Origin of the sequence: Mesorhizobium sp. SP-1A (assembly GCF_032460275.1) — a bacterium.
Taxonomy (GTDB): domain Bacteria; phylum Pseudomonadota; class Alphaproteobacteria; order Rhizobiales; family Rhizobiaceae; genus Mesorhizobium.
The window spans coordinates 1,185,760-1,408,102 of record NZ_JAVXZD010000001.1 but is presented as its reverse complement, the minus strand read 5'-3'; the positions used below and the strand labels follow the sequence as shown (position 1 = coordinate 1,408,102).

General features: G+C 64.9%; 224 protein-coding genes, 6 tRNA genes and 5 pseudogenes (2 of these 235 running past the window's edge). 77 read left to right on the top strand and 158 right to left on the bottom strand.

Going from position 1 to position 222,343, the window contains the following annotated elements; all coding sequences use genetic code 11:
• On the bottom strand, window positions 1–47 hold the beginning of the coding sequence (locus QU595_RS06855; protein WP_315920067.1) for a helix-turn-helix domain-containing protein. 391 nt of this gene lie to the left of the window's left edge; the window shows 47 of its 438 coding nt (coding positions 1–47); its start codon is at window positions 45–47; the stop codon falls past the left edge of the window.
• A 149-nt stretch (window positions 48–196) separates the two neighbouring features.
• Here QU595_RS06855 and QU595_RS06850 point away from each other — a divergent pair, with 149 nt between their 5' ends.
• Both QU595_RS06850 and mgtE read left to right on the top strand, forming a co-directional pair.
• On the top strand, window positions 197–1,987 hold the full coding sequence (locus tag QU595_RS06850) for a chloride channel protein (RefSeq protein WP_315920066.1): 1,791 nt from the start codon (window positions 197–199) through the stop codon (window positions 1,985–1,987).
• Between the two features lie 245 nt (window positions 1,988–2,232).
• Window positions 2,233–3,600 carry a magnesium transporter gene (mgtE, locus tag QU595_RS06845; protein ID WP_315920065.1) on the top strand — a complete coding sequence of 456 codons (1,368 nt, stop codon included), beginning with the start codon at window positions 2,233–2,235 and terminating at the stop codon, window positions 3,598–3,600.
• Window positions 3,601–3,648: 48 nt separating this feature from the next.
• Here mgtE and gor read toward each other — a convergent pair whose 3' ends face one another.
• The 3 genes from gor to rpiA form a co-directional block, all read right to left on the bottom strand.
• The gene (gene gor / locus QU595_RS06840; RefSeq protein ID WP_315920064.1) at window positions 3,649–5,040 is read right to left on the bottom strand and encodes a glutathione-disulfide reductase; all 1,392 of its coding nucleotides are present in this window, start codon (window positions 5,038–5,040) and stop codon (window positions 3,649–3,651) included.
• A 102-nt stretch (window positions 5,041–5,142) separates the two neighbouring features.
• Entirely contained in the window at window positions 5,143–5,724 is a 582-nt protein-coding gene (locus tag QU595_RS06835; protein ID WP_315920062.1) for a DUF2059 domain-containing protein, read from the bottom strand.
• Between the two features lie 35 nt (window positions 5,725–5,759).
• Entirely contained in the window at window positions 5,760–6,458 is a 699-nt protein-coding gene (gene rpiA / locus QU595_RS06830) for a ribose-5-phosphate isomerase RpiA (RefSeq protein ID WP_315920061.1), read from the bottom strand.
• 151 nt (window positions 6,459–6,609) lie between these two features.
• Here rpiA and QU595_RS06825 point away from each other — a divergent pair, with 151 nt between their 5' ends.
• Entirely contained in the window at window positions 6,610–7,305 is a 696-nt protein-coding gene (locus QU595_RS06825; RefSeq protein WP_315920060.1) for a phosphoglycolate phosphatase, read from the top strand.
• Window positions 7,306–7,313: 8 nt separating this feature from the next.
• Here QU595_RS06825 and QU595_RS06820 read toward each other — a convergent pair.
• From QU595_RS06820 to QU595_RS06810, 3 genes are all read right to left on the bottom strand, one after another.
• A tRNA-Val gene (locus QU595_RS06820) sits at window positions 7,314–7,388 on the bottom strand.
• A gap of 145 nt (window positions 7,389–7,533) precedes the next feature.
• Window positions 7,534–9,390: a murein L,D-transpeptidase gene (locus QU595_RS06815; protein ID WP_315920058.1), complete on the bottom strand. Its 1,857-nt coding sequence runs from the start codon at window positions 9,388–9,390 to the stop codon at window positions 7,534–7,536.
• Between the two features lie 214 nt (window positions 9,391–9,604).
• The gene (locus QU595_RS06810) at window positions 9,605–10,513 is read right to left on the bottom strand and encodes an alpha/beta hydrolase (RefSeq protein WP_315920057.1); all 909 of its coding nucleotides are present in this window, start codon (window positions 10,511–10,513) and stop codon (window positions 9,605–9,607) included.
• 48 nt (window positions 10,514–10,561) lie between these two features.
• Between QU595_RS06810 and QU595_RS06805 the strand changes: the two genes are divergently transcribed.
• A complete protein-coding gene (locus QU595_RS06805; protein WP_315920055.1) occupies window positions 10,562–11,014 on the top strand; it encodes a MarR family transcriptional regulator in 453 nt (150 codons plus the stop codon).
• A 7-nt stretch (window positions 11,015–11,021) separates the two neighbouring features.
• Here QU595_RS06805 and QU595_RS06800 read toward each other — a convergent pair whose 3' ends face one another.
• Complete coding sequence (locus QU595_RS06800) at window positions 11,022–11,372, bottom strand: DUF971 domain-containing protein (protein ID WP_315920054.1); 351 nt, start codon at window positions 11,370–11,372, stop codon at window positions 11,022–11,024.
• Between the two features lie 236 nt (window positions 11,373–11,608).
• Between QU595_RS06800 and moaA the strand changes: the two genes are divergently transcribed.
• The 7 genes from moaA (at window position 11,609) to QU595_RS06765 (ending at window position 17,758) form a co-directional block, all read left to right on the top strand.
• Entirely contained in the window at window positions 11,609–12,604 is a 996-nt protein-coding gene (moaA, locus tag QU595_RS06795; RefSeq protein WP_315920053.1) for a GTP 3',8-cyclase MoaA, read from the top strand.
• Window positions 12,605–12,740: 136 nt separating this feature from the next.
• A complete protein-coding gene (locus QU595_RS06790) occupies window positions 12,741–13,661 on the top strand; it encodes a DMT family transporter (RefSeq protein ID WP_315920051.1) in 921 nt (306 codons plus the stop codon).
• A gap of 41 nt (window positions 13,662–13,702) precedes the next feature.
• Entirely contained in the window at window positions 13,703–14,212 is a 510-nt protein-coding gene (gene mobB / locus QU595_RS06785) for a molybdopterin-guanine dinucleotide biosynthesis protein B (RefSeq protein ID WP_315920050.1), read from the top strand.
• A gap of 169 nt (window positions 14,213–14,381) precedes the next feature.
• On the top strand, window positions 14,382–15,164 hold the full coding sequence (locus QU595_RS06780; RefSeq protein ID WP_315920049.1) for an ABC transporter substrate-binding protein: 783 nt from the start codon (window positions 14,382–14,384) through the stop codon (window positions 15,162–15,164).
• Between the two features lie 116 nt (window positions 15,165–15,280).
• Entirely contained in the window at window positions 15,281–15,994 is a 714-nt protein-coding gene (locus QU595_RS06775) for an ABC transporter permease (RefSeq protein ID WP_315920048.1), read from the top strand.
• Window positions 15,991–16,821 (top strand): ABC transporter permease, encoded by an 831-nt coding sequence (locus tag QU595_RS06770; RefSeq protein ID WP_315920047.1) that lies wholly within the window; start codon window positions 15,991–15,993, stop codon window positions 16,819–16,821. Before QU595_RS06775 ends, QU595_RS06770 begins: the two co-directional genes overlap by 4 nt.
• 58 nt (window positions 16,822–16,879) lie before the next feature.
• Window positions 16,880–17,758 carry an NAD(P)-dependent oxidoreductase gene (locus QU595_RS06765; RefSeq protein WP_315920045.1) on the top strand — a complete coding sequence of 293 codons (879 nt, stop codon included), beginning with the start codon at window positions 16,880–16,882 and terminating at the stop codon, window positions 17,756–17,758.
• A gap of 23 nt (window positions 17,759–17,781) precedes the next feature.
• Here QU595_RS06765 and QU595_RS06760 read toward each other — a convergent pair whose 3' ends face one another.
• From QU595_RS06760 to QU595_RS06745, 4 genes are all read right to left on the bottom strand, one after another.
• The gene (locus QU595_RS06760; protein ID WP_315920043.1) at window positions 17,782–18,273 is read right to left on the bottom strand and encodes an Lrp/AsnC family transcriptional regulator; all 492 of its coding nucleotides are present in this window, start codon (window positions 18,271–18,273) and stop codon (window positions 17,782–17,784) included.
• A 108-nt stretch (window positions 18,274–18,381) separates the two neighbouring features.
• Entirely contained in the window at window positions 18,382–19,062 is a 681-nt protein-coding gene (locus tag QU595_RS06755) for a uracil-DNA glycosylase family protein (protein WP_315920042.1), read from the bottom strand.
• Window positions 19,002–19,613 (bottom strand): glutathione S-transferase, encoded by a 612-nt coding sequence (locus QU595_RS06750; protein WP_315920041.1) that lies wholly within the window; start codon window positions 19,611–19,613, stop codon window positions 19,002–19,004. Before QU595_RS06750 ends, QU595_RS06755 begins: the two co-directional genes overlap by 61 nt.
• A 44-nt stretch (window positions 19,614–19,657) precedes the next feature.
• Window positions 19,658–20,266: a thermonuclease family protein gene (locus tag QU595_RS06745; protein ID WP_315920039.1), complete on the bottom strand. Its 609-nt coding sequence runs from the start codon at window positions 20,264–20,266 to the stop codon at window positions 19,658–19,660.
• Between the two features lie 85 nt (window positions 20,267–20,351).
• Between QU595_RS06745 and QU595_RS06740 the strand changes: the two genes are divergently transcribed.
• The gene (locus QU595_RS06740; protein ID WP_315920037.1) at window positions 20,352–21,878 is read left to right on the top strand and encodes a HAMP domain-containing sensor histidine kinase; all 1,527 of its coding nucleotides are present in this window, start codon (window positions 20,352–20,354) and stop codon (window positions 21,876–21,878) included.
• Between the two features lie 119 nt (window positions 21,879–21,997).
• Here QU595_RS06740 and QU595_RS06735 read toward each other — a convergent pair whose 3' ends face one another.
• Window positions 21,998–22,999 (bottom strand): nicotinate-nucleotide--dimethylbenzimidazole phosphoribosyltransferase, encoded by a 1,002-nt coding sequence (locus QU595_RS06735; protein WP_315920036.1) that lies wholly within the window; start codon window positions 22,997–22,999, stop codon window positions 21,998–22,000.
• A 194-nt stretch (window positions 23,000–23,193) separates the two neighbouring features.
• On the opposite strand from QU595_RS06735, the gene QU595_RS06730 reads away from it, so the two are divergent.
• Together QU595_RS06730 and QU595_RS06725 are read left to right on the top strand one after the other, a co-directional pair.
• On the top strand, window positions 23,194–23,427 hold the full coding sequence (locus QU595_RS06730) for a DUF1289 domain-containing protein (protein WP_315920035.1): 234 nt from the start codon (window positions 23,194–23,196) through the stop codon (window positions 23,425–23,427).
• Between the two features lie 14 nt (window positions 23,428–23,441).
• Window positions 23,442–24,137, top strand: a complete 696-nt coding sequence (locus tag QU595_RS06725; protein ID WP_315920747.1) for a TIGR02281 family clan AA aspartic protease — start codon at window positions 23,442–23,444, stop codon at window positions 24,135–24,137.
• An 11-nt stretch (window positions 24,138–24,148) separates the two neighbouring features.
• Here the strand turns inward: QU595_RS06725 and dusA are convergent, their stop codons facing one another.
• Window positions 24,149–25,138: a tRNA dihydrouridine(20/20a) synthase DusA gene (gene dusA, locus QU595_RS06720; protein ID WP_315920033.1), complete on the bottom strand. Its 990-nt coding sequence runs from the start codon at window positions 25,136–25,138 to the stop codon at window positions 24,149–24,151.
• A gap of 150 nt (window positions 25,139–25,288) precedes the next feature.
• On the opposite strand from dusA, the gene QU595_RS06715 reads away from it, so the two are divergent.
• Both QU595_RS06715 and QU595_RS06710 read left to right on the top strand, forming a co-directional pair.
• On the top strand, window positions 25,289–26,056 hold the full coding sequence (locus QU595_RS06715; protein ID WP_315920031.1) for a copper homeostasis protein CutC: 768 nt from the start codon (window positions 25,289–25,291) through the stop codon (window positions 26,054–26,056).
• Window positions 26,053–26,556: a GNAT family N-acetyltransferase gene (locus tag QU595_RS06710; protein ID WP_315920029.1), complete on the top strand. Its 504-nt coding sequence runs from the start codon at window positions 26,053–26,055 to the stop codon at window positions 26,554–26,556. The genes QU595_RS06715 and QU595_RS06710 overlap by 4 nt, the downstream gene beginning before the upstream one ends.
• A gap of 39 nt (window positions 26,557–26,595) precedes the next feature.
• Here the strand turns inward: QU595_RS06710 and QU595_RS06705 are convergent, their stop codons facing one another.
• The 5 genes from QU595_RS06705 to QU595_RS06685 form a co-directional block, all read right to left on the bottom strand.
• Complete coding sequence (locus QU595_RS06705) at window positions 26,596–26,721, bottom strand: hypothetical protein (RefSeq protein ID WP_315920027.1); 126 nt, start codon at window positions 26,719–26,721, stop codon at window positions 26,596–26,598.
• A gap of 15 nt (window positions 26,722–26,736) precedes the next feature.
• Complete coding sequence (locus tag QU595_RS06700; protein ID WP_315920025.1) at window positions 26,737–28,128, bottom strand: OFA family MFS transporter; 1,392 nt, start codon at window positions 28,126–28,128, stop codon at window positions 26,737–26,739.
• A gap of 218 nt (window positions 28,129–28,346) precedes the next feature.
• Window positions 28,347–29,147 (bottom strand): xanthine dehydrogenase family protein subunit M, encoded by an 801-nt coding sequence (locus QU595_RS06695; protein ID WP_315920023.1) that lies wholly within the window; start codon window positions 29,145–29,147, stop codon window positions 28,347–28,349.
• Window positions 29,148–29,157: 10 nt separating this feature from the next.
• Window positions 29,158–31,506 carry a xanthine dehydrogenase family protein molybdopterin-binding subunit gene (locus QU595_RS06690; protein WP_315920021.1) on the bottom strand — a complete coding sequence of 783 codons (2,349 nt, stop codon included), beginning with the start codon at window positions 31,504–31,506 and terminating at the stop codon, window positions 29,158–29,160.
• 129 nt (window positions 31,507–31,635) lie between these two features.
• The gene (locus QU595_RS06685) at window positions 31,636–32,130 is read right to left on the bottom strand and encodes a (2Fe-2S)-binding protein (RefSeq protein ID WP_315920019.1); all 495 of its coding nucleotides are present in this window, start codon (window positions 32,128–32,130) and stop codon (window positions 31,636–31,638) included.
• Between the two features lie 195 nt (window positions 32,131–32,325).
• Here QU595_RS06685 and QU595_RS06680 point away from each other — a divergent pair, with 195 nt between their 5' ends.
• The 3 genes from QU595_RS06680 to QU595_RS06670 all read left to right on the top strand — a co-directional run bounded on the left by QU595_RS06680 (window position 32,326) and on the right by QU595_RS06670 (window position 35,256).
• Window positions 32,326–33,558, top strand: a complete 1,233-nt coding sequence (locus QU595_RS06680) for an FIST signal transduction protein (RefSeq protein WP_315920018.1) — start codon at window positions 32,326–32,328, stop codon at window positions 33,556–33,558.
• Window positions 33,559–33,567: 9 nt separating this feature from the next.
• A complete protein-coding gene (locus QU595_RS06675) occupies window positions 33,568–34,902 on the top strand; it encodes a hybrid sensor histidine kinase/response regulator (RefSeq protein ID WP_315920016.1) in 1,335 nt (444 codons plus the stop codon).
• 96 nt (window positions 34,903–34,998) lie between these two features.
• Complete coding sequence (locus QU595_RS06670) at window positions 34,999–35,256, top strand: zf-TFIIB domain-containing protein (protein WP_315920014.1); 258 nt, start codon at window positions 34,999–35,001, stop codon at window positions 35,254–35,256.
• Window positions 35,257–35,296: 40 nt separating this feature from the next.
• Here QU595_RS06670 and QU595_RS06665 read toward each other — a convergent pair whose 3' ends face one another.
• Window positions 35,297–35,980, bottom strand: coding sequence for a response regulator transcription factor (locus QU595_RS06665; RefSeq protein WP_315920012.1), 684 nt, complete (start codon window positions 35,978–35,980; stop codon window positions 35,297–35,299).
• Between the two features lie 201 nt (window positions 35,981–36,181).
• Between QU595_RS06665 and QU595_RS06660 the strand changes: the two genes are divergently transcribed.
• Genes QU595_RS06660 through QU595_RS06650 form a run of 3 tightly spaced genes read left to right on the top strand, consistent with a single transcriptional unit; the run spans window position 36,182 to window position 38,582 of the window.
• A complete protein-coding gene (locus tag QU595_RS06660; protein WP_315920010.1) occupies window positions 36,182–36,877 on the top strand; it encodes a fumarylacetoacetate hydrolase family protein in 696 nt (231 codons plus the stop codon).
• Window positions 36,874–37,530, top strand: a complete 657-nt coding sequence (gene maiA / locus QU595_RS06655; RefSeq protein ID WP_315920008.1) for a maleylacetoacetate isomerase — start codon at window positions 36,874–36,876, stop codon at window positions 37,528–37,530. The genes QU595_RS06660 and maiA overlap by 4 nt, the downstream gene beginning before the upstream one ends.
• Before the next feature lie 11 nt (window positions 37,531–37,541).
• Window positions 37,542–38,582, top strand: a complete 1,041-nt coding sequence (locus tag QU595_RS06650; protein ID WP_315920007.1) for a zinc-dependent alcohol dehydrogenase family protein — start codon at window positions 37,542–37,544, stop codon at window positions 38,580–38,582.
• Window positions 38,583–38,680: 98 nt separating this feature from the next.
• On the opposite strand, the gene QU595_RS06645 is transcribed toward QU595_RS06650, so the two are convergent.
• The 5 genes and pseudogenes from QU595_RS06645 to QU595_RS06625 form a co-directional block, all read right to left on the bottom strand.
• Window positions 38,681–40,570 (bottom strand): MFS transporter, encoded by a 1,890-nt coding sequence (locus QU595_RS06645; RefSeq protein WP_315920005.1) that lies wholly within the window; start codon window positions 40,568–40,570, stop codon window positions 38,681–38,683.
• Between the two features lie 237 nt (window positions 40,571–40,807).
• Complete coding sequence (locus tag QU595_RS06640) at window positions 40,808–41,599, bottom strand: ATP12 family chaperone protein (protein ID WP_315920003.1); 792 nt, start codon at window positions 41,597–41,599, stop codon at window positions 40,808–40,810.
• A gap of 1 nt (window position 41,600) precedes the next feature.
• A complete protein-coding gene (locus QU595_RS06635) occupies window positions 41,601–42,581 on the bottom strand; it encodes an RluA family pseudouridine synthase (RefSeq protein WP_315920002.1) in 981 nt (326 codons plus the stop codon).
• Between the two features lie 74 nt (window positions 42,582–42,655).
• A complete protein-coding gene (locus QU595_RS06630; protein WP_315920001.1) occupies window positions 42,656–43,483 on the bottom strand; it encodes an aspartyl/asparaginyl beta-hydroxylase domain-containing protein in 828 nt (275 codons plus the stop codon).
• A gap of 166 nt (window positions 43,484–43,649) precedes the next feature.
• Window positions 43,650–44,603 (bottom strand): annotated as a pseudogene (locus QU595_RS06625) (replication-associated recombination protein A); the annotation flags it as partial.
• A gap of 172 nt (window positions 44,604–44,775) precedes the next feature.
• Here QU595_RS06625 and istA point away from each other — a divergent pair.
• Together istA and QU595_RS30180 are read left to right on the top strand one after the other, a co-directional pair.
• Window positions 44,776–45,543 (top strand): annotated as a pseudogene (istA, locus tag QU595_RS06620) (IS21 family transposase); the annotation flags it as partial.
• A pseudogene (locus QU595_RS30180) lies at window positions 45,532–45,771 on the top strand (ATP-binding protein); the annotation flags it as partial. The pseudogenes istA and QU595_RS30180, both read left to right, overlap by 12 nt.
• A 639-nt stretch (window positions 45,772–46,410) precedes the next feature.
• On the opposite strand, the gene QU595_RS06615 reads toward QU595_RS30180, so the two are convergent.
• The 35 genes and pseudogenes from QU595_RS06615 to rpsL form a co-directional block, all read right to left on the bottom strand.
• Entirely contained in the window at window positions 46,411–47,715 is a 1,305-nt protein-coding gene (locus tag QU595_RS06615) for a replication-associated recombination protein A (RefSeq protein WP_315920000.1), read from the bottom strand.
• A 59-nt stretch (window positions 47,716–47,774) separates the two neighbouring features.
• A pseudogene (locus QU595_RS06610) lies at window positions 47,775–48,206 on the bottom strand (AAA family ATPase); the annotation flags it as partial.
• A 76-nt stretch (window positions 48,207–48,282) separates the two neighbouring features.
• Window positions 48,283–49,767 carry a DegQ family serine endoprotease gene (locus tag QU595_RS06605; RefSeq protein WP_315919999.1) on the bottom strand — a complete coding sequence of 495 codons (1,485 nt, stop codon included), beginning with the start codon at window positions 49,765–49,767 and terminating at the stop codon, window positions 48,283–48,285.
• Window positions 49,768–49,989: 222 nt separating this feature from the next.
• Window positions 49,990–50,571: an ankyrin repeat domain-containing protein gene (locus QU595_RS06600; protein WP_315919997.1), complete on the bottom strand. Its 582-nt coding sequence runs from the start codon at window positions 50,569–50,571 to the stop codon at window positions 49,990–49,992.
• 215 nt (window positions 50,572–50,786) lie between these two features.
• Window positions 50,787–51,218, bottom strand: coding sequence for a 50S ribosomal protein L17 (gene rplQ, locus QU595_RS06595; RefSeq protein ID WP_315919995.1), 432 nt, complete (start codon window positions 51,216–51,218; stop codon window positions 50,787–50,789).
• 104 nt (window positions 51,219–51,322) lie between these two features.
• Complete coding sequence (locus QU595_RS06590) at window positions 51,323–52,333, bottom strand: DNA-directed RNA polymerase subunit alpha (protein WP_315919993.1); 1,011 nt, start codon at window positions 52,331–52,333, stop codon at window positions 51,323–51,325.
• 99 nt (window positions 52,334–52,432) lie between these two features.
• Complete coding sequence (gene rpsK / locus QU595_RS06585) at window positions 52,433–52,822, bottom strand: 30S ribosomal protein S11 (protein WP_315919992.1); 390 nt, start codon at window positions 52,820–52,822, stop codon at window positions 52,433–52,435.
• Window positions 52,823–52,942: 120 nt separating this feature from the next.
• Window positions 52,943–53,311: a 30S ribosomal protein S13 gene (gene rpsM, locus QU595_RS06580; protein ID WP_315919990.1), complete on the bottom strand. Its 369-nt coding sequence runs from the start codon at window positions 53,309–53,311 to the stop codon at window positions 52,943–52,945.
• Window positions 53,312–53,509: 198 nt separating this feature from the next.
• Window positions 53,510–54,106, bottom strand: coding sequence for an adenylate kinase (locus tag QU595_RS06575; protein WP_315919988.1), 597 nt, complete (start codon window positions 54,104–54,106; stop codon window positions 53,510–53,512).
• Window positions 54,103–55,443: a preprotein translocase subunit SecY gene (gene secY / locus QU595_RS06570; protein ID WP_315919986.1), complete on the bottom strand. Its 1,341-nt coding sequence runs from the start codon at window positions 55,441–55,443 to the stop codon at window positions 54,103–54,105. Before secY ends, QU595_RS06575 begins: the two co-directional genes overlap by 4 nt.
• 233 nt (window positions 55,444–55,676) lie before the next feature.
• Window positions 55,677–56,150 (bottom strand): 50S ribosomal protein L15, encoded by a 474-nt coding sequence (gene rplO, locus QU595_RS06565; RefSeq protein ID WP_315919985.1) that lies wholly within the window; start codon window positions 56,148–56,150, stop codon window positions 55,677–55,679.
• 22 nt (window positions 56,151–56,172) lie between these two features.
• Entirely contained in the window at window positions 56,173–56,370 is a 198-nt protein-coding gene (gene rpmD / locus QU595_RS06560; protein WP_315919984.1) for a 50S ribosomal protein L30, read from the bottom strand.
• Window positions 56,371–56,394: 24 nt separating this feature from the next.
• A complete protein-coding gene (gene rpsE, locus QU595_RS06555) occupies window positions 56,395–56,964 on the bottom strand; it encodes a 30S ribosomal protein S5 (protein ID WP_315919983.1) in 570 nt (189 codons plus the stop codon).
• 123 nt (window positions 56,965–57,087) lie between these two features.
• Window positions 57,088–57,447: a 50S ribosomal protein L18 gene (gene rplR / locus QU595_RS06550; RefSeq protein WP_315919981.1), complete on the bottom strand. Its 360-nt coding sequence runs from the start codon at window positions 57,445–57,447 to the stop codon at window positions 57,088–57,090.
• A 149-nt stretch (window positions 57,448–57,596) separates the two neighbouring features.
• On the bottom strand, window positions 57,597–58,130 hold the full coding sequence (rplF, locus tag QU595_RS06545; protein ID WP_315919979.1) for a 50S ribosomal protein L6: 534 nt from the start codon (window positions 58,128–58,130) through the stop codon (window positions 57,597–57,599).
• A 41-nt stretch (window positions 58,131–58,171) separates the two neighbouring features.
• Window positions 58,172–58,570 carry a 30S ribosomal protein S8 gene (rpsH, locus tag QU595_RS06540; RefSeq protein WP_315919977.1) on the bottom strand — a complete coding sequence of 133 codons (399 nt, stop codon included), beginning with the start codon at window positions 58,568–58,570 and terminating at the stop codon, window positions 58,172–58,174.
• 12 nt (window positions 58,571–58,582) lie between these two features.
• Window positions 58,583–58,888, bottom strand: coding sequence for a 30S ribosomal protein S14 (gene rpsN / locus QU595_RS06535; RefSeq protein WP_315919975.1), 306 nt, complete (start codon window positions 58,886–58,888; stop codon window positions 58,583–58,585).
• A 27-nt stretch (window positions 58,889–58,915) separates the two neighbouring features.
• Window positions 58,916–59,488, bottom strand: coding sequence for a 50S ribosomal protein L5 (rplE, locus tag QU595_RS06530; RefSeq protein ID WP_315919973.1), 573 nt, complete (start codon window positions 59,486–59,488; stop codon window positions 58,916–58,918).
• Window positions 59,481–59,795 carry a 50S ribosomal protein L24 gene (gene rplX / locus QU595_RS06525; protein ID WP_315919971.1) on the bottom strand — a complete coding sequence of 105 codons (315 nt, stop codon included), beginning with the start codon at window positions 59,793–59,795 and terminating at the stop codon, window positions 59,481–59,483. The genes rplE and rplX overlap by 8 nt, the downstream gene beginning before the upstream one ends.
• A 12-nt stretch (window positions 59,796–59,807) precedes the next feature.
• Window positions 59,808–60,176 carry a 50S ribosomal protein L14 gene (rplN, locus tag QU595_RS06520; RefSeq protein ID WP_024924768.1) on the bottom strand — a complete coding sequence of 123 codons (369 nt, stop codon included), beginning with the start codon at window positions 60,174–60,176 and terminating at the stop codon, window positions 59,808–59,810.
• A gap of 70 nt (window positions 60,177–60,246) precedes the next feature.
• The gene (rpsQ, locus tag QU595_RS06515; protein ID WP_315919969.1) at window positions 60,247–60,486 is read right to left on the bottom strand and encodes a 30S ribosomal protein S17; all 240 of its coding nucleotides are present in this window, start codon (window positions 60,484–60,486) and stop codon (window positions 60,247–60,249) included.
• 11 nt (window positions 60,487–60,497) lie between these two features.
• Complete coding sequence (rpmC, locus tag QU595_RS06510) at window positions 60,498–60,698, bottom strand: 50S ribosomal protein L29 (RefSeq protein WP_315919967.1); 201 nt, start codon at window positions 60,696–60,698, stop codon at window positions 60,498–60,500.
• 11 nt (window positions 60,699–60,709) lie between these two features.
• Window positions 60,710–61,123: a 50S ribosomal protein L16 gene (gene rplP, locus QU595_RS06505; protein ID WP_315919965.1), complete on the bottom strand. Its 414-nt coding sequence runs from the start codon at window positions 61,121–61,123 to the stop codon at window positions 60,710–60,712.
• Window positions 61,124–61,151: 28 nt separating this feature from the next.
• Window positions 61,152–61,865 (bottom strand): 30S ribosomal protein S3, encoded by a 714-nt coding sequence (rpsC, locus tag QU595_RS06500; protein WP_315919964.1) that lies wholly within the window; start codon window positions 61,863–61,865, stop codon window positions 61,152–61,154.
• The gene (gene rplV, locus QU595_RS06495; RefSeq protein WP_315919962.1) at window positions 61,865–62,254 is read right to left on the bottom strand and encodes a 50S ribosomal protein L22; all 390 of its coding nucleotides are present in this window, start codon (window positions 62,252–62,254) and stop codon (window positions 61,865–61,867) included. Before rplV ends, rpsC begins: the two co-directional genes overlap by 1 nt.
• A gap of 2 nt (window positions 62,255–62,256) precedes the next feature.
• On the bottom strand, window positions 62,257–62,535 hold the full coding sequence (gene rpsS, locus QU595_RS06490; RefSeq protein ID WP_035032279.1) for a 30S ribosomal protein S19: 279 nt from the start codon (window positions 62,533–62,535) through the stop codon (window positions 62,257–62,259).
• Between the two features lie 15 nt (window positions 62,536–62,550).
• Window positions 62,551–63,384: a 50S ribosomal protein L2 gene (gene rplB, locus QU595_RS06485; RefSeq protein ID WP_315919960.1), complete on the bottom strand. Its 834-nt coding sequence runs from the start codon at window positions 63,382–63,384 to the stop codon at window positions 62,551–62,553.
• A 22-nt stretch (window positions 63,385–63,406) separates the two neighbouring features.
• Entirely contained in the window at window positions 63,407–63,700 is a 294-nt protein-coding gene (locus QU595_RS06480; protein ID WP_315919959.1) for a 50S ribosomal protein L23, read from the bottom strand.
• Entirely contained in the window at window positions 63,697–64,317 is a 621-nt protein-coding gene (gene rplD, locus QU595_RS06475; RefSeq protein ID WP_315919957.1) for a 50S ribosomal protein L4, read from the bottom strand. Before rplD ends, QU595_RS06480 begins: the two co-directional genes overlap by 4 nt.
• The gene (gene rplC, locus QU595_RS06470; RefSeq protein WP_315919956.1) at window positions 64,317–65,033 is read right to left on the bottom strand and encodes a 50S ribosomal protein L3; all 717 of its coding nucleotides are present in this window, start codon (window positions 65,031–65,033) and stop codon (window positions 64,317–64,319) included. The genes rplD and rplC overlap by 1 nt, the downstream gene beginning before the upstream one ends.
• A gap of 87 nt (window positions 65,034–65,120) precedes the next feature.
• Complete coding sequence (gene rpsJ / locus QU595_RS06465; RefSeq protein WP_006205468.1) at window positions 65,121–65,429, bottom strand: 30S ribosomal protein S10; 309 nt, start codon at window positions 65,427–65,429, stop codon at window positions 65,121–65,123.
• A gap of 68 nt (window positions 65,430–65,497) precedes the next feature.
• Complete coding sequence (gene tuf, locus QU595_RS06460; RefSeq protein WP_315919829.1) at window positions 65,498–66,673, bottom strand: elongation factor Tu; 1,176 nt, start codon at window positions 66,671–66,673, stop codon at window positions 65,498–65,500.
• 67 nt (window positions 66,674–66,740) lie between these two features.
• Window positions 66,741–68,831, bottom strand: a complete 2,091-nt coding sequence (gene fusA, locus QU595_RS06455) for an elongation factor G (protein ID WP_315919842.1) — start codon at window positions 68,829–68,831, stop codon at window positions 66,741–66,743.
• 30 nt (window positions 68,832–68,861) lie between these two features.
• A complete protein-coding gene (rpsG, locus tag QU595_RS06450; RefSeq protein WP_315919841.1) occupies window positions 68,862–69,332 on the bottom strand; it encodes a 30S ribosomal protein S7 in 471 nt (156 codons plus the stop codon).
• 63 nt (window positions 69,333–69,395) lie between these two features.
• Entirely contained in the window at window positions 69,396–69,767 is a 372-nt protein-coding gene (gene rpsL / locus QU595_RS06445; protein WP_106775706.1) for a 30S ribosomal protein S12, read from the bottom strand.
• 479 nt (window positions 69,768–70,246) lie between these two features.
• Here rpsL and QU595_RS06440 point away from each other — a divergent pair, with 479 nt between their 5' ends.
• Together QU595_RS06440 and QU595_RS06435 are read left to right on the top strand one after the other, a co-directional pair.
• Complete coding sequence (locus QU595_RS06440; RefSeq protein ID WP_315920743.1) at window positions 70,247–70,531, top strand: transcriptional regulator; 285 nt, start codon at window positions 70,247–70,249, stop codon at window positions 70,529–70,531.
• 46 nt (window positions 70,532–70,577) lie between these two features.
• Window positions 70,578–71,510 (top strand): Gfo/Idh/MocA family oxidoreductase, encoded by a 933-nt coding sequence (locus QU595_RS06435; protein WP_315919840.1) that lies wholly within the window; start codon window positions 70,578–70,580, stop codon window positions 71,508–71,510.
• Window positions 71,511–71,535: 25 nt separating this feature from the next.
• Here the strand turns inward: QU595_RS06435 and QU595_RS06430 are convergent, their stop codons facing one another.
• The 13 genes from QU595_RS06430 to QU595_RS06370 form a co-directional block, all read right to left on the bottom strand.
• Window positions 71,536–72,666 (bottom strand): hypothetical protein, encoded by a 1,131-nt coding sequence (locus QU595_RS06430; protein ID WP_315919839.1) that lies wholly within the window; start codon window positions 72,664–72,666, stop codon window positions 71,536–71,538.
• Window positions 72,667–72,855: 189 nt separating this feature from the next.
• On the bottom strand, window positions 72,856–77,052 hold the full coding sequence (gene rpoC, locus QU595_RS06425) for a DNA-directed RNA polymerase subunit beta' (RefSeq protein ID WP_315919838.1): 4,197 nt from the start codon (window positions 77,050–77,052) through the stop codon (window positions 72,856–72,858).
• A gap of 36 nt (window positions 77,053–77,088) precedes the next feature.
• Window positions 77,089–77,247, bottom strand: a complete 159-nt coding sequence (locus tag QU595_RS06420) for a hypothetical protein (RefSeq protein ID WP_315919837.1) — start codon at window positions 77,245–77,247, stop codon at window positions 77,089–77,091.
• Between the two features lie 14 nt (window positions 77,248–77,261).
• Window positions 77,262–81,398, bottom strand: coding sequence for a DNA-directed RNA polymerase subunit beta (gene rpoB, locus QU595_RS06415; protein ID WP_315919836.1), 4,137 nt, complete (start codon window positions 81,396–81,398; stop codon window positions 77,262–77,264).
• Between the two features lie 293 nt (window positions 81,399–81,691).
• Window positions 81,692–82,069: a 50S ribosomal protein L7/L12 gene (rplL, locus tag QU595_RS06410; protein ID WP_315919835.1), complete on the bottom strand. Its 378-nt coding sequence runs from the start codon at window positions 82,067–82,069 to the stop codon at window positions 81,692–81,694.
• Between the two features lie 57 nt (window positions 82,070–82,126).
• Complete coding sequence (rplJ, locus tag QU595_RS06405; protein ID WP_315919834.1) at window positions 82,127–82,645, bottom strand: 50S ribosomal protein L10; 519 nt, start codon at window positions 82,643–82,645, stop codon at window positions 82,127–82,129.
• Window positions 82,646–83,027: 382 nt separating this feature from the next.
• Window positions 83,028–83,726 (bottom strand): 50S ribosomal protein L1, encoded by a 699-nt coding sequence (rplA, locus tag QU595_RS06400; RefSeq protein WP_315919833.1) that lies wholly within the window; start codon window positions 83,724–83,726, stop codon window positions 83,028–83,030.
• A gap of 4 nt (window positions 83,727–83,730) precedes the next feature.
• Window positions 83,731–84,159, bottom strand: a complete 429-nt coding sequence (gene rplK / locus QU595_RS06395) for a 50S ribosomal protein L11 (RefSeq protein WP_315919832.1) — start codon at window positions 84,157–84,159, stop codon at window positions 83,731–83,733.
• 168 nt (window positions 84,160–84,327) lie between these two features.
• Window positions 84,328–84,867 carry a transcription termination/antitermination protein NusG gene (nusG, locus tag QU595_RS06390; RefSeq protein WP_315919831.1) on the bottom strand — a complete coding sequence of 180 codons (540 nt, stop codon included), beginning with the start codon at window positions 84,865–84,867 and terminating at the stop codon, window positions 84,328–84,330.
• Window positions 84,868–84,893: 26 nt separating this feature from the next.
• Complete coding sequence (gene secE, locus QU595_RS06385; RefSeq protein WP_315919830.1) at window positions 84,894–85,097, bottom strand: preprotein translocase subunit SecE; 204 nt, start codon at window positions 85,095–85,097, stop codon at window positions 84,894–84,896.
• Between the two features lie 387 nt (window positions 85,098–85,484).
• A tRNA-Trp gene (locus QU595_RS06380) sits at window positions 85,485–85,560 on the bottom strand.
• Window positions 85,561–85,874: 314 nt separating this feature from the next.
• Complete coding sequence (gene tuf / locus QU595_RS06375) at window positions 85,875–87,050, bottom strand: elongation factor Tu (protein WP_315919829.1); 1,176 nt, start codon at window positions 87,048–87,050, stop codon at window positions 85,875–85,877.
• Between the two features lie 262 nt (window positions 87,051–87,312).
• The gene (locus tag QU595_RS06370) at window positions 87,313–87,570 is read right to left on the bottom strand and encodes a GlsB/YeaQ/YmgE family stress response membrane protein (RefSeq protein ID WP_315919828.1); all 258 of its coding nucleotides are present in this window, start codon (window positions 87,568–87,570) and stop codon (window positions 87,313–87,315) included.
• Window positions 87,571–87,694: 124 nt separating this feature from the next.
• Here QU595_RS06370 and QU595_RS06365 point away from each other — a divergent pair, with 124 nt between their 5' ends.
• Both QU595_RS06365 and QU595_RS06360 read left to right on the top strand, forming a co-directional pair.
• Window positions 87,695–88,144, top strand: coding sequence for a YidB family protein (locus QU595_RS06365; protein WP_315919827.1), 450 nt, complete (start codon window positions 87,695–87,697; stop codon window positions 88,142–88,144).
• A gap of 808 nt (window positions 88,145–88,952) precedes the next feature.
• A complete protein-coding gene (locus QU595_RS06360) occupies window positions 88,953–89,453 on the top strand; it encodes a tyrosine-type recombinase/integrase (protein ID WP_315920741.1) in 501 nt (166 codons plus the stop codon).
• 157 nt (window positions 89,454–89,610) lie between these two features.
• Here QU595_RS06360 and QU595_RS06355 read toward each other — a convergent pair whose 3' ends face one another.
• Window positions 89,611–91,095, bottom strand: coding sequence for a PLP-dependent aminotransferase family protein (locus tag QU595_RS06355; protein WP_315919826.1), 1,485 nt, complete (start codon window positions 91,093–91,095; stop codon window positions 89,611–89,613).
• A 165-nt stretch (window positions 91,096–91,260) separates the two neighbouring features.
• On the opposite strand from QU595_RS06355, the gene QU595_RS06350 reads away from it, so the two are divergent.
• From QU595_RS06350 to QU595_RS06335, 4 genes are all read left to right on the top strand, one after another.
• Window positions 91,261–92,376, top strand: coding sequence for an ABC transporter substrate-binding protein (locus QU595_RS06350; RefSeq protein ID WP_315919825.1), 1,116 nt, complete (start codon window positions 91,261–91,263; stop codon window positions 92,374–92,376).
• 68 nt (window positions 92,377–92,444) lie between these two features.
• Entirely contained in the window at window positions 92,445–93,329 is an 885-nt protein-coding gene (locus tag QU595_RS06345) for an ABC transporter permease subunit (protein ID WP_315919824.1), read from the top strand.
• Window positions 93,326–94,114 carry an ABC transporter permease gene (locus tag QU595_RS06340; RefSeq protein WP_315919823.1) on the top strand — a complete coding sequence of 263 codons (789 nt, stop codon included), beginning with the start codon at window positions 93,326–93,328 and terminating at the stop codon, window positions 94,112–94,114. Before QU595_RS06345 ends, QU595_RS06340 begins: the two co-directional genes overlap by 4 nt.
• 2 nt (window positions 94,115–94,116) lie before the next feature.
• Complete coding sequence (locus QU595_RS06335; protein ID WP_315919822.1) at window positions 94,117–95,175, top strand: ABC transporter ATP-binding protein; 1,059 nt, start codon at window positions 94,117–94,119, stop codon at window positions 95,173–95,175.
• 72 nt (window positions 95,176–95,247) lie between these two features.
• Here the strand turns inward: QU595_RS06335 and QU595_RS06330 are convergent, their stop codons facing one another.
• From QU595_RS06330 to speB (QU595_RS06285), 10 genes are all read right to left on the bottom strand, one after another.
• The gene (locus QU595_RS06330) at window positions 95,248–96,033 is read right to left on the bottom strand and encodes an inositol monophosphatase family protein (RefSeq protein ID WP_315919821.1); all 786 of its coding nucleotides are present in this window, start codon (window positions 96,031–96,033) and stop codon (window positions 95,248–95,250) included.
• Window positions 96,026–97,075: a sugar phosphate isomerase/epimerase family protein gene (locus QU595_RS06325; protein ID WP_315919820.1), complete on the bottom strand. Its 1,050-nt coding sequence runs from the start codon at window positions 97,073–97,075 to the stop codon at window positions 96,026–96,028. Before QU595_RS06325 ends, QU595_RS06330 begins: the two co-directional genes overlap by 8 nt.
• Before the next feature lie 234 nt (window positions 97,076–97,309).
• A complete protein-coding gene (locus QU595_RS06320; protein WP_315919819.1) occupies window positions 97,310–97,507 on the bottom strand; it encodes a hypothetical protein in 198 nt (65 codons plus the stop codon).
• 62 nt (window positions 97,508–97,569) lie between these two features.
• On the bottom strand, window positions 97,570–99,255 hold the full coding sequence (gene betA, locus QU595_RS06315) for a choline dehydrogenase (protein WP_315919818.1): 1,686 nt from the start codon (window positions 99,253–99,255) through the stop codon (window positions 97,570–97,572).
• A gap of 70 nt (window positions 99,256–99,325) precedes the next feature.
• Window positions 99,326–100,792 (bottom strand): purine-cytosine permease family protein, encoded by a 1,467-nt coding sequence (locus QU595_RS06310; RefSeq protein WP_315919817.1) that lies wholly within the window; start codon window positions 100,790–100,792, stop codon window positions 99,326–99,328.
• A 1-nt stretch (window position 100,793) separates the two neighbouring features.
• Window positions 100,794–100,964: a hypothetical protein gene (locus tag QU595_RS06305; protein ID WP_315919816.1), complete on the bottom strand. Its 171-nt coding sequence runs from the start codon at window positions 100,962–100,964 to the stop codon at window positions 100,794–100,796.
• A 116-nt stretch (window positions 100,965–101,080) separates the two neighbouring features.
• The gene (locus tag QU595_RS06300; protein ID WP_315919815.1) at window positions 101,081–101,971 is read right to left on the bottom strand and encodes a polysaccharide deacetylase; all 891 of its coding nucleotides are present in this window, start codon (window positions 101,969–101,971) and stop codon (window positions 101,081–101,083) included.
• Complete coding sequence (locus QU595_RS06295; RefSeq protein ID WP_315919814.1) at window positions 101,968–102,705, bottom strand: SDR family oxidoreductase; 738 nt, start codon at window positions 102,703–102,705, stop codon at window positions 101,968–101,970. Before QU595_RS06295 ends, QU595_RS06300 begins: the two co-directional genes overlap by 4 nt.
• Window positions 102,702–103,484: an SDR family oxidoreductase gene (locus tag QU595_RS06290; RefSeq protein WP_315919813.1), complete on the bottom strand. Its 783-nt coding sequence runs from the start codon at window positions 103,482–103,484 to the stop codon at window positions 102,702–102,704. Before QU595_RS06290 ends, QU595_RS06295 begins: the two co-directional genes overlap by 4 nt.
• A gap of 3 nt (window positions 103,485–103,487) precedes the next feature.
• Window positions 103,488–104,459, bottom strand: a complete 972-nt coding sequence (gene speB / locus QU595_RS06285) for an agmatinase (RefSeq protein WP_315919812.1) — start codon at window positions 104,457–104,459, stop codon at window positions 103,488–103,490.
• Between the two features lie 99 nt (window positions 104,460–104,558).
• Here speB (QU595_RS06285) and QU595_RS06280 point away from each other — a divergent pair, with 99 nt between their 5' ends.
• Window positions 104,559–105,494, top strand: coding sequence for a LysR family transcriptional regulator (locus tag QU595_RS06280; RefSeq protein WP_315919811.1), 936 nt, complete (start codon window positions 104,559–104,561; stop codon window positions 105,492–105,494).
• Window positions 105,495–105,605: 111 nt separating this feature from the next.
• On the opposite strand, the gene QU595_RS30175 is transcribed toward QU595_RS06280, so the two are convergent.
• The 4 genes and pseudogenes from QU595_RS30175 to QU595_RS06265 form a co-directional block, all read right to left on the bottom strand.
• The gene (locus QU595_RS30175; RefSeq protein ID WP_410000498.1) at window positions 105,606–105,767 is read right to left on the bottom strand and encodes a DUF982 domain-containing protein; all 162 of its coding nucleotides are present in this window, start codon (window positions 105,765–105,767) and stop codon (window positions 105,606–105,608) included.
• Between the two features lie 466 nt (window positions 105,768–106,233).
• Window positions 106,234–106,431: pseudogene (locus QU595_RS30170) on the bottom strand (DUF6538 domain-containing protein); the annotation flags it as partial.
• Between the two features lie 135 nt (window positions 106,432–106,566).
• A tRNA-Gly gene (locus tag QU595_RS06270) sits at window positions 106,567–106,640 on the bottom strand.
• A 71-nt stretch (window positions 106,641–106,711) separates the two neighbouring features.
• Window positions 106,712–106,796: transfer RNA gene (locus QU595_RS06265), tRNA-Tyr, on the bottom strand.
• A gap of 198 nt (window positions 106,797–106,994) precedes the next feature.
• Between QU595_RS06265 and QU595_RS06260 the strand changes: the two genes are divergently transcribed.
• Window positions 106,995–107,873 (top strand): RNA methyltransferase, encoded by an 879-nt coding sequence (locus tag QU595_RS06260; protein ID WP_315919809.1) that lies wholly within the window; start codon window positions 106,995–106,997, stop codon window positions 107,871–107,873.
• Between the two features lie 178 nt (window positions 107,874–108,051).
• Here QU595_RS06260 and QU595_RS06255 read toward each other — a convergent pair whose 3' ends face one another.
• Genes QU595_RS06255 through gcl form a run of 3 tightly spaced genes read right to left on the bottom strand, consistent with a single transcriptional unit; the run spans window position 108,052 to window position 111,584 of the window.
• The gene (locus QU595_RS06255; protein ID WP_315920739.1) at window positions 108,052–109,008 is read right to left on the bottom strand and encodes a 2-hydroxy-3-oxopropionate reductase; all 957 of its coding nucleotides are present in this window, start codon (window positions 109,006–109,008) and stop codon (window positions 108,052–108,054) included.
• The gene (gene hyi, locus QU595_RS06250; protein WP_315919808.1) at window positions 108,966–109,763 is read right to left on the bottom strand and encodes a hydroxypyruvate isomerase; all 798 of its coding nucleotides are present in this window, start codon (window positions 109,761–109,763) and stop codon (window positions 108,966–108,968) included. The genes QU595_RS06255 and hyi overlap by 43 nt, the downstream gene beginning before the upstream one ends.
• Window positions 109,764–109,802: 39 nt before the next feature.
• Window positions 109,803–111,584, bottom strand: a complete 1,782-nt coding sequence (gene gcl / locus QU595_RS06245; RefSeq protein ID WP_315919807.1) for a glyoxylate carboligase — start codon at window positions 111,582–111,584, stop codon at window positions 109,803–109,805.
• A gap of 229 nt (window positions 111,585–111,813) precedes the next feature.
• On the opposite strand from gcl, the gene bhcR reads away from it, so the two are divergent.
• Window positions 111,814–112,626 carry an HTH-type transcriptional regulator BhcR gene (gene bhcR / locus QU595_RS06240; RefSeq protein ID WP_315919806.1) on the top strand — a complete coding sequence of 271 codons (813 nt, stop codon included), beginning with the start codon at window positions 111,814–111,816 and terminating at the stop codon, window positions 112,624–112,626.
• A 14-nt stretch (window positions 112,627–112,640) separates the two neighbouring features.
• Here bhcR and QU595_RS06235 read toward each other — a convergent pair whose 3' ends face one another.
• Entirely contained in the window at window positions 112,641–112,808 is a 168-nt protein-coding gene (locus QU595_RS06235; RefSeq protein ID WP_315919805.1) for a hypothetical protein, read from the bottom strand.
• Window positions 112,809–113,012: 204 nt separating this feature from the next.
• Here QU595_RS06235 and QU595_RS06230 point away from each other — a divergent pair.
• Together QU595_RS06230 and QU595_RS06225 are read left to right on the top strand one after the other, a co-directional pair.
• A tRNA-Thr gene (locus QU595_RS06230) sits at window positions 113,013–113,087 on the top strand.
• Between the two features lie 179 nt (window positions 113,088–113,266).
• Complete coding sequence (locus tag QU595_RS06225; protein WP_315919804.1) at window positions 113,267–113,473, top strand: hypothetical protein; 207 nt, start codon at window positions 113,267–113,269, stop codon at window positions 113,471–113,473.
• A 64-nt stretch (window positions 113,474–113,537) separates the two neighbouring features.
• Here the strand turns inward: QU595_RS06225 and QU595_RS06220 are convergent, their stop codons facing one another.
• Window positions 113,538–113,864: a GCG_CRPN prefix-to-repeats domain-containing protein gene (locus tag QU595_RS06220; RefSeq protein ID WP_315919803.1), complete on the bottom strand. Its 327-nt coding sequence runs from the start codon at window positions 113,862–113,864 to the stop codon at window positions 113,538–113,540.
• Between the two features lie 259 nt (window positions 113,865–114,123).
• Between QU595_RS06220 and QU595_RS06215 the strand changes: the two genes are divergently transcribed.
• From QU595_RS06215 to QU595_RS06205, 3 genes are all read left to right on the top strand, one after another.
• On the top strand, window positions 114,124–114,555 hold the full coding sequence (locus QU595_RS06215) for a hypothetical protein (RefSeq protein ID WP_315919802.1): 432 nt from the start codon (window positions 114,124–114,126) through the stop codon (window positions 114,553–114,555).
• Window positions 114,556–114,988: 433 nt separating this feature from the next.
• Entirely contained in the window at window positions 114,989–115,759 is a 771-nt protein-coding gene (locus QU595_RS06210) for an NAD kinase (protein WP_315919801.1), read from the top strand.
• Between the two features lie 186 nt (window positions 115,760–115,945).
• Window positions 115,946–117,463, top strand: a complete 1,518-nt coding sequence (locus QU595_RS06205) for a DEAD/DEAH box helicase (RefSeq protein ID WP_315919800.1) — start codon at window positions 115,946–115,948, stop codon at window positions 117,461–117,463.
• A 104-nt stretch (window positions 117,464–117,567) separates the two neighbouring features.
• Here QU595_RS06205 and QU595_RS06200 read toward each other — a convergent pair whose 3' ends face one another.
• The 3 genes from QU595_RS06200 to QU595_RS06190 all read right to left on the bottom strand — a co-directional run bounded on the left by QU595_RS06200 (window position 117,568) and on the right by QU595_RS06190 (window position 120,079).
• Window positions 117,568–118,215, bottom strand: a complete 648-nt coding sequence (locus QU595_RS06200) for an OmpA family protein (protein ID WP_315919799.1) — start codon at window positions 118,213–118,215, stop codon at window positions 117,568–117,570.
• Window positions 118,216–118,388: 173 nt separating this feature from the next.
• The gene (locus QU595_RS06195; RefSeq protein ID WP_315919798.1) at window positions 118,389–118,967 is read right to left on the bottom strand and encodes a GDYXXLXY domain-containing protein; all 579 of its coding nucleotides are present in this window, start codon (window positions 118,965–118,967) and stop codon (window positions 118,389–118,391) included.
• Window positions 118,964–120,079: a DUF2157 domain-containing protein gene (locus QU595_RS06190; RefSeq protein ID WP_315919797.1), complete on the bottom strand. Its 1,116-nt coding sequence runs from the start codon at window positions 120,077–120,079 to the stop codon at window positions 118,964–118,966. Before QU595_RS06190 ends, QU595_RS06195 begins: the two co-directional genes overlap by 4 nt.
• A 232-nt stretch (window positions 120,080–120,311) precedes the next feature.
• On the opposite strand from QU595_RS06190, the gene QU595_RS06185 reads away from it, so the two are divergent.
• The 4 genes from QU595_RS06185 to QU595_RS06170 all read left to right on the top strand — a co-directional run bounded on the left by QU595_RS06185 (window position 120,312) and on the right by QU595_RS06170 (window position 122,923).
• Window positions 120,312–120,452 carry a DUF1127 domain-containing protein gene (locus QU595_RS06185; protein ID WP_315919796.1) on the top strand — a complete coding sequence of 47 codons (141 nt, stop codon included), beginning with the start codon at window positions 120,312–120,314 and terminating at the stop codon, window positions 120,450–120,452.
• A 46-nt stretch (window positions 120,453–120,498) separates the two neighbouring features.
• Complete coding sequence (locus QU595_RS06180) at window positions 120,499–120,639, top strand: DUF1127 domain-containing protein (RefSeq protein ID WP_315919795.1); 141 nt, start codon at window positions 120,499–120,501, stop codon at window positions 120,637–120,639.
• 507 nt (window positions 120,640–121,146) lie between these two features.
• The gene (trmFO, locus tag QU595_RS06175; protein WP_315919794.1) at window positions 121,147–122,556 is read left to right on the top strand and encodes a methylenetetrahydrofolate--tRNA-(uracil(54)-C(5))-methyltransferase (FADH(2)-oxidizing) TrmFO; all 1,410 of its coding nucleotides are present in this window, start codon (window positions 121,147–121,149) and stop codon (window positions 122,554–122,556) included.
• An 85-nt stretch (window positions 122,557–122,641) separates the two neighbouring features.
• Entirely contained in the window at window positions 122,642–122,923 is a 282-nt protein-coding gene (locus tag QU595_RS06170) for a type II toxin-antitoxin system ParD family antitoxin (protein ID WP_315919793.1), read from the top strand.
• A 25-nt stretch (window positions 122,924–122,948) separates the two neighbouring features.
• Here QU595_RS06170 and QU595_RS06165 read toward each other — a convergent pair whose 3' ends face one another.
• The 4 genes from QU595_RS06165 to yajC all read right to left on the bottom strand — a co-directional run bounded on the left by QU595_RS06165 (window position 122,949) and on the right by yajC (window position 127,160).
• Window positions 122,949–123,767, bottom strand: a complete 819-nt coding sequence (locus QU595_RS06165; RefSeq protein ID WP_315919792.1) for a phytoene/squalene synthase family protein — start codon at window positions 123,765–123,767, stop codon at window positions 122,949–122,951.
• Between the two features lie 25 nt (window positions 123,768–123,792).
• Complete coding sequence (locus tag QU595_RS06160) at window positions 123,793–124,182, bottom strand: Mth938-like domain-containing protein (protein WP_315919791.1); 390 nt, start codon at window positions 124,180–124,182, stop codon at window positions 123,793–123,795.
• Window positions 124,183–124,192: 10 nt separating this feature from the next.
• Window positions 124,193–126,745, bottom strand: coding sequence for a protein translocase subunit SecDF (gene secDF / locus QU595_RS06155; RefSeq protein WP_315919790.1), 2,553 nt, complete (start codon window positions 126,743–126,745; stop codon window positions 124,193–124,195).
• A gap of 76 nt (window positions 126,746–126,821) precedes the next feature.
• Entirely contained in the window at window positions 126,822–127,160 is a 339-nt protein-coding gene (gene yajC, locus QU595_RS06150; protein WP_315919789.1) for a preprotein translocase subunit YajC, read from the bottom strand.
• 245 nt (window positions 127,161–127,405) lie between these two features.
• Here yajC and QU595_RS06145 point away from each other — a divergent pair, with 245 nt between their 5' ends.
• The gene (locus QU595_RS06145; protein WP_315919788.1) at window positions 127,406–128,275 is read left to right on the top strand and encodes an ATP-binding protein; all 870 of its coding nucleotides are present in this window, start codon (window positions 127,406–127,408) and stop codon (window positions 128,273–128,275) included.
• A gap of 115 nt (window positions 128,276–128,390) precedes the next feature.
• Here QU595_RS06145 and QU595_RS06140 read toward each other — a convergent pair whose 3' ends face one another.
• The 13 genes from QU595_RS06140 to QU595_RS06080 form a co-directional block, all read right to left on the bottom strand.
• On the bottom strand, window positions 128,391–129,923 hold the full coding sequence (locus tag QU595_RS06140) for a peptidoglycan DD-metalloendopeptidase family protein (protein ID WP_315919787.1): 1,533 nt from the start codon (window positions 129,921–129,923) through the stop codon (window positions 128,391–128,393).
• A gap of 107 nt (window positions 129,924–130,030) precedes the next feature.
• Window positions 130,031–130,693 (bottom strand): protein-L-isoaspartate(D-aspartate) O-methyltransferase, encoded by a 663-nt coding sequence (locus QU595_RS06135; protein ID WP_315919786.1) that lies wholly within the window; start codon window positions 130,691–130,693, stop codon window positions 130,031–130,033.
• A complete protein-coding gene (gene surE / locus QU595_RS06130; RefSeq protein WP_315919785.1) occupies window positions 130,690–131,448 on the bottom strand; it encodes a 5'/3'-nucleotidase SurE in 759 nt (252 codons plus the stop codon). Before surE ends, QU595_RS06135 begins: the two co-directional genes overlap by 4 nt.
• Window positions 131,448–132,752, bottom strand: coding sequence for a serine--tRNA ligase (gene serS, locus QU595_RS06125; protein ID WP_315919784.1), 1,305 nt, complete (start codon window positions 132,750–132,752; stop codon window positions 131,448–131,450). Before serS ends, surE begins: the two co-directional genes overlap by 1 nt.
• A 92-nt stretch (window positions 132,753–132,844) precedes the next feature.
• The gene (gene tatC / locus QU595_RS06120) at window positions 132,845–133,684 is read right to left on the bottom strand and encodes a twin-arginine translocase subunit TatC (protein ID WP_315919783.1); all 840 of its coding nucleotides are present in this window, start codon (window positions 133,682–133,684) and stop codon (window positions 132,845–132,847) included.
• Window positions 133,681–134,475 carry a Sec-independent protein translocase protein TatB gene (tatB, locus tag QU595_RS06115; protein ID WP_315919782.1) on the bottom strand — a complete coding sequence of 265 codons (795 nt, stop codon included), beginning with the start codon at window positions 134,473–134,475 and terminating at the stop codon, window positions 133,681–133,683. The genes tatC and tatB overlap by 4 nt, the downstream gene beginning before the upstream one ends.
• Before the next feature lie 47 nt (window positions 134,476–134,522).
• A complete protein-coding gene (locus tag QU595_RS06110; protein ID WP_315919781.1) occupies window positions 134,523–134,747 on the bottom strand; it encodes a twin-arginine translocase TatA/TatE family subunit in 225 nt (74 codons plus the stop codon).
• Between the two features lie 126 nt (window positions 134,748–134,873).
• Entirely contained in the window at window positions 134,874–135,617 is a 744-nt protein-coding gene (scpB, locus tag QU595_RS06105; RefSeq protein WP_315919780.1) for an SMC-Scp complex subunit ScpB, read from the bottom strand.
• Window positions 135,614–136,411: a ScpA family protein gene (locus QU595_RS06100; RefSeq protein ID WP_315920737.1), complete on the bottom strand. Its 798-nt coding sequence runs from the start codon at window positions 136,409–136,411 to the stop codon at window positions 135,614–135,616. The genes scpB and QU595_RS06100 overlap by 4 nt, the downstream gene beginning before the upstream one ends.
• Before the next feature lie 66 nt (window positions 136,412–136,477).
• The gene (nagZ, locus tag QU595_RS06095) at window positions 136,478–137,497 is read right to left on the bottom strand and encodes a beta-N-acetylhexosaminidase (protein WP_315919779.1); all 1,020 of its coding nucleotides are present in this window, start codon (window positions 137,495–137,497) and stop codon (window positions 136,478–136,480) included.
• A 196-nt stretch (window positions 137,498–137,693) separates the two neighbouring features.
• Window positions 137,694–140,783 carry an SPOR domain-containing protein gene (locus QU595_RS06090; RefSeq protein ID WP_315919778.1) on the bottom strand — a complete coding sequence of 1,030 codons (3,090 nt, stop codon included), beginning with the start codon at window positions 140,781–140,783 and terminating at the stop codon, window positions 137,694–137,696.
• A gap of 102 nt (window positions 140,784–140,885) precedes the next feature.
• The gene (gene argS, locus QU595_RS06085; protein ID WP_315919777.1) at window positions 140,886–142,643 is read right to left on the bottom strand and encodes an arginine--tRNA ligase; all 1,758 of its coding nucleotides are present in this window, start codon (window positions 142,641–142,643) and stop codon (window positions 140,886–140,888) included.
• 62 nt (window positions 142,644–142,705) lie between these two features.
• The gene (locus tag QU595_RS06080) at window positions 142,706–143,962 is read right to left on the bottom strand and encodes a deoxyguanosinetriphosphate triphosphohydrolase (protein WP_410000497.1); all 1,257 of its coding nucleotides are present in this window, start codon (window positions 143,960–143,962) and stop codon (window positions 142,706–142,708) included.
• A gap of 95 nt (window positions 143,963–144,057) precedes the next feature.
• Between QU595_RS06080 and erpA the strand changes: the two genes are divergently transcribed.
• A complete protein-coding gene (gene erpA / locus QU595_RS06075) occupies window positions 144,058–144,405 on the top strand; it encodes an iron-sulfur cluster insertion protein ErpA (RefSeq protein ID WP_315919776.1) in 348 nt (115 codons plus the stop codon).
• Window positions 144,406–144,460: 55 nt separating this feature from the next.
• Here the strand turns inward: erpA and QU595_RS06070 are convergent, their stop codons facing one another.
• Window positions 144,461–145,945 carry a nucleobase:cation symporter-2 family protein gene (locus QU595_RS06070; RefSeq protein WP_315919775.1) on the bottom strand — a complete coding sequence of 495 codons (1,485 nt, stop codon included), beginning with the start codon at window positions 145,943–145,945 and terminating at the stop codon, window positions 144,461–144,463.
• Between the two features lie 121 nt (window positions 145,946–146,066).
• Here QU595_RS06070 and xth point away from each other — a divergent pair, with 121 nt between their 5' ends.
• Entirely contained in the window at window positions 146,067–146,861 is a 795-nt protein-coding gene (gene xth / locus QU595_RS06065) for an exodeoxyribonuclease III (RefSeq protein WP_315919774.1), read from the top strand.
• A 90-nt stretch (window positions 146,862–146,951) separates the two neighbouring features.
• Here the strand turns inward: xth and QU595_RS06060 are convergent, their stop codons facing one another.
• From QU595_RS06060 to QU595_RS06040, 5 genes are all read right to left on the bottom strand, one after another.
• Window positions 146,952–147,773: a tetratricopeptide repeat protein gene (locus QU595_RS06060; RefSeq protein ID WP_315920733.1), complete on the bottom strand. Its 822-nt coding sequence runs from the start codon at window positions 147,771–147,773 to the stop codon at window positions 146,952–146,954.
• 342 nt (window positions 147,774–148,115) lie between these two features.
• Window positions 148,116–149,333, bottom strand: a complete 1,218-nt coding sequence (locus QU595_RS06055; protein ID WP_315919773.1) for an OmpP1/FadL family transporter — start codon at window positions 149,331–149,333, stop codon at window positions 148,116–148,118.
• Between the two features lie 356 nt (window positions 149,334–149,689).
• Entirely contained in the window at window positions 149,690–152,473 is a 2,784-nt protein-coding gene (locus QU595_RS06050) for a valine--tRNA ligase (RefSeq protein ID WP_315919772.1), read from the bottom strand.
• Window positions 152,474–152,610: 137 nt separating this feature from the next.
• Window positions 152,611–153,165 (bottom strand): cytochrome b, encoded by a 555-nt coding sequence (locus tag QU595_RS06045; protein ID WP_315919771.1) that lies wholly within the window; start codon window positions 153,163–153,165, stop codon window positions 152,611–152,613.
• 82 nt (window positions 153,166–153,247) lie between these two features.
• Window positions 153,248–154,768, bottom strand: a complete 1,521-nt coding sequence (locus QU595_RS06040; protein ID WP_315919770.1) for an NAD(P)H-hydrate dehydratase — start codon at window positions 154,766–154,768, stop codon at window positions 153,248–153,250.
• Between the two features lie 301 nt (window positions 154,769–155,069).
• Between QU595_RS06040 and QU595_RS06035 the strand changes: the two genes are divergently transcribed.
• Together QU595_RS06035 and glnA are read left to right on the top strand one after the other, a co-directional pair.
• The gene (locus tag QU595_RS06035; RefSeq protein ID WP_315919769.1) at window positions 155,070–155,408 is read left to right on the top strand and encodes a P-II family nitrogen regulator; all 339 of its coding nucleotides are present in this window, start codon (window positions 155,070–155,072) and stop codon (window positions 155,406–155,408) included.
• A gap of 90 nt (window positions 155,409–155,498) precedes the next feature.
• Entirely contained in the window at window positions 155,499–156,908 is a 1,410-nt protein-coding gene (glnA, locus tag QU595_RS06030) for a type I glutamate--ammonia ligase (RefSeq protein ID WP_315919768.1), read from the top strand.
• Window positions 156,909–156,976: 68 nt separating this feature from the next.
• On the opposite strand, the gene QU595_RS06025 is transcribed toward glnA, so the two are convergent.
• Window positions 156,977–157,465 carry a MaoC family dehydratase gene (locus tag QU595_RS06025; RefSeq protein ID WP_315919767.1) on the bottom strand — a complete coding sequence of 163 codons (489 nt, stop codon included), beginning with the start codon at window positions 157,463–157,465 and terminating at the stop codon, window positions 156,977–156,979.
• 101 nt (window positions 157,466–157,566) lie between these two features.
• Complete coding sequence (locus QU595_RS06020) at window positions 157,567–158,856, bottom strand: DUF445 domain-containing protein (RefSeq protein WP_410000480.1); 1,290 nt, start codon at window positions 158,854–158,856, stop codon at window positions 157,567–157,569.
• Between the two features lie 144 nt (window positions 158,857–159,000).
• On the opposite strand from QU595_RS06020, the gene speB (QU595_RS06015) reads away from it, so the two are divergent.
• Genes speB (QU595_RS06015) through QU595_RS06005 form a run of 3 tightly spaced genes read left to right on the top strand, consistent with a single transcriptional unit; the run spans window position 159,001 to window position 161,726 of the window.
• Window positions 159,001–159,984 (top strand): agmatinase, encoded by a 984-nt coding sequence (speB, locus tag QU595_RS06015; protein WP_315919765.1) that lies wholly within the window; start codon window positions 159,001–159,003, stop codon window positions 159,982–159,984.
• A 24-nt stretch (window positions 159,985–160,008) separates the two neighbouring features.
• Complete coding sequence (argC, locus tag QU595_RS06010; protein WP_315919764.1) at window positions 160,009–160,941, top strand: N-acetyl-gamma-glutamyl-phosphate reductase; 933 nt, start codon at window positions 160,009–160,011, stop codon at window positions 160,939–160,941.
• Window positions 160,942–160,949: 8 nt separating this feature from the next.
• Complete coding sequence (locus tag QU595_RS06005) at window positions 160,950–161,726, top strand: aminoglycoside phosphotransferase family protein (protein ID WP_410000496.1); 777 nt, start codon at window positions 160,950–160,952, stop codon at window positions 161,724–161,726.
• Here the strand turns inward: QU595_RS06005 and QU595_RS06000 are convergent.
• Entirely contained in the window at window positions 161,716–162,807 is a 1,092-nt protein-coding gene (locus QU595_RS06000; protein ID WP_315919762.1) for a COX15/CtaA family protein, read from the bottom strand. The genes QU595_RS06005 and QU595_RS06000 overlap by 11 nt on opposite strands.
• Before the next feature lie 198 nt (window positions 162,808–163,005).
• Here QU595_RS06000 and QU595_RS05995 point away from each other — a divergent pair, with 198 nt between their 5' ends.
• Window positions 163,006–163,221 carry a DUF2842 domain-containing protein gene (locus tag QU595_RS05995; RefSeq protein WP_315919761.1) on the top strand — a complete coding sequence of 72 codons (216 nt, stop codon included), beginning with the start codon at window positions 163,006–163,008 and terminating at the stop codon, window positions 163,219–163,221.
• Between the two features lie 127 nt (window positions 163,222–163,348).
• Complete coding sequence (locus QU595_RS05990; protein WP_315919760.1) at window positions 163,349–164,560, top strand: GNAT family N-acetyltransferase; 1,212 nt, start codon at window positions 163,349–163,351, stop codon at window positions 164,558–164,560.
• 30 nt (window positions 164,561–164,590) lie between these two features.
• Here the strand turns inward: QU595_RS05990 and QU595_RS05985 are convergent, their stop codons facing one another.
• Complete coding sequence (locus tag QU595_RS05985) at window positions 164,591–166,939, bottom strand: exopolysaccharide transport family protein (protein WP_315919759.1); 2,349 nt, start codon at window positions 166,937–166,939, stop codon at window positions 164,591–164,593.
• Window positions 166,940–167,144: 205 nt separating this feature from the next.
• Here QU595_RS05985 and QU595_RS05980 point away from each other — a divergent pair, with 205 nt between their 5' ends.
• The 4 genes from QU595_RS05980 (at window position 167,145) to QU595_RS05965 (ending at window position 171,805) form a co-directional block, all read left to right on the top strand.
• Complete coding sequence (locus QU595_RS05980; protein WP_315919758.1) at window positions 167,145–167,708, top strand: polysaccharide biosynthesis/export family protein; 564 nt, start codon at window positions 167,145–167,147, stop codon at window positions 167,706–167,708.
• 13 nt (window positions 167,709–167,721) lie between these two features.
• Complete coding sequence (locus tag QU595_RS05975; protein WP_315920731.1) at window positions 167,722–168,840, top strand: glycosyltransferase family 4 protein; 1,119 nt, start codon at window positions 167,722–167,724, stop codon at window positions 168,838–168,840.
• Between the two features lie 125 nt (window positions 168,841–168,965).
• Window positions 168,966–170,501 carry an undecaprenyl-phosphate glucose phosphotransferase gene (locus QU595_RS05970; RefSeq protein ID WP_315919757.1) on the top strand — a complete coding sequence of 512 codons (1,536 nt, stop codon included), beginning with the start codon at window positions 168,966–168,968 and terminating at the stop codon, window positions 170,499–170,501.
• Window positions 170,498–171,805: an O-antigen ligase family protein gene (locus tag QU595_RS05965; RefSeq protein WP_315919756.1), complete on the top strand. Its 1,308-nt coding sequence runs from the start codon at window positions 170,498–170,500 to the stop codon at window positions 171,803–171,805. The genes QU595_RS05970 and QU595_RS05965 overlap by 4 nt, the downstream gene beginning before the upstream one ends.
• Here QU595_RS05965 and ggt read toward each other — a convergent pair.
• Complete coding sequence (gene ggt / locus QU595_RS05960; RefSeq protein ID WP_315919755.1) at window positions 171,799–173,541, bottom strand: gamma-glutamyltransferase; 1,743 nt, start codon at window positions 173,539–173,541, stop codon at window positions 171,799–171,801. The two genes, QU595_RS05965 and ggt, sit on opposite strands and share 7 nt — an antisense overlap.
• 253 nt (window positions 173,542–173,794) lie before the next feature.
• Here ggt and QU595_RS05955 point away from each other — a divergent pair.
• The 3 genes from QU595_RS05955 to QU595_RS05945 all read left to right on the top strand — a co-directional run bounded on the left by QU595_RS05955 (window position 173,795) and on the right by QU595_RS05945 (window position 175,109).
• Window positions 173,795–173,871: transfer RNA gene (locus tag QU595_RS05955), tRNA-Pro, on the top strand.
• Between the two features lie 459 nt (window positions 173,872–174,330).
• Entirely contained in the window at window positions 174,331–174,645 is a 315-nt protein-coding gene (locus QU595_RS05950; RefSeq protein ID WP_315919754.1) for a hypothetical protein, read from the top strand.
• 227 nt (window positions 174,646–174,872) lie between these two features.
• Window positions 174,873–175,109, top strand: a complete 237-nt coding sequence (locus QU595_RS05945) for a DUF982 domain-containing protein (protein WP_315919753.1) — start codon at window positions 174,873–174,875, stop codon at window positions 175,107–175,109.
• Between the two features lie 38 nt (window positions 175,110–175,147).
• Here QU595_RS05945 and QU595_RS05940 read toward each other — a convergent pair whose 3' ends face one another.
• The 4 genes from QU595_RS05940 to QU595_RS05925 all read right to left on the bottom strand — a co-directional run bounded on the left by QU595_RS05940 (window position 175,148) and on the right by QU595_RS05925 (window position 176,562).
• Window positions 175,148–175,528 (bottom strand): hypothetical protein, encoded by a 381-nt coding sequence (locus tag QU595_RS05940; protein ID WP_315919752.1) that lies wholly within the window; start codon window positions 175,526–175,528, stop codon window positions 175,148–175,150.
• A complete protein-coding gene (locus QU595_RS05935; protein ID WP_315919751.1) occupies window positions 175,525–175,749 on the bottom strand; it encodes a hypothetical protein in 225 nt (74 codons plus the stop codon). The genes QU595_RS05940 and QU595_RS05935 overlap by 4 nt, the downstream gene beginning before the upstream one ends.
• A gap of 118 nt (window positions 175,750–175,867) precedes the next feature.
• Window positions 175,868–176,077, bottom strand: a complete 210-nt coding sequence (locus QU595_RS05930; RefSeq protein ID WP_315919750.1) for a cold-shock protein — start codon at window positions 176,075–176,077, stop codon at window positions 175,868–175,870.
• 317 nt (window positions 176,078–176,394) lie between these two features.
• Window positions 176,395–176,562 (bottom strand): hypothetical protein, encoded by a 168-nt coding sequence (locus QU595_RS05925; RefSeq protein ID WP_315919749.1) that lies wholly within the window; start codon window positions 176,560–176,562, stop codon window positions 176,395–176,397.
• A 300-nt stretch (window positions 176,563–176,862) separates the two neighbouring features.
• On the opposite strand from QU595_RS05925, the gene QU595_RS05920 reads away from it, so the two are divergent.
• Entirely contained in the window at window positions 176,863–177,681 is an 819-nt protein-coding gene (locus QU595_RS05920; protein ID WP_315919748.1) for a sulfurtransferase/chromate resistance protein, read from the top strand.
• A 2-nt stretch (window positions 177,682–177,683) separates the two neighbouring features.
• The gene (chrA, locus tag QU595_RS05915) at window positions 177,684–179,096 is read left to right on the top strand and encodes a chromate efflux transporter (protein WP_315919747.1); all 1,413 of its coding nucleotides are present in this window, start codon (window positions 177,684–177,686) and stop codon (window positions 179,094–179,096) included.
• Between the two features lie 231 nt (window positions 179,097–179,327).
• Here the strand turns inward: chrA and QU595_RS05910 are convergent, their stop codons facing one another.
• From QU595_RS05910 to QU595_RS05880, 7 genes are all read right to left on the bottom strand, one after another.
• Window positions 179,328–179,630 (bottom strand): hypothetical protein, encoded by a 303-nt coding sequence (locus QU595_RS05910; RefSeq protein ID WP_315919746.1) that lies wholly within the window; start codon window positions 179,628–179,630, stop codon window positions 179,328–179,330.
• Between the two features lie 99 nt (window positions 179,631–179,729).
• Window positions 179,730–180,272: a MerR family transcriptional regulator gene (locus QU595_RS05905; RefSeq protein WP_315919745.1), complete on the bottom strand. Its 543-nt coding sequence runs from the start codon at window positions 180,270–180,272 to the stop codon at window positions 179,730–179,732.
• 165 nt (window positions 180,273–180,437) lie between these two features.
• Complete coding sequence (locus tag QU595_RS05900) at window positions 180,438–180,761, bottom strand: integration host factor subunit alpha (protein ID WP_315919744.1); 324 nt, start codon at window positions 180,759–180,761, stop codon at window positions 180,438–180,440.
• A gap of 100 nt (window positions 180,762–180,861) precedes the next feature.
• Window positions 180,862–181,833 (bottom strand): beta-ketoacyl-ACP synthase III, encoded by a 972-nt coding sequence (locus tag QU595_RS05895; protein ID WP_315919743.1) that lies wholly within the window; start codon window positions 181,831–181,833, stop codon window positions 180,862–180,864.
• 12 nt (window positions 181,834–181,845) lie between these two features.
• Window positions 181,846–182,928 (bottom strand): phosphate acyltransferase PlsX, encoded by a 1,083-nt coding sequence (gene plsX, locus QU595_RS05890; RefSeq protein ID WP_315919742.1) that lies wholly within the window; start codon window positions 182,926–182,928, stop codon window positions 181,846–181,848.
• Between the two features lie 114 nt (window positions 182,929–183,042).
• Window positions 183,043–183,588 (bottom strand): DUF177 domain-containing protein, encoded by a 546-nt coding sequence (locus tag QU595_RS05885; RefSeq protein WP_315919741.1) that lies wholly within the window; start codon window positions 183,586–183,588, stop codon window positions 183,043–183,045.
• 1 nt (window position 183,589) lies between these two features.
• A complete protein-coding gene (locus QU595_RS05880) occupies window positions 183,590–184,144 on the bottom strand; it encodes a ubiquinol-cytochrome C chaperone family protein (RefSeq protein WP_315920729.1) in 555 nt (184 codons plus the stop codon).
• A 109-nt stretch (window positions 184,145–184,253) separates the two neighbouring features.
• Here QU595_RS05880 and QU595_RS05875 point away from each other — a divergent pair, with 109 nt between their 5' ends.
• The gene (locus QU595_RS05875) at window positions 184,254–184,796 is read left to right on the top strand and encodes an outer membrane protein assembly factor BamE (protein WP_410000479.1); all 543 of its coding nucleotides are present in this window, start codon (window positions 184,254–184,256) and stop codon (window positions 184,794–184,796) included.
• Between the two features lie 121 nt (window positions 184,797–184,917).
• Here the strand turns inward: QU595_RS05875 and QU595_RS05870 are convergent, their stop codons facing one another.
• The 14 genes from QU595_RS05870 to QU595_RS05805 all read right to left on the bottom strand — a co-directional run bounded on the left by QU595_RS05870 (window position 184,918) and on the right by QU595_RS05805 (window position 200,828).
• Window positions 184,918–187,074: a sodium-translocating pyrophosphatase gene (locus QU595_RS05870; RefSeq protein ID WP_315919739.1), complete on the bottom strand. Its 2,157-nt coding sequence runs from the start codon at window positions 187,072–187,074 to the stop codon at window positions 184,918–184,920.
• A gap of 213 nt (window positions 187,075–187,287) precedes the next feature.
• Complete coding sequence (locus tag QU595_RS05865) at window positions 187,288–188,514, bottom strand: MFS transporter (RefSeq protein ID WP_315919738.1); 1,227 nt, start codon at window positions 188,512–188,514, stop codon at window positions 187,288–187,290.
• Window positions 188,511–189,011 carry a transcription antitermination factor NusB gene (nusB, locus tag QU595_RS05860; protein WP_315919737.1) on the bottom strand — a complete coding sequence of 167 codons (501 nt, stop codon included), beginning with the start codon at window positions 189,009–189,011 and terminating at the stop codon, window positions 188,511–188,513. Before nusB ends, QU595_RS05865 begins: the two co-directional genes overlap by 4 nt.
• 5 nt (window positions 189,012–189,016) lie before the next feature.
• The gene (gene ribH, locus QU595_RS05855) at window positions 189,017–189,472 is read right to left on the bottom strand and encodes a 6,7-dimethyl-8-ribityllumazine synthase (protein ID WP_315919736.1); all 456 of its coding nucleotides are present in this window, start codon (window positions 189,470–189,472) and stop codon (window positions 189,017–189,019) included.
• A gap of 105 nt (window positions 189,473–189,577) precedes the next feature.
• Window positions 189,578–190,195, bottom strand: coding sequence for a riboflavin synthase (locus tag QU595_RS05850; RefSeq protein ID WP_315919735.1), 618 nt, complete (start codon window positions 190,193–190,195; stop codon window positions 189,578–189,580).
• Window positions 190,195–191,319: a bifunctional diaminohydroxyphosphoribosylaminopyrimidine deaminase/5-amino-6-(5-phosphoribosylamino)uracil reductase RibD gene (ribD, locus tag QU595_RS05845; protein ID WP_315919734.1), complete on the bottom strand. Its 1,125-nt coding sequence runs from the start codon at window positions 191,317–191,319 to the stop codon at window positions 190,195–190,197. The genes QU595_RS05850 and ribD overlap by 1 nt, the downstream gene beginning before the upstream one ends.
• Window positions 191,320–191,321: 2 nt before the next feature.
• A complete protein-coding gene (gene nrdR / locus QU595_RS05840) occupies window positions 191,322–191,786 on the bottom strand; it encodes a transcriptional regulator NrdR (protein ID WP_315919733.1) in 465 nt (154 codons plus the stop codon).
• Between the two features lie 234 nt (window positions 191,787–192,020).
• Window positions 192,021–193,328 (bottom strand): serine hydroxymethyltransferase, encoded by a 1,308-nt coding sequence (gene glyA / locus QU595_RS05835; protein WP_315919732.1) that lies wholly within the window; start codon window positions 193,326–193,328, stop codon window positions 192,021–192,023.
• A gap of 119 nt (window positions 193,329–193,447) precedes the next feature.
• Window positions 193,448–195,088, bottom strand: a complete 1,641-nt coding sequence (locus QU595_RS05830) for a Na+/H+ antiporter (protein WP_315919731.1) — start codon at window positions 195,086–195,088, stop codon at window positions 193,448–193,450.
• A gap of 147 nt (window positions 195,089–195,235) precedes the next feature.
• On the bottom strand, window positions 195,236–196,483 hold the full coding sequence (locus tag QU595_RS05825; protein WP_315920728.1) for a murein L,D-transpeptidase: 1,248 nt from the start codon (window positions 196,481–196,483) through the stop codon (window positions 195,236–195,238).
• Window positions 196,484–196,783: 300 nt separating this feature from the next.
• Complete coding sequence (locus tag QU595_RS05820) at window positions 196,784–198,313, bottom strand: glycosyltransferase family 39 protein (RefSeq protein WP_315919730.1); 1,530 nt, start codon at window positions 198,311–198,313, stop codon at window positions 196,784–196,786.
• Between the two features lie 323 nt (window positions 198,314–198,636).
• Window positions 198,637–199,152 carry a transcriptional regulator LdtR gene (ldtR, locus tag QU595_RS05815; protein WP_315919729.1) on the bottom strand — a complete coding sequence of 172 codons (516 nt, stop codon included), beginning with the start codon at window positions 199,150–199,152 and terminating at the stop codon, window positions 198,637–198,639.
• A gap of 201 nt (window positions 199,153–199,353) precedes the next feature.
• Window positions 199,354–199,788 carry a DUF6163 family protein gene (locus QU595_RS05810; protein WP_315919728.1) on the bottom strand — a complete coding sequence of 145 codons (435 nt, stop codon included), beginning with the start codon at window positions 199,786–199,788 and terminating at the stop codon, window positions 199,354–199,356.
• Window positions 199,785–200,828 carry an enoyl-CoA hydratase/isomerase family protein gene (locus QU595_RS05805; RefSeq protein WP_315920726.1) on the bottom strand — a complete coding sequence of 348 codons (1,044 nt, stop codon included), beginning with the start codon at window positions 200,826–200,828 and terminating at the stop codon, window positions 199,785–199,787. The genes QU595_RS05810 and QU595_RS05805 overlap by 4 nt, the downstream gene beginning before the upstream one ends.
• 147 nt (window positions 200,829–200,975) lie before the next feature.
• Between QU595_RS05805 and hemB the strand changes: the two genes are divergently transcribed.
• The 6 genes from hemB to QU595_RS05775 all read left to right on the top strand — a co-directional run bounded on the left by hemB (window position 200,976) and on the right by QU595_RS05775 (window position 206,192).
• The gene (gene hemB / locus QU595_RS05800) at window positions 200,976–202,007 is read left to right on the top strand and encodes a porphobilinogen synthase (RefSeq protein ID WP_315919727.1); all 1,032 of its coding nucleotides are present in this window, start codon (window positions 200,976–200,978) and stop codon (window positions 202,005–202,007) included.
• A complete protein-coding gene (locus QU595_RS05795; RefSeq protein WP_315919726.1) occupies window positions 202,007–203,275 on the top strand; it encodes an MFS transporter in 1,269 nt (422 codons plus the stop codon). Before hemB ends, QU595_RS05795 begins: the two co-directional genes overlap by 1 nt.
• A 33-nt stretch (window positions 203,276–203,308) precedes the next feature.
• Window positions 203,309–203,683 (top strand): DUF423 domain-containing protein, encoded by a 375-nt coding sequence (locus QU595_RS05790; protein WP_315919725.1) that lies wholly within the window; start codon window positions 203,309–203,311, stop codon window positions 203,681–203,683.
• A gap of 82 nt (window positions 203,684–203,765) precedes the next feature.
• The gene (locus QU595_RS05785) at window positions 203,766–204,242 is read left to right on the top strand and encodes an RDD family protein (RefSeq protein WP_315919724.1); all 477 of its coding nucleotides are present in this window, start codon (window positions 203,766–203,768) and stop codon (window positions 204,240–204,242) included.
• A gap of 220 nt (window positions 204,243–204,462) precedes the next feature.
• Window positions 204,463–205,218, top strand: coding sequence for an arginyltransferase (locus QU595_RS05780; protein ID WP_315919723.1), 756 nt, complete (start codon window positions 204,463–204,465; stop codon window positions 205,216–205,218).
• A 131-nt stretch (window positions 205,219–205,349) separates the two neighbouring features.
• Entirely contained in the window at window positions 205,350–206,192 is an 843-nt protein-coding gene (locus QU595_RS05775) for a DMT family transporter (RefSeq protein ID WP_315920724.1), read from the top strand.
• On the opposite strand, the gene QU595_RS05770 is transcribed toward QU595_RS05775, so the two are convergent.
• Window positions 206,180–207,403 carry an AI-2E family transporter gene (locus QU595_RS05770; RefSeq protein ID WP_315919722.1) on the bottom strand — a complete coding sequence of 408 codons (1,224 nt, stop codon included), beginning with the start codon at window positions 207,401–207,403 and terminating at the stop codon, window positions 206,180–206,182. The genes QU595_RS05775 and QU595_RS05770 overlap by 13 nt on opposite strands.
• A gap of 310 nt (window positions 207,404–207,713) precedes the next feature.
• Between QU595_RS05770 and QU595_RS05765 the strand changes: the two genes are divergently transcribed.
• Window positions 207,714–208,100 (top strand): winged helix-turn-helix transcriptional regulator, encoded by a 387-nt coding sequence (locus QU595_RS05765; protein ID WP_410000478.1) that lies wholly within the window; start codon window positions 207,714–207,716, stop codon window positions 208,098–208,100.
• 11 nt (window positions 208,101–208,111) lie between these two features.
• Here the strand turns inward: QU595_RS05765 and parC are convergent, their stop codons facing one another.
• Window positions 208,112–210,370, bottom strand: a complete 2,259-nt coding sequence (gene parC / locus QU595_RS05760; RefSeq protein ID WP_315919721.1) for a DNA topoisomerase IV subunit A — start codon at window positions 210,368–210,370, stop codon at window positions 208,112–208,114.
• Between the two features lie 295 nt (window positions 210,371–210,665).
• On the opposite strand from parC, the gene QU595_RS05755 reads away from it, so the two are divergent.
• Window positions 210,666–211,856 carry a hypothetical protein gene (locus tag QU595_RS05755; protein WP_315919720.1) on the top strand — a complete coding sequence of 397 codons (1,191 nt, stop codon included), beginning with the start codon at window positions 210,666–210,668 and terminating at the stop codon, window positions 211,854–211,856.
• Between the two features lie 63 nt (window positions 211,857–211,919).
• On the opposite strand, the gene QU595_RS05750 is transcribed toward QU595_RS05755, so the two are convergent.
• The gene (locus tag QU595_RS05750) at window positions 211,920–212,477 is read right to left on the bottom strand and encodes a GNAT family N-acetyltransferase (RefSeq protein ID WP_315919719.1); all 558 of its coding nucleotides are present in this window, start codon (window positions 212,475–212,477) and stop codon (window positions 211,920–211,922) included.
• Window positions 212,478–212,733: 256 nt separating this feature from the next.
• Here QU595_RS05750 and rirA point away from each other — a divergent pair, with 256 nt between their 5' ends.
• A complete protein-coding gene (gene rirA, locus QU595_RS05745) occupies window positions 212,734–213,189 on the top strand; it encodes an iron-responsive transcriptional regulator RirA (RefSeq protein ID WP_315919718.1) in 456 nt (151 codons plus the stop codon).
• Between the two features lie 43 nt (window positions 213,190–213,232).
• On the opposite strand, the gene QU595_RS05740 is transcribed toward rirA, so the two are convergent.
• The 5 genes from QU595_RS05740 to hemP are packed head-to-tail and all read right to left on the bottom strand — an operon-like array spanning window position 213,233 to window position 217,301.
• Entirely contained in the window at window positions 213,233–214,024 is a 792-nt protein-coding gene (locus QU595_RS05740; RefSeq protein WP_315919717.1) for a heme ABC transporter ATP-binding protein, read from the bottom strand.
• A gap of 8 nt (window positions 214,025–214,032) precedes the next feature.
• The gene (locus QU595_RS05735) at window positions 214,033–215,127 is read right to left on the bottom strand and encodes an iron ABC transporter permease (protein ID WP_315919716.1); all 1,095 of its coding nucleotides are present in this window, start codon (window positions 215,125–215,127) and stop codon (window positions 214,033–214,035) included.
• 13 nt (window positions 215,128–215,140) lie between these two features.
• A complete protein-coding gene (locus QU595_RS05730) occupies window positions 215,141–216,016 on the bottom strand; it encodes a hemin ABC transporter substrate-binding protein (RefSeq protein WP_315919715.1) in 876 nt (291 codons plus the stop codon).
• A gap of 10 nt (window positions 216,017–216,026) precedes the next feature.
• On the bottom strand, window positions 216,027–217,088 hold the full coding sequence (locus tag QU595_RS05725) for a hemin-degrading factor (protein WP_315919714.1): 1,062 nt from the start codon (window positions 217,086–217,088) through the stop codon (window positions 216,027–216,029).
• A gap of 9 nt (window positions 217,089–217,097) precedes the next feature.
• A complete protein-coding gene (gene hemP / locus QU595_RS05720) occupies window positions 217,098–217,301 on the bottom strand; it encodes a hemin uptake protein HemP (RefSeq protein ID WP_315919713.1) in 204 nt (67 codons plus the stop codon).
• 199 nt (window positions 217,302–217,500) lie between these two features.
• Here hemP and QU595_RS05715 point away from each other — a divergent pair, with 199 nt between their 5' ends.
• Genes QU595_RS05715 through QU595_RS05700 form a run of 4 tightly spaced genes read left to right on the top strand, consistent with a single transcriptional unit; the run spans window position 217,501 to window position 221,796 of the window.
• A complete protein-coding gene (locus QU595_RS05715; RefSeq protein ID WP_315919712.1) occupies window positions 217,501–219,732 on the top strand; it encodes a TonB-dependent hemoglobin/transferrin/lactoferrin family receptor in 2,232 nt (743 codons plus the stop codon).
• A 7-nt stretch (window positions 219,733–219,739) separates the two neighbouring features.
• Entirely contained in the window at window positions 219,740–220,174 is a 435-nt protein-coding gene (locus tag QU595_RS05710) for a hypothetical protein (RefSeq protein WP_315919711.1), read from the top strand.
• Window positions 220,175–220,184: 10 nt separating this feature from the next.
• A complete protein-coding gene (locus QU595_RS05705; protein WP_315919710.1) occupies window positions 220,185–221,447 on the top strand; it encodes a TonB family protein in 1,263 nt (420 codons plus the stop codon).
• Window positions 221,448–221,481: 34 nt separating this feature from the next.
• The gene (locus QU595_RS05700; protein WP_315919709.1) at window positions 221,482–221,796 is read left to right on the top strand and encodes an antibiotic biosynthesis monooxygenase; all 315 of its coding nucleotides are present in this window, start codon (window positions 221,482–221,484) and stop codon (window positions 221,794–221,796) included.
• Between the two features lie 109 nt (window positions 221,797–221,905).
• Here QU595_RS05700 and putA read toward each other — a convergent pair whose 3' ends face one another.
• On the bottom strand, window positions 221,906–222,343 hold the 3' end of the coding sequence (gene putA, locus QU595_RS05695) for a bifunctional proline dehydrogenase/L-glutamate gamma-semialdehyde dehydrogenase PutA (RefSeq protein ID WP_315919708.1). The gene runs 3,174 nt beyond the window's last position; only the last 438 of its 3,612 coding nucleotides appear in the window; its start codon lies off the right edge, out of view; the stop codon is at window positions 221,906–221,908.

The window sequence follows — 222,343 nt, the reverse complement described above, 5'->3', positions numbered from 1 at the left end:
TGCGTGATCTCCAGACGGCCGCCCTCAGCCGATTTTTCAATATCCATCAAAGCTCCCGACGCGAAAGCGCCTTGAATTTATATCGTGTTACGATAGAGGACGGGCCGCAACAAGCATTTTGGATTGCCTGCCGGCCGATCGTCCGCACGTCGCCCAGCATAGCCGAAGCCCGCCTGCCGAAAGAAGACAGATCAGGATGAAACATCCCCAAGCCGACCAGCACCATCTGCGCGATTTCACCACCGATGCGCGTGTTCTGGTGATCGCCGCGATCGCGATCGTGGTGGCCACCGCGGGCGTGGGCGGAGGCATCGCGCTGATGCACCTGATCCGGCTCGTCACCAATCTCGCTTATTTCGGCCGCTTCACGCTCGAAGACCTGAAGCTCGCCGACACGCCGCTGGGCCTCTGGGCCGTCCTGCTGCCGGTTGCCGGCGCGCTGGTCATCGGCCTGATGGCGCGCTACGGCAGCGAGAAGATCCGCGGGCACGGCATTCCCGAGGCGATGGAGGCGATCCTGCTCGGCCGCTCGCGCCTCAGCGCCAAGGTCGCGATCCTGAAGCCGCTGTCTTCGGCTATTTCCATCGGCAGCGGCGGCCCCTTCGGCGCCGAAGGGCCAGTCATCATGACCGGCGGCGCAATCGGCTCGCTGATCGCGCAGGCGCTTCCGGTCAGCGACACCGAACGCAAGACGCTGCTGGTGGCCGGCGCGGCCGCGGGCATGACGACGGTCTTCGGCACGCCCATCGCCGCCATCATGCTGGCCGTCGAACTGCTGCTGTTCGAATGGACGCCGCGCAGCTTCATTCCCGTTGCGGTCGCGGCCATCGTGGCGGAGGTCGAGCGCACGATGCTCCACCTGCCCTCGCCGCTGTTCCCGTTTCACGGCGGAATGGATTTCTCGCTGGTCGGCCTGTTCGGCTGGGCCTTCATCGGCCTCTGTTCAGGAATACTGGCGGTTTGCCTCTCGCGCCTCGTCTATGCCTGCGAGGACGGATTCGCCAAGCTCCCGATCCACTGGATGTGGTGGCCGATGATCGGCGGCCTGGTCGTCGGACTGGGCGGGCTGATCGAGCCGAACGCTCTCGGCGTCGGCTACGACAATATCGCCCGCTTCCTGGACGGCCATGTCCTGGTCGAAAGCGCGCTGCTGCTTCTGGTCGTCAAGGGCGTCATCTGGTCGGTCGCGCTCGGGTCCGGCACCTCGGGCGGCGTGCTTGCGCCGCTGCTCATCATCGGCGGGGCGATGGGGGCGGCGATGGCGGGCCTGCTCCCCGCCGCCGATCCCGGCTTCTGGGCGCTGCTGGCGATGGCAGCGACCATGGGGGCGACCATGGGAGCGCCGCTGACGGCGACATTCTTCGCCATCGAGGTCACCGGCAACAGCCATGTCCTGGTGCCGCTTACCGCCGCCTGCGTGGTGGCCTATTCCACGACCGTGCTGGTGATGAAACGCTCGATCCTGACCGAGAAGATCGCGCGGCGCGGCGTCCACCTCACCCGCGAATATCGCGTCGATCCCTTCGCGCTCACCCGGGTCAGCGATGTGATGACCACCGCCGTCGAGACCGTCCCGGCAGCGATGACGCTGCACGCCGCGGCCCGTTTCCTCACCGCGCCCGACACCCGCCACCCGAGCTTCCCGGTCGTGGACGCAAGCGGCCATGTGCTCGGGCTCATTGATCCGCCCGCGATCCTGCGCTGGCGCCGGGCCGGGCATCACCGCAACGCCACGCTGGGCGAACTGCTGGCCAACGGCAAGATCACGCTCGCCTACCCGGACGAATATCTGGAAGGGCTGGCCGACAAGCTGGATATCGCCAACGTCTCGCATCTGCCGGTCGTCTCGAGGCAGGACCAGCGGCTGATCGGTTATGTCGGCTGGAAAGACCTGATGCGGGTGCGCAACCGGACCAGGGCGGAGGAGCGGGAGCGCGCGCGTTTCTTCCGTTTCGACAAGCGCGGCTCCACCCGCAACGCCGACTGAAAGCCGTCGCGCCGACGATGTTCATCACACTGATGCGAGCGCGTCTTTCCGGCGGCGATTTCCGGCTTATTTCGATTGACTTAGGACCGCTCTTTCCTATGTTGCGCTGGCTTGCAGCGCCGAACCAACCCTGCAAGCGGAAAGGTCAATCCGCCATGCCTGGCGACAGTCACAGTCGAACGCAATCGCCGTCCGCTTGACGTGACCCGACGGGCTCGCGTCCGGCCGACGGCCAGGAGTGAGCCATGAACGAATTTTCGCCCGTCGCGGGCGGCGATGCTCTCGCAATCGCCCGTATCCTCGCAAACGATCACGTCGCCGACATCGTCGAGGCCCTGAACCAGGAGTCGCACGAGGTCGCCGGCGAGTTGTTGTCCGAACTGCCGTTCGAGCGCGCCGTCGAGATATTCGACCAGCCCGAGCTCGATGCGGCGCCCGAACTTATGGCCTCGTTGCCGCGCGAGCGCGCGGCCAAGCTGCTGGCCGCCATGTCCGTGGACCGCGCGGCCGACATCGTGCGCGAGCTGGAGGAGCCGGCGCGCGGCGAGCTGATGCATGCGATATCGCCGTCGCTGCGCCACACGCTGCTGTCGATCCTCGGCTATCCCGAGGGCAGCGCCGGCTCGATCATGACCACCGAATATGTCAGCGTTCCGCCCGATTGGACGGTCGGCCGCACGCTGGACTATATCCGCAAGGTCGAGCGCACCCGCGAGACGATCTACGCCATCTATGTGGTCGATCCCGAGACGCGGGCGCTGCTGCGCGCCTTCGGCCTGAGGCGCCTCATCATCGGCCGCCCCGAAGACCGCATAATGGACATCGCACCCGATGTCGCGCCGGTCACCGTTTCACCGCTGACGGACGTCGAGCAGGTGGCGCAGCTCATCCGCAAATACGACCTGCTTGCGGTGCCGGTCATCGACGCCGCGGACAGGGTCCTCGGCATCGTCACGGTCGACGACATCGTCGACACGATGATCGAGGAGACCACCGAGGACGTGCACCGTTTCGGCGGCATGGAAGCGCTGGACGAACCCTACATGAAGATGGGGTTCTTCTCCATGATCGGTAAGCGCGGCGGCTGGCTGTGCGCCCTGTTCCTCAGCGAAATGCTGACGGCGAGCGTGATGCAGCACTATGAGACGGAACTGGAAAAGGCGATCGTGCTGACGCTTTTCATTCCGCTCATCATGAGTTCCGGCGGCAATTCCGGCTCGCAGGCGACCTCGCTGGTCATCCGCGCGATGGCGCTGCGCGAGATTTCGCTGGCCGACTGGTGGCGGGTGGCGCTGCGCGAACTGCCGAGCGGGATCGTTCTGGGTGCCATGCTGGGGCTGGTCGGCATCGCGCGCATCACGCTCTGGCAGCATCTGGGCCTTTACGACTATGGCCCGCACTGGATGCTGATCGCCGTGACGATCGGCGTGGCGCTGGTGGGGATCGTCACCTTCGGCTCGCTGACGGGCTCGATGCTGCCTTTCGCGCTGAAACGCATCGGCTTCGATCCGGCCAGCGCCTCGGCCCCCTTCGTCGCCACGCTGGTCGACGTCACGGGACTGGCGATCTACTTCACGGTCGCGCTGGTGATCCTGTCGGGCACTTTGCTTTGACCATGGGGCTTTGACGGCCGAGAGGTTTGAAAGAGCAGACGGGCCGGATCAATCGACCCGTCTGCCGTCTCTTACGACATAGCTCGGCTTGTACATGGTGACGAATTCCTCTGCCGCGGTGGGATGGACAGCCATGGTGCGGTCGAAATCGTCCTTGGTAACACCGGCCTTCAGCGGAATGCCGAGCAACTGCGCCATCTCTCCGGCATCCGGCCCGAGGACATGGGCGCCGAGCACCTTGCGGGTGGCGGCGTCCACGACAAGCTTCATCAGCATCTTCTCGTCGCGGCCGGAGAGCGTGTTCCGCATCGGGCGGAACGAAGCCCGGTAGATCTCCAGTTCCGGGTAACGCTTTGCCGCTTCGTCCTCGGAAAGGCCGACCGTGCCGATTTCCGGCTGGGAAAAAACCGCAGTGGCGATGGTGTCATGATCCGGCGCAACGGGATTGCCCTTGAAGGCCGTCTCCACGAAGCACATCGCTTCATGGATCGCCACCGGCGTCAGTTGCACGCGGTTGGTGACGTCGCCGATGGCCCAGATATTGTCGACATTGCTGCGGGAATAGTCGTCCACCTCGATGGCGCCGGTCTTCGCCGTCCGCACGCCGGCGGCCTCCAGGCCGAGGGCTTCCGTGTTGGGCACGCGGCCGATGGCGAGCATCATCTGGTCCGTCACCAGCACTTCGCCGCCGCTGACGGTCACGTCCAGGCGCCCGTCAGGGCGGCGCTCCACCTTCTCGGAAACGGCATGGCAGAGTATCCTGATGCCCTTCCTTTCCATCGTCTCGTGCAGCGTCCGCCGCAGATCCATGTCGAAGCGGCTCAATATCTCCGCACCGCGGTAGACCAGCGTGGTTTCCACGCCGAGGCCGTGGAAGATGTTGGCGAATTCCACCGCGATATAGCCGCCCCCCTCGATCACGATCGCCTTCGGCAGTTGCGCGAGGTGGAACGCCTCGTTCGAGGTGATGCAGTGCTCATGTCCCGGCAGCGCCGGGTGAGGCGCCGGGCGGCCGCCGGTGGCGATCAGGATCGTTTCGGCAGTCACGGTGCGGTTTTCGCCGGCCAGGCGCACCGTGTGGCGATCGACCAGTTCGGCGCGCGCATGGAAGGTCTCGGCACCGGCACCCTCGACATTGCGCTTGTAGATGCCTTCCAGCCGCTCGATCTCGCGATCCTTGTTGGCGATCAGGGTCGGCCAGTCGAAATCGGCCTTCGGCACGGTCCAGCCATAGCCGGCGGCGTCCTCGAAATGTTCGGGAAATTGCGAGGCATAGACGAGCAGCTTCTTCGGCACGCAGCCCCGAATGACGCAGGTGCCGCCGAACCGGTATTCCTCGGCGATGGCCACCCGCTTGCCCAGCGCTGCCGCTACGCGCGCGGCCCGCACCCCGCCCGAGCCGCCGCCGATGACGAAAAGATCGTAGTCGTAAGCGGTCATGGCAAGCTCCGTCCGATGATTTCGGGCCCACTGGTAGGCCGCGGAGCGCCAAAAGAAAAGCCCGGCCAGAGCCGGGCTTTTGCGATCGGATCGATGACGCGATCAGTCCTGCGAGCCGTCGCCGCCGTCTGCGGGCTGGGCATTGTCGGCGGGCTGCGAAGCGTCAGCGGGCTGGACCTTGGTGCCGGCGGCGGCGGCCAGCGCCTGGCCGACCTGCTGGGCGAGATCGCGGGCGACGCCGTTCTGCCAGATTTCGGCGGCCTTCACCAATTCACGCGTCACGATGGGGCCGCTGGAAAGCAGCTTCTTGCCGGCGTCCGAATTGTAGAAGGTGGCGATGTCTTTCAGTTCCTGTTCGGAAAACACCTTGGCATAGGCCGTCGCGGCCTCCTTCTCCAGGTCGGACCGGCGCGAGGCCAGAGCCAGCGCCTTTTCGCTGACCGTCTTGGAGATGAGATTCTGCAGGTCGGGATTCTTCTGGATGAGCTGCTGTTCCAGCGCACCGGCCGCCTGCGGAAGGATGTTGTCGAAAGAATCGGTCGCATGGATCGCGGCCACGGCGGTGCGCGCCGCCTTCAGGTGCGAATCGGAAATATCCTGGGCGAAGACGGGCGATGCGAGCGCCAGGGCGGCAGAGGCAGCCAGCATGGCGCAAAGGCGGCGAACCCGGTTGTGCAACATCATGATCGGTAGGACTCCCCTGTTTTACCGTATTCTGGCTATCGGGCGGCGTAGACTGTTTCGATGCCGTCGCCGCCGGCAACGATCGCCGCCGATGCCAGTCCAATGAAAAGACCGTGCTCTACCACACCGGGAATGGCATGGAGAGCACCGGAAAGCGCTCTTGTATCCGGAATGCGGCCAAAAGATGCATCGAGGATAAAATGACCGCCGTCTGTAACAAAAGGCACCCCGGCAGTCATCCGCAATGTGAGCGGGCCTTGCAGGCCGAGCGTCGACGCAGCCTTGCCGATGGCAATCTCCGTGGCGCGCAGGCCGAAGCGGTTGACCTCGATGGGCAGCGGAAAACGGCCGAGCGTCTCCACAAGCTTGGAACGGTCCGCGATGACGATCATGCGCGCCGAGGCCGCCGCCACGATCTTTTCCCGCAGCAGCGCGCCGCCGCCGCCCTTGATCAGGGTCAGTTCCGGGCCGATCTCGTCGGCGCCGTCGATGGTGAGGTCGAGTTCCGGCGTCTCCTCGAGCGTGGAGAGCGGCACGCCCAGTTCAAGGCAAAGCGCGGCGGTGCGCTCCGAGGTCGGCACGCCGACGATGTTCAGGCCGGTCGCGACCTTTTCCGCGAGCAGGCGCACGAATTCCTCCGCGGTCGTGCCGGTGCCGATGCCCAGCCGCATGCCGTCGCTCACATGGGAAAGGGCAACCCTTGCCGCCTCGATCTTCAGTTGTCTGGCATCCATTGGAGAGCTCTTCCGCTTCGAAACCGCGTCCGGGCGCTGGTAGCATTTTTGTCCGCAAGGTCAAAGGGCTGTGCCGCCGCCGTCCACGCCCGGCTTGCCTGTCCGCCGATCGGGGGCTATCGGCTGCCGCAGACAGCAGAAAGGACATAGCATGAAGCGGCCCATAATCGTGTTCGATCTCGACGGCACCCTGATCGACACCGCCCCCGACCTGCTCGACAGCCTGAACCACAGCCTGGCCGCCGGACAGATGCAGGCCGTGGACACGGTCGGCTTCAAGCGCTTCGTCGGCCATGGCGGGCGCGTGATGATCGAACGTGCCTATTCGGCGCAGCAGAAACGCTTACCGGCCGAGGAGCACGACAGGCTGCTCAAGATCTTCCTCGACCACTATACGCAGAACATTCCGGGCAAATCCCTGCCCTATCCGGGCGTGCTGCAGGCGATCGCCCGCTTCGAGGACGCCGGCTACGCGCTCGCCGTCTGCACCAACAAATTCGAGGCCAGCTCGCTGGCGCTGATCGAGGCGCTGGGACTGACGAAGCATTTCACGGCCATAGCGGGCCAGGACACCTTTCCTTTCCGCAAACCGGACCCGCGCCACCTGCTCAAGACCATCGAACTGGCCGGAGGCGACCCCGAACGCGCGCTGATGGTCGGCGATTCCCAGACCGACATCGACACGGCCAAGGCGGCCGGCATTCCGGTGGTGGCGGTGGATTTCGGCTACACCGACCGGCATGTCAGCGAATTCGAGCCGTCGGCCGTGATCTCGCATTTCGACGACTTAACGCTTGATCTCGCCGCGAAGCTGATCGGGAGCGCGAAAGGAACCGGGATTTCGTGAAAGGGAGATGGTGGGCGATGTAGGGATTGAACCTACGACCCCACCCGTGTGAAGGGTGTGCTCTCCCGCTGAGCTAATCGCCCGCCTGCGAACCCGTAAGGGCCAAGCGCGCCGCGGATATAAGGGAGCAGCGTCTGCGAAGTCAACCGGCTTATTTCAACGTCCAGCCGGTTTTGTGATCCGCAAAGGCATGACAACGGCGGCGCAGCCGCGCCTACCCTTGCGCGGTCAGGTCGAGGGCGTGCGCACGGCCTCGGTAGCGTCCAGCGCCTGCTGCAGCTTTTCGTCGCGTCCGTAGACGTCGTTGAAATATTCGACCTTGCCCGACATGTCCGGCCAGGCGGTGAAATAGGCCACGTAGACGGGGATCTTGCGCGTCACGTTCTCCGACGAATGCCCCTTCTTGAGCGTGCCGGCGATTTCGTCGACGCTCGTGCCGAGCACCGCGGCGGCCATGCCGCGCGGGTCCTGCAGGCGTACGCAGCCATGGCTCAGCGCCCGGTTGTCGCGCTGGAAGAAGGACTTCTGCGGCGTGTCGTGCATGTAGATGGCATGCTTGTTGGGGAACAGGATCTTCAGTTCACCCAGCGCGTTCGCCTCGCTCGGGGCCTGGCGCACATTATACGGCACCCTCGCGCCATAGGCGCCCCAGTCCACGGAGGATGACGGAATCTGGCGGCCGCTCGAATCGGTCACCTCATAGCCGGCCCGGTCGAGATAGCCCGGATCGTTGCGCAGCCGGGGCAGCATCTCATTGACGATGATCGACTGCGGCACGCCCCAATAGGGATGGAACTCCACCCGTTCGATCTGGTCGTAGAAGAAGGAGGTCTGGTTGGTGACCTTGCCGATGACAACGCGCGTCTTCAACTTCTCCTGGTCGCCTTCGATGTAGCTCGCCGTGAAGGCCGGCTGGTTGATGAAGACGCGGGGGCTGCCCAGATCGGAAGGAAGCCAGCGCAGTTCCTCCAGCGCGTAGCGCACCTTCGCCAGCTTGTCGGCCTTGGACGTTCCGGCCAGCAGCGCCACGGTGCGCGGTCCGACGACGCCGTCCGGCTTCAGGCCGGCCTTCTTCTGCGCGGCTTCGATCAGCGGCTTGAGGTCCGACTCGTAGGTCTCGCTGGTGCCCAGCCGCGCGAGAAGGTCGGCATAGCCGTCGTGCAGTTCCTTGTCCCGCCCGATCAGCGCAAGCAGCTTCGGCAGTTCCGGGCTGGTCTCGCCCGGCTTCAGGAGCAGCTTCGGATCGACGACGATTTCGTTCTCCTCGCTTGCGCGCAGCGTTTCGAGCTCGGCGCGCAGCGCCTGGTATTCGGCATTCTGCGGATGCCGGGATTCCAGATAGGCGTGTACTTCCTGCGTGTGCGCCAGGGTCTTCAGCACGCCCACCATGTCGAGCGGCTTGGCCGGGAAATCGTAGTATCCGGAGATTCGGTTGGGATCGATCCGGCCGTTCTGCGCGTCCCTGACGTAGCGAAGCACCCGCGCCGACAGCTTCATCTCGAACTGCATGAGCTGTTTCATGCGGCCGGCCGTATCGTCCATGGAATAGGCAGCGGGAGGAACATCGACCGCATAGTCGGACGCGGTCAGCCCGTAGCTGTCGGCCTCTCCCAGCATGCGCACGGCATCCTGCGCGCGGCTGTTGGCGCTCGATCCCGAAACCCAGATGAAATCGGGATTGTCCGCGTAATAGGCGACCAGCGCCTTGGCGATATCGGGTTCGGCCAGAAGATCCAGCCCGTCCAGCCCAGCCAGCGCCTCCCGGAAGGCGGCGCCGTCCAGGCTGGGCTCGAAAGTAGCTTTCTGCGGCTTCGAGGTCAGCGGCGCGAAGTCGACTCGCACCAGCGGCGTGGCCTTATAGGTGTTGTAGGTGGGCGAACTGATCTTTACCGGGGCCGCCTGCGGCGCCCTTTTCGTTTTCGGCGGAGGCGGAAAATTGCCACGCAAGGGCCGGTCCTGCCGTCCGCTGCCGCCGAATATCATATCGAAGAAGCCCTGCGCGCCCGCCTGCGGCGCTCCGAGCGCCAGAACGGCTGCAAACGCCGCCGCCGACAGCATGACGCTTCTCGACCCGAAAGATCTCATGAATCACCCGCTCCGGTTATGCCGGATCCCGTTTCCGCCGCGAAACGAACCCGCCAGATGGGTGGCGGGTGTATGACGCGATCATATCGATTCATACCGATTTGGTTAAGGTTCTATAAATTTCCGCGTCTCTGTTGCAGAACGGCTTCACGACGTCGTGAGAGCGGAAGGCGCGGGCCGGCAAACCGCTGCGGGGAAGAAATGGCTTGCGCGTTCAGTGCCGCAGCCCCGGCGCGCCCTCTTCCACGAAGCCGACGGACTGCCGCACCACTTCGGCATCGGCGAGGATGCGGCGATGGCCGAGGCCGTCCGCCCACAGGAGGCGCACATGATCGCCTGCCGCCGCATAGCGTTCGGCATGCCAGGCCGCGACTTCCCTGTCGTCATGCGCGTGCACGACGAGCGTCGGCACGGGTGTCAGGGCGAGTTGCCGGTTTCCCTGAAAATGCTCCAGCCGCCGTCCCGAAATCCGCTCCACCCTGGCCGACATGATGTCCTGGGAGCGCGGGCCAAGGTTCACCGTGCGGCTGAATCCGGCGAAGACATCCGCCATGTCGCAGGGCGCGGCGATCAGCACCAGGCGGCCGGCGGCGACCGGCGCGATGCCTTCCAGCCCGCCCGCCACGGCATTGACCGCCACCGCGCCGCCGAAGGAGTGGCCGACGATGGCGGCGAAGGGGCCGAACCAGTCGCTCGCCGCCCCCACTGCCCGGACGGCATCGACCAGAGTGAGCCGCCGGCCGCCGGACTGGCCATGGCCGGGCAGATCGAGCGAGACCACCTTGTGGCCGGCCTGCCGGAATCCTTCGATCAGCGCGCGCATGTATTCGGTCCGCGAACGCCAGCCATGGACGATCAGGACCGTGCCGCGAACCGGATGCCCGGGGTCCGGCCGGAACTCATGCACGGCGACGCACCTGTTGCCGACCTTCAGCCGGTGGTGCCGGGCTTCGGTCATGAACTGCGCCGCGCCTGAAACCGCCCGGCGCTCGCCCGCCGTCAACCGCTTGACATTCGGCGTGCGGCAGAACAGTTCGAAGGCCGTCCGGCCCGCAATGGCCGGCGAGAAGCGCTCGCCCAGGCCGAACAGGCCGCGGATGACCTTCAATCCAAACGATGCCATAGTGACCGGTTACAACTTGGTTCAAGAGTGAACATTAATAGTTCAAACATGAACAATAAGCAAGAGCTGCCCTGGGATAACCCCCGCTTCCGCAACTGGGTGGCGGTGGGACGCGCCTGCCACATGGTGGACCGGGCGCTGACGGCGCGGCTTGCGCCGCTCGACCTCAAGCCGGCGCAACTGGACGTGCTGATGAACCTCTATCGCCATCCCGGCATGTCGCAGCACGACCTGGCCCGGCGGCTGCTGGTCGGCCGGTCCAGCATCACCATGCTGCTGCCTCAGCTCGAATCGCGCGGCCTGCTGCGCCGCGAGGGCGACGAAAAGGACCGCAGGATATTGCGCCTCACCCTCACCGAGGCCGGCGCGGCGCTGCTCATGGAAGCGTTGAAGGTCTACACCGGCCTGATCGAGCTGGTCATGAGCCAGTCGACAACCGAACAGTGCGACCTGATCGGAGAGCAGATGGGCAAGATCGCAGACGTGCTGAAGGACGCCTGAAGCCGGCTCAGCCGCGCGTCAGGCCCTTCTGGTCGAGTTCGTCGAGATAGGCCTGCCAGCGCGTTTCCTTCTCGCGCCCCAGCGCCTCGAGATAGGCCCAGGTAAAGATGCCCGTGTCATGGAAGTCGTCGAAGGTGATGCGCACCGCATAATTGCCGACCGGGTCGATCTTGCGGATGGCGACGTTGCGCTTGCCGGGCACCGTGACGCGCTGTTCGGGCGAATGGCCCTGCACTTCCGCCGAGGGCGAGAGCACGCGCAGCATCTCGGCGGGCAGGTCGAAAGGCCCCTCGCCGGGAAAGGTCACGGTCAGCAGCTTGCGGTCCTTCGAGACCCTGAGTTCCTTTGGCGCGGTCATGATGCGGCGATCCGAACTATGGCAGAAGATGCATCCCTAACGCGCTTTGGCGGGTACAGAAAGCCGTTTTCGCGACGGCGACAGGCGATATCGACCTGTAGGGCCAAGATAGACATGTGACCAAAGATCACCCACGACTGTCTTGAACGTTTTGTCGCTTCGTATCACATAGCAGGATATAACGTGGGACAGCATATAGGCGCACCTGACGGACGCGCCCGGGCGAGGAATGCAGGATGGACATGATCGACCCATTCGGTCGAACGATCAATTATCTACGCGTGTCGGTCACCGATCGCTGCGATTTCCGTTGCGTCTACTGCATGGCCGAAGACATGACCTTCCTGCCCAGGAAGGACCTGCTGTCGCTCGAGGAACTGGATCGCCTTTGCACCGTCTTCATCGAGAAGGGAGTGAAGAAGCTCCGTCTCACCGGCGGCGAGCCGCTGGTGCGCAAGAACATCATGCACCTCATGCATGAACTGTCGCGCCACCTGAAAAGCGGCGCGCTGGAAGAACTGACCCTGACCACCAACGGCTCGCAACTGGCGCGTTTCGCCGGCGAACTGGCCGATTGCGGCGTCGAGCGCATCAATGTCTCGCTCGACACGCTGGACCCCGACAAATTCCACGCCATCACGCGCTGGGGCCATCTGGACAAGGTGATGGCCGGCATCGATGCCGCACAGGCGGCGGGGATCAAGGTGAAGCTGAACGCCGTGGCGCTGAAAGGCTTCAACGATCTCGAGATCCCGGAAATGCTGCGCTGGGCGCATGGCCGGGGCATGGACGTGACCGTGATCGAGACCATGCCGATGGGCGAGATCGACGCCGACCGGACCGACCAGTACCTGCCCCTGTCGCTCCTTCGCACCAGCTTGGAGCGCCAATTCACGCTGACCGACATCCCCTACAAGACCGGCGGCCCCGCGCGTTATGTCCAGGTGGCCGAAACGGGCGGCCGGCTCGGCTTCATCACGCCGATGACCCACAATTTCTGCGAAAGCTGCAACCGCGTGCGGCTTACCTGCACCGGTACGCTCTATATGTGCCTCGGACAGGAGGATGCGGCCGACCTGCGCGCGCCGCTGCGCGCCTCCGAAGGCAACGAACTCGTTTCGGCGGCGATCGACGAGGCGATCGGGCGTAAGCCGAAAGGCCATGATTTCGTCATCGACCGCCGCACCAATCGGCCTTCGGTGTCGCGCCATATGAGCGTCACCGGCGGCTGACCCGCAGCTTTCGTTCCCCTCGGACGCGTTCTCGGCCGACGCCGCCGACATTCGTCGGCGTGGCCCAGCGCTTTCACATTGCTGTCTACGCGCCTGCTGGTAGAGCTTCGGGAAGAAGCCACCGGGGGGCGTTTCCTTGCCTGTTTCGCACAACCTACGCGGCGCGCTGTTCATGGTCGTTTCCATGATCGGCTTCACCACCAACGACGCAATCACCAAGTTCTGCTCCGAGAGCATGAACATGGCGCAGGTCATGCTGGTGCGCGGCATCTTCGCCACCTTCCTGGTCGCGACGCTGGCATGGCATCGCGGCGCGCTCGCATCGCCCCGGCTGATGCTGCAACCATTCGTCCTGCTGCGCGTCGCCGGCGAGGTCGGCGGAACCGTGACGTTCCTGATCGCGCTGGCGCATCTGCCGATCGGCAACGTCTCGGCGATATTGCAATCGCTGTCGCTGGCCGTGACCATGGGCGCCGCGCTGGTGTTCGGCGAAAAGGTCGGCTGGCGGCGCTGGCTGGCGATCGCGGCGGGTTTCGCCGGCGTGCTGATCGTCGTCCGGCCCGGCTTCTCGGGTTTCGACGTCTATTCCCTGATCGCCCTGGCCTGCGTCGGCTTTTGCGCGGTGCGCGACCTCGCGACCAAACGCATACCCGCCGAAGTGCCGACGCTGCTCGTCTCCACGGCGACGTCGGCCGCCATGGTGGTGGTCGGCGCGCTGGTGCTGAAGCCCATGGGCGGCTGGACGCCCATGACACCCGCAAGCACCGGCCTTCTGGCACTGGCGGCCATATTGGTGGTGATCGGCTATCAGTTCATCATCCAGGCGATGCGCACCGGCGAGATCTCCTTCATCGCTCCCTTCCGCTACACGTCGCTGATCTGGTCGATGTTCCTCGGCCTCGTCGTCTTTTCGGAACGCCCCGACACGCCGATGCTCGTCGGCTCGGCCATCATCGTCTGTTCCGGCCTCTATGCGCTCTATCGCGAGCGGCTTTCGGCCAGACCGCGCGCCGCCCCGAAAAGGGCTGGACCGGCGCTCGAGCCGGAAGGCATATAGGCGCGCCCGAGGCGGCAAGACGCATTGCGAGGATCGCGACCATGACCAACCGGGTTTTCGGCATCACCGGCTGGAAGAACTCCGGCAAGACGACGCTGACGGAAAGACTGGTATCCGAACTGGTGCGGCGCGGGCGGCGGGTTTCGACGGTGAAGCACGCCCACCATGAATTCGACATCGACAAGGAGGGCACGGATTCCTTTCGCCATCGCCAAGCCGGGGCGACGGAAGTGGCCATCGTCTCGGGACGGCGCTGGGCGCTCATGCATGAATTGCGCGGCGAGCAGGAGCCGACGCTCGAACAGGTGCTTGCCCGCCTCGCTCCGGCCGACATCGTTATCGTGGAGGGATACAAGCGCGAAGGCCACCGGAAGATCGAGGCGCGCCGTCGCGACGCCAAGGAGCATGCGCCGCTTTCGGCGAACGATCCCAATATCGTGGCGGTGGCCGCCGACTATCCCCAGGAGGGCGAAGCCCTGCCCGTGTTCGATCTCGACGACATCGCCTCCATCGCCGACTTCATCGAGCGGACTACCGGCATAACCGTTTGAAACACCTTATGCGTGCATGACGCGGCGTAAGGATCGCCGTTGCGCCACGGCATGGTTTTGCAGTTGCTTTTTTCCCGGAAAGAGTGGGAGTATCCGGCCAGCGGGCGGTCGGGAGCACCGCCACGAGAAGCCGGCTGAACAACCGCCGGACCATGCAGAGAGGAACATCATGCGTATAGCACTGCGGATCGCGCTTGCGGCATCGGCCGCGCTTCTGACCCTGGGCGCCGCCCAGGCGCAGGAAAAGGTGGTCAAGATCGGCACCGAAGGCGCCTACCCGCCCTTCAACAACCTGACCGCCGACGGCAAGCTGGAAGGCTTCGATATCGATATCGCGAAGGCGCTCTGCGACGAAATGAAAGTGAAGTGCGAATTCGTCGCGCAGGATTGGGACGGCATCATCCCGGCGTTGCAGGCGGGCAAGTTCGACGCCATCGTCGCCTCGATGTCCATCACTCCCGAACGCAAGGAAAAGGTGGACTTCACCGACAAATATTACAACACCCCGCCCGGCATCATCGCGCCCAAGGACAGCGACATCAAGGGCGTGACCAAGGAAGACCTCGCCGGCAAGACGATCGGCGTGCAGGCTTCGACCACCCATTTCAACTATTCGACCAAGACCTACACCGACTCCACCATCAAGCCCTACCCGACCGCGCAGGAATACCAGCTCGACCTGGAGAACGGCCGCCTCGACGCCGCCAATGACGACGTGGTGGTGCTGCAGCAGTTCCTGGATTCGCCCGAAGGCGCCTGCTGCAAGCTGATCGGCACCATCAAGCCGGTGGAGGAGATCCACGGGCCGGGCGCCGGCATTGCCGTGCGCAAGGGCGACAATGATCTGCGCGAGAAGCTGAACGCAGCGATCAAGGCCATCCGCGCCAACGGAAAGTACAAGGAAATCAACGACAAGTACTTCAAGTTCGACGTATATGGCGGCGAATCCTGATTGCCGGACATAGAGCGGACGGCGGGGGTCTACCCCGCCGTTTTCGCATGAGGTCGGCGGCTCGGGGATTGGCCGCTTCCTGAACGGGCAGACGGGGCTGGAGGACAGTCGGGCGGATGCAGAGCGTATGGACGCTTCTGAGCTGGGGACCCGAAGGCTGGTCGGACGACATCGCCTATGGCGTCCTCGTCACCGTGTCGCTTGCGCTCGCCACCCTGCCGGTCGGACTTGCCATCGGCTTTTTGATCGCGCTGGCCAAGCAATCCGGCGAACCGGCGCTCAGGCTGGCCGGAAACATCTACACCACGATCTTTCGCGGGTTGCCCGAGCTCCTCACCCTGTTCCTCGTCTTCTTCGGCGCGCAGATCGGCCTGCAGAAGCTGTTCCAGATCTTCCAGCCGGGAGTGACGATCGAGGTGAACGCCTTCGTGTCCGGCATGGTGGCGCTGGGCGTGGTCTTCTCCTCCTATGCCAGCGAGGTGTTCCTGTCCGCCTTTCGCGCCATCCCGCGCGGCCAATATGAAGGCGGCTATTCCATCGGCCTGTCCCAATGGCAGACGATGCGGCTCGTCGTCCTGCCGCAACTGATCCGCATCGCCCTGCCCGGCCTGGCCAATTTGTGGCTGATCCTGCTGAAGGATACGGCGCTGGTATCGGCCATCGGCCTCACCGACATATTGCGCCAGGCGGGCGTTGCCGCCCGCGTCACCAAACATGCCTTCCTGTTCTTCGGCTTCGCCGGGCTGATCTACCTGGCGCTCGCGATCGTCTCCTCCTTCGGCATCGGAGCCATAGAACGCGCCGTCGGCAGCAAGGAGGCGCGCCGATGAGCCTGGCTGCGGACAACACGGTCGATATCGACCCGCCGCCCCCGGTGGCGCAAGGCTGGTCGCGCGCCCGTGTGCTCGGCTATGTGCTTCTGGCCCTGTGGGCCCTGCTCGGACTGGCGATGGTCTGGTTCCTGGCAACGTCCTGGAACCCCGAATTCGTCCGGAAATACGCGCCGCTCTACCGATCAGGCGTCGAAGTCACGCTTTCGCTCGTCGGCATCTCGATCGTGGCCGGCGCGATCATCTCGATCCCGATAGCCTATGCGCGCATGTCGAAGAACAGGGTACTCAGGGCGCTTGCCTACGGCTATGTCTATTTCTTCCGCGGTACGCCGCTGCTGGCCCAGACCTTCCTCGTCTATTACGGCATCGGGTCCTTCCGGCCCGAATTGCAGGCGGTGGGCTTGTGGAGCTTCTTCCGCGATGCCTTCAACTGCGCCGTCTTCGCTTTTTCCCTGAACACCGCCGCCTACCAGGCCGAGATCCTGCGCGGCGCGATCGAAAGCGTGCCGAGAGGCCAATGGGAGGGCTCAGCGGCGCTCGGCCTGCACCGCATGCTCACGCTGCGCAAGATCATCCTGCCGCAGGCGCTGATCGTGGCGCTGCGGCCGTACGGCAACGAAGTGATCCTGATGGTGAAAGGTTCGGCAATCGTCGCCATCATTACGGTCTATGACCTGATGGGCGTGACGCGGCTGGCCTATTCGCGCACCTTCGATTTCCAGACCTATATCTGGGCGGCCATCATCTATCTCGTCCTCGTGGAGATATTGCGCCACGCGATCGAATGGATCGAACGGCGCATCACGCGCCATCTCAAACGCTGACTCGCACCGACGCTTGGGCTAAGTAACCCATAAACACGGGTCGAAAGGGATTCTGACAATGGCGAGCGTAGCGTTTCTCGGTCTGGGCGTGATGGGCTATCCGATGGCCGCGCATCTGAAGAACAAGGGCGGGCACGACGTCACCGTCTACAACCGCAGCACCGCCAAGGCCGAAAAATGGGTGGCCGAGCATGGCGGCAGCTTCGGCAAGACACCGGCCGAAGCGGCGCAAGGCAAGGACTTCGTGTTCTCGTGCGTCGGCAACGACGACGATTTGCGCGCCGTGGCCTCCGGTCCGGAAGGCGCGTTCCAGTCCATGAAGAAAGGCGCAATCTTCATCGACAACACCACCGCCTCGGCCGAAGTGGCCCGGGAACTTGCAGCGGAAGCGGCCGGACGCGGGCTGGCTTTCCTCGACGCCCCGGTATCGGGCGGCCAGGCCGGCGCGGAAAATGGCGTGCTGACGGTGATGGTGGGCGGCGAACAGGCCGTGTTCGACCGCGCTAAGCCGGTGATCGAAGCCTATGCGCGCATGGTCGGCCTGATGGGGGCCGCCGGCGCGGGGCAACTCACCAAGATGATCAACCAGATTTGCATCGCCGGTCTCGTCCAGGGCCTCGCGGAAGGCATCCACTTCGGCAAGAAGGCAGGGCTCGACATCGAGAAGGTGGTGGACGTCATCTCCAAGGGCGCGGCGGGCTCGTGGCAGATGGAGAACCGCCACAAGGCCATGGATGCGGGCAAGTACGATTTCGGCTTCGCCGTCGACTGGATGCGCAAGGACCTCGGCATGTGCCTCGACGAAGCCGGCTGCAACGGGGCTTCGCTGCCGGTCACGGCGCTGGTCGACCAGTTCTACAAGGATGTGCAGAACATGGGCGGCGGCCGCTGGGACACCTGCTCGCTGATGGCCCGGCTGGACAAGCTCGGCGGTTGATATCGCGGGATCGGCGCGCCGCTTCAGGCGGCGCTCTGCCCTGCCTCGCGGTCCAGCACCATATAGTCCAGCGGCATTTCGGTCGTGTACTTGATCTGCTCCATGGCGAAGGACGACGACACGTCGCGGATCTCGATCTTGGCGATCAGCCGCTTGTAGAAGGCGTCGTAGGCGGCGATGTCCGGCACGACGACGCGCAGCAGGTAATCGACGTCGCCGCTCATGCGATAGAACTCGACCACCTCCGGAAATTCCTGGATCACTTCCGAAAAGCGGCGCAGCCATTCATGGCTGTGCGAATTGGTGCGGATCGACACGAACACGTTGACGCGCACATTGATCTTTTCCGGATCGAGCACGGCCACGCGCCGCTTGATGACGCCCTCCTCCTCCAGCTTCTGGATACGGCGCCAGCAGGGCGTGGTCGAAAGCCCGACCTTCTTGGCCACATCGGCGACCGCCAGCGTCGCGTCTTCCTGAAGCAGGCGCAAAATTTTTCTGTCGAGGCGGTCCATTTCAAGCTCTCCGGAGAATATGATTTGCATCATCCTCTTTATTCGGCATGCCGCCAAGAAAGAAATTCTGCCGGGCGAGACGAAAACGAGTGATATTTTGCGAGTGTGTCAGGCAATCCGATCACGGATTTGCGCCTTCAGGAACGGCAGCAATTCCATTTCGAACCAGGGATTGCGTTTCAGCCAGCCCGTGTTGCGCCAGGAGGGATGCGGCAACGGCAGCACCTGGCGCTCCGAAGGCTCCGCCCAGATCGAGCGCCAGTCGCGCACGGTGTCGGTCAGCGAGGCCTTGCGCGCCGCCCCCATATGCCAGTTCTGCGCGTAGATGCCGATGGTCAGGACCAAGTCGATCTGCGGCATCAGCGCCATCAGCTGCGAACGCCACGCGAGCGCGCATTCGCGGCGCGGCGGCAGGTCCCCTCCCTTGGCATCCTGCCCCGGGAAGCAGAAACCCATCGGAACGATGGCGAATTTGGCCGGATCGTAGAATTCCTCGCTCGTGACGCCCAGCCAGCTCCGCAGCCGGTCGCCGGAAGCATCCGTGAACGGCCGGCCGGAGAGATGCACCTTGGTGCCCGGCGCCTGGCTGGCGATGAGGACGCGCGCCGTGGCGGACGGCACCAGAACCGGCCGGGGCTCATGCGGCAGCGGCCGGCCCAGCGGATCGTTCAGGCAGATGCGGCAGGCGCGGACGATTTCGGCCAGCCGGTCCAGTTCCATGCCCATGGTCAGGCGGCAGCGCTCGGACGGCTGGACACCTCGCCATGCCAGCGCAGCACATTGGTGCATTCAGGCGGCACCTGGATGCGCGCCGGCTTCATGAAATCGACGGCGATCATGCCGGTGATATCGGCGATCGAATAGGCATCACCCGCGACGAACGGGCGACCGGCCAGTTCCCTGTCCAGCAGCCGCAGGAACCCGATCGCCTTCGGCTTGTTGGCCTCGCCCCATTCGGGAATCTGCGGCACTTCCCATTCCTTCATGGCCGGGTGGATGTGGCGGAACGCGAAGGCGACCGGGAGCATGAGGTTCAACTCCATGCGCCGCTGCCACATTTCCACCAGCGCCTTGCCGAGCGCGCCTTTCCCGAACAGGGCAGGCTCGGGGTGCAACTCCTCGAAATAGCGGCAGATGGCGACCGATTCGGTCAGGATCGTGCCGTCGTCCAGTTCCAGCACCGGCAACCGGCGCAAGGGATTGCGCGAACTCACCGTCTCTCCCTTGTGCTCCAGCGCGCCCATGTCCACCGGCACCAGCGGCACCTCGATGCCTTTTTCGGCCAGGAACACGCGAACCCGGCGTGGATTTGGCGCACGCCCGCCATCGAACAGTTTCATGCGGCCCTCCGAGACCATGGTTTTCCCCGAATATAGGAAAGCGCTCAGCGCAGGTGGAAAAATTCTCGCAGCCAGTCGCCAATCATGGCCAGGATATCATGACGCGGCTCGTCCCTGCCGTCATGGCGCCGGCGCCAGTCCTGCGGGCGTTCGAACTCGCCGGCCCAGACGCCGCGACCTTCCGCGCGCGCGGCTTTTTCCTCGGCGTCGAAATCGCCATAGGCCACGGCCCAGCCCGAGGACACCATGGTGCGGTTGAGATCGAGGCCGTTCACCTCGCAGTCCCCCAGCAGGCGGCCGTAGCGATCTGTCCGCGAACCGGTACAGGTCACGGGACGGTTCGCGATCAAATCCACGAGCGCCTGCCTGGCCAGCCGTCCGCAGGCGTAATCGGCGCCTACCTTGCGGCAGGTCTGCGTATATTCGGGCGCGTCTATGCCGCGCAGGCGTATTCGCTGGCCCGCCAGCGTCAGCGAATCGCCGTCGCCGACAAGAGCCCGTCCGAGTTCGACACGCCGCTGCGATTTGTCGAAAAGCGCCACCAAAAGGGCCAGCGCGGCGAACAGCGCAAGCATCAGCGCATAGTCGGCAATCGTGCGCCATCTTCCGCGCGGGCTCGTTCCGGTGCGCGATCCGGCACGGCGACTTGGCATTCGACTCATATGGCAAACAAGTTCTTAAGCATTCCGTCCTAGCGTGGAGTTTGGAGCATCCATACCCGCGTAAATTGAAGTTTTAATGCGTTCGGAACGCTTGCACACAGCGGACAAAAACATTGTGGATCGCAGCAAGCGTCACCGCAACAGCGATGTCGCGCGCGCCGTCAAGAAGACGCGCGACCGGCTTTCGCAGCAGGCCGGCAATCCCGATTTCGACCGGGAACTCCTGAAGCTGCATGCGCGCGCCATGGCGGGCAGCGCCACGGCCATCCCGCTGCTGGTGGTGCTGATCTCGGCCGCCGGACTGTTCGCCGGCATGGGCAGCGAAATCCTCGTCTGGGCTTTGCTGACGGTGAGCTGCTATGCCGGGCTGGCCTTCATCGCCCGCCGTGTCGACCGCACCGAGGCCGGCGCGGTCAAACCGAGGCAGACGCGCCGCTTCTTCCTGACGGCTCATTTCGTCAGCGGGCTCGGCTGGGCCTATTTCGCCTCGCTCGGCTGCCCGTCCTGCGCGGTCGATCAGTTTCCCGTCGTCAAGGCGGTCATCCTGCTGCTGGCGATGGCCGCCACGGCCATCATGGCCTCCTCGCTCAGCGGCGCTTTGCTTTCCACCTTCGCCCTGCCCGTCGCCGTCTATGGCTGGTTCGGCGCGCGGCTCTTACTGCCCATCGAAGCGATCATGGTCGTGCTTCTGGTGCTGGCGCTGCTGTTCTTCGCCTATGTGGCCCACCATCTTCATCGTTCGACCGTGATGCTGCTGTCCTTCCGCACCGAGAAGGACGCCCTGATCGCGGAACTCGAAACGGCCAAATCTATGTCCGACGAGGCACGCCGGCGCGCCGAGGAGGCGAACCTGGCCAAATCGCGCTTCCTGGCATCCATGAGCCACGAACTGCGAACGCCGCTCAACGCCATATTGGGCTTCTCCGAGGTCATGGCCAACGAGGTGCTCGGGCCGATGGGCAATCCGACCTACAGAGACTATGCCGCTGACGTACTGGAATCCGGGCAACATCTGCTCGACCTCATCAACGAGATCCTCGACCTGTCGCGCATCGAGGTCGGCCGCTACCAGCTCAACGAGGAGCCGGTGCATCTCCTCTCCATCGTGGAGGATTGCTGCCACATGATGGAACTGAGGGCGCGCAACAAAGGCATCCAGATCGTCCAGGACTTCGAGCCGGAACTGCCGCGCCTGTTCGCCGACGAACGCGCGGTGCGCCAGATCACGCTCAACCTGCTTTCAAATGCCATCAAGTTCACCCCGACCGGCGGCGAGGTGCGCGTGCGCGCCGGCTGGACGGCCGGCGGCGGGCAATATGTTTCGGTCAAGGACAACGGGCCCGGCATTCCCGCTGACGAGATTCCGGTCGTGCTCTCGGCCTTCGGCCAGGGATCGATCGCCATCAAGAGCGCCGAACAGGGAACAGGGCTCGGCCTGCCGATCGTGCAGGGCCTCATCGCCATGCATGGCGGCGAATTCGACCTGCAGTCGAAGCTGCGGGAAGGCACCGAGGCGATCGCCATCTTCCCGCCGACGCGGGTGATGGAAGAGCTTCCGGCCCTGCCGACGAAAGTGGCTGCGACGGCCGGCCGGCGCCGCTAGAGCATGTTGCAGCCAGGCGGAATCGCTTGGCGTCGCACACATGCGGCATAATCATTTAGATAGACCATGATGTCGCCCGAAAACCGTTTCACGCTTTTCGGCATCATGGTCCAGATGCTCTAAGCTTTCGGAAGCGCCGCCGCCATGCCCGAACTGACGAGGGCTGCGGCCTTGACCACACCGGCGGCAAGTCCGGCGCCGACCCCCTCACCGTGGTCGACGCCAAGGTCGAGCAAGGGGTTCAGGCCGAGCCGTTCCGCCGTCCCGGCGATTTCCGGCTGCGGCGGCCGGCCGGCAAGCATGCAATGGTCGAGCGCCGCCGGATTGAGTTTATGAAGCACCGCGGCGGAGGCCAGTGCGGCGAGACCGTCGATCAGCACCGGAATCTTCTGCACCCGTGCGGCAAGGATCGCTCCGGCCATGGCCGCGAATTCGCGCCCGCCCACGCGGCGCAACGCCTCCAGCGGATCGCCCAGATGAGCACCGTGGAAGGCCAGCGCGTCGTCGACGGCGACGGCCTTGCGCACCATCATGGCCGCGTCCGCGCCCGAACCGGAACCCACCCAGTCCGCGCCGGAACCGCCGAACAGCGCCGTCAGCAGGGCCGCCGCCACGGTCGAATTGCCGACGCCGAGATCGCCCAGGCACAGCAGGTCCGTGCCGCCGGCGACCGCTTCCATGCCGAATGCCATGGTGGCCGCGCAGCCGCGCTCGTCGAGAGCCGCTTCGCGCGTGATGTCGCCCGTCGGCAGATCGAGGGCGAGATCAAAGACCTGAAGGCCGAGATCATGGGCGATGCAGACCTGGTTGATGGCCGCGCCGCCGGCGGCGCAAAGCTCCACCGCCTCGGCGGTCGCGCCCATCGGCCTCGGCGAAATGCCGTGCCGCGCAACGCCGTGATTGCCGGCGAAGATGGCCACGAGCGGGCGCGCCACGACGGGAGGTGCACGGCCGCTCCACGCCGCCAGCCAGGCGGCGATGTCCTCGATGCGGCCGAGCGAACCCTCCGGCTTCCGTATGCTGCCGAACAGTTCCCGCACGCTCCTTTCGGCGCGCTGGTCCGCGGCCGGCATTTCGGCCACAAGACGGCGAATATCGTCGAAGGGCAGTGCGCTGGTCATTTCATTTCCCCGCCCGCGGCGTCGAACGGAAGCTTCACGCCAATCCGATGCCTGATGAAATTATAGAGCGGCATAGCCGCCCCGTCCTGCCCGCACAACAAAAATGGCGCGAACCGCCAAGGCTGCGGCGGAATGCGGCGGGCTTGCATTGCCGGCGCCATTGCACCATCTGACCCTTGGGTTTGGAAAATCAAATGACGGCCATCGAGTCCCCCTGCATCCTCGTCTGCTCGATCGACATGAAAACCGGCTATTGCTTCGGATGCGGCCGCACACGCGACGAGATTTCCGGCTGGGTCGGCATGACGCCCGAGACGCGGCGCCAGATCATGGCCGAACTGCCGGCGCGGCTCGAAACCGTCGAGCGCAAGCCGCGCCGCGAAACCCGGCGCGCCCGGATGGCGCGCGAACGCGGTGAAACGCTTTGAGCAGCGGCAATGGAATGCTGTGGGTCGTGCTCGGTCTGATCGGCCTCGGCGCAATCCTGCTAGTACTCAACGATTCCAGCGGCAGCACCTTCGGCATCGCCAATGGCGATTTCGGCCAATTGGTCTGGGTCGGCGCGCTGATGCTCGTCCTGGGCGCCGGCATCCTGCGCTCCGGCCGCTCGTTCGGCACGGTGACACGCCAGCTCGGCGGATGGGCGCTCATCGCCCTGATGCTCGTCGCCGGCTATCAATATCGCTACGAACTGCAGGATGTCGCCAGCCGCGTCACGGCCGGGCTCATACCCGGCAGCCCGCTTTCGGTGAGCGATCAGGATGGCCGCGCGGCTGTCACGCTGGACAAGGGCGCGAGCGGTCATTTCGAGGCCCGCATCCTGGTCAACGGCAAGCCTGTGCGCGCGCTTGTCGACACCGGGGCCAGCGCCACCGTGCTTACCGCCGAGGACGCCCGCGCTGCCGGTATCGATCTCGCGAGCCTGAACTATACGGTTCCTGTCTACACCGCCAACGGCACGGCGCGCGCGGCCGCCGCCCGCGTCGAGGAACTCGCCCTGGGCGGCATCGTGCGCCGCAACACCACCGTTCTGGTCGCGGCTCCCGGTGCCCTGCCCCAAAGCCTGCTGGGCATGAGCTTCATCGGCTCGCTGTCCGGTTTCGACGTTCGCGGCGACAGGATGATCCTGCGCGACTGAGCGCGATCCTCTCAGGCGGCTTCCTCGCCGCCGGTCAGATCGACCGCCGCGAAGGCGGCATGCAGCACGTCCGGTCCCGCGCCCGGCCTTGTAGCGTCGGTGGAAAGGATCTGCCGCCAGCGCCTCGCGCCCGGCAGGCCGTGAAAAAGGCCGACCATGTGCCGCGTGACGTGCCCCAGCCGGCCGCCATTTGCGATATGGCGGGCCGCATAGGCCGCCATGGCATCGATCAGCGCGGCGAAATCGAAATCCCGTGCGGGCGCGCCGTAGAAGGCGGAATCCACGCCAGCGAGAATTCCGGGCGTGTGATAGGCCGCCCGCCCGAGCATGGCGCCATCGACGTGATCCAGATGCGCCGACGCATCCTGCAAAGTCTGAATTCCGCCGTTTATGCCGATAAAACGGTTCTCGTTTCTTCCCTTGAGCCGATAGACCCGCTCATAGTCGAGCGGCGGAATTTCCCTGTTTTCCTTGGGGCTCAACCCCTCGAGCCAGGCCTTGCGCGCATGCACCCAGAGCGCGTCCGCTCCTGCTGCGTGCACCATGTCCGCAAGGCTGTCGAGTGCGACTTCGGTGTCCTGGTCATCGACGCCGATGCGGCATTTCACGGTGACGGGGATCGCCACTGCGCTCTTCATGGCCGTCACGAATTGCGCCACCAGTTCCGGCGTCTTCATCAGGCAGGCGCCGAACGTGCCCGACTGTACGCGGTCTGACGGGCAACCGACATTGAGGTTGATCTCGTCATAGCCGAAGCCCTCGCCGATGCGCGCGGCTTCCGCCAGTTTTTGGGGATCGGAGCCGCCAAGCTGCAAGGCGACGGGGTGTTCGGTCCGGTCGAAGCCGAGCAGGCGCTCGCGCGCGCCGTGGATGGCGGCCTCCGCCACCACCATCTCGGTGTAGAGCAGCGCGCGGCGCGTGAGCTGGCGATGAAGGAACCGGCAATGTCGGTCCGTCCAGTCCATCATGGGCGCGACGGCAAGTGGGTGGCGATAGGTCACGGCGCTGTCACAGGTTTCGGATGGCGATGATCTAGCGACGGCGCACGTGCAAGTCAAAGAACACGGGCTCCAGGACCGATCCCGGAGCTGTGGAGCTTCCTTCCCACACATTGGAATGGTAGAGGCGGACGAGCCTCCGGAGGAATTGCCGTGACCGCCGCCACCAAGCCCCTGCCCCTGCCCCTGATCGAGATCTGCGTGGAAGGCATAGACGGCCTGCTGGCGGCGCAGCGCGCCGGAGCCGATCGCGTGGAACTGTGCGCCAGCCTGCTGGAAGGCGGCATCACGCCGAGTTTCGGAACCGTGCGGACCGCGCTTTCGCTCGCCAGCATACCGTTCCACGTCATCGTGCGGCCGCGCGGCGGCGACTTCCTCTACAGCGAGGCGGAGTTCGCTTCCATGCTGGCCGATGTGAAGGCGCTGCGCGAGCTCGGCGTGGCCGGCGTGGTCGTCGGCTGCCTGACCGAAGACGGGGCGATCGACGAGCAGCGCATGACCGCGCTGGTCGAGGCTGCCGGCCCGCTTGCCGTCACCTGCCACCGCGCCTTCGACATGACCCGCGACCCCGCCGAGGCGCTGGAAGCGCTGGTGCGTTGCGGCGTCGGCCGCGTGCTGACCAGCGGCCAGCGCGACACCGCGGTGGAAGGCGTGGAGCTGCTGGCCGCTTTGGTGACGCAGGCCGCCGGCCGCATCGTCATCCTCGGCTGCGGCGCGCTCGACCCGGCCAATATCGGCGAGGTGCGCCGCCGCACGGGCCTGACCGAAATGCATTTCGCCGCGCTGAAAGATGTCGCCAGCGCCATGGCCTATCGCAATCCGAAGGTCGGCATAGGCGGCACCGACCTCGATCGCGAATACCGCAACACGATCACGGACGAGGCGCTGGTTGCCGCAACCATCGCAGCGGCGCGGGCATGACGGGGAACGCCGGGGTGTCGCCGATCGAAACCGTGTCGGTTGCCGACCAGCCGGCCGTGCTGGCGCTCAACAACGAGCATGCCGAGGAACTGTCCTGGCTGGAGCCGGAACGGCTCTCCTTCCTGCTCGGGCAGGCCTTCCATGCACGGCGCATCGGCATGCTCGAGGCCTTCATCATGACCTTCGACCAGACGGCGGATTACGACAGCCCGAACTTCCTCTGGTTCCGGACGCGTTATCCGCGCTTCGTCTATGTCGACCGCGTGGTCGTTGCGGCGCAGGCGCGCGGACGCGGCCATGCGCGCCGCCTTTATCAGGACCTGTTCGCCCATGCGGCCGAAATTGGCCACACGCTCGTCACCTGCGAGGTGAACTCCCAGCCGCCCAATCCCGTCTCCGATGCCTTCCACGCCTCGCTGGGCTTCCGGGAGATCGGGGACGCCGTCATCCATGGCGGGGAAAAGAGCGTGCGCTATTTCGCCCGCGACATAACGGCATAGCAGCCGGCGCCGCGTCGACGACGGCGACCCCCATTTGTCCTACTGGAACAGCTTCAGCGCATTGGTCAGGGTCTGGAGCACGCCCCACAATAGCGGGATGCCGACAAAGCCCCAGGCCAGCACCAGTTGCAGTGTCGTCGTTCCGTTCCGGTCGGTGTCGTTCATGTCGAGCCTTCCCGTTCATGCCTTGGCGGGAGCCGGAGAGAGCCTGCGGTCTTCCGCCTTCATGTGATAGCGCGCGTCGACCGCTTTCACGAACAAATTGCAGATGAAGCCGACGACCAGCAGCCCGGCCATAATGTACATGGTGGTGTTGTAGGCCTGGGCGTTCGGCACGCCGTGGTCGACATTGTACTGGCGGATGTAGTTCACCAGCACCGGGCCGAAGATGCCCGCCGCCGACCATGCCGTCAGAAGCAGGCCATGGATGGCGCCGACATAGCGCGTGCCGAACATATCGCGCAGATAGGCCGGCACGGTCGAGAAACCGCCGCCATACATCGAGATGATGATGAGGAAGCACAGCGCGAAGCCCGCGACGGAACCGATCGAACCGGTGTAGGGCACCAGGCAGTAGAGGATGACGCCCAGCACCATGAACACGAAATAGGTGTTGCGGCGTCCGATATAATCCGAAGTCGTCGCCCAGGCGAAGCGGCCGCCCATGTTGAACAGGCTCATCAGCCCGACGAGACCCGCGGCAGCAACAGGGGTGATGTGGCCGGGGAACATCTCCTGGCTCATGGCAGACGCCTGCCCCAGCACGCCGATGCCGGCGGTGACGTTGAGGCACAGCACCCACCAGATCAGCCAGAACTGCGGCGTCTTCAGCGCGTCGTAGACATAGACGTCGTTCTTGCTGATGAGCTTGTTTTCCTTGGGGGCGACATAGCCTTCCGGCTTCCAGTCGGCGGGCGGCACGCGCACGATGATCGAGCCGACGACCATGAAGATGAAATAGACGATTGCGAGAACGACGAAGGTTTCCATCACGCCGATATGGGTGGGCGTGCTGAACTTGCCCATCAGCCACACCGACAGCGGCGAGGCGATCAGCGCGCCGCCGCCGAAGCCCATGATGGCCATGCCGGTCGCCATTCCGGGCCGGTCCGGAAACCATTTGATCAGCGTCGAGACCGGCGAAATATAGCCGATGCCAAGCGCGATGCCGCCGAGCACGCCATAGCCGAGATAGATGACCCACAGATTGTGGATGGCCACGCCGAAAGCGGAGATGAGGAAGCCGCCTGCCCAGCACAAGGCGGCCGTGAACATGGCGCGGCGCGGGCCGCCTTCTTCCACCCAGCGGCCGAATATGGCCGACGACACGCCCAGGAAGAAGATGGCCAGCGAGAAGATCCAGCCCAGTTCCGTCAGCTTCCAGTCGCCCGGCGCGGATTCGGAAATGCCGATGAGCTTGGTCATGGGCAGGTTGAACACGCTGAACGCGTAAGCCTGCCCGATGCACAGATGCACGCACAAGGCCGCCGGCGGCACCATCCAGCGGCTGTAGCCAGGCTTGGCCACCGTGCGGGCGCGGCTGAACCAGCCGCTACCTCCCGTGTTTTCCATCATTGCCTCCCGGTTCACCCGTTTTCGGGTGAGCGGAAGCCTAATATCGTGTCACGATATGACAACTCACAATTGATCGAATAAGACCATAGTTTAATGCCGTTTTCCGGCCGCGGGCAGATGCCGGCCGGGCATGTTGCGTGGCGGTCATGTCATGTGGCGCAGAAACAAAACGGCCGGCCCGAAGGCCGGCCGCAGCCTCTTACAGTGCCGTCGCGTCAGGCGCTTGCGGCGGCGACGGCCCGCTTCGCCATCACGACGACGAGATGGGCACGATATTCCGCCGAGGCGTGGATGTCGCTCATCAGGTCGCCCGCCGGAACGGTGACGCCATCGAGCGCGGCAGCGCTGAAACCGCTTGCCAGCGCTTGCTCGATTTCGCTGGAACGGAACACGCCGTCCGCGCCGGCGCCGGTAACGGCCACACGCACGGCTCCATCCTTGCCCCTGGCCGCGAACACGCCCGCGATGGCGTAGCGCGACGCCGGGTTGCGGAACTTCTCGTAGCCTGCCTTGTCCGGCACGGGGAACGATACGGCGGTGATGATCTCGCCCTCCTCTAGCGCCGTCTCGAACAGGCCGGTGAAGAAATCCTCGGCCGCGATCTTGCGCCTGTTCGTCACCACCGTGGCGCCAAGGGCCAAGAGCGCGGCCGGATAATCGGCAGCCGGATCGTTGTTGGCGACCGAACCGCCGATCGTGCCCTTGTGGCGCACGGCCGGATCGCCGATCAGCGAAGCCAGATGCGCCAGCGCCGGACAAGCCTTCTTCAGCGCCGCGTTCTCGGCCACCTCGTAATGCGTGGTCGCGGCGCCGATGGTGATCGTGTCGCCGGAAACCGTAATGCCTTTCAAGGCGTCAATGCGCGAAATATCCACGAGGTCGGAAGGCGCCGCCAGCCGCGTCTTCATCGCCGGGATGAGGGTCATGCCGCCCGAAAGCAGCTTGGCCTCGCCCTTGCCGAGAAGCTTTTCGGCATCGGCGACCGAGGCGGCGCGGTGATAATTGACCGAATACATGGCGTCCTCCTCAATGCCCGGTAGCGCGGATCGCGGCCCAGACGCGCGACGGCGTCGCAGGCATGTTCAGTTCGTTGCTGCCGATGGCGTCGGTGATCGCGTTCATCACCGCCGGCGGTGACCCGATGGCGCCGGCCTCGCCGCAGCCCTTCATGCCCAGCGGATTGCCCGGGCAAGGCGTGTTCGAGGTGGATACCTTGAACAACGGCAGGTCGCCGGCGCGCGGCATTGTGTAGTCCATGTAGCTCGCCGTCAGAAGCTGGCCGCCGGGATCGTAGATCGCGCCTTCCAGCATCGCCTGGCCGATGCCTTGCGCAATGCCGCCATGCACCTGACCTTCCACGATCATCGGGTTGATGATGTTGCCGAAATCGTCGGCGGCCACGAACTGCACGATCTCGGTCGCGCCGGTCTGCGGATCGATCTCGACCTCGCAGATGTAGCACCCGGCCGGGAAGGTGAAGTTGGAGGGATCGTAGAACGACGTTTCCTTGAGGCCCGGTTCCATGCCGGCCGGCAGATTGTGGGCCGTGTAGGCGGCGAGCGCCACCTGGAACCACGGCACCGACTTGTCGGTGCCGGCCACCTTCAGCGCGCCGTCCTCGATGACGACGTCGCTTTCGTCGGCTTCCATCAGGTGGGCCGCGATCTTCCTGGCCTTGGCCTCGACCTTGTCGAGCGCCTTGGAAATCGCGCTCATGCCCACCGCGCCGGAGCGCGAGCCGTAGGTGCCCATGCCCATCTGCACCTTGTCGGTGTCGCCGTGAACGATCGATACCGAATCGATCGGCACGCCGAGGCGCCCCGCAACCAGTTGCGCGAAGGTCGTCTCATGCCCCTGGCCGTGGCTGTGCGAGCCGGTCAGCACCTCGATGGTGCCGACCGCGTTCACGCGCACCTCGGCCGACTCCCAAAGGCCGACGCCGGCGCCGAGCGAGCCGACGGCCGCTGAAGGCGCGAGGCCGCAGGCTTCGATATAGCAGCTCATCCCGACGCCCCGCAGCAGGCCCTTCTTCGCCGCTTCGGCCTTGCGTTTCGCGAAACCGGCATAGTCCGCCGCCTTCATCGCCGCATCCAGCGAGGCGGCATAGTCGCCCGCGTCGTAGTTCATGATCACCGGCGTCTGGTGCGGGAACTCGGTGACGAAATTGGTGCGGCGCAGCTCGGCCGGGCTGATGCCCAGTTCGCGCGCCGCCGTCTCCATGGTGCGCTCCAGCACATAGGTCGCCTCCGGCCGCCCTGCCCCTCGATAGGCGTCCACCGGCGCCGTGTTGGTGTAGACCGCGCGCACATTGGCGTGGATGGCGGGGATGTTGTACTGGCCCGACAGCAGCGTGGCGTAGAGATAGGTCGGCACGCAGGACGAGAACAGCGACATGTAGGCGCCGAGATTGGCGATGGTATCGACCTTCAACGCGGTGATGCGGTTGTTCTTGTCGAAAGCCATCTCGACCATGGAAACGTGATCGCGGCCATGGGCATCGGTCAGGAAGCTTTCCGTACGGTCGGCCACCCATTTCACTGGCACGCCGGTCTTCTTCGACGCCCACAGGCAGACGATCTCTTCCGGATAGATGTAGATCTTGGAGCCGAAACCGCCGCCGACGTCCGGCGCGATGACGCGCAGCTTGTTTTCCGGCGCGACATTGTAGAAGGCGCTCATGACGAGCCGGGCGACGTGCGGATTCTGCGAGGTCGTCCAGCAGGTATAGTGGTCCTCCGCCCTGTCATAGACGCCAAGGGCCGCGCGCGGCTCCATGGCGTTCGGCACCAGGCGGTTGTTGACGATGCGGAGGCGGGTGACATGCGCCGCAGCCTTGATGGCGGCGTCGGTCGCGCCGGTTTCGCCGATCTCCCAGTCGAAAATCAGGTTGTTCTCGGCTTCGGGATGGATCTGCGGCGCGCCGTTCTTCAGCGCTTCCTCGGCATTGATGACGGCCGGAAGCTCGCTGTAGGTGATCTCGACCGCCTCGGCGGCGTCGCGCGCCTGGCCCTTGGTATCGGCCACCACGACCGCCACCGCATCGCCGACATAGCGCACGCGGTCCACGGCCAGCGGCGACCACGCCCCCATCTTCATCGGCGTGCCGTCCTTGGAATGGATCATCCAGCCGCAGATGAGATTGCCGATGCCGTCGGCCTTGAGTTCCTTGCCGGTCAGCACGCCGATGACGCCAGGCATCTTGCGGGCCTTCTCGACGTCGAGCTTCACGATCTCGGCATGGGCGTGCGGGCTGCGCACGAAGGCGGCGTGCTTCATGCCCGGCACCACCATGTCATCGACATAGCGGCCGGCGCCGGTGATGAACCTCTTGTCTTCCTTGCGCGCGACTCGGGCGCCAATGCCTTCGATACCCATGGATGTTTCCTCCCTTGGGAGTGGCAGTCGGCAATCGGCAATCCGCAGTCGTTGGACTACGCGGAATGCTCGTGCCGAAGCGCCTCCCTCATCCCGATTGCCGATTGCCGATTGCCGGCTGCCGCACGATTACGCTGCCTTCCTGCCCTTGCCCGTCTTCCCCATCGCCTCGGCAGCCGCCAGGATCGCCTTGACGATGTTGTGATAGCCGGTGCAGCGGCAGATGTTGCCGTCCAGCTCCGCGCGCACCGTCTCCTCGTCCAGCCCATCCGGGTACCGGCGGATCATGTCGGTCGCCGTCATGATCATGCCGGGCGTGCAGAAGCCGCATTGCAGGCCATGATGCTCCTTAAAGGCCGCCTGCATGGGGTGCAGATCGGCGCCGTCGGCCAGGCCTTCGATGGTGACGACGGTCGAGCCCGACGCCTGTGCGGCCAGCATGGAGCAGGACTTGACCGCCTTGCCGTCGACATGGACGACGCAGGCTCCGCATTGGGAGGTGTCGCAGCCGACATGGGTGCCGGTCAGCCCCAGATTCTCCCTGAGGAAATGGACCAGGAGCGTGCGGTCCTCGACCGTCCCGCTGACCTGCCTTCCGTTCACCGTCAACGTCACATCGGACATGAAGCCTCCCTGGGTGCTGAACCTCGGTATCGGCGCCGGGCCCGTCCCCTCGCCCGCTCGCCGTCATTGTTATCCCGCACAACGGCCGGCATGGCCAGCCCTGCGCACCGTGCTCACGAGAATGCTATCGGCCCCAAATGCCGTATATTGTACTTTCGGTCATGAGCGCGCCGGCATGCCCATTGCAAAGGAAACATGCAGCGGCAACAATATGGGCGGCAAGGTGAAAGTCGCGCCGAAGAATTCGAGGAGGACGAGCTGGCCTGCTCGCGCACGAGCTATGCATGCGGCCTTGCGGTGCTCACGACCGATGAGCCCGACGTCGACGGGTTTGCCCGCGCGCTGGCGCGGGAAGCGGAAGCGGTCGAGGCCGGATTCGCCTTGCTGTTCTTCTCCCAGAGCCTGGTGGATGCGGAATCCCTCGCCGCGGCGCTGAAGATCCATGCTCCGCAGCTTGCCCATGCCGGCTGCTCAACGGCCGGCGAGATCACGCCCGAGGGGCTCGAGGACGGCCATGTCGTGGCGATGCTGTTCCCGTCGGCATCGTTTACGGTCGCCGCCACCATGATCCGGCAGCTTTCGACGTCGGGAATGGACGGCATCACCGGCGAGGTCGAGGCGCTGAGGCGACGGCTGAAAGCCGACCTCGACGACGGCTCCGCCACCAGCCAGTTCGCCCTATGCCTGATCGACGGTCTTTCCTATGCCGAGGAAGCGGTGACCTCCGCCATCCATTGGGGGCTGGACGACATCCCGCTGATCGGCGGCTCGGCCGGCGACGACCTGAAATTCGAGACCACCCGCCTGATCTCGAACGGCGAGGTCGCGTCCGACAGCGCCGTCATCGTCCTGGTGGCCACTTCGGTGCCTTTCCATGTCTTCAAGACCGACAATTTCGTGCCGACCGGCGAGAAGCTGGTGGTGACGGCCTCCGATCCGGACCACAGGATCGTGCGGGAATTCAACGCAGAGGTGGCTGCCCGCGAATATGCGGCCTCCGTCGGCATCGTGCCGCAAACGCTGACGCCGATGAGCTTCGCCTCGCATCCGGTGGTGGTGAAGGTGGGCGGCGAATATTATTGCCGTTCCATCCAGAAGATGAATCCGGATGGTTCGCTGTCCTTCTTCTGCGCCATCGACGACGGCGTCGTGCTGTCCATCGCCCAGCCGAAAGGCATGGTGGAATCGACCCGGGCCGCCCTTGGCGCCGTGGACGAACGGCTGGGCGGCATCGACATGATCCTCGGCTTCGACTGCGTGCTGCGGCGGCTCGACGCGCGCAACCGCCAGGTTTTCCGCGACATATCCGAGCTCTACCGCACCAACCGCGTGATCGGTTTCGGCACCTATGGCGAACAATACCGTTCCATGCACCTCAACCAGACCTTCACCGGCATAGCCTTCGGCTATCGGCAGGCGGCGGAATAGAGGGCCGCCATGTCGCTGGGTAACGTAGACGATGTCGAAAGGTTGAAGAAGATCAACGCCGCGCTGGTCGGGCGCGTCGAACGCTCCATGGACCAGCAAGGCAATGCGTTCTCGCTGTTCCAGACCGCGATCCTGCTGGAAAACCGGGTGCGCACGCGCACGGAAGAGCTGCATCAGACCCTGCGGCGGCTCGAACAATCGAACATCGAACTCAGCGCCGCCAAGGAAAGCGCCGAACAGGCGAGCCTGCTGAAAACACGCTTCCTGGCCGCCGCCAGCCATGACGTTCTCCAGCCGCTCAACGCGGCGCACCTGTCGGTTTCCGCGCTGGCCGAGGTGCAGACCAGCGAGGAAGGCCGCAAGCTGGTGCGGCAGGTGGAACGTTCGCTGGAGACGATGAGCGATCTGCTGCGCACCCTCCTGGACATCTCGAAGCTGGACGCAGGCGTGGTCCAGCCCGAAATCTCGGACGTCAACCTCGAGGTCCTGTTCTCTTCCCTGCGCTCCGACTTCCAGCCCATGGCTGCCGTGAAAGGCCTGAAGCTGAAATTCCTGCCGACGAGCGCGGTGGTCCGCTCCGACCGCACATTGCTGCGCCGCATTCTTCAGAACGTGCTGTCCAACGCGCTGCGCTACACGCGAACCGGCGGCGTGCTGGTCGGCATCAGGCGGCGGCAAAGCGCTGTCCGCATCGACGTCGCCGACACGGGCTGCGGCATTCCCGAGGAGGAGCGAGAGGCGGTGTTCGAGGAATTCCACCGCGCCGCGGCGGGCAGCGACGCCGGGCAAGGCGCCGGCCTAGGGCTGGGACTGGCGATCGTGCGGCGCATGGCCGGCGCGCTGGGGCATCCGGTGACGTTCTCCTCCCGCGTCGGACGGGGGACCATCTTCCATATCGACGTGCCGCTGGTTGCAGGCGCTACGGCCGAACCTTCGGCGCCGATGGAGATGGAGCATCCGCCCGGCTACGGCCTGTTCGGCTCCAAGGTGCTGCTGGTGGAGAACGACGCCGACGTTCGCCGCGCCATGGCCTCGCTGCTTGAGCGCTGGCAATGCCAGGTGCGGCCCGCCGCCTCCACCGACGACGCGCTGGACGCGCTGGGCGACACCGGCTGGATCCCGGACATCGTCATCGCCGACCAGCATCTCGACCAGGGTGATCTTGGCACCAGCACCGTCGCGGAGGTGCGCGAATATCTAGGGCGTCCGGTGCCGGCGCTGATCGTTACCGCCGATCCCTCTCCCGAGATCGCGGCGGCGGCGCGCGCGGCCGGCATCGAATTGATGCGGAAGCCGCTGAAACCGGCGCAGCTTCGCGCCTTGCTCGCGCATCTGCTGGCATAGCGACATTTCGCCCGCCGAGACCCGGCGCTCCGCTTTCTTGAAGCTTTTGAAAATCTCCCCACATGCGTCTGGCAGTTGCAACAGGGAAACCAGACGATGAAATGCCCAATCGACGACACCGACCTCGCAATGGCCGATCGCCAGGGCATCGAGGTGGACTATTGCCCCAAATGCCGCGGCATATGGCTGGACCGCGGCGAACTCGACAAGATCATCGAACGCAGCGCGGCCGAGCAGGCGCCGCGGCCTGACCAGAGGTCAGGCTACCGCGACGACCGCCATCGCGACGACCGTCGTCATGATTCCCGGCCATACAAGAAAAAATCACTGCTCGGCGAACTGTTCGACTTCTGAAGCGGCACATTCCCGCAAGCGAGCGGCGCAGCCGCGCCGCTCAGAACCCGGCCTGGTCGCGGAACAGTTCGGCGTTGTCGAGCCTGGAGACTTCTATGACCGCCTGCGTGCGGCTGTAGACGTTGAGCTTGCGCAATATCTCGGAGACGTGCGCCTTCACCGTCGTTTCGCCGACCTGGAGCTCGTAGGCGATCTGCTTGTTGAGCATGCCCTGCCGCAACATCTGCAACACCCGCAACTGCTGCGGCGTCAGGGTGGAAAGCCGCTGCATCAGATTGGCGCGGTCCGCGCTGTCGGCATCGGGATGGTTGCCCTTGTAGGTTTCCGGCACGTAGACCGTGCCTTCCATCACCGAGCGGATGGCGGCGGCCAGGTCGTCCTTGCGGGCGGACTTCGGAACGAAGCCGGCGGCGCCATAGGACAGCGCCTCCGAAATGATCTTCGCGTCCTCATGCCCCGAGACGATCAGCACAGGCAGGCGCGGGTGGCGGGTGCGCAGTTGCAGCAATCCGTCGAAGCCGTGCACGTCGGGCATGGACAGGTCGAGCAGCGCCAGATCGAACGTCTTCGCCTCGGCAAGCAGGTCCAGCGCTTCGGAGATCGAGCGCGCCTCGACGGTATCGACTTCCGGGTAGGTGATCTGCACGGCGCTGTGCAGCGCCTCGCGGAACAGCGGGTGATCGTCGATGATCAGGAACCGGGCACTTTCAGTGGCTGCCGACATTGCTCAGGCTTTCATGCTTTCCTTGTCCCGGCGCCCGTCCGTCACCGGCAAGGATAGCGCCATTACCACCTATCGTTATTGTCAAATAGTATAGCCGGAATTGCCGGCAAACCGCAGCCGGTGCAATCGCCGACGCCATGCTTGCCCGGAAAGTCAAATGGGCCGAATGTGGCGGCACCGTCGTCGACACCGAGCGAGCGCATGAACGCCTTTGCCCTCCCCCCGCCCGTTCCGCCTTCGGCCGCGATCGCCGATAGCGAGGCGCGTTTTCCGGTGCGCCGCATTTTCTGCGTCGGGCGCAACTATGCCGCCCATGCACGGGAACTCGGCAATGACGAGCGCGATCCGCCCTTCTTCTTCACCAAGCCGGCCGACGCCGTGGTCGATTCGGGGACGACGGTTCCCTATCCGCCGCTGACCAGGAACCTCCATCACGAGATCGAGCTGGTGGCGGCGATCGGCAAGGGTGGGGTCCGTATCCCGCGCGGCGAAGCGCTCGGGCATGTGTGGGGGTATGGGGTCGGCGTCGACCTGACCCGCCGCGACCTGCAGGACGACGCCAAGAAAGCGGCGCGGCCCTGGGATTGGGCCAAGGCGTTCGACCGCTCCGCGCCCTGCGGCCCGCTGCTGCCGGTGCAGCGGTCCGGCCACCCGCAAAGGGGCCGCATCTGGCTGGCGGTCAACGGCACGGTGAGGCAGGACGGCGATCTTTGCGAGATGATCTGGCCGGTCGCCGACATCGTGTCGATCTGCAGCGAGGCGGTGGAACTCAGGCCAGGTGACCTGATCTTCACCGGCACGCCCGCCGGCGTCGGCCCGCTCGCCCCCGGCGATCGCGTCACGGGCGGGGTGGACGGCATCGGTGCGATCGAATTCACCGTGGGAGATGCGGCGTGAGCGAGATCATCCTGCACAACTATTGGCGCTCCTCGACCTCTTACAGGGTCCGGATCGCGCTGGAAATGAAGGGGCTTTCCTATCGCTACGTGCCGCACCACCTGCGCCATGGCGAACACCACGATCCCGAATATCTGGCCGTCAACCCGCAGGGGCTGGTGCCGGCGCTGGTCTGGAGCGACGGCACGCTTCTGGTGCAGTCGCTCGCGATCATCGAATTCCTCGACGAAACCGTGCCCGAACCGCCACTGCTGCCCAAGGACGCGGCGGGGCGCGCCCGGGTGCGCATGCTGGCCCAGATGATCGCCTGCGACATCCATCCGGTGAACAATCTGCGCGTGCTGACAAGCCTGCGCGCCCTGTTCGGCGCCGGCGACGACGACGTCGCCAACTGGTTCCGGCACTGGGCCAACGAAGGCTTCCAACCGCTTGAAAACATGCTCGCATCGTCGTCGCAGACGGGAACTTTTTGCCATGGCGACACACCCGGCCTCGCCGACATCTGCCTGGTTGCGCAGGTGGTCAACAATATGCGCTTCCATGTCGATATGACGCCCTATCCGGTCATTTCGCGCATCCATGCCGCCTGCATGACGCTCCCCGCGTTCCAGAAGGCCGCACCGCAGAACCAGATCGACGCCGAGCAATTGTAGAGGAACTTCCAGTGAAAGCCGTCGTCTTCGAAAAGTTCGGCGAAGCGCCGCAGATCCGAACCGTGCCGGATCCGGCGCCGTCGCCCCAGGGCGTGGTCATCAAGGTCGAGGCGACGGGGCTGTGCCGCAGCGACTGGCACGGCTGGATGGGGCACGATCCCGATATACGCCTGCCGCATGTGCCGGGCCATGAGCTTGCCGGCATCGTGGTGGCAGCCGGCAGGCAGGTAAGCCGCTGGAGGGCCGGCCAGCGCGTCACCGTGCCATTCGTCGCCGCCTGTGGCCGCTGCTTCGAATGCGCCAGCGGCAACCAGCAAGTGTGCGAGCACCAGTTCCAGCCGGGCTTCACCGCCTGGGGCTCCTTCGCGGAATATGTGGCCATCGACTTTGCCGACACCAATCTGGTCGCCTTGCCGGAATCGATGGACTTCGCGACGGCGGCCAGCCTGGGCTGCCGCTTCGTCACCTCTTTCCGCGCCGTGGTGGACCAGGGCAGCGTGACGCCCGGCGAATGGGTGGCGGTGCACGGTTGCGGCGGGGTCGGCCTGTCGGCGATCATGATCGCCAGCGCCATGGGCGCGAATGTCGTGGCGGTGGACCTTACGGACGACAAGCTGGATTTCGCCCGAAAAATCGGCGCTGCCGCGACCGTGAATGCCGGCAAGGTCGAGAATGTCGTCAAGGCGATCAAGCAGATCACCAATGGCGGCGCACATATGTCGATGGATGCGCTCGGCCATCCAACCACCTGTTACAATTCGATTTCCTGCCTGCGGCGGCGGGGCCGCCACGTGCAGGTCGGGCTGATGCTGGGCGATCACGCGAAAGCGGCCGTACCGATGTCGAAGGTCATCGCCTACGAACTGGAAATCCGCGGCAGCCACGGCATGCAGGCGCACCGCTACGGCGCGATGATGGACATGATCGCTGCCGGCAGGCTCAAGCCCGAACTGCTGATCGGCCCGGAGATGGGGCTTGAGGACGCGCCGGCCGCCCTGATGGCGATGGGCGGCTTCGAAGGCATCGGCATCGGCGTGGTGACGCGCTTCTGATCCCGACCTCCGGTGATCCGGGCCGGCAGCCTTCCGATCCATGGTTAAACAAAAAGCCCGGCACGAAGGCCGGGCTTTTCGCTGGCAAGGCTGGAAACCTATTCCTTGGTGTGCAGGTCGGTGCCCAGCGTATCCTTCACGAAGATCATGCCGATGATCAGCGACATGGCCGCGATCACAACCGGATACCAAAGGCCGAAATAGATGTCGCCCTTGTAGGCGCTCAGCGCGAACACGGTTGCCGGCAGCAGGCCGCCGAACCAGCCATTGCCGATGTGATAGGGCAACGACATGCCGGTGTAGCGGATGCGGGTCGGGAACATCTCGACCAGTATGGCCGCGATCGGCCCGTAGACCATGGTCACGTAGAGCACCAGCACGAACAGGATCGCGATGGTGAGCGGCCAGTTGATCTGCGCCGGATCGGCATACATGGAGAAGGGACCCGCGTCCGGGATCGTATAGACGGTGACCTCCGGCGCGCCGGCGGCCTCGTCGGTCGTCAGCAGCTTGTCCTTCACCGCCTGCTCGGTCGGAACCGTTGCCTTGTCGCCGCCGCGGATGGCCTGGGCGTCGAGCTTCAGTTCCGGGTTGGCCGCAATGAAGGCATCCAGCTTCTGGTCCGGCACCTTGGCCGCGGCGCGCTTCAGCGGATAGCCGCCATCATGCAGCGCGATGTTGATGCCCTTGGCGAAGGCGGCTTCCTTGGCCTTGGCCTGGTCGCCGGCAGCGACGGCGTCGTAGGATTCCACCGTTTCGTTGCCGATCTTGACGGACGCCGCGGTTCCGGGCGCAGCGGTCGCCACCACATCATACGGCACCGAGTTCTTGGTCAGGAACGAGGTGGCGACGTCGCAGGAGGTGGTGAACTTGGCGGTGCCGACGGGGTTGAACTGGAACTTGCAGTCTCCCGGAGCGGCGGTGACGGTGGCGCGCACATTCTGCTGCGCGGAGGCCAGCGTGGGATTGGCCGCCCAGGTCAGCGCCTTGAACAGCGGGAAGGTAGTGAGGATGGCCAGCACGAAGCCCGCCATGATGATCGGCTTGCGGCCGATCCTGTCCGACAGCCAGCCGAACACGACGAAGAAGATCGAGCCGACGGCGAGCGCCACCGCGATCATGATGTTGACCGACCAGGCATCGACCTTCAGCACGTTCTGCAGGAAGAACAGGGCGTAGAACTGGCCATTGTACCAGACCACGGCCTGGCCGGCGGTGAGGCCAAGCAAGGCGATCAAGGCGATCTTGGCGTTCTTCCACTGGCCGAACGCTTCCGAGAGCGGCGCCTTCGAGGTCTTGCCCTCTTCCTTCATGCGCTTGAAGGTCGGCGATTCGCTGAGCTGCAGTCGAATCCAGACCGAAATGGCCAGCAGCACGAAGGAGACGATGAAGGGTATGCGCCAGCCCCAGGCCGCATAGGTGTCCTTGCTCAGCGAGCCTTGCACGACGAGGATGACGATCAGCGACAGGAACAGGCCGAGCGTCGCCGTGGTCTGGATCCACGACGTGTAAAAGCCTCGGCGGTCGTCAGGGGCATGTTCGGCCACATAGGTCGCCGCACCGCCATATTCGCCGCCCAGCGCAAGACCTTGCAGCATGCGCAGCGCGATCAGGATGACGGGCGCGGCGATGCCCCAGCTTGCGTAGCCGGGCAGAATGCCGACCAGGAAAGTCGAGAGACCCATGATCGTCATGGTGACGAGGAAGGTGTATTTGCGGCCGACAAGGTCGCCGACCCGGCCGAACACGAGCGCGCCGAACGGGCGCACCAGGAAGCCGGCGGCGAAAGCCAGCAGCGCGAAGATGTTGCGCGTCGCTTCCGGTATCGCCGGGCTGAAAAAGGTCGAGCCGATGAAGGCGGCAAGCGAGCCGTACAGATAGAAATCGTACCATTCGAAGACGGTACCCAGCGAGGAAGCGAAGATGACCTTCTTCTCCTCCCGGGTCATGCCGCGGCTGGTGCGGCTGGCAGTCGATGCCATTGCCATGGGTTGGTCCTCCCGTAACGCCCGTTTCAAAGACTGCGCCGGGCATCCGCGTCCTCCCGCGGACTCACGCCAGACAGCCATCAGGGTGAAATGTGACAGAAAGAACCCGCCGAAGGCAGCGAGCCTTTGGTTTTATGACTTTGGTCTAACGAATGCGGACGGCGGTTTCAGTCCAAGCCGCGAAGATGCCGACGATCCGCGACTTGAAGAAATTCGAGCGTCACTGGAGTCTTGCCGCTACGCCTTCAGCGCCTCGAGCATCCGTGCCGCGGCCATGAAGTCGCGCTCGCGCAGGCTGCGGCGCGCCAAGGCTTCCGAGTCCTGCCCCCATTGCTCGGCCTGCCAATCCTCGTCGACATGGGCGGCTTTCCAGGCTTCTTCGGCATCGAGCCCGCCATGTTCGACAGCCAGCGCCAGCAGCGCCGACCCGCTCAGCGAAGTCATCAGATGCATCGCCGCCAGCCGAAGCGGCTCGCTGCGCTGGGCGAGATGCGCGCCCAGCACGGCGATCGATTCGCGCGGTTGATCGACATGGACCACGCCCTCGGCAAGGTTGAAGCGCGCGCCGAGCGTGCTCCTTACCCAATCGAGCACCGGGTCCCATTGGGCGTTCTGACGGTCGACAAGCCCTTGAGGCGCATCGGCGCGGTAGCAGAGCAGATCGGAAGAGGCAAAGCGGAGCACGTCCTCCAGGACGGCCTGCGGATCGGTCGCCACGCCGTCGAGCGCGGTGTTGGCGAGCCTGAGCACCGGCATGGCCATCGGATCGATCGTTTCGCCCTGCGCTGCGAATTCCTCGGCCACCAGATTTGCTGCGGCCTCGGTCGGCAAAGCGAGCAACGCCTTGCCGGGCGTGCGCACCGGCTTACCGTCGAGATGCACGGCGTAGCCCTCCGGGACGGGCGAGACCGAAGCCTTTTCGTAGAAGCGCTTCGGCTGCGGCGTCTTCATCTGGATCTGAGCGCGCCGCACCGGGTCGGGATCGGACAGCAGCCGTCCGGCTTCGAGGTCGCCTAGTATATCGCGCATGTCAGGCCTCCGCGTTCGCCTCGTCGAAACCGAGCAGGTTCCAGCTCTGGCGCATATGCGGCGGCATCGGCGCCGTTACGTCGATGCTGCCGCCGTCCGGATGAGGGATAACGATCCGGCGGGCATGGAGATGCAACCGATTCTGGATGCCGCCGGGAAATTCCCAGTTGGTGTCGGCCTCGAAATATTTCGGATCGCCGATGATCGGGCAACCGATATGGGCGGCATGCACGCGGAGCTGGTGCGTGCGTCCGGTATAAGGCTCCATTTCCAGCCAGGACAGCGACTGTGCCGCCTGCTCCACCACGCGATAAAAGGAAACCGCGTGGTCGGCGCCCTTCTCGCCATGCTTTGCGATCCGCACGCGGTCGCCGTCCGGCGTCGGCTCCTTCACCAGCCAGGTCGAGATCTTGTCCTCGCGCTTGGGCGGCACGCCCTTCACCAGCGCCCAATAAGTCTTCTTCGTTTCCCGCGCGCGGAACGCCTCCGAAAGCTTCATGGCGGCGAGCCGCGTGCGCGCCACCACCAGCACGCCCGACGTATCCCGGTCGAGCCGGTGGACGAGCCGCGGCTTCTCGCCCTTCGGACTGCGCCACGCTTCCAGCATGTCGTCCACGTTGCGGGTCACGCCCGAACCGCCCTGCACCGCAAGTCCGGCCGGCTTGTTGAAGACGAAGACCTTCTTGTCCTCGTGCAGAAGCATCTTGGCAAGGACGTCCGCATCGCCCTGGTTGCGGATCGAATGGCCGGTAAGCTGGCCGTCGCCCTTCCTGTCCACCTCCAGTGGCGGGATGCGGATCACATGGCCGGGCTCGACGCGCGTGTCGGCCTTGGCGCGGCCGCCGTTCACCCGGACCTGGCCCGAGCGCAGAAGCTTCTGCAAATGGCCGAAACCAAGCCCCGGATAGTGGGACTTGAACCAGCGGTCGAGGCGCATACCCGCCTCGCCCGCCTCCACAGTGATCTGTTCGACGCCTGCCATTTGCTTCCGCTGCCCGTTTTCGAAGGGCAGATAGCACTATGCGACGGCTCTGACGAGCCCGCGGCTTTGCTGCATCAGGCGGTTTCGGGCTTCTTCTTGCTGGAGCCGATCATCTTCCAGTTCTTGTAGAAGATCGAATTGATGCGCTCCACGCTCATGGAAACGAAGGCGAGCATTCCCGCGATCAGGCGCGGCATCGGCGACGGGCGCACGATATCGACGAACACGCAGTAGCGCCGGCCGTCATATTCGTTGACGGAGCGATGCAGCAGCGTGTCGTCGAAAATGAACAGCGGATTGTCGTGCCAGTAGTTCTTGACGTTGCCGCACTGCACGAAAATCTCGGCATTGACCGGGATGAGGTTGTAGAGGACGCGCAGGCTGAGCCGCAGCGGGCCGAAATGCCACGAGGTGGACTCGCGGCCGGAGAAGACCGAGACGGCTATAGTCTTGATGTATTTGAAATCCTTGTTGAATTCCGCGATGTTGTCGATCTTGTGCTTGCCGTACCACTGGTAGACGTACATGCCGCGCCGGCCGGAGCCGAAATTGGCGTCGATGTCGGCGATGATCTCGTTGCGGCGCTCCTTAAACACGCCGAGCACCTCGTTGATCTCGCGCTGGTAGTCGGCCGGGAACTGATCGATCTTCCAGACACCGTGGTTGCGATAGCAAAGCAGGTCGACGAGCAGGTTGAAGGGCGAGAGCAGCCAGGTGAAAATGCCGTTGCCGAGGAAATAGAGGCTGAACAGGCGCTGGTCCTTCCGGTCGTTGCGCATGACGTCGATCAGGCCGCAAACGAGGAATATGATGGTGATGATGGGGATGAAATAGAGCGCGATCGCCAATACCGGTATGGCAATGACGAGCTTGCGGACGAGTTTTCGTTGATCTTTGGTCATCGGTCCCGGCGCACAGCGCCACCCTGTTCGAGAATCGCCGGCATGGCTTTGATCTTGCAAGGCCGCCACGGTCAGGCGGCGCAACATATTCCTTTTTACGCAAACGTCCAAGGAAAGCGCGGCAAGGCAGAAAATCTCCCCTGAAAACCGCGCAGCGGCCCGGCGGTCAGCGGCCTTGCCTTTCCTTCCTCAGCTTCGTCCAGTAGTCCAGACGCTTGCGGACGTCCCGCTCGAAGCCGCGGTCTGGCGGATCGTAGAAGGTGCGGCGGCCCATCTTCTCGGGAAAGTAGTCCTGCCCGGAAAAAGCGTCCGGCTCGTCATGGTCGTAGCGATAGCCCGCGCCGTAATCCTCTTCCTTCATCAACTTGGTGGGCGCGTTGAGGATATGCTTCGGCGGCAGCAGCGAGCCGTATTCCTTGGCCGCGCGGGTGGCCGCCTTGAAAGCGGTGTAGACCGCGTTCGATTTGGGCGCCGTCGCCAGGTAGACGCAGGCCTGCGCGAAGGCCAGTTCGCCCTCCGGCGAGCCGAGATAGTCGTAGGCATCCTTGGCGGCGTTGGCGACGACCAGCGCCTGCGGATCGGCGAGGCCGATGTCCTCCACCGCCATGCGCACCAGCCTGCGACCCAGATAGAGCGGGTCCTCGCCCGCATCGAACATGCGCGCGAGATAATAGAGTGCGGCGTCAGGGTCCGATCCGCGCACGGATTTGTGCAGGGCCGAGATCAGATTGTAATGGCCGTCCTGGCCCTTGTCGTAGATCGGGGCGCGGCGCTGCACGATGCGCAGCAGGCCTTCCGGATCGAAGACCTCGCCCGGCTTGGCGGCCCGCCACACCTCCTCCGCAAGCGTCAGCGAGGCGCGGCCGTCGCCGTCGGCCATGCGCACCAGCATCGCCCTCGCCGCCTCGTCCAGCGGCAGCGGCGCGCCCTCTTCCTGCTCGGCGCGCGCAAGCAGCTTCTCGATGCTGTCCTCGCCGAGCGACTTGAAGACCAGCACGCGCGCACGGGACAGCACAGCCGCGTTCAGTTCGAAAGACGGGTTTTCCGTCGTCGCGCCCACCAGCACCACCGTCCCGTCCTCCATGACGGGCAGGAAACTGTCCTGCTGGGCCCGGTTGAAAAAACACCGGTTGCCGGTGTACTCAAAATCCACAGATAACTGCGCCTTTTCCCCACAGTTTGTTGAGTGCCACCGAGAACTGACCCTGTTGGGCAGGCTATTTCCATCGAGATTTGACCCATGTTTGAACCTTCCCTCGCGTGTTTTGAGCGGGGGCTATGGAGTGATCGACATGGCGTTACTGAGCGTGATCCGACGCTGGCACTTTCGCGAGAAACGATCGATCCGGGAGATCAGCCGGGTGACGGGCCTCTCCCGCAATACGGTCCGCAAATATCTGCGGTTGGGCGGCGTAGAACCCAAATTCAAGGTGCCCGAGAGGCCGAGCAAGCTCGATCCCTTTGCAGATCGACTGTCAGCGTGGCTGAAGACGGAAGCCAACAAGTCTCGTAAGCAGAAGCGGACGCTGAAGCAAATGCACGCCGACCTGGTCAGCCTTGGCTATGAGGGTTCCAACAAAAGGGTCGCGGCCTTTGCCCGGGAATGGAAAGAGGATCGGCAGAAAGAGCTGCAGACATCAGGCCGAGGGACATTCGTGCCGCTGGCGTTCGAGCCCGGCGAGGCCTTTCAATTCGACTGGTCCGAGGACTGGGCGATCATCGGCAATGAGCGGATGAAGCTGCAGGTGGCACATGCGAAGTTGGCCTATTCCAGGGCTTTCATCGTCAGGGCCTATCTCCTGCAAACCCACGAGATGCTCTTCGACGCCCACAATCACGCCTTCCGCATGTTCGGCGGCGTTCCCCGCCGCGGCATCTACGACAACATGCGCACGGCGATCGACAAGGTCGGCCGGGGCAAGGATCGCGATGTCAACGTCCGCTTCATGGCCATGGCCAGCCACTATCTCTTCGAGCCCGAATTCTGCAATCCGGCGTCCGGCTGGGAGAAGGGACAGGTCGAGAAGAACGTCCAGGATGCTCGTCATCGCCTCTACGAGCACACCAGCGTCGTCATCACCACCAATCTCAGCTTCAGCGAATGGGCCAGTGTCTTTGGCGACGCCAAGATGACGACGGCGCTGCTCGATCGCCTCACCCATCATTGCCACATCCTTGAATCCGGAAACGACAGCTTCCGCTTCAAGAACAGCTCAGCACACGAGACCAAACCAACGAAGGAGAAAACCAAGACATTGACCTCCACCACCGAACCGAAACATACATGACAGCCGGGTCACTTCTCAGTGGAAATCCCGGGTCAGTTCTTCGCGGAAATCAACAGGCAATGAGATTGCCGATTGCATGCTTCACGTAGTTCATTCCGCTACCATCGATTGCGCCCCGGAAGTCAAGGAACTGCTCAAACAGTTGAGCGATCTCGTTGGCGAACGATGCGACCGGAAACTTCGCCTAAGCTATGAAAATGACGAGCGGGCCCGCGCGCCTGAACGGATAGGGTGTTTTATAAACTGATCGGCGAACTGGTTGAAGTCCGCCGCGGCCGACGGCTTATGCTCCGCGCCCAAACACTGGGGTGCCCGGAACAACCGTCGACAGCAAAGCTACGTCTCTAGGCGGGCGGCGTGTTTCTACCGTTCACGAGTGAGCATGGTCCCAGGACGGCACGTCCAGGACGACGGGACATTGGGCCACGGGCAAATACAACACGGCGTCAACGCTACTTGAAGCGGTGGTGGCGATAACCAAGCTCGCTTTTGATCCGTGCGCTGTTAACGCAGCTGGCGGTAGCCTAAAGAAGTCGAAATCGACGGTGTGCTTGCCGAGGCCATCTAATTTGTGGCCTTTGCGCAAAAGACGGGCATCCGCGTCGGGCAGCTTTCAAGAGATCAGCCTATGGAACCACTCTAGTTGCGCTCGCCGCGCTCCGCGCGACGTTTCTCCCAGAAATCAAGTCTCTTTCCCACCTCCCGTTCAAACCCGCGCTCGTTCGGGCGATAGAACCTGGGTCGGTTGCTGCCGGACAGCTGGTCTGGAAAATACTCTTGGCCGGAAAACCCATCCGGGAAATTATGGTCGTAGTGATAGCCCTCGCCATATCCCAGGTCTCGCATCAGTTTGGTGGGAGCATTAAGGATGTGCTTGGGTGGAGGAAGTGACCCTGTCCGATCGGCAAGTTCCACCGCCTCGTCAAACGCCAAATATGCGGCATTCGACTTGGGCGCGGTTGCTACATAAGCAATCGCTTGGGCAAGGAAGAGCCTCCCCTCCGGCCAACCCACCCGCTCAAAAGCACTCCAGGCTGCAACGACTTGCTGCATTGCAAGGGGATCCGCCATGCCCACATCCTCGGAAGCTGCGCAAGCCAATCTACGGAAAAGTGTATCGGGGTCTTCGCCTGCGGAAGTCATTCGAGCCGCCCAATACAGGGCCGCTTGAACATCGCTCCCGCGGATGCTCTTATGAAAACAGCTTAAAAGGTTGTAGTGGCCCTCCTGCCCCTTGTCATAGACGGGTGCACGTTTGTGAACGGTTTTGGAAAGGCCGCGGACGTCTAGGACGGCGTCACCTACGACCCCAAAAAGCTCCTCGCACAGATTCAGAAGATATCTCGCGTCACCATCCGCCATTTCAAGCAGAGCCGTGCGCGCGTCATCGTCGAGTGGCAACTTCCGCTTTGCATGTCGCTCTGCACGCTCAAGCAGTTGTTCAAGGGCGCCATGATCCAGGCGATTGACGGTGTATACCCTAGCGCGCGACAGCAACGCTGCTACCAGACAAAAACTTGGGTTCTCGGTGGTGGCGCCAATCAGGACGACAGTACCGTCCTCGACATGCGGTAGGAGGGCATCTTGAGTTGTTCTATTGAAACGGTGCAACTCGTCGATGAAAAACGCAGTCTGCCGCCCAGACGACGCCCGGAGATGTCGAGCGGCATCAATGACTTTGCGCAGATCGGCGATGCCTGCGGATACCGCCGACAACTGGATGAACTCGACGCCCGCCTCTTGTGCCACCAGCCGTGCGATCGTGGTCTTTCCCGTGCCTGGTGGCCCCCACAGCACGAACGATGAAAGCTTCCCGGCGGTGACCATTCTGCTGATTGGCCCGCTTGCCGCAAGCAAGTGACCTTGCCCCAGCACATCAGCAAGCCGCTTCGGACGGAGCGTCTCAGGAAGCGGCCGATCGGCCACGGCCTCGAACAGGCTCATTCCCTCGCGTCCGGCACTGGATCGGTGTTCCGTCATCGGGTCACGTTTGGAGTATACGTCATGAGTATAGTACTCTTCTCTAAGCGCTTGAAAGGGAAGTAAGAGTTACATGTTCCCGGGGAGAGGTTGAACCGATGAATCTCATCCACGAACAGCAGCGTCTGGCGGCCATTGGCGCGACGCAGGCGGGCTGCCTCGAACACTTTCTTCAGGTCAGCTACGCCGGAAAAGATGGCCGATATCTGTTCGAAGGCCAGCTTCGTCTCGCCGGCCAGCAGACGCGCGACGGTGGTCTTGCCGGTGCCGGGCGGACCCCAGAAGACCATGGAGCCGAGCGAACCCGAAGCGATCATGCGCGTCAGCACGCCGTCCGGCCCCGTCAGGTGCTCCTGCCCCACGACCTCGGCCAGCGTCTTCGGCCGCAGACGGTCGGCCAGGGGTTGCCCGGGCGGCGGTTTGCGCTGGTCCTCGCTCGAAAACAGATCGGCCATGATCGCGTGACTCACAAGCAGCTACGTGCAAAGCGCCTGCAGCGCTTTTCCTGACGCAGCATGTAGTCGCTAAAACCTAGTAGCGCAAAACCTGCCTCAGCAACTGCCCATCGCGCTCGACGGTGAAACGCCACCAGCGCGTGTTCTGCTGGGACAGAAGGGCGAGCTTCTGCGGACTATCGATGGTCTGGCCGTTGACGTCGCGGATGATGTCGCCCGGCTGGAAGCCGAAACTCGCCGCAGCCGAATTGGGATCGACGTCCGTCATCACGACGCCCTTGGTGGAACCTTCCACGCCGAGTTGCTGGGCCAGGCGCGGCGACAGCATGGCGACCTTGGCGCCGGCAAACGGGCTGCGGCCCGACAGCAGCACCGGGGGCGCGTTCTCGCCGGCAGGCGCACGCTCCAGATCGATCTCGACCTTGCCGGTCTTGCCCTTGCTCAGCACGTCCAGTTCGGCCTTCGAGCCGATCGGCGCCGTCGCCAAGCGGTAGCCGAGCGCGTCCACGCCTTCGAGCCGTGCGCCGTTGAAGGTCAGGATCACGTCGCCGGCCTTCAACCCCGCCTTGGCCGCCGGGCCGCCGTCCTGCACGTTGGAGACCAGCGCCCCGCGGGGGGCATCCATGCCGAGCGACTCGGCAATCTGCGGCGTGACGGATTCGAAGCTCGCCCCGATATAGGGCCGTTCGAAAAACTCGCGCCCGGCCTTGGCCGCCTCCACGAAAGCCTTCACCATATTGGACGGAATGGCGAAGCCGATGCCGACGGAACCGCCGCTCTTGGAGAAGATGGCGGTGTTGATGCCGACCACTTGCCCGGCCATGTTGAGGAGCGCGCCGCCGGAATTGCCCGGATTGATCGGCGCGTCCGTCTGGATGAAGAAGCCGGAATCGGAAATACCGACCGGGGAACGCGCCAGCGCCGACACGATGCCGCTGGTGACGGTCTGGCCGACACCGAAGGGATCGCCGATCGCCAACACGAGGTCGCCGACCTCGATCGCGTCGGAATCGCCGATGGCGATGACCGGGAACGGCTTGTCGGAATCGATCTTGAGGACTGCCAGATCGACCGACTGGTCCTTGAGCAGCACCTTGCTGGTGAACTCGCGTCCATCTGACATCGAAACCTTCACCTCATCCGCGTTCTGGATGACGTGGAAGTTGGTGACCACGATGCCGCTGGGATCGACCAGCACGCCGGAGCCCAGCGAAGCCTGCGCACGCGGCTGGGACGGACCGAAAAACTGCTCGAAGAAAGGATCGCCCGCGAAGGGCGAAACCATCTTGGCCGTCTGCGAGGCATAGACGTTGACCACGGCCGGCGCGGTCTGCTTCACCAGCGGCGCGAAGGAGAGCTGGATCTCGTCGCGGCCGAAAGGCACCCGGCGGTCGGGACCGGAGGTCTTGTCCGCGCCTTCCACACCCTTCAAAAGATCGTTCAGCACATCCGAGAGACCCGGCTGGTTGTTGCCGTCCTCGGCCATCGCGCGGCCACCGAACGGCGCGGCCAAGGTCACGAAGCCGTAGAACAGAACGAGGGGCAGGCTCTTGGCGCGCATTGCGAATCTCCGCAGCGAAACTGGCGCCATTGTCGCGACGATTGTGCAAAATGAAAGGCCAATAATGATTTAGCGCATGTTGCTGATCGTCAAGAGCAAGAGCCCGGGCTCAGCCCGCTCCCGCTATTGGACGATCTTCATACTGGTCCTGGTCGTCAAGGGCGCGCCGAAGGCGCGACGCGAGACGCCGGTCCAAGACAATCGCGCTGCCGGCGTTTATCTTCAGCGGGAAGGACCGGCTTCGATGCGCGCGGCAATTTCCGCGAAACCCATCTGCCGGGCATGGTCGAGCGGAGTTCGACCGTCACGATCCGGAATGTTCTTCGCACCGGCGTCGACAAGCAAGCCGACGATTTCCTGATAGATCGGGCCGCCGTCGCCAAGGATCACGGCCTCGAGCAGAGCCGTCCAGCCGAGATTGTTGACATGGTCGATATCGATGCCCGACTTCAGCAGGATGCGGACGGTGCTCGGGTGGCCGTGATGGGCGGCCGGGATCAGCGCCGTGCCGCCATAGCGGTTGGTGTCTTTCAGGTCGGCCCGGCCGCTGGCGAGGATAAGGACGAGGATATCGTCGCGCCGCTCGGCGCCCGCATAGAGGAACGGCGTGTCCTGGATCGCGTCCTTGGCGTTGACGTTCGCCCCGGCGTCTATGAGCAGGCGCGCCGCCTCGACATTGCCGGCATGCGTGGCAAGCAGCAGCGGGGTGCGGCCGCGGCCGTCCGGAACCTCCAGATCCGCCCCTGCTGCGATAGCGGCGCGAACCTGCCCGATATCGCCCGAACGAACCGCATCGAGAAGCATGGCCGTATCCTTTCCGTTTGCCGCCCAGGCGACGGTGGGCAGAATTAGAAGCAAAACCATAAACCGACGGCAGACAAGCCGAAACACCGCGCCCATGGGCGTCATCCCTTTCTAGCCGCCCATCGCCCGTGAGCCAGGTAGCACGCCGGAAACGAAAAGGGGCCCGAAGGCCCCTTAAATTCTTTCAGGCAATTCTTTCAGGCGAACCGCTCGAATCAGGCGGCCTCGGCTTCCTGGTTGCCGCCCTCGGCCTCGATGCGGGCGCGGTCGGCCGCGCCCTTGGCGGAGGTGTCGCGATCCACGAACTCGATCACGGCCAGCGGGGCATTGTCGCCGTGGCGGAAGCCCGCCTTCATGATGCGCAGGTAGCCGCCGTTGCGGTTGGCATAGCGCGGCGCGATCGTCTCGAACAGGCGCTTGACGACACCCTCGTTGCCGATCTGGGCGATCACCTGGCGGCGGGCGTGCAGGTCGCCGCGCTTGCCGAGCGTGACCAGCTTCTCGACGATCGGACGCAGGTCCTTCGCCTTCGGCAGGGTGGTGACGATCTGCTCGTGCTCGATCAGAGACACGGCGAGGTTGGCGAACATCGACTTGCGATGGCTGATGCTGCGGGCGAAGCGGCGGCCTTTGAAACCGTGGCGCATGGCTCTTTTCCTTCTTTAGCTGTTCAAGAGGCCACGGCCCCTGATGGTTTTCTGCATGACCGTCGGGCCGGGCGGCTCACGCCGCCGGCCCTTGGAATTCATGCTCAATATTGGTCTTCGTAACGCTTGGCGAGGTCTTCGATGTTTTCCGGCGGCCAGTCCGGCACTTCCATGCCGAGATGCAGGCCCATGGCTGCCAGAACTTCCTTGATCTCGTTCAGCGACTTGCGGCCGAAGTTCGGGGTACGGAGCATCTCCGCCTCGGTCTTCTGGATCAGGTCGCCGATATAGACGATGTTGTCGTTCTTCAGGCAGTTGGCCGAACGGACCGAAAGCTCCAGTTCGTCCACCTTCTTCAGCAGCGCCGGGTTGAAAGCCAGCTCGGTGACCGCCTCGGCGGCAGCTTCCTTCTGCGGCTCCTCGAAGTTGACGAAGAGGCTGAGTTGATCCTGCAGGATGCGGGCGGCGAAAGCCACCGCGTCCTCGCCCGAGATCGAACCGTCGGTCTCGATCGTCATGGTCAGCTTGTCGTAGTCGAGGACCTGGCCCTCGCGGGTGTTCTCGACCTTGTAAGAGACCTTCTTGACCGGCGAGTAGAGCGAATCGACCGGAATGAGGCCGATCGGCGCGTCCTCGGCGCGGTTGCGCTCGGCCGGAACGTAGCCCTTGCCGGTGTCGACGGTGAACTCCATGCGGATCTCGGCGCCCTCGTCCAGCGTGCAGATGACGTGGTCGGGGTTGAGGATCTCGACGTCGCCCACGGTCTGGATGTCGCCAGCCAGAACGGCGCCGGGGCCCTGCTTGCGCACGACCATGCGCTTGGGACCATCGCCTTCCATCTTGATGGCGATTTCCTTGATGTTGAGCACGATGTCAGTCACGTCCTCGCGCACGCCGGCAATGGACGAGAACTCATGCAGCACGCCATCGATCTGCACGGCGGTGACGGCAGCGCCGCGCAGGGACGACAGGAGAACGCGGCGCAGCGCGTTGCCCAGCGTCAAGCCGAAGCCGCGCTCCAGAGGCTCCGCCACAAGCGTGGTCAGGGTCTTCTTCTTGGACGAGAACTCGATCTTGTTGGGCTTGATGAGCTCTTGCCAGTTTTTCTGGATCATGTTGCCTTCCTTCCGTTTCCCCACCACCATCCAATCGTGACGGGCGACCTGGAAAGCCGCGAAGGCGCCTGCCGGCGCCCACGAGGCGGTTTATTCTTATTAGACGCGGCGCTTCTTGCGCGGGCGGCAACCATTGTGCGGGATCGGCGTCACATCACGGATCGAGGTGATCGTGAAGCCGGCCGCCTGAAGCGCGCGCAGGGCCGACTCGCGACCGGAACCGGGGCCGCAGACCTCGACCTCGAGCGTGCGCATGCCGTGTTCCTGCGCCTTCTTGGCGGCATCCTCGGCAGCCATCTGCGCGGCAAACGGGGTCGACTTGCGCGAACCCTTGAAACCCTGGGCACCAGCCGACGACCAGGCAATGGCGTTGCCCTGCGCGTCGGAGATGGTGATCATGGTGTTGTTGAAGGTCGAATTGACGTGGGCGATGCCCGACGAAATATTCTTGCGTTCGCGACGGCGAACGCGGGCGGCTTCCTTGGCCATGTCTTTCCTTTCGATCGATCTCTACGCCGCCGTAGTGCCAGCGGCTACACCTTGGGGAGGCAGTCGGGCTTCAGGCACGGCAGCCGAAAAATCCGGCTGCCTGTTGCCCACTGCCGCCAATTACTTCTTCTTGCCAGCGATGGCCTTGGCCGGACCCTTGCGGGTGCGGGCATTGGTGTGCGTGCGCTGACCGCGAACCGGCAGCGAACGACGGTGGCGCAGGCCGCGATAGCAGCCCAGGTCCATGAGGCGCTTGATGTTCATCGACACTTCGCGGCGCAGGTCGCCCTCGACCTGGTAGTCGCGATCGATGGCCTCGCGGATGGCCAGAACCTCGGCGTCGGTGAGCTGGTTGACGCGGCGCTCGGCGGGGATGCCGACCTTGTCGACGATCTCCTGGGCAAATTTCTTGCCGATGCCGTGAATGTACTGCAGCGCGATGACGACGCGCTTGTTGGTCGGAATATTGACGCCGGCTATACGGGCCATGTTCTCTCTCGCTCCATGTGGGCCGGCAGATAAGCATCTGGCCGGCGCTTTTCAGATTGACCCGCGTCCGGTGGAGGCCGGCCCTTGCGGGGTCTTCGCTAAATGTTCCTGCCTTGCCGCACGGGCAAGCAAGCTTCATGCCTAGTAGGAAGACGGGCCGCCATACGCCAGCAACCCGGCCCAGTCAAGTCAATTCGTTCAAACGCCGGCCGTGGAAGCGGCGAGAATACCCTCGATCTCCCGCGTCACCGTGTCGATGTCGGCCATGCCGTCCACGGTGCGCAATTCGCCGATGCGGGCATAATAGGCCGAAAGAGGCGCCGTCTTCTCGCGATATTCGACCAGCCGCTTCTTGAACGATTCGGGATTGTCGTCGGCGCGCACGGTGCCGCCGGCGGCGATGGTATCGGCGACGCGCTTCTCCATCCGGCGCACAAGGGCCGACTCGTCGACCTTCAGCTCGATGACGGCATCGAGCTTGCGCCCCTTCCCGGCCAGGATGCGGTCGAGCGCCTCGGCCTGGGGAACGGTACGCGGATATCCGTCCAGGATGAACCCATTCCTCGCATCCGGCTCGTCGACGCGCTCGGAAACAATCTGGTTGACGATCTCGTCGGACACGAGCTGGCCGGCGTCCATGACGGCCTTGGCCCGCTTGCCGACCTCGGTGCCCGCCTTGACGGCGGCGCGCAGCATGTCTCCGGTGGAGAGTTGCGGAATGCCGTGCTTTTCGACCAGGCGCTGCGCCTGCGTGCCTTTTCCCGCTCCGGGCGGGCCCAGCAATATCAATCTCATCTGGTTCTCTTCCCCCCGCGCAGCTTCGACTTCTTGATCAGGCCTTCATACTGGTGGGCGATCAGGTGTCCCTGAATCTGCGCCACCGTATCGAGGGTAACACTGACGACGATCAGAAGCGAAGTGCCACCAAGGTAGAACGGCACGCCGGTGGCCGAAATCAGGAATTCCGGCAGAAGGCACACGCAGACCAGATAGATGGCGCCGACCACCGTGATGCGGGTGAGCACATAGTCGATATATTCGGCGGTGCGCTCGCCCGGACGGTAGCCGGGAATGAAGCCGGAATGCTTCTTCAACTGATCGGCCGTTTCCTTCGGATTGAAGACGATGGCCGTGTAGAAGAAGGTGAAGAACACGATCATCGCGGCATAGAAGATCATGTAAAGCGGCTGGCCGTGGCCGAGTGAAGCCAGCACGGTGCTTGCCCAGGCCGGCAGGTTGGTGGTGTTCGAGAAGCCGGCGACCGTGGCCGGCAGCAGCAGCAGCGACGACGCGAAGATCGGCGGGATCACGCCCGAGGTGTTCAGCTTCAGCGGCAGGTGCGACGTATCGCCCTGGAACATGCGGTTGCCGACCTGGCGCTTCGGATACTGGATGAGCAGGCGGCGCTGGGCGCGCTCGAAAAACACGATCAGCGCGATCACCACGACAGCCAGGACAATGATCGCCAGGATCAGCCCGGTCGACAGCGCGCCGGTGCGGCCGAGTTCGAGCGTGCCGGAAATGGCGTGCGGCAGGCCCGCGACGATGCCGGCGAAGATGATGAGCGAAATGCCGTTGCCAATGCCGCGCGCAGTGATCTGCTCGCCCAGCCACATCAGGAACATGGTGCCGCCGACCAGCGTGATCACGGTCGACAGCTGGAAGAACAGGCCGGGACTTGTGACGATGCCGTTGCCGTTCTCCAGCCCCACGGAAATGCCGTAGGCCTGCACCAGCGCCAGAAGCACGGTGCCGTAGCGGGTGTACTGGTTGATGATCTTGCGGCCCTGCTCGCCTTCCTTCTTCAGCGCTTCCAGCGACGGTACGACCGAGGTCATCAACTGCATGATGATGGAGGCGGAGATGTAAGGCATGATGCCCAGAGCGAAGATCGCCATGCGCTGCACGGCGCCGCCGGCAAACATGTTGAACATGCCGAGCACGCCCTTGCTCTGCGAATTGAAGGCCTGGGCGAAGGCCTCGGGATTGATGCCGGGCAGCGGGATGTAGGTCCCAAGGCGATAGACCAGCAGCGCGCCGATGGTGAACCAGATGCGCTTCTTCAGGTCTTCGGCCTTGGCGAAAGCCGCGAAATTCAGGTTGGAAGCAAGTTGTTCTGCAGCCGAAGCCATCAAAAATTCTCCGCCAGCGCGACATGCGTTCCAAGGGCGTCGCCTTGGGGCACCGTCTTGCCGCCCTATCTCTTTGTTCGAGCTTCGGATGCCGCAGTGCGCGCCTCGGTCCGATGCTCCAGATGACGCGGGTGCGCCCGCTTCGGGCAGCGCGTATCACCGAGCCACGGAAATAGGCCCGGCGCGACCAAGATGCAAGCGGCCGCTGTGACGCGGCCGCTTGCAAAGTCATTTTACTCGGCGGCTGCCTTCTCGGGCAGCTTGATCGAACCGCCGGCCTTTTCGATCTTCTCGACGGCGGTCTTGGAGGCGCCGGCAACGTCGAATGCGACCTTGGCCGTGAGTTCGCCGCCGGAGAGGATGCGCACGCCGTCCTTGGCGCGGCGCACGACGCCGGCCTTGACCAGCGCCTCGGCGTTCACGGTTTCCTTGGCGTCCAGCTTCTTGGCGTCGATGGCCGTCTGGATGCGGCCCAGCGACACCGCCACGAATTCCTTCGCGAAGATGTTGGTGAAGCCGCGCTTCGGCAGACGCCGGTAGAGCGGCATCTGGCCGCCCTCGAAGCCGTTGATGGCGACGCCCGAGCGGGACTTCTGACCCTTGACGCCGCGGCCGCCGGTCTTGCCGGAGCCGGAGCCGATGCCGCGACCGACGCGCTTGCGGCTGTGGGTCGCGCCGTCCTTGTCACTGAGTTCGTTGAGTTTCATGTGCAATCTCCTCAGCGCCCGCTCACTTCTCGTCCACGACGCGGACGAGATGCGAAACGGCGGCGATCATGCCGCGCACGGAGGGGGTGTCCTCCAGCGTGCTCTGCTTGTGCATCTTGTTCAGGCCGAGGCCGACCAGCGTGGCGCGCTGCTCCTTCGGCCGGCGGATCGGCGAGCCGACCTGCTCGACGGTGATGGTCTTGGTAGCTTTCTTGGCCATGGTTCTGATCCCTGGTCCTGTCGACTATTCATCAGCCGTGACGGCGGTGCCGCGACGAGCCTGAAGCGTCGAATACTTGATGCCGCGCGCGGCAGCCACGTCCTTGGGATGCATCTGGCTCTTCAGCGCGTCGAAGGTGGCGCGAACCATGTTGTACGGGTTCGACGAGCCCATCGACTTGGCGACCACGTCATGCATGCCGAGCGTCTCGAACACGGCGCGCATCGGACCGCCGGCGATGATGCCGGTACCGGGCTTGGCGGCGCGCAGCAGCACCTTGCCGGCGCCCCAGCGGCCCGCGACGTCATGGTGCAGCGTGCGGCCCGAACGCAGCGGCACGAAGATCATGTCGCGCTTGGCCGATTCGGTCGCCTTGCGGATGGCCTCAGGCACTTCGCGCGCCTTGCCGTGGCCGAAGCCGACGCGGCCCTTCTGGTCGCCGACGACGACGAGCGCGGCGAAGCCGAAGCGACGGCCGCCCTTGACCACCTTGGCGACGCGGTTGATATGTACGAGCTTGTCGACGATGCCGTCGTCGCGCTCCTCGCGGTCGCGGCCACGCTCGCGGCCGCCTTCCCTACGTTCCTGTGCCATATCCTAATCCTTGTTCTTTTCCGGAAGCACTGGTTGCTGAAATGCCGGCACCCCTTACGGGATGCCGGCGGTGAAAGTCAAATCCTGTTCCCGGCAAAAAGGCCCCCGGCCCTCTCGCCTGGATCAGAAGCTCAGGCCGCCTTCGCGCGCCGCGTCGGCCAGCGCCTTGACGCGGCCGTGATAGATGTAGGAGCCGCGGTCGAAGACCACTTCCTTGACGCCCGCTTTCGAGGCGCGCTCGGCGATCAGCTTGCCGACGGCAGCGGCGGCGGCAGTGTCCGCGCCGGTCTTGAGCGAACCCTTGAGGTCCTTCTCGAGCGTCGAAGCCGCCGCGACCGTATGACCGGAGGCATCGTCGATCACCTGCACGTAGATGTGCTTGGAGGTGCGATGCACCGAAAGACGCGGGCGACCGTTGGCCACGGCCTTGATCTGGCGGCGGATGCGCGCGGCGCGGCGCTGGGTGGATTCCTTCGAAGCCATTCTGGTTCTTCCTGCCTTGTAAAACGGGGACTGCCTTATGCCTTCGGCATATTGCGGTCAGCGAAAGCCGCCCGCGACAGCACCCCGTGGCGTTGCACTTGCCGGAGGCGGCCGCCGGAAGATCCAGATCTTCCGGCGACCGCCAGCGGTTACTTCTTCTTGCCTTCCTTGCGGACGATCTTCTCGCCCGCATAGCGCACGCCCTTGCCCTTATAGGGTTCGGGGCCGCGATACTCGCGGATTTCCGCCGCGACCTGGCCGACCTGCTGCTTGTCGATGCCGGTAACGGTGATCTCGGTCGGCTTCGGCACGGTGATGGTTATGCCCGCCGGGGTCTCGTAGACCACGTCATGGCTGAAGCCGAGCGCGAGCTGCAGGTTCTTGCCCTGCAGGGCGGCGCGATAGCCGACGCCGGTGATCTCGAGCTTCTTCTCGAAGCCGTCCTTCACGCCGGTCAGGATGTTGACGATCTGGGTGCGCGACATGCCCCACTTGGAGCGCGCGTCCTTGGACTGGTCGCGCGGCTCGACGGAGATCGCGTCGTTATCAAGCTTGACCAGAACCTCGTCGTTGACGACGAACTTCAGCTCGCCCTTCGGGCCCTTCGCCGTCACGGTCTGACCATTCACGGTCGCGGTTACGCCTTGCGGCACCGAAACGGGTTTCTTTCCAATACGAGACATTGTCCTGTCCTCGTTCCTGTTCTTTTCTTCCGGGCGTCAGATCAGAAGACCTGGCAGAGGACTTCCCCGCCAACGTTCTGCTCGCGCGCCTCGTGGTCGGCCATCACACCCTTCGGAGTCGAAAGGATGGCGATGCCGAGGCCGTTGGCGACCTGCGGGATCGACCGGGCCGAAACATAGACGCGGCGGCCGGGCTTGGAGACGCGGGCGATTTCGCGCACCACCGGAGCACCGTCGAAATATTTCAGCTCGATCTCGAGTTCCGACTTGCCGTTGTCGAAATCGGTCTGGCTGTAGTCGCGGATATAGCCTTCCGACTTCAGAACGTCGAGAACGCGGGCACGCAGACGCGAGGCCGGGGTCGACACCGTCGACTTCTTGCGGCCGTAGGCGTTGCGGATGCGGGTCAGCATATCGCCGAGAGGATCGCTCAGTGACATTTCATATCCTCCTTACCAGCTCGACTTGACCAGGCCCGGGATCTGGCCGGTATTGCCCAGATCGCGAAGCGCGATACGCGAGAGCTTGAGCTTGCGATAGAAAGCGCGCGGACGGCCGGTGACCTCGCAGCGGTTGCGGATGCGGATCTTCGCCGAATTGCGCGGCAGCGCCGAAAGCTTGAGCTGGGCGCGGAAGCGCTCTTCCATCGGCTTGGACTGATCCATGACGATGTCCTTCAGCGCCTTGCGGCGGGCGGCGTACTGATCCACAAGCTTGCGGCGCCGGTTGTTCTTCTCGACTGAGCTGGTCTTTGCCATTTCAGATTTTTCCTTTGCTCGCTGCCGTTACTGGCGGAAGGGGAAGTTGAAGGCCTTGAGCAGCGCCCTGGCCTCGTCGTCCGTCTTCGCAGTCGTACAAACGATGATGTCCATGCCCCAGATCTGATCGACCTTGTCGTAGTTGATCTCCGGGAACACGATGTGCTCCTTGATGCCCATGGCGTAGTTGCCGCGGCCATCGAAGCTCTTCGGGTTCAGGCCGCGGAAGTCGCGAACGCGCGGCAGCGCGATGTTGACTAGGCGGTCCAGGAATTCATACATGCGCTCCTGGCGCAGCGTCACCTTGGCGCCGATCGGCATCTGCTCGCGAACCTTGAAGCCGGCGATCGACTTGCGGGCCCGGGTGACCACGGCCTTCTGGCCGGCGATCAGGCCGAGGTCCTCGGCCGCAACCGAAGGCTTCTTGGAATCGCCGGTGGCTTCGCCGACGCCCATGTTCAGCACGATCTTGTCGATGCGCGGAACCTGCATCTCGTTGTCGTACTTGAACTGCTCCAACATCGCCTTGCGGATGGTCTCGTTGTAGACCTTCTTCAGGCGCGGCATGTTCTTGGCTTCTGCCTGTGCTGCCTTAGCCATTGATCGTTTCTCCCGAGCGCTTGGCAAAGCGCACCTTCTTGCCGTCCTTCTCGAGCTTGAAGCCGACGCGGGTCGGCTTGCCGTCCTTGGGGTCGGCCAGCGCGATGTTCGAGAGATGGATCGGCGCTTCTTTCCTGATCAGGCCACCCTCCTGCGCCTGGGTCTGGCGCTGGTGACGGATGACGATGTTGATGCCGCGCACGATGGCCGTGTCGTCCTTCGGCTGGACGGACAGGACTTCGCCGGAGCGGCCCTTGTCCTTGCCGGTGAGAACGACGACCTTGTCGCCCTTACGGATCTTCTGCATTGTTCCGGCTCCTTACAGCACTTCGGGCGCGAGAGAGATGATCTTCATGTGGTTCTTGGCGCGAAGCTCGCGCGGAACCGGCCCGAAGATACGAGTGCCCACCGGCTCTTTCTTGTTGTCGACGAGAACGGCCGCGTTCTTGTCGAACCGGATCACGCTGCCGTCCGGACGGCGGATGTCCTTGGCCGTGCGCACCACGACCGCCTTCATCACATCGCCCTTCTTCACGCGGCCGCGCGGAATGGCTTCCTTGATCGACACCACGATGATGTCGCCGACGGAGGCGTATTTCCGCTTCGAGCCGCCCAGCACCTTGATGCACATGACACGACGGGCGCCGGAATTATCCGCGACGTCGAGGTTTGTTTGCATCTGAATCATGACTGGCCGCCTTCTTCTTTTCTATCGGGATGGACTGGCGTCCTTCCCCGGTCTGTCTAAAATTCGTCGTTCACGCCTGGTCCGAGGTCACGACGACCCAGCGCTTATCCTTGGAAATCGGCTTCGATTCCTGGATGAACACGGTGTCGCCAACCTTGTGGGCGTTGTTCTCATCATGCGCCTTGTACTTCTTCGACATGCGCACGGTCTTCTTCATCACCGGATGGGTGAAACGGCGCTCGACCTTGACGACGACCGTCTTCTCGTTCTTGTCGCTGACGACAGTGCCCTGCAAAATGCGCTTCGGCATGATCTTCGTCCTTAACCCTTCTTGGCCGCCGCTTTTTCAGCGGCGATGGTCTTGATGCGAGCGATGTCCTTGCGGACCTCCCTCACGCGGGCGGTCTTCTCAAGCTGGCCGGTCGCCTTCTGGAAGCGCAGGTTGAACTGCTCCTTCTTCAGCGAGGCCAGATCGTCGGAGAGCTGGTCCTGCGTCTTGGCGCGGAGTTCTTCGGCTTTCATCTTCGGCGTCCTTATTCTGCGATGCGCTGTACGAAGCGCGTCCTGACCGACAGCTTCGCCGCGCCGAGGCGCAGCGCCTCGCGGGCAACCTCTTCCGGCACGCCGTCGATCTCGAACATGACGCGGCCCGGCTTCACCCGGCAGGCCCAGTAGTCGACCGCGCCCTTGCCCTTGCCCATGCGGACTTCGGTCGGCTTTCCGGTGACCGGAACGTCGGGGAATATGCGAATCCACACACGGCCGGCGCGCTTCATTTCGCGGGTGATCGCGCGGCGGGCCGCCTCGATCTCACGCGCGGTGACGCGATTCGGCTCCAGCGCCTTCAGCCCGAAACCGCCGAAATCCAGATTGGTGCCGCCCTTGGCAGCGCCGTGGATACGGCCCTTGAACTGCTTGCGGAACTTTGTGCGCTTTGGCTGCAGCATCTTACTTGCTCCAAATTCTCAAATGCGGTCAGGCGTTCTCGCGACGGCGGCCGCCGCTGCGTTCGCCCGCGTGGTCGCCCTCGGTCGCGCGGCGCTCGGAGGCCATCGGGTCGTGCTCGAGGATCTCGCCCTTGAACACCCACACCTTGACGCCACAGATGCCGTAGGCGGTGTGCGCTTCGGCCGTGCCGTAGTCGACATCGGCGCGCAGGGTGTGCAGCGGCACGCGGCCTTCGCGGTACCACTCCATGCGCGCGATTTCAGCGCCGCCCAGACGGCCCGAGCAGTTGATGCGGATGCCTTCCGCACCCAGGCGCATGGCCGACTGCACCGCACGCTTCATGGCGCGGCGGAAGGCGATGCGGCGCTCGAGCTGCTGCGCTATCGACTGGGCGATCAGCGTGGCGTCGGTCTCGGGCTTGCGGACCTCGACGATGTTGAGGTGCGTTTCCGACTTGGTCATCTCGGTCAGCTTGCGGCGCAGCTTCTCGATGTCCGCGCCCTTCTTGCCGATGATGAGGCCGGGACGGGCTGCGTGGATCGTGACGCGGCACTTCTTGTGCGGACGCTCGATGACGACCTTGGAAATGGCGGCCTGCTTCAGTTCCTTCTCAAGATACTCGCGGATCTTGAGGTCTTCGTGCAGCAGCTTGCCGTATTCGCCGGTGTTGGCGTACCAGCGCGAATCCCAGGTGCGGTTGATGCCGAGGCGGAGACCGATCGGATTGATTTTCTGGCCCATTATGCGGCCTCCCCTTTCTCTTCCACTTCACGAACGACGATCGTGAGGTGCGAAAACGGCTTCTCGATGCGGCTGGCGCGGCCGCGGCCACGCGCGTGGAAACGCTTCATGACGATCGACTTGCCGACATAGGCCTCAGCGACGACCAGGGCGTCGACATCGAGGTCGTGGTTGTTTTCCGCGTTGGCGATCGCCGATTCCAGCGTCTTCTTGACGGTGCCGGAGATGCGCTTGCGCGAGAACTCCAGGTCGTTCAGCGCAGTGGCGACCTTCTTGCCGCGGATGAGCGCAGCAACCAGGTTCAGCTTCTGCGGGCTGACGCGGATCGTGCGCAGGACGGCACGAGCCTCGTTGTCAGCAAGCCTGCGCGGAGCTTTGGCCTTGCTCATCGTTACTTCCTCTTCGCCTTCTTGTCCGCGCCGTGGCCGTAATAGGTACGGGTCGGGGCGAACTCACCGAACTTGTGGCCGACCATGTCCTCGTTCACGGAGACCGGGACGTGCTTCTGGCCGTTGTAAACACCGAAGGTGAGGCCGACGAACTGCGGCAGGATGGTGGAGCGGCGGCTCCACATCTTGATCACCTCATTGCGACCGCCTTCACGAACCTTGTCTGCCTTCTTCAGAAGGTAGCCGTCGATGAAGGGGCCTTTCCAAACAGAACGAGTCACTTGGGCTACCTCTTCTTAGCTCTTGCGCTGATGGCGCGAGCGCACGATGAACTTGTCGGTCGCCTTGTTGGACCGCGTCTTCTTGCCCTTGGTCGGCTTGCCCCACGGGGTGACCGGGTGACGGCCGCCGGAGGTGCGGCCTTCGCCGCCGCCGTGCGGATGGTCGACCGGGTTCATGGTCACGCCGCGATTGTGCGGACGCTTGCCGCGCCAGCGCGTGCGGCCGGCCTTGCCGTCGTTGATGTTGCCATGGTCAGGGTTCGAGACGGCGCCGACGGTGGCGAAGCACGAACCGTGCACGATGCGCTGCTCGCCCGAGTTCAGGCGCAGGATCGCCATGCCCTGGTCGCGGCCGACGAGCTGGGCGTAAGCGCCAGCCGAACGGGCGACCTGACCGCCCTTGCCGGGCTTCAGCTCGATGTTGTGGACGATGGTGCCCACCGGCATCGCGGACAGCGGCATCGCATTGCCCGGCTTCACGTCCACGGATTCGCCAGCCACGACCTTGTCGCCTGCGGCGAGGCGCTGCGGGGCCAGGATGTAGGCCAGCTCGCCGTCCTCGTACTTCACCAGGGCGATGAAGGCGGTGCGGTTCGGATCGTATTCCAGACGCTCGACCGTGCCGACGACGTCCAGCTTGCGGCGTTTGAAGTCGATGATGCGGTACGAGCGCTTGTGACCGCCGCCAATGAAGCGCGCGGTGACGCGGCCGAAGTTGTTGCGGCCGCCCGACTTGGTCAGGCCCTCGGTCAGGCCCTTGACGGGCTTGCCCTTGTAGAGGCCCGAGCGGTCGACGATGACCAGCTGGCGGGTGCTCGGCGTTATCGGGTTATAGTGTTTCAAAGCCATTTTCTTGTCCTCGCCGCCCTACTCAGAGACCGGTCGCAACATCGATCGACTGGCCGTCGACCAGGGTCACGATAGCCTTCTTGACGTCGCCCTGACGGCCGGTGGTGCCGCGGAAGCGCTTGACCTTGCCCTTACGGACGAGGGTGTTCACCGCGGTGACCTTGACGCCGAACAGCGCCTCGACGGCAGCCTTGATCTCGGTCTTCGACGCGCTCTTGGCCACGTTGAAGATGATCTGGTTGTGCTCGGACGCCATGGTCGACTTTTCGGTGATCGCCGGCGAGACGATCACGTCGTAGTGACGAAGGTCGGTCATTTGAAGCGCTCCTCGAGAGCCTCGACGGCGGCCTTGGAAAGGACCAGCGTGCCGCGGCGCAGAATGTCGTAGACGTTGATGCCCTGGATGGGCAGCACATCGATGTTCGGGATGTTGGCGGCAGCCCGCTTGAACCCTTGGTCGAGTTCCGCGCCGCCGATGACCAGAGCGTTGGTCAGGCCCAGCGACGTCAGGCTGGCGACCAGCGCCTTGGTCTTGGCATCGGCCAGCTTCAGCTCGTCGATCACGATGATCGAGGACGACTTGGCCTTGGCCGACAGCGCATGCTTCAAGCCGAGCTGACGGACCTTCTTGGGCAGGTCGTGCTCGTGGCTGCGGGCGACCGGGCCGTGGGCCTTGCCACCGCCGCGGAACTGCGGCGCACGCGCCGAGGAGTGACGGGCGCGGCCCGTGCCCTTCTGCTTGTACATCTTGGCGCCGGTGCGCGCGATGTCGGCGCGGCCCTTGGCCTGATGGGTGCCCTGCTGCTTCTTGGCGAGCTGCCAGCGCACGACGCGCTGCAGGATGTCCTCGCGCGGGTCGAGGCCGAAAATCGCCTCCGACAGCGTCACCTTGCCGGCGTCCTTGCCGGCGAGCGTGGTGATCTTGAGGTCCATTATTCAGCTCCCTCTGTGGCCGGGGCCTCGGTCTTGGCGGAGCCGGCGCGGATCGCGGCGGGCTTCGGCGCATTTTCAGGCAGCGCCGACTTCACGGCGTCGCGGACCAGGATCCAGGCGCCCTTGGTGCCGGGAACGGCGCCGCGGATCAGGATCAGGCCGCGGTCGGCGTCGGTCGACACGATCTCGACGTTCTGCGTGGTGATACGGGTGGCGCCCATGTGGCCGGCCATCTTCTTGCCCTTGAACACCTTGCCGGGGTCCTGGCGCTGGCCGGTCGAACCGTGAACGCGATGCGACAGCGAGTTACCGTGGGTGGCACGGCCGCCGCCGAAATTATGGCGCTTCATGACGCCCTGGAAGCCCTTGCCGGTCGAGGTGCCGGTCACGTCCACCTTCTGGCCGGGAACGAAATGCTCCACGGTGATCTCGGCGCCGACGTCGAGCATGTTCTCGGCGGAAACGCGGAACTCCGCGACCTTCGCCTTGGGCTCGACCGAAGCGGCGGCGAAATGGCCGCGCATGGCCTTGGGCGTGTTCTTCACCTTGGCGAGGCCGACGCCGAGCTGAACGGCGGTGTAGCCATTCTTCTCCTGCGTGCGCTGCGCCACGACCTGGCAGTTCTCCATGCGGAGAACGGTGACGGGAACATGCTCGCCGGCATCGTTGTAGATGCGGGTCATTCCCACCTTCTGTGCAATTACACCTGAACGCATCGGTTCATCTTCCTTCAGAGGAGCCATTCGGGCGACAACCCGGCCGGCTCATGTCTTTTCAGGTTTCCCTGTCTTCCCGGCTCGCTCTCAGAGCTTGATCTCGACGTCCACGCCGGCGGCCAGATCGAGCTTCATAAGCGCATCGACCGTCTGCGGGGTCGGGTCCACGATGTCGAGCAGGCGCTTGTGGGTGCGCATCTCGAACTGCTCGCGGCTCTTCTTGTCGACGTGCGGCGACCGGTTGACCGTGAACTTCTCGATCCGCGTCGGCAGCGGGATGGGGCCGCGGACATTGGCGCCGGTGCGCTTGGCCGTGGACACGATTTCCCGCGTCGAGGCGTCGAGCACGCGGTGGTCGAACGCTTTCAGGCGGATGCGGATATTCTGACCGTTCATCTCGTCATTCCTTGTTCTGGCGCGGCGCGGGCGTTGGCCCGCCCGCGACAGATCTCTTGTTCTTCTTCTTACTCGACGATCGCGGCGACGATACCGGCGCCGACGGTGCGGCCGCCTTCGCGGATGGCGAAGCGCAGGCGCTCCTCCATGGCGATCGGCACGATCAGCTCGACGTCCACCGTCACGTTGTCGCCCGGCATCACCATCTCCGTGCCCGCCGGCAGCGTCACGATGCCGGTCACGTCCGTCGTGCGGAAATAGAACTGCGGACGATAGTTGGTGAAGAACGGCGTGTGACGGCCACCCTCCTCCTTGGTCAGGATGTAGGCCTCGGCCTTGAACTTCTTGTGCGGCTTCACCGTGCCCGGCTTGGCCAAGACCTGGCCGCGCTCGACGCCGTCGCGGTCGACGCCGCGCAGCAGCGCGCCGATGTTGTCGCCCGCCTGGCCCTGGTCCAGAAGCTTGCGGAACATCTCAACGCCCGTGCAGGTGGTCTTGGCCGTCGGGCGGATGCCGACGATCTCGAGTTCCTCGCCGACCTTGACCACTCCGCGCTCGACGCGGCCCGTCACCACCGTGCCGCGGCCCGAGATCGAGAACACGTCCTCGATCGGCATCAGGAACGGCTTGTCGATCGGACGCTCCGGCGTCGGAATGTAGGCGTCGACCTCTTCCATCAGCTTGCGAACCGCGTTCTCGCCCAGATCCTTGTTGGAATCCTCAAGCGCCGCCAGCGCCGAACCCTTCACGATCGGAATGTCGTCGCCCGGGAACTCGTACTTCGACAGAAGCTCGCGAACCTCGAGCTCGACCAGCTCCAGAAGCTCCGGATCGTCAACCTGGTCGCACTTGTTCAGGAACACCACGATCGCCGGAACGCCGACCTGGCGGGCAAGCAGAATGTGCTCGCGCGTCTGCGGCATCGGGCCGTCGGCGGCCGAAACCACCAGGATCGCGCCGTCCATCTGCGCCGCACCCGTGATCATGTTCTTCACATAGTCGGCGTGGCCGGGGCAGTCGACATGCGCGTAGTGACGGTTCGGCGTCTCGTATTCCACATGCGCCGTCGAGATCGTGATGCCGCGCGCCTTCTCCTCAGGCGCGGCGTCAATCTGGTCATACGCCTTGAACTCGCCGAAGTACTTCGTGATCGCTGCCGTCAAGGACGTCTTGCCATGGTCAACGTGACCAATCGTGCCAATGTTCACATGAGGCTTCGTGCGCTCGAATTTACCTTTTGCCATGTGAGGTCTCCATTCCTGCTAGCCCGCCAGGGCATTGAACCTAGTTACTGTCGCAACCCTAAGGGATTTAAGCGTATTTCTTCTGGACTTCCTGAGCGACCGCGGTCGGAACCGGCTCGTAATGGTCGAATTGCATCGTGTACTGGGCGCGGCCCTGTGACATCGAGCGCAGGCTGTCCACGTATTTGAACATGTTGGCCAGCGGCACCATCGCGTTGACGACGACGGCGATGCCGCGGGTCTCCTGACCCTGGATCTGGCCGCGGCGGCTGTTGAGGTCGCCGATGACGTTGCCGACGTAATCCTCGGGCGTCACCACCTCGACCTTCATGACCGGCTCGAGCAGCTGCACGCCAAGCTTGGCGGCAGCTTCACGGAAGGCCGCGCGCGAGGCGATTTCGAAGGCCAGCACCGAGGAGTCGACGTCGTGGAAAGCGCCGTCGATGAGGGTCGCCTTGACGCCGATCATCGGGAAGCCGGCGAACGGACCCGACGACATGACGCTGCCGATGCCCTTCTCCACGCCGGGGATGTACTCCTTCGGCACCGCGCCGCCGACGATCTTGGACTCGAACACGTAGTCCTCGCCCTCGGGGTTCGGCTCGAACACGATCTTGACGCGGGCGAACTGGCCCGTGCCGCCAGTCTGCTTCTTGTGCGTGTAGTCCTGCTCGTGGGTGCGGGTGATCGTCTCGCGATACGCGACCTGCGGAGCGCCGACATTCGCCTCGACCTTGAACTCGCGCTTCATGCGGTCGACGATGATGTCGAGATGAAGCTCGCCCATGCCGGCGATGATGGTCTGGCCCGATTCCTCGTCGGTCTTGACGCGGAACGACGGATCCTCGGCCGCCAGGCGATGAAGCGCGAGGCCCATCTTCTCCTGGTCGCCCTTGGTCTTCGGCTCGATCGCGATCTGGATGACCGGCTCGGGGAACTCCATGCGCTCCAGGATGACCGGATGCAGCGGGTCGCACAGCGTATCGCCGGTGGTCGTCTCCTTGAGGCCGGCCAAGGCGACGATGTCGCCGGCATAGGCCTCCTCGATGTCCTGGCGCGAGTTGGCGTGCATCTGCAGCATGCGGCCGATGCGCTCCTTCTTGCCCTTCACGGTGTTGTCCAGAGACGAACCCTTGGCAAGCTTGCCCGAATAGATGCGGGCGAAGGTGAGCGAGCCGACGAACGGGTCGTTCATGATCTTGAACGCGAGCATGGACAGCGGCTCGTTGTCGTCCGCGTGCCGCTCGATTTCCTGCTCGGTCTTGGCGTCGATGCCCTTGATCGCCGGAACGTCGAGCGGCGACGGCAGGTAGTCCACGACGGCGTCGAGCAGAGGCTGCACGCCCTTGTTCTTGAAGGCGGTGCCGCAGAACACGGGATGGAACTTGACCCCGATCGTGCCCTTGCGGATCAGCTTGCGGATGGTGTCGTTGTCCGGCAGGTTGCCCTCGAGATAGTCGTTCATCGCGTCGTCATCCATCTCGACGACGGCTTCGATCATCTTCTCGCGGTATTCCTCGGCCTTCGCCTGAAGGTCGGCCGGAATCTCGACCACGTCCCAGGCGGCGCCCAGTTCCTCGTTGTGCCAGATCAGGGCCTTCATCTCGATGAGGTCGATGACGCCCTTGAAGTCGTTCTCAGCGCCGATCGGCAGCTGCACGGCAACGGCCACGGCGCCGAGGCGCGACTTGATCATGTCCAGGCAGCGGTAGAAATCCGCGCCGGTCTTGTCCATCTTGTTGCAGAAGATCATGCGCGGGACATGGTACTTCTCGGCCTGGCGCCAGACGGTCTCGGTCTGCGGCTCGACGCCGGCGTTGGAATCGAGCAGCGCGATGGCGCCGTCGAGCACGCGCAGCGAACGCTCGACCTCGATGGTGAAGTCGACGTGGCCGGGGGTGTCGATGATGTTGAAGCGGCGCTGCTTGCCGTCGCGACCCTTCCAGAAGGTCGTGGTGGCAGCCGAGGTGATGGTGATGCCGCGTTCCTGCTCCTGCTCCATCCAGTCCATGGTGGCAGCGCCGTCATGGACTTCGCCGATCTTGTGCGACTTGCCCGTGTAGTACAGGATGCGCTCGGTCGTCGTCGTCTTGCCGGCGTCGATATGCGCCATGATGCCGAAATTGCGGTAGTCTTCGATCTTGTATTCGCGGGCCATCGGAGGTGCCTCTTCTGTCTTCTTTCGCGCTTACCAGCGGTAATGCGCGAAGGCGCGGTTGGCTTCCGCCATCTTGTGGGTGTCTTCACGCTTCTTCACGGCGGTGCCGCGGTTGTTGGCCGCGTCCATCAGCTCGCCGGAGAGGCGGTCGACCATGGTGGTCTCGTTGCGGTTGCGGGCGGCGGTGATCAGCCAGCGAATGGCCAGAGCCTGACGGCGCTCGGGACGCACGTCGACCGGAACCTGGTAGGTGGCGCCGCCGACGCGACGCGAACGCACTTCCACATGCGGCGCGACGTTGTCGAGCGCCTGATGGAAGACGGCGACCGGCTCCTGCTTCGTCTTGGCCTGCACCTGGTCGAGCGCGCCATAGACGATGGTCTCGGCCACCGACTTCTTGCCGTCATACATGACGGCGTTCATGAACTTCGTGACCACCAGATCGCCGAACTTCGGATCCGGGTTGATCTCACGCTTATCTGCACTGTGACGACGGGACATGGCTCTTGTCTCTCTTGCCTCGGCACGGCGCATGAACAAAAAGCGCCGAAGCCGGATAAACCCTTACTTCGGACGCTTGGCGCCGTATTTCGAGCGACGCTGCTTGCGGTTCTTCACACCCTGGGTGTCGAGCACGCCGCGGATGATGTGATAGCGCACACCCGGAAGGTCCTTCACGCGGCCGCCGCGGATCATGACCACGGAGTGCTCCTGCAGGTTGTGGCCCTCGCCCGGAATGTAGCCGATCACCTCGAAGCCGTTGGTGAGGCGGATCTTCGCAACCTTGCGCAGCGCGGAGTTCGGCTTCTTCGGCGTCGTCGTGTAGACGCGCGTGCAGACGCCCCGCTTCTGCGGATTCTGCTGCATGGCCGGGACCTTGTTGCGCGTCGCCGGCGCCTGGCGCGGCTTGCGGATCAGCTGGTTGACGGTAGGCATTAAACCCTCTTGTCTCTCAATCTCGTGTCTCGAGCCCGGTCACGGGCGGCTTGCAAGCGCCATTTCCATACGCAAATTCGGGCCCCGAACCGCATCCTTGCGGTCTTGCCCGAACAACTGGCAGAGGAAGCGGAAGCCGCTTCATGCAATCCGGAAATGTCTTTTCGCTCGTAAAACGAACCCTGTTTGAGGCAAACTCCAACGCTCGTCGCATCGGAAAAGCCAGCCTCACATCGGCTCAGACGTCGCGGCTTCTACTCGCAACGCCCCAAATCGTCAACCCCGCCGAGCCAAATATTAAGGTCCGGCCGGGAGATGGCAGCCATGCATGCGGCGCATGCAAGATTGTTTCGCGGCGCCATGCCTGCGTGGAACAAACTGTCCCGCTTTCGACTGTCGCGACGCCCCTCTTCGTGCCAAAAGACGGGTTTGGCAGATATGACCCTCCCGGCCGAAGGAATCAAGCCGTGAACGAAGCTATGAACGACAATGAGGGCGAGCGGCCCGTCATCATCATCACCGGCCGAGTCTGGCGGCGCAAGGGCGGAAAAGCCGAAGGGGTGCATGTGATGCTGGTGGCGCCCGACGACGATTCGGCGGTGCGGCGCGCATTGGAATCACTCGCGGCGGAAGGCTATGCCGAGGCCGAGCTCGACCAGATCGGTGAGATGCAGGGCGCGCCCGACGAGGAACCGCATCTTTCCGCATGGCAAGGCGCGCTGGAAGGCGAGGTCTCGATCGTGACCTTCGATGAGCCCGACTGACAAGCCGAGCGAAAATAGCGAGCGCACCACAAACAAGGAATGCGGCATGACCTCGGCACAACCCATCAGGATCGGAATCGTCGGCGTGGGCAAGATTGTCCGCGACCAGCATTTGCCTGCACTGGCGGCCAGTTCCAACTACAGGCTGGTGGCGGCGGCCAGCCGCCACGGCAAGGTGGACGACATCCCGAATTTTCCCTCCATCGAGGCGATGCTCGAGGCGGTGCCGGAGATCGAGGCCGTTTCGCTGTGCATGCCGCCGCAATTCCGCTACGACGCGGCGCGGCTTGCCCTGGAAGCGCGCAAGCATGTCTTTCTGGAGAAGCCGCCCGGGGCGACCGTCAGCGAAGTGGAGCACCTGAAGACGCTGGCGCGCCGCGAAGGCGTTTCGCTCTTCGCAAGCTGGCATTCCCGCTACGCCCCGGCGGTGGAGGCGGCGCGCAGCTTCCTGGCGTCCAGCCGCATCAGATCCGCGGCCATCAGCTGGAAGGAAGACGTGCGCCGCTGGCATCCGAACCAGGAATGGATATGGACGCCGGGCGGATTCGGCGTCTTCGATCCCGGCATCAATGCATTGTCGATCGCCACGCATATCCTGCCGCCCATGCACATCGCCTCGGCCGAACTGGATTTTCCCGAGAATCGCGATGCCCCCATCGCCGCGCATGTGCTGTTCCGCACCGCCGACGGCATGGACGTGCCCATGGAACTGGACTGGCGCCAGACCGGCCCGCAAAGCTGGGATATCACGGCCGAGACCGACAAGGGCGCGATGCTGCTCTCTGGCGGCGGTGCGCGACTTGCCGTCGATGGCAAGGTGGTGGCCGAAGAGAAAGAGGCGGAATATCCCGAACTCTACCGGCTTTTTGCCGACCTGGTCCGTTCGGGACGGTCGGACGTCGATCTCGCGCCGCTCCAGCACGTGGCCGACGCCTTCATGCTGGGCAGGCGCAATGTCGTGGAAGCATTCCACGATTGAGGAGAAAACTGTCGTCGCCGCCGGCCTACAGCAGGCGGCTGAAAAGCCGCACGAGTTCGCTTTGCCTGTGCGTGTCGGTCTTGTTGAAGATGGCCTTCAGCCGCTGTCGGGCGGTATCGGGAGCGATGCCGAACATCTCGGCAGCTTCCTTCGGCGTATAGCCGAGCGACAGCACCTCACATAGGCGCCGTTCGGCGGGAGTCAGTCCATAGGCGGCGGCGAGGCTGGCCATGCGATCATTCTCCGCCTGCCCGGACAGGTTTCGCAAGATGGCAAGGAAAAGCTGCCGTCGTGAAAACGGCGAAACGCCCCCTGCCCCCCTGGGAAGGCAGTTCACGACGAGCTGATAGGTGCTGTCGGCGGAGAATATCCGCGTCGTCGCGCCCGGTTCCAGATCCTGCGCCAGAAGGCGAAGCGTGTTTCCAAGCCAGCCGTTGACCTCATGCGCCGTGACGGACAGCTTGCCCGAGCGCATGGCAACGATTTCCTGGCTTTGAAATTCCCGCTCGGCCGCCGCGTTGGCCTCGATCACAATCTGATTTTCATCCACGACGCAGGCGATATCGCCGGTGCACGCCACGAGCGCGGCGGCCGACCTTTCCCGATCGATGGTCTGATCGATCAGCCGCGTGGTTTCCATCGACCGGAGCAGCGGCGCCCTGATCCGGTGCAGCAGCTCCGACAACGGCTCGTCGTAGCTTTTGGAACGTTCGACCGAATAGTGCACGCCGACGACGGCGAGGCTTTCCGCCTGCGATTCCAGGATCAGCCCCGTCGCTGCCGCGAGTTCCGGCCTTAGCCAGTCATTGTAGAATTCCGTGTGCTCGAAGCTGCGCGCCGGATAGTCCCTCTCGCTCACGAGAATGGTGCCGGAAAACGCCGCGCGCATCGGCTGCATCCAGGGATTCACGCCATAGTAATATTGCCGATAGCTGGCCTCGACGCCGGGGTCGATGTTGGCCATGCGGTCGTAGCACACGACGTTCCGGCGCAGGTCGACCCGCTGGAACGCCACGCAGGTGCCGGGAAATATGCCGGCAAGGACCTGAACGAAATCGTCCCATGCTCCGGCATCGAATATGGCGCGACCGATCACTTCCCTGACTTCCGCCGCTGCGGCGGTCAAAAACCTGTGGTCGGACCTCGGGTTCTGCACGTCAAAGCCCCCAATGCCGTACATCCGAAAAGAAACATAACACCTCGATCTTTTTTTGCCACCGGGCAAGCCGGCAGTTTGATCGATCTGCGTCTGGAGGGCGGCTTCGGCAGGGAAGCTCGCAAGAAAAAAGACCGCCGGATTGCTCCGGCGGTCCCTGTCTCGCTGGCCTGCTTGTGGCCGGCGCGCTTACTGCGCGGCGGTCACCATGTCGGTCAGCATCGGCTCGGCCGTTTCCGCGCCGGACGCCTTGCGGCGCTCGTCCAGGATCAGTTCGTCGCGATGCGTGGCAATGCGACGGATCTGGCTCATCTGGCCGCCGGTGCCGGCCGGGATAAGGCGGCCGACGATGACGTTTTCCTTCAGGCCCTGCAGCATGTCGGTCTTGCCGGCAACGGCAGCTTCGGTCAGCACGCGGGTCGTCTCCTGGAAGGAGGCGGCCGAGATGAAGGACGGCGTCTGCAGCGAGGCCTTGGTGATGCCGAGCAGCACCGGCTGGCCGGCCGCAGGCTTCTTGCCTTCCTCGATCAGGCGGTCGTTGATCTCGTCGAGCTCGATCACGTCGACATGGTCGCCCGGGATGTAGGTCGAGTCGCCCTGCTCGGTGATCTCCACCTTCTGCAGCATCTGACGAACGATCACCTCGATGTGCTTGTCGTTGATCGACACGCCCTGCAGACGGTAGACCTCCTGGATTTCGTTGACGAGGTAGGAAGCCAGAGCCTCCACGCCCTTGATCGCCAGGATGTCGTGCGGCGCCGGGTTGCCGTCGAGGATGTAGTCGCCCTTCTCGATGACGTCGCCGTCCTGGAGATGGAACGGCTTGCCCTTCGGGATCAGGTACTCCACCGGCTCCAGCGTCGAGTCGTGCGGCTCGATGATGATGCGGCGCTTGTTCTTGTAGTCGCGGCCGAAGCGGACCGTGCCATCGATCTCGGCGATGATGGCGTGATCCTTCGGACGGCGAGCCTCGAACAGTTCGGCAACGCGCGGCAGACCGCCGGTAATGTCCTTGGTCTTGGCGCTTTCCATCGGGATACGCGCCAGCACGTCGCCCGGCTTCACATGCGCGCCCGGCTCGACCGACAGGATGGCCTCGACCGAGAGCAGGAAGCGGGCGTCGCCGCCCTTCGACAGCTTGCCGACCTTGCCCTTCGAGTCCTGGACGACGATCGCCGGCTTGAGGTCCGAACCGCGCGGCGTCGAACGCCAGTCGATGACCTCGCGCTTGGTGATGCCGGTCGACTCGTCGGCCGTTTCCTGCACGGAGATGCCGTCGACCAGGTCCTCGAACTCCACCCGGCCCTCGATTTCGGTGAGGATCGGACGGGTGTAGGGATCCCACTCGGCGATGCGCTGGCCACGCTTCACCTTGTCGCCGTCATCGACATAGATGCGGCTGCCGTAGGTGACGCGGTGCGTGGCGCGCTCCTTGCCGGCCTCGTCGAGGATCAGGATCGCCATGTTGCGGCCCATCACCACGAGGTGACCGTCGGAGTTGCGAACCACGTTGCGGTTGCGGACCTGCACGGTGCCTTCATACGAAGCCTCGAGGAAGGACGAGTCCACCACCTGCGCCGTACCGCCCATGTGGAAGGTACGCATGGTAAGCTGCGTGCCCGGCTCGCCGATCGACTGGGCCGCGATGACGCCGACCGCCTCGCCGATATTGACCGGCGTTCCGCGGGCAAGGTCGCGACCGTAGCAGACGGCGCAGACGCCGGTGCGGACCTCGCAGGTCAGCGCCGAACGGATGCGGACCGTCTGGATGCCGGCCTTCTCGATCTGCTCGACATCGCGTTCGTCCATCAGCTTGCCGGCCTTGACGATCAGATCGCCCGAAACCGGGTGATTGATGTCGTCCAGCGCGGTGCGGCCGAGGATACGCTGGCCGAGCGAAGCCACGATCTGTCCCGCGTCCACGATCGGCTGCATGGTCAGGCCCTTGTCGGTGCCGCAGTCGATGGTGGTGACGATGCAGTCCTGCGCCACGTCGACCAGACGACGCGTCAGGTAGCCCGAGTTCGCCGTCTTCAAGGCGGTGTCGGCCAGACCCTTGCGGGCGCCGTGGGTCGAGTTGAAGTACTCGAGCACGGTCAGGCCTTCCTTGAAGTTCGAGATGATCGGCGTCTCGATGATCTCGCCCGACGGCTTGGCCATCAGGCCGCGCATGCCAGCGAGCTGGCGCATCTGGGTCGGCGAGCCGCGCGCACCGGAGTGCGACATCATGTAGATCGAGTTCATCGGCTTCTGGCGGCCGGTGTCGTCGAACTCGACCGCCTTGATGCGGCCCATCATCTCGTCGGCGACCTTCTCCGAGCACTTGGCCCAGGCGTCGACCACCTTGTTGTACTTCTCGCCCTGGGTGATCAGGCCGTCATTGTACTGCTGCTCATATTCCTTCGCGAGCGCTTCCGTCTCCTCGACCAGCTTGGCCTTGGTGTCGGGAATGAGCATGTCGTCCTTGCCGAACGAAATGCCGGCACGGCAGGCATGGGCGAAGCCGAGCGCCATGATGCGGTCGCAGAAGATGACCGTCTCCTTCTGGCCGCAGTGGCGGTAGACGGTGTCGATCATCTTGGAGATGTTCTTCTTGGTCATCTCCTGGTTGGCGATGTCGAACGGCACATTGACGTTCTTCGGCAGCAACTCGCCGATGATCATGCGGCCGGGAGTCGTGTCGTAGATCTTCGACACTTCCTTGCCTTCCGCATCGACGCCCTTGTAGCGGCCCTTGATCTTGGCGTGCAGGGTGACGGCCCTGGTCTCCAGCGCATGCTGGAGTTCGCCCATGTCGGCGAAGGCCATGCCCTCGCCCGGCTCGTTCTGGTTGACGATCGACAGGTAGTACAGACCCAGCACCATGTCCTGCGACGGCACGATGATCGGTGCGCCGGAGGCCGGATGCAGGATGTTGTTGGTCGACATCATCAGGACGCGGGCTTCGAGCTGCGCTTCCAGCGACAGCGGCACGTGGACCGCCATCTGGTCGCCGTCGAAGTCGGCGTTGAAGGCCGTGCAGACCAGCGGATGAAGCTGGATCGCCTTGCCTTCGATCAGGGTGGGCTCGAACGCCTGGATGCCGAGGCGGTGCAGCGTCGGCGCGCGGTTCAGAAGAACCGGGTGCTCGCGGATCACCTCGTCCAGGATGTCCCAGACCTCCGGACGCTCCTTCTCGACCAGCTTCTTCGCCTGCTTGACGGTGGACGAATAGCCCTTGGCGTCGAGGCGGGCGTAGATGAAGGGCTTGAACAGCTCCAGCGCCATCTTCTTCGGCAGGCCGCACTGATGCAGCTTGAGCTCCGGACCGGTCACGATGACCGAACGGCCCGAATAGTCGACGCGTTTGCCGAGCAGGTTCTGGCGGAAGCGGCCCTGCTTGCCCTTGAGCATGTCGGACAGCGACTTCAGCGGACGCTTGTTGGCGCCGGTGATGACGCGGCCGCGGCGGCCGTTGTCGAACAGCGCGTCCACGGCTTCCTGCAGCATGCGCTTTTCATTGCGCACGATGATGCCCGGCGCGCGAAGCTCGATCAGGCGCTTCAGGCGGTTGTTACGGTTGATGACGCGGCGGTAGAGATCGTTGAGATCCGACGTCGCGAAACGGCCGCCGTCCAGCGGCACCAGCGGACGCAGGTCCGGCGGGATGACCGGAACGACCTTCATGATCATCCATTCCGGACGGTTGCCGGATTCCATGAAGTTCTCGACCACCTTGAGGCGCTTGAGGTACTTCTTCTGCTTCAGCTCGGACGTGGTGGAAGCCAGTTCCGTGCGCAGTTCGCCGGCGATCTTCTCCAGATCCATCGAAGCCAGAAGGTCGTGGATGGCCTCCGCGCCGATCATGGCGGTGAAGCTGTCCTCGCCATACTGGTCGACGGCCATCATGTATTCCTCTTCCGACAGAAGCTGGTGCAGCTTCAGGTCAGTGAGGCCCGGCTCGGTGACGATGTAGTTCTCGAAATAGAGAACGCGCTCGATGTCCTTGAGCGTCATGTCGAGCAGCGTGCCGATGCGGCTCGGCAGCGACTTCAGGAACCAGATGTGGGCGACGGGAGCGGCCAGCTCGATGTGGCCCATGCGCTCGCGGCGCACGCGCGAGAGCGTGACCTCGACGCCGCACTTCTCGCAGATGACGCCCTTGTACTTCATGCGCTTGTACTTGCCGCACAGGCACTCGTAGTCCTTGATCGGACCGAAGATGCGCGCGCAGAACAGGCCGTCACGCTCGGGCTTGAACGTGCGGTAATTGATGGTCTCCGGCTTCTTGATCTCGCCGAACGACCAGGACAGGATCTTTTCCGGGCTGGCGAGCGAGATGCGGATAGAATCGAACACCTGCGCAGGCGCCTGCGGGTTGAAGAGATTCATGACCTCTTGGTTCATGCCATTCTCCTTTTCGGGCTTCGCCGCCGAAGCCCATTAGAATTTCAGTTGCCGGCCCTTCTCACCCTCATCCGTCTCGCCCTTCGGCTCGACGCCTTCTTCCGCAAGGGAAGAAGGAAGGGCGCTCGTCCTTCTCCCCTCGCGGGAGAAGGTGGCCGAGCGAAGCGAGATCGAATGAGGGGTGAACAGGGCCACCCCTCATCCCAGTGTCACTCCGCCGCGTCGGGCAGGCGCTGCTGACCGTCGTCGATCTTGGTATTCTCCAGTTCGACGTTGAGGCCCAGCGAACGCATCTCCTTGACGAGAACGTTGAAGCTCTCGGGGATGCCCGCCTCGAACGTGTCGTCGCCGCGCACGATCGCCTCGTAGACCTTGGTGCGGCCGGCCACGTCGTCCGACTTCACCGTCAGCATCTCCTGCAGCGTGTAGGCGGCGCCGTAGGCTTCCAGCGCCCAGACCTCCATCTCGCCGAAGCGCTGGCCACCGAACTGCGCCTTGCCGCCCAGCGGCTGCTGGGTGACGAGCGAGTACGGGCCGATCGAACGCGCGTGGATCTTGTCGTCCACGAGGTGGTGAAGCTTGAGCATGTAGATGTAGCCCATCGTCACCTTGCGGTCGAACGGCTCGCCGGTGCGGCCGTCGTAGAGCTGGGACTGGCCGGACGTGTGAAGACCCGCCTGCTCCAGCATCTCGTTGATGTTGGCCTCGTGCGCGCCGTCGAACACCGGGGTCGCGATGGAGACGCCGCGCTTCATCTGCTCGCCGAGGCGAAGGATGGACTCGTCGTCATAGTCGCGGACCGGCTCGTTGCGGTCGTTGTCGGGAATGACCTGCTCGATCGTCTCGCGCAGCGGCTTGATGTCGCCGCCCGCCTTGTACGCTTCGACCAGTTCCCCGATCTTGCGGCCCATGCCGGCGCAGGCCCAGCCCAGATGCGTCTCCAGGATCTGGCCGACGTTCATGCGGCTCGGCACGCCCAGCGGGTTCAGCACGATGTCGGCATGCGTGCCGTCCTCGAGGAACGGCATGTCCTCGACCGGAACGATACGCGACACCACGCCCTTGTTGCCGTGGCGGCCGGCCATCTTGTCGCCGGGCTGCATCTTGCGCTTCACGGCCACGAAGACCTTGACCATCTTCATGACGCCGGGCGGCATCTCGTCGCCGCGCTGCACCTTCTCGACCTTGTCCATGAAGCGCTGTTCAAGCGCCTTCTTGGAATCGTCGTACTGGCCGCGCAGCGCTTCCAGCTCGCTCTGGAGCTTTTCGTCCTCGACGGCGAACTGCCACCACTGCGAACGCGGATAGTCGTCCAGGATCTCCTTGGCGAGCGTGGTGCCCTTCTTGAAGCCCTTCGGACCGGCGATCGCATCCTTGCCGACCAGCATGTCGGACAGGCGGGCGTAGACGTTGCGGTCCAAGATCGCCTGCTCGTCGTCGCGGTCCTTGGCGAGACGCTCGATCTCCTCGCGCTCGATGGCCATGGCGCGCTCGTCCTTCTCCACGCCGTGGCGGTTGAAGACGCGCACTTCCACGACCGTGCCGAAGGTCCCGGGCGGCATGCGCATGGAGGTGTCGCGCACGTCGGAGGCCTTCTCGCCGAAGATGGCGCGCAGAAGCTTCTCTTCCGGCGTCATCGGGCTCTCGCCCTTCGGCGTGATCTTGCCGACCAGGATGTCGCCCGGCTGCACTTCCGCGCCGATATAGACGATGCCGGCCTCGTCGAGGTTCTTCAGCGCCTCTTCCGAGACGTTCGGAATGTCGCGCGTGATCTCCTCTGGCCCGAGCTTGGTGTCGCGCGCCATGACCTCGAACTCCTCGATGTGGATCGAGGTGAAGACGTCGTCGGCGACGATGCGCTCGGAGAGCAGGATCGAGTCCTCGTAGTTGTAGCCGTTCCACGGCATGAACGCGACCAGCACGTTGCGGCCGAGCGCCAGATCGCCGAGATCGGTCGAAGGACCGTCGGCGATGATGTCGCCCTTCTCGATGCGGTCGCCCACCTTCACCAGCGGACGCTGGTTGATGCAGGTGTTCTGGTTCGAGCGCTGGAACTTCATCAGCCGGTAGATATCGACGCCGGACTTGCCCGGATCGAGATCTTCCGTCGCGCGGATGACGATACGGGTGGCGTCCACCTGGTCGACCACACCGCCGCGGCGGGCGCCGATGGCGGCGCCGGAGTCACGGGCGACGATCGGTTCCATGCCGGTGCCGACGAACGGAGCCTCGGCGCGCACCAGCGGCACGGCCTGACGCTGCATGTTCGAGCCCATCAGGGCGCGGTTGGCGTCGTCGTTCTCCAGGAACGGGATGAGCGCGGCGGCAACCGACACCATCTGCTTCGGCGACACGTCCATCAGGTCGACGTTCTCGCGCGGCGCCATCATCACCTCGCCGGCGTTCCGGCAGATGACGAATTCGTCCACGAAGCGGCCGTCCTTGTCGAGCTCGGCGTTGGCCTGTGCAACGTAGTGCTTGGCCTCTTCCATGGCGGACAGATAGACGACCTCGTCGGTCAGCCGACCATCGACGATCTTGCGGTACGGGCTCTCGATGAAGCCGTACTTGTTGACCCGCGCGAAAGTGGCCAGCGAGTTGATCAGGCCGATGTTCGGGCCTTCCGGCGTCTCGATCGGGCAGATGCGGCCGTAATGCGTCGGATGCACGTCGCGCACCTCGAAGCCGGCGCGCTCGCGGGTCAGGCCGCCGGGTCCAAGCGCCGACAGGCGGCGCTTGTGGGTGATCTCCGACAGCGGGTTGGTCTGGTCCATGAACTGCGAGAGCTGCGAGGAACCGAAGAACTCGCGCACGGCGGCAGCCGCCGGCTTGGCGTTGATCAGGTCCTGAGGCATGACCGTGTCGATCTCGATCGAGGACATGCGCTCCTTGATCGCGCGCTCCATGCGCAGCAGGCCGACGCGGTACTGGTTCTCCATCAGTTCGCCGACGGAACGCACGCGGCGGTTGCCGAGATTGTCGATGTCGTCGATCTCGCCCTTGCCGTCACGCAGTTCGACCAGCGTCTTGACCACGGCAAGGATGTCCTCCTTGCGCAGCACGCGCACGGTGTCCGGGCAGTCCAGCTCCAGGCGCATGTTCATCTTGACGCGGCCGACGGCCGACAGGTCATAGCGCTCGCTGTCGAAGAACAGCGAGTTGAACATGGCTTCCGCCGTTTCCAGCGTGGGCGGCTCGCCCGGGCGCATGACGCGGTAGATGTCGAACAGGGCGTCCTGGCGGGACTCGTTCTTGTCCACGGCCAGCGTGTTGCGGATGTAGGCGCCGACGTTGACGTGGTCGATGTCGAGGATCTCGACTTCCTGCTCGCCGGTGCCGAGCAGCACCTTCAGCGTCTTGTCGTCGATCTCGTCGCCGGCCTCCAGGAAGATCTCGCCCGTGGCGTAGTTGACGATGTCCTCGGCAAGATAGTTGCCGAGCAGGTCCTCGTCGGTCGCCTTGATGGCCTTGAGGCCCTTCTCGGCGAGCTGGCGCGCCTGGCGGGCGGTGATCTTCTTGCCGGCCTCGACCACGATCTCGCCGGTGTCGGCGTCGACCAGGTCGTTGACGGCCTTGAGGCCCTTGAAGCGCTCGACGTTGAAGGGGATGCGCCAATGGTCGCCGGCGCGCTTGTAGGTGATCTTGTCGTAGAAGGTCGACAGGATCTCCTCGCCGTCCATGCCGAGCGCCATCAGCAGCGATGTCACCGGAATCTTGCGGCGGCGGTCGATACGGGCGTGGACGACGTCCTTGGAATCGAACTCGATGTCCAGCCAGGAGCCGCGATAGGGAATGACGCGCGCGGCGAACAGCAGCTTGCCGGACGAGTGCGACTTGCCCTTGTCGTGGTCGAAGAAGACGCCCGGCGAGCGGTGCATCTGCGAAACGATCACGCGCTCGGTGCCGTTGACGATGAAGGTGCCGTTCGACGTCATGAGCGGCATGTCGCCCATGTAGACGTCCTGCTCCTTGATGTCCTTGATGGACTTGGCGCCAGTGTCCTCGTCGATATCGAACACGATGAGGCGCAGCGTCACCTTCAGCGGCGCGGCATAGGTCAGGTCGCGCTGACGGCATTCGTCAACGTCGAACTTGGGCGCCTCGAACTCGTACTTGACGAATTCGAGCATGGACGCACCGGAAAAATCGGAAATCGGGAAGACCGACTTGAAAACAGCCTGCAATCCCTCGTCCGGACGGCCGCCCTTGGGCTCGTCCACCATCAGGAACTGGTCATAGGATGCCTTCTGCACCTCGATGAGGTTTGGCATCTCCGCAACTTCCGGGATCTTCCCGAAGAACTTGCGTACGCGTCTGCGGCCATTGAAAGTCTGGGTCTGGGCCATCGTCGCTCCTTCTTGCCCCTTTTTGGGCTTTGCCTCTTGGGGCACCTTCTCGAGACGGACCTCGCCGCGATCCGTCCTGCCTTGCCGGCCGTCCGAAAACGGCCTCTGTCTCAAATCGCACGACGGCGGCTCATTCCGTCGTGCCCGCCGGGCAGCTTTGCGCCGCCACCCGGCTAAAACGGCTGAAAACCCGTTTCCTGAAAGCCGCTTTCGGCCTTCAGGAAAGAGGTTTCCATCCCCGTTTCACGCAGGGACCGGCGGACGGCAACCCGTCCGCCGGAAACCCGTCGTGCTTACTTCAGCTCGACCTTGGCGCCAGCAGCCTCGAGCTGGGCCTTGATCTTCTCGGCGTCGGCCTTGGCAGCGCCTTCCTTGACCGGCTTCGGAGCGCCTTCGACCAGGTCCTTGGCTTCCTTGAGGCCGAGGCCGGTGATGGCGCGCACTTCCTTGATGACCTCGATCTTCTTGTCGCCGGCAGCAGCCAGGATGACGTCGAATTCGGTCTTCTCTTCAACCGGAGCGGCAGCGGCGGCAGCGCCACCGGCAGCGGCAACGGCCACCGGAGCGGCGGCGGAAACGCCCCACTTCTCTTCCAGCATCTTCGACAGCTCGGCCGCCTCGAGGACGGTCAGCTGGGAAAGGTCGTCAACGATCTTCGCGAGATCAGCCATTTTTGTTTTCCTTCAATCAGTTCGAACGTGTTTGTTGATAAGTGTCGAGGAACAGCCTCACGCCGCCTCGTCCTTCCGGGCATAAGCGCCAATGACGCGAGCGACCTGACCGGCCGGCGCATTGACGATCTGGGCGATCCGGGTCGCCGGGGTGGCAATCATGCCAACCAGCCTGGCGCGCAGCTCGTCGAGCGACGGCAGCGAGGCAAGAGCCTTCACGCCATCGGCGTCGAGCGCGGTGGCACCCATCGCGCCGCCGAGAATGATGAGCTTGTCATTCCCCTTGGCGAAATCGGACGCGACCTTGGGCGCCGCAACCGGATCCTCCGAATAGGCGATCAGCGTCTGTCCCGTGAACAGATCGATGATGGCTTCGGAGTCCGTACCCTGAAGAGCGATCTTGGCAAGGCGGTTCTTCGCGACTTTGACGGTGCCGCCGGCCTGACGCATCTTCGTACGAAGATCGTTCATCTGCGCGACGGTGATACCGGCATAGTGGGCCACGACCACTGAACCTGCCGCCTTGAAGGCGTCGTTCAGGCCCGTGACGAGTTCGCGTTTTTCCGCTCTGTCCACTGCCTATCTCCAGTTGACCCCTGCTCCCGTTCCAGGAACAGGCGTCGGTTGCCTTTTGCCGCACGGGCCTTCCAAATGGACCGCCCGGGCGACGCTCGAGGATCCTGCCCCCTTTCGCCACAGCCGCCGCAACGGCGGATGCGCTGACAAAAGGCAAACACGGTTCGAACCTTTCATCGGAGCGTTGCTCCTTTGTCGGGTCGTCACCCGTCTCATGCAGGCCGTTCGGATTAAGGTCCGCCCTTTCGGGACTAGGCCGCCTGCAATCTCGGACAGGATTTGCCAAAAGCCTTTCGGCTTCCGGCATCCGGAGCGCGGCAGAGCCGCGCACCGGAATTCTTCATCGGATCAGCCGATTACAGGCCGATCCGCACAGATCAAATCAGGACGCCGCCAGCGTGGCGACGTCGAGCTTGAGGCCCGGGCCCATGGTCGAGGACAGGGCGACCCTCTTGACGTAGTTGCCCTTGGCGCCCGCCGGCTTGGCCTTGTTGACCGCATCGGCGAAGGCACGGACGTTCTCTTCCAGCGCCTTGACATCGAAGGAAACCTTGCCGACGCCGGCATGCACGATGCCCGCCTTCTCGACACGGAACTCGACGGCGCCGCCCTTCGAAGCCTTGACCGCGGCAGCCACGTCCGGGGTCACAGTGCCGACCTTGGGGTTCGGCATCATGCCGCGCGGGCCGAGCACTTTACCCAGACGGCCGACCAGCGGCATCATGTCAGGGGTGGCGATGCAGCGGTCGAAATTGATCTCACCCTTCTGCACGATCTCGACCAGATCCTCCGCGCCAACGATGTCGGCGCCGGCGGCCTTGGCCTCGTCGGCCTTGTCGCCACGGGCGAACACGGCCACCCGGACCGTGCGGCCGGTGCCGTTCGGCAGGTTCACCACGCCGCGGACCATCTGGTCGGCATGGCGCGGGTCGACGCCGAGATTCATGGAGATCTCGACCGTTTCGTCGAACTTCACCTTGGAACGGTCCTTCAGCATCTGGAGCGCTTCGGACAGACCGTAGGCCTTGTTGGGATCGATGCCCTCGCGGGACTTGGCAACACGCTTAGCAATCTTCGCCATGATCTCAGCCCACCACTTCCAGGCCCATCGAGCGGGCGGAGCCCTCGACCATGCGCATGGCCGCCTCGACGTCGTTTGCGTTCAGGTCCTTCATCTTCGCCTGGGCGATCTCGCGCACCTTGTCGCGGCTGATCTGGCCGGCCTTGGCCTTGCCCGGCTCCTTCGAGCCCGACTTCAGGTTGGCGGCCTTCTTCAGGAAGTAGGTCACCGGCGGCGTCTTCATGACGAAGGTGAACGACTTGTCCTGATAGTAGGTGATGACGACCGGGATCGGGGACCCCTTCTCCATCTCCTGGCTCTGCGCGTTGAACGCCTTGCAAAATTCCATGATGTTGATGCCACGCTGACCAAGCGCAGGGCCGATCGGGGGCGACGGCGTGGCCGAACCCGCGGGAACCTGGAGCTTGAGCTGGCCTGCAACTTTCTTAGCCATCTCTATTCCTGCCTTTGTCTTGTGCCGGCCCCGATTTCGGGAAAGCGCCGGCGGTTGCAGTTCGGTGGTCCGGCTCGCGCGGCTGGCTAAGCCCGCATTCACCTCCCACCGTTTTCAGCGACGCCGTCGGCATCGCCACCCCGCGGCGCCAGGCCGCGGAAATCCGGATCAGCCCTTCTCGACCTGTCCGAATTCCAGATCGACAGGCACGGCGCGCCCGAAGATCGAAACTTCCACCTTGAGCCGCGCGCGCTCCTCGTCCACTTCCTGGACGAAGCCGTTGAACGAAGCGAACGGACCGTCCGCAACGCGCACCTGCTCGCCGATTTCGAACGTCACCGACGGCTTCGGCCGCTCCACGCCTTCCTGCACCTGATGCAGGATGCGCTCGGCCTCCTTGTCGGTGATGTGCATCGGCTTGGCCGTATGCTTGTCCTCGCCGAGGAAGCCGGTCACGCGAGGCGTGTTCTTGACCAGCGAGATCACCGCGTCGTTCAGCTCGGCCTTCATCAGCACGTAGCCTGGGAAGAACTTGCGCTCGGCATCGACCTTTTTGCCGCGGCGCACCTCGACGACCTTCTCGGTCGGGACGACAATCTGCTCGATGCGCTCGGAAAGGCCCTTCTGCTTGGCCTTGTTCTCGATGTCCTCGGCAACCTTCTTCTCGAAGTTCGAATAGGCGTGGACGATGTACCAGCGCGCGGTCATTTCAAGGCTTCTCCGTAGTCGCCGGCTTATTGTCCAAGACCGAGAATCTTCTCGACCGCGAATCCCATCAGCACATCAGCGCCGAAGAAGAACAGCATGGCGATCACCGCAAACACGATCACCATCACCGTCGAGATCATCGTCTCGCGCCGCGACGGCCAGGTGACCTTGGCGGTCTCGCTACGGACCTGCTGAAGAAAGGCGAATGGATTGGTGGTCTTCGACGCCATGTGCCGCTCTGTTTTCAAGGCCCGTTGACCGGACCCCCTGGATGATCCTGCAACGACGAAGCCGCCGCAGGGCTTATGCCGGACCTCGAAGCAACCCAAACCGAATCGGCGAAGGTCCCGCGCCCATGCAAATCAGACGCGCAAAGCCGGTTTCCCAGCTCCACGCGTCGCGTGTCTGTCGTGCCTACATAAAACCGATTCTTGATCCACGCAAGTGGCAAGCGCCCGCTTTATGACCGAACGCCGCATCGGAACCATCCAGTCGTCCCGTCCCGGCTATAGGTGTCTTTATGCCCCAGACGCGCTGATATGGCAAGCCGCGCGCGATTTTCAAGTCCCGGGCAAAAATTCAAGGCTTTCCGGAACCTTCAAGGCGTCCGGAGAAAATGGCAGGGGCAGCAGGGCTCGAACCCGCGACCTGCGGTTTTGGAGACCGCCGCTCTACCAACTGAGCTATACCCCTACTGGAAACCGATCCCCTGCCGAAGGCCGCTTGCGCGGTTGCCGAACCGGGATCGCTTCCGGTCGCGCCGTTCCTAATCGTTCGGCGCAAAAGCTTCAAGCGCTTTCTAGGACATGTTTCCGAAAAGTGGGAACCGGCTTCAGGCCGGCTCCAAAGAAAGAAAATGGCGGCCGGTTAAGGCCGCCATCTCCACTTGTCCGGATAGAGCTTTTCTTACTCGACGATCGCGGCGACGATACCGGCGCCTGCCGCGAGGCGTAGACACGCCTCGCCATCGTCAGGTGCGGTTGGTCGCTACGGAATTGTCGCCTGGATCACTCGACGATCGCAGCGACAATTCCTGCACCAACCGTGCGGCCGCCTTCGCGGATGGCGAAGCGCAGGCGCTCCTCCATGGCGATCGGCACGATCAGCTCGACGTCCACCGTCACGTTGTCGCCCGGCATCACCATCTCCGTGCCCGCCGGCAGCGTCACGATGCCGGTCACGTCCGTCGTGCGGAAATAGAACTGCGGACGATAGTTGGTGAAGAACGGCGTGTGACGGCCACCCTCCTCCTTGGTCAGGATGTAGGCCTCGGCCTTGAACTTCTTGTGCGGCTTCACCGTGCCCGGCTTGGCCAAGACCTGGCCGCGCTCGACGCCGTCGCGGTCGACGCCGCGCAGCAGCGCGCCGATGTTGTCGCCCGCCTGGCCCTGGTCCAGAAGCTTGCGGAACATCTCAACGCCCGTGCAGGTGGTCTTGGCCGTCGGGCGGATGCCGACGATCTCGAGTTCCTCGCCGACCTTGACCACTCCGCGCTCGACGCGGCCCGTCACCACCGTGCCGCGGCCCGAGATCGAGAACACGTCCTCGATCGGCATCAGGAACGGCTTGTCGATCGGACGCTCCGGCGTCGGAATGTAGGCGTCGACCTCTTCCATCAGCTTGCGAACCGCGTTCTCGCCCAGATCCTTGTTGGAATCCTCAAGCGCCGCCAGCGCCGAACCCTTCACGATCGGAATGTCGTCGCCCGGGAACTCGTACTTCGACAGAAGCTCGCGAACCTCGAGCTCGACCAGCTCCAGAAGCTCCGGATCGTCAACCTGGTCGCACTTGTTCAGGAACACCACGATCGCCGGAACGCCGACCTGGCGGGCAAGCAGAATGTGCTCGCGCGTCTGCGGCATCGGGCCGTCGGCGGCCGAAACCACCAGGATCGCGCCGTCCATCTGCGCCGCACCCGTGATCATGTTCTTCACATAGTCGGCGTGGCCGGGGCAGTCGACATGCGCGTAGTGACGGTTCGGCGTCTCGTATTCCACATGCGCCGTCGAGATCGTGATGCCGCGCGCCTTCTCCTCAGGCGCGGCGTCAATCTGGTCATACGCCTTGAACTCGCCGAAGTACTTCGTGATCGCTGCCGTCAAGGACGTCTTGCCATGGTCAACGTGACCAATCGTGCCAATGTTCACATGAGGCTTCGTGCGCTCGAATTTACCTTTTGCCATCGTCTCTTTCCTTGGGCGCTGGACCTTCGTTCAGTCGAATGCGGGGCGATTAGCGACAAAGGCCGGAAAACACAAGCCTCTTGTCACCGGCGCCGGACGGAGGAGCCCTGCCGGGTGCATCGAAACCGCATGCAAATGAGCAAAAAGGGCCACGGAGTGGATTTGCTCCAGATGTAGGAATTTCCCGCCGATACGCAAGGCGCACGACGGCGCCCATCAAGGGCACGCCGCCCTTTCCCTGTCGCTGACGGGCGGACGCTGCCTAGACGCTGCTTCGGCCCGCCACGGCGTGATAGGCCCAGAGCACGACAATCGCGCCGATCACCGACACGATCAGGCTGTAAATGTTCAGCCCGGTTACGCCGGCGGCGCCGAAGGCGCTGAAGATCAGGCCGCCGACGACCGCGCCGACGATGCCGAGCACCAGGTCCATGATCATGCCCTGGCCCGACTTGTTGACGATCTTGCTGCCCAGGAAACCGGCGATGATGCCCAGAATAATCCAGCTTATAACCGACATTTCTCTCTCCCTTCCCCGCTGGCCACATCATTTTCACAGGATCGGCCCAAGCTCAAGCCGCTTGAATTTCAGCCCCGATAGGCCATGTTGAAGATGGGCCGGGCTTATCAATCGGAGGTCGAGTATGGGATTGTTTGACAATGCCGTGCCGGGCGGCAACATCACGAAGCCGCTCATGATAGCGCTTGGCGCACTGCTCGTCGGCAAGATGCTGAGCGGCAAGGGCAGCGATCAGCAACAACAGCAACCGCAAGGCGTTCCGGCGCCCGACGCGTCGACCGATGGCGGCCTGCTCGGCGGTCTCGGCGGACTGCTCGACAGGCTGCGGCAGACAGGCCAGGGAAATGCCGCCGATTCCTGGGTCGGCACAGGGCAGAACCAGACCATCGATTCCAGTGCGCTCGGCCGCGCGCTCGGGCCGGACGTCATCCGGCAGATCGCCGAAAAAACCGGCATGGACGAGCAGGAATTGCTGAAGCAGCTTTCCAACGCGCTGCCGGGCGTGGTGGACAAGCTGACCCCGAACGGCCAGGTCCCGCCCCACAATCAGGTGGCTTCCGCCTTCCGGGATTGAGGCCGGTCCAGGAAGCAGCATCGGAAACGACTAGAGGAGCGACGGCACAGTCCGCCGCTCTTTTCCTTCAGCCGCTTGGTTCTTCAGGTTTGCCGGGAAACTGGAGCGGGTGAAGTGCGCCATTGGCGCCTGGAGGGGGCGCCAAACCGTTGTTAAACCCATTGTTTTCCCTGTCCAGGGTATTAGCCAGATATCCCCGAATCGATCCCAACTTTTATCCCAAAATTCCATCTATTCGGCTTACCACGATCCGGCACCGCAAGCCATAAACTCCGGCATAGTTGCGCATAACAACCCACCTGCCTCTCGAATTTCCTACTGGCGCGGGCAGACGAAAACCGGCCTCCAGAAACACCGGCCTCGGTGCCCGCTCGTCAAGGCGTGGCGGCCGCTAATCCAGCGCTATGGCGTCCACAATCGTACGCGGGCGCGGAGGCGGCGAAGGCCCTCCACCGCATAAAGCGCACGAAATCGCGAACTGTTGGAGATGGATTTCCAGATGAAGACTCCGTCTTATGGGCGTCTAGCAGGGATGCAGGGCGCTCCGGAAATGGTCGCCCAGCACCATGATCGGTTGCGCAAGGCTGGTTTGGCAGCATGATTTTTCCGTCAGGTTATGGACGCGGCTGATGTACCTCCTACGCAACGAAGTATCCTGCGGCCAGGACCTCCGCTCAATCGTCGGATCGTGATCCTGCGACCTTGAGACCGCTCCGTCTGCCGGGTTCATGCCGACGAACAGCCGGCGTGGTGAGTACATTCTCAGGAACCCGTATCCCTGGCCCTTTGTCTCCCTCGAGCGGAAGGAATTCCCCGCGCCTCGAGGCCAGCCTGCACGCGTGCGCGAGACAAGCTTCGAGGTTGCGACCTAGTCAAGATGAAGATCGGATCGCTTGTTTCCGGCCAAGCAATACGCGCCCGATCAATGGTGATCCAGCAGAAGACGGGTCGGCCTGTCCAGTTCGAGATTACCGCAGACACGAGGGCAAGTCTGCTTGCTTGGCTCGAACGCCGCGGTGGCAGTATCGATGACTACGCGTTCCCGAGTCGGGTCGATCACGAGGGGCACCTGAGCACTCGACAGTACGCGCGATTGGTCGATGAATGGGTTACTGCGATTGGACTGCGTGCCGAGGAATACGGAACACATTCACTCTGTCGTACCAAGGCCGCATTGATCTACAAGGCTACCGGCAATCTTCGAGCTATTCAGATATTGCTTGGACACACCAAGATCGAAAACATCGTTCGATACCTCGGCGTGGACATCGATGATGCGCTTACGCTTGCCGAGACAACGGAAATCTGACCTGCGCGGCCTCGCTGAACATTGCGAGGCCGCGTTCTGCAACGCGCGCCCATAGCCGTCAACTTTGCGTCTCCTGAACAGCAGACAAGAGGACGCCACGTGACTCTGCCCTTCTCCACCCTCACTCTGAATCCGTCGATTATATGTGATGTTCCCGTCAATTTCGTCCAATCGCCTCCGCCAGGCGCTCGAAGCTGCGCTTCATCCTGTCGGCGGGCACGCCCGAAAAGCCGAGGATCAGCGCCGCCTGCTGCTTGTCGGCGAACACGTAGTCCGAAAGCGGGTAACACTGGACGCCCAGGGCCACCGCGGCCTGGTGCAGGACGGCGTCGTCCCTGCTTCCCTCCAGCCAGGCAAGCGCGTTCATGCCGCTGTCGGGGCAATCGATCCTGGCCAGTCCGTCCAGCGCGGCGCTGCCCAGTTCGACGAAGGCGGCGCGGCGCTCCGCGTAGAGTTCGCGCATCCGCCGCAGATGCGTTGCGAAATGCCCGCCGCCGATGAATTCGGCAAGCGCCAGCTGGGCTTCCACGGGCACGCTCCGGTTGATCAGGCCGGCCATGCTGCGGAACGCGCCCACCAGCGCCGGCGGCAGAACCAGATAACCGACCCGGATGGCCGGATAGAGAGCCTTGCTGAAGGTCCCGACATAGATGACGCGATCATAGCCGTCGATCGACCGTATCGACGGCAGGGGCGGCCCGACATAGCGGTACTCGCTGTCGTAGTCGTCCTCGATGATCCACGACTTGTTGCTGTGCGCCCAGTCGAGCAGGGCCATGCGGCGCGGAAGCGAAAGGGTCACGCCGAGCGGATGATGCCTGGACGGCATGGCGAAGGCGAACCGCGCATCCGGATACGCCTTCGCAGCGCCGGCGACATCCATTCCTTCAGGGCCGACCCCCACCGGGCAGACCTGGAGCGCCAGCGAACGGAAAAGGTTGTAGACCGTGACCGGTCCGGGATTCTCGAACCAGATCCTGTCGCCGGGATTGGCCAGCACCAGCGCCGCCAATGCAAAGCCGGCATGGCCTCCCGGCGTCACCACGATCTGTTCGGGATCGCAGCGGTCGCCCCGATGCAGCGCCAGATACTCGGCGATCCTCTTCCGCAGCACGGGCTCGCCGACAGGATCACCATAGGCCAGCCAACCGGCCTGCCCGCCTCTGGTGGCCGCGTTCCAGCATTTGCGCCAGATGGCCAAGGGAAACCGGTCGAGAGCCGGCTGGTTGGGCAGGAACGGCCGGTATTCGGCCTTGCCGATCTCGGCGGACATCGTCGAGGCAAGCACGCCGATCCGCGAAAGCTGGGGACGAACGGCCGCGCCCGCCTCGCCGGTTCCCTTGCGTTCGTGCAGCCGCGCCGGTTGCGGCGGCAGGTCGCTCGCCACGAAGGTTCCCGAACCCTGCCGCGTCTCCAGATACCCTTCCGATTTGAGGTTCTCCAGCACCCGGACGATCGTCGGCCGGGATATTTCCAGCTCGTCGGCGAGCACCCGGCTTGCCGGCAGGCGGGTTCCGGCGCGAAGATGCCCCTCCAGGATGGCGAGGCGCAACCGGTCCTGGATCTGCCGGAATTTCGGCAATGCCGCATCGTCGTCGACCCGGATGAAAGGAAGGATCGCGCCTTCGTGCTGCTTGGCCATTTCGGATGTCCCGGCGAGCATAAGTGGTATGCCACGATACAGCATAGTGGACATTGAGAATTTATCCACTTCCCGACACCCTCCTGACGGTCACCAAGCGATGCAGGGGAAATGCCGATGGAGCCGTCGGCCGGCACCGATCGCTTAACAGCGAGGGAAAGTTCCATGAAGCAAGTCTTGACGGGCGTCAGCCACATCGCCACCGCGGCAGCCCTTGCGCTGGCCGCGCTTCCGGGCCTGGCGCACGCCGACGCCATGAGCGACCTGGCGGATGCGGCGAAGAAGGAAGGCGCGCTCACGGTCATCGCGCTGCCGCACGACTGGTGCGGGTACGGCGACGTCATCGCCGGCTTCAAGGCGAAGTACCCGGGCATCGCGATCAACGAACTCAATCCCGATGCCGGCACCGCCGACGAGATCGAGGCGATCAGGGCCAACAAGGGCAATACGGGCCCGCAGGCCCCGGACGTGGTCGACCTCGGCATGGCGTTCGCCCCCGCGGCCAAGGATGAAAAGCTGATCCAGCCCTACAAGGTTTCGACCTGGGACGAGATTCCGGACAACATCAAGGACCCCGACGGCCATTGGTACGGCGACTACTACGGCGTGATGGCGTTCGGCGTGAACAAGGACCTGGTTGCCAACGCCCCGGCCGACTGGCCCGACCTGCTCAAGTCCGACTTCGCCAACGCCGTTTCGCTGACGGGCGATCCGCGCTCGTCCGCTCAGGCCATCCTGGCCATCATGTCCGCGGGCATGGCGCAGGGCGCCAAAGTCGGCGAGGAAGGCGGCAAGAAGGGCCTGGAGTTCTTCGCCCAGCTCAACAAGGCCGGCAACTTCGTGCCGGTGATGGGCAAGGCCGGCACCATCGCGCAGGGCCAGACCCCGGTCGTCGCCGCCTGGGACTACAACCTGCTTGCCTGGCGCGACGGACTGAAGGGCAATCCGCCGATGGACGTCATCGTGCCGAAGTCGGGCGTCGTGGCCGGCGTCTATGTGCAGGCGATCAGCGCCTACGCCCCGCATCCGAACGCCGCCAAGCTCTGGATGGAGTATCTCTATTCGGATGAAGGCCAGACCGGCTGGCTGAAGGGCTACTGCCACCCCGCACGTTTCGCCGCCATGTCGAAGGCCGGCAAGTTCCCGAAGGACCTGCTCGACAAGCTGCCGCCCGCCGCGTCCTACGAAGCGGCCGTCTTTCCGAGCGTGGACGAACTGTCCGCCAACAAGGCCGCGGTCACCGGCGGCTGGGACAGCGTCGTCGGCGCCAACGTAAAATAATAGGCGAACCGGCCGAGACCCCGCCGCTTCAGGCGGGGTCTTTTCCTTGTCGAAACAGGCGTTCGACCATGACGACGCATTTCGCATCCATGCCCCGGGCCGACTGGTCGCGACGGGCGCTCAACTGGATCGGGGTCGCCCCCTTCCTGTTGTTTGCGCTGCTGTTCCTGATCCTGCCGACGCTCAACATCGTGCTGGGCGCGTTCCTCGACATCGGCGGGCGCCCCACCCTCGACAACATCGCCAGGCTGTTCACGCCCTCGATCCGCGGCGCTTTCTGGATCTCGATCGAACTCAGCCTGCTGACGGCGGCGCTCGGCGCACTGTTGGGCTTCATGATTGCGGCTGCCATCACCTTCGGCCGCCTTCCCGGCTGGCTGCGCGGCGCCGTCGTCACCTTCTCCGGCGTCGCGTCCAATTTCGCCGGCGTGCCGCTTTCCTTCGCCTTCATCGCCACGCTCGGGCGGCTCGGCTTGGTCACTTTGCTGCTGCGCAACTGGCTGGGCGTGAACCTCTACGCGACCGGCTTCAACCTGATCTCCTTCCTCGGCCTGGCGATCACCTATCTCTACTTCCAGATACCGCTGATGGTCCTCATCATCACGCCGGCGCTCGAAGGACTGCGCCGCGAATGGCGCGAGGCGGCCGAGATGCTCGGCGCCAGCGGTGCCCAATACTGGCGCATGGTCGCCCTTCCGGTGCTGTGGCCGTCGCTGCTCGGCACGCTCGCCCTGCTTTTCGCCAACGCCTTCGGCGCGGTCGCCACCGCCATCGCGCTGACCGGCTCCTCGCTCTCGATCGCGCCGATCGTCCTGTTCGCGCAGATCCGCGGCGACGTGCTGAACGATCCCCATCTCGGCTACGCCATCGCCTTCGCCATGATCGTGCTGACCGGCGTCGCCAACGGCATCTACATCCTGCTGCGCATGCGCGCCGAAAGGTGGATGAAATGAGGGGGGTGCGCACCTGGTCCTGGGCGGCCATCGCGTTCGGCGCGTTCTATTTCCTGTTGCCGCTGCTCGGCATGTTCGAATTCTCGCTCCGGATGAAGCGCGAGGGCTACAGTTTCGAGGCCTATCGCGTCGTCCTGACCGATCCGCAATTCCAGCTTACGTTCACCTATTCCGTCGCGCTGGCGCTGCTGACCATCGTGCTCGGCGTCCTGATCGTGGTGCCGACGGCCTACTGGGTGCGCCTGCGATTGCCGGTCGCCCGCCCGCTCATCGAATTCATCACGCTGATGCCGCTGGTCATCCCGCCGATCGTCATCGTCTTCGGCTATATCCGCGTCTACAACACGTCCTCGATCCTGCCGCTCACCGGAAACTGGTGGGGCACCAACGTGCTGCTGGTCTTCGGCTATGCCACGCTGGCGCTGCCCTACATGTATCGCTCGGTGGACACCGGGCTGCGCACCATCGACGTCGCCACCTTGACGGAAGCCGCGCAGAGCCTGGGGGCCGGCTGGACACGCATCGTCGGCACGGTGATCCTGCCCAACGTGCTGGTTTCGGTGCTGTCGGGCGCCTTCCTGACCTTCGCCATCGTGATCGGCGAATATGTCTTCGCCGCGCTGCTCAACGTCAACAGCTTCGGTCCGTACATGGTCTGGATGGGCGGCAACCGCGCCTACGAGCCGTCGGCGCTGGCGGTGATCGCGTTCATCATCACCTGGGCGTGCATGGGCCTCATCCAGATCGTCACCCGCTTCTCGAAATTTTCGGCGCCGAGGCAATAGTCATGGCCTTTCTCGAACTCGACCATCTCGAAAAATCCTTCGGCGCCGTGCATGTGGTGAAAGACTTCACCCTCGCCGTCGAAAAGGGCGAGTTCGTCTCGTTCCTCGGGCCGTCGGGCTGCGGCAAGACCACGGTGCTGCGCATGGTCGCGGGTTTTGAAACCCCGACCTCCGGCGCGATCCGCATCGACGGCAAGAACGTCACCGGCATCCGCCCCAACCGGCGCAACATCGGCATGGTGTTCCAGGCCTATGCCCTGTTCCCGAACCTCACCGTCGCGCAGAATGTCGGGTTCGGCCTGCGCGTCGCCGGCCAGGGCAAGTCCGGGATCGACAAGCGCGTGGAGGAAATGCTCGAGCTGATCGGACTGCCGCAGCTCGGCAACCGCTATCCCTTCCAGCTGTCCGGCGGCCAGCAGCAGCGCGTCGCCCTGGCGAGGGCGCTGGCGGTGCGGCCGAGCGTGCTGCTTCTCGACGAGCCGCTGTCGGCGCTCGACGCCAAGATCCGCGTCAGCCTGCGCGAGGAGATCCGCGCCATCCAGCGCGAGCTCGGCATCACGACGATCTTCGTCACGCACGACCAGGAAGAAGCCCTGTCGATGTCGGACCGCATCGTCGTCATGCATCAGGGCGTCGCCGACCAGGTCGGCACGCCGTTCGAGATCTACAACCGCCCGGCCACGCGCTTCGTGGCGCAATTCGTCGGCACGCTGAACCTGGTCGACGCCTCGGTGCTCGACGCGGCATCAGGCGCCGTCAAGGTGGGGGAAGTGCCAGTCGCGCTCAACCGCTCTGTCCCGGCGGGCGGAAGCGGCAGGGTGAGCCTGGCGCTGCGGCCCGAAACGGTCGCGCTCGGCCGCCAGGACGGACGCGGCATCGTGCTTTCGGGCCATATCGCGGAAGTGCATTTCCTCGGCTCCGTCATCCGCGTGCGGGTGGCGGTGGGCGAACATGTCGTGTCGTTGGACACGTTCAACCGTCCGGACGCGCCGCCGCCCGCAGTGGGCTCGCCCGTCGAGATCAGCGTGTCGGAACGCGACCTGCTGGTGCTGGCCGCGTAGGGCGGCCCGCCTGTTTCGCCTGAAGGAGAACCGTCGCGAATGACCCGGCCCGATGCGGCCGGTGTCCGGCGCTCAGCCTCCCAGCAATTCCAGCGCCGCGCGATGGAGTTCCCCGTTCGCCGCCATCAGCACGGTTTCGAAGCCGCGCGTGTCGCCGAGCGGCCGCCCGTTCCAATCGGTGACCACGCCGCCGGCCCCCAGCACGATCGGCATCTGGGGCATGATGTCGTAGTCGAAGACCTCGCTCTCCAGCAGAAGGTCCACTCCGCCGAGTGCCAGCAGGCCCGCGGCATAGCCGTCATGCGACATGCGGGTGAAGCGCGCCTTGGAGGCAAGTGCGGCAAAGCGCCGGTGGCGGTCGGCGTCGAACTGCTCCAGCGCGGAGGTGTAGACGATGGCCTGCTCGATGCCGCGCGTGTCGCTGGTCCGCACCGGCTGGCCGTTCAGCACGGTGGCCGCGCCGGCCTGGCCGAGCCATCGCTCGCAAGTGATCGGCTGGTCGATGATGCCGAGCACCGGCACGCCGCGATGCAACAGCGCGATCTGGGTGCCGAAGGCCAGCGAGCCCGAGATGAAGGACTTGGTGCCGTCGATCGGATCCAGCACCCACACCCACTCCGCCTCCGGCCGGTGGACGCCGAACTCCTCGCCGCGGATGCCGTGTTCGGGAAAGGCCGCGCCGATCATCTCGCGCATGGCGGTTTCCGCCTCGCGGTCGGCAATCGTCACCGGGCTCGAGTCCGCCTTGGCGTCGACCGCCAGCCGCCGGCGAAAATAGGGACGCACGATGGCGCGCACGGCGTCTGCCATGGCGTTGGCCAGTTCGAGACAGTCCCGGGGACATGTTGCTTCAGTCATTTCCGCCCTCCTGCCGGCTGTGGCGCCGCGCTTCCGTTGCGATGTCATCGAGCATCGCCCTGACGGTGCGCACCTGCCCGGCCGCCGCCGCCGCCTCCCGCTTCAGCCGCTCCTCCAGCTTCGACGAGCCGGGTTCGGTGAAACTCTCGGTCCGGGCCGCGATGAAGGGATCCTCCCCCTGCCCCGGCCAGCGCAGGGCCGGCGCGAAGTAGCCTTCCTCCTCCTCCAGCCCGAAGGCGCGGACCTGCGGCCTGTCCGCGCCCAGCAAAAGCAGTTCGACCAGCATCGCATGCATCGGCAGGTGCCCATGCCCGGAGGCGCAGGCCAGGTGCGCCCAGCCGCCGCGGTCGGGCCGGATCAGGCAATCCTTCACATGGACTTCCGCGATGTGCGGTGCCTGGCGGGCAAGCGCATCCAGCGGCCGCTCGTAGGCATTGACCATGTTGGCGAAGTCGAACAGCAGGCCGAGGTTCGGGTTCGCGACCTCGTCGACGATGTGCACCAGTTCGTCCGACTTCAGGTCCTCGTGCTGCTCGAGCGTGAAGCGCAGCCTGCCGCCCGGATCGTATTGCGGCAGCCGGCGCAGGTCGTCGATGGTCCACGACACGATCTGCGAGATATGCCCCTCGTAGAGCGGATAGCAGCGCAGCGAGGCGGCGCCGACCGCAAGCGCCCGCGCGACGGCGTCGGACAGGCCGTCGGGCGAGGTCGTGCTGGTCTCGACATGGACTTCAAGGCCAAGCTCCCCGGCCTGCCTGCCGAAGACCGCCAGCTCGTCGCGGGACATCGCGTTCAGGCTCGCGCCTTCGCCGTCGCCGACATGGATCTTGAGACCGGCAAGCCCATGGCGGTGGGCGAAGTCCGCCAGTTCGGAAGGCTTCATGCCGCCGAAACGGAAGTTGAGATGAAAGGCATAGGCGTGCGCGAACAACGGCGCCGCATCGGCCCGCCTTGCAAGCTCGATGCGTGTGTCGCCGGCAAGATCCGCGATCCTTTGCCGCCAATCGTCGCCAGGGCCCGGAACGGCAGACGACAGGCTCATGACAGATGCGCTCCGCCGACATCGACGGCTCCGGCGGCCGGATGCGATCCGGCGGGAGGCGAAGACTGGGGGCGGTTTCGGGAAAAGCGCGGCGGGAGGCACAGCATGTGAACATTCCGGATACTTCGTCGGCTTTGAGTTTGCCAACAAAATGGAATGCTGCGGATGGCCACTTATCGGATTTAGGCAAGACCACTTCCGCATCCCGGATGCCTGGCCGAAAAAGCCCGACGGCTAAAGCCTGCGAGACGAACCGTAGAGGCCGCCGCGCACCTGGACGCCACGCAACAGCAGCCTGAGAAGGCCGCTTCCGATGGACAGCAGCAGGTTCGGCCGGCCACGCGCGGCGGCCGGCGAACCGCCGTCGTCCCCGTCGTCCTTCTCGTCGCAAGCCTGACCGGCCACCGCATGGCCTATGCCCCGGACAATCACTTCTCGCCTCCGTGCCAAAGGCCGCGGCCGTCCGCTCGGCCGCCGGCGGACAGCCGATGTCTCTAGTGCTGAATGCGGCGCACCGGCTCGCCACTGCGCTGCGTGACGCCGACGCCCGGCGCCGCGCCGACCGCCGCGTTGGAAGCGGCCAGCAGCGGCTTGCCGCGCACGATGTCGGACGCGCGCTCGGCCAGCATGATGGTGGGCGCGTTGAGGTTGGCGTTCGGTTCGGACGGGAAGACCGAACTGTCGATGACGCGCAGCCCCTCGATGCCGCGCACCTTGAGGTTGCTGTCCACCACGGCCATGGCGTCCTCGCCCATGCGGCACGAGCCGCAGGGGTGGTACGTGCTCTCCATCGTCTCGCGCACCCAGGCGTCGATCTCGTCGTCCTTCTTGACGTCGGCGCCCGGCGCCATCTCCTCGCCGCGGAAGCGGTCGAAGGCCGGCTGGGCGATGATCTCGCGCGTCAGCCTGAGGCAGCGGCGGAAGCCCTCGCGGTCCTCCTCGCGCGAAAGATAGTTGAACAGGATATCGGGCTGCTCATGCGCCTCCGGCGAGCGCAGCCGCACATAGCCGCGGCTCTTGGGCTTGTTCGGGCCGGTCAGCACCATGAAGCCGTGGCCCTTCAGGGGCTTCTTGCCGTCGTAGCGCATCGCCGCCGGCAGGAAATGGAACTGGATGTCGGGCCATTCCAGCGAGGCGTCGGAACGGATGAAGCCGCCGCTTTCGAAATGGTTCGACACCGACAGGCCCTTCTTGAACAGGACCCATTCGGCGCCGATCAGGAACCGGCTCCACGGGTCCATCTTGCCGTTCAGCGTGATCGGTTCCTTGCAGGCGTACTGGATGTAGACCTCCGAGTGGTCCTGGAGGTTTTCGCCGACGCCGGGCAGGTCGTGCAGCACCGGCACGCCCGCCTTCTGCAGCACCGCCGCCGGGCCGATGCCGGAGCGCTGCAGCAGATGCGGCGAGCCGATCGGGCCCGACGAGATCAGCACTTCGCGGCTTGCCCTGGCGACATGCCTGGCGCCGCCCTGCTCGTATTCGACGCCGACGGCGCGCTTGCCTTCGAGAAGGACGCGCCGGGTCATCGCGTGGGTGACGACGGTGAGGTTCGGCCGCCCCATCGCCGGCTTCAGGTAGGCGTTGGCGGTGGACCAGCGCACGCCGTCCTTGACGGTCATGTGCATGGCCCCGAAGCCTTCCTGCATGTAGCCGTTCGGGTCCTCGGTGGTGATGTAGCCTGCCTCGCGGCCGGCATCGACGAAGGCGCGATAGAGCGGGTTCTTCATCTTGTTGCCGGCGTTGGTGGCGAGCGGGCCGGCGTCGCCGCGATAGGAATCGCCGCCGTCCTGCCAGTTCTCGGCGCGCTGGAAATAGGGCAGGCAGTTGGCATAGCCCCAGCCGCGCGCGCCGAGCTCGGCCCATTCGTCGAAATCGCGGGCGTGGCCGCGCATGTAGACCAGCCCGTTGATCGAGGAGGAGCCGCCGATCACCTTGCCGCGCGGGCAATGCACGCGCCGGCCGTCGAGGCCGGGTTCCGGCAGCGTCATGTATTTCCAGTTGTACTTCGTGCCGTTCATCGGAATGGACAGCGCCGTCGGCATCTGGATGAAGATGGATTTGTCGCTGCCGCCGAATTCCAGCACCAGCACCTTGCAGGACGGGTCCTCCGTCAGGCGGTTGGCCAGCACGCAACCGGCCGAACCGGCGCCGATGATGATGTAGTCGAATGTCCCGGTCATGACACAGCCCTATGGAAGTTGGCAGGATGGGGGAACGGCGGGGCCGAAGCCCCGCCGAATGCGCTTGTGCTCAGTTGCCCGGATAGCCGCCCCAGCCCTTGCCGGTGGCGAACCTGCGGCTGAGCCCGTAGTGAACCAGCCCGGCCACCACGCAGGACGGGATGGAGGCGGTGACGAACTTGAAGACGGAAAGGCTGGCGAGCGTCTGCGGATTGAAGATCCAGACATAGACCCCGAAGCCGGCCGCCAGCGCGACAAGCCCGATCGGATTGAAGCCGCCGACGAAGCGATAGGCGCCGTTTTCCTGCGGGGCGTGCAGCTCGCGCATGTCGAGCTTCTGCCCGCGCAGGAAGAAGTAGTCGGCGATGCCGATGCCGGCCAGCGCCGAATTGAGCGCCGAGGTCCACACCAGGAAGATGAAGAAGCCGTCGTACATCTGCGGGTAGAACACCACCAGCCCGAGCGGGATCAGGCAGAACAGGAACAGGATCGTGCCCCAGGGGATGCGCCGCACCGATTCCGTGCCCACCTGCCGCAGCCCGACGATCGAGGTGTAGAGGATGTTGGCCATCGACGTCATGTTGGCGAAGGCGACGAACAGCAGCGCGACCACGCCGACCGCCGGGCCGGCGATCTTGGTCATCCAGATGGTCGGATCGCTTTCGCCCAGCGCGACGGCCGCCAGCAGGCCGACGATCTCGCCAAGCGCCGCCGCGCCGAAGATGCCGAGGATGTTCGGCCAGAAGGCCGTGCGTTCGTTCTTCGTCAGCCGGGCCAGGTTGCCGATATAGGGCCACCAGGAGAAGCCGGCCGCGAGATTGACCTCGACGGCGATGATGAAGTTGAGGTGCTTGTCCTCGAAGGGCGGATCGAGCGCGGGCAGCGTCATCAACTCGCCGAAGGAATGCTTGCTCAGGATGAGATAGAGCATGACCCCCATCAAGATCACCAGCGCCGGCGAGATGACCATGTTGAAGAACTTGATCGAGGTCGGCCCCTTGGCCACCACGAACCAGGTCACCAGGATCGCGAGGATGGCGGAAATCATCATCTTGATGCCGGTGGGCGATGCCTGCCCGCCGTCGCTCAGCGCGATCAGCCCGTCGATGGAGCGGCCGAACATCATGGCGAGAACCGCCAGCCAGCCCATCGTCAGCACGACGACCGCCAGCACGTAGACCAGCCGCGTGCCGTTGTAGCCGAACTGGCTGCGCAGGGCGACGAACTGCTCGACGCCGTAGCGGCCGGTCATGCAGGTGGTGGCCAGGGCCGTGAGCACCACGCCGATGATGTTGCCGATGACGATGGCGGCGATGCCTTCCTTCGGCCCGACGAACAGGCCGACCGAGCCGCCGATCAGGAACGCCCATGTCGCGATCGCCAGGGCCGAGTTGGCGTAGGTGAATTCCCAGAAACCCCAGAGCCGCTCGGAGGGCAGGATCGGGGCATCGCCACGCTCGGCCGCGTCCCGATAGGCGGCGACGTTGCTGTCCGTCTCCTCGAAGGAGACGCCGTTGCGGATCGTGGTGTCGCTCATCTCAAGCCCCCCAGATCCAGAAGGCCGCGACGAGCAGCGCGGTAAGCGCGGCGATGGCGGCGTAGTCGATCCGCGTCATCGTGCCTTCCCAGCGCTGGCCGGCCTCGATGTCCTCGTAGACGCGCGCGCGCCGGTCGAGCTCGCGCTGCCATCCCGTATCCTGACTGCTCATCAGCTTCCTCCTCTCGCGGTCGCCTGTGTACGACCCGCGTTTCGGCACAGCGGCGCTGACCGCCGTGCTCCTCCCCTCCATGACCGGAGCGCTCCTCTCGCGCTCCGGACCCTTCCCTACCGGACCGACACCGGTCCGGCGTAATAAGGCAGCCGGTCGACGCGCGGCTTCCACGAGCCGTCCGCCGTCACCTTCAGCACATGCGCGGCGATCTCCTCCATCGGCGCGAACCACACGTCGCCCCGTTGCAGGACCTGCTCGAGGAAGCGATGCACCACCTCCCACCGCGCCAGGCGGCCGGTGGCGAAGGGGTGGACGACGGGCACCCACAGCCCGCCGTGCCGATAGGCCGCCTCGAACTCCTGGGCGAAGATCGCGAAGCCCTGCTCGGGCGCGCGGATCGGCATCATGTAGTCGAGGTCCATCGACTGGACATATTGCGGCCAGTCGTCGAGCCCCCAGTGCGACGGCAGCTCGACCAGCCGCCCGGCGTCGCATTCGAGCAGATACGGGATGTCGTCGCCCATCAGCGAGGCGTCGTATTCGAAGCCGCGCGTGGCCAGGAGGTCCGCCGAGCGGTGCGAGAAATTGTAGAGCGGCGCCCGCCAGCCGCGCGGCCGCCGGCCGCTCGCCTTGACGATCACCTCGATGCCGCGGTCGAGCCAATAGGCTTCGTCTTCGTCGGAAAGCTCGCGCGGATGCTCGTGCAGGAAACCGTGGTGGGCGAGTTCATGGCCCTCGCCCAGGATCGCCTCTATCGCCTGCGGGTATTTTTCGATGCACCAGGCGGGCACGAAGAAGGTCTGCCGGATGCCGAGCTGCCGGTAGCTTTCGACGATGCGCGGAACCGCCACCCTCGGCCCGTATTGCAGCATGGAGATCGCCGCCACGCGGCTGTGGCCGTCCTGCGGGTGCGCGATGTGGACGAGGCTGTCGGCATCCATGTCGAAGGTGACGCAGGCGGCGCATTTCGCCCCGTTCGGCCAGGGGATCGGGTTGCGGATCATGGCATCACGCTCCCGCCGTTGCTGCCCACGCCCTGCCCGGTGAAATAGCGGCCGCCGGGACCGGCGAGGAACAGCGCCAGTTCGCCGATCTCCTCCGGCTGGCCGAAGCGGGCGAGAGGTATGGCAAGCTCGCGCGCGCGCCATTCGGCGCTCATGTTGGCCGCGCCCAGCATCTCGGTGTCGATCGGGCCGGGGCAGATGGCGTTGACGAGGATGCGCGGCGCGAATTCCTTCGCCCAGGAGCGCACCAGGCCGAGCACGCCGTGCTTGGACGCGACATAGGGCGAGAAGGTCTCGCGGCCGTAATAGGCCATGTCGGAAGCGATCATGATGGCGCGGGCAGGCGCTTCCGCCGTGCCGCCCATCATGCCGACGGCCATCTTGCCGACGAGGAAGGAGCCGCGCAGGTTGATGGCGATCACCCGGTCGAAATCGGCCGCCGGCGTTTCGAGAAGCGGCGCTTCGTGGATGACGCCGGCGCAGTGCACCAGCACGTCGAGCCCGCCGAACTTTTCCTTCACCGCCGCGCCGAGGGCGTGGACCGCGCTTTCGTCGGAGACATCGCAGGCGAGCGGCAGCGTTTGCGCCGCCCCGGCCCGGGCCGCCGCCGCGGCGGTTTCGTCGGGCTTGCGGATATCGGCGAGCGCGACCCGCGCGCCGGTTCCGGCGAAGGCGAGGGCGCAGGCCGCGCCGATGCCGCGATAGGCGCCGGTGACGAGGACGCGCCGGCTCATGCCATCACCTCGCCGCGGTCGAGCATGATGCCCTGGCCGGTCATGTCCCTGGCGCCGTCCGAGGCCAGGAACAGGTAGGGCGCGGCCAGGTCTTCCGGCTCCAGCAGGCCGGGCAGGACCTGCGCGCCGACGATCTCGGCCAGCAGGTCGTCCTCGCTGCGGCCGGTGCGGATGGACATGTTCTTCAGCGAAAGCAGCGCCGCCTCGGTGCGCACCCATCCGGGACGGACCGCGTTGACGCGGATGCCCTTCGGCCCGAGTTCCTTGGCCATGACGCGGGTGAAGCCGAGATTGGCGTGCTTGGAGGTGATGTAGGCGGAGAATTCCGGCACCGCGACGCGGCTCCAGATCGAGGCCGTGACGATGATGCGCCCGCCCGCCGTCATGTGCGGCACGGCGTTGCGGGTGACGTAGAAGGTGCCGTTGGTGTTGATGTCGGTGATGCGGCGGAAGGTGTCCTCCACCGACGGATCGTCGTCGAGCAGCGGCGTGATGCGCTCCAGCCCGGCGTTGTTGACGAGAACGTCGATGCGGCCGAAACCGGCCAGCGCCGCCTTCACCCCCGCTGCGTCGGTGATGTCGCACTCGATCGCCCGCACCGGCCGGCCGCTCCCGGCCGAAATCTCACGCGCGGCCTCGTGAATGCCGGCGCCGGAAGACAGGACGGTGAGATCGGCACCGGCCAGCGCGAAGGCCTCCGCCACGGCGCGGCCGATGCCCCTGCTCGCTCCGGTGACCAGGACGCTTTCGCCGGAAAAGTCGTAGCTGAGCCTGCCCATTTCTCAGCCCTTCCTGGCGTGAAAGACGCGGCCGATGAAGTTCATCAGGATCTGGGCCGCGAGGATGGAGGTGGAGCCGGAATGGTCGTAGTCGGGCGCGACTTCGACGAGATCGACGCCGACGACGGTGCCACGCCTGGCAAGCGCCGCCAGGATTTCCAGCACCTCGTAATAGATGAAGCCGCCATGCGATGGCGTGCCGGTGCCGGGCGCAATCGAGGGATCGAAACCGTCGATGTCGATGGTGACGTAGTAGCGGGCGCCGGCCGGAACCCGCTCGGCCGCCGCCTTTGTGCCGAGCGCGCGGATCTGGCGCACCGACAATATGTCGGAGCCCATCCTGCGCGCATCCTCATAGCCCTCGCGCGCGGTGGACGACACGTTGCGGATGCCGAACTGCGACAGGCCGCTGACATAGGACTTTTCCGCCGCACGGCGCATCGGGTTGCCGTGGCCGTAGCGCACGCCGTGGCGCTCGTCGACGAAGTCGAGATGCGCGTCGATCTGGACGATGTGGATCGGGCCGTTCTTCTCGCAATCCTCGGCAAAGGCGTTGACGCAGGGGATGTTGACGGAGTGGTCGCCGCCCAGCACCACCGGCAAGGCCCCTGCCGCGAGCACCTTGCGCACGGCGAACTCGATGTTGGCGTGGCTCTTCGTCGTGTCGGTGTGCACGATGTCGGCGTCGCCGATATCGACGATGGAGACCTCGCCGTTCGGCAGGTAGGTGACGTCGTCCTCGTGGTCGTAGGCGCCGCCGTGACCGAACGAGAACAGCGTCGAGGCCTCGCGGATGGCCCGCGGCCCGAACCGGGTTCCGGCGCGCCACTGCGTGCCGCAGTCGAAGGGCGCGCCGAGGATGGCGACGTCGGCGTCGATGGCGTCCCAATCGGGCTGGTAGGGATATTTGCCGAACGTGCAGATGCCGACGAACGGCAGGTTCAGCCGGCCGGAATCATAGGAATTGCTGGACATGCTGGCGGCTCCTCCCGCGTTATGGCGGCGAAGTAAGCCATCAAAGAAAACTTCGACAAACTCCTATCATTGGATGTTTAGTTGTGTTTCATTCGATGTATGCAAAGCCAGTCTCGCCAACGTGTGCTCAGCCTGTCGCTCGGCGACGTCGAATTGCGGCTGCTGCGCGTCTTCGCGGCCATCGTCCATCACAACGGGTTTTCGGCCGCCCAGGCTTCCCTCGGCATGACGCAGCAGACGATCTCCACGCACATGCGGCATCTCGAGGAGCGGCTCGCGCTGCGGCTGTGCGAACGAGGGCGCAGCGGCTTTCAACTGACCGACGAAGGCCGGCAGGTGCATGCCGCGACGCTCGACCTGTTCGGGGCGATCGAGCAGTTCCAGAGCCGGCTCGGCGAGGCGCAGGGCGAATTGTCCGGAAGCCTGCGGTTCGGAACGGTCGACGCCATGGTCACCAATCGCGCCCTCAATCTCCAGGGCGCGATCGGCGCGTTCCATCGGCAAGCGCCCCGTGTGCGCCTCGAAATCGACGTCGCCGCGCCGCAGGTGCTCTATCAGGGGCTGCTCGACGGCTCCTACCAGATCGTGCTGATGCCATCGATGAGCGGGCTGCCGGCGCATTTTCGTGCGCAGGCGATCTTCTCCGAAACGCAGAAGCTCTACTGCGCCAAGGGCAGTCCCCTGTTCGGGATACCGGACGAATCGATAACCGACACCCTCCTGGAAGCCCAGCCCTTCGCCGGCCGCACCTATATGCCCGACAGGCAGATCTGCGGCGTGAATTTCGGCTGGGCCGCCGCCACGCCGCACATGGAAGGCACGCTGCTCCTGCTCCTGTCGGGTGTCTATATCGGGTTCCTGCCGGATCATTACGCGGAGGAATCCGTGCGCAACGGCAAGCTGCGCATGCTCGTGCCCGGGCGCATGTCCTTCGAGGATCCCTTCTACATCGCCTATCCGCGCGAACGCCCCTCGCGCGCGGCGGAAACCTTGTCGCAAGCGATCGTTCGGCCGCTTTCTGACGAGTTTGCTTAGAAGCCGACAGAGGGCTGACGACCCCCGTTCACCGAAGGGCAGCTATGGGCTGGGTCCATCCGGGGACCAGACGGTCTGCTACCGGCCCCGATCGTGCCGAAGGGTAAGCCGTTATCCGCCTGGGGCCGTTATCCTGGCGATACCCGCCGCTTTGACGAATGCGCGGTGGCAACTGCTTCCGCTGTGCAAGCCATCCAGCGCGTCCCGGCAGGTACGGAGCGCCCTGTGGTATGCACGGCGACGGCTTGAATGGTCCGTACATTCGTCCTGCATCGCCTCGGGAATAGCGCTTCTTTGTCCTGTCATCCGGGACCACCCTGCCGAACCAGTGTTTGTGCAGGGCCATTCCGTCCTTGCGCGTTGTGTCCGCGATCGGCTTTTCACGCACCAGCTTAAGGAAATTTGATATCGCGGCCTTCCGAGTGTTGTCCCAACGCTTCAACTGTCCGGGGCTCTTTTTTGCAAGCTCCTCTTTTTTGATTTCGTTCTTGTATATTTCGTATGCCTCCCACCAGCTATCCCTCGGCCGGTCTTCACATCCAAGAACGGCGGCTTCCACTTCGGGCGACGCCCCGGCCGGCGGAATCGCAAGCACGTGCCTGACGAGATCGGCGAGCGATCCCGATGCCAGCTCCGAACTCGTCCGGTAGGCGAACCCCAAAGCTTCCGCACGCCGGACTGCCGCATCGTACTGCAGGCGAGCCTTGGCTTCGTCCTCCTCGAGAATCAGGGACTGCCAATAGTCGTTGTCAGCAGCCTCCAGCCTGTCCCGCTTGGCTCGAGCCTCGGCCAGGTCATCGGTCTTAAGCGATATTCGGACAAGCGGCGAACGCGAATCCAAAGAAGCGACCACTGCGGGGATGCGCCGCCAGCAATAGTAAATTCCCCGCCGCGTCAGCAGGTAGCGATCAGGGTCGACTTTCCGGTAATGCCGCATCCCGCCACCTCTATGGTAGCGCTGTTTGTGTCACGAATGTATCACAATTCTGCGGCAGGGCAAACCAGTCTCCAATAGAGCATGCGCGCAACACCCTGCCCTGCAAGGATTTGACAGCGATTAAAGGGCGGATAATGGAGCGGGTGAAGGGAATCGAACCCTCGTATTCAGCTTGGAAGGCTGCTGCTCTACCATTGAGCTACACCCGCGCCGCAGGTCTTTCCGTGCAAGCCGTTCAGGCCGTGCCTTCCACGCGCTTGCACAAGCTCCGGTGCGGCAGTGGTGGAGGGGGTTGGATTCGAACCAACGTAGGCAAAGCCAACGGATTTACAGTCCGTCCCCTTTAACCACTCGGGCACCCCTCCGTACTGCCGCCGGAGCCATGCAACGAGGCATTTCCGCAGATGTCGGAAGCGCAGCAAGGCCCGCCCCGAAATCCGCGTGCGCCTTATGGCGGCAAGGCACTGGAGTGTCAACCGCGCGAGGAATGATTTCGCCGACTTATTCGCAAGGCCGCGGCGGGCGCCGTATCCAAAGCGGGCCGCCGCCGCTATAGAGGCTGCATGAGCAATCGAAAGAAGCCCGGCCCATCCGGCGGCGCGCCTGCCGCCGGCAGCGCCAAGGACAGCCACTATGCGCGCCTGCGCCGCGCCCATCGCGACGAGCAGAGCGGCGGCAAACCCGTGTTCCGGCAGCGGCCCAAGCTTCCGCCGGGAGAGAGCGCGCCAGACGGACTGGTCCGGCTCTACGGTCTGCATACGGTGCGCGCGGCGCTCGACAACCCACGCCGCCGAATCAGGCGCATGATGGTGACGCGCAACGCGGCCGAGCGGCTCGGCCTGCCTGAGCTCTCCGCCCTGCCCTTCCCGGCCGAACTGGTCGAGCCGCGCGACATAGACAAGCTGACCGGATCGGACGCCGTGCACCAGGGCGTGCTGGTCGAGGCCGAGCCCCTGGCTCCCAAGCGGCTCGACGCGCTCGGCGACGCGCCATTGGTGCTGGTGCTGGACCAGGTGACGGACCCGCACAATGTCGGCGCCATATTGCGCTCCGCTGTGGCCTTCGGGGCCGGCGCGCTGATCACGACCTCGCGGCACAGCCCGGCCGAATCCGGCGTTCTGGCCAAATCCGCTTCCGGCGCCATCGAGCACATCGACCATATCGAGGTGAAGAACCTGGCGGACGCGCTCGGCCAGTTGCACGACGCCGGCTATGCGAGCATCGGGCTCGATTCGGATGGACCGGCCGAACTGGAAAAGACCTTTTCGGGGAAAAAAATCGCCCTCGTGTTGGGAGCCGAGGGCAAGGGCCTGCGCCAAAAGACGCGCGAGACGGTGACGGCACTTGCCCGGCTGGACATGCCGGGCGCCATCCGTTCGCTCAATGTGTCGAACGCGGCCGCCGTGGCGCTCTATGCCGCGCGCAAATTCCTGAACGGGTAGCGCATCGCGAAAGGCCGCCGTTGGGAACGGAACCGGCTGACCCTCATCGACACGCTACCCGTATCTTGTCGGCCGCCGCCCGCGCATCGGCGGGGCGCGGCGGCCTTATTCGTGGCTCTGCCTATGCTCAGGCCACTTCGTGGCTTGTGTGCTCAGGCCACTTCGTGGCTTTGTCTGCTCAGGCCACTTCGTGGCCGGCCATACGCTCCAGGGCGCGCACCAGCGCGGAATGGTCCTCTTTGGCGCCGCCATGGGCCGCGCAGGAATTGAAGAGCTGCTGCGTGGTCGAGGTGTTGGGCAGCGCGATGCCGAGCGAACGCGCGCCTTCCAGCGCCAGGTTCAGGTCCTTCTGGTGCAGTTCGATGCGGAAGCCCGGCTCGAAGGTACGCTTGACCATGCGGTCGCCGTGGACTTCGAGGATGCGGGAATTGGCGAGGCCGCCCATCAGCGCCTGCCGCACCTTGGCCGGATCGGCGCCGGCCTTGGAGGCGAAGACCAGTGCTTCGGCAACGGCCTCGATGGTCAGCGCGACGATGATCTGGTTGGCGACCTTGGTGGTCTGGCCCGAACCGTTGGGGCCGACAAGCGTGATGTTCTTGCCGAGCTTCTCGAAGATCGGCTTGGCGCGCTCGAAGGAAGCCTCCTCGCCGCCGACCATGATGGCCAGCGACGCCGCCTTGGCGCCCACCTCGCCGCCCGAAACCGGCGCGTCGAGATAGTCGGCGCCCAGCGCCTTGATCCTGGTCGCGAACTCCTTGGTGAAGATCGGCGAGATCGAGCTCATGTCGATGACGAGCTTGCCCTTGGAAAGGCCGGATGCGACGCCGTTTTCGGCGAACAGCACTTCCTGCACCTGCGGCGTGTCCGGAACCATCAGGATGACGATGTCCGCTGCCTTGGCCACCGCATCGTTGCCCTTCACCACCTTCAGGCTCTTGGCCTTCAGTTCGGCCGGCGCGGCGATGAAATGGTCGGTGGTGACGACCTCGTAGCCCGCGTCGAGCAGATGTCCGGCCATGGGCGCGCCCATGATGCCGAGGCCGATAAAGCCGATCTTTTCCATTTTCTTCTTCTCCTGCTTGTCAACGCGGCTCAGGCGGCCGCGCTGGCGTTCTTGCCAAAATCCTTGAACCAGCCGAGACCGGCCTCGGTGCCGTTGGCGGGCTTGTATTCGGCGCCGATCCAGCCGGCGTAGCCGATGCGATCGATGAAATCGTAGAGGAAGGGATAGTTGATCTCGCCCGTCCCCGGCTCGTGACGGCCGGGATTGTCCGCAAGCTGGATATGCGCGATGCGGCCGAGATTGGCCTCGATGGTGCGGGCGAGATCTCCCTCCATGATCTGCATGTGATAGATGTCGTATTGGAGATACAGGTTCTTCGAACCCACGCGCTCGATGATGCCGAGCGCCTGCCTGGTGTTGGTCAGGAAGAAGCCGGGAATGTCGCGCGTGTTGATCGGCTCGATCAACAGCCTGATCCCCGCCTGCTCCAGCTTCGCTGCCGCGAACTTCAGGTTCTCGACGAAGGTGTCCTCGAGTTTCTGCCTGTCCGCGCCCTGGGGTGCGATTCCCGCCAGGCAGTTCACCTGCCCGCAGCCCAGCGCCTTGGCATATGCGATCGCCGTATCGACGCCGCGGCGGAATTCCTCCACGCGCTCCGGCAGCACGGCGATGCCGCGCTCGCCCTTGCCCCAGTCGCCGAACGGCAGGTTGAACAGCACCTGCTCCAGCCCGTTCTTCTTCAGGCGGGCGGCGACAGTCTCGGCCGGATGATCATAGGGGCCGAGATATTCCACGCCCTTGAAGCCGGCGCGCGCGGCCGCGTCGAAACGGTCGAGGAAATCATGCTCGCCGAAGAGCATTGAAAGATTGGCTGAAAACCGTGGCATAGCCGTATCCCTTGAGAAATTGATTCCGGTTGATGGCGCTCAGTCGAGCAGAAGGATGGCGGTCGGCGCATCCTCGTTGCGCTCGGCAAGCTCCTCGAATTCGACGATGTTGTCGATCTCCGCGCCCATGGAAATGTTGGTGACGCGCTCCAGGATGAATTCCAGAACGACCGGAACCTGGTGCTCCTTCATCAGCCGCTCGGCTTCCTTGAAGGCGCCGGCGAAGTCCTCGGGCTTGGTGACGCGAACGGCCTTGCAGCCCATGGCTTCCGCGACGGCGACGTGATCGACGCCGTAGCCGGCCTTCGGGTCGTCCTTGCGGTTCTGGTTCTCGAAGGCCAGGCTGACCTCGTAGTCCATCGAGAAGCCGCGCTGCGCCTGACGGATCAGGCCGAGATAGGCGTTGTTCACGACGACATGGATGTAGGGCAGCTTGTGCTGCGCGCCGACCGCGAGTTCCTCGATGAGGAACTGGAAGTCGTAGTCGCCCGACAGCGCCACGATGTTGGCGTCCGGCCTGGCCGCGCGGACGCCCAGCGCCGCCGGCAGCGTCCAGCCGAGCGGGCCGGCCTGGCCGCAATTGATCCAGTTGCGCGGCTTGTAGACGTGCAGGAACTGCGCGCCGGCGATCTGGCTGAGCCCGATGGTCGAGACATAGGTCGTGTCGCGGCCGAAAGCCTTGTTCATCTCCTCGTAGACGCGCTGCGGCTTCAGCGGCACCTGGTCGAAATGCGTCTTGCGCTTCATGGTCTTCTTGCGGTCCAGGCATTCCTTGGCCCAGCCCGACCAGTCGCGCAGCTTGCCTGCGGTCTTCCACTCGGTGGCGACGTCCAGCAGCGTCTTCAGCGCCGCGCCGGCGTCGGAAACGAAGCCGAGATCCGGAGCGAAGACGCGACCGATCTGCGTCGGCTCGATGTCGACATGGATGAACTTCTTGCCCTTGGTGTAGACATCGACCGAACCGGTGTGGCGGTTGGCCCAGCGGTTGCCGATGCCGAACACGAAATCGGACGCCAGCATGCTGGCGTTGCCGTAGCGGTGCGAGGTCTGCAGACCGCACATGCCGGCCATCAGCCGGTGATCGTCGGGGATCGAGCCCCAGCCCATCAGGGTCGGGACGACCGGGATGCCGGTGATCTCGGCGAACTCGATCAGCAGGTCGGAGGCATCCGCATTGATGATGCCGCCGCCGGCGACGATCAAGGGCTTCTCGGCCGTGTTCAGCATGGCCAGGGCCTTCTCGGCCTGGGCGCGCGTCATGGCCGGCTTGAAGACGGGCAGCGGCTCGTAGGCGTCGATGTCGAACTCGATCTCGGCAAGCTGGACGTCGATCGGCAGGTCGATCAGCACCGGGCCGGGACGCGACGAGCGCATGAGGTGGAACGCCTTCTGCAAGGCCATCGGAACCAGATAGGGCTCCATGACGGTGACCGCCCACTTCGCGACCGGCGACGCGATCGCCGCTATATCGACCGCCTGGAAGTCTTCCTTGTTCAGCCTTGCCCGCGGCGCCTGCCCGGTGATGCAAAGGATCGGAATGGAGTCGGCCGAAGCCGAGTAAAGCCCGGTGATCATGTCGGTGCCGGCCGGGCCCGACGTGCCGATGCACAGGCCGATATTGCCCGCCTTGGCGCGGGTGTACCCCTCGGCCATGTGAGATGCCGCCTCGACATGGCGGGCCAGCACATGGCGCACGCTGCCGCGCGCCTTCAGCGCCGAATAGAACGGATTGATCGCAGCGCCCGGCACGCCGAACGCGGTCGAGATGCCTTCCTTTTCAAGAACGAGAACCGCTGCATCAACTGCGCGCATCCTGGCCATTTCATTCCTCCGCACATGGAAGCCTTTCAGATGGCGGAAGATTGCCAGTACCGGGACTATTTTTCAATTTTCTCAAAATAATTTTTCATTTCTATGATTTGCCATTTATGCATTGATTATAAATGCGTTTTCGTTTTTCATCTCTGCGCATTGCCAACAGGTGAAAAAATTTTTTATTCTGCGCCCGACCGGCAAGACAGGCCGGGACCAGCGAGGAGAGCGTAAGTCCATGGAAAAACGACAGCGCGGCCGTCCCCGCGCCTTCAACGGGCCGGCCGAAGCGGCATCCGTGCAATCGCTCGATCGGGCGTTGCGCATCCTCGCCATCATCGCGGAGAGCAACGGGTTGTCGCTGAGCGAGGTGGCGAGCGCTTCGGGCATCGCGGCGCCGACCGCCTATCGGATGCTGACGACGCTCGAAAGCCACGCCATGGTCGAGTTCGACAAGGTCGAGCAGCTATGGTCGATCGGGGTCGGCACCTATCGCATGGGGGCGGCGTTCCTGCGCAGCCGCAAGCTGGTCGACCGGGCGCGCATCGTCATGCAGGAACTGATGGAAAGAACCGGCGAGACCGCCAATCTCGGCGTGGCGGAAGACGATTGCGTGGTGTTCGTCAGCCAGGTGGAGACGCATCAGGCGATCCGCGCCTTCTTCCGGCCGGGCACACGCAGCGCCTTCCACGCCTCGGGCATCGGCAAGGCGGTGCTGGCCTATCTGGATGACGAGCGTGTCGCGGCCATCGCCCGTCGCGCCGGATTGGAGCCGTTCACCGAAAAGACGCTTTCCAGCCTCTCCGCCCTCGCCCGCGACCTCGAAGCGATCAAGGCGCGCGGCTGGGCCGTGGACGACGAGGAACGTTATCCGGGCATGCGCTGCGTCGCGGCCGCCATCTTCAACGAATTCGGCGAACCGGTGGGCGGCGTTTCGGTTTCCGGACCAACCGTGCGGGTCACGCCGGACCGGGTCGCGCAGATCGGGCCGCTGGTGCGGGATGCGGCGAACGAGGTGACGCGCATGATCGGCGGGCTTGCCCAGCCCTGAGCACCGCTGCGCGTTCATCCCATGCCGGTGACGTGCCGCAGCCAGAAAGCCAGCACGACGAAGCCCACGGCGAACGTGACGCCGGTCCAATCGATATCGGCATGGCGGAGCCAGCGGGCGAGCCTGACCAGCAAGGCCCACAGCACGACGGCGAAAAGAACGACCGCGACAACCCGGATCATGGCGATGCCCCTCCTGCAGCGCGTCCAGCATGAATATGGGAACCGGAAGCGCGCTTTTCAGCATCAAGAGGGCGCCTGGGCCGCAGTTCCCCGACATGTGCGGGACAATTGTCTTTACTGGCGCGGCAGATGTGCTAACCGGGGCGCTTCGGATCGCGCGGCTCCATGGAGTGCGCGGTCCCACCGGATTTCCGGTGCCAGCGGGCCGGTTTAGCTCAGCGGTAGAGCAGCGGTTTTGTAAACCGAAGGTCGGGGGTTCAATCCCCTCAACCGGCACCAACACCCCAACGGATTCCCGACGCCCCCACCCGGCAAGAATGCGAAGGCCGAAGTTTCCGGATCCCATGCCCACCCGTCATGAAAACACGGCTTTTGAATAAAAGGCCGCTGTGGATATTTCATCTCGGGCAACCTGGAGCGTTCAGTGTCGGAGCCGGTGGGGCAAGGTGGAGACTTCGATGAAGAGCGACTTTGCCATGGCGCGGCGCCATCTGGAACGCGCGTACAACGCGCTGTCTGGCGACGACGAGACCAGCCGCAAGAGCAGGGACGCCCTCGACCTGCTTGTAGACGCCATCCTGACCGCCGAATATCGGCGGCAGGAATGCGAGATCATCCCGTTTCCGGCTAACGAAGACAGGCGATCTCGCCGCTCCAACATATGAGCCCGCCACCGCGGCGGGCTCTATGACATCTTCCTCTGCGAACGGTCCTTTTTCGGGCCGCCGGTCAGTCCCACTCACGATAGTGCCGCCAATGTTCGCGGCGCCACTCGTGGCGATAGTAAGGACGGTGCCAGCCATACTCATAGCGGGGCCCATACCAGCCGTAGCGGGCCACCGGCCGCCAGCGCATGGGCACGCACCTGCCCCAGCGGTTCAGGCGCCAGCCGCGGCCGCAACCATCCCTTACGTCGATCGTCGGCAACCCCTGTCCTTGGGGAGCGGCAATGGGCGGGGCAGCAATCGGCCCCGCATTAGCCGGGCCTGAAACCGCCATGCCCGTGCCGAGGGTTCCGGCAGCCATCAAGGCCGCCATAGCGAGTTTACGAAGCATCGGATCTACTCCTGTATTCCCTTCACAAGCCAAATGGGCGCGCTCCCGGAACGGTTCCCCCGCACCGGCTGAACTGCATTCAAGTATTGTTGCATTAAGGGAACAGGGCGTGGTCGCCGGCCCCGGCCAGCATCCGGCGGCGGCGACTATGCAGGACGGACATTCCTATATGGCGCGCTTATAAAGTGGTAATTCACCCCGTCTCGCTTCTTTATGCCCTGCCCGCCATTTTCATTCCGGAAGATGCCGGGAGCATGAGATGAACAACATCCTGCCGTTCAGAGCCATCGGGAAGCGGATCGGCCATGGGGACAAGGAGGCCGCGCGGGCATTTATGCGTGCGCTGGCACTCTTCCAGCCGCCCGGCGGGACCGGCCCGCGGGAACGCGAAAATATCCGGCTTCTCGCCGAAGCAGGAGCGCTGGTGGAGGCGGCATTCGCCGTGCTGGCGCTGGAACTTCCGCAGTGGACCGTCAGCCGCATCGACCGCGAAGACGGCGAATGGTACTGCACACTGGAGGTTTCGCCCGGTTACGTCGGGTCCGGCGGCCATGTGGTGTCCTGCCACGGCGCGCTGTCGCTGGCGATTCTAGAGGCGGTGGTCGAGGCGTCGCGCGTGCCCCGTGCTTTCGAAAGCGCTTCGGCCTCCTTGTCGGACCAGGCCACCGTTTGCTGCGAAAACTACCGTTAGATCGCCCGCCGATCCATGAGTGTCGATCGGTGCTAGGGCGTCTGCGGCGAGGGACATGGCGTGCCGACGGCATCGCCGCAGGTGGACGTTGCGGCCTGGGGTCGCGTGCTCAAAGCTTCGGACTGGCGTACGAGTTCGGCAAAGCCAAGCGCGAAACTTCCAAGTATCAGGCAGACGATAAGCAGGCGCGCCAAAAGCAATCGGCCATCCCCAGTCGGTCGGCCCCCGCCGCCCCGTTTCGGGGTCATAACATCAGGCTTGTGGCTTTACGAGGGCTTAAGCCGGCAATTAACGAAAGTGGCGAGAAGGTGAAGTCCCGGCGGCGGCGGGCGCCTTTGCAGAGCGCGACGAGCCATGCTAACCCGACGTCGTCGACGGTGCCGAAGCGGGTGCCGTTTTCCGGGGCGCGGCAGATGGCCCCGCGAGGGGAGTCATGAGCAGAGCCAGCCGTTTCGCCTTCGTCTCGTCCGACACGCCGGATGCGCGCGCGGCACGCGAGAGCCTCTCCGCACGCTATGGACAGCAGCAGATCGAGGACGCCGAGATCGTGATCGCGCTAGGCGGCGATGGTTTTCTCCTGCAGACGCTGCGCGAGACCATGGGCACCGGCAAGAAGGTGTTCGGCATGAACCGCGGCACCATCGGCTTCCTGATGAACGAATACCGCGTCGGCGGGCTGCCGGAGCGCATCGCCGCGGCGCAGGCGGAAACCATCCGCCCGCTCGAGATGGAAGCCGCGGGTCCGGACGGCAATGCCGTGTCCGCCCTGGCCATCAACGAGGTGGCGCTGTGGCGCCAATCCTACCAGACCGCGAAGATCCGCATCACCGTGGACGGCCAGGTCAGGATGGAGGAACTGAGCTGCGACGGGGTGATGGTGGCGACCCCGGCCGGCTCCACCGCCTACAATCTCTCCGCCCACGGACCGATCCTGCCTCTGGACGCGCCCCTGCTCGCGCTCACGCCGGTCAGCCCGTTCCGCCCACGGGCCTGGCGCGGCGCGCTGCTGCCGAACAGGTCCACCGTGCGCTTCGACATACTCGAGGCCGACAAGCGGCCGGTGAACGTCGCCGCCGATCATACCGAGGTGAAGGCGGTCAACACGGTGACGGTGCGCGAATCGCCGACGGCAACGGCCACGCTTCTGTTCGACCCGGACCATTCCTGGAACGAGCGGATATTGACCGAGCAATTCAGGTATTGATGCCCGTGCTTCGGGCGATTAAGCATCATAATTAAGGTTACACCGTCGCAGCTCGGCCAATCCGGGCCGTTTCTGTTGACAAATCGAGGGCTTGCGCCTATCGCGGTGCAAAATATCGCAAGCGCGGGGCGCTTGCCGCGACGGTAGCCGCCACGCTCCCGAAACAGCCGAAGACAGCCAAGACACTTGTCCGCAGACGCACAGACCGCTCAGGAAGCTTCGAGCTTCACCGATCTCGGCCTTTCGCCGAAGGTTCTTTCCGCAGTGACCGACGCCGGCTACACCCGCCCGACGCCGATCCAGGCAGAGGCAATCCCTCACGCCCTCATCGGCAAGGATGTGCTGGGCATCGCCCAGACCGGCACCGGCAAGACCGCTTCCTTCGTGCTGCCGATGCTGACGCGCCTGGAAAAGGGCCGCGCCCGCGCCCGCATGCCGCGCACGCTGATCCTCGAGCCGACGCGCGAACTGGCCGCGCAGGTTGAGGAAAACTTCGTCAAATACGGCAAGAACCACAAGCTCAACATCGCGCTTCTGATCGGCGGCGTTTCCTTCGACGAGCAGGACCGCAAGCTGGAGCGCGGCGCCGACGTGCTGATCGCCACGCCCGGGCGCCTGCTCGACCATTTCGAGCGCGGCAAGCTCCTGCTCACCGGCGTGGAGATCCTCGTCATCGACGAGGCCGACCGCATGCTCGACATGGGCTTCATCCCCGACATCGAGCGCATCTGCAAGCTGATCCCCTTCACCCGGCAGACGCTGTTCTTCTCGGCGACGATGCCGCCGGAGATCACCAAGCTCACCGAGCAGTTTTTGCATGCGCCGGTGCGCGTGGAAGTGGCAAAGGCCGCCACCACCGCATCCACGGTGACGCAACGGCTGGTCAAGTCCGGCTCCAAGCCGTGGGACAAACGCGCGGCGCTGCGCAAGCTGATCGCCGAGGAAAACGACGAGCTGAAGAACGCGATCATCTTCTGCAACCGGAAGGTGGAGGTTTCCGAGCTGTTCCGGTCGCTGGTCCGCCACGAATTGAACGCGGGCGCGCTGCACGGCGACATGGACCAGCGTGCGCGCATGACCATGCTGGCCAATTTCCGCGACGGCAAGCTGAAGCTGCTGGTGGCGTCCGACGTCGCCGCGCGCGGGCTCGACATTCCCGATGTCAGCCATGTCTTCAACTACGACGTGCCGATCCATGCCGAGGACTATGTCCACCGCATCGGCCGCACCGGCCGGGCCGGACGGTCGGGCAAGGCGTTCACCATCGTCACCAAGGCGGACGGCAAATATGTCGACGCCATCGAGAAACTGACGGGTCAGACGATCGAATGGCATGACGGCGACCTCAGCCAGGTCGTCGAAAGCGAGGACGACGCCCCGCGTCGTGGCCGTGGCGCGCCGCGCCGCGGCGGGCGCAAGGATGAAGGCGAGCGCAAGCGCGGCCATCGTTCCGCACATGCCGAGCGCAAACCGGCAGAGGCCGACGAGGCGGCGGAAGCCGCCCCCGTGCAGCAGGCCGAGGAACGGCATGCGCGCAAGGAAGCCATCCGCAGCGAAAATGCCGAGCGCAAGGGCCGTCCCGAGCGGGACGACCATCGCCCTACCCGCGGCGACCGCCGCAAGCATCGGGAAGACAACGACGACACGGTCGTGGGTTTCGGCGACGACGTGCCGGCCTTCATGAACATCGCCGTCAAGGTGTAGCGCCCGGCTTGCAATCTCCCGCCGAACGGCGAGCGACCGGAATTTGCCTGGAATTGAAAACGGCCCCTTTCGGGGCCGCATTTTTTTTGGGGTGAACGCCCGCCTCAGGTCAGAGGCGTAAGCTGGATTTCCACGCGACGGTTCTGCGCGCGGCCCGCCTCCGTGGCATTGGATGCGATCGGACGCGTCTTGCCGAAGCCGGTCACGGCGAAGCGGCGCGAATCGACGCCTTGGGCGGTCAGGTAATTGGCCACGGCCAGCGCGCGGCGCTGCGACAGGTCGAAATTGTGCTGGTCGCCGCCGGTGGAATCGGTGTGGCCGAACACGTCCACGGTGGTCTGCCTGTATTTCTTCAGCACCAGCGCCACGGAATTCAGCACTTGGTAGAATTCCGGCTTCACCGAATCCTGGTCCACGGCGAAGGTGATGTCCGACGGCATGTTGAGGATGATCTGGTCGCCGGTGCGGGTCACGCTAACACCGGTGCCCTGAAGCTGGGCGCGCAGCGCGTTTTCGTTCTGGTCCATGACCGAACCCACGGCGCCGCCTGCCAGCGCGCCGATGCCTGCGCCGATCAGCGCGTTGCGGCGGTCATTGCCGCCGGCCAGCGTGCCGAGTGCCGCGCCGCCCAGCGCACCCAGCGCGGCACCGCCGGCGGTGTTGGAGATCTTCTGCTCGCCCGTATAGGGGTCGGTCGTGCAAGCGCCGACCAGCACGGACATCGCCACGGCGACGATCACGATTTTCTTCATAGGATGGGTCCCTCTCTCCATACAGGCAGCGCGCGGCGACGCACGCCCTGCCGTCCTTCGGCGCCTTGTAGCATGAAATGCGGCGAAAACCGGACCCGGAAAACCGACGATCCCCGGATTTCAACCGCCCGACGAGTGCAAGGCCGCATATTCCCCAAGCCGGCATCTGCCGGTCAGTAGAGAGGCTCCTCGAACAGGGTCTTATCGCCGTCGACCAGCGCCTTGATCTGCGCCGTTCCATCCTTCGCGACGGCGGCGCGTATGCCGAACGGCCGCACCCGCATGTCCTTCTCGATGTCCTTGCCCTCGCCTTCCGGCAGATAGAAGCGCTCGATGCCGTAGTCGGCCGACACCGTTGCCGCATCGGCGAAGTTCCAGCCGGCATAGATATGGCCGGCGATGTCGACCTCGTCATTCGACGGCGGCGACGTCGGCGCGCCGAGCCAGGCGGAAGCCGCGCGCCAGTAGCCGTCCGGATCCTTTTTCAGGCGGACGGTCAGGCGGGTGTCGCCGCTGGTCTTCATGTCGGGGGGAATGTTGGCGATCAGTTTCACGGGGATGCTGGAGATCTCATAGCCCAGATTGACGTAGTCTCCTCGCAGCAGGTCGCGGGGATCGACCGGCTCGACCTTGAGCAGGACTTCCCTGCCGTCACGCAGGATGGCGGCGCGGCCGGCGATGATCCAGCCGAGGAAACCGATCTGGGCGAGCGCGAGGATCAACGCGGCCAGAATGAGCTTGCGTCCGGTCATTGCGCTGCCCCCTGCACGGCCCCGCCGGCCATGCGTTTTTCGATGCGTATGATGACGAACGCCAGAAGCCCGAGAATGATCGCGGCGGCCAGGAAGAAGCCGGCGGTGCCCAGCATGCTCTCCATCATGACCCCATATATAATGAACAGCTCGAAGGCGAAGCCGATATAGGCCAGCCACCGCAGGCCCCGGCTCTGGCGACCGCCGAGCAGGATGGCGGCCGCGATGCCGGCAAGCGTGATCGCCGAGGCTAGGCCGAAGCCGCTGCCGTCCACCAGTTCGAACTGGACCATGGCCATCGCCGTCAGGAAGCCGATCAGCCCGTGCAGCGGCAGGTAGCCGCCAAGCCCGACGAAGCGGTCGACTTCTTCCGGCGCGGCAGCGGCCGCCGCGAATGCGGCTGCCGAAACGACGGCCAGACCGATCGCCACCACCATTATGTCATGGTCCATGGCGAACAGGACGAAATAGAGGATGAGCGACAGCGCGATCAGGTGGCGCGCCGGCTGGCTGCGTGTCCAGAACGAGAGGGCGTACAGGATCGCCGCCATCACCACGAACAGATGCGGGAATTCGAAGCCGCCGAATGCACGGAAGCCCCAGGTGATCCTCATGACCATCCATGCGTCGGCAATGCCGACAGCCGCTACTGTCAGCGGATTGGAGCGCAGCACGATGGCCGCCAGCGTCGTCCCCAGCCCCCAGGTCATCAGCGCCGAGGCCTCGTCGCCCGACAGATGGTACATCTGGCCGACGAAGGCGATCGCGCCGCCAAACGCCGCCGCGGCGACCATCCACGACGCTTCGCCGATGGCCGGATGTTCGCGCAGTTTCAGCCATGCGCCGCCGACATAGCCCGCCAGGATAACCGCGCAGAGCAGCAGGACGCGCGCGATACGCGGGATCATCTCCCAATTGGCCGCGACGAAGATCAGTATTGCCGCACCGAACAGCAGCGCGGCCATCATCGCCAGGATCGAGCCGAAGCTGAGCGCCTTCCGCTCGTTCGCTTCGACGTCGCGAAGCAGCGATTCGGCTGTCGCGGCATCAACCAGGCCGGCCTGCCGCCAGCGGGTGATGTCCTGCCGCACCTTCGTGGCATAACTCGCCATCAACCTCTCCCTACGTCATGCAGTGCATTGTCCAACGCCGGCCATAAACCACTGGCCTCGAAGCAATTTCACGATTCGGATCGGTTTGCGACAACGGCATGGACGGGCGTTAATGTTGCATTGCACAATTTGCATTGCTGCCATGCACCAAGAGCACTTTTAAATCGATGCCGGGCAGCCTATCTATCGATCGTACAAGAGCGAACGAAATAAAGACGAGCGAGGGAAAATCATGAACCTGATCCGCAATTACCGCAACTGGCGCCGCTATCGCGAGACCGTTTCCGAGCTGAGCCGCCTGAGCAACCGCGAGCTGAACGACCTCGGCATCGGCCGCGCCGACATCCCCTACGTCGCCCGCAAGGCGAGCTAATCCCAAGGGCTTCAGGCCCGGGTTGAACGTCCAGAAAGAAAAGAAAATGAACCTGATCCGCAACTATCGCAATTGGCGCGCTTACCGCGACACTGTGAATGAACTGGGTCGCCTTTCCAACCGCCAGCTCAAGGATCTCGGCATCGAGCGCACCGAGATCCGCCAGATCGCCCGCCGGGCTATCTGACTATAAGGATCTTGCCGGTTCGACCTCCTCCCCGAACCGGCAGATAGGGTCAGCTTCTACCTCCTCCCGGAAGTTGACCACCGAAACGGCGCCCGCCGGACCTCCTCCCCCGGCGGGCGTTGTTACCGAAAAGGGCTTCACCCCCTTGTTGAAGGTGAAAGGAATTTCGCCAGAGCCGACCTCCTCCCCGGCAATGGCGAATGGGCCGACCCTCTCCTCCTCCCATGGGTTGGCCTTAGAAACGGTGCCCGCCGGACCTCCTCCCCCGGCGGGCACTGTCAAACCCAAGGGTTTCGCCCCCTCAGAAAGGCGAAAGGAATTTCGCCAGGCCGACCTCCTCCCCGGCAATGGCGAATAAGGTCGATCTCCTCCTCCTCCCTGAGATCGACCCCCAAAACGACGCCCGCCGGACCTCCTCCCCCGGCGGGCGTTGTCTTTTGAGGAACACTCTCCCCGTCACCAGCCGGCAATTGCATTGATATCGACAAGGGACTATTTCCGGACCCCATGAGCATCGACCCAATCCACATCATCGGCGGCGGCCTGGCCGGTTCCGAAGCGGCCTGGCAGGCAGCGGAAGCGGGCGTGCCCGTGATCCTGCACGAGATGCGGCCGGTGCGCGGCACCGACGCGCACAAGACCGAGGGTCTGGCCGAACTCGTCTGTTCCAATTCCTTCCGTTCCGACGACGCCGAAACCAATGCCGTCGGGCTGCTGCACGCGGAGATGCGCCTTGCCGGCTCGCTGATCATGGCCTGCGGAGACGCCAACCAGGTGCCCGCCGGCGGCGCGCTCGCGGTCGATCGCGACGGCTTCTCGCAAGCGGTTACCGCGCGGCTGGAGGCGCATCCGCTGATCACGATATGCCGCGAGGAAGTGGCCGGCCTGCCGCAGGCGGAATGGGACCAGTCGATCATCGCGACCGGCCCGCTGACCGCCCCTTCCCTTGCCGAAGCCATCGCGGCGGAGACGGACACCGGCTCGCTCGCCTTCTTCGACGCGATCGCGCCGATCGTGCATTTCGACACGATCGACATGGATACCGCCTGGTTCCAGTCGCGCTACGACAAGGTGGGTCCCGGCGGCACCGGCAAGGACTACATCAACTGCCCGATGGACAAGGCGCAGTACGAGGCTTTCGTGCAGGCGCTGCTGAGCGGCGCGAAGACCGAATTCAAGGAATGGGAAGGCACGCCCTATTTCGACGGCTGCCTGCCGATCGAGGTGATGGCCGAGCGCGGCATCGAGACCCTGCGCCACGGGCCGATGAAGCCCATGGGCCTGACCAACGCGCATAATCCGACCGTGAAAGCCTATGCGGTGGTGCAGTTGCGCCAGGACAACGCCCTGGGCACGCTCTACAACATGGTCGGTTTCCAGACCAAGCTGAAACATGCCGAGCAGGTCCGCACCTTCCGCACCATTCCGGGCCTCGAAAATGCCGAGTTCGCGCGGCTCGGCGGCCTACACCGCAACACCTACATCAACTCGCCGGTGCTGCTCGACGGCAGCCTGCAATTGAAGAGCCGCCCGGGCCTGCGTTTCGCGGGCCAGATCACCGGCTGCGAAGGCTATGTCGAAAGCGCGGCCATCGGGCTTCTCGCGGGCCGATTCGCCGCTGCGGCGCGGCTCGGCAGGACACTGGCTCCGCCGCCGGCGACAACCGCGTTCGGCGCCCTGCTCGGCCACATCACCGGCGGCCATATCGTCTCCGACGACGAACCCGGCAAGCGCTCGTTCCAGCCGATGAACGTGAATTTCGGGCTGTTCCCGCCGGTCGAGACGCCGAAGCCGGACGGCAAGCGCCTGCGCGGCAAGGACAAGACGGTCGCCAGAAAGAAGGCCTTGACGGCGCGCGCGCTGGACGATTGCCGGGCTTGGCTCGGCATGTACGCCGCGGCCCGGGCAGCCGAATAGATCGGTCGGGCGATTGCCGGCAGCATAAAGTCGGATACTATCCTACCCGGTCGCCTACCATCCTCCTTGCCCCCTGGTCGCCGACATGGACGCTGCTGAGAAGCTTTCCATCACCGTGACGCCTGCCATGGCGCGGATGATTCGCGAGAAGATCGAGGAAGGCTCCTACGGTTCGGTCAGCGAAGTCATCCGCGCTGCGCTGCGGGCCTTCCAGCGCGAGGAGGCCGGGCAGGCCGGGTCGATGCCGAGGGCCAGTGAGCCGAAAGATCCGGCGCCGCCGGCGCCGCCCCCGCCGGACCGGCCCGGCCACGAAATCCGTGCGCATCTGCTCGATATTTTCGGACGCACCGCCCGCGACGGCGATTGAGCCCGCCGCAGCGCCGGCGGTCGCCCTACCAGCCTTTGGTTGCCCTGCGAAACAGCAGCCAGTGCCTCAGCCAGCCCGACAGGCGCGCGGGCGTTTTCAGCGGAGAGGCCCCACGCCGTTCCATACGGTCGAGATAGGCGCCGGTAAGCGACAGCGGCAGGAAGGCTGGCCGCAAGGAAGGCGGCAGTTGCCGAGCGCCATGCTCGAAGGCCGCAAGATGTTCGCGCGCGAGCGCGATCATGGCCGCAACGGCCCGCTCCGCGCCCGGCCCGCCATCGCCTGCCACGAACTCCCGCGGCGAGGAACCGACGGCGGCCAGGAGGTCGGCCGGGACGAAACATTGCCCGCGCGCCCGGTCGCGCGGCAAAAGCAGAAGCAGGCCGGTGATGGCCTGGGCGCAGCCCGCCCTGCCTGCCAGTTCGGCGAAACCGGGAGCAGCCGCCGGATCGAGCACCATGGAGGCAAGCTGGATCACGGCCGAGGCCGTTTCCCCGCAATAGCCTTCCAGGTCCGTGCGCGAAGGCATGGGATCGTCGTACAGATCGAAGACCCGCGCCTCGAGATAATTGTCGAAGGCGGCTTTCGGCAGGCCATGAGCGGCGATCGTGGCCTTCAGCGCTTCGGCCAACGGATTGCCCGCTCCCGAATCGGGATCGTCGGAAGCGATGACGTCGCGCCACCATTGCAGGCGCACCTCGCCCGGCAGGGCCTCGCGAATCCGGTCGCGCACGCCGGCGATCTCGGCATTGAAGGCATAGAGCGACAGCAGCGCACCGCGCTTGTCCTCGGGCGCATAGAGCGCCGAAAGATAGCGGTCGTGGTCGGCTGCACGCACCGCTTCCATGACCGGATCCGACACGGACGCCACGTCAGTCCACGGCGATGAAAGCTGCGGCCACGGCCCTGTCCTCGGCCAGGAGCACGTTGTAGGTCCTGACCGCCGCGCCGGTCGACATCGGCTCCGCCGAGATGCCGACCTGTTTCAGGGCCGCGCGCAAATCGGCCGGCAACGGACGGATATCCCTGCCGGTGCCCACCAGAAGGATCTCGATGTCTGCCGCCTCCGCCAGCACCTGGCTGAAATCGGCGACCGCCAGCGCCTCGGGGTCGGCAGGCTCCCAGCCGTGGACGCCAGACGGCAGGCACAGCAGGGAGCCGCGATGCGACATGTCGGCGAAGCGGAAACCGCCATTGCCGTAAGCCTCGATCGGCGCACGGCCGGGAAAATGCGCGTCCCGGATAACGATCCCCTTGGCCATGATCCGGTCTTCAGGTCGTCAACGCCTTGCCGCCGACCGGCTTGTCCCCTTCCGCTTCGCCGCTCGCCGTGGGGCGGAGATGGAAGAGGATGAGCAGCGGCGCGGCGATGAAGATCGACGAGTAGGTGCCGAACACGACGCCGAACAGCATGGCGAGCGTGAACGAACGGATCACCTCGCCGCCGAACAGCACCAGCGCCAGCAGCGCCAGAATGGTCGTGACGGCGGTCAGGGTCGTTCGCGACAGCGTCTCGTTGATGGCCGTGTTTAGCAGTTGCGGCATGGAAAGCTTCTTGTATCGCCGCATATCCTCGCGCACGCGGTCGTAGACCACGATCGTGTCGTTCAGCGAATAGCCGATGATGGTCAATATGGCCGCGATCGACGACTGGTTGAACTCGATGCCGGTTATGACGAAGAAGCCCAGCGTCATCACCACGTCGTGGACCGTGGCCACGATGGCGCCGACGGCGAACTGCCATTCGAAGCGGAACCAGACATAGATCAGGATGCCGACCAGGGCGACCAGCATGCCGATCGTTCCCTGCCTGGCGAGTTCGCTGGAGACTGTCGGGCCGACCACCTCGACGCGGCGGAAATCATAAGTGTCCTGCAGCTCGGCACGCACCTTGTCGATGACGCTCTGCTCGGCATTGTCGCCTTCGGATTGCGTGGCGACACGGATCAGCACGTCGGTCGGATCGCCGAACTGCTGCACCTGCACCTCGCCGATGTTGAGTCCGGACAGTTTGGTGCGAATGTCGCCGAGATCCGCCGGCCCGCTCTTGGACTGGACCTCGATCAGCGACCCGCCCTTGAAGTCGACGCCGTAGTTCATGTCCACTGTCATGAACAGGACGACCGACAGGATCGACAGCACGGTCGAAAGGGCAAAGGTCCAGCGGCGGATGCCCATGAAGGGGATCTTCGTGCCTGCCGGAACGAAGGTGACCGGCGCGCGCGGCAGTTCCTTCGGCCGCGCGCGGCGCACCCAGATCGACACCAGCAGCCGCGTGAAGGTCACCGCGGTGAAGACCGTGGTCAAAATGCCGATTGCGAAGGTGATGGCGAAGCCCTTCACCGGGCCGGTGCCGAGATAGAACAGCACCGCGGTCGCGATCAGCGAAGTGACGTTGGAGTCGATGATGGTGGCCAGCGCCTTGGTGAAGCCGGAATCGATGGCCTGGATGACCGAGCGCCCGTTTCGTCGCTCCTCGCGAATGCGCTCGTAGATCAGCACGTTGGAATCGACGGCCATGCCGATGGTCAGCACGATACCGGCGATGCCGGGCAGCGTCAGCGTGGCGCCGAGCAGCGAAAGCAGCGCGATGATCATGGCCACGTGCACGGCCAACGCGATGTTCGCCAGGAAGCCGAGGAAGCCGTAAGCCACGAACATGAAGGCCACGACCAGCACCGAGCCGATCAGGCCGGCGATCTTGCCGGCGTGGATGGAATCCTGGCCGAGGCCGGGACCGACCGTGCGTTCCTCGATGACCGACAGGTTGGCCGGCAAGGCGCCGGCGCGCAGCAGCACGGCGAGGTCGTTGGCGCTCTGGGCGGTGAAATTGCCCGAAATCTGGCCGGTGCCGCCCAGGATCGGCTCGCGGATCTGCGGCGCCGAAATCACCTGGTTGTCCAGGATGATGGCGAACAGCTTGCCGACGTTCTGCTGCGTCGCCTGGCCGAAGCGGGTCGCGCCCTTGGCGTCGAAGCGGAAGGAAACGACGGGTTCGTTGGTGCGCTGGTCGAAGGTGGCCTGCGCGTCGACGAGGTTCTCGCCCGAAACGATGACGCGGTTCTCGATCAGATAGGGAACCGGCGGATCGTCCTTGGAATACATCACCGTGTCGCCGGCCGGCGGACGGCCGTTGATGGCCTCCTGCACCGGCATGGACTGGTCGACCATCTGGAAGGTCAGCTTGGCGGTCTGGCCGAGGATCTCCTTCAGGCGCTGCGGGTCCTGCAGACCGGGCACCTGCACCAGAATCCGGTCATCGCCCTGGCGCTGCACGATCGGCTCGGTGGTGCCGAGTTCGTTGACACGGCGGCTGACGACCTCGATCGACTGCGCCAGCGCGGTGGAGGTGCGGTAGGTGAGGCCGGCATCGGTCAACGTATAGCGCAGCAGGCCGGGTTCCGGCTCGTCCAGCGCCAGCTCCGTCACGGCGCCGCCCGTGAACAGGCCGGAGGAAACCGGCGTGGTCAGGGACTTCAGCGCCTCCTTGGCCGCATCGACCTGCGAAGCGTCGCGGATGCGGACCTGCACCACCCTGCCCGACCCGGAAAGGCCGGTGTAGCCGATCTTGGCGTCGCGCAGCAGCGTGCGGATTTCGTCGCGCGTGGTCTCAAGCCGGTCCTTGATCAGGTCGTTCTGGTCGATCTTGAGCAGGATGTGGGAACCGCCCTGCAGGTCGAGGCCCAGCACCATCTGGCGCTTCGGCACCCAACTGGGCAGCTTGGCCAGCGTCTCGGGCGAGAACAGGTTGGGCGCGGCCAGCAGGAACGTGGCGGCAACGACCAGCCAGATCAGGATTGCCTTCCAGCGCGAGAAATAAAGCATGTGTTACGATCCGTTCAGGCGGTGCTGGCGGCAACCCGCATTCAATCCGGTTATCTAGGGTCGGGACCCGGGCCGGCTACTTCTTGGCGTTCTGGTTCGCCACCGGCTCGCCCTTGACCCGGACATCCGCGATCGTGGAGCGCAATGCCGTGACCTTGGTGCCGCCGCCCAGATCGATCTCGAGTTCGTTGTCGTCGATCACCTTGGTGACCTTGCCGACAAAACCGCCACCGGTCACGACCGTATCGCCACGACGCACCGCGGCAAGCATTTCGCCGCGCTTCTTCATCTGCGTGCGCTGCGGCCGGATGATGAGAAAATACATGATCACGAAGATCAGCACAAACGGCAAGACGCTGATGAACATATCAGGCGTACCGCCGACGCCCTGGGCGTATGCCGGTGTTACGAACATCAAAAACTCCTGAAACGTGAGGAAAGCCGCAGCCGGCCCATGAAAATTCCGGCGGAATATAGTCGGTAAAGCCGCCAATGCAACCGTTCGCCGCCTTATTGCCCGTGTCTTATGGACGCGCGCCGCATCGGGCGCGGCGCGGCTTGCAAAACCTAGTGCCCTGTGACAGAACCGTACCGTACGGTACACTCATTCGGCGTTCACCGGCCGAAGATTTCGCCCGACCGAGGACCCTGGGGGAAGCCATGCCAGACAATTCCATCGAAGCGCTGTCCGAGAAGCTCGATCGCCTGATCGCGGCCGTGGAGCGCCTTGCGCCGGCGAGTCCCGCTTCCCCGGACTTCGAAACGGCCGACTGCTTCGTCTGGCAGGCCGAGCCGGGCTATCTGGAGCCGGTGGCGCGGGTCAACCGGGTCGATATCGACCTGATCCGCGGCGTGGACCGCGTGCGCGACATATTGTTCGACAACACCGCGCGCTTCGCCTCGGGGTTCGCCGCCAACAACGTGCTGCTGTGGGGCGCGCGCGGCATGGGAAAGTCGTCGCTCGTCAAGGCGGTCCATGCCGCCATCAACGCTTCGGGCAAGGCGTCCGCCCCGCTGAAACTGATCGAGATCCACCGGGAGGATATCGACACGCTGCCCAAGCTGATGAACCTCCTGAAGGCCGCGCCCTGTCGCTTCATCCTGTTCTGCGACGACCTGTCATTCGACCATGACGACACCTCCTACAAGTCGCTCAAGGCGGCGCTCGAGGGCGGCGTCGAGGGACGCCCCGCCAACGTCATCTTCTATGCAACGTCCAACCGGCGACACCTCCTGCCCCGAGACATGATCGACAACGAGCGCTCCACCGCCATCAATCCCTCCGAGGCCGTGGAGGAAAAGGTATCGCTGTCGGACCGTTTCGGCCTGTGGCTCGGCTTCCACAAATGCTCGCAGGACGACTATCTCGACATGGTGGAGGGCTATGTCCGCCATTACGGACTGGAGATCGAGGCCGGCCAGTTGCGCGCCGAAGCGCTCGAATGGGCCACCACCCGCGGCAGCCGCTCCGGCCGCGTAGCCTGGCAGTTCATCCAGGATCTCGCCGGCCGGCTCGGCAAGCCGCTGTAGTTCTCCGGCAAACGCGCAGGCCGCCGGGACAGAAAAGGCCCGCCCCTTTCGGGAGCGGGCAAGCCGGCGGGCCGGACTGGAGGTCCAAGCGGCCCGCAATCGTCTTGTGCTTATTCTATTCGAGGTAGGTGTTCGGGTCGACCGGCGACGAGTTCTTGCGTACCTCGAAGTGCAGCTTCGGCGCATCCGTGCTGCCGCTCATGCCCGATACGGCGATTTCCTGGCCGCGCTTGACCTTCTGGCCGCGCTTGACCCCCAGCGAACTGGCATGGCCGTACACGGTGACGAGGCCGTCCTCGTGGCGCACCAGCACCGTGTTGCCGAATTCCTTCAGGCCATCGCCGGCATAGATGACGACGCCGTTCTCGGCGGCCTTGATCGGCGTGCCTTCCGGCACCGAGATGTCGATGCCGTCGCTGCCCTTGCCGAAGCCGGCAATGACGCGCCCGCGTGCCGGCCAGCGCATCTTGCCGATGCCGGTGGAATCGGGCGCGGCGACATTGTCGTCCTCCGCCTGGCTGATGACCTTCTCCGCCTTCTTCGGCGGCGTATAGGAGGCGACCGTCTCGGTGGGCGTGGTCTTCTGCTGCTGCGGCGTCGAAGCCGTCTGGACCGGATCGACCGCGGCAGGCTTCGCGGCGGCATCCGCCGGAGCGGCGGCCGGCGCGGCTCCGGCGCCCGAAAGCTTGAGCGTCTGGCCGATGCGGACCAGGCCGTCGTTCATGCCGTTGGCCTGCTTCAGCGCGGCGACGCTGACGCCGGTCTTCCTGGAAATCGCCGACAGCGTATCGCCCTGCTGCACCGTGTAGGTGCCGGTGTTGGCCTGGCCGGCGGCGCTCGCAAGCTGAGGCTTGGCGACCGGGTCCTTGGCGTTTGCCGCGGCGTCCGCCGGCGGAACCGCCTTGCCTTCCTTGACCTTGGGCTGCTGCGGCAGCACGGCCACCTTGTCCGACGGCAGCTTCTGCGGCTGCGGGGCCTTGCCCGGCTTCGCGTCGACGACCGTCGTCCCGGCCTTGGAGCGGGCCGGGATGATGATCTTCTGGCCGGACTTCAACACCCCGCCCTCGCCCAGACCGTTTGCCGACCTGATCGCGGCGGCAGGGACATTGAAGCGGCGCGACAGGCCGAGCAGCGTTTCGCCATCGGTGACCGTGATGACCGTGCCGCCCACGGCGGACCAGCCATGGGCCTCGCCGCCGGCGCTCGCCGTGCGGACGGCTTCGGGCTCGGCAGACTTGAAGGGTTTTTCAGCCGGCTTGACGGTTCCCGTCGCGACCCGGTCCACTTTGGGGCTGGCCGGGGTTGCCGGAGCGGTTGCGGCCGGCTGCGCCTGCGAGACCTGCGGCAGCGGCTGGGAAGTGACGGGCGTGAGGCCCGAGCGGCTGACCGTGCCGCTGCTATAGCCACCGCCCGGGGCGGAAGGCGCGGAAGCCGACCAGCCGCTGTCGCCCGGATAGGGCTGCTGGGCAGCGGACTGCTTGTCTATGATGGAACGCTGATTCGACGTCGAGGCGGTCGAGATACCGTCCACCGCATCGCCAAATCTCAGAGCTTGAGAACTGCATCCGGCAAGGGCGCCGGCGATCGCCAGCAAGGCGCAACCGCGCGCCAGATTGCGTCCGTTGGCCTTCAAAACTGTGAGCTGCATCGCACTTACCCGCATACCCGGTACTGACTGGGTTTGATTAAAGCGCGTTAATGTTACCGGTCGGTTAAGCCGTTAGAATCAGCCGAAAATTTTCTTAAAACATGTGTTCAGATGACGGCGGCCGTGCCCGGCAGCATGGGCTGCAGGCGCACGATGCCGATATCCTCGCGCTCGAAGCGGCTGCCCACCTTGGTGAGCTTGGCCACGACCTGTTCTTCTTCCGACGGACCGATGGGCGCGATGACGGTGCCGCCGCTGGACAATTGCTCCAGCAGGAAGCGCGGCAGGCTCTCGAAGGCCGCCCACACGACGATGCGGTCGAACGGCCCTTCGTTGACGAGACCGTTGGACCCGTCCGTTTGCCTGGCGATGACATTGGTGATGCCGAGCGCCTCGAAACGCTGCTTGGCCTGTTCGACCAGCGTCTTGTAGCGGTCTATCGTCACCACCCGCCCCGCCAGCCTGGAAATGACGGCGGCGGTGAAACCCGAGCCGGTACCGATTTCCAGCACGCGGCTGCCGCTTTCCGGCGCAAGGGCCGCGATCACCGCCGCCTGGATGTCGGCGCCTTCGATCGCCTCGCCGCATTCGATCGGCAACATGCGGTCGCTCCAGGCAATCGAGTGGAACTGGGCCGGCAGGAAGGAGCGGCGCGGCGTGGCCTCGAAAGCGCTGATGAGCGGCTTCGGAACGATACCCTTGCCGCGAAGCCTTAGCAGGAAGGCCGCAAAGCCCTCTCGATCTTCATCGTCGGCCAGCGTTTGGTTCATGCAAGCGCCTTGGTGAGTTGGTCGCGCAGTTCGTGCGCGGTGAGGTCGAGTTGCAGCGGCGTCACCGAAACCAGCCGGTTGCGCATGGCGTGCAGGTCGGTTCCGGCCTTGGCCTCGGCGGGCTCGCGCCCGAAGCGCAGCCAGAAGTAAGGCAAGCCGCGGCCATCCCGGCGCTCGTCGATCCAGAGGCCGTGAACGAGCTTGCCTTGCGAGGTGACGGCGGTGCCGGCGATCTCGTTCGGCGCGCAGTTGGGGAAGTTGACGTTGAGGAGAACGCCCTGCGGCAGCGGCGTCGCGATCAGGCGCTCCAGCAAGGCCGGCGCGAGCGCCTCGGCAGTCTCGTAAGGAACGATACGGTCCTCGCCCGCATAGGAATAGGACTGGCTGAGCGCGATGGAGCGCACGCCGAGCAGCGCGCCTTCCATGGCGCCGGCCACCGTGCCGGAATAAGTGACGTCGTCGGCGACATTGGCGCCGGAATTGACCCCGGACAGGATCAGGTCCGGCATGCCGGGAAGGATATTGCGCGCGCCCATGATGACGCAATCGGTGGGCGTGCCGCGCACGGCGAAATGCTTCTCGCCGACGCGGCGCAGCCTGAGCGGCTCCGAGATCGACAGCGAATGCGCATAGCCGGACTGGTCGGTTTCCGGCGCCACCACCCAGACATCGTCGGACAGGGTGCGGGCGATCCGTTCGAGCGAGACGAGGCCTTCCGCATGGATGCCGTCGTCATTGGTGAGAAGAATGCGCATTACCGCCGTTCGATTTTTTCCAGCCCACCCATGTAGGGACGCAGGACTTCAGGAATGGTTACGCTGCCGTCCTCGTTCTGGTAATTCTCCATCACGCCGATCAGCGCGCGGCCGACGGCCACGCCCGAACCGTTCAGCGTATGCACGAAAAGGTTGCCCTTGCCGTCGCGGTCCTTGTAGCGAGCGTTCATGCGCCGGGCCTGGAAATCGCCGCAGACCGAGCAGGACGAGATTTCGCGATAGGCGTTCTGGCCGGGCAGCCACACCTCGATGTCGTAGGTCTTGCGCGCGCCGAAACCCATGTCGCCGGTGCACAGGACCACGGTGCGGAACGGCAGGCCGAGCCGCTTCAGCACCGTCTCGGCGCATTCGGTCATGCGTTCGTGCTCGGCGATGGCGCTTTCTGCGTCGGTGATCGACACCAGCTCGACCTTGTAGAACTGATGCTGGCGCAACATGCCGCGCGTGTCGCGGCCTGCGGAACCGGCCTCGGAGCGGAAGCAGGGCGTGAGCGCGGTCAACCGCAACGGCAGCTTCTCATGCGCCACGATTTCCTCGCGCACCAGGTTGGTCAGCGGCACCTCGGCGGTAGGGATGAGGCCCAGCCGGCTTTCGCCGTGTGGGGTGAAGAACAGGTCCTCGGCGAATTTCGGCAGTTGCCCGGTGCCGAACAGCACCTCGTCGCGCACCAGCAAAGGCGGCTGCACCTCGGTGTAGCCGTGCTCGGTGGTGTGCAGGTCGAGCATGAACTGGCCGAGCGCGCGCTCCAGACGCGCCAGTTGCGCCCTGAGCACGGTGAAGCGGGCGCCGGAAAGCTTGGCCGCGCGCTCGAAATCCATCATGCCGAGCGCTTCGCCGATCTCGAAGTGCTCCCTGGCCCAGTTCGGGCGCGGCGGCACATGGCCGACCTTGCGCAGTTCGACATTGTCGTGCTCGTCCTTGCCGACAGGCACGTCTTCCAGCGGAACGTTCGGCAGGACCGTCAGAAGATCGTCCAGTTCCTTGTCGAGACGGCGCTCCTCGGCTTCGCCGTTCTGGATGAACGTCTTGATCTCGCCGACCTCGGCCTTCAGCTTCTCGGCAAGCGCGGCATCGCCCGCGCGCATGGCGTTGCCGATCTCCTTGGAGGCGGCATTGCGGCGCTCCTGCATCTGCTGCAGCTTGGCGAGATGAGCGCGCCGCGCCTCGTCGGCCCCGATCACCGCATCGACCGTGGACCGCGCCTCGTCGTCGGACCACGAGCGCTTGGCCAGCGCCTCGGTCAGAGCGTTCGGGTTTTCGCGAATCCACTTGATGTCGAGCATCGTCCCATCCTCAAAACGGCGCAGAGCGGGGTAAACCGCATCTTCAATTCATGCAAGGCGGTATGCGGCCGAATGCCGGCATACGAGGCAATTCATGACGCCGACGACGAGCCGTCTTCTTCCTTTTCGCGGGCCAATCTGTCGCGCTCGCGGTTGCGCTCGATCATGCGCGCGGTCCAGATCGAAATTTCGTAGAGGATGATGGTGGGAAGCGCGAGGCCGATCTGGCTCATCGGATCGGGCGGCGTCAGCACCGCGGCCACCACGAAGGCCAGCACGATCGCCCATTTGCGCTTGTCGGCAAGCGTCTGCGAGGACAGCAGGCCGACACGCGCCATCAGGCTGGTGACCACGGGAAGCTGGAACACGAGGCCGAACGAGAAGATCAGCGTCATGATCAGGCTGAGATATTCCGACACCTTGGGCAGCAGCGAAATCTGCACGTTGCCGTCGGAGCCGGTCTGCTGCATGGCGAGGAAGAACCACATCACCATGGGCGTGAAGAAGAAGTAGACGAGCGCGGCACCCATCAGGAACAGGATCGGCGAGGCGATGAGGAAGGGCAGGAAAGCTGCGCGCTCGTTCTTGTAGAGGCCCGGCGCGATGAACTTGTAGATCTGCGTGGCGATCAGCGGAAAGGCGATGACCATGCCGCCGAACATGGCGAGCTTGATCTGCGTGAAGAAGAATTCCTGCGGCGCGGTGTAGATCAGCTCGACCTTATGGGTGTCGAGGCCGGCCCATTGCGTCGCCCACTTGAACGGGATGACGAGCAGGTTGAACAGCTTCTTGGCGAAGAAGAAGCAGACCAGGAACGCCACGAAAAAGCCGGCGATCGACCAGATGAGCCGACGCCGCAACTCGATCAGATGTTCGATGAGCGGGGCCGACGACTTTTCGATTTCTTCCCTGTCGCGGTCGGTCAGGCTCACTTGGGGGTCCCCTTGGTTTCCCTCTTGGCCTTGCCCGGCGCGGCCTTTTCAGCGGCCCTTGCCGCGACTGTCTTCCTGCCCGAAGCAACAGGAGCCTTGGCGGCTTTGGCAGGAGCGGCAGGAGCCGAGGCTGCGGAATCGGCCTTTGCCGGCGCCGTTGCGGACGCCGTTGCGGCGGAACCGGCAGGTTTGGCGGCCGAAGCTTTTGCCGACGGCGCCTTTGCAGCGGCGGGTTTCGCCGCCTTGGGCTTCGCGGCACCCTTGGCCGCGCCGGCCTTGACCGGAGCGGTCTTGGCCGTATCGGCCTTGGCAGTCGTCGTTCTGGTTTTCGCCTTGCCCGCCGGGGCGGCCGCTTCGCCCTCAACCGCAGCAGCGGGCGCGGCCGGCGGCACGTCCGCCGCGGGCATGGCCGTGGCGCCGTTCTTCAAGGGCTCGGCCGGCTGGGCCTCATCCGTGGCGGCGGGAATGACCGGATCGGCAGGCTTGGGCTTCATCGCCTGGTCGAGGCCGGCGCGCACGTCGGCCGCGGCCTCCTCGAAGGGATTGAGCTGCCGCCTGATCTGCGCCATCGGATTGAGGCCGCGAAGCTCGTCGACGGATTTCTTGACGTCGTCGAGTTCCGCTTCCTTGAGCGCCTCGTTGAACTGCTTCTGGAAATCGCCCGCCATGTTGCGCAGCTTGGCCGCCATGCGGCCCATGGTGCGCAGCATCTGCGGCAAATCCTTCGGGCCGACGACCACGATCATGACGACCGCGATCACCAGCATCTCGCTCCAGCCGACTTCAAACATGGCTTTCCGTTCCGACCAGAGACCGAACCGCTCGCTTGCCTGCCCGCTCAGCTCTTGCTGGCTTTTTCCTTCACCGACGACACGGTCTCGTCGGAGCGGTGTTCAACGGTGCGGTTGTTTTCGGCCACGTCGTCGTCGTCGGCCATGCCCTTCTTGAAGCTCTTGATGCCCTTGGCCATATCGCCCATCAGCTCGGGGATCTTGCCACGGCCGAACACCAGAAGAACGATCACCAGAACGATCAGCCAGTGCCAAATCGAAAACGAACCCATTCTATGTCTCTCTCGAACTGCTTCCCTCAGAACTGATCTATGCGCTTTCGCGTCCGGTTTCAAACGGAACTACGCATAGAAATGCGCCGGAACGCCGCACAGGCGCCGACAAGCCCTTCGGATCGCTCACTCTTCCGTGACGCGCGGCGTCAAAAGACCCAGTTCCTCCAGGTCGATATCCGTCAGCGGGTCCTCGTCCTCGGTCAATTCGTCGGGATCGGCCGGCGGCAGCGGCACCGAGAAATTCGCCGGCATGCGGGTCGAAAGCAGGCCGGCCCCCTTCAATTCCTCGATGCCCGGCAGATCGCGGATCTCTTCCAGGTTGAAGTGGTCGAGGAATCTGTCCGTCGTGCCGTAGGTGACCGGCCGGCCCGGCGACTTGCGGCGGCCGCGCATCCTCACCCATTCGGTCTCGAGCAAGGTGTCGAGCGTGCCCTTGGACGTCTCGACGCCGCGTATGTCCTCGATCTCGGCGCGGGTCACCGGTTGGTGGTAGGCGATGATGGCCAGCACCTCCAGCGCCGCGCGCGACAGCTTCTTCTGCTGCACGGAATCGCGGCTCATCAGGAAAGCGAGGTCGCCGGCGGTGCGGAAGGCCCAGCCGTCGCCGATGCGGACGAGATTGACCCCGCGCGGCGCATAAATCCTCTGCAGTTCGGCCATGGCAGCCGGCACGTTCGTTCCTTCCGGCAGCCGCTGGGCGATCTGCTTCTCGCTGACCGGCTCGGCGCTGGCGAAGACGATCGCCTCCGCCATGCGCACCGCCTCGGCCAGATGCAGCCGCGCGGCCGGATTGTCCGGCAAGATCGCTGCGCCCGGCCCGTCCTCCAGCGGGAACGGGATGATCGATGCCTTGCCGCCGTCGCTCATCGCATGGCCTCGACCGGCCCGGCGCGGCGGCGCCCGCGCAGGTAGAGCGGCGCGAACACCTCGTCCTGGCGCATCTCCATGGTGCCTTCGCGCACCAGTTCCAGCGTCGCCGCGAAGGAGGAAGCGATGGCCGTGCGGCGGTCTTCCGGCCTGGCAAGATATTCGACGAGGAAACTGTCCAGCGCGGTCCAGTCCGCGAGCGAGCCGACCAGCCTGGTCAGGATGGCGCGCGCCTCCTTGAGCGACCACACGCCGCGCTTGGCGATCTTCACATTGCTGATGGCCTGGCGCTGGCGCTGCGCGGCATAGGCCGTCAGCAGATCGTAGAGCGTGGCCGAGAACTCGTTGCGCTTTTCCACGATCACCATTTCGGGCATGCCGCGGGCGAACACGTCGCGGCCGAGCCGATTGCGGTTGACCAGCCGCGTGGCCGCCTCGCGCATGGCCTCCAGCCGGCGCAGGCGGAATTGCAGCACGGCGGCGAGTTCCTCGCCGCTCTCGCCGGGCGCGTCCTGCTGCTTGGGGATCAGCAGTTTCGACTTCAGGAAGGCCAGCCACGCCGCCATGACCAGATAGTCGGCGGCGAGTTCCAGCCTGAGCGCCCTCACCTTCTCGATGAAGACCAGATATTGCTCGGCCAGCGCCAGCACGGAAATGCGGGCAAGATCGACCTTCTGGCTGCGGGCGAGATGCAACAGCAGGTCGAGCGGACCCTCGAAGCCGGCGACATCGACCACCAGTTCCGGGTCGCCGGCAGCGCGCGACTCGTCGTTGTCGGCCCACAGGCTGTCCATCGGCGCGGCCTTGGCGGCCTTGGGGTCCAACGTCTGGGCCAATTGTCCCGTCCACTCTCCTCGCGGCTATGCCACCGCTTCGAAATACTCCGCGAACTCGGCGCGCAATCCGGCTTCGTCCTTGCCGTCCGGGCTCTTGACCGAGGCCAGGGCGCGGTTGGCGCGCTCCAGCGACTTGCCTTCCAAAGGCCTTGCCCGCGATGCCACCGCCGCCATCTCTTCCATGACGCCGTTGCAGTGAAGGACGAGATCGACCCCCGCCGCAAGGATGGAAGCCGCTTTCGCCGGGAAATCCCCAGAAAGCGCCTTCATCGAGGTGTCGTCGCTCATTAAGAGCCCATCGAAGCCGATCTCGCCGCGAATGATCTCCTCGACCACCTTGCCGGACGTGGTTGCCGGCGCCTTCGGATCGACTGCGCTATAGATGACATGCGCGGTCATGGCCATCGGCAGGTCGTTCAGCGCCTTGAAGGGGGCGAAATCGTGGCTACGCAGTTCCTTGAGCGGCGTCGTCACCGTGGGCAGTTCGAAATGCGTGTCGGAAACGGCGCGTCCATGGCCGGGCATGTGCTTCATCACCGGGAGGACACCGCCGGCCATCAGCCCTTCGGCCGTCGCCCGCCCGAGCGCGGCGACGATGCCCGGATCCTTGGCGTAGGCGCGCGCGCCGATCACGTCGCTTGCGCCTTCCACCGGCACGTCGAGCACCGGCAGGCAATCGGCGCTGATGCCGTAGCGCAGCAGGTCGAACGCATGGAGCCGGCCCAGAAGCCAGGCGGCACGCAGCCCGGCCTCCTCGTCTTCGCGATAGAGCGACCCGACCGCGCCGGCCGCCGGATAGTTCGGCGCCAGCGGCGGGCGCAGGCGTTGCACGCGTCCGCCTTCCTGATCGACGAAGACCAGCGCCTCCTCGCGGCCGACGCAATCGCGCATCTCGGCCACGAGATCGCGGATCTGCTCCGGCTCGCCGATATTACGTGCGAAGAGGATGAACGCCCACGGGCATTCGTTGCGGTAGAAGGTCTTTTCCTCGCGGGTGAGCGATTTGCCGGCGCAGCCGAGGATGAGGGTCTGTGATTCGGTCATGTCCGGAGTCTAGAGCGTTTCATGGCCGCGCGGAATCACGTCGTTCGGACAATCTTTGCGGTCGGAGCCCGCCGAATACGGACGCCAGAGCGTTCGTGGTTGCATGGAAGCATTCCGGCAGGTCCAAAAGCAAAACGGCGCGGCCAAGGCCGCGCCGTTGCAGTCTACTCGAGCTACGCGTTACTCGCTGGCACGCTTACTTGGACACGAAACAGTTGCCGCCGGCCGCCTTGTAGCTGGTGCAGAGCGCGACGGCTTCGTTGCGCGACGGCGCCGGCACACGCACGCGATAGAAGGTGCCCTTGCCCGCCACCTCGGCCTTGACGATGCTGGCGGTGTGACCCTTCAGCACGCCAGCATAACGCTTGGCGAGGTCCTGATAGGTGGATTGCGCGGCTTCAGCCGACGGCTGCGAAGCGATCTGCATGGCCCAGGAACCGGCCGCAGCCGCGCCTGAATCGATCGACGCGACCTGATCGGGCTTGACCTCGCCCACCACGTTGACCGGCTGATCGGACGGGCGCTGCGGCGCAATGGGCGCGACCTTCGGCATGGAGGACGGCGCCTTCGCCGCCGGCTTCAGCGCGGGAGCCGCGTCCGCCGGGGCGGAATTGGCAGCGTCGGCGGCAGCCGGGATGGTGCCGGTCGCATCGGGTTGGCCGGGGGCCGCGACGTGCTGGGGCGCCGGGTCGGCGGGCTCGGCCGCCGCGACCTGCGCAGGGGCCGGATCTTCACGCGGCGCCAGCGAACCGTCGGGCTTGACCACCATGGTGCGCACCTTGCGCGGCGTGACGACGGGAGCGGCTTCGTTGTCGGAGGCGACGTCCTGGCCCTGCGCCGACGGCGCTATGCGGTCCTCGGACTTGGCCGTGGCCGGCGGCTGCGCGCCGGCCTGATCGTCCTGGCCGTTGAGATCGACCACGCGCGGCGCGGGCTCCTGCGCCGTCACGTCCACCGGGTCTTCCTGCTGCGTGACGAGGCTCTGCTGCGTCGGCGCAGTCGGCTTGGCGCCCTTGGCGACAGCGTCATAGACCTTGTTGTTCTGGTTCGGAACCACGGTTCCGCCCGGATTCTCGGGCTTGACCTTGATCGGCTGGTTGTCGGCCTTGACGATTGCCGGCGCTTCGCTGCTGCCGCCGCCGCCGAACGACAGCGCCAGCGCGCCGAGCCCGCCGATAACGGCAACCGCACCGACGAGACCCGCGATCATCAAGCCGCGGCTGCGCGGGCGCCGTTCCGGCTGCCGCTCCGCAAGACCGGCCATCGCCTCGTCCTGATCGGGGTCGTAGTCGAGATCGTCGGTCACTGCGAACGGATCGGCACCGGCCAAAGGCCGGCTGCCCGGGAGATTGTCCTCATCGAGACCGCGCCGGCCGCCGCCGGCGGCAAAGGCCGCCGCCGTGGCCACAGCAGCCGCGGCAGGTGCAACGGCCTCGCCGAAATCGGCATAGGCGCGCTGGTCGATGCGATGCTCGCCGAAGCCCGGAGCGTAGGACTCATCCTCGTAGGCGCTCGCCGGCGGGGTCGCCGGCTGCGCGGGCTCGGCCGAGTTCATCTCATTGAGAAGAGTGGAGAACTCCGCATCGAGATCATCGAAGCCGGGGACTTCCGCCTTGTCTTCCTCGAAGGAGACATCGGGAATGTCGAGATCGTCGGCCAGAGCGACGACCCGCTCCGGAACGTCCACCGTTTCGATATCGGGGACTTCGTCGTAGTTCGCGGCCGCTTCGGAAGCCGGCTCGTCCGCTGCCTCCGGTTCGGTCGCGGAGGCATAGTCATAGAACGGCTCGGCAGATGGCTGCGGCTCCTGCATCGCCGGTTCATAAGCCGCCGGGGCCTGTTCAGCCGCTGCCGCAGCCCGGGCATGGACAGGCTCGACCGCCGGCATGGGAGCGACAGGCGTGCCCCTGCCCCATGCCCGCGCCGGCTCGTAGGCGGCCGCCTGCGAGGCGACCGGTGCTGCGACGGATTCCGGCGAAGGCCGCGAACCCAGCCAGTGCAATGCTTCGACGGAACTCCGTTCCGCCGCACGGTTCGAAATTCCGGCCGTATCCTCGCGATGATCTGCCGGTTCGCCGGCTTGCGCCTCGTTGGCCATCGCGGCATCGAACGCGTCGCTGTCGAAATAGGCGTCATGCTCGGCGGAGATGTCGAAATCCTCGACGGCTTCGGCCGGTTCTTCCGCGGCCTGCGCGGCAGGGTGCTCGTCCTCGGCCGTCTGATGGTGCGGCTGGTCGTCGCCCAGTTCCGCCGCCTCGAGGTCGGCCAGAAGTTCGGCATCGAGGTCCGGCTCGGCGATATTGCCGGCTTCGGATTGCAAGGACGCCGAATCGATCGCCCAGTCCATTTCGTCGAGCTTGGCCGGCTCTTCCCAATTCGCCTCCTCGTCGATCGAAGCGACCTCGGCCCGCGCCTCTTGAACCGGTTCGGCCGCCGGCTCCTGCGTCCAGGCGTCTCCCGCGAGATCGGCCATGGCGGGGCGCGCGCTCATGCGGCTGAGAAGGGCGTTCAATTCGTCTTCGAGGCTGTCGGAGGAAGCTGCCCGCGCAGGCTGCGCCGGAGCCGGGACGGCGGGAGCCGCCGGCTCCGGAGCTTCGACTTCGCTTACGGGCGCGGCCATTTCAGCGACGGATGGCTCCGGCGCCTCCGGCTGCTGCCAGGCATGCGATTCGCATTCCGCCTCGGGCTCTGCCTCGGGAGCGGAGAAATCCATATCGACATCGGCCATGGAGCGGTCGAACTGCGCGTCGAAATCCTCGATGTCCGCGGCATTCGGCGCGTCTTCGGCAGCCTCGGCAGGCTGCACCGAAGCGTCATGGAAATCGTCCAGCGCCTGCTCGACGGCACGGTCGAAGTCATGCCCGACGCCCTGGTCGGCATCATGCGCGGCGACATTCTCCAAAGCCGGCTCGGCATGGGCCTGCGGCTCGGCGAAATCCTCGTCGAAGCTGAAATCCTTCTCCAGCGCGGCAATCATGTGATCGTCGATGGCCGCGTGCACATCCTCGTGAACTTGCGGCTCGACAGCGGCTGCGCGCGCCAGGGCGGGTTGCGGCTGCACAACGGGCGGGCTATCGTGCACTTCCTCGAAGGCAGCGAACTCGCCCATCAGTTCCTTCTCGAGGTCGATGTCGAATTCGTCGGAAGCGTGCTCCGCCGGCGCGGGTTCGGCGCGCCTGACTGGCTCGCGCGGATCGAAGCCCATGATGCGGGTCAGTTCCGCGAAGGGATCGTCGGCCGGGATGTCACCATGATCGGCGATTCTGCGTTGGGTTCTGTCTGCCATTGTCGTTCCCGAACTCGCACTAATCGGACGCCATGGACGTCGCGCAAGGTTGGCCCCTACCAGCGCAATGTGGGCAAAAGGTGACAGGTTTTTCAGTCGTTCCTAACGCATTTCGACGGGCGCATCGGCTCCTATCAGCGTCAGGCCGGACGTCAGAACATCCGAAACAGCCTGCACCAGCCCTAGTCTGGCAAGTGTCAATTGTGGGTCGTTAACCTTAACAAACCGTAAGCCGGGATTTTCCGTACCCCTGTTCCAGTGCGCATGGAAGGCGCTGGCGAGGTCGTAGAGATAGAAAGCCAGCCGGTGCGGCTCCAGCGAAAGCGCCGCCTGCTCGATCAGGCGGGGATATTCCGCCAGCTTGCGAATCAGGGCGATCTCGCCTTCGTCGGCCAGCGCCGACAGCGCTCCTTCCAGCCGCTCGCGGCCGAAATCCTCGCCCGGAAACTGCTCCGCAGCCTGCCGGAACACGGAATGGCAGCGGGCCGAGGCATATTGCACGTAGAAGACGGGATTGTCCTTCGACTGCTCGGTGACCTTGGCGAAGTCGAAGTCCAGCGGCGCGTCGCTCTTGCGGTAAAGCATCATGAAGCGGACGGGATCGCGACCGACCTCCTCCACGACTTCGCGCAAGGTGACGAAATCGCCCGAGCGCTTGGACATGCGCACCGGTTCGCCGTTGCGGTAAAGCTTGACGAGCTGGCACAGCAGCACGGTGAGCTTCACCCTGTCGCCGGCAAGCGCGCGCGCCAGCGCCTCCAGGCGCTTGACGTAGCCGCCGTGGTCGGCGCCCAGCACATAGATCAGGTCCACGAAGCCGCGGTCGATCTTGTCCTTCATATAGGCCACGTCGGCGGCGAAATAGGTGAAGGCGCCGTCCGACTTGACCAGCGGCCGGTCGAGATCGTCGCCGACGTCGGTCGAGCGGAACAGGGTCTGCTCGCGGTCTTCCCAATCGTCCGGCTTCTCGCCCTTGGGCGGCGGCAGCTTGCCCTTGTAGATGTGCCCCTTCAGCGTCAGGTCGTTGATGGCGGTGCGGATCGCCCTGGCGTTGTCGGCATGCAGCGTACGCTCGGAGAAGAAGACGTCGTGATGCACGTTGAGCAGCGCGAGATCTTCCTTGATCATCGCCATCATGGCGTCGATGGTGCGGTCCTTGACGATGGCCAACGCCTCGTCCTCGGGCATTTCCAGCAGCTTGCGGCCGAATTCCTTCGCCAGCGCCTCACCGACCGGCACGAGATAATCCCCCGGATAAAGGCCGGTCGGTATCTCGCCGATGTCGTCGCCCAAAGCCTCGCGATAGCGCAGCAGGGCCGAGCGGGCGAGCACGTCGATCTGCACGCCGGCATCGTTGATGACGTATTCCTTGGTCACGTCGTAGCCGGCGAAGGCCATGAGGTTGGCCAGCACGTCGCCGACGACCGCGCCGCGCGTGTGGCCGACATGCATGGGCCCTGTCGGGTTGGCCGAGACATATTCGACATTGACCTTGCGCTTCTGCCCGACCGTCGAGCGGCCGTAATTCGTGCCCTCGCCGAGAAGGTCCGCGAGATGGCCCTGCCAGAACGCTTCGGTGAGGCGAAGGTTGACGAAGCCCGGCCCGGCGACCTCAGCCGAGGCGACATCCTCGTCCGTGCGCAGCGCCGCCACGAGCTTCTCGGCCAGCGCGCGCGGGTTCTGGCCGGCCGGCTTGGCCAGCACCATCGCCGCGTTGGTGGCCAGATCGCCGTGGCTGGCATCGCGCGGCGGCTCGACGGCGATGCGCGACAGGTCGAGCGCACCGCCCTCCTTGTCCTTGAGCTCAAGGCCCTCGACGGCTTTGATGACCCGCGCGGTGAAATCGGCGAAGATGTTCATAAGGTATGGCTCGGTCGGCTATGTGGAAAACCGGCCTGTCCAGCCGGTGAAGTCGCGCCGAACTAGCTTAAATCCGGCGTGCGGTCAAACAAGCGCCGGTGCTCCTTGAGCGCATAGGTGTCCGTCATGCCGGCCAGGAAGTCGGCGACGGAGCGTGCCTTGATGCGATCCTCGGCCCGGTCGAGACCTTCCCGCCAGCCTTCCGGCATGGCGCGCGGATCGGCGAAATAGGCATCGAACAGCTCCTTCACGATCCGCTCGGCATCGGCGCGCACGCGCATGACATCCGGGTGGCGGTAGAGGTGCTTGTAGAGGAATGCCTTCAGTTCCTTCTCTTCGGCAGCCATGCGCGGCGAGAAGGTCGCCATGGTCTCGCCTGCGCCGCGCAGCTCGTCCGCGCTTTGCGGCTGCGCACGCGCCAGGTTCGCCGAAGCGGTGACGATCACGTCCTCGGCCATGGCCGTGATCTGCCGGCGCATCAATTCATGACCGGCACGAACATCGTCGAGCCCCGGATAGCGCTCGCGCACGGCCTTCAGGATGGAGCCCGGCAACGCCAGGTCTTCGAGCATTTCCAGGCTGAGCAGGCCGGAGCGGATGCCGTCGTCTATGTCGTGGGTGTTGTAGGCGATGTCGTCCGCGATCGCCGCGCACTGCGCCTCCAGGCTGGCGTGGCGGTCGAGTTCGAGATCGTGCAGGGCCGAATAGTCGCGGATCGTGCGCGGCACCGGCCCATGCAAGCCGTTGCCATTTGCATCCGTCAGCGGGCCGTTGTGCTTGACCAGCCCTTCGAGCGTCTCCCAGGTCAGGTTGAGGCCGTCGAACTCGGCATAGCGGCGCTCCAGCCGCGTCACCACGCGCAGCGATTGCGCGTTGTGATCGAAGCCGCCCCAGGGCGCCATCTTCTCGTTCAGCGCATCCTCGCCGGTATGGCCGAAGGGCGTGTGGCCGAAATCGTGCACCAGCGCGACCGCTTCAGCGAGGTCCTCGTCGGCGCGCAGCGCGCGGGCGAGCGCACGGGCGATCTGCGCCACTTCTATGGTGTGGGTCAGGCGCGTGCGGTAGTGGTCGCCTTCATGCGCGACGAACACCTGCGTCTTGTGCTTGAGACGGCGGAAGGCGGTGGAATGGACGATGCGGTCGCGGTCGCGCTGGAACGGCGTGCGGGTCGGGCTTTCCACTTCCGCGCACAGCCGCCCGCGGGACCGCGCCGGGTCGCAGGCATAGGCCGCGCGCGGTCGATAGCCGAAACCGATATCGCCGAGCCCCTGCCCGGCCTGCCGCTCTTCCATGTTCCCACCGTAGGCCGCTGCCGCCATCCGGTCCATGGGGACCCGCTCGTCCATCGGGGCTTGTTGACTTGGCGGCAGCCGCTTCATACCTATCATGGGCAAGCCAACGCAAGGTGAAGCCGATGGGTGCCGACGCCAAGACCGCCATGAAAGTGGAGATGACCGATGCCGCCGCCAGGCGCATCGCGAGGATCGTCGCGTCGGAGCCCGGCAAGACGGCGCTGCGCGTTTCGGTGGAAGGCGGCGGCTGCTCCGGCTTTTCCTACAAGTTCGATCTGGTCGAGGATCGCCACGAGGGCGACGTGGCCATCGAGAAGGACGGCGCGACCGTGCTGATCGACGATTTGTCGCTGGTCTATATGGGCGGCTCGGTCATCGATTTCGTCGACGACCTGATCGGCCAGTCCTTCCAGATCAGGAATCCCAACGCGGTCGCCTCCTGCGGCTGCGGCACCAGTTTTTCGGTCTGAGTTTTCGGATCGTGTTGGACGAAGGGCCGCTCGCGCGGCCCTTTTCTTTTTCCGGTCAGGCTTCGGTGGCCATGGCGGCGTCGCGCAGGCGTTCGGCGTCACCTGTCGCGCCGTTGAAGATCACGTTGAGCACCACCGCCACGATAGACGCCAGCAGGATGCCCGAATCGATCAGCGGACCAATGGCCTTCGGCAGCCACATATGGAAATTGGGCGCGATGAGCGGGATCATGCCAAAGCCGAGCGCGATCGCCACGATGAACAGGTTGTTGCGGTTGCCCTTGAAGTCCACGGCGCCGAGGATACGGATGCCGGTGGCCGCGACCATGCCGAACATGACGATGCCCGCGCCGCCCAACACCACCGTGGGCAGCGCCTCCACCAGCGCACCCATCTTGGGTATCAAGCCAAGCACGATGAGGATCGCGCCGCCGGCCACGCAGACGAAACGGCTCTTGATGCCGGTGACCCCGACCAGCCCGACATTCTGCGAGAAGCTGGTATAGGGGAACGTGTTGAACATGCCGCCCAGCACGGTGCCCAGCCCGTCCATTCGCAGGCCGGCGGACAGGGCCGGCTGCGTCAGCGGTTTGCCGGTCATGTCGCTCAGCGCCAGGAACATGCCCGTCGATTCGATCATCACCACGATCATCACCAGCACCATGGTGAGGACCAGCACCGGATCGAAGATCGGCATACCGAAATGGAACGGTGCGATCGGCGCGAACCAGGCCGCGCTCGCCACCTTGTCGAAGTGCATGATGCCGAGCACGGCGGCGATGACGCCGCCAACCACGATACCGGTGAGCACCGCAATGTTGGAGAAGAAGCCCCGGCCGAAACGCGCGGCCGTGATGACCACGGCCAGAACGACCAGCGAAAGCACAATGTTCGGCAACGGCGCGTAGGCAGGGTTCGGCACGCTCGGTGCCAAAGCGAGTTTCTCCGGCACGGCGGGCAGCGTGGAACCGAGTTCCTTCGTCGTCTCCGTTATGGTCTGGAGCCATGCCGCATGTGCCGGGTCGACCAGCTTGGGCGCAGTGGCGCCAACCGGAAGGCCGAAGATCCATTCCACGCCGACCTTCATCAGCGCCACGCCCGTGACCAGAATGATGGAACCCGTGACGACAGGCGGAAACAGGCGCAGCATGCGGCTGACGAGCGGCGCGATGAGGATGGTGACGATGCCGGCGCCGATGATGGCGCCGAAGATCATGCGTGCGCCGTCCACGCCCGGGTTGGCGATCGCCATGGACACCATCGGCCCCACGGCGGCGAAGGTGACGCCCATCATCACCGGCAACTTGACGCCGAACCATTGCGTCGCGCCGAGCGATTGCAGGATCGAGGCGATGCCGCATACGAACAGGTCCGCCGATATCAGGAACGCAACGTCCTCGGGCCGGAGCCCCAGCGTACGGCCGATGATCAAAGGCACGGCGATCGCGCCGGCATACATGACGAGCACATGCTGAAGGCCCAGCACGAAAAGACGCGGCGCGGGCAGCACCTCGTCGACGGGATGCGTCGATTCTATCATTTTGTCCTCCTCCCCTTTGCGGCACCCTAGACTTGTTCCCTTCCAGGCCGCAATGGTGCAGGATCACTGTCTGCCGTGGTCTCGGCTATCAAAAATTGTCTGAAATTCTCGCGGGATTTTCATGAAAATCGTGACGTGGAACATCAACGGCGTGCGCGCCCGTATCGGCAACCTCACGCACTGGCTAGGCGAGAGCAAACCGGACATCGTGTGCCTGCAAGAGATCAAGACGGTGGACGACCAGTTCCCGCGCGCCGAGATCGAGGCGTTGGGCTACAATGTCGAGACGCACGGCCAGAAGGGTTTCAACGGCGTTGCAATCCTCTCCAAGCTGCCCTTCGACGAGATCAATCGCGGCCTGCCGGGCGACGACGGCGACGAGCAGGCGCGCTTCATCGAAGGCGTGTTCTCGACCGACCGGGGCGCGCTGCGCGTCGCCTCGCTCTACCTGCCGAACGGCAATCCGATCGATGATCCGGTGAAATTCCCGTACAAGCTGTCATGGATGGCGCGGCTGGAAGCCTGGGCAGCCGAGCGGCTGGCGCTCGAGGAGGCGCTGATCCTGGCCGGCGACTACAACGTCATCCCCGAGCCGATCGACGCCAAGAACCCGGAAGCCTGGCTGGGCGACGCGCTGTTCCAGCCGCAAACGCGGCAGGCGTTCCGGCGGTTGAGGAACCTCGGCTTCACCGAGGCGATCCGCGCCGTCACCGACGCGCCCGACACCTTCACCTTCTGGGACTACCAGGGCGGCTCCTGGCAGAAGAACAACGGCATCCGCATCGACCATCTGCTGCTTTCGCCGGAGGCGGCAAACCGGTTCTCGTCCGCGTCCATCGAAAAACATGTGCGTGCGTGGGAAAAGCCGTCGGACCACGTGCCCGTCGCGGTCGAGCTGGACCTGGCTCCGGCCTGAAATCCGAATCGCTGGAACGCTCTGTCGCCTCGTCTTCACGCAACTGTGGAGGAAGCGCGGAGCGGCTTCCTGCCGGATCGCATCAGGCGCCTACTGGCTCGTTCCCTTGTTGATGAAATCGTCGGCAAGGGAAATGGCCGTGCGGCGATCGGCTTCCGGCGCCACGGCGAACGCCTCTTCCTGCATGGAGCGTATCCAGGGCCGGTCGGCCGGCGCGGCGCGCTCCAGCGCGGCCGTCATCATGGCGAGGCCGCGCACGACCTTGCCGGACTGGAACAGGAGGTTGCCGAGCGTGGCCTGCGCGCCGGCATGGCCCTTTTCCGCTGCAAGCTGGAACCAGCGCGCGGCCTGCTTGACGCTGGCCTTCACGCCGCCCTCGCCCTTCAGGAACATGCGGCCCATCTCGAACTGAGCGTTCGGATTGCGGTAATTGGCGGCGGCGCGCATGTAATATTCCTGCGCCTGCACCTCGTTGGCCTCGACCGGCGTGCCGGGAATGCCTTTGCGCATGTAATCGCCCAGCGCCACCAGCGCGTCGGAGACGTAGCTTTCCTCGGGCGAGCCGGGCTCGACATCCTGGTCGGCGATCTCCGAGAAGAACTTGTATGCCTCGTAGTCGTCCTGCGTCACGCCGTCGCCCTCGGCATACATGCGGGCGAGCTTCCAGGTGGCGCCTATCTGACCGTTCTCGGCAGCGTATTTGTAAGCCTCTACAGCCTGGTCCTTGTGGCCATTCTTGTAGGCGGAAAAGCCGAACTGGAACACGGCCCACGGGCTGGACTGCGGCTTCACGCCGGTCTTGTCGTCGAACACCTTTTCGTCGAAGGCGGCGGCATGCTCCGCAGCGCACAGGAACGCAAGCAAGGCCAGCGCCGATATGGCGGAGAAACGTCTCGACCCGGTCATGCGCATGGCGCATTCCCCTTGCCCGGCTTCGCCGAATCCCGGAGGCTGCGCCCTGCGTGCGCTGCGGCCGAGACTCCAGCAATTCGGGTCGATCTGGCGCTCATATTCGTCCCTGCCGCGTGGCTGCGGCGTGCTTCCCGGCAAAGGCGCGAGGCCTTTTTCCGGATACTCTATCGAGTGCTCCGGGTTTATGGCGGGAAAGGGGCGGTTGCCATGGCCCCAAGTGGCGCCGCAACGCAGAGACATGGAACTGTTGCAGAAACGCCACAAACATCAGGCCGGACAAGTTATCAAAACACATGAAAAAGGCCGGGCGGGCCCGGCCTTTTGTCCAATGATTTTAATCAATTACCACTTGATGCCGTAGCCGGCGCTGACAGCGACGGCGTAGCCCGACTTCACCGCAAACCCCTCGTCTGCGCCTTGGGTCACCTCGGACGACGTCAGGTAGCTCAGCCCGACGCCGGCGCGCAGCTCGCCGCCGATATTGTCCTTGAGCGACGCACCGGCCGCCAGTGTGTAGGTGTCGGAGGAGAAATCGTAGCCGGTGCTGACGCCGCTGTCCCAGGTCAGGCTCACAAGTCCGGATATGCGGTCGGTAAAGGCGTGGCCAACGCCACCCGTGACGGTCCAGCCGTCTTTCCAGTTATAGACGTCGGAAGAGATCGGTATGCCGTTCGGGAACGCGGCGCTGGGCTTTGACCGGACGTCCAGGGACTTCTGCACGCTCCAATCGGCCCATTTCACGCTACCGAATGCCAGCCATCCGGGCGCGATGCCGCTCTGCAGTTTCAATTCGACGGTCTGGGGAAGATTACCCATGCCGAGCGCTTCGACAGGCACCTGATAGTTGGCGGGTAGCGCAAGGAAGGGATTGGCGGCGCTCGGCACGCCCTGTGCGGCGAGCGCGCCTGCGAGCACCCCTGCCGGGGCATTGAGCTGTCCCTCCGCACCGTAGCTCGTGCCCGAGCGATACATCACCTGCGCGCGCAAAGCGATGTCCGGTATCTCGTATGCTGCTCCGACCCGATAGCCGAATTCCTGCCCCTCCAGTTCGAGGGTCGCGTCGCCAAGCGGACCGAAGGCGTTCAGGCGGTGATAGTTGAAATCCTCCATATAACCGCCGCCCAGCAACCAGAAATTGCCCGGGCCGACCTGGAATTTCACCCCGCAGGTCAGGGCCTTCTCGTTGGTGGTGAAATCTTCCTCCAGCTTGCCGCTCGGCTTCGGCACGGCATAGGTGGCCGAGCCGCCATTGTTGTCCACCATCGTGCCGGCGCAGCGGAAATTGTCCGTGAGGTTTACCTTCGCAGCAAACGACGGAACGGCGTATGCGTCCGTATAGGAGGTGCCAAGGAGCGCAGGATTCGCTCCTGGCTGGACCTTGGAGAATTCCCTGTGCGGGCTGACATAGGTCACGCCCGCGCGCATGTTGAAGTTGCCGTCTTCGAACAGGATGTCGGTATCGGCGGTGCCACGCGCGAAACCGCCAGCCTGAGCAGTCCCCACAACTGCCAATGCGGCGCAGCTTGCCCCCAGCAGCGCCTTCAAACGCAGATTGCTCATCAAAAACCTCTCCCCGAAAATCAATGGATCAAGCTAGAGCTAAATCGTCCTGACGAAGCAATAACGAATTCTGCGCCGTACCAGTACGGTTCCGCCGCGGACGCGCGCGTCGAACCGGTCATCGGCTCCGGCTTGGGGGAAAACCGCTCGTTTTTTGAAAAATTGAGCCGAAAAACACGAAAAATCCGGAAAGACTGCGGTCAAAACCGGCGATTTTCGGGTGTTTTGGCCTCATTGTGCCATTAGGGCAACATTGAGGCCAAAACTGTTCCGTTTACGTAAGATTAACGCTACGTAATGGCGGTTTCGGAGGCAAAAAGCCCATTTCCAGGGCGATTTGCGGCGGAAAGGCGGCGTTAACCGGCTTCCCGCACGCGTTCCAGCGCCACCGAGAGACGGCCTTGCGATTCGCCGTATTCGGCGAGTTTCTCGCGTTCGGCGGCCACCACGTCCTCGGGCGCGTTGGCGACGAATTTGTCGTTGGACAGCTTCTTGTGCAGGCGCGCGATCTCCTCGGTTACCTTGGCCAATTCCTTCTGGAGCCGGGCGGCCTCGGCCTTGAGGTCGATCAGGCTGCCCAGCGGCAGGCACACGGTCGCTTCGCCGAGCACGATCTGGGCCGAGCCCTTGGGCGCGGCTTCTGCCGGCGAAATATCGCCGACGCGCGCCAGGCGCTTGATCGCGGCATCGTGGCGGGCGAGCCGCTCGCGCGTCGTCTCGTTGGCGTCGATCACCACGAGCGGCGCGATCGCGGCGGGCGGCACGTTCATCTCCGAGCGCACGGAGCGGATACCGGAAACCAGGTCGATCAGCCAGTTGATGTCGGCGGCCGCGTCGGCGTCCTCGAAATCGGGCGACGGCCAGCTCGCATGGCACAGCAGCGACGAGCGCTCCTGGCCCTCGCCCGCCGTCTCGGCCCACAACTCCTCGGTCATGAACGGCATGAAGGGGTGCAGGAGCTTGTAGACCTCGTCCAGCACGAAGGCCACGCAGGCACGGCTTTCGGCCTTGGCCACCTCGTCGTCGCCCATGAACACCGGCTTCAGCAGTTCCAGATACCAGTCGCAGAACTGGTTCCAGACGAACTTGTAGGCCGCGCCCGCCGCTTCGTTGAAGCGGTAGGTGGTGATGGCCTCGGTGACGGCGTTGGCGGTGCGGGTCAGTTCGGTGAGGATCCAGCGATTGACCGCCAGCCCGGCATCGTTCAGCCAGAAATCGTCGTTGCGCGCCACGCCGTTCATCTCGGCGAAGCGGGTGGCGTTCCAGAGCTTGGTGCCGAAATTGCGATAGCCGGCGATGCGGGCGGGGTCGAGCTTCACGTCGCGCCCCTGAGCGGCCATGATGGCCAGCGTGAAACGCAGCGCGTCGGCGCCGTATTCGTCGATCAGTTCCAGCGGGTCGATGACATTGCCCTTGGACTTCGACATCTTGGCGCCGTTCTTGTCGCGCACCAGCGCATGCACATAGACCGTGTGGAACGGTTCTTCGTGCATGAAGTGCAGGCCCATCATCATCATGCGGGCGACCCAGAAGAAGATGATGTCGAAGCCGGTCACCAGCACGTCGGTCTGGTAGTAGGTTTCCAGTTCCGGCGTCTTGTCGGGCCAGCCCAGCGTCGAGAACGGCCACAGCGCGGACGAGAACCAGGTGTCCAGCACGTCCTCGTCGCGGGTCAGGATTTCGCCAGGCTGGAAGTTCTCCAGCCTTTCCTCGACCCAGGCCTTCCACGGCCCCTCATGGGCGAGATAGTGCTGGACCGCCGCCTCCAGCGCTTCCTCCTCACTCTTTTCCACGAAGATATGGCCGTCGGGACCGTACCATGCCGGAATCTGGTGGCCCCACCAGAGCTGGCGCGAGATCGTCCAGGGCTGGATGTTCTCCATCCAGTCGAAATAGGTCTTCTCCCAGTTCCTGGGCACGAAGTTTGTGCGGCCCTCGCGCACGGAAGCTATGGCCGGCTTGGCCAGCTCGGCCGCGTTGACGTACCACTGGTCGGTCAGGAACGGCTCGATCGGCACCCCGCCGCGATCGCCATGCGGAACGGTGTGGCGGTGCGGCTCGATCCTGGCGAGGAACCCGCCTTCTTCCATCAGTTCCACGATGCGCTTGCGCGCGGCGAAGCGGTCCTGCCCGTCCAGTTCGTTCCAGACCGCCTGAAGCTCGGGCGTCGTTTCAAGCCCGGCAAGGAAATCCTCGTTGTCGTTGAGCTTTATGGCCGCCTCGGTGGTGAGGATATTGATCGCAGGCAGCCTGTGGCGCCTGCCCACCTCGAAATCGTTGAAGTCGTGCGCGGGCGTGATCTTCACCGCGCCGGTGCCCTTTTCCGGGTCCGAATATTCGTCCGCGACGATGGGGATGCGCCGCCCCACCAGCGGCAGGACGACGTTCTTGCCGATCAGCTCGCGATAACGCTCGTCCTCGGGATGCACGGCGACGCCGGTGTCGCCCAGCATGGTCTCGGGGCGCGTGGTCGCGACGGTGATGAAGGTATCCGGATTTTCCGGATCGAAGACCTTGCCCTCGATCGGGTAGCGGAAGTGCCAGAGATTGCCGTTCACCTCCTGCTGCTCGACCTCGAGGTCGGAGATTGCCGTCAGCAGCTTGGGGTCCCAGTTCACAAGGCGCTTGTCCTTGTAGATCAGCCCTTCCTTGTAAAGCGTGACGAACACTTCCAGAACGGCCTTCGACAGGCCCTCGTCCATGGTGAAGCGCTCGCGCGACCAGTCGCAGGAAGCGCCGAGGCGCTTGAGCTGGTTGAAGATGGCGCCGCCGGACTCGGCCTTCCACTCCCAGACCTTCTCGACGAACTCCTCGCGGGTCAGGTCGCGGCGGTGGACCTGCTGCTCCATCAGCTTGCGCTCGACCACCATCTGGGTGGCGATGCCGGCATGGTCCATGCCCGGCTGCCAGAGCACGTTCTTGCCGCGCATGCGCTCGAACCGCACCAGGATGTCCTGGAGCGTATTGTTCAGCGCGTGGCCCATGTGCAGCGAGCCGGTGACGTTTGGCGGCGGGATGACGATGGCGAAGGCGTCCGCCCCTTCCTCCGAGCCGGCGCCGGCGCGGAAGGCGTCCGCCTCGTCCCAGATCCGGGCGATCCTGGGTTCGACGGCTTTGGCGTCATAGGTTTTTTCGAGCATGGAGTGGGTCCGGGCTGTCGGGATTTGCCGTGACGGTAAATCGGAAGGGTGGCGCCAAGTCAACCACGGCGAAGCCGCAGGGCCGCCGGATGCGCCAGACCCGATGTGCCGGAGCGGGGTCCCGGTCCAGCGCTGTTTCAGGCTGTCCGGGAGCGTCGCCGCGCCGGCAGCATGCGGGCCAGAACCGCGTCGCTGCGTATGAAATGGTGCCATAGGGCAGCCAGCGCGTGCAGGCCGGCCACGATCAGGATCGCATTGGCGCAAAAGCTATGCAATTCGCGCAGCGTGCGGGCGACCGCGCGATCCGGCGCGACGGGCGACGGGATGGTGAAAAGACCGAACAAGCTCAGCGCGTCTGCGCGAAACCAGGTCAGCAGGATGCCGAGGACGGGAATGGTTACGAGCAACGCGTAGAGAAGCGCGTGCGCCAGCGCGGCGGCGTTGCGTTCCAGTGTGCTCATACCTGCCGGATGTTCGGGCACGCCGCGAACAAGCCGCAGGACGACGCGCCAGGCGATGAGCGCCGCCAGCACCAAGCCGAAGGAAATGTGCAGCTTCCAGATCAAATCCCGGTTGGGATCGCCACGCTGGAAGATATCCTGCCCGAAAGTGAGGCCGTAAAGCAGGACAACCAGGGCGAAAAGCGCCCAGTGAAGTGCCTTCTGCGCGGGGGTGTACGTCTGGGCCGTCATCTCCGTGACCTCCGTTCCGAAACCGCAAAAAGGCTGCGGGCTTTCGGGCAAAGTTGGGGCGAGACGCCTGAATTCCGCGTTCTTACGAATTTGTAAGCTGATGCCGCCGGCCGAGCAGTTCCCCTAGCACCGGCACGAGCGCGAGCGGCAGGTCCTCCGCGATCAGGCCGGGGCCGAAACGGCTTCCGGCCTCGGCATGGAGCCAGACGGCGGCGCATGCGGCCTCGAAAGACGGCATGCCCTGCGCCATCAGCCCAGCGACGATGCCGGCCAGCACGTCGCCGGAACCGGCGGTCGCCAGCCAGGGCGCGCCGTTGCAATTTATGGCGGCGCGGGCGTCGGGCGCCGCGATCAGCGTGTCCGGCCCCTTGAAAATGACCGTGCCGTGCGAGCGGGCGGCGGCGGCACGCGCCTTTTCGAGCTTGGAAAGGGTCCTGTCGTCGGCGATGTCGGGGAAAAGCCGGGCGAATTCGCCCTCATGCGGGGTCAGGACCAGCGCGGGTGCGCGATCGGCGCCGGCGGCCTCGAACAACCGCTCCGGCGCATCGCGGAAGGCGGTGATACCGTCCGCGTCCAGCACCAATCCATCCGGGCCGCTGCGCGCCGCGAGCACGCCGAGCGCGAAGTCCCGCGCCTTGTCGCCCACGCCGAAGCCGGGGCCTAGCACGAAGGAGGACGGGCGGCGGTCGCCGAGGAAGCCGGAAAGATCGGCCATATCGTCCACCCTGCGCAGCATGATTGAGGTCAGGTGGGCGGCGTTCGCCTGCAAGGCGTTAGCGGGCGACAGAACCGTCACCGCCCCGGCCCCGCTGCGCGCCGCGGCCATCGCCGAAAGCCGCGCAGCGCCGGTCGCCGCCGGCCCGCCGGAAAAGGCGCCGACATGGCCGCGCCTGTATTTGTGCGTATCGACCGCCGGCACAGGCAGGTCGTGGCGCCAGAGGTCCGGCCCGTTCTGGAAGGTCCTGACGCCCGTCTGCCGAATGATCTCGTCCGTGATGCCGATGTCGGCCAGCACCAGTTCGCCGCAATATTCGCGGCCCGGCATAAGCAGATGCCCGGGTTTTTTGCGGGCGAAGGTTATCGTGACGGCAGCGCGGAACGCCGATCCCAGCACTTCGCCGCCCGCACCCGAAACCCCGGACGGCAGGTCCACCGCCACCACCGGCAAGCCGAGCGAATTCACCCGTTCGATAATCCAGGCTTCATCACCCCCGACCGGCTTCGACAGGCCTGCGCCGTAAAGCGCGTCCACGACGATATCCCCCCTGCCGGCTTGCAGTTGCGACAGCGGTTGCGGAGCGACGGGGCATTCGGCGGCGGCCAGCGCGGCGTCGCCGCCTTGCCTCGGCGTCGCCGACGCCCACAGGGAAACGGCCGCGCCGCTTTCGTGCAGCAGACGCGCAGCGACATAGCCGTCGCCGCCATTGTTGCCTGGACCGACAAGCACATGAATGCGCGCCGCACCGGAAAAACGCGCCAGCACGACGTCGGCCACCGCCGCCCCCGCACGCCGCATCAGGCCGATGCCGTCATAGGGACCGGCGGCTATGGCCAGGCGGTCCGCCTTTCCCATCTCGGCCGGCGAAAGCAGTTCGAGCGTCATGAGCTTTTTCCCGAGGGTCCGGCGGAAGATCGGCCAGTTTTCCGTTCAAGGCAAACACAAGCTGACGACATCCCGATCCAGCGGTCTGCCTCTGAAGCGCTCATGTCGCCTAAAATTTGTGCACATCGCATGCAAGAGTTGGTCAAAGGCACGCTACGCGAAGTCGGATCGCGAGCGGAAACCGGTTCGGGAACGCGGCAAATCTCCGTGCCGGCGGCTGCCTCGCGAAACTGGCACGGATGTTGCTTGATGGAACGCGAGCGGGCGCTGAGCCCGGCAACGCCATTCGGAGACCCTGTTCATGAAAAAGATCGAGGCGATCATAAAGCCCTTCAAGCTCGACGAGGTGAAGGAGGCGCTGCAGGAAGCCGGCCTGCAAGGCATCACCGTTACCGAGGCCAAGGGTTTCGGCCGCCAGAAGGGCCACACCGAGCTTTATCGTGGAGCCGAATATGTGGTCGATTTCCTGCCCAAGGTGAAGATCGAACTGGTGCTGGGCGACGACGCGGTCGAAGCCGCCATCGAAGCCATCCGCAAGGCCGCCCAGACCGGGCGCATCGGCGACGGCAAGATCTTCGTCTCCAACATCGAGGAAGTGGTCCGCATCCGCACCGGCGAGACCGGGCCGGATGCGATCTGATCCTGCTTTATCCTACCCTATCCTCCTTTATCCCGCCTTACCTCCCTTTCTCCTCCTCCATCCTACTTCCAACTCCAAGGAAAGCCTGAAATGACGACAGCCGCAGACATCATGAAGCAGATCAGGGACAACGACGTGAAGTTCGTCGACCTGCGCTTCACCGACCCCAAGGGCAAGCTCCACCATGTGACGATGGACATAGCCGAGGTCGAGGAAGACATGTTCGCCGACGGCGTCATGTTCGACGGCTCCTCCATCGCGGGCTGGAAGGCGATCAACGAGTCCGACATGGTGCTGATGCCGGACACGGAGTCCGTCCACATGGACCCGTTCTTCGCGCAGTCCACCATGGTCATCCTGTGCGACATCCTCGACCCGGTCTCGGGCGAGGCCTATAACCGCGATCCGCGCGGCACCGCCAAGAAGGCGGAAGCCTACATGAAGGCGGAAGGCATCGGCGACACGATCTTTGTCGGCCCGGAGGCCGAGTTCTTCGTCTTCGACGACGTCAAGTACAAGGCCGACCCGTACAACACCGGCTTCAAGCTCGACTCGACCGAACTGCCCTCCAACGACGACACCGACTACGAGACCGGCAATCTGGGTCATCGTCCCCGCGTGAAGGGCGGCTATTTCCCCGTGCCGCCGATCGATTCCTGCCAGGACATGCGCTCCGAGATGCTGACCGTTCTCTCGGAAATGGGCGTGCGGGTGGAAAAGCATCACCACGAGGTGGCGGCCGCGCAGCACGAACTCGGCATCAAGTTCGACACGCTGGTGCGCAACGCCGACAAGATGCAGGTCTACAAGTATGTCGTGCATCAGGTCGCCAACGCCTACGGCAAGACGGCGACCTTCATGCCGAAGCCGATCTTCGGCGACAACGGCTCGGGCATGCACGTCCACATGTCGATCTGGAAGGGCGACAAGCCGACCTTCGCCGGCAACGAATATGCGGGCCTGTCGGAAAGCTGCCTCTATTTCATCGGCGGCGTCATCAAGCACGCCAAGGCCATCAACGCCTTCACCAACCCGCTGACCAACTCCTACAAGCGGCTGGTGCCGGGTTATGAGGCGCCGGTTCTGCTGGCCTATTCGGCCCGCAACCGTTCGGCTTCGTGCCGCATCCCGTTCGGCTCCTCGCCGAAGTCGAAGCGCCTCGAAGTGCGCTTCCCCGATCCGGGCGCGAACCCCTATCTCGCCTTCGCCGCGCTGCTGATGGCCGGCCTCGACGGCATCAAGAACAAGATCCACCCCGGCCAGCCGATGGACAAGGATCTCTACGACCTGCCGCCGAAGGAGCTGAAGAAGATCCCGACCGTTTCGGGCTCGCTGCGCGAGGCGCTGCAGAACCTCGACAAGGACCGCGGCTTCCTCAAGGCCGGCGGCGTGTTCGACGACGACCAGATCGATTCCTTCATCGAACTGAAGATGGCCGAGGTGATGCGCTTCGAAATGACGCCGCATCCGATCGAGTACGACATGTACTATTCGGTCTAATTATCTGGACCAAAAGAAAAACCCCGGCGCCTGCGCCGGGGTTTTTTTTCGTTCGCGATGATGCGGAATCAGCTCGCCGCCTTCCTGCGGCGCTCGTAGAACATGGCCAGCGTTTCGGCCATCAGAGCCGGCTTCTCGCTGCCTTCGATCTCGATCTCGTTGGCGAACTTCATGAGATATTGCGCCGGGCCCTTGTCCTCGATGGAAACCAGCCTGGCGCGCAGCCTGACGCGGGCGCCGGCCTTCACCGGCGCAAGGAAGCGCACGCGGTCCAGCCCGTAATTGAACACCGCCTGCGTGTTCTCGGGCACGACGTTCATCTGCTGGCTGAGGCCGCCGATGAGCGACAGGCTGAGATAGCCATGCGCGATGGTGGTGCGAAACGGGCTCTGCCGCCTCGCCCGCTCCGGATCGACATGGAGCCATTGATGGTCCTCGGTGCAATCGGCGAAACTGTCTATGCGGGCCTGGTCGACGAGAACCCATTCCGACACACCCAATTCCTGGCCGATCATGGCCCTGAGCTGTTCGAAGGTCGGTGGTGGTGGCTTGTCCATCCCGCTTTCCCGCTCCCTATCCCGTCGCTACGAACCCTAAACGGTCGATCCCGCCGATTCGTTCAACGCCGTTCACAGGAATAGAGCCGTCCCGCGCAGGGTCAACCACCAAGCGTCAGGCGTTCGACGCAATAGAGCGCCAATCCGGCGAGGCCGCCGATCAGCATGCCGTTGAAACGGATATATTGCAGGTCGCGGCCGATGTTTATCTCGATCAACCGGGTCAGCTGGGCAAGATCCCAGCGCTTCACCTGGTCGGCGATGAATTTGGAGACGCCGCTCTTCTGGCTTTCGACGAAGGCCGAAAGCGCCACCACGAAGCCCTGGTTCATGTCCGCCCTGAGTTCCGCGTCTTGCGCCAGGTGGCGGCCGGCTTCCACGAACATCGAGGCAAGATGGGCCCGGATGGCCGAATCGGGCTGGGCGGCATCCTGTTCGATGAACTGCCCGAGACTGTCCCACATGCCGCGGGCAAATTCGCGGATCTCGGGGCGGGCCAGCAGCCCGCGCTTCACCTGCTCGGCACGGCGGGCATAGGCTTTCGAGGTCTTGAGCCCTTCCACGAAGCCGGCGACGAAGTGGTCGAATTCCTTGCGCAGCGGATGGTCGGGATCGGCGCCGGCCTCCTCCAGAAGCGCGCCGGCGGAATTCACGATCTTCCTGAGCAGATAAGCATCGGCCCGGAACAGATTGAAAAGCGACGGCAATTCCTCGCGTATCTTTTCCCGCAACACCGCGAGCGCCTGTTCGTCGTTGAGGAAGCGGCCGAAAACCTTGAGCAACTGGTCGAACAGCCGCTGGTGCCGGCGGTCGTCGGTGAAGGCCGAGAGCATTTCCGCCGCCAGCGGAGCCACCTCGATCCTGCCCAGCTGATCGATCATGCGGGCCGCGATGAAATCGCGCAGGCCGGACTGGCCGATCGCCGCCATGGCCTGCGGAACCAGCGGCGCCACGAAGCGCGACAGGCCCTCGGCGCGACGCCCGTCGGCCAGCCAGTCGGCGACTAGGGCGGCGAAGTCCACCTCCTCCAGTTTCTCGCGCACCGGACCGGGCGCCAGGAAATTGGCCTCGATGAAGCGGCCGAGGTTATCTGCGATGCGGTTCTGGTTCTCGGGGATGATCGCCGTATGCGGGATGGGCAGGCCGAGCGGACGGCGAAACAGCGCCACCACCGCATACCAGTCGGCCAGCCCGCCGATGGTGGCGGCTTCGGCGAAGGCCGCCACGAAGCCGAGCCAGGGATGGCGCGCCTGCAGCGACTTGGCCGCGACGAACACGACGACGCACAGCGCCAGCGCGGCCGTGGCGATGAATTTCGTGCGGCGCAGGGCGGCAAGCTTCGCGGCAGGGTCGCTTGCGGCCGGCATCGTGGCGGTCTGCGATTGCATCATCGGTCCTACATCGGTGCGCGCGAACCTTAGAGCAAGACGAACCGGAATGGGATCGTCCTGCGTTTGACGTCCGCCGGCAAAAAGAAGGGTCGCATTTCCGAAAAGAATGTCGAATAAGGATGCCGCTTCACCGGAGACTGCCTGATGGCGAACAGCACCATCGACAATGCCTTCACGACCCGCGCCCGCACCGGCGCGTCGTTCGAGCCGACCTATTCCGGCGCGCTGTCCTTCATGCGCCGCCGCTTCAGCAAGGACGTGAAGGGCGCTGACGCTGTGGTCTGGGGCATACCGTTCGACGCGGCCGTCACCAACCGGCCGGGCGCGCGCTTCGGGCCTCAGGCCATCCGGCGCGCGTCGGTGATCCTGGACAACGACCCGCAATATCCGTTCTCGCGCGACCTGTTCGAGAAACTGTCGGTGGTGGACTATGGCGACTGCCTGCTCGACAGCGGCAACCACAACAAGACGCCCGGCACCATCGAGCGCGAGGCGGCGAAAATCCTCAAGTCCGGCGCCTTCCTGCTTTCGCTCGGCGGCGACCACTTCGTCACCTATCCGCTGCTGAAAGCCCACGCCGCCCTTCACGGCCCGCTGGCGCTGGTGCAGTTCGACGCCCACCAGGACACCTGGCCGGATGACGGCAAGCGCATAGACCACGGCTCCTTCGTCACTCGCGCGGTCAAGGAAGGGATCATCGATCCGGACCGCTCGATCCAGATCGGCATCCGCACCCATGCGCCCGAAACCTGCGGCATCAAGATCCTTTATGGCCATGAAGTCGAGGAGATGCGCATTTCCGACATCGCCTACGCCATCGTGGACCGCACGGGCGGCCGGAAAACCTATCTGACTTTCGATATCGACTGCCTCGACCCGGCCTTCGCGCCGGGCACCGGCACGCCGGTCGCTGGCGGCCCCTCCTCGGCCAAGATCCTGTCGGTGTTGCGCCAACTCACCCAGGTCGACATCGTCGGCGCCGACGTGGTGGAGGTTGCGCCGCCCTACGACCATGCCGATATTACCGCCATCGCGGCATCGACGGTGGCCATGCACTATCTGGGCCTTCTGGCCGAGCGCAAGGCGCGCCAGGAGGAAGGCAACGCAAATCACGGCGCCGACATCTGACGGCGCATTCAGGACGAGCAGGCAATGAAACCGAAAATCTTCATCGACGGCGAACACGGCACGACCGGTCTCCAGATCAGGTCGCTGCTGGCCGACCGCAACGACATCGAGATCATTTCGGTGCCGACCGAGCGGCGCAAGGAAACCGCCGCCCGCGCCGAATTCCTCAACGCGGCCGATGTCGCGATCCTGTGCCTGCCCGACGACGCCGCCCGCGAGAGCGTGGCCCTGATCTCCAACGACACAACGCGCGTCATAGACGCCTCGACTGCGCACCGTGTGGCGGACGGGTGGGACTATGGCTTCGCCGAACTGGACCGCGAGCAGCCTAAGAAGATCGCGGCCGCCAAACGCGTCGCCAATCCCGGCTGCTGGCCGCAGGGGCCGATCGCGACGCTGAGGCCGCTGATTACGGCCGGGCTGGTGCCGGCGGACTACCCCGTCACGGTGAACGGCATTTCCGGCTATTCCGGCGGCGGCCGCTCGATGATCGAGGACTACGAGGCCAAGGGCGAGGACGCGCCGGAATTCCTGCCCTACGGCCTTTCGCTTCAGCACAAGCACGTGCCGGAACTGCGCACCTATGCGGGGCTTTCGCGCGACCCGATCATGCAGCCGGCGGTCGGCAATTTCGCGCAGGGCATGATTACCGTCGTGCCCCTGCAACTCGGCGGCCTGGAGCGCGTGCCGAGCGGCGCCGAGCTTCATGCGACGATCGCTGATCATTTCGCCGCGATCCCCGGCAGCGTGGTGGAAGTGGCGCCCTTCGAGGCGGCCGAACGCCTGCCCGACCTCCAGCCGGAGCAGTACAACGGCACCAACCGCATGAAGGTCTACGTCTTCGCCAACGACAAGCGGGCGCAGGCGCTGCTTGTCGCCGTCTACGACAATCTCGGCAAGGGCGCCTCGGGCGCGGCGGTGCAGAACCTCGACCTGATGCTCGGCCTCGGTTCTTGAACGAAACGCTGCCGTTTCCCGGCCGGTGGGGCCTCACCGACGCGAAACTGATCGCCGAAACCTTCTCCAGCCGCATCTTCAAGGTGCGGCTGCCCGACGGCACGCCCGCCGTGGTGAATCACCTCAAGCCTTTCGACGATGTCGAGGACGAGTTGCGCGGCGCACATCTGCTGGCCTGGCGGTGCGGCGAGGGTCTGGTGCGGTTGCTCGAGATCGAGGGCAGCAGCATGCTGCTCGAATATGCCGGCGACACCATGCTTTCGCATGCGCTGGAGCAAGACGGCGACCGCGCCGCCACCGAAATCGCGGCCGGGGTGATGGCAAGGCTGCATTCGCCGTCCAGCCGCCCTGCCCCGCCGGATCTCCAGCCGCTGAGACAGCGTTTCGCCGACCTGTTCAGGAAGGCCGAAGGCCAAGCCGGGCGGCGCAGTCCTTATGTGCAGGCGGCGGCAGTCGCCGAACGGCTGCTCTCGGACCAGCGGGACGTGAAACCGCTGCATGGCGACCTGCATCACGAAAACATCATGCACGGGCCGCGCGGCTGGCTGGCCATAGACCCCAAGGGCGTGCTGGGCGATCCCGCCTTCGACGCGGAGCGCATCGCCGGCATGGCGGAGGTGTTTGCGCGCACGCTCGGCCAATCGCCGCGCCGTATCCTCGACCACGTAGTCGCCTATGGCTGCCTCTCCGCCGCCTGGCACGCGGGCGACGGCAACGACAAGGATGAAAACCGGGAACTTGCCGTGGCGGCTGCCGTCGGCAAGGTGCGCGACCTCAGCTTCTGACGGCGAAGTCCTGCTGCAAGGGATAGGCACCCTTGGTGCCGCGCCAATGGGCCGTGGCGAAGATCAGCACCAATATGGCCACGAACTGGTGGGTCAGCGCCACGTCGAGCGGCGCCTGCATCAACAAGGTGCCGACACCGATCGCGGCCTGGACAAGGACCAGCCCCAGCAGCACCCAGGCGCGGCGGGCATGGGTGGAGCCCGGCTGCGCCCGCGACGTCGCAATAGCGTGCCAGAGCGTGACCAGGAGGACCGTGTAGGCGAACATGCGGTGGATGAACTGCACCGTCTTCGGGTTTTCGAACAGGTTGCGCCATGCCGGCTCGATGACGAAGAGATCGCCGGGGATGACGGCCCCGTCCATCAGCGGCCAGGTGTTGTAGGTCAGGCCGGCGTGGAGCCCGGCAACCAGCCCGCCGAGATAGATCTGCACCAGCACCATCAGCACCAACAGGCCGGCGAAGCGCTGCACGCTCCGGACCGCGGGCCCTTGCGAATAGGTCGCCAGCGCCCGCGCAATATAGGCCACGGCCACGATGATGATGCAGGCCATGGTGAGATGCGTGGCGAGCCGGTACTGGCTGACCGAGACGCGCTCCACCAGGCCGGAAGCCACCATCCACCAGCCGACGGCCCCTTGCAGGCCGCCGAGCGCCAGCAGGCCGATCAGCCGCGGCTTCAGCCCCCGCTCCAGCCGTCCGGTCAGCCAGAAGAACAGGAGCGGGATGGCGACCAGGAAGCCGACGCCGCGCGCCAGCATGCGGTGCGTCCATTCCCACCAGAAGATGCCCTTGAACTCCTGCAGGGTCATGTCCTTGTTGACCTGCTGGTATTGCGGGATCTGCTGGTACTTGGTGAATTCCTCCTGCCATTCGGCCTCGTTCAGCGGCGGGATGACGCCGTGGATCGGCTGCCATTCGGTGATCGACAGGCCCGAACCGGTCATGCGCGTGGCGCCGCCGACCATGACCAGCGCCACCAGCACCACCAGCACCAGATACAGCCAGCCGCGCACCAGCGCGCGGTTGCGCAACCGTTCGCTGTCGATGGAAGCGGTGGCGGTCTCGGCGATGGCGACCATGGGCATGTTCCCGGTTCTCGAAAATCTTCGCGCGCGATGTCGACTGAAATGCGAATGTCGAATTCATCCGGCTAGGTGGACCATGGCGCCGATGCTGGCAAGGCTGGGCGGCGCGGCACGCCGTCGCGCCGAACCGGGATAGTACCGCTTCCAGAGACAGGCGTCATGGTCTAAGAGGCAGCGCGAAAGGATGCGCCCATGCCCATGCGCCTGAAGAAGCTGATCGGAACCGTGCTGCTGGTGGCGCTGGTCATCGTCTACGCCATCGTGGCGACCCTGGTGGCGGTGGCGCGGCTTTCCGAATCCGGGCCGCTGGTGCACCTCGCCTTCTTCGTCATCAGCGGGCTGTTGTGGGTGCTGCCGGCCATGGCCATCATAAAATGGCTGCTGATTGAGCCGAAGCCGAAGGGCTGATCGGCTTCGACGCGCCACAACGCTTAAAACCGGCCTGAGGCGCGTGATCTTTCGTTCACTTTTTGCGCCTAGCCTTGCCCGGCGCAATTTGCGCGCGCGCCACCAAGGCGGAAGGTCCAGAGGCAGGATGGGCGACGCGGCCGCGTCATTCGAAGGCAGTGGTGTCTTGACCACCATCGCGACGCCGCGCGCGGCGCCGGCGTCCGCCATGGCCGCCGCCGTTTCGGCGGCGACGCCGCAGGTCCTCGATGCCTATGCCGGATTCTGCGGCACGGCGCTCCATGCCCCGCCGCAAGGCGCGGCCTGGGTTCGGCATTGGGTCGATGCGGTGCGGCCCGACGCGGTGATCGCGACTTTGGAGACGGGCGGCCGGCCCGCCCTCGCATTGGCGCTGGAGGTCGAACGCGCCGGCCCGTTTCGCATCGCCCGCTTCATGGGCGGGCGCCATGCCAACGGCAATTTCGCGCCGGCGGACGCCGACTGGCTGGCCAATGTGGAATGCTCCCACGTCCGCACCCTGTTCGAAGCGATCGGCAAGGCGCGGCCGGATGTGGATCTCATCGCGCTGCAGCGACTGCTGCCCGAGATGGACGGGTCCAGAAATCCGTTCGCCACCATGCCGGGCTTCGCCAGCCCGAACATCTCGCTGGCCGTCGATCTCGCCGGAGGCTTCGACGCCGTGCTGGCCCGGACCAGCGGCAAACGCAAACGCAAGAAGAACCGCTCGCAGCGACGCAAGTTCGAGGCGGCCGGAGGTTTCCGCCGCATCAGGGCCGGCAGCACGGAGGAGGTCCGCGCCCTGCTCGACACCTTCTTCGCCATGAAGGAGGCCCGGTTCCGCCGCATGGGCATCGCCAACGTGTTCAGCGAGCAGCCGGTGCGGGACTTCTTCCGGGCGCTGTTCGCCGGCGCGCTCGACCAGAAGGAGCCGCCCTTCGTTCTGCACGGGCTCGAAGTCGGTGGAAAGCTGCGCGCGGTGACGGGATCGAGCCGCTGCGGCAACCGGCTGATCTGCGAATTCGGTTCCATCTCCGAGGACGAACTGGCCGGCGCGAGCCCGGGCGATTTCCTGTTCTTCGCCAATATCGAGGAAGCCTGCGCCGAAGGCCTGCAAGTCTATGATTTTTCCGTCGGCGACGAGCCTTACAAGCGGCAATGGTGCGACCTCGAAACCCAGCACCGCGACGTGCTGGTGCCGCTGACGGCGAAAGGCCGCGCCCTCGCCTTTATGCTGCAGAAAAACGCGCAACTGACGTCGTTCGTGAAGAACAGCCCCGCCGTCTGGAAACTCACCAAGCGGCTGCGCCGCAGGACGGCCGGAGAGCCTTCCGACGAATAGCGTCGAAAGGCCCACCAAACGCGTTGGCACTCAGACGCTGGACGCGCCGGCAACCGGCGTCGACCTGCCCGGCACCGGCGTCAGCGGAGGCCGGTAGCCGGCGGGCGTCACCAAGGTCAGGTCGGGATAGCCGTTGCGGATCAGCTCGACGGCGGCGTCCGCCACCTCGTCCTGCGCCTCGATCATGCTGACGAAGACTTCCGTTCCGTCCGCGACCAGACGGCTGATGCCGTCGGCGCCGGCCGGCCCGCACTCGACCACGACCACGTCATAGGCCGCCGACAGCGACTGCATGATGATCGGCAGCCGGTCGGCGGCGCGCATGGCCTTGACCGGATCGGCCGTGCCGACCGGTATGACGTGACAATCCGAATAGTGATCCGAATGGATGATGTCGCTGAACTGGGCCTCCGACGCCAAAAGGTTGGTGATGCCCGGCAAGACCTTGTCGTCCAGCATCGGGCGCGAGGCCGCCCCGGAAGACGACATGTCGAGCAGGATCACGCGCAGGCCCGCATCCGAGACCTCGCGGGCCACCAGAACGGAACTGGCGGCCGCTTCGTCGCCTTCGGGCGAAACGAAGATGGCGCGCGAAGCTCCGCTGGCGATCACCTTCTCGGCGGCCTTTTCGATGCCGATCTGGCCAAGCTCGCCGGGTGTCTGATCCTCGGCGGCTTTCCCAGTCTCGGGCGCAGCCTCGGGTTCGGAACGTTCCGCCAATGCGGCGGCTTCCACCGGCTCGATTTCCTTTTCCTGCGCGGGATGGACTTCGCCTCGATCCCATTCCTCCACGACATCGCGCTCCTCCGCCATCGGCTCCGGCAGGGGCGAAACGATCGGCGAAAGGGACGATGCCGGCACGGCCGTTTCCTCGGCCGCCTTGACCGGCGCTTCTTCCTCGACCGGCGTTTCCTCCGCCATTGCCGGACGGGGAGCGGGCATGGCCACTTCCGCGACCGGTTCGGGACGGCTGCCGGCAGCCGGGCGCAAGGCGCGGCCGGAAAACAGTTCCTGCAGCAGCGTGACCACCGACATGAGCAGCAGGGAAGCGACGAAGGCGGCGCCGGCGATCGGCGCGATCTTGGGGAAATACGGTTCGACCGGCGTCACGGCTCGGGAGAAGACGCGGGCATCGACGGGCAGATAGTTGCGATCCTCCCGCGACGAGGCCTCGCGATAGCGCGTCATATAGGTTTCAAGCAGTTGGCGCTGCGCGTTCGCCTCGCGCTCCAAAGCGTTCAGCTCCACCTGCTGCTCGCCGGCCCGCGCGGACTGCGCCTTCAGCCGGTTGAGGTCGGCGACGAGCTGGTTCTCGCGCGCCTGCGCGGTTTCCGCTTCGGTGGTGAGGCTCGCCAGCACCTTGCGGGCTTCGTCGCGGATCTGGCGATCCAGGTCGGATAGCTGGGAGCGCAGCGCACGTATGCGCGGATGGTTGTCGAGCAGCGTCGTGGAGAGATCGGCGATCTCGGACTTCAGCTGCACCTGACGCTCGCGCAGGCGCTGGATCAGGCTGGACGACAGCACGTTCGGCAGGGCATCCAGCGAGCCGCCGCCCTGAAGCACCTTGCGCATGCTCTGCGCCGTCGCCTCGGCAGCGGCGCGACTTGCGCGAACGCGCGAAAGCTCGCTCGACATTTCGGAGAGCTGCTGCGTTGCCAGCACGGAATTGTTCTGGCCGACGAGGAGGTCCGACTGGGCCCGGTAGGCGGCGACCTTCGCCTCGGCCTCCTTGACCCGGTTCGAGAGGTCCGCGATCTCCGGCGCCAGCCAGTCGGTGGCTTCGGAATTGGACTCCTGCTTCGCCCCGCGCTGGACGGCGATATAGGCGTCGGCGATGGCGTTGGGGATTTCCGCGGCGAGCTTCGGGTCCTGCGAGGAGAATTCGATGACGATGACGCGCGACTTGTCCACGCGATAGACATTGAGCTTCTCGCGCATCTTGGTCAGGACGCGATCTTCCCGCGCCATCTCGTTGGGGTCGCTCCTCAATCCCACGAGAACCAGGAAACGGCCGATGGCCGACATGCCGGCGGCGCTATCGAATTCGGGGCGGCTGGCCAGATCGAATTTCTGGGCGACCTGCTTGAGGATGTCGGTGGACGAGATCAGCTCGACCTGGCTCGTGACCCCCTCCTCGTCGAGGATGGGTCGATCGCTGTCCGCGCCGGCGCTCGGACGCGTGAATATGGATTCGCGCGTTTCGATCAGCAGCCGCGTCTCCGCCTTGTAGAGCGGCTTGGCCAGCCATGCGCCGACCAGCGCAAGGGCGGTAACGACCAGCGCGACGACGAGAATGCGCCACCAGTTCCTCGCCAATGAAGCGAAGAGCTGCCTCAGATCGACATCGAGGTCCGCTACCGTTGATTGTGCACCCGACATGCTTCGTGCTCCCAGACTGGGCCGAGCGCACCGTAAACAATCATGGTAACCCAGTGGTTAAGAAGGGCCAAATCCACTCCGGCCCGACAAGGCGCGGCGCGGCGGACGGCGCGCTTTTACCGAGCATTAACCCTAACAGGATGATAACGGGCGCGTTCCTAATGCCTGCCGACATGGCGGGCAAGTCGAGGGTGCAGGTCCGGCCATGAAAAGCTTTGCTCCGCTGTTTTGCGCTGCGCTTGCGGTTTCGCTTGTGGCCGGCTGCTCCAGCTACAAGCCGGCACCCGCCGCCTTCCACGAGGTCCTGGAACAGCCTTACCGGCTGGGCGCCGGCGACCGGATCCGCGTGACCGTGTTCGAGCAGGAAGGCCTGACCAACACCTACAGCGTCGACCAGGCCGGCTACATCTCCTTCCCGCTGGTCGGCTCGGTGCCGGCGCGCGGCCATACCGCAAAGCAGCTCGAAGGCGAGATCGCTGCCAAGTTGCGCAAGGGCTACCTGCGCGATCCGGACGTCTCGGTGGAGATCGACCGCTACAGGCCGATCTTCGTTATGGGCGAAGTGGGTGCGGCAGGGCAATATTCCTATGTGCCGGGCCTCACGGTGCAGAAGGCGGTGGCGATCGCCGGCGGCTACTCGCCGCGCGCCAACCAGGAAAGCGTCGACATAACGCGCGACATCAACGGCAAGGTCATCACCGGCCGCGTGCAGACGTCCGACCCGCTGCTGCCGGGCGACACCGTATACGTCCGCGAACGCCTGTTCTGACGACGTGACGGGGCTGCGCATCGTCCACTGCTTTCGCTCGCCGGTGGGAGGCATCTTCCGCCATGTGCGCGATCTCACCGACGCGCAGGTGGCGCAGGGACATTCGGTCGGCATCGTCTGCGACTCCACCACCGGGGGGACCTTCGAGGACCGCCTGTTCGACGCCATGCTGCCCAAGCTGGCGCTTGGAATCCATCGCACGCCGATGCAGAGGCACATAGGACCGGGAGACGCGGCTTCGGCGCTGCGGACCTTCCGGATCATCAAGGAATTGAAGCCGGACGTGCTCCATGGGCACGGCGCCAAGGGCGGCACCTATGCGCGCCTGTTCGGCTCACTGCTGCGGGTTTCAAGGTTTCGCGTGGCCCGCCTCTATTCGCCGCATGGCGGCAGCCTGCACTATGACGAGCGCACCGTGACGGGGAAGCTGTTCTTCTCCATCGAACTGGCCATGGCGCGCTTCACCGATTGCCTGCTGTTCGTGTCGGACTACGAACGGCGGGCCTATCGCCGCAAGATCGGCGAGCCGCCCATTCCCAACACGCTCGTCTACAACGGCCTGCTGGCAACCGAGTTCGAACCCGTTCCAGCCGCCGCGGGCGCGGCGGACCTGCTCTATATCGGCATGATGCGGGACCTCAAAGGTCCCGATATTTTCATCAACGCGCTGGTCGTGGCCGAATCGCGGCTTGGCCGCCCCCTCGCCGCCGTCATGATCGGCGCGGGCGACGACCTGCCCCGCTATCGGCTCCAGGTGGAACGGCTGGGGCTGAGCGGGCGCGTGCGCTTCCTGCCGCCCACGCCCGCGCGCGAGGCGTTCTCGCTTGCCCGTCTCGTCGTGGTGCCTTCGCGTGCCGAAGCGATGCCGTATATCGTGCTTGAGGCGCTTTCGGCCGGCAAGCCGATGATCGCCACCGCCGTCGGCGGCATACCGGAAATCTTCGGCAGCGGCTCCCCTGCCCTCACGCGTCCCGATCCGGACGAGATCGGAAGCCGGATCGCGACGGCCATGGCGGACCTCGACGCCTATGCCCGACTGATGCCGGACGGCGCCAGCCTGAAGGCCAGGTTCGGCGCCGACGTCATGGCGGCCGAAATCGAGCGCGCCTATTTCTCGGCCTTGCGCAAGTAGTTCGATAGCGCAATTGTAGCCTATCCGCCCGGGCAAGGGGAAAGCCCTTTCAAAGCCATCGGTTGCCTCAAGCCTTTCTTAGCGAACTGCTGATATTCACGCGGGGGAAGCTCACGGACATCGACATGACGGAAATGGACCCCGCACATCGTTTTTCGGTGGATGCGATCCGCAAATTCGAGGCACCCAAGGACAAGCCGCATCCGGACGGCATGAACGAGGTGGCCCGCCAGGTCGCCGCGCAATATCGGCGCGACACCATGTCGGCGAATATGGTCGGCGGCGTCGTGCGGCTGGCCGAATTCGCGCTGTTGTTCGTTTCCGGCATGGCCGTCTACTGCTTCTATATCGGCTTCTTCACCCATATGGCCTGGCAGTACCCGCTCGTCATTGCCACGGCATCGGTGCTCGCCGTCGTGCTCCTGGAACTGGCGGACTGCTACAAGGTCGCGGCGCTGATGCGCCCGCTCGCCAATTTCGGCCGCGTCCTGCTGGTCTGGGCGGCCACGTTCGCGCTGATGGCGCTGGCGGCCTTCCTGATGAAGATATCGAAGGACTATTCGCGGATGCTCTTCGGCATCTGGTTCGTGGCCGGCTTCGCACTGATCTTCGGTTTCAGGCTCGTGCTGTCGCGGCTGATCAGGCGCTGGGCGCGCGACGGACGCATGGAACGGCGCGCCGTCATCGTCGGCGGCGGCCAGGCGGCCGAAACGCTGATCCGCGCGGTCGAGAAGCAGCCCTACAACGACATCCGCATCTGCGGCATCTTCGACGACCGCGACGACCGCCGCTCGCCGCCGCTGGTGGCCGGCTATCCCAAGCTCGGCACCGTCTCGGAACTGATCGAGTTCGCGCGGATCGCGTGGATCGACATGCTGATCGTGTCGCTGCCGATCACGGCCGAGAAGCGTGTGCTGCAACTCCTGAAGAAGCTGTGGGTGCTGCCGGTCGACATCCGTCTGTCCGCACATTCCAGCCAGTTGCAGTTCCGCCCCCGCTCCTATTCCTTCATCGGCTCGGTGCCGATGCTCGACATCTTCGACAAGCCGATCAACGACTGGGATTCGGTCGCCAAGCGCGCCTTCGACATCGTCTTCAGCCTGCTGGCCATCGTGCTCTTTTCGCCGGTCATGCTGGTCACCGCCGTCGCGATCAAGCTCGATTCCAAGGGGCCCGTGCTGTTCAAGCAGAAGCGGCACGGCTTCAACAACGAGGTGATCGAGGTCTACAAGTTCCGCTCCATGTATGCGGACCAGTCGGACCCGAGCGCGAAGAAGACGGTGACCAGGAACGACCCGCGCGTCACCCGCGTCGGACGCTTCATCCGCAAGACCTCCATCGACGAACTGCCGCAATTCTTCAATTCGCTGTTCGGCTCGCTGTCGCTGGTCGGCCCGCGCCCGCACGCGATCGCCGCCCAGTCGCACAATCTGCTCTACAACGAGGTGGTGGACGGCTATTTCGCCCGCCATCGCGTCAAGCCCGGCGTCACCGGCTGGGCGCAGATCAACGGCTGGCGCGGCGAGATGGACACCAACGAGAAGATAAGGATGCGGACGGAATACGACCTGTTCTACATCGAGAACTGGTCGTTGCTGTTCGACCTGAAAATCCTGCTGCTGACGCCGATACGGCTGCTCAACACGGAAAACGCCTATTGAGCGCGGCCGCGCACGAACTGCCGCGCGAGGCGGTCAACGCCAAGCTGGTCTCGCTGATCGCTTCCGGCGCGATCGTGCTGGGCATCCTCATGTCCGGCTTCGTGCAGCGCGAGCCGACGCCCTACGACATCTATATGGTCGGGCTGATCAGCGTGTGGGCGCTTTTCGGCCTGCGCATCTCGCGCTGCGTCGCGCCGCTTCTGGTGCTGCTGGTGCTTTTCAACATCGGCGGCCTGATCGCGATGACGCAGATGGCGGACCTGATGGACACGCCCTTCTATCTGGCCGTGTCGTTCTTCCTCGCGCTGACAGCCGTGTTCTACGCGGCCGTCACCGAGGCGCGCCCGCAATTCTATCGCCTGATCCTCAACGCCTATGTGGTATCGGCAGTGGTCACGTCCCTGTTCGGCATCGCCGGCTACTTCAACCTTTTTCCGGGCGCCGAGGTGTTCACGCGCTACGGGCGGGCCGCCGGCGTGTTCAAGGACCCGAACGTGTTCGGCCCGTTCCTGGTGCTGCCCGGCATCTATCTGCTGCACCGGCTGATGACCGGCCCCGCCCTGCGCATGCCGCTGGTCGCAGTTCCCCTGCTCGCCATCATGGCCGGCATCTTCCTGTCGTTCTCGCGCGGCGCGTGGGGACTGTTCGGTGCCTCCGCAATCCTGCTCACCGGCACATTGTTCCTGCAGAGCCTGAGCGGCAAATTCCGGCTGCGCATCGTGCTGATGACCATCGTGGCCGTGACGCTGCTCCTGCTGGCGTTCATCGCGATCCTGCAAATCCCGGGCGTCGAGGACATGCTGACGAACCGCGCCAAGCTGGCGCAGGACTACGATTCCGCCCGCCTCGGCCGCTTTGCCCGCTACGCGATCGGCTTCCAGCTCGCGCTGGAGAAGCCGCTCGGCATCGGACCGCTGGTGTTCGGCCAGATCTATGGCGAGGACACGCACGACATCTGGCTGAAGGCGCTGATGGACTATGGCTGGCTCGGCTTCGTGTCGTATCTGACGCTGACGCTATGGACGCTTGCCGCCGGCTTTCGCCTGCTGCTGCGGGACCGGCCGTGGCAGCCCTATATACTATGCGCCTATGTGGTCTATGTCGGCCATATCGGGCTCGGCACCTTCATCGACATCGACCACTGGCGCCACGTCTATCTCCTGCTCGGCCTGATCTGGGGAGGCATCGCGCTGGAGCACCGCTACCAGCGCGAGCGACGCCCTGCTTCGCCCGATGACGATTTCCGCGCCCTGACGGCGGCCCCGAATTCCGGAGCCGCCGGAGCGCTCCCAGCCACTCAGTAGCCGATCGCAGCACCGGCCACGGCCCGGCTGTCGATGGCGCCGTAATAATGGGCGCCGGCGCCGGACTGGATTTCCTTCAGGTTCTTGCCGCCGACGAGGATGCCGGCCGCCTCTCCCCAGATCGTCCAGTCCGGATCGATGCCGACATTGTAGCCCATGCCGGCCAGCAGCCTTTGCGTATCGGGCGACAGTGCGTAAGGCTCCATGTAGACCTTGTCCGGCAACCATTGATGGTGGATGCGCGGCGCGTCGATCGCCTCCTGCAGATCCATGCCGTGGTCGATGACGTTCATGATGGCTTCGAGCGTGATGGTGATGATGCGCGAGCCGCCGGGGCTGCCGATCACCATGAACGGCTTGCCGTCCTTCGAAACGATGGTCGGGCTCATCGACGACAGCGGCGACTTGCGCGGGGCGATGGCATTGGCCTCGCCCTGCACCAGCCCGTAGAGGTTCGGCACGCCGGGCTTGATGGTGAAATCGTCCATCTCGTTGTTGAGCAGGATGCCGGTGCCCTCGGCCACCTTGCCGATACCGAAGGAGCCGTTCAGCGTATAGGTGACGGCGACCGCGTTGCCGTCCTTGTCGATGATCGAATAATGCGTGGTTTCCGTCGATTCAGGCCCGCCATTGACCTTCAGGTCCTTGCTGACGCCGGCCCGGTACGGATCGATGCGGGAACGGATTTCCTCGGCATAGGCCTTGCTGGTCAGCTTCGTCACCGGGTTGTCGACGAAATCGGGATCGCCTAGCGCGGTATTGCGGTCGACATAGGCGTGGCGCATCGCCTCCACCATCAGACGCACCGTCTCGGCCGAGCCATAGCCTAGATAGGAGACCGGGTAGCCCTCCAGGACGTTGAGGATCTCGCAGATGATCAGCCCGCCCGAGGACGGCGGCGGCGAGGAGACGATATCGTAGCCGCGATAGGTGCACTCCACAGGCTTCAGTTCGCGCACCTTGTATTGCTCGAAATCCTCCTTGGCCAATATGCCGCCATTGTCCTTGCTGGCCTTCACGATCAGGTCCGCGATCTCGCCCTTGTAGAAGGCATCCGTGCCCTTCTCGGAAATCTCGGTGAGCGACTTCGCCAGATCGGCCTGCACCAGCGTGGCGCCCATCGACAGGGGCTTGCCGTCGTTGAGGAAAATCTTCGAAGCCGCTGGGTCCTTCGCCAGCATGTCGTTGCCCTCGGCGAAGGAGGCGATATCGCCCTGCTCGAGCACGAAACCGTCCTTCGCCAGCCTGATCGCAGGCGCCAGCAGTTCCTCGCGTTTCTTGGAACCGTATTTCTCGCGCGCCGTCTCGAAGCCGGCGACGGAGCCCGGAACGCCGACCGCCAGATAGCCGTCCGTGCTGGCGCCGGGGACCGGCTTGCCGTCCTTGTCCAGATACATGGTCTTGGTGGCGGCGAGCGGTGCGCGCTCGCGGAAATCGAGGAACGTCGTCTTGCCGTCCTTCAGGCGGATGGTCATGAAGCCGCCGCCGCCGAGATTGCCCGCGGTGGGGTAGACCACGGCCAGCGCATAGCCGACCGCCACAGCCGCATCGACGGCGTTGCCGCCGCTTTTGAGCACGTCCACGCCGACCTGCGAGGCCAGGTGCTGGGCTGTCACCACCATGCCGTTCTCGCCCTCCACCGGCGCGCGGGAGGCCGCGGAAGCCGGAGCCAACGGCGCCGCGCAGAGCCAAAGCGCGGCGACAAGCGGCAGGTATTTCGGTCTGAAATGCTGCATGACGTCCCTCCTCCATTCGAAGGGCAGGACCGCGCCACCGGCAAATCCTGCCCGATCTCCGTCACTTTGGCATGGAAAGCCGGCCTGGGCCACCGCCGGTCCAGCACCCGGACTTCACCTGGCCCAAAGGGGCCGCCGGCGGAGCGTTCGGGCACGATCTCTCCAAAATTGTCGCAAAAGACCGGCTTGTGGTCGCGACGGCTATTTTAAGCCTTGCGCCGAATCCGCACAGAATATAAGGCTTCCCGCGGTTCGGAGTGTAGCGCAGCCCGGTAGCGCACTTGACTGGGGGTCAAGGGGTCGTGGGTTCGAATCCCGCCACTCCGACCATTTAAAAACAAGGGCTTGAACCGGAAGTCCGTCATCATAAAAATCGAGAATAGAACGAGGGTAACGCTTGGGGTAACCGGCGCCTCGTTGAGGGATGATGCCGATTCTCGGCGAAGCGTGTTGCCCCAACAACGGCAATTCCACCCTTGCGGCCGCTACACGGAACTCCGCCTTATGGAGTATCTGCCGCAAACCATGCACTTCTGCTAATATTTCGCGGTGCGGGTCTTGGGGCGATGCTGGCGAGATGCGCCTATGAGCCGATCAGATCGAAGTGCCCGATGGCGGCCATGTGAAGAGCGTTGCCCGGGTCTTCGCCGAGGCCGTTTGATCCGGTTCTCGTGCCGGCTTCATTCACGTCTTTCCAGAGCGACCACTGGCTTTCTGTGCCGCCATGCCAGGGCAGAAGGGCGGCCGGCCGGGTCGCGTGATTATGCGATTGGACTGTGGGAGGAAGCAATGTTCAGCGCGAGATGGCAGATCGATGCGAAGTTTGGGCACAAGCAGAAGGTGCTCGAGCTGATGCGGCAATGGGAACGCGACATCGGCTCACAGGTCGGTCTCGAAGACATGAAATTCCAGATCATGACGGGCTCAATCGGCGCTCGGGAAGCTACGATCGAATCCCATCAGCAGGTCGAAAGCCTGGCCCGGCTGGAGGAGTTTTTCACCAGGATCGGCAAGATCGACGCGCATGCGCAGTGGGGCAAAGAGATGGAGCCATACATCGTGTCAGGCTCCAGCCTTTGGCAGATTTTCCGCATCGTAGAGTAAGCCGCCGCATTTCCGGTTTGGCGGCCGTCCCGGCGCGGCTCCTCGCCGACACGAGAACGCAAAAAGAAAGTCCGCTACATTTCGGCAGCGGGCTCGCGGCCGTTTGCGCGGAACAGGTCTAGCGCGATCGGCCCTCTTTCCAGGACGCGAAGCCAGTCAAGTCAACTCGCTTTCGTCATGATTGGCGCGTACAGTGCATAATGGATAAGCGAAAATTCCGGATCACGATGGTCCTTTGCGCCGGCAATCCCACCAAATTCTACCTGATATCCTCGATAGGAGACGCTTCCGACTTCCTGTTCGATCATTGGGCCGAGCATGACAGTTCCCAATGGACCGACGCGATGAACAGATGCGCTTGGGCTAACCTTGGCAAGACCAGCATCGAAGATGCCAGAACGGCTTTCATCGTCGCGGTGAAGTCTGCCGGCATGCGCATCGATCCAACGATATCGCTGTATTGACATCGTGTGGCGCGCTTCAGGCCGCGGCACAGGCTTTCCTATTTCTTCCCATCAGGCTTTTCCGAGGGGGCAGGAAGAATGATGACGTCGCCGTCGCTATCGTTCGCGGCCTCGTGCTTGGCGCCCAGGCTTTCCATGTCTTCAAGGTCTTGCTCAACCCTCAATCGCAGGAGCAGGTCCTGAAAAGCCTGCCCTTCCGGAGAATCTGCCCCGCGAGCCACGAACGTTGCGAGGTCGACGACGGTAGGCCTGCCACCGGATGCTTCGTTCGGTTCGTGGCGAACGTAAACGTCGCCGCCGCCTTGTGACTTGATCACAGACCAACGGTCGCCATTGGAACTCCTGTAGAATTCCCGGCTTAGAATGTGCATGTCGATCTCCTCCTTGTCGCCACGGACGGACAGATCCGCTGATTTCACCCTCGGGTCCTGCGCTTGATGGGTTGCGCCTTCGGAGAGGGCGGAGTGATGATCGCCTGCGCTCGCGCCAGCCTGGCCAGCCTCAACCGCTCGGTCTTGGCTTCCCGGGCCAACTTCTCGTCATCGATGATCTGCTGCGCGGCCCTGGTGGTCGCGTCTGTTTTCTTTTCGATGCTGGTCGGCCTCGGCTTGAAGATGCCGGTTGGGATTGGGTGTCGCATGGAATGCTCCGCATAGAACAAAAAAGGCCGGGACTTGCCCGACCTTCTCCTGTTCGCCTCGACGGCCAGTGCCAGTACATCCGTGGTCAAAGACCAGAGGCGAAAATTCCTGTCGGCCTCAAGCAGCCTGGAGGTTTTCCGCGGCGCTCTTGCCGGAACGCTTGTCGGCCACGATGTCGAAACTGACCTTCTGGCCATCAACAAGCGTGCGCATGCCGGAACGCTCGACGGCGGAGATGTGGACGAACACATCCGGGGCGCCGCCCCCGACTTCGATGAAGCCGAAGCCCTTGGCTGCGTTGAAGAACTTGACGGTTCCAGTATTCATGACGATTTCCTTTCAAATCGGCAAATAAAATTCGCCGTCTGGCCGAATGCCAGACGCCGCAAGCGTCGAAATTGAGAGGAAGATCGGTTAGGCGCCAAAGGGCGGAAACAAGCTAACAACCAAGATCGATCTTCAACAGATAGGCTTTATTTATGTTCATTACAAGGCGCGTCTTGATCTCAAGCCAATAAATGTATCAGTCCTATAGACTCCTCTCCGATCGGGAGCAGGGAACAGGCAACGAGGCGTGAGCCAGTCGCGTCGTGCGAAGGCCTGGGATGCCCGCAAACCACGCAATCAACGGGCGACAGACGGCTTTAATCGCGCGTCTCCTTGTGCTCATGAGCCGCCTTCTGCTGAATTTTCTGCCGGACCTCTTCCAGCGCGACCCCTAGCAGTGCATCCACCTCCTGCAGTTCATCCCGGTCTTCGCAACCGGCGATGTAGCGCCGCAACTGTTCGAGTGAGCGGCGAACATTGTGCATCGGGGTTCTTTCTGGTTGACCGCCCAAACACGCGCCTTTGAGAATGGTTCCGTTCCACCGCGCCAAATAGGCAGCCCGCCCCGTTTCGGAACAGGCCGACCAGGCACTGCTTCTGAACTGGTTTGCGTTTCAAATTCGCAATCCTGCCAATTCCACGCATATCGGCAGTCGTTCCGGTAGCTCGGCATTGACAGAACCGCTGTTCGGCGCGATTGAATCGCGCATGGGGATTGCGATCTCCCCACGAGGCTCCGGCCCAAGAATCGCGTCCAGAAAACCCGACAACCGGAAGGACGCGCCATGTCATCCCCCACCACGATTTCACCGGAAAAGCTTGCTCGCCTGATCGGAACGCCGAACTGTCCGGCCCTGATAGACGTGCGCATTGATGAAGACTTCGCTTCCGATCCGAGGCTCATACCTGGCTCTGTCCGCCGGCCGCATGACAGGGTGCGGGAATGGGGGGCATCGATCGAGAGCCCTTCCGTCGTCGTGACCTGTCAAGGCGGGAAGAAACTGAGCGAAGGCGTGGCTGCCTGGCTCCGGCAGATGGGAAAACCTGCGGAAGCCCTCGAAGGGGGATATGACGCGTGGATCGCGGCGGGCCTGCCAGCGGTTCCCGCTGCAAGAATCCCGCCTCGGGACGCGGCCGGAAAAACGGTCTGGGTGACGCGATCCCGCCCCAAGATCGACCGTATCGCCTGCCCATGGCTCATCCGGCGCTTTGTCGATCCCGAGGCCGCGTTCCTGTTCGTCGCGCCGCAGGAAGTCACGGCGGTCGGGGAACGGTTTGCCGCGACGCCGTTCGACATCGAGAACGTGTTCTGGAGCCACCGGGGCGACTTCTGCACCTTCGACGTGATGGTGCAGGAATTCGACCTGGCGACGGAGCCGCTGCGCCGGCTTGCGGCCATCGTGCGAGCGGCCGACACCGCGAGGCTCGACCTCACGCCAGAGGCAGCCGGGCTTCTGGCTGCCTCGCTGGGGTTGTCGCGCATGTATTCCGACGACCTGGCGCAACTGGAAGCGGGCATGGTGCTCTACGATGCCTTCTACCGCTGGTGCCGGGACGCGACGGACGAAACCCATAACTGGCCGTCCAGCAAGCCGGGAGCGTGACCATGAACACGCTCCTCAAGAGCGGGGCGCCCGCTGGAACCGCGAAAGACCGCGACCATGGCGTGTCTTTTCGCCAAGCGGTGGCGGTATGGGCCAAGGTGGCCGCCCTGAGCTTCGGCGGTCCCGCAGGACAGATCGCGGTCATGCACCGCATCCTGGTCGAGGAAAAGCGCTGGATCGGCGAGAACCGATTCCTGCATGCGCTCAACTACTGCATGCTCCTGCCCGGGCCGGAGGCCCAGCAACTCGCCATCTACATCGGCTGGTTGCTCCACAAGACCAGGGGCGGGCTCGTCGCCGGGGCCTTGTTTGTCCTGCCGGGGTTCGTTTCGATCCTGGCGCTCAGCTACATCTACGCCGCCTTCGGCGACGTCACCGTCATCGAAGGCCTCTTCTTCGGCTTGAAGGCGGCCGTATTGGCGATCGTCCTCCACGCGGTCGTGCGCATCGGCAAGCGGGCGCTGAAGAACTACGCAATGATCGCCATCGCCGGCGTAGCCTTCGTCGCCATCTTCTTTTTCCATGTGCCTTTTCCGCTCATCATATTGGCCGCCGGCGTGATCGGTTTCGCCGGCGGTCGCGCGGGATCGCCACGGTTCCGCATAGGTGGCGGGCATGGGGAGGAGACCGTCTCCGATTTCGCGGACAAGGCTTCCGCGCTCGGGGAGGAAACGCCGGAACATGCGCGGCCGAACCGATGGTGGTCGTTCAGGATGTCGGCGGCGCTGCTCGCCCTGTGGCTCGGCCCCGTGGCGCTGCTTGTGCTCATGCGGGGCCCGCACGACGTGTTCAGTCAGATCGCCGTCTTCTTCAGCGAGATGGCCATGGTGACCTTCGGCGGCGCCTACGCGGTGCTCTCCTACGTGGCCCAGCAGGCGGTGCAGCATTATGGATGGCTGCGGCCGGGAGAAATGCTGGATGGCCTCGGAATGGCCGAGACGACCCCCGGCCCCCTCATCATGGTCACGCAGTTCGTGGGTTTCATGGCTGCGTATCGTAGTCCCGGCGCGCTGGATCCGATGCTGGCGGCGACCATCGGGGCCGTCCTCACCACATGGGTCACCTTCGTACCGTGCTTCCTGTGGATCTTCCTCGGCGCACCCTTCATCGAGCGGATGAGGACCAATACGGCGCTGACCGGGGCCATGGCCGCGATCACGGCGGCGGTCGTCGGGGTCATCATGAACCTGTCGATCTGGTTCGCCCTCCACGTCCTGTTCCGGGAGACGGCAGTCTGGACAGGCTTCGGCATAAGGATCGACGTGCCCGTGTGGAGCGCAATCAACCTGCCCTCCTTCGGGCTGACCCTCGCGGCACTATTCGCGATCTTCCGCCTAAGGCTGCCGATGCTGGTTGTGCTGCTTGCGGCGTCTCTTATAGGCATGGTCGGGGTTGTTTTCGGCGGGATAAGGTGAGGTTTGCACCTCACCTGCATCTACGCCGCATACTCTATCCATCGTGAGCCGATCGCTGGCCGGTCAAGCCCGCGCGGCCTCTATAGCGCGGTCACCATCTAGCCGGGACGACGCAGCGCCGGCTCGCGCAGCGCCAGATTCCTCGATTGATCCCCCTCCGGCGTCGAACTGCGGCGCGGCTCAAGCCTCTTATTTCGGCAACCCGCTGTCGCCGCAATTGAGATCCGACGGTCAGCGCCGGCCGAACAGGAGCAGCGCGACGAGGCCGAGCGCAACCGCGCCGACCGCAGCGGCAGTGGCCGGATGCTCGCGCGCCGATCTTTCCACGCGCCTTGCATGCTTTTTCAGGACCGGCAGGCCCTGGCGCACCCTTTCGGCGAGATCGTCATAGTAATCCGATGCCGTATCGCGCCCGTCCTCGTAGTAGGCACTGCCCTTCCGAGCCAGCGCCTTCTTCAGCGACGCCAGTTCGCGCGACAGCGATGCCACCTGCTTTTCGAGATCGATGTCGGAAAGGTTGGAAAAGGAAGCCATTCATCAGTCCTTCGTTGCATGAAGGACAGGAAACGGCGTTTCCGCCGCTTGGTTCCTGCGGCGACGCAAGGCAATGACGGGGCGGCTGCCCTTATCGGTTCAACGCACCTGGTCGAGCAGCCGCTTGCACTCCAGCAGATCGAAAAGCGCCTCCTGCAACAGCGCGCGGTTGTCGCGCGAGAGCTTGCCGCTGTCGGCCTGGACCGGGCCTTCGTCGTCGGCCTTGCCCAGCCCGAAGAAGCGCCGGCTCGGCTTCACCTTGGGCTGGCCGACCAGCATCTCCTCGTCGGGCCCGCGCGGCTGCGCGCCCGGCGTCAGCGGCACGGCGTCCGCCTGCTTGCGCTGGGATATGGCCTCCACGGCGGCCATGTCGCCATTGCCGATCGCGATCAGGAACTGGTTGCCGTTCTCGCGCAGCAGCTTCTGCACGCCCTTGATGGTGTAGCCCTGATCGTAGAGCATGTGGCGGATGCCCTTGATCAGTTCCACGTCCTGCGGCCTGTAATAGCGGCGGCCGCCGCCGCGCTTCATGGGCTTGATCTGGGCAAAACGCGTTTCCCAGAAGCGCAGGACGTGCTGCGGCAGATCGAGGTCTTCGGCGACCTCGGAGATGGTGCGGAAAGCGTCGGGGCTCTTGTCCATGGGCGAATCCTCACACTGGACGCGAACGATTGGCAAAAGGCCGAATCGGAGCCTTATTTCAGCGGTTTATTGGTCGACATTCAAGCCCGGCCTCAATCGAGAGGCCGATTTTTTCAACCGCTTTCGGCAGGTTGGGCCTGGAAACGGCGCCGCGACGCCCGCCCGTTACTTGCCGGACTTGGCCTGGCCGCCCTGATGCGCGCGCAGGATGCGGCTCTTGAGCACGTTGGAGGCCTTGAAGGTCATGACCCTGCGGGGAAGGATCGGAACCTCCTCCCCGGTCTTCGGATTGCGGCCGATACGCTCGTTCTTCGAGCGCACCTGGAAGGTGGCGAAGGAAGACAGCTTCACCGTCTCGCCGCGCACGATGGCCTCGCAGATTTCGTCCAGCACGGCCTCGACCAGTTCGGCCGACTCGGTCCGAGACAGCCCTACCTTGCGATAGACGGCTTCCGCAAGGTCGGCACGTGTAAGCGTCTTTCCCCCCATGCGGACTGTCCCACTCGTTAAAAAAGCTCAACGTTCAAACGAAATCGGAGCCTAAGTAATTGATCCGCCAAGGTCAAGGACCGAACCGCCGGGTTCGCCATCACCAGCGAATCAGCACCGCGCCCCAGGTGAAACCGCCGCCCATCGCCTCCAGAAGCACCAGGTCGCCGGGTTTTATGCGGCCATCGGCCACGGCGACGGACAAAGCCAGCGGCACGGACGCGGCCGAGGTGTTACCGTGCAGGTCGACGGTGATCACCACCTTCTCGTCGGCTATCCCGAGCTTCTTTGCGGAAGCGTCAATAATCCGTTTATTCGCCTGGTGAGGCACGAACCAGTCCAGGTCCTGCGCCGTGATGCCCGCGTCGGCGAATGTCGCCTCGATCACGTCGGTGATCATGCCCACTGCATGTTTGAAGACCTCGCGGCCTTCCATGCGCAGGTGCCCGACAGTGCCGGTGGTCGAGGGGCCGCCATCGACGAACAGCTTGTCCTTGTGGACGCCGTCCGAACGCAGGCTGGACGCCAGCACGCCGCGGTCGGCGATCGTGCCTGCGCCCTCCTGCGCCTCCAGCACGAGCGCGCCGGCGCCGTCGCCGAACAGCACGCAGGTCGAGCGGTCGTTCCAGTCGAGGATGCGCGAGAAGGTCTCGGAGCCGATGACCAGCACGCGCCTGGCCTGCCCGCCGCGGATGTAGAGGTCGGCCGTCGCGACCGCATAGACGAAGCCCGAGCACACGGCCTGCATGTCGAAGGCGAAGCCGTGACGCATGCCGAGCCGGTTCTGGATCTCCACGGCGGTGGCCGGGAAAGTGTTGTTGGGCGTGGAGGTGGCGAGCACGATCAGGTCGATATCGTCCGGCGTCAGTCCGGAAGCGGCCAAAGCGGCGCGGGCCGCCGCCTCCCCCAGCGAAGCCGTGGTCTCGTCGTCGGCCGCGATGTGGCGCTGGCGGATGCCGGTGCGCTGGACGATCCATTCGTCCGACGTCTCGACCATGCCTTCGAAGTCGGCATTCCTCATGATTCGGCGGGGCAGCGCGGAGCCAACGCCGCGCACGACTGATCTGATCAAGTTTCGCGTTTCCTAATTTTCTTCGTCGGCCTCGGCGTCCGATTCCCGCCTGGTCCCGTCATCGTTGCGCGGTCGCGGATTTCTTGCGTGGAACAGGTCGAGATCGGCCTCGATGCGATCGAGCAGGCGGTTCCGCACCATATCATAGGCCAGTTCCACCGCCGCCGCGAAGCCGTCCGCGTCGGCGCCGCCATGGCTCTTCACCACGATGCCGTTCAGGCCGAGGAAAACGCCGCCATTGGCGCGGCCGACATCCATCTTCTCGCGCAGCCGGTCGAAGGCGCCCTTGGCGAAGATGTAGCCGATGCGGGCCATCAGCGTGCGGCTCATGGCGGCGCGCAGGTAGCCGGCGATCTGCCGGGCGGTGCCTTCGGCCGTCTTCAGCGCGATATTGCCGGAGAAACCTTCGGTGACCACCACGTCGACGGTGCCCTTGCCGATGTCGTCGCCCTCGACGAAGCCGCGATAGTCCAGCGAAGCCATGTTGGCCTCACGCAGCATGCGCCCGGCGTCCTTGACCTCTTCCTGGCCCTTGACCTCCTCGACGCCGACATTGAGCAGGCCGACGGTAGGGCGCTCCATGCCGAAGACGGAACGCGCCATGCCGGTGCCCAGTATGGCGAAGTCCACGAGCTGGTGCGCGTCGGCGCCGATGGTGGCGCCGACGTCCAGCACCACGCTTTCGCCGCGCAGCGTCGGCCAGATGGCGGCGATGGCCGGCCGGTCGATGGTGGCCATGGTGCGCAGGCAGAATTTCGACATCGCCATCAGCGCGCCGGTGTTGCCGGCCGAGACGCAGGCCTCGGACGTGCCCGACTTCACCGCGTCGATGGCCATCCACATGGACGACTTGCCGCGGCCGTGGCGCAGCGCCTGGCTCGGCTTGTCATCCATCTTGACGGCGACTTCGCTGTGGATGAACTCGCTCTTCTCGGCGAGCTTCTGGTATTTGGCGAGTTCGGGCCTGACCGCCTCCTCGCGCCCGTAGATCACGAAGCGGATCTCGGGGCGCCGGGTGGCGACCTTCACAAGCGCCGGAATGACAACGCCCGGGCCGTGATCGCCGCCCATGGCATCGATGGAAATCCTGATCACGCGTCAATCATCTCTTGTTATGCCTGGGGGACCCGCGGCGCCGGGCGAAAATACCGGTTTTGGATCGCCGCACAACCGGCTTTTATCACCTGCCCACCCGTTTGCGCAGCCGTCTCAGGATTTTCCGAGCAGAGATTTCAGCTTGCGCTGGAATTCGCTCTCCTCGCCGCCGTCGTCGCCGGTATCCAGCGTCGCGCCGGGCTTGCGCGGGTAAGGATCGATGGCCAGGCCGAAAAACTGCTCGGCCAGCGCGCCGACATCGATGGTGTCGCCCGAAAAGGTCTCGGGGCTATCCGGCCCGTCGGCGTCCAGCACGATCTCGCCGCCGCCTTCGAACCCATGCCGGCCGAGCTTGGAGTCTTCGGGCAGGAACAGCCCCTCCACGGGCTCGTCCAGATGCGCGGCGATCGGGTCGAGCGTCACCACGCAAGCCTGGGTGATGTCGGCCTCGACACGGCCGGACACCTTGACCCCGTTGCGGCGCCAGGGCGCGACCAGCAGTTCGGCGCGGTATTTCTCGACCGACAGCAGGCCATGGGCCTCGGCCAGGGCCGCGCGCTGGGCGGCGTCGGCCTCGATCGTCACCGACATGCCCTTCTGCGGCAGCCGGCCCACATGCGCCAGAAACGAGACCGGGCTCGAAGCTTCGTGTCCATGCATCTCAGGGCTCCTGATCTTCCCGGCCGGCCGCCGGAAAGGACAGCGTACCGGCGCAGATATCGTCCGACGCCTGCGCGGCAAGGGCCTGCCGGACGCGAAACGCGTAGGCGGCAAGCCGTTCCGCCTCCGGCCAGTCCGCCGAATCGGGCCGGACATTACGGGTCAGGGCTGCGGCAAGCGCTTCCTGGTCGTTGCGCTCCAGCGCGTCGGCATAGGCGGCGGTGCGGCCGTAATACATCTTGGCCAGTCGCTTCATGCGCTTGGGCACGCCGACGTCGCTGATGCCGAGTTCGCGCAGGGAATGCTCGACATCGGTGAAGAACTCGTCGATCAGCACCTGCGCGATCTCCGCAGGCGTACCTGTCTCGCCAACCAGCCGATTCTGGAACAGGAACATGGCCAAGGACAGCATTTCGAAGCGGCCGAGCGGCGTATCGGGCACATTCCAGTCGGAATAGATGGGTTTTTGCCGCGCCGCCGCCACGATTTCACCGTACAGCGCCTCGGTGATGGCGCGGTTGGCATGGCGTTCGCGGCCAAACAGGCGCTGGAACATGAGGGGACGTTCTCCCGGAGAACTGTTTATCGGGCGGTCTTGTTGCATCGGCGGCCAAGCTGGTTTACCGCTTTTGCCGCCCCGCGCAAGCGGTGCCGAAAGCGGAATAATGGAGTTGTTGTTGCGCGCGCTGAAATTCAAGTCGACCTTTTCGTCGAGGTCCGTCGGCATCGTTTCCCTCGTCGCGGCCGCTTGCGCCCTTTCGGGATGCAATACGCACAAGATGTTCGGCGACCTCAGCCCGAGCGAGACGCTGAACCAGGGCTATATCGTGGACCAGCAGACCCTCGACATGGTCCCGGTGGGATCGAGCCGGGAGCAGGTACTGCTGGCGCTGGGAACCCCGTCCACCACAGCGACCTTCGACAACGAGGTGTTCTACTACATCTCGCAGACCCGCAAGCGCTCGGTCGCCTTCCAGACCCCGCATGTGGTCGACCAGAAGGTGCTGGCCGTCTATTTCGGCAAGGACAACCGCGTCACCCGCATCGCCAATTACGGCCTGAAGGACGGCAAGGTGTTCGACTTCGTCACGCGCACCACGCCGACGGGCGGCAAGGACCAGAACTTCCTGACCCAGATCATCAAGGGCGCCGGCAAGATGTCGCCGGGCTCGGCCGGCAGCATCATGGGCGCCGGCAGCGGCATGTAGGCCCGCCAACTCCAGATCGGCACCGGCCGACTGGCGTTTCAAGGAATGGAAAAACCCGCGGAATCGCTTCCGCGGGTTTTTCTTTTCATGGTCGGCGGCGGAAGCCGCCGAACCGCGCAGATCAGCCGGCAGCGCCGCTATGGGCCAACACGGCCAGGAGCAGCAGCGCCACGATGTTGGTGATCTTGATGGCCGGGTTGACGGCCGGACCGGCGGTGTCCTTGTAGGGATCGCCGACCGTGTCGCCGGTGACCGAGGCCTTGTGGGCCTCGGAGCCCTTCATGTGCTTGACGCCGTCCTTGTCGGCGAAACCGTCCTCGAAGGACTTCTTGGCATTGTCCCATGCGCCGCCGCCGGAGGTCATGGAGATGGCCACGAACAGGCCGTTGACGATGACGCCGAGCAGCGAGGCGCCTAGCGCGGCGAAGGCCGAGGCCTTGGAGCCCGAGATCAGCAGCACGCCGAAATAGACCACCAGCGGCGCCAGCACCGGCAGCAGCGACGGCACGATCATCTCCTTGATCGCCGCCTTGGTGAGCAGGTCGACCGCACGCGCATAGTTCGGCTTCGACGTGCCCTGCATGATGCCGGGGTTCTCGCGGAACTGCTTGCGCACTTCCTCCACGATCGCGCCCGCCGCGCGGCCGACCGCCGTCATGGCGATGCCGCCGAACAGGTAGGGGATGAGGCCGCCGAACAGCAGGCCCGCCACCACATAGGGGTTCGACAGGTCGAAGGAGACGGCGCCCATATCCGAGAAATACGGGAACTGCGTGGCGTTGGCCGCGAAATATTGCAGGTCGTTCGAATAGGCCGCGAACAGCACCAGCGCGCCGAGGCCGGCCGAGCCGATGGCATAGCCCTTGGTCACCGCCTTGGTGGTATTGCCGACGGCGTCGAGCGCGTCGGTGGAATGCCGCACCTCGCTCGGCATGCCCGACATCTCGGCGATGCCGCCGGCATTGTCGGTCACCGGGCCGAAGGCATCGAGCGCGACGATCATGCCGGCGAGGCCGAGCATGGTGGTCACGGCGACCGCCGTGCCGAAAAGGCCGGCGAGCTGGTAAGTGGAGATGATGCCGCCGACGATGACGATCGCCGGCAGCGCCGTCGACTCGAGCGAGACGGCGAGACCCTGGATGACGTTGGTGCCGTGGCCGGTCACCGACGCCTGCGCGATCGACACCACCGGGCGCTTGCCGGTGCCGGTATAATATTCGGTGATGACCACGATCAGCGCCGTCACCAGGAGACCGATCAGGCCGCAGATGAACAGGTTGGTGCCGGTTACGGGCGCCCTGCCGTCGGCGATGGCGAGCTGGCCCCAGCCGATGGTGGCGGAGGTCGCCACCGCCAGTCCGACGATCGACAGGATGCCGGTGACGATCAACCCCTTGTAGAGCGCGCCCATGATGGAGCCGTTGGCGCCGAGCTTGACGAAGAAGGTGCCGATGATCGAGGTGAGAATGCAGGCGCCGCAAATGGCGAGCGGGTAGATCATCACATCGACGAGGTTGGCGGCGCCGGCGAAGAAGATGGCGGCCAGCACCATGGTGGCCACGACCGTCACCGCATAGGTCTCGAACAGGTCGGCGGCCATGCCCGCGCAGTCGCCGACATTGTCGCCCACATTGTCGGCGATGGTGGCGGGATTGCGCGGATCGTCCTCGGGGATGCCGGCCTCCACCTTGCCGACGAGGTCGCCGCCGACGTCGGCGCCCTTGGTGAAGATGCCGCCGCCGAGACGGGCGAAGATGGAGATCAGCGAGGCGCCGAAGCCCAGCGCCACCAGCGCGTCGATGACCACGCGGTCGGCCGGGCCATGGCCCATCGGGCCGGTCAGCACCCAGTAATAGACGGAGACGCCGAGCAGCGCGAGACCAGCCACCAGAAGGCCGGTGATGGCGCCGGACTTGAAGGCGATGTCGAGGCCCGCGGCGAGGCTGTTGGAGGCCGCCTGCGCGGTGCGCACATTGGCGCGGACCGACACATGCATGCCGATGAAGCCGGCCGTGCCCGATAGCACGGCGCCGATCAGGAAGCCGATTGCCGCCGTACCGGACAGCAACCACCAGGCAAGCAGGAAGACGACGACGCCGACGATGGCGATGGTGGTGTACTGACGCGACAGATAGGCCTGCGCCCCCTCGCGGATGGCGGCGGCGATTTCCTGCATGCGCGCGTTGCCCTGGTCGGCGGCAAGCACCGACTGCGTCGCCCAGATAGCATAGACGACCGAAAGCACGCCGCAGAGAATGACAACATAAAGTATGGTCATTTGCGGATTTTTCCTCGACTGATGGTCCGGAAGAACCCCTCCCCGGACATTGGACCCCGACCGGCGGCGATGTTCCTCCGTGCCGCCATATCGATGGCGTATGCGACCAGTTTCATTGGGGAACGTCAAGCTCGTGTTGAGCTTTGGCTGCGCGGCGGCGCAAAAGGCGGCATGCCCGGGCTTGGCCGCCCGGCCGCGCCCTGTTGCGGCGGTTCAGCCTGCCCGGCTGCGCCGTTCCGTCAGCTTCAGGAAGCCGATGGCCAGAAGGCCGAGGACGGAAACCGGCAGAACGATTCGCACCAGAACGTCCCAGCCCCAGCCATTGTAGACCGCGCCCGACATCAGCGAGGCGAAGGCGACGCTGGAGAACAGCACGAAATCGTGGAAGCCCTGCGCCCTGCCCTTCTCCTCGGGCCGGTAGCACTGCGCCACGATAGAGGTCGCGCCGATGAAGGCGAAGTTCCAGCCCAGTCCGAGCAGGATGAGCGCGGTCCAGAAATGCCAGAGCTCGATGCCCGACATCGCAACCAGCGCGCAGGAGATGAGCAGCAGGAACCCGGTCGCCACGATCAGCGGCGCGCCGAAGCGGTGGATCAGCCGGCCGGTGAAGAAGCTCGGCGCATACATGGCCATGACATGCCAGGAAATGCCGAGCGTGGCCTGGTCGGAGGAAAAGCCGCAGCCGACCATGGCCAGCGGCGCGCCGGTCATGACGAAGGTCATCAGCGCGTAGGACGCCACGGCGCAGGCGAGCGCCACGGCATAGCGCGGCTGGGTGACGATCTCGCCGAGCGAACGGCCGGCATGGGTGGCGGTGTGGGCGGTCTCCGTCCTGGTCTTGCGAGGCAGGCAGAACAGGATGGCCGCGCCTATGGCGGCCAGCACCAGAATCGCGGCGAACGAGCCGGCGAAAGGCACCGGCGCCAGCAGGTCATGCGTGAAGATCACCGTCTGGGGCCCCAGCACCGCCGTCACGATGCCGCCGGCAAGCACGAAGGAAATGGCCCGCGCCTTGAAATCGGCCGGCGCGTTGTCGGCCGCGGCGAAACGGAACTGCTGCACGAAGGCATTGCCGAAGCCGACCACCAGAAGCCCGGCGGCGAACAGCCAGAAACTCGAATGGAAGATCGCCATGGTGGCGACCAGCCCGCCGAAGGCGGTGAGCAGCGTGCCGGTCATGAAGCCGTTGCGATGGCCGAGCGCGCGTATGACGGCGGCCGCCGGCAGCGCGCCGAGCGCCACGCCGACATTGAAGCCGGTGAGCGGCGCGGTCGCGAGCGACTTGTCGGCGCCCAGCATATAGTGGCCGGCAAGCGCGCCGAGCGCAAAGCAGATCGGTGCCGCCGAGCCCAGCACGGCCTGCGCCGCCGCCAGGATCAGCGCCGTGCGCCGAGCCTGCCTGGCTGCCGTGCCGGCGGTCGCGGCGGTGACCGCCGTCATCTGGCGTCCTTGCCCCGGCCCTCGCCGCGCACCCGGCGCGACACGCGGTCCAGAACGGCGTTGACCAGCTTGGGTTCGTCTTCCTCGTAGAAGGCCTTGGCGATGTCGACATATTCCGACACGATCACCGCCACGGGGACGTCCTCGCGCTTCATCAGTTCGTACACGCCTGCCCGCAGGATGGCGCGCAGGGTCGAATCCAGCCGCGACAGCGGCCAGTCCTCGGTCAGCGCCTGGCGGATGATCGGATCGACGGTCTTCTGGTTCTCCACGACGCCGGCCAGGATGGCGCGGAACCACTGCGCATCGGCCTCGCGATAGAGCGAGCCGTCCACCTCCTTGCCAAGGCGGAAGGATTCATATTCGGCCGTGGTCTCCAGCAGGCCGCTGCCGGCGACGTCCATCTGGTAGAGCGCCTGAACGGCGGCCAGCCGCGCGGCGCCGCGCTTGTTGGCCTGGCGGATGGGGGGCTGACCGCTGCCGGTGGGTTGCGTCACTGGGATCACGCTCCGAGTTTCTTGCGCACGCTTATCATGGTCAAGGCTGCGCGGGCCGCAAATCCGCCCTTGTCGCCCTCGGTCTTGCGGGCCCTTGCCCAGGCCTGCTCGTCGTTCTCGGTGGTGAGGATGCCATTGCCGATGCAGACCGCCTCCTGCACCGAAAGGTCCATCAGGGCGCGGGCCGATTCGTTGGCGACGATCTCGAAATGATAGGTCTCGCCGCGGATCACCGTGCCAAGCGCGACAAAACCGTCATATGCGGTGCCGCCGTCGGCCTCCGCGTCGAGCGCCAGCGAGATCACAGCGGGGATCTCCAGCGCGCCCGGCACCGTCACGACATCGTATTTCGCGTCCGCTTCGTCGAGCGCCGCCTTCGCGCCCTCGAGCAGTGCGTCCGCAAGGTCGTCGTAGAAGCGGGCCTCGACGATGAGGAGCTTGGGTTTCTTTTGCTTGGCCATCACATCGTCTCCGAGGGGAGCCGGTCAATTAGGCCGAAGCGAAGTGGACCGCAAGGCCCAGTTTGCCGCGGAAGCGAAAGCCAGGACCTTATTCCAGTGCCGGCTTCAAAGTCCTTCCTTCGCGGCCTCGGCCAGACGCGCCGCGTAGCGGGCCATGGTGTCGATCTCGAGATTCACGCGGTCGCCCGCCTTGCGCCCGCCCCAGGTGGTGACTTCCAGCGAATGGTGGATCAGGAGCACGTCGAAACGCGTGCCGGCCACCCTGTTCACCGTCAGCGAGGTGCCGTCCAGCGCCACCGAGCCCTTGGGGGCGATGAATTTCGCCAGTTCGCGTGGCGCCTCCAGCGTGAAGCGAACGGCGTCGCCCTCCTCCTCGCGCGCCACGATTTCGGCCATGCCGTCGACATGGCCGGAGACGATATGGCCGCCCAGTTCGTCGCCGATCTTCAGCGCGCGTTCCAGATTGAGGCGCGTGCCCGGCCGCCAGTCCGAAGCGGTGGTGAGCCGAAGCGCCTCCTCCCATGCCTCGACCTCGAACCAGCGGGCGTTCGAGCCGGCTTCCGGCAGCGCTGTGACGGTGAGGCACACGCCCGAGCAGGAGATCGACGCGCCGATGTCGATGGTTCTGGGGTCGTAGGCGGTGTCGATGCGCAAGCCCATGCCTTGCTTCAGCGGCTTGACGGCAGCGACGGTGCCGACGTCGGTGACGATGCCCGTGAACATCAGATATCCCTTACCCATTCCCTGTATGTATCGTCGCCGAAACGCATCTGGCGCAGTTCCCTGAAGGCGGCGGGTATGCCGTTCTCGTCCAGCGGCGAGACGATGCCGCCTTCGCCGATCTCTTCGGTCCCCCGGAACAGGACGATCCGGTCCACCAGATCGTCGGCGAGGAAGCCCTTTGCCACCTCGGCGCCGCCCTCGACCAGGACGCTGGCCATGCCGCGCGCGGCAAGGTCTTCCATCAGTTCCGGCAGGGCGATGCGCCCGTCGGCGGTGTCCGTGCCGATGAATTGCACCCCGGCCCGTTCCAGAACCGCGCGGCGCTGCGGGTCGGCATCCTCGGCGGCGGCGACGTAGAGCGGCACCCGGTCCGTGCCCGCGACGAGCTTCGACGTTTCAGGCAGGCGGATGCGGCGATCCAGCACGATGCGGGCCGGAGAGCGGTTTTCCAGTCCCGGCAGGCGCACGGTCAGCGCCGGGTCGTCTTCCAGCGCAGTGCCGATGCCGATCAGGATGGCGTCGGCCTCGGCGCGCATCAGATGCACCTCGCGGCGCGCGATCTCGCCGGTGACGGAAACCTGGCCGCCGCCCTTGCGGCCGAGATAGCCGTCGGCCGAAAGCGCAAGTTTCAGAATCACTTCCGGCCGCTTCCTCAGCGACCGATTCATGTAGCCGGCCATCTGCTCGGCCGCCTCGACGGCCAGCACCTTCTCCGCCACCTCGATGCCGGCCGCGCGCAGGATCGCATAGCCCTTGCCGGACACGCGAGGGTCCGGATCGCTCGCCGCCCCGACAACGCGCGCGATGCCGGCATTGACCAGCGCGTTGGCGCAAGGCGGCGTGCGCCCGTGATGGGCGCAGGGCTCCAGCGTCACATAGGCCGTGGCGCCGCGCGCCAGTTCGCCGGCTTCGGCCAGGGCTTCGGCCTCCGCATGCGGACGCCCGCCGACCGCCGTGACCCCGCTGCCGACGATCATCGGCCCGGCGCCGTCGTCGCGCACCAGCACGGTGCCGACCGAGGGATTGGTGGCGGTGCGGCCGAGATTCTTGCGCGACAGCCTGAGCGCCGCCGCCATGAAACGGCGATCGAGCGTCTCCTGCAGGGCCTTGTCTGCGGCTGCCATGGTCAGGGTTGTTCCTCGTCGCCCTTCAACTCGCCGAGCAGGTCATGGAAATCCTTGGCCTCGCGGAAATTGCGGTAGACGGAAGCGAAACGGACATAGGCGACGTCGTCCAGCGACTTCAGCGCCTCCATCACCAGCCGTCCGACTTCGGCGGACGGGATCTCGGTCTCGCCCGAGCTTTCGAGCTGGCGCACGATGCCGGTGACGGCGCGGTCGATGCGTTCGGGATCGACATTGCGCTTGCGCACCGCCGTCTCGATCGAACGCGCCAGCTTGTCGCGGTCGAACGGCACCTTGCGGCCGGATTTCTTGATCACCGCCAGGTCGCGCAGTTGCACCCGCTCGAAGGTGGTGAAGCGCCCGCCGCAATCGGGGCAGACGCGCCGCCTGCGGATCGCCGCGCCGTCCTCGGCGGGGCGCGAATCCTTCACCTGCGTGTCTTCGGACTGGCAATAGGGGCAGCGCATTTAAAAGCCTTGCTCGCGATTCTGACTGCGCGGGAGGCTAAGGCAAGTTCCCGAAAAGTGGAAACCGGATTTCGGACAGGATCATGCCCTGCCCGCCTGTTTCGCCGCATGTCCGCGGCGCAAGGTCCGCCTTGCCGCAAATGCAGCCGAACGTTCCGGCCCAACCGGGGAGCGTTGCCTCCGCCCCGCCACAATGAGATAGCGAGGCGGAGGCCGAATTGCGAGTGCGGCCGCTTAGCCCAGATAGGGATAGAGCGGGAAGCGGTCGGTGAGCGCCACCACCTTGGCCTTCACCGCGGCCTCGACCGAAGCGTTGCCCTCGTCCGAATTGGCGGCCTTCAGCCCGTCGAGCACCTCGGCGATCAGCTTGCCGATCTCGCGGAACTCGGCCTGGCCGAAGCCGCGCGTGGTGCCGGCCGGCGTGCCCAGACGTACGCCGGAGGTGACGAACGGCTTCTCCGGATCGAAGGGGATGCCGTTCTTGTTGCAGGTGATGTTGGCGCGGCCGAGCGCCGCCTCGGCGCGCTTGCCGGTGGCGTTCTTCGGCCTGAGGTCGACGAGCATCAGATGGTTGTCGGTGCCGCCGGAGACGATGTCGAGGCCGGTTTCCTTCAGGCTCTCGGCCAGCGCCTTGGCGTTGGCGACGATGTTCTGGGCATAGACCTTGAACTCGGGCTTCAGAGCCTCGCCGAACGCGACCGCCTTGGCGGCGATGACGTGCATCAGCGGGCCGCCCTGCAGGCCGGGGAACACGGCCGAATTGATCTTCTTGGCGATTTCCTCGTCATTGGTGAGGATCATGCCGCCGCGCGGGCCGCGCAGGGATTTGTGCGTGGTGGTGGTGACGACATGCGCATGCGGCAGCGGCGACGGATGCATGCCGCCGGCGACCAGACCCGCGATATGGGCCATGTCGACCATCAGGTAGGCGCCGATGGAATCGGCGATCTCGCGGAAGCGCTTCCAGTCCCAGATGCGCGAATAGGCGGTGCCGCCGGCCAGGATGAGCTTGGGCTTGTGCTCCTGCGCCATCTTCTCGACGGCGTCCATGTCGAGCAGGTGGTCGTCCTTGCGCACGCCGTAGGACACGACCTTGAACCACTTGCCGCTCATGTTGACCGGCGAGCCGTGGGTCAGGTGGCCGCCCGAATTCAGGTCGAGGCCCATGAAGGTGTCGCCCGGCTGGAGCAGCGCCAGGAAAACGGCCTGGTTCATCTGGCTGCCGGAATTCGGCTGCACATTGGCGAAATTGCAGCCGAACAGCTTCTTGGCACGCTCGATGGCCAGTTCCTCGGCCACGTCCACGAACTGGCAGCCGCCATAGTAGCGCTTGCCCGGATAGCCTTCGGCATATTTGTTGGTCATGATCGAGCCCTGCGCCTCCAGCACGGCCCGGCTGACGATGTTTTCCGAGGCGATCAGCTCGATTTCATGGCGCTGGCGACCGAGCTCGTGGCGGATGGCGCCGAAAATATCGGGATCCGCATCCGCAAGCGTTGTTTCGAAGAAGGAGCCGAGCGCGTTCGCGGTTGTCGATCCCATTTGTAAAAATCCCCTGCTGACCTAAGGAAAACTGGCGCGCCATTAACATGTTTGCTTCGGCACCGCCACGCTCGCGATGCGAAATTTAATGGCCCGGACGCGCCAGATGGCGGAAGAATCTATCTGTGCGACTTACGGTCGCGCAGCAACGCCTCGGACAGGGTCAACTCGCCCTGCAGGCGGCGCATGGTGCGGTCGTTGATCTCGCGGCGCTTCAGCATCTGCCGCAGGACCTCATGCTCGACCTTGATCGCCGCAAGGCGCAGCCGCGTCTCGACTTCCGCAGACTGCCTTGCCTGCTTGCGCACGTCGTCGGCTTCATCGCAGGTGGCGATGCGCGAGCGGTAGCCGGCAATGATGCTCTGGGCTGCGGCGGAGCGCAGTTCGGCCTGCGGGTCGTCGTCCTGGACGGCGGCCATGCCCTCCAGATAGGCGATGGCGGCGTCGGCAGCCGCGATCCAGGCGCGCCGCTCCTCGATCGCCGCCGTGTCTTCGCCGGGCTCGACCAAACCCTTGGCGATGACCGGCAGCGTCAGGCTGGCCAGCAGAAGCGAGCATATGATCACGCCGGCGGCAAGGAAGATGACCGCGTCGCGCGCCGGAAACGGCGCGCCGTCGGGCAAGGCGAACGGAAGCGAGAGGATGCCCGCCAGCGTCACGGCTCCGCGCACGCCGGCGACGGATCCGGCAAGGCGGACCCGCACTCCGAAGGGGCGGGCCGTGGTGCCGCGCAGCCGCGCCAGCAGGACCGCGCCCGTGTCGCTCGCCCAGATCCACAGATAGCGCAGCACGATGAGGCACAAGGTGAGCAGCAGCATCGTCGCGACCGGCTCGATGACGGCGTGGCGGCTGCTGATCTCGGGAGGAACGCGCCGGATGATGTCGGGAAGCTGCAGACCCAGCAACACGAACACGGCGCCGTTGAAAATGAAGGCGAGCATCGACCAGAAGGAATTGGCCTGGATGCGCGCGGCAACGCTGATATTGCCGATGAAGGTGAAGCGCCCGACCAGCAGGCCGGCCGCGACCGCCGCCAGAATGCCCGAGGCTTCCACCGCTTCGGCCATCAGATAGGCTGCGAAGGGCAGCAGCACCATCAGGATAACCTGCACTTCGGTGGGCACCCCGCCGATGCGGCCGATGAGCTTCAGCGACTTGGTGACGACAAAAAGCGCGACCACGCCGCACAACACGCCCGCGACGACCGCATAGAGGAAGCTGGCGGAAGCGCTGGCGATGGAAAAATGGCCCGTCAGGACCGCCGCCACGGCAAAGCGGAACATGACGAGACCGGACGCGTCGTTGAGCAGCGATTCGCCTTCCAGGATATGCATGAGCCGCGACGGCACGGAGTTGCGGTCGACTATCGAGGACACCGCCACCGCGTCGGTGGGAGAGACGACGGCGGCCAGCGCGAAGGCGACGGCCAGCGGCACGCTCGGCACCAGCCAATGCAGCGCGTAGCCGAACCCCAGCACCGTGAAGCACACCAGACCGACGGCAAGCGCCACGATCGGCCGGCGCAGTTCCCACAATTCCCGCTTCGGCGCGGCGAAGGCGTCGCGGAACAGCAGCGGCGGAATGAAGACCAGCAGGAAGAGTTCGGGCTCCACCGCGATGTGGATGCCGCCGACCGGCCAGGCCAGCGCCGCGCCCAGCGCGATCTGGAGCACCGGAAGCGGCACGCGCACCAGCCGGGACGCCGCTCCCGAAATCACGACCAGTATCAAAAGGACAAAGATCAGGACGGCAATCTGCATGACGGCACCGATAGCACGGCATGGCGCGGAGCCAAGGGCTCCCTCCACCAGAAATTGCACAACCAGCGGCGCCGGGACACTTGCCGGTCCTGCCGAACCAAGCAAAAAGCCGCCCCGAAGGGCGGCTTTCCGTTTTCTTTCCGACGCTTAGAGCGACGAGGTGATCTGAAGCGAATCCACGCCGTCCTCGTGGTAGATATCGTCGCGGAACTGCACCACGCCCGGGCCTGTCGACCACGCGGTGACGTAGAGGAAATGCACCGGCACCGGGTTGGTGACGGCGACCGGCGTGTTCTGGCCGCCCTTGATCGTCTCCTCGAAGTGCTGGCGATCCCAGCCCGGCGTGTCGCGCAGGATCCAGGTGACCAGGTCGCGCACGTTCTGCACGCGCACGCAGCCCGAGGAATCGAAGCGCATCAGCTTGCCGAACAGGCTCTGCTGGGGCGTGTCGTGCATATAGACGCCGTCCGGGCTCGGGAAGTTGATCTTCACCGAAGCCATGGCGTTGATCGTGCCGGGGTCCTGGCGGAAACGGTACTTCACCGCGTCCTCGGTGGACCAGTCCACGTTCATCGGATCGACCTCGCTGCCGTCCGGAGCGAAGAGGCGGATGTGGCTGTCCTTGAGGTAGTTCGGATCCTTGCGCATCAGCGGGATGATGTCCTTGCGGACGATCGACACCGGCGCGTTCCAGTACGGATTGACGATGATCTCGTTGATCTTGGAGTTCACGATCGGCGTCTGGCGGTCGATCTTGCCGACGATGGCGGTATGGCGCAGCACGACGCGCCCGTTCTCCACCGCCTCGATCTGCGCCGCCGGGATGTTGACCAGAACATAGCGGTCGCCGAGCGTGCCGACCTTGTCGCGCAGGCGGCCGAGATTGGTCTGCAACTGGCTGAGGCGCGCCTGCGCCGGCGCGTTCATCGCCGCGAAGGTGTATTTGCCGGTCGTGCCGTCGGCCGGAAGCCCGTGGCGAAGCTGGAAGCGCTTGAGGGCGGAATCCACGTAGGAATCGAAAGCCTGCGAGATGCCCGCGCTCTGCGGAAGATCGCCGGAAACCATCAGGCGCTGGCGCAGCGGCACCACGTCGGGATCGGACACACCGAGTTGCAGCTTCTTGGTGTCCGGCACCTGCTGCCAGCCGCCCTGCGCCACGATGTTCTGGTACTGGGCGATCGCCTGCTCGGTGTAGTTCACCGTCTGCGGGCTGAAGATCGGCAGCGTCGAGGCCACCTTGGAGCTCGCGTTGGCGCGGGCATCGAAAGTGTCGTCCCAGTTGCCGGCCGTCTTGAAGATGTCACCGAGGACATCCTGGGCGTTGGCCCGGGCAGCAACAAGGCTCGCGGCAAGCGCGGTTGCTCCGGAAAGGAAAAAGCGGCGGCTGGTGATCATCGACGTTCCCGACATCTTCAAACGGTTCAACCCATTGGTTCGGCTCACAGTGGCCCATCCCATCCTATGGCGGCCATCGTTAACAATCAGCCAACCATATCCTGCCCAAATCTTGCATCACATCACGCGACGGATGCGCGAGCACCTGGGAGGTTCCCCTGGAAGGCTTCCGGAACAGGAACACCTTCCTGGACGCGCCGGACAAAGACGCTCATTCTCGCTTTCATGGCGAATATGGCGGCAACATGGCCTTTTTTTCGGAATAGTTCCGGCTGTTGCAAGAAAGAACCATCGGGAAGCTTAGTCCGTCCGGGCAGCCGGATAGAACAGAACGGAGAAAACCCTGCGGTTTGCCGCGACATCTTCGGTTCCCGGCACCGTGTAGGTGAATTCCTGCCCGGATGCGGGCTCTCCGAGCAGCCGCGTGGCCGAAGCCACGCAGTCGTCGCGCACCTGCGTGCCGGGCCCGTCGACGGTTCCGCACAGCACTACTTTCGAACCCTGCCGGAAGGCCGAGGGGTCGATCCAGGGCGATTGCGCCACATCGTTGGAGAACAGGCTTTGCGTGCGGCCGGGCGCGTAGAAGGAAAAGGCGTACGGCAACGGGAAATCCCCCGCCGCGAAGCCGGCGGACCCGCCATAACGGGCCTTGAAGGCGGCGTCGGCATCGAGCGCGAGCTGCCGCTGCAGGGCGACCCCTTGCGACGGCGTTCCCCGGCCGGGATAGAGGGCCAGCCCGGCATAGATCGCCGCGAACGCCACGGCATAGAAGGCGTAGGCCCACACCATGCGCCGGCGCAGAAGCGGCCATGGCCGGGTGTTGGGCAGGCCATCGACGATTGCCCAGCCGACGAACAGCGACGGCACGATGAACCAGGCGGCGACGGTGTCGACGCCTCCCGCCCAGGACGACAGGCAGGTCATCAGGAACGAGACCGCGTAGACGGCAAGGCCGAGCCGTTGCCGGGGCCGCTCGCGAGGCGACCACCTCCAGCCGTCCCCCGGCCACAGATTGATCGCCATCCAGACCGCGAGGGGCAATGCGGAATACTGGGCCGCGCCGCTCAAGGCATCCAGCAACGCCGCCGCCGTCGAAGGGCCTGCCGCGGCGCCGTGAGACGCTTCCATGTAGCCCAGGCTCGGCCAGCCATGCCGGATTTCCCACCAGACATGCGGCGCGACCAGCACGATCGAGACCGCCGCGGCGATCCCAGCTCCGCGAAGGACGATGCGCAGATCGGGCCGCAGCACCATCCACGCGGCCACCGCCATGGCCACCACCAACGCCGCGGCCGAATATTTGCACAGCACCGCGGCGGCCACGAAAACGCCGCTCAGCACCCACCAACGGTCCCGCCTGGTTTCCACTCCGTTCAGCACGGCCCAGAGAAATGCGGCTATGAACGGATATTGCGCGACGTTGGCGTTGTATTTGTAGCCTGCATCCACGCCGAAACGGCTGAACATCAGCGTCAGCGCCACGGCAACGAACAGTTGCGGCGGCGACAGGAACCGCCGCATCGACAAGGCCAGGAAGAGGAACGACACCAGAAGATTGACGGCGGCAAGCAGGTAGTAGGCGCCGTCGGTCTTCGGAAATATCCCGAACCAGGCGGCCGCGATCCACCCGAACAGGGGCGGATGCTTGTTGTTGCCGAGCGCCCAGGAAATCCCCCAGGCGTAGTTCTCGACCATGTCGGAATAATCGAGATATCGCCGCGTCAGGCTGAACACCGCAAAGCAAAGCAGCGCGTTCAGGCAGACCAGCGCCACCACGCCGTTCAAGGACCCTGCTGCTGTGCGCGGCGCGGCAAGCTGCGTCGTCGTCATTTCATGCCCCGTCTCGGCATCGGCCGTGGCCCGCGCCGGCATGGTTTCGCCGTCTCGCGGACGCCCGGCACAAACGCCTCGTGCGTTCTCCAGGCAACCGATGCAGGAATGTGGACGGACCTGCCCAGGTCGCGTCCGTCGGGGCTGTCCTTATCCCATGCCCGTGGCAAAGCAAAGCAGCTTGCCGGCGCCACGGTTTGCAAGATCGGCTGCGGCGGGAAACGCCGCAATCCTGTCCAGACTTCCGTCGACCGACCGCCCGCCGCTTCCGCGCGCGTCAGCCGTCTTCGGCAACCGGGCGACATACCGCCCGGCCATTTCGCCTACATGCGATAGGCGATGGTGTCGTTCCAGAAGCGGTCCAGGCGCTGCAGGGCGCGGTTCATCTGCTTGAATTCGTCCTGGTTGATGCCGCCGACCTGCTCGATCGAGCCGATGTGGCGCTCGTAGAGCCCTGCGACCACCTCGGCCACTTCCTGGCCCTTCTCGGTCAGGCTGACCCGCACAGAGCGGCGGTCGATGCGCGAACGCTGATGGTTGATGAAGTTGAGGTCCACCAGCTTCTTGAGATTGTAGGACACGTTCGAGCCCAGATAGTAGCCGCGCGACCGCAGCTCGCCCGCCGTCAGTTCGGCATTGCCGATGTTGAAGAGGAGCAGCGCCTGGATGGCGTTGATGTCGGAACGGCCGTTGCGGTCGAACTCGTCCTTGATGACGTCGAGCAGACGGCGGTGCAATCTTTCGACGAGCTGGAGCGATTCCATGTAAAGCGAACGGATCGCCTCACGGCGGTCGTCGGATACATTGGCGGGCTTCGCCGCCGGACGCGGATTGTTCATTGTCTTTGCCTCTCGTTTGTCGCCCGGTGATTTTTTGTTTTTCTCACCTTGATCGCGACACTATCGAATACACATAAAATTCGACTTAAACGCCAAGGCTAACAAGAGCTTACCGGTAAGTGGTTTCGAGAAAGGCTTAATGAACGGTCACCCGAAGGCAAAGAATTAACCTAAAGATTTAGCGACCTGCCGCCAAGATCTTCAATCGGTCATTTCCTGCCGCTCGCGCCGTTTCTGCAGATAGAGCACGACGCGGAAAATCAGGTAGATCAGCGCCACCACGGCATGAACGGCGACGATGGGCCAGTTCACGCCGAACAATTGCGGGAAACCGGCATACATCACCGTTTCCGTCGCCGCGCATATGAACCAGATCACCGGCCCCCAGGACGCCAGCATCCACAGGCCCGCCGCGGCGAAGGGAAAGAACACCGCCAGCGTCGCCGTGGCGATCCGCCAGTGAACCGGCATCAGATCGAACCGCCACAGCACGCCCGGATAGATGCCGATCAGCCGCACCCAGTAGAACGCGCCGAACAACAGGCAATAGACCGCCATGAGGCGCTGGAACCAGGCGAAGGCGACCTCCACCGCCGAAGGTTCCAGCACGACGCGCCGGGATGCGGTTTGGCTCACAGGACCAGTTCCTTCTCGCCGAGCGGCGCGAAATAGGCATCGATATCGGCCTTCGCCACGGCATCGAGCCTGGCCGGCCGCCATGCCGGCTTCCTGTCCTTGTCGATGATGGCGGCGCGGATGCCCTCGTAGAAATCATGCCCGGCCAGCATGCGGTTGAGGATGCGGAACTCCATGCGCATGCAATCGTCCATGGCCAGGCCGCGGCCGGCCGTGATCTGGCGAAACGCCACATGCAGGCTCGTCGGCGAGCGCAGGCGCATCGTCGCCAGCGTGCGGGCGGCAAACGCCTCGTCCCGCGCGGCGTGCTCGAGGCTTTCGATCACGCCGTCCAGCGTATCGCGACCGAAATGCCATGCGATCGCGGCCAGTACCGGGGCGCCGGTTTCGCGCGGAACGGCCTGTGAGAACGGCCGTAGCGCCTCGTCGGGGTTTCCGGTGGCGGCGAGCCTGTCGGTAAAGGCCGCCTGATCGGCTGCGGCAATGGCATGGGTGGCGAGCCCGCAGGCCACCGCGTCGCCCGATCCGATGCGTTCGCCCGTCAACCCCAGATACATGCCGAAACTGTCGCCGAGGGCCGGCAGGATGTGGCTGGCGCCGACATCGGGGAAGAAGCCGATGCCGACTTCGGGCATGGCAAAGCGGCCATTCTCCGTCATCACCCTGTGCGAGCCGTGGAAGGACACGCCGACGCCGCCGCCCATGACGATGCCGTCGATCAGCGCCAGATAGGGTTTTGCGAAACGCGCGATGCGGGCGTTCAGCCGATACTCGTCGGCGAAGAAATCGACCGGCGGACGCCCTGCCCTGCCCGCCTCATAGATGTGCTGGATGTCGCCGCCGGCGGAGAACGCCCTGCCCTCGCCGCGGATCAGCACCACGGCCGTTTCCGGATCCGCCTCCCAGGCATCCAGCGCCCTCGCCAGGGCACCGACCATGCGATGGGTGACGGCGTTGAGCGCCTGCGGGCGCGTCAGCGTGACGATGCCGGCCTTGCCGACCCGTTCGAAGCGAATCTCGTCGCCGCCGCCAAAATCCATGCCCAAAAAGAATCCCTGTCCGGCGCTCATGCCGCCCTCGAAGTGCTAAGCGCGGCGTCCGGACGCGTCAATGCCGCTGGCCCAACCTTGTCGCATTGGTCTTGCGCCGCGCATCGTGCTAGAAGCCCGCCATTCCGGAGACGAGCCATGAACAAGTCCACCCCCGCAAAGCCTGCCGGCGCGCGCAGCGTCAACGAAATCACCGGCGGCAGGCGGCTCAGGCGCATGCGTAAGGCCGACTGGTCGCGGCGCCTGGTGCAGGAAAACCGGCTGAGCGTGGACGACCTGATCTGGCCGATCTTCCTCGTCGACGGCGAGAACCGCCGCGAGCCGGTGGACGCCATGCCCGGCGTGTTCCGCCTGTCGGTCGACCTGGCCGTCAAGGAGGCCGAGCGGGCGGCGAAGCTCGGCATTCCCGCGCTCGCCACCTTCCCCAATGTCGAACTGGGCCTGCGCGACGATACCGGCTCGGCGATCCTGGACCCGGAGAACCTCATCAACCGCGCCACGCGCGCCATCAAGGCGGCGGTGCCGGAAATCGGCATGATCACCGACGTCGCGCTCGATCCCTTCACCAGCCATGGGCATGACGGCATCCTGCGCGACGGGATCATCGTCAACGACGAGACCGTCGAGCAGGTGGCGGCCGCAGCCGTGATGCAGGCGGCGGCGGGCTCCGACATCATCGCGCCGTCCGACATGATGGACGGCCGCATCGGCGCCATCCGCGACGCGCTGGACGACAACGGATTCCACGACGTGGCGATCATGTCCTACGCGACCAAGTTCGCCTCGGCCTTCTACGGGCCTTACCGCGAGGCGATCGGCACGCAGGGCCTGCTCAAGGGCGACAAGAAGACCTACTACATCGACCACGCAAACAGCGACGAGGCGGTGCGCGAGGCCGAACAGGACCTGGCGGAAGGCGCGGACATGCTGATGGTGAAACCCGGCCTGCCCTATCTCGACATCATCCGCCGCCTGAAGGACGAATTCGCCATGCCGACCTTCGCCTATCAGGTGTCGGGCGAATATTCGATGATCAAGGCGGCATCCGCCAACGGCTGGATCGACGGCGAAAAGGCCATGCTGGAAAGCCTGCTGGCCTTCAAGCGCGCGGGCTGCGACGGCGTGCTCACCTATTTCGCGCCGCTGGTGGCAGAAATGCTGAAGGGCTGATGCCCGAGGCCATGGCGCGCGACGGCTCCGCCTGCAGCGTCCACTGGCGGCGCAACCTTTTCGTCTGCCTCGGCGGCTCGTTCTCGACGCTGATCGCCATGACGCTGCTCCTGCCGTTCCTGCCGATCTATGTCGAGGAACTGGGCGTCAGCGGCCATGCGGCAATCGTGCAATGGTCCGGCATAGCCTATGGCGCGACGTTCTTCGCCGCGGCACTGGTCGCGCCGCTCTGGGGGCGGCTCGGCGACCTCTACGGGCGCAAGCTGATGCTGGTGCGCGCCTCCTTCGGCATGGCTGTCTGCATGTCGCTGATGGGGCTGGTGCAGGACGTGTGGCAACTGGTGGCCCTGCGCCTGCTGATCGGGCTGGCCGGCGGCTATTCGTCCGGCTCGACGATCCTCGTCGCCATGCAGACGCCGAAGGAGCGTTCCGGCTGGGCGCTGGGCGTGCTTTCCACCGGCATCACCGCCGGCGCGCTGGTGGGACCGCTGGTCGGCGGCATCCTGCCGCCGCTGATCGGCACGCGCGCGACCTTTTTCCTTTCCGGGGCCGTGATCTTCCTCGCTTTCCTGGCGACGACGTTCCTCGTCAAGGAAAACCGCACGGCGGAAGCGCATGCCGCCGCCAAGGCGAAAGCCGCGAAGACCGGGCTGAAGGGCGGCTGGGCGCAGATACCCGACAAGCGGCCGGTGGCGGCGATGCTGGTCACCGGCATGCTGCTGATGTTCGCCAACATGTCGATCGAGCCGATCATCACCGTCTATGTCGCGCAGCTCATCGAAAACCAGAGCCAGGTCACGCTCGTTTCGGGCATCGTCATGTCGGCCGCCGCGCTCGGCGCCATCCTGTCGGCGCCGCAGCTCGGCAAGCTCGCCGACCGCATCGGCCATTGGAACGTGATCGTCGGCGCGCTGGCGGCTGCGGCACTGCTTCTGATCCCGCAGGCCTTCGTCACCCAGGGCTGGCAACTGGTTGGGCTGCGCTTCCTTATGGGGCTGGCGCTCGGCGGGCTGCTGCCCTCGATCACCAGCGTCATCCGCCACAACGTGCCCGACGGCGTCGGCGGCAATGTGCTCGGCCTGTCGATCTCGGCGCAATATGTCGGCCAGGTCGCCGGGCCGGTGTCGGGCGGCTTCGTCGCCGGGCATTTCGGCATGCGCGCCGTGTTCCTGGGCACCTGCCTGCTGATGGCGGCCGGCGCAGCCTATAACTGGCTGGTGCGCTCGCGCCACGAGCAGGCGGTGCTTGCCGAGGCAGGCGAATCCTAGAACCCCTACAAGCACATCCGTGAAAGGCCGAGCATGGGCAGCGCCGAAACACCCCTTTCCAGCAGGTTGCTGGTATTTGCCGGCGGGCTCTGCGGCGCGGCCGGCGTCGCGCTTTCGGCGATGGCCGCGCACAAGGGCGGCGCCTTTACCGGCACGGCGGCGAATTTCCTGCTCATGCACGCGCCCGCCTTCCTCGCCGCCGGGCTGCTCGGCGCCAACCGTTTCCTGCGCCGGAGCGCGCTCGTCCTGCTTGCCGGGCTGACGCTGTTCTGCGGCGACCTGCTGATGCGCGACTTCACCGGCGACAGGCTGTTCGCCTTCGCCGCGCCCACCGGCGGCACCTTGCTCATCGCGGGCTGGCTCGCGATGGCGGCATCGGCGTTCGCCGGCTCGAACCGGCCGTCATGAGCCGCCGATCTTGAATTCCGCTTCCCGCGGGACCATGTCACCTTCGAAACGGCCGGCGCTGTTGCGGCCGCAGAGGAGCAAGATGAACGACACCGCCCGCGTCATAGACGGCGAGATCCTCAATTCCCGGCTGGACGACCGCCGCCTTTATGCCGGCGTGCGCACGCGCCGGATCGTGGCCTGCGCCGTCGACTATCTCGTCATCGGCCTGCTGACGATTCCGTTCGCGATCCTGGTCTTCCTGCTCGGCATATTGACGCTCGGGCTCGGCTGGGTGCTGTTCTCCATTCTCGTGCCCGCGGTGGCCGTGATCTATATCTGGAACACGCTCGGCGGCGCGAACCAGGCCACGCTCGGCATGAAGATGATGGACATCCGCCTCGAACGCCTGGATGGCGGCCGGATCGACGGCCTGACCGCCGTCGCCCATTCGGTGCTGTTCTGGGCCGGCAACTTCCTTCTGACGCCGCTCGTGCTCCTGGTGACGCTGTTCAACGACCGCAAGCGCACCTTGCACGACCTGCTGCTCGGCACCGTCGTGGCGCGCACGGACGTCTGACGCATCGGGGCATGCTGCCGGAAGCGGGAGCCGGTTTTGGAGCAAGAACATGCCCTCTCCGGGTGCCGGGCGCATCTGTGCGGCGCAGGGCGATCCACCCTGCTGCCGGCACTTACTTCGAAATGTGAAGACAGGTCGATGCGGACGGCCCAACAATCAGGTTGAATTTTTTGCCGTTCGCGCCAAGCTATAGTGAGTCTTGGGATCGTTATCAGGCGAGATGACGCAGCATCCTACCCAGTCACCGCAGTTCTTCCTGACCGCGCCCTCGCCGTGCCCTTACTTGGAAGGCCAGTTCGAGCGCAAGGTCTTCACCCATCTCGTCGGCGAAAAAGCCTCCGAAATGAACGACCTGCTCACGCAGGGCGGTTTCCGGCGCTCCCAGAACATCGCCTACCGCCCGGCCTGCGAGAACTGCCGCGCCTGCGTTTCGGTGCGCATCCTGGTCAACGAATTCGCCCCCAGCCGCAACATGCGCAGGGTGCTCCAGCACAATTCGGACCTTGTCGGCGTCATGCACGACGCCGAGCCCTCCACCGAGCAATATTCGCTTTTCCGCGCCTATCTCGACGCCCGCCACCGCAAGGGCGGCATGTCGGACATGACGGTGCTCGACTATGCCATGATGGTCGAGGACACCCATGTCGACACCAAGGTGATCGAATACCGCAGGCGCGGTCCCGACACCTTCATCACCGGCAAGGGGCAAGGCGAGCTGATCGCGGTGGCGCTGACGGACAAGATGGCCGACGGCCTGTCCATGGTCTATTCCTACTTCGATCCGGAACTGACCGACCGCTCGCTCGGCACCTACATGATCCTCGATCACATCTCCCGCGCCAAGGCCATGGGCTTGCCCCATGTCTATCTCGGCTACTGGGTCAACGGCTCGCGCAAGATGAACTATAAGATGCGATTCCTGCCGCAGGAGCATCTCGGCCCGAAGGGCTGGGAGCGCTTCACCGGCAAATCGTGAAACGCCCGGCCCGTCTTCCAGCCAGAAAGGCTCCCAAACGCTGCCGTTGCATCTGACGGAGCTTTTGCTTGAGCGCTTCCACCCATTCCCACGACCACTCCAAGGGCCTGCTGATCACCGCGGTCGGCGGCATGGCGCTGACGGTGGACATCCCGCTGATCCGGCTCGCCGACGGCGAACCCTGGACCATCCTGATGCTGCGCACCGGCACCACCTTCCTGACGGCGCTGGTGGTCTGGACGGTCTGGCGCCTGATAACGCCGAAAGCGCCGCCCCTCGTTCCGGGGCGCATCGGCCTTGTCGTCGCCGCTCTTTACGGCCTCGGCTCGATCACCTTCGTCACCGCCGTCTTCAACACCTCGACCGCCAACCTGGTCTTCATCCTGACCTTCAACACCGTGTTCGCGGCGCTGCTGTCGTGGCTGTTCCTGAAGGAACGGCCGCGCCCGATCACCCTCATGGCGATGGCCGCGATGATCCTGGGGGTCGGCATCATCGTCAGCAGTTCCATCGGCTCCGGCCATCTGTTCGGCGATCTGATGGCGATGTCGTCCTCCTTCAGCATCGCGGCCGCGCTGACCATCTCGCGCCACAGCGGCAGGGAGATGGGGTTCACGTCTCTGGTCGGCGTCATCATGCCGTTCGCGATCGCGGCCTTCATGGTCTGGAAGGTCGGCTTCCACGTCAGCGCGCCGTGGTGGATCATCTTCAACGGCGCGGTGATCATGCCGATCTCGTTCTTCTGCCTGGCCACCGGACCGCGCTACATCTCGGCGCCGGAAGTGGCGATGTTCTACCTTCTGGAGACCGTGCTGGCGCCCGTATGGGTCTGGATGGTGTTTTCGGAGGTGCCCTCGCGCGACAGCCTGATCGGCGGCGCGATCCTGATCGTCACGCTGATCATCCATTCGCTGTGGCAGATCAATCACGGGCGCAAGCGCCGCGCCGCATCGGTGGTGCGTCACCCGGCCTGAGTGGGCTCGGGCTTCTTTTCCGGCACCTGCCGCGCAGCCCGGGGCTCGATCTCCGGCGCGGCATCGGCGACTTCGCCCGGCGAGGCCGCGTCCGCAACCTCCACCTCATGCATCCATTCGCGCCAGATGGCGACCAGCAGCGCCATCAGCACCGGGCCGATGAACAGGCCGAGGAAGCCCATGGTCTTGACGCCGCCGATCAGGCCGAAAAAAGTCGGCAGGAAGGGCAGCTTGACCGGTCCGCCGACCAGTTTGGGGCGGATGGTCTTGTCGACGATGAAAAGCTCGATCGATCCCCACAAGAACAGCGCCACGCCCGCGAACAACGAACCGCTGGCGGCCAGATAGATCGAGACCAGCGTGAAGGAAACCGGCGCGCCGCCGGGAACGAGCGCCATCAGCCCCGTGATTGCGCCGAGCGTAACGGGCGACGGCACGCCTGCCAGCCAGTAGGCCGTGCCCAGCACCACGCCCTCGCCGATGGCGATGACGGTCATGCCGGTGACGGTGGAGGAGATGGTGGCCGGCACCACGCGCGAGATGCGTTCCCAGCGCATCGGCAGGATGCGTTCGCCCAGGCGGTCGACCTGGCCGGCGAAGCTCGCCCCGTCGCGATAGGCGAAGAACAGCGCGATCAGCATGAACAGGATGGTGAGCAGAAGCGAGAACGCGCTGCTGCCGGCGGCCAGCACGGTCTGATAGATGCTGCGTATGTTGGAGCCGCTGACCAGGTAGATCAGTTCACCGATGCCGCCGGGATGGCCGAGGCGCTCCCGCCATTGCTGGTCCAGCCACTCGCCGACGGCCGGAAGGCTGGCGATCCAGTGCGGCGTCGGCGCGCCATGGCGGTTGGTGTCGATCGCCCAGGTCACCCATTCCCGTATCTCGTTGATGGCATAGCTGCCGGCCAGCGAGATCGGCACCACGAGGAACGCCAGGATCAGCAGGATGGCCAATGTGGCGGCCACGGTGCGGTTGCCGCCGACGCCGTCCAGCAGGCGCCGGTAGAGCGGCCAGCTCGCGAATGCGATGACCAGCGCCGCCAGGACCGGAAACAGGAAGCCGTGGAAGAAATAGACGCCCGCCGCCACGATCAGCACCAGCAGCCAGCGCGCCGCCGACAGCGGCGGGATGACGGCCGCCCTCAGCGGCGCCGACGCACCGAACAGGCGCGGCTCCTTGGGCTGTTTTCTGCGGTCAAGCTGTTTCAAAGGCGTTCCCTGTCTCGTCCTGCATGGCCGGCCTCGCCAGAAGCCGGTGGCGGCAGCCTTACCTGCCCGATGATAGTGCAGCAATCATGACCATAAGCCAAACGCCCGGACCCGGCATTCCGCCCATCGTCTGGGACCGTGGAAGCCGCGGCCGCCGGTTGCCAAGGGCGGCCCGGTTCGTTATCCCCTTGCCTTGACCTCGCTGCGCCGGATGGGCGGCGGCCGGGTCCTGCCAGGGGGGATAACCGAAACGCATGCGCGGCCCGGCCCCGGCCAGGCGCGTTGCGTCCCTTATATGCGAAGGAACCGCATGGATCGCAACGAAACCCCTTCAGAAATGCCGCCCCACGAACCTTTCGTCGAGGCTATGCAGCCGCTGCGCGGCAAATGGAAAATCGAGATCCTGTGGGCTTTGGCACGGAAAACCCGGCGTTTCGGCGAGTTGCGCCGGGAGCTTCCCGGCATCACCCAGCACATGCTGTCGCTGCGCCTGCGCGAACTGGAAGCGGACGGGCTGGTGGTCCGCACCGCCTATGACGAAGCCGTGTTGCGCGTCGAATACGAGATCAGCGAGGCCGCGCGCGGCCTGAAGCCGGTGTTCCAGGCGCTGCTTGCCTGGTCGGAACGCTACGGCCCGCTTTCCCGTCAACGCGGCGATGGGGCGAGCGGCAAGCCCGGCAAGGAGGTCGCCGCCTGACGGGAAGCGGCTCAGCCGAACTTCCCGGTGCGCGGAAATCCCTTCGGCACCATGCGTCCGGCGGAAGCGCGCGCACCGATCCATTCCACCAGCTCGGCCGGCGAGCGCGTAAACGTGCGGTCGGCCGAATCCTGCCAGGACAGCCCCTGCTCCAGCGTGAAGGTCTTGATGTCGAGGACGCCGCCGTCCTTGTATTTCTGCAGGCGCACGCCCTTGCCGCGCGTCATTTCCGGCACTTCGGAGAGCGGGAACACCAGCAGCTTGCGGTTGTCGCCGACGATGGCGATATGGTCGCCCCCGATCGGCATGCAGCTCTGCGCCTCGTCCGGCGCCTTTACGTTCATGACCTGCCGGCCCTTGCGGGTGTTGGCGACCACGTCCGCCTCCGGCACGACGAAACCGTTGCCCTGGTGCGATACCAGCAGCAGCTTGCGCTTCGGATCGTGCACGAAAGCCGTGACGATGTCCTGATCGTTCTCCATGTCCACGATGATGCGGATCGGCTCGCCATGGCCGCGACCGCCGGGCAACCTGTCCGCGCCGATGGTGTAGAACTTGCCGCCGGTGGTGAAGATGAGGATCTTGTCGGTGGTCTGGGCGTGGAAGGCGAGCTTGAGCGCGTCGCCTTCCTTGAAGGAAAGCTGCGAATGGTCCGACAAATGGCCCTTCATCGCCCTGAGCCAGCCCTTTTCGGACACCACGACGGTGACCGGCTCGCGCTCGATCATGGCGTGGGCGATGTCGGTCAGGTCGTGCTCCGGCGCCTCGGCGAACTGCGTGCGGCGCGGCCCCAGTTCCGTGTTTTCCTCGGGGCCGAAGTCGCGGCGGACCTTCTGCACCTCCCAGGCGATCATCTTCCACTGCTTGTCCTGCGAGCCCAGCAGCGCCTCGATCTGCTTCTTCTCCGCCGTGAGGCCGTCGAACTCCTTGCGGATCTCGAATTCCTCCAGCTTGCGCAGGGCGCGCAGGCGCATGTTGAGGATAGCCTCGGCCTGCACGTCGGTCAGGTCCCAGCGCTTCATCATCGCCGGCTTCGGCTCGTCCTCCTCGCGGATGATGCGGATCACCTCGTCGATGTTGAGATAGGCGATCAGGTAGCCGGCCAGGATCTCCAGCCGCCGCTCGATCTCGGCGAGGCGATGGCGCGAGCGGCGGATCAGCACGTCGCGGCGATGGTCGAGCCATTCGCGCAGCACGCTTTTGAGCGAGAGCACGTTCGGCACCTTGCCGCGCGACAGCACGTTCATGTTGAGTGGGAAACGGCTTTCCAGCTCGGTGAGCTTGAACAGCGATTCCATCAGCAGGCCGGGATCGACCGTGCGGCTCTTGGGCACCAAAACGACGCGGATGTCCTCGGCGCTCTCGTCGCGGATGTCCTCCAGCAGCGGCAGCTTGCGGGCCATCAGAAGCTCGGCGATCTTCTCGATCATCCGCGACTTCTGCACGCCATAGGGAATCTCGGTGACGGCGATGACCCAGGTGCCCCTGCCCTGGTCCTCCTGATGCCACTTCGCCCGCACGCGGAAGCCGCCGCGGCCGGTTTCATAGGCTTCGAGGATCGAGGCGCGACTGTCGATGATGATGCCGCCGGTCGGGAAGTCCGGTCCCTGGACGAATTCCACCAGCCTGGCGACCGTCGCATCGGGGTTGTCGATCAGATGGAGCGCCGCGTCGCACAATTCGGCGACGTTGTGCGGCGGGATCGAGGTCGCCATGCCGACTGCGATGCCGGACGAGCCGTTGGCCAAAAGGTTCGGGAAGGCGCCGGGCAGCACCACCGGCTCCTCGTCCTCCTCGTTGTAGGTGGGGCGGTAATCGACCGCGTCCTCGGTGATGCCGGCCAGAAGCTCGGTGGCCACGTCGGTCATGCGCGCTTCGGTGTAGCGCATGGCGGCCGCGTTATCGCCGTCGATGTTGCCGAAATTGCCCTGCCCGTCGACCAGCGGGTAGCGCATGGAGAAATCCTGCGCCAGCCGCACCAGCGCGTCGTAGATCGACTGGTCGCCATGCGGATGGAACTTGCCCATCACCTCGCCGACGATGCGGGCGCATTTGGCGAAGCCCTGGTCCGGATTGAGGCGCAAAAGCCGCATGGCGTGCATGATGCGCCGGTGGACGGGCTTCAACCCGTCGCGCACGTCCGGCAGGGCGCGGTGCATGATGGTCGAAAGGGCATAGGCCAGATAGCGCTCTTCAAGCGCCTTCTTCAGATCGACCGGCTCGATATTGTCGTGGCCGCCATCTCCGGGCGGCAGAAGGCTTTTTCCCATGGGGTGGGACTAGCCGAGCCGCCGATTCGCGGCAAGAGGCGAGCCGCGTCAAGGGCAGGACACGCACAAAAGTGTCGGGACCGGGGCTATCCCGAACACGGGCACGGTTGCGGGATACGCTAAAAGGCATGTGGCATTCATCGAACCACAACCATCCCGCGCGGCCCGATTGCCTTTTTGCGCGAATTTCGACCAATGTGTTGGCGCGCGCCTTCTTCCCGTCCCCTTTTTCATGGACAGGCGACGGTGGTGCAGCCAGTTCCCCAAGCCGCTCAGGCATCTTTTGGAGTATGCGATGACTTTTCACCGCTCGATATTCGGCAAGCTCGTCCTTTCGACGTTTCTTCTCGCCATTCCGCTCGACGCGGCCTTTGCGCAGGACACCACCGCTGTCGCCGCCCGGCTGAAGGGCCTGTTCGCAAACCAGGGCGTGGAGCTCACCTGGACGGGCATTTCCGGCGACGCTTCCAGCATGGTGCTGCAAGGGGTCACCGTGAAGCCGGCCGCGGAGAAGGACGCCCTGCCCATCGGCGACGTGACGCTGGCGGGAATCACCGATGCGAACGGCGGCTACGCGATCGAAAGCGCGACCACCAAGGCGTTCACGCGCGAGCAGGACGGCGCCACCGTCGATGTCAGCCCGTTCGCGATCCACGGCATCACCATTCCGGCCGAGAACAGCACCGATCCGCTCGCCTCGATCATGATGTACAAGTCGGCGGATCTCGCCAGCCTGTCGGTCAAGGTCGCCGACAAGACCGCGTTCTCCATGGACAACCTGTCCGTGAACGTGACGCCGCCGGCCGGCGGCAACCCCCTGGAGTTCACCGGCGGGGTGGACAAGTTCAGCGGCGACCTGTCGCTGGTGAAGGACCCCAAGACCAAGGAAGTCGTGGACGCGCTCGGCTACCAGACCATCACCGGCAAGGCCGCCTTCGCGGGGTCCTGGCAGCCGTCCGACGGCAAGATGACGCTGTCGAAATACGACATCGCCGTCGACAATGCCGGCACGCTGGGCATGACCTTCGACATCAGCGGCTATACGCTCGATTTCGTCAAGTCGGTGCAGGAGATGCAGAAGAAGATGGCCGCCAAGCCAAACGACGCCGACAAGTCGGCCGAAGGCATGGCCATGCTCGGGCTGATGCAGCAACTCACCTTCAACGGCGCGACGATCCGCTTCGACGACGCCTCGCTGACCGGCAAGGTGCTGGACTACATCGCCAAGCAGCAGGGCATGAAGCCGAAGGACATCGCCAACCAGGCCAAGGCGATCGTGCCCTTCGGCATGGCGCAGCTCAACAATCCCGACCTGACGTCTAAAGTGTCCAACGCGGTGAACGCGTATCTCGACAACCCCAAGAACATCGAGATCGCGGCCAAGCCGGCCTCGCCGGTGCCCTTCGCGCTGATCATGGCGGGCGCGATGTCCAACCCGCAGGAACTGACCAAGACGCTGGGCGTCACCGTCAACGCCAACCAGTAACAGCGGCCGATCGGCAGACAGAAAGCGGCGGTTCCGATGGAGCCGCCGCTTTTTCTTTGCGCTTTACGCCGGAACGAGCGGGGATGGCGTCACCCGGGCGGCAAAGGAAAAGGGCAGCGCGCTTTCCTCCTCCGGCCCAAGCTCGATGGTGCCGACGGTCTCGCCGTCCTCGAAGCTCAGCTTGGCGGCATGGCGCCGGGCCAACGCCTTCATCGCTGCGTTGTCGGGGTGAGTGGTGACGTGGAGGCGCGTATAGCCAAGCCCCTTCGCCTGCGCGATCAGGCGCCGGAACAGCCGCCCGCCAATACCGCGGTTCTGCAGATGCGGCTCGACGCTGAAGGCGATCTCGGCGGTCGGCTCGTCCTCTTCCGGCCGCTCGTGCAGCTCGGCGGCGCCGAGCACCTGGTCGTTCTCGATATAGCCCACCACGGTCGTGCCGTCGGCAAAGCAGCGGTCGGCATAGGTTGAGACGAAGGCGTCGCCGGCCGCGCCGTTGAAGCGGTCGCGGCGGCTGCGCGCATCGAGACGCAGCAGATGATCACGGAAACGGGGGAAATCAGATGGTCTCAGCTGGCGAATAGCCCCCATCGCGGGGACGGCGTGCCGGAAGCGGTTTTCCATGTCGTGGTCCTCGTGGGTTCCTCCCCGAGTCTTTCTTCGACACGCGTAATATTGTGCAATGCAACACGATTTGCAAGTTGCCGCCGCGTCAGGAGCCTTGCGTTTTCGGCATCGTTGCGCCGTGGAATTTGCATGAGCCCAAAAAGTCGATGGTGATATTCAGGTATTTGTCGTTCCAGTCTGGAATTGTTCCAGACTATGGGCCATATTCGCACCGCGACGGCTTCCTGGGCCGCCTCCTTCGGAAGGAACGATCATGCGGCTCACGCGCCAGACCAATTATGCCATCCGCATCCTGATGTACTGCACGGCCAATGAGGGGCGGCTGAGCCGCATTCCCGAAATCGCCGCGGCCTATTCGGTTTCGGAGCTGTTCCTGTTCAAGATCCTCCAGCCGCTGGTGGAAAACGGGCTGGTGGAGACGGTGCGCGGGCGCCATGGTGGCGTGAGGCTCGGCCGTCCGGCGAAGGATATCACGCTGTTCGACGTGGTGCGCGTGACGGAGGAGAACTTCGCCATGGCCGAGTGCTTCGAAAGCGACAAGTCCGATTGCCCGCTGATCGATTCCTGCTCGCTGAATTCCGCGCTGCGCGAGGCGCTGAACGCGTTCTTCGCCGTGCTGGCCGACCATACGATCGCCGATCTCGTCGCGGCACGGCCGAACATCCAGCAGTTGCTGAACATCGAAATCCCGGAACATCACGCGGCCTGACCGGGAGGCGGCCCGCAGCAGCCCCTTTCGAGGTGCCGCGGAGTCAGGTCGCGGCGGACTGCGGCAGGACGAACGGCACCCTGTCCGTCGGCAGTTGCCCCACTTTCAGCCGGCAGCCGAACACCTTCTCTATGAGCGCGTCGCTCAGCACCTCGTCCGGCGTGCCGGCGGCTGCCAGCCGCCCGTGATGCATGGCGAAGATGCGGTCGCCATACATGGCCGCGAGGTTGAGGTCGTGCAGGATGGCTACCACGCCGCCGCCGCGCCTGGCGAAATCGCGGGCGATGTCCATCACCAGCAGCTGATGGCGGATATCGAGGCTGGAGACCGGCTCGTCGAGCAGAAGGAAGCGCGCGCGGCCGCCCAGCACCGGGGCCCAGACCTGGCACAGCACCCGGGCGAGTTGCACGCGCTGCTGCTCGCCGCCTGAAAGCTCCTGGTAGAAGCGGCCCGCATAGCCTTCGAGATCGACCTTCGCCAGCGCGCGTTCCGGCAGGCGCGCGGCCTCCCCGGCCAGCGCGCCGGAGCGCCCGCCGACAAGCCCGAGCCTGACCACTTCATGCACGGTGAAGGGGAACGCCAGCACGGCCGCCTGCGGCAGCACGGCGCGCATGCCTGCGGCTTCCACCGGCTTCATGGACGCGACCTCGCGGCCGTCGACCGTGATCGAGCCGTCATAGCGGAGATCGCCGCAGAGCGCCTTCAGGAGCGTCGACTTGCCCGACCCGTTCGGGCCGACGATGGTCGTCACCTGTCCCGGCAGCGCCCGGAAGCGGACGTCGGAAACGATGCGCGTCGCGCCGATCGACACGGATGCGTTGCTGGCCTCGATCATAGCGCCGCTCACAAATCCACGATGCCGCGCCGGCGCAGCAATATCCACAGGAAGAACGGCCCGCCGAGCGCCGCCGTGACGATGCCGATCGGCAATTCGGCCGGCGCCGCGACCGTGCGGGCGAAGGCGTCGGCCAGCAGCAGCAGGGCCGCTCCCAGCAGCGCGGAGCCCGGCAGCAAGTAGCGGTTGTCGGGACCCATCACCAGGCGCAGCAGATGCGGCACGACGATGCCGACGAAGCCGATGCCGCCGCTGACGGCCACGGCCGCGCCCACCGCCGCCGATACGCCGACGATGGCGACATATTTCATGCGCTGCACCGCCACGCCGAGATGGGCGGCGGTGGCCTCGCCGAGCGACAGCGCGTTCAACCCCGGCGCCAGCAAGGACATTGCCGCCAGCGCAGGCACCATCACAAATCCCGCCGCGCCGATCTTCTGCCATGTCGCGCCGCCCAGCGAGCCGAGCTGCCAGAAGGTGAGATCGCGCAATTGCCGGTCGTCGGCCATGAAGACGAGCATGCCCGTCAGCGCCATGGCGAGCGCGGCCAGCGCGATGCCGGCAAGCAGCATGGTCGCGACCGAGGTGCGCCCCTGCCGGGTGGCGATGCGATAAAGGATGACCGTGCAGGCGAGGCCGCCGCAGAAGGCGGCCAGCGGCAGGGTCGACGCGCCCAGGAAGACCGTGACCGGAGCGAGCCAGGTGCCGCCCAGCACGATGACGGACACGGCGCCCAGCCCCGCGCCGGACGAGATGCCGACAAGGCCGGGATCGGCCAGCGGGTTGCGGAACAGGCCCTGCATGACCGCGCCCGACACAGCGAGCGTGGCCCCCACCAGCACGCCGAGGACGACGCGCGGCAGGCGGATGTCATGGATGATGACGCGGTCGCGCGTGCTGAGCGCCTCGCCTGCGCCGCCCGACAGCCATTCCCGCAGCACGGCGAGCGCGGAGGCGTCGGACGCCCCCGAGGCGAGGCTGAACAGCACGGTGGCGGCGAGCAGCAGGACGAGCAGGGCCAGCACAAGCCGGGCCCGCCCCTCACGGTCGCCCGGTGTCCGCGCGGTCATGCCGGACAGGTCGGCGATGGACTGATCGACCATGATCCGCGCCTGCTCAATCGGTCGAGGGATCGCCGTAGAGCGCGGCGGCAAGATCGGTGATTGCGTCGGCCGTACGCGGCCCGAAACCGAGCAGGTAGCCGCCGTCCATCTTCACCAGCCTGCGCGCCGCGCCGGCCGGCGTCTGCGCTATGGCCGGGTTGGCGAACAGATCCTTCTCCGAAACGCCCGGGCCCGCATTATCCATCATCAGGATCACGTCGGGCGCGGCTTCGACAATGGCCTCGTCCGAGAGCGGCTTGTAGCCGTCATAGCCTGCGACGGCGTTGACGCCGCCGGCCAGCCCGATCATGCCGTCGGCGGCGGTGCCCGTCCCGGACGCCAGGACCTTGCCGCCGGCCAGCGACAACACGAACAGCACGCGCTTGCGCTGCTTGATGCCGGCTGTGCGGCTTTCGGCGGCCTTCAGCTTCGCGTCCACTTCCGCAGCCAGCGCCTCTGCCTTGGCGTCGGCGCCCAAGGCCTTGCCCACCACGCGGATGCGCGTGAGGATGCCTTGATGATCGAAGGTTTCCGGCACCTCGATGAAGGGCACGCGCGCCTTCTTCAGCACCTCGATCGCTTCGGCGGGACCGCTGCCCTGCAAAGCCAGTATCCCGGTCGGATTGACCGACAGCACGCCCTCCGGCGAAAGCTGGCGCATATAGCCGAGGTCCGGCAAGCGCCGGGCCGCCTCGGGATAGAGGCTGGTGTAATCGCGGGCGACGAGATGTTCCTGCGCGCCCAGCGCATAGACGATCTCGGTGACGGAGCCGCCGATGGCCGCGATGCGCGAGTTGTCCTTGAAAACGTCCTCGGCCGCCGCTGACGGGGCGGCAGTGAACAGGGCGGCGAATGCGGCGGCCAGCGCCAGCCCGCGCAGGAATTTCATCTTGCGCCTCCTATGCCGCGGCGGATGCGGCAAGGCGCGGCAGCGCCTCGGCCAGCGCGCGCCAGTCGGCCCGCTCGGCTTCGCCTTCATGGCGCTGGCCGAAGAACTGGATGATCATCTCGCCCCCCGCGCCATAGGCCTCCAGCGAAGTGACATGCCCGTCCCTGGTCGGCTTGCGCACGGCCCATATCTCGCGGATGTGGTCTGCGCGCAGATGCAGGTGGAAGGTCTCGTCCATGACGTTCAGCCACGGTCCCATCGGCCTGACGTTGCGGACCGGGCCGGAATGGATCTGGATGCAGCCGCGATTGCCGACGAAACACATGATCGGCATTTCATCCGCGACCGCCCGCTCGAACATCGCAGGCACCGCCGTCTCGGGATCGAGAGGCCAGGCATAGTCCTCGCCGACCATGCGCACCGCCTGCCGGCGGCCGATCTTCAGCCTGCGCAGCATGCCGAAGAATTCATGCACGTCGGTGAGCTTGCCCCAATGCTCGCGCAGCGACGCGGCATCGGTCGGCGTGTCGGCGACGTCGTCGCTTCCCGCCACGGCCGGTTCGATCGAGATCGTCGAGGACTGGTCGAGCGACTGGAGGGACGCGACCAGCTTCTGGTAGGCGTAGAGGCTGGACGACGGCCGCAGATGCACCTTGTGCACCGCCTCGCCCGTCTTGTCGAAGAATTGCAGGCTGTGGCGAACGCCGGTCTCGTCGCGCTTTTCCACCGCGAAGCCGTAAGCCCAGACCTTCGGGAAAATGCGCAGGTCGATGTTTTCGCCCAGCGCCATGGAACTGTGATCGCCGGTCACGATCTTGTCGTAGACGCCGATCTTCTCATGAACTGCGCTTTCGTTGCGGGTCAGCGCCATGACCTCGCCCACGGCCTCCAGACCGGTCAGGAGATCGTTGACGCGCGGTTCGAGGCGCACGACGCCCTCGCCGCAATGGGCCGCGACCAGTTCGGCCTCGGAGATGCCGAGCTGGGCGGCCAGATCGCGCTCCCGCATTTTTGGGTTGTCCGAACGGGCCCGCCTGATTTCTTGCGAAGCGGGCTTCACGCGCTGGTCCATGTCTGCACCTTACTTGTTGAGAATGAGCTTGCCCTGACGGGTGATCTTCAGCCGGTAGAGCGCGCCGTGGTGCTCGATGCCGATCTCGTGCTCGCCCTGGAAAAGCGCATTCGAGGACAGGGTCCTGACGGCGAGCGGAATGCGTTCGGTGCGCACGGGCGCCTCGTAACGGCGGAAACGGGAACGGAAATTGTCGGGATCATGCGTGTTCATTGCCGATCTTCTCCTCGTCCGGCACGAGGTCGCATACCCCGTGCAAATTCCGATTTCATTTGTTGACTCGAATAATCATGTTTACTAGTCAGTGCAATACCGGAGTAAATGAGTCAACATTTAAGATGCCGGAAGAGATCGAAAATGCGAGCAAGCGTCCCCGCCAGCCAGCATTCAACCTGGATTTTGGAGTTGGGACATGGGGTTGGCGAATTGGGGACAGGCCGGCGCGGCGGCCGGCCGGATGAGGAGCGGGCTCGCCGTTCTTCTAGCGGGCGTGGCGGCAACGACGCTGCTTTCGGCCGGCGCGACGGCGCAGGAAAAGCAGCAGGCCGCGAGCGGGCAACAGCAGGCCGGGCAGACGGCGGATGAGAAGAAGGACGCCTCCGGCGCCACACTGCTCGACAAGATCATGCTGATCAGCCGCCTCGGCGAATCGGCGATCGAATCCCTCTCCTCCTCCAGCCATGTCGACCAGGAGCAACTCGACCGGCGCATGGCGACGACGGTCAACGGCGTGTTCTTCGGCGTTCCCGGCATCGCCATGCAATCGGACGCCAAGCGCACCGCCTCCAGCGTCAACATTCGCGGCCTGCAGGATTTCGGCCGCGTGCAGGTGATCGTGGACGGCGCGCGCCAGGATTTCAGCCGCTCCGGCCACGGCACGGCTTCGACCTTCTGGATCGACCCGGAACTGATCAAGTCTGCGGACGTGATCCGCGGCCCGGTCGCCAACACCTATGGCTCGGGCGCCATCGGCGGCGTGGTGTTCTTCGACACCAAGGACGCCACAGATTTCCTCAGCCCGGACGAGACCTGGGCGACCTCGGTGACCGGACGCTACGAAACCGACGGCCAGGGCTGGACCACGAGCGCTACCGGCGCCTACCGTTTCAACGAGAACGCCGACGTGCTCGGCAACATCGTCTACCGCAACTACAACGACTACAAGGACGGCGGCGGCGACAGGGTTCCCGGCAGCGGCTTCGACGTGCTGAGCGGCATGCTGAAATCCACCCTGCGCCCGACGGAAAACAGCGAACTGAAGCTCGGCTGGGTCGGCGCCAGCGACGGCTGGAGCGAGGTGAGCGGCGGCGTGCCCGTCTCCGACCTCGACATGAAGCAGAACACCTTCACCGCGCGCTACAACATCACCGACGAGCAGCGCAGCTGGCTCGACCTCCACGTCAACGCTTCCTACAACAAGACCAATCTGGACCGGACCTACCTGACGACGCTCGCCGGCGGACAGTTCGACCCGCAGACCGGATTGCCGACCACCATCGCGGCAGGCTCGCAGACCACCTACGACCTGGGCACCTGGAGCCTCGACCTCTGGAACACCTCCCGCTTCGAGACCGGCGGGTTCCGGCACGAGCTGACCTATGGCGGCGACTGGATCAGCGACGACATGGTGACCCGGGACCCCGGCGGCGCCATGGACACCTACACGCCCTCGGGCAAAAGGCGCGTGAGCGGCGCCTATGTGCAGGACAAGGTGAGCTGGGAGTGGCTCGAGGTGATCGGCGGCCTGCGCTACGACAGCTACAAGCTCGACGGCGACACGGCCGACAGCGCCGGCGACCGCCTTTCGCCGCGCATCACCGTGGGCGTTACGCCATTCCAATCCGCCGGTCTGGAGGGGTTGCAATTCTACGGCACCTATGCGGAAGGCTATCGCTCGCCGTCCATCACCGAAACGCTGATGAGCGGCATGCATCCCACCGGCGCGACCTTCCCCTTCCTGCCCAATCCCAACCTGAGGCCCGAGACCGGCAAGACCTGGGAATTCGGCGCCAACTACAAGGCCGACGGCGTGATCCAGGCGGACGACGCGCTGCGTCTCAAGGCCGCCTATTTCAACAACGACGTCGACGACTATATCGGCAGCACCACGATCTCCGCCTTCACCGATACGACCGGCCTGTGCCCGGTGCGTTGGGACCTGTTGATGAACCCCGACGTGACCTATGCGCCGATCTGCTCGCAGTACCAGAACTACGCCAACGCCAGGATCAGGGGCTTCGAGTTCGAAAGCGTCTACGACGCGGGCTGGGGCTTCGCGGGCCTGTCGGCCTCCGTCATCAACGGCCATACGGTGTCCTATGAGGGCGTGCGCGAAGACCTCCAGACCATCCCCTCCTCGCAGGTCACGGGCCAGCTCGGCTTCCGTTTCCTCGAGGACCGGCTGACGGTCGGCGGCGAGGTGCAGTACAACGGCAAGCCCAGGGGCAACGAGCGGGCCGAGGACTACACGCTGGTCAACGCGTTCGCGAGCTACCAGGCCAACGAGAACCTGAAAGTCGATTTGCGCGTCGACAACCTGTTCGACGTGAAGTACGCAAACCCGCTGAACACCACGACGACGAGCATCCTTTACGAGCCCGGCGTCACCGTGAAGCTCGGCGCGACCATGCGATTCGGAGGCTGACGCGACCATGAAAACGGCAACCCTGGTTCTTTCGGCAGCCGTGGCGACGTTGGTTTCCTGGGGTGCGGCGGCACAGGAGGCGGCGAAAGCCGCCTCCACCCTCAACCTGGAACTCAACGGGGCGCAGCCTTCCGACAAGGGCTGCCGCCTGACCTTCGTGGTCAATAACGGGCTCGGCGCCGATCTTTCCAAGGCCGCGTTCGAGATCGCCCTGTTCAACGACGCCGGCGTGGTGGACCGGCTCACCGTGCTCGACTTCAACGAGCTGCCGGCCGGCAAGACCAAGGTCGTGCGCTTCGACCTCGCCAACACCGATTGCACCAAGATCAGCCGCGTGCTGGCCAACAGCGCGACCGAATGCTCCGGCGCCGGCATCGAGCCGAACGCCTGCATGCGCCGGCTGAAGACCGACAGCAAGGCCGGCATCCGGTTCGGGGTCTGAGGAAACGGCCTTGCGACATCCCGAACCCGCCTTCGCAGCGCATGGACGAACCTGGCCCCTGGCCGGGCTCGGCGCGCTGCCGGCGGAACGGGACGACCCGGCCCTGGCGATCCCGCGCGGCGCGGTGCAGTTTTCGGCCCGCGATGCCGCCCTGCGCGGCTTCATGGCCGAGATCGGCCCGGCTCCGGCACTCGCGCCCGTCGCGACGCCGGCCGATGAAAAGGCGCGCGCAGCCGAGCGCAAGCGCCGCTGGACCCCTGCGATCCTCGTGTCCTGCCTGCTGCACCTGGCCGCGGCCGCCGCGCTGGTGGCCATGCCTTTCAGCATGCCCCTGACCAGCGAGCAGATCGAGAGCGGCGACCAGTCCGGCATCCTCATGACCGGCAATTCCACCGAAAACAGCACCGCCGCGGGAAGCATCTCCGACACCGACGTGACCAAGGTGACGCTGGTGCCGATGGTGGATGCCAAGCCGGTGCAGACGGTGGACGCCCAACCCGTGACGACGGCGGAAGCGACCGAGCCGGTCCAGAAAACCGCGCCGGTCGCGCCCAGCGCCGAAGCCGTCCAGCCTGCCGAGACCGAAACGCAGCCGCCCGCCGCGCCGGAGACAGCCGAGCCAGTCAGCAACGCTCCGGTGCCGCAGATCCTCGCCGCGCCGCCGCTATCGCCGGCCGAGAACGACATCGTCCAGCCCGCGGCCGAGGCCCAGAAGCCGGATCAGGCCGAAGCGGTCGTTACGGCGAAAGAGGTTCCGCAGCCGAAGCCGCAGGAAAAACAGGCGCAGCCTCCGAAACCGGCCACCAAGGAAAAGCCCGTCAACAAGGCCGACGCGCCCCAGAAGCAGCAGCCGAAGCCGAAAAAGGCCAAGACGCAGCCTGGCTCCGGCGGACAGGCCGACAGCGACAGCAAGCGCGGCGTTTCGGACGGCCGCGACGACGGCGATACCGCACTTGCCAGCAAAGGCGGGCATGGCGAGGGTGGCAATGCGGCGGTCTCGAACTACCCCGGCAAGGTGGCGGCCAGGCTCAGGCGCGTGGCGCGCACCATTTCCTCCTCGGCGCGCGCCAAGGCACAGGGCAACGCGCAGGTAGCCTTCCTGGTCAAGACGAACGGCAGCATCGGCGCGGTCGAGCTGGTGAGAAGCTCCGGTTCGCCCGAACTCGACAAGGCCGCGCTCGCAATGGTGCGCCGGGCCGCGCCCTTCCCGCCGATCCCGCCCGAGGCAGGCCGCTCAAGCTGGGCCTTCACGCTGCCGATCGGACCGTTCTGAACCATCGACCCATCCCGCAGACAGGAGAATACGAATGTACATCGCAATGAACCGCTTCAAGGTGCAGAAGGGCTCGGAGGACGCCTTCGAATCGGTCTGGAAGAACCGCGATTCCTCGCTCTCCGACATGAAGGGGTTCAAGGAATTCCACCTGCTGCGCGGTCCGCTCAACGAAACGGACGGCTATACGCTGTTCGCTTCCCATACGGTCTGGGCCAGCGAGGCCGATTTCATCGCCTGGACCAAATCCGAGAACTTCCGCGCCGCGCACAGGAACGCCGGCACGACCAAGGTCCATTATTCCGGCCACCCGCAGTTCGAGGGCTTCTCCGTGGTGGAGGGAGCCTGAACATCGGACGCCGCGGAAGCGAGGCGGAGTGACCCGTTCCGGATTGCCGATGCGTCACGGAACGGGTCCCGGCTCTTCCTCGCTTCACCCGGCCGAATGAGGGCGATGTCTATGCCGCCGCCAGCAGGCTGGCGTTGCCACCGGCCGCGGTCGTGTCCACGCAGACCGCGTGCTCATGCGCATAGGCGGCCGGATAGAGAACTTCGCTGACCAGCGGCACGATGGGCCCTGCCCGTTCCGCCAGAGCGCGGCGCAGGCTGCGCGCGTCCTCCGGCCGGCCGGAGAAGGCGACGACGTCGATCTTCAGCGGGCCGAGAGCGGCCGGATCGAGCCGCGCGTCGAGGGCCGCGACGGGCAGGCCCTTGCCGGTGAGCGCGGCAAGCGCGGCCGGCGCGCCGGGCGCCACGGCCAGCACCGCATTGCCGGCGGCCAGCGCCTGCACCGCCTGCGCAAGCAGCGTCTCGGCGTCGGGGCCGAGGCACAGCACCCGCCCGCGCGGGCTTAGCGAAAGCGTGTTCGCCTCGCCGGTCGGACCGGGCAGATCGAC

Coding starts and splice junctions, on each gene's coding strand:
- QU595_RS06850 (WP_315920066.1), top strand. CDS start 197: ATGAAACATCCCCAAGCCGACCAGCACCATCTGCGCGATTTCACCACC.
- mgtE (WP_315920065.1), top strand. CDS start 2,233: ATGAACGAATTTTCGCCCGTCGCGGGCGGCGATGCTCTCGCAATCGCC.
- gor (WP_315920064.1), bottom strand. CDS start 5,040: ATGACCGCTTACGACTACGATCTTTTCGTCATCGGCGGCGGCTCGGGC.
- QU595_RS06835 (WP_315920062.1), bottom strand. CDS start 5,724: ATGATGTTGCACAACCGGGTTCGCCGCCTTTGCGCCATGCTGGCTGCC.
- rpiA (WP_315920061.1), bottom strand. CDS start 6,458: ATGGATGCCAGACAACTGAAGATCGAGGCGGCAAGGGTTGCCCTTTCC.
- QU595_RS06825 (WP_315920060.1), top strand. CDS start 6,610: ATGAAGCGGCCCATAATCGTGTTCGATCTCGACGGCACCCTGATCGAC.
- QU595_RS06815 (WP_315920058.1), bottom strand. CDS start 9,390: ATGAGATCTTTCGGGTCGAGAAGCGTCATGCTGTCGGCGGCGGCGTTT.
- QU595_RS06810 (WP_315920057.1), bottom strand. CDS start 10,513: ATGGCATCGTTTGGATTGAAGGTCATCCGCGGCCTGTTCGGCCTGGGC.
- QU595_RS06805 (WP_315920055.1), top strand. CDS start 10,562: ATGAACAATAAGCAAGAGCTGCCCTGGGATAACCCCCGCTTCCGCAAC.
- QU595_RS06800 (WP_315920054.1), bottom strand. CDS start 11,372: ATGACCGCGCCAAAGGAACTCAGGGTCTCGAAGGACCGCAAGCTGCTG.
- moaA (WP_315920053.1), top strand. CDS start 11,609: ATGGACATGATCGACCCATTCGGTCGAACGATCAATTATCTACGCGTG.
- mobB (WP_315920050.1), top strand. CDS start 13,703: ATGACCAACCGGGTTTTCGGCATCACCGGCTGGAAGAACTCCGGCAAG.
- QU595_RS06780 (WP_315920049.1), top strand. CDS start 14,382: ATGCGTATAGCACTGCGGATCGCGCTTGCGGCATCGGCCGCGCTTCTG.
- QU595_RS06775 (WP_315920048.1), top strand. CDS start 15,281: ATGCAGAGCGTATGGACGCTTCTGAGCTGGGGACCCGAAGGCTGGTCG.
- QU595_RS06770 (WP_315920047.1), top strand. CDS start 15,991: ATGAGCCTGGCTGCGGACAACACGGTCGATATCGACCCGCCGCCCCCG.
- QU595_RS06765 (WP_315920045.1), top strand. CDS start 16,880: ATGGCGAGCGTAGCGTTTCTCGGTCTGGGCGTGATGGGCTATCCGATG.
- QU595_RS06760 (WP_315920043.1), bottom strand. CDS start 18,273: ATGGACCGCCTCGACAGAAAAATTTTGCGCCTGCTTCAGGAAGACGCG.
- QU595_RS06755 (WP_315920042.1), bottom strand. CDS start 19,062: ATGCACCAATGTGCTGCGCTGGCATGGCGAGGTGTCCAGCCGTCCGAG.
- QU595_RS06750 (WP_315920041.1), bottom strand. CDS start 19,613: ATGAAACTGTTCGATGGCGGGCGTGCGCCAAATCCACGCCGGGTTCGC.
- QU595_RS06745 (WP_315920039.1), bottom strand. CDS start 20,266: ATGCCAAGTCGCCGTGCCGGATCGCGCACCGGAACGAGCCCGCGCGGA.
- QU595_RS06740 (WP_315920037.1), top strand. CDS start 20,352: ATGCGTTCGGAACGCTTGCACACAGCGGACAAAAACATTGTGGATCGC.
- QU595_RS06735 (WP_315920036.1), bottom strand. CDS start 22,999: ATGACCAGCGCACTGCCCTTCGACGATATTCGCCGTCTTGTGGCCGAA.
- QU595_RS06730 (WP_315920035.1), top strand. CDS start 23,194: ATGACGGCCATCGAGTCCCCCTGCATCCTCGTCTGCTCGATCGACATG.
- QU595_RS06725 (WP_315920747.1), top strand. CDS start 23,442: ATGCTGTGGGTCGTGCTCGGTCTGATCGGCCTCGGCGCAATCCTGCTA.
- QU595_RS06710 (WP_315920029.1), top strand. CDS start 26,053: ATGACGGGGAACGCCGGGGTGTCGCCGATCGAAACCGTGTCGGTTGCC.
- QU595_RS06705 (WP_315920027.1), bottom strand. CDS start 26,721: ATGAACGACACCGACCGGAACGGAACGACGACACTGCAACTGGTGCTG.
- QU595_RS06700 (WP_315920025.1), bottom strand. CDS start 28,128: ATGGAAAACACGGGAGGTAGCGGCTGGTTCAGCCGCGCCCGCACGGTG.
- QU595_RS06695 (WP_315920023.1), bottom strand. CDS start 29,147: ATGTATTCGGTCAATTATCACCGCGCCGCCTCGGTCGCCGATGCCGAA.
- QU595_RS06690 (WP_315920021.1), bottom strand. CDS start 31,506: ATGGGTATCGAAGGCATTGGCGCCCGAGTCGCGCGCAAGGAAGACAAG.
- QU595_RS06685 (WP_315920019.1), bottom strand. CDS start 32,130: ATGTCCGATGTGACGTTGACGGTGAACGGAAGGCAGGTCAGCGGGACG.
- QU595_RS06680 (WP_315920018.1), top strand. CDS start 32,326: ATGCAGCGGCAACAATATGGGCGGCAAGGTGAAAGTCGCGCCGAAGAA.
- QU595_RS06675 (WP_315920016.1), top strand. CDS start 33,568: ATGTCGCTGGGTAACGTAGACGATGTCGAAAGGTTGAAGAAGATCAAC.
- QU595_RS06670 (WP_315920014.1), top strand. CDS start 34,999: ATGAAATGCCCAATCGACGACACCGACCTCGCAATGGCCGATCGCCAG.
- QU595_RS06665 (WP_315920012.1), bottom strand. CDS start 35,980: ATGTCGGCAGCCACTGAAAGTGCCCGGTTCCTGATCATCGACGATCAC.
- QU595_RS06660 (WP_315920010.1), top strand. CDS start 36,182: ATGAACGCCTTTGCCCTCCCCCCGCCCGTTCCGCCTTCGGCCGCGATC.
- QU595_RS06645 (WP_315920005.1), bottom strand. CDS start 40,570: ATGGCAATGGCATCGACTGCCAGCCGCACCAGCCGCGGCATGACCCGG.
- QU595_RS06640 (WP_315920003.1), bottom strand. CDS start 41,599: ATGCGCGATATACTAGGCGACCTCGAAGCCGGACGGCTGCTGTCCGAT.
- QU595_RS06635 (WP_315920002.1), bottom strand. CDS start 42,581: ATGGCAGGCGTCGAACAGATCACTGTGGAGGCGGGCGAGGCGGGTATG.
- QU595_RS06630 (WP_315920001.1), bottom strand. CDS start 43,483: ATGACCAAAGATCAACGAAAACTCGTCCGCAAGCTCGTCATTGCCATA.
- QU595_RS06615 (WP_315920000.1), bottom strand. CDS start 47,715: ATGAGCCTGTTCGAGGCCGTGGCCGATCGGCCGCTTCCTGAGACGCTC.
- QU595_RS06605 (WP_315919999.1), bottom strand. CDS start 49,767: ATGCGCGCCAAGAGCCTGCCCCTCGTTCTGTTCTACGGCTTCGTGACC.
- QU595_RS06600 (WP_315919997.1), bottom strand. CDS start 50,571: ATGCTTCTCGATGCGGTTCGTTCGGGCGATATCGGGCAGGTTCGCGCC.
- rplQ (WP_315919995.1), bottom strand. CDS start 51,218: ATGCGCCACGGTTTCAAAGGCCGCCGCTTCGCCCGCAGCATCAGCCAT.
- QU595_RS06590 (WP_315919993.1), bottom strand. CDS start 52,333: ATGATCCAGAAAAACTGGCAAGAGCTCATCAAGCCCAACAAGATCGAG.
- rpsK (WP_315919992.1), bottom strand. CDS start 52,822: ATGGCCAAGGAAGCCGCCCGCGTTCGCCGTCGCGAACGCAAGAATATT.
- rpsM (WP_315919990.1), bottom strand. CDS start 53,311: ATGGCCCGTATAGCCGGCGTCAATATTCCGACCAACAAGCGCGTCGTC.
- QU595_RS06575 (WP_315919988.1), bottom strand. CDS start 54,106: ATGAGATTGATATTGCTGGGCCCGCCCGGAGCGGGAAAAGGCACGCAG.
- secY (WP_315919986.1), bottom strand. CDS start 55,443: ATGGCTTCGGCTGCAGAACAACTTGCTTCCAACCTGAATTTCGCGGCT.
- rplO (WP_315919985.1), bottom strand. CDS start 56,150: ATGAAACTCAACGAACTCAGTGACAAGGACGGCGCGACCCACAGCCGC.
- rpmD (WP_315919984.1), bottom strand. CDS start 56,370: ATGGCCAAGAAAGCTACCAAGACCATCACCGTCGAGCAGGTCGGCTCG.
- rpsE (WP_315919983.1), bottom strand. CDS start 56,964: ATGGCACAGGAACGTAGGGAAGGCGGCCGCGAGCGTGGCCGCGACCGC.
- rplR (WP_315919981.1), bottom strand. CDS start 57,447: ATGGCTTCGAAGGAATCCACCCAGCGCCGCGCCGCGCGCATCCGCCGC.
- rplF (WP_315919979.1), bottom strand. CDS start 58,130: ATGTCTCGTATTGGAAAGAAACCCGTTTCGGTGCCGCAAGGCGTAACC.
- rpsH (WP_315919977.1), bottom strand. CDS start 58,570: ATGTCACTGAGCGATCCTCTCGGCGATATGCTGACCCGCATCCGCAAC.
- rpsN (WP_315919975.1), bottom strand. CDS start 58,888: ATGGCAAAGACCAGCTCAGTCGAGAAGAACAACCGGCGCCGCAAGCTT.
- rplE (WP_315919973.1), bottom strand. CDS start 59,488: ATGGCTAAGGCAGCACAGGCAGAAGCCAAGAACATGCCGCGCCTGAAG.
- rplX (WP_315919971.1), bottom strand. CDS start 59,795: ATGCAGAAGATCCGTAAGGGCGACAAGGTCGTCGTTCTCACCGGCAAG.
- rplN (WP_024924768.1), bottom strand. CDS start 60,176: ATGATTCAGATGCAAACAAACCTCGACGTCGCGGATAATTCCGGCGCC.
- rpsQ (WP_315919969.1), bottom strand. CDS start 60,486: ATGCCGAAGCGCATTTTGCAGGGCACTGTCGTCAGCGACAAGAACGAG.
- rpmC (WP_315919967.1), bottom strand. CDS start 60,698: ATGAAAGCCGAAGAACTCCGCGCCAAGACGCAGGACCAGCTCTCCGAC.
- rplP (WP_315919965.1), bottom strand. CDS start 61,123: ATGCTGCAGCCAAAGCGCACAAAGTTCCGCAAGCAGTTCAAGGGCCGT.
- rpsC (WP_315919964.1), bottom strand. CDS start 61,865: ATGGGCCAGAAAATCAATCCGATCGGTCTCCGCCTCGGCATCAACCGC.
- rplV (WP_315919962.1), bottom strand. CDS start 62,254: ATGAGCAAGGCCAAAGCTCCGCGCAGGCTTGCTGACAACGAGGCTCGT.
- rplB (WP_315919960.1), bottom strand. CDS start 63,384: ATGGCTTTGAAACACTATAACCCGATAACGCCGAGCACCCGCCAGCTG.
- QU595_RS06480 (WP_315919959.1), bottom strand. CDS start 63,700: ATGACCGACCTTCGTCACTACGACGTGATCGTCTCGCCGGCGATCACC.
- rplD (WP_315919957.1), bottom strand. CDS start 64,317: ATGGACCTCAAGATCACCACGCTCGCCGGCAAGGACGCCGGCAAGGTG.
- rplC (WP_315919956.1), bottom strand. CDS start 65,033: ATGCGTTCAGGTGTAATTGCACAGAAGGTGGGAATGACCCGCATCTAC.
- rpsJ (WP_006205468.1), bottom strand. CDS start 65,429: ATGAACGGTCAGAATATCCGCATCCGCCTGAAAGCGTTCGACCACCGC.
- tuf (WP_315919829.1), bottom strand. CDS start 66,673: ATGGCAAAAGGTAAATTCGAGCGCACGAAGCCTCATGTGAACATTGGC.
- fusA (WP_315919842.1), bottom strand. CDS start 68,831: ATGGCCCGCGAATACAAGATCGAAGACTACCGCAATTTCGGCATCATG.
- rpsG (WP_315919841.1), bottom strand. CDS start 69,332: ATGTCCCGTCGTCACAGTGCAGATAAGCGTGAGATCAACCCGGATCCG.
- rpsL (WP_106775706.1), bottom strand. CDS start 69,767: ATGCCTACCGTCAACCAGCTGATCCGCAAGCCGCGCCAGGCGCCGGCG.
- QU595_RS06440 (WP_315920743.1), top strand. CDS start 70,247: ATGAACGACAATGAGGGCGAGCGGCCCGTCATCATCATCACCGGCCGA.
- QU595_RS06435 (WP_315919840.1), top strand. CDS start 70,578: ATGACCTCGGCACAACCCATCAGGATCGGAATCGTCGGCGTGGGCAAG.
- rpoC (WP_315919838.1), bottom strand. CDS start 77,052: ATGAACCAAGAGGTCATGAATCTCTTCAACCCGCAGGCGCCTGCGCAG.
- rpoB (WP_315919836.1), bottom strand. CDS start 81,398: ATGGCCCAGACCCAGACTTTCAATGGCCGCAGACGCGTACGCAAGTTC.
- rplL (WP_315919835.1), bottom strand. CDS start 82,069: ATGGCTGATCTCGCGAAGATCGTTGACGACCTTTCCCAGCTGACCGTC.
- rplA (WP_315919833.1), bottom strand. CDS start 83,726: ATGGCGAAGATTGCTAAGCGTGTTGCCAAGTCCCGCGAGGGCATCGAT.
- rplK (WP_315919832.1), bottom strand. CDS start 84,159: ATGGCTAAGAAAGTTGCAGGCCAGCTCAAGCTCCAGGTTCCCGCGGGT.
- nusG (WP_315919831.1), bottom strand. CDS start 84,867: ATGACCGCGCGCTGGTACATCGTCCACGCCTATTCGAACTTCGAGAAG.
- secE (WP_315919830.1), bottom strand. CDS start 85,097: ATGGCGTCGAAGACCACCAATCCATTCGCCTTTCTTCAGCAGGTCCGT.
- tuf (WP_315919829.1), bottom strand. CDS start 87,050: ATGGCAAAAGGTAAATTCGAGCGCACGAAGCCTCATGTGAACATTGGC.
- QU595_RS06370 (WP_315919828.1), bottom strand. CDS start 87,570: ATGTCGGTTATAAGCTGGATTATTCTGGGCATCATCGCCGGTTTCCTG.
- QU595_RS06365 (WP_315919827.1), top strand. CDS start 87,695: ATGGGATTGTTTGACAATGCCGTGCCGGGCGGCAACATCACGAAGCCG.
- QU595_RS06355 (WP_315919826.1), bottom strand. CDS start 91,095: ATGGCCAAGCAGCACGAAGGCGCGATCCTTCCTTTCATCCGGGTCGAC.
- QU595_RS06350 (WP_315919825.1), top strand. CDS start 91,261: ATGAAGCAAGTCTTGACGGGCGTCAGCCACATCGCCACCGCGGCAGCC.
- QU595_RS06345 (WP_315919824.1), top strand. CDS start 92,445: ATGACGACGCATTTCGCATCCATGCCCCGGGCCGACTGGTCGCGACGG.
- QU595_RS06340 (WP_315919823.1), top strand. CDS start 93,326: ATGAGGGGGGTGCGCACCTGGTCCTGGGCGGCCATCGCGTTCGGCGCG.
- QU595_RS06335 (WP_315919822.1), top strand. CDS start 94,117: ATGGCCTTTCTCGAACTCGACCATCTCGAAAAATCCTTCGGCGCCGTG.
- QU595_RS06330 (WP_315919821.1), bottom strand. CDS start 96,033: ATGACTGAAGCAACATGTCCCCGGGACTGTCTCGAACTGGCCAACGCC.
- QU595_RS06325 (WP_315919820.1), bottom strand. CDS start 97,075: ATGAGCCTGTCGTCTGCCGTTCCGGGCCCTGGCGACGATTGGCGGCAA.
- betA (WP_315919818.1), bottom strand. CDS start 99,255: ATGACCGGGACATTCGACTACATCATCATCGGCGCCGGTTCGGCCGGT.
- QU595_RS06310 (WP_315919817.1), bottom strand. CDS start 100,792: ATGAGCGACACCACGATCCGCAACGGCGTCTCCTTCGAGGAGACGGAC.
- QU595_RS06305 (WP_315919816.1), bottom strand. CDS start 100,964: ATGAGCAGTCAGGATACGGGATGGCAGCGCGAGCTCGACCGGCGCGCG.
- QU595_RS06300 (WP_315919815.1), bottom strand. CDS start 101,971: ATGATCCGCAACCCGATCCCCTGGCCGAACGGGGCGAAATGCGCCGCC.
- QU595_RS06295 (WP_315919814.1), bottom strand. CDS start 102,705: ATGAGCCGGCGCGTCCTCGTCACCGGCGCCTATCGCGGCATCGGCGCG.
- QU595_RS06290 (WP_315919813.1), bottom strand. CDS start 103,484: ATGGGCAGGCTCAGCTACGACTTTTCCGGCGAAAGCGTCCTGGTCACC.
- speB (WP_315919812.1), bottom strand. CDS start 104,459: ATGTCCAGCAATTCCTATGATTCCGGCCGGCTGAACCTGCCGTTCGTC.
- QU595_RS06280 (WP_315919811.1), top strand. CDS start 104,559: ATGCAAAGCCAGTCTCGCCAACGTGTGCTCAGCCTGTCGCTCGGCGAC.
- QU595_RS30175 (WP_410000498.1), bottom strand. CDS start 105,767: ATGCAGGACGAATGTACGGACCATTCAAGCCGTCGCCGTGCATACCAC.
- QU595_RS06260 (WP_315919809.1), top strand. CDS start 106,995: ATGAGCAATCGAAAGAAGCCCGGCCCATCCGGCGGCGCGCCTGCCGCC.
- hyi (WP_315919808.1), bottom strand. CDS start 109,763: ATGCCACGGTTTTCAGCCAATCTTTCAATGCTCTTCGGCGAGCATGAT.
- gcl (WP_315919807.1), bottom strand. CDS start 111,584: ATGGCCAGGATGCGCGCAGTTGATGCAGCGGTTCTCGTTCTTGAAAAG.
- bhcR (WP_315919806.1), top strand. CDS start 111,814: ATGGAAAAACGACAGCGCGGCCGTCCCCGCGCCTTCAACGGGCCGGCC.
- QU595_RS06235 (WP_315919805.1), bottom strand. CDS start 112,808: ATGATCCGGGTTGTCGCGGTCGTTCTTTTCGCCGTCGTGCTGTGGGCC.
- QU595_RS06225 (WP_315919804.1), top strand. CDS start 113,267: ATGAAGAGCGACTTTGCCATGGCGCGGCGCCATCTGGAACGCGCGTAC.
- QU595_RS06220 (WP_315919803.1), bottom strand. CDS start 113,864: ATGCTTCGTAAACTCGCTATGGCGGCCTTGATGGCTGCCGGAACCCTC.
- QU595_RS06215 (WP_315919802.1), top strand. CDS start 114,124: ATGAACAACATCCTGCCGTTCAGAGCCATCGGGAAGCGGATCGGCCAT.
- QU595_RS06210 (WP_315919801.1), top strand. CDS start 114,989: ATGAGCAGAGCCAGCCGTTTCGCCTTCGTCTCGTCCGACACGCCGGAT.
- QU595_RS06200 (WP_315919799.1), bottom strand. CDS start 118,215: ATGAAGAAAATCGTGATCGTCGCCGTGGCGATGTCCGTGCTGGTCGGC.
- QU595_RS06195 (WP_315919798.1), bottom strand. CDS start 118,967: ATGACCGGACGCAAGCTCATTCTGGCCGCGTTGATCCTCGCGCTCGCC.
- QU595_RS06190 (WP_315919797.1), bottom strand. CDS start 120,079: ATGGCGAGTTATGCCACGAAGGTGCGGCAGGACATCACCCGCTGGCGG.
- QU595_RS06185 (WP_315919796.1), top strand. CDS start 120,312: ATGAACCTGATCCGCAATTACCGCAACTGGCGCCGCTATCGCGAGACC.
- QU595_RS06180 (WP_315919795.1), top strand. CDS start 120,499: ATGAACCTGATCCGCAACTATCGCAATTGGCGCGCTTACCGCGACACT.
- trmFO (WP_315919794.1), top strand. CDS start 121,147: ATGAGCATCGACCCAATCCACATCATCGGCGGCGGCCTGGCCGGTTCC.
- QU595_RS06170 (WP_315919793.1), top strand. CDS start 122,642: ATGGACGCTGCTGAGAAGCTTTCCATCACCGTGACGCCTGCCATGGCG.
- QU595_RS06165 (WP_315919792.1), bottom strand. CDS start 123,767: ATGGAAGCGGTGCGTGCAGCCGACCACGACCGCTATCTTTCGGCGCTC.
- QU595_RS06160 (WP_315919791.1), bottom strand. CDS start 124,182: ATGGCCAAGGGGATCGTTATCCGGGACGCGCATTTTCCCGGCCGTGCG.
- secDF (WP_315919790.1), bottom strand. CDS start 126,745: ATGCTTTATTTCTCGCGCTGGAAGGCAATCCTGATCTGGCTGGTCGTT.
- yajC (WP_315919789.1), bottom strand. CDS start 127,160: ATGTTCGTAACACCGGCATACGCCCAGGGCGTCGGCGGTACGCCTGAT.
- QU595_RS06145 (WP_315919788.1), top strand. CDS start 127,406: ATGCCAGACAATTCCATCGAAGCGCTGTCCGAGAAGCTCGATCGCCTG.
- QU595_RS06140 (WP_315919787.1), bottom strand. CDS start 129,923: ATGCAGCTCACAGTTTTGAAGGCCAACGGACGCAATCTGGCGCGCGGT.
- QU595_RS06135 (WP_315919786.1), bottom strand. CDS start 130,693: ATGAACCAAACGCTGGCCGACGATGAAGATCGAGAGGGCTTTGCGGCC.
- surE (WP_315919785.1), bottom strand. CDS start 131,448: ATGCGCATTCTTCTCACCAATGACGACGGCATCCATGCGGAAGGCCTC.
- serS (WP_315919784.1), bottom strand. CDS start 132,752: ATGCTCGACATCAAGTGGATTCGCGAAAACCCGAACGCTCTGACCGAG.
- tatB (WP_315919782.1), bottom strand. CDS start 134,475: ATGTTTGAAGTCGGCTGGAGCGAGATGCTGGTGATCGCGGTCGTCATG.
- QU595_RS06110 (WP_315919781.1), bottom strand. CDS start 134,747: ATGGGTTCGTTTTCGATTTGGCACTGGCTGATCGTTCTGGTGATCGTT.
- scpB (WP_315919780.1), bottom strand. CDS start 135,617: ATGAGCGACGGCGGCAAGGCATCGATCATCCCGTTCCCGCTGGAGGAC.
- QU595_RS06100 (WP_315920737.1), bottom strand. CDS start 136,411: ATGGACAGCCTGTGGGCCGACAACGACGAGTCGCGCGCTGCCGGCGAC.
- nagZ (WP_315919779.1), bottom strand. CDS start 137,497: ATGACCGAATCACAGACCCTCATCCTCGGCTGCGCCGGCAAATCGCTC.
- QU595_RS06090 (WP_315919778.1), bottom strand. CDS start 140,783: ATGGCAGACAGAACCCAACGCAGAATCGCCGATCATGGTGACATCCCG.
- argS (WP_315919777.1), bottom strand. CDS start 142,643: ATGAACATCTTCGCCGATTTCACCGCGCGGGTCATCAAAGCCGTCGAG.
- QU595_RS06080 (WP_410000497.1), bottom strand. CDS start 143,962: ATGGCGGCAGCGGCCTACGGTGGGAACATGGAAGAGCGGCAGGCCGGG.
- erpA (WP_315919776.1), top strand. CDS start 144,058: ATGGGTGCCGACGCCAAGACCGCCATGAAAGTGGAGATGACCGATGCC.
- QU595_RS06070 (WP_315919775.1), bottom strand. CDS start 145,945: ATGATAGAATCGACGCATCCCGTCGACGAGGTGCTGCCCGCGCCGCGT.
- xth (WP_315919774.1), top strand. CDS start 146,067: ATGAAAATCGTGACGTGGAACATCAACGGCGTGCGCGCCCGTATCGGC.
- QU595_RS06060 (WP_315920733.1), bottom strand. CDS start 147,773: ATGCGCATGACCGGGTCGAGACGTTTCTCCGCCATATCGGCGCTGGCC.
- QU595_RS06055 (WP_315919773.1), bottom strand. CDS start 149,333: ATGAGCAATCTGCGTTTGAAGGCGCTGCTGGGGGCAAGCTGCGCCGCA.
- QU595_RS06050 (WP_315919772.1), bottom strand. CDS start 152,473: ATGCTCGAAAAAACCTATGACGCCAAAGCCGTCGAACCCAGGATCGCC.
- QU595_RS06045 (WP_315919771.1), bottom strand. CDS start 153,165: ATGACGGCCCAGACGTACACCCCCGCGCAGAAGGCACTTCACTGGGCG.
- QU595_RS06040 (WP_315919770.1), bottom strand. CDS start 154,768: ATGACGCTCGAACTGCTTTCGCCGGCCGAGATGGGAAAGGCGGACCGC.
- QU595_RS06035 (WP_315919769.1), top strand. CDS start 155,070: ATGAAAAAGATCGAGGCGATCATAAAGCCCTTCAAGCTCGACGAGGTG.
- glnA (WP_315919768.1), top strand. CDS start 155,499: ATGACGACAGCCGCAGACATCATGAAGCAGATCAGGGACAACGACGTG.
- QU595_RS06025 (WP_315919767.1), bottom strand. CDS start 157,465: ATGGACAAGCCACCACCACCGACCTTCGAACAGCTCAGGGCCATGATC.
- QU595_RS06020 (WP_410000480.1), bottom strand. CDS start 158,856: ATGATGCAATCGCAGACCGCCACGATGCCGGCCGCAAGCGACCCTGCC.
- speB (WP_315919765.1), top strand. CDS start 159,001: ATGGCGAACAGCACCATCGACAATGCCTTCACGACCCGCGCCCGCACC.
- argC (WP_315919764.1), top strand. CDS start 160,009: ATGAAACCGAAAATCTTCATCGACGGCGAACACGGCACGACCGGTCTC.
- QU595_RS06000 (WP_315919762.1), bottom strand. CDS start 162,807: ATGGTCGCCATCGCCGAGACCGCCACCGCTTCCATCGACAGCGAACGG.
- QU595_RS05995 (WP_315919761.1), top strand. CDS start 163,006: ATGCCCATGCGCCTGAAGAAGCTGATCGGAACCGTGCTGCTGGTGGCG.
- QU595_RS05990 (WP_315919760.1), top strand. CDS start 163,349: ATGGGCGACGCGGCCGCGTCATTCGAAGGCAGTGGTGTCTTGACCACC.
- QU595_RS05985 (WP_315919759.1), bottom strand. CDS start 166,939: ATGTCGGGTGCACAATCAACGGTAGCGGACCTCGATGTCGATCTGAGG.
- QU595_RS05980 (WP_315919758.1), top strand. CDS start 167,145: ATGAAAAGCTTTGCTCCGCTGTTTTGCGCTGCGCTTGCGGTTTCGCTT.
- QU595_RS05970 (WP_315919757.1), top strand. CDS start 168,966: ATGACGGAAATGGACCCCGCACATCGTTTTTCGGTGGATGCGATCCGC.
- ggt (WP_315919755.1), bottom strand. CDS start 173,541: ATGCAGCATTTCAGACCGAAATACCTGCCGCTTGTCGCCGCGCTTTGG.
- QU595_RS05950 (WP_315919754.1), top strand. CDS start 174,331: ATGTTCAGCGCGAGATGGCAGATCGATGCGAAGTTTGGGCACAAGCAG.
- QU595_RS05945 (WP_315919753.1), top strand. CDS start 174,873: ATGGTCCTTTGCGCCGGCAATCCCACCAAATTCTACCTGATATCCTCG.
- QU595_RS05935 (WP_315919751.1), bottom strand. CDS start 175,749: ATGCGACACCCAATCCCAACCGGCATCTTCAAGCCGAGGCCGACCAGC.
- QU595_RS05930 (WP_315919750.1), bottom strand. CDS start 176,077: ATGAATACTGGAACCGTCAAGTTCTTCAACGCAGCCAAGGGCTTCGGC.
- QU595_RS05925 (WP_315919749.1), bottom strand. CDS start 176,562: ATGCACAATGTTCGCCGCTCACTCGAACAGTTGCGGCGCTACATCGCC.
- QU595_RS05920 (WP_315919748.1), top strand. CDS start 176,863: ATGTCATCCCCCACCACGATTTCACCGGAAAAGCTTGCTCGCCTGATC.
- chrA (WP_315919747.1), top strand. CDS start 177,684: ATGAACACGCTCCTCAAGAGCGGGGCGCCCGCTGGAACCGCGAAAGAC.
- QU595_RS05910 (WP_315919746.1), bottom strand. CDS start 179,630: ATGGCTTCCTTTTCCAACCTTTCCGACATCGATCTCGAAAAGCAGGTG.
- QU595_RS05905 (WP_315919745.1), bottom strand. CDS start 180,272: ATGGACAAGAGCCCCGACGCTTTCCGCACCATCTCCGAGGTCGCCGAA.
- QU595_RS05900 (WP_315919744.1), bottom strand. CDS start 180,761: ATGGGGGGAAAGACGCTTACACGTGCCGACCTTGCGGAAGCCGTCTAT.
- QU595_RS05885 (WP_315919741.1), bottom strand. CDS start 183,588: ATGCATGGACACGAAGCTTCGAGCCCGGTCTCGTTTCTGGCGCATGTG.
- QU595_RS05880 (WP_315920729.1), bottom strand. CDS start 184,144: ATGTTCCAGCGCCTGTTTGGCCGCGAACGCCATGCCAACCGCGCCATC.
- QU595_RS05875 (WP_410000479.1), top strand. CDS start 184,254: ATGGAGTTGTTGTTGCGCGCGCTGAAATTCAAGTCGACCTTTTCGTCG.
- QU595_RS05870 (WP_315919739.1), bottom strand. CDS start 187,074: ATGACCATACTTTATGTTGTCATTCTCTGCGGCGTGCTTTCGGTCGTC.
- QU595_RS05865 (WP_315919738.1), bottom strand. CDS start 188,514: ATGACGGCGGTCACCGCCGCGACCGCCGGCACGGCAGCCAGGCAGGCT.
- ribH (WP_315919736.1), bottom strand. CDS start 189,472: ATGGCCAAGCAAAAGAAACCCAAGCTCCTCATCGTCGAGGCCCGCTTC.
- QU595_RS05850 (WP_315919735.1), bottom strand. CDS start 190,195: ATGTTCACGGGCATCGTCACCGACGTCGGCACCGTCGCTGCCGTCAAG.
- ribD (WP_315919734.1), bottom strand. CDS start 191,319: ATGGCAGCCGCAGACAAGGCCCTGCAGGAGACGCTCGATCGCCGTTTC.
- nrdR (WP_315919733.1), bottom strand. CDS start 191,786: ATGCGCTGCCCCTATTGCCAGTCCGAAGACACGCAGGTGAAGGATTCG.
- glyA (WP_315919732.1), bottom strand. CDS start 193,328: ATGGGATCGACAACCGCGAACGCGCTCGGCTCCTTCTTCGAAACAACG.
- QU595_RS05830 (WP_315919731.1), bottom strand. CDS start 195,088: ATGCAGATTGCCGTCCTGATCTTTGTCCTTTTGATACTGGTCGTGATT.
- QU595_RS05825 (WP_315920728.1), bottom strand. CDS start 196,483: ATGATCACCAGCCGCCGCTTTTTCCTTTCCGGAGCAACCGCGCTTGCC.
- QU595_RS05820 (WP_315919730.1), bottom strand. CDS start 198,313: ATGACGACGACGCAGCTTGCCGCGCCGCGCACAGCAGCAGGGTCCTTG.
- ldtR (WP_315919729.1), bottom strand. CDS start 199,152: ATGAACAATCCGCGTCCGGCGGCGAAGCCCGCCAATGTATCCGACGAC.
- QU595_RS05805 (WP_315920726.1), bottom strand. CDS start 200,828: ATGGATTTTGGCGGCGGCGACGAGATTCGCTTCGAACGGGTCGGCAAG.
- hemB (WP_315919727.1), top strand. CDS start 200,976: ATGAACAAGTCCACCCCCGCAAAGCCTGCCGGCGCGCGCAGCGTCAAC.
- QU595_RS05795 (WP_315919726.1), top strand. CDS start 202,007: ATGCCCGAGGCCATGGCGCGCGACGGCTCCGCCTGCAGCGTCCACTGG.
- QU595_RS05790 (WP_315919725.1), top strand. CDS start 203,309: ATGGGCAGCGCCGAAACACCCCTTTCCAGCAGGTTGCTGGTATTTGCC.
- QU595_RS05785 (WP_315919724.1), top strand. CDS start 203,766: ATGAACGACACCGCCCGCGTCATAGACGGCGAGATCCTCAATTCCCGG.
- QU595_RS05780 (WP_315919723.1), top strand. CDS start 204,463: ATGACGCAGCATCCTACCCAGTCACCGCAGTTCTTCCTGACCGCGCCC.
- QU595_RS05775 (WP_315920724.1), top strand. CDS start 205,350: ATGGCGCTGACGGTGGACATCCCGCTGATCCGGCTCGCCGACGGCGAA.
- QU595_RS05765 (WP_410000478.1), top strand. CDS start 207,714: ATGGATCGCAACGAAACCCCTTCAGAAATGCCGCCCCACGAACCTTTC.
- parC (WP_315919721.1), bottom strand. CDS start 210,370: ATGGGAAAAAGCCTTCTGCCGCCCGGAGATGGCGGCCACGACAATATC.
- QU595_RS05755 (WP_315919720.1), top strand. CDS start 210,666: ATGACTTTTCACCGCTCGATATTCGGCAAGCTCGTCCTTTCGACGTTT.
- QU595_RS05750 (WP_315919719.1), bottom strand. CDS start 212,477: ATGGAAAACCGCTTCCGGCACGCCGTCCCCGCGATGGGGGCTATTCGC.
- rirA (WP_315919718.1), top strand. CDS start 212,734: ATGCGGCTCACGCGCCAGACCAATTATGCCATCCGCATCCTGATGTAC.
- QU595_RS05740 (WP_315919717.1), bottom strand. CDS start 214,024: ATGATCGAGGCCAGCAACGCATCCGTGTCGATCGGCGCGACGCGCATC.
- QU595_RS05735 (WP_315919716.1), bottom strand. CDS start 215,127: ATGGTCGATCAGTCCATCGCCGACCTGTCCGGCATGACCGCGCGGACA.
- QU595_RS05730 (WP_315919715.1), bottom strand. CDS start 216,016: ATGAAATTCCTGCGCGGGCTGGCGCTGGCCGCCGCATTCGCCGCCCTG.
- QU595_RS05725 (WP_315919714.1), bottom strand. CDS start 217,088: ATGGACCAGCGCGTGAAGCCCGCTTCGCAAGAAATCAGGCGGGCCCGT.
- hemP (WP_315919713.1), bottom strand. CDS start 217,301: ATGAACACGCATGATCCCGACAATTTCCGTTCCCGTTTCCGCCGTTAC.
- QU595_RS05715 (WP_315919712.1), top strand. CDS start 217,501: ATGGGGTTGGCGAATTGGGGACAGGCCGGCGCGGCGGCCGGCCGGATG.
- QU595_RS05710 (WP_315919711.1), top strand. CDS start 219,740: ATGAAAACGGCAACCCTGGTTCTTTCGGCAGCCGTGGCGACGTTGGTT.
- QU595_RS05700 (WP_315919709.1), top strand. CDS start 221,482: ATGTACATCGCAATGAACCGCTTCAAGGTGCAGAAGGGCTCGGAGGAC.